Origin of the sequence: Paraoerskovia marina DSM 21750, assembly GCF_000701465.1 — a bacterium.
Classification (GTDB): Bacteria; Actinomycetota; Actinomycetes; order Actinomycetales; family Cellulomonadaceae; genus Paraoerskovia; species Paraoerskovia marina.
This window is the reverse complement of record NZ_JNIY01000006.1, coordinates 57,672-229,732: the sequence shown is the minus strand read 5'-3', so window position 1 is coordinate 229,732 and position 172,061 is coordinate 57,672. Positions and strand designations below refer to the sequence as shown.

Below are 172,061 nucleotides of genomic sequence, written 5' to 3'. Positions count from 1 at the left end.
CAGCCGTGCGACGAGCACGAGTTCACCGTCACACCCCCGACCACGCCGCCGACGCCGCCGAGCCCCTCGCTCCCGGTCACCGGTGCCCAGATCGCCGCCCTGGCCGCCCTGGTGCTCCTGCTCCTGATCGGCGGAGCAGCCCTGCTGGGCAGCGGCCGCCTGCGCCGCCGCCACGACGGGCACGACGACGCAGGGGGTGTCGGGTCGCTGTAACCCTGCCAGACACATGAAGGACGGGCGTGGGTCCTGCCGCAACCGCGGCAAGACCCACGCCCGCGTTCGCTGCCCACCGCGGAGACTCATCGCCTAGGCTGCGGGACGTGGAGCCACCCGTGACCCTCACCGCCGTCGCCCAGGACTATCTCAAGGTCGTCTGGTCGGCCCAGGAGTGGTCGGACGAGCCGGTGACGACCAAGCTTCTCGCCGAGCGACTCGGGGTCGGGGCGTCGACCGTCTCGGAGACGGTCCGGAGGCTAGCCACACAGGGCCTGCTCGACCACGCGCGCTACGGTGCCGTCCAGCTCACCGCGCGGGGCCGGGACCACGCCGTCGAGATCATCCGCCGCCACCGTCTGATCGAGACGTTCCTCGTCCAGACGCTCGGCTACGGGTGGGACGAGGTTCACGACGAGGCGGAGGTCCTCGAGCACGCGGTCTCGGACCGGATGGTGGACCGCATCGACGACCTGCTCGGGCACCCGGTGCGTGACCCGCACGGCGACCCGATCCCCACCCGCGACGGGCAGGTGCGCCGGGTCGACGCCGAGCTGCTGGCGCACGTGTCGGCCGGCACCCAGGGTGTCGTCGCGAGGATCTCCGACGCGGACCCCGCGGTCCTGCGCACGCTCGCGGAGCAGGGGATAGATCTCGACGTCGGGATCGAGCTCCTCGCGCGCGACGAGCGGACGGGGGCGATCCGCGTCCGCACCACGGACACGGACGGGACGACGGCACCCGAACCCCTGGAGCTCGGGCTCGCCGCCGTGTCCTCGATCTGGGTCTCGCTGCGCGCCTGAGTGCGATGCGGTCGGCGACACGGCCGACCGGTGGAACGTCCAGCGGGTACCCAGCATGCGACGCTACCTTAACCGCGCACGCACCCGGCGTGCGATGACCGCGGGCCGACGACGCCCCCGACCGAGGAGTGCCGCGTGAGCGACGACACCCAGATCGACGAATCCGCCGCGAGCGGGTCCCGGCTCTCGACCCGCGTGTGGGCCTGGGTCCTCCTGGTCGGCGGCCTGATCGGCTTCTACGCGTCGTTCGAGCTCACGATCGAGCGGATCCGGACGCTCGAGGACCCCAGCTACGTCCCGAGCTGCGACCTGAGCGCCTGGGCGACCTGCGGGCCTGCGATGGGCTCCTGGCAGGGGTCGTTGCTCGGCTTCCCCAACCCGCTCGTCGGGATCGCAGCGTTCGCGGTCGTCGTGACCACCGCGGTCGTCGTCCTGACCGGCGCGACCCTGCCGCGGTGGTACCGGTTGGCGCTGTTGGTCGGAGCGACCGTCGGCCTCGGCTTCGTGGTGTTCGCGATCTGGACGAGCCTGTACGTGCTCGGTGCACTGTGCCCCTGGTGCATGGTCGTCTGGGCCGTGACGATCCCGATCTTCTGGCTTCACCTCGTCTACTGCGTCCAGGAGCGCGACCTGAGCGTCGGGGAGGGGCTGCGGCGCGCTCTCGTGCAGAACCGGTGGGTGGGTCTGGCGCTGCTGTACGTCGCCGTCCTGCTGTGGGTGATGATCACGATGGGCGACGTGATCGTCGCATCGTTCTAGCCCTGCCCGCCGGTACGATTGCCGGTGTGAGTACGCCTGAGACAACCCCACGGTCCACCGACGCAGCCGGAGCCCCCGGCGAGCCGAGCTTCCGCTACACCCCGGCGATGGCCGAGGAGATCGAGCTCCGCTGGCAGGACCGGTGGGAGTCGAGCGGGACCTTCTACGCCGCGAACCCGTCCGGCGCGCTCACGGACGGCAACGGCGAGCACGCCGGCGACCGTCCGCCGTTCTTCATCATGGACATGTTCCCCTACCCGTCGGGCGCGGGCCTGCACGTGGGCCACCCGCTCGGGTACATCGCGACCGACGTCGTCGGCCGGTTCCGCCGCATGCAGGGCGACAACGTGCTGCACACGCTCGGGTACGACGCGTTCGGCCTGCCTGCGGAGCAGTTCGCCGTGCAGACGGGCCAGCACCCCCGCACGACGACCGAGGCGAACATGGTCAACATGCGCCGCCAGCTGCGCCGGATGGGCCTGGCCCACGACCCCCGCCGGACGTTCGCCACGATCGATCCCGAGTACGTGCGGTGGACGCAGTGGATCTTCCTGCAGATGTTCGGCTCCTGGTACGACGTCGACGCGGTGCGCCCGGACGGCGGCACCGGCCGCGCACGGCCGATCGCGGAGCTCGAGGCCGAGTACGCGGAAGGGACCCGTGCCGTGCCGGGCGGCCGGTCCTGGGCCGATCTGGACGCGGGGGAGCAGCGTGACGTCGTCGACTCCCAGCGGCTCGCCTACGTCTCCGAGGCGCCGGTCAACTGGTGCCCAGGTCTCGGCACGGTCCTGGCGAACGAGGAGGTCACCTCGGACGGGCGGTCCGAGCGCGGGAACTTCCCGGTCTTCCAGCGCAGCCTGCGTCAGTGGAACATGCGGATCACCGCCTACGCGGACCGTCTCGTCGACGACCTCGACCTGATCGACTGGCCCGAGAAGGTCAAGGCGATGCAGCGCAACTGGATCGGCCGGAGCGAGGGTGCGCAGGTGCGGTTCGCACTGCAGCCCTCGGCGTCCGCCCAGGACGCGGTGCCGGGTGTCGACGGGATCGAGGTCTTCACGACGCGTCCTGACACGCTCTTCGGGGCGACGTTCATGGTCGTCGCCCCCGAGCACCCGGTCGTCGACCAGGTGCCGGCCGCGTGGCCGGAGGGGACCAAGGACGCCTGGACCGGCGGACACGCGACGCCGCGGGAGGCTGTGACGGCCTACCGGGCCGAGGCCGCCGCGAAGACCGCGGTCGAGCGCCAGGCCGACGCCGGCAAGAAGACGGGCGTCTTCACGGGCCTCTTCGGCTCGAACCCCGTCGACGGGGCCGCCGTGCCTGTCTTCACCGCGGACTACGTCCTGATGGGCTACGGCACCGGCGCGATCATGGCCGTGCCCGGCGGCGACGCCCGCGACTTCGCGTTCGCCGAGGCGTTCGACCTGCCGGTGATCTACACCGTCGCGCCCGGCGGCGACGTCGACGCGCTCGACCGCGGCGAGGCCTTCACCGGTGACGGACTCGTCGTCAACTCGGCCGCGGCGTCGGACGACGGTGTGACCCTCGACGGCCTCGACGTCGCCACGGCCAAGCGGACCGTCATCGACTGGCTCGACGCGCGGGGCGCCGGCACCGGTACGGTCACCTACCGGCTGCGCGACTGGCTCTTCTCGCGCCAGCGCTACTGGGGCGAGCCGTTCCCGATCGTGTACGGCGAGGACGGGCGTCCCCTCGCCGTTCCCGAGAACCAGCTGCCGGTCGACCTGCCCGAGGTCCCGGACTACGCGCCCCGGGTGTTCGACGCCGACGACGCGGACTCGTCGCCCGAACCTCCGCTCGGCCGCAACCAGGACTGGGTCGACGTCGAACTCGACCTCGGCGACGGCCCGCGGACCTACCGGCGCGACACCAACACGATGCCGAACTGGGCGGGGTCGTGCTGGTACTACCTGCGCTACCTCGACCCGACCGACGACGAGCACGTCGTGTCGCCCGAGCTCGAGAAGTACTGGCTCGGTGCGCACCACAACGCCTCGTCGGGCCCTGCGGGGGGCGTCGACCTCTACGTCGGCGGCGTCGAGCACGCCGTCCTGCACCTGCTCTACGCACGCTTCTGGCACAAGGTGCTGCACGACCTCGGCCATGTCAGCTCCCTCGAGCCGTTCGGCAAGCTCTTCAACCAGGGCTACGTCCAGGCGTATGCGTTCCGCGACGACCGCGGACAGCCGGTCCCGGCCGCCGAGGTCGAGGAGCACGAGGACGGCGGCACGACGACGTACACGTGGAACGGCCAGACCGTCACCCGTGAGTACGGAAAGATGGGCAAGTCCCTGAAGAACGTCGTCACGCCCGACGAGATGTACGAGCAGTACGGCGCCGACACGTTCCGGGTCTACGAGATGTCGATGGGTCCGCTGGACCTGTCACGCCCGTGGGAGACCCGCGCCGTCGTGGGGGCCCAGCGCTTCCTGCAGCGGCTGTGGCGCAACGTCGTGGACGAGACCTCGGGCCGGACCACCGTGGTCGAGACCCCTGCGGACGCCGCGACCTTGCGCGCGGTGCACCGGACGATCGCCGACGTGACCGTCGAGATGGCCGAGATGCGGCCGAACACCGCGATCGCACGCCTGATCACGCTGAACAACCACCTGACGTCGCTCGGCGAGGTGCCGCGGGAGGCCGTCGAGCCGCTCGTGCTGATGACTGCCCCGGTCGCGCCGCACATCGCCGAGGAGCTGTGGCAGCGGCTCGGGCACGCGGAGTCGCTCGCGCACGAGCCGTTCCCGACCGCCCTGGACGAGTACCTCGTCGAGGAGTCGGTGACCTGCGTCGTGCAGGTCAAGGGCAAGGTGCGCGGCAAGATCACCGTCTCGCCGTCCATCTCCGAGGAGGACCTGCGCGCCGCGGCCCTCGCGGAGCCGAACGTGCAGCGTCAGATCGGCGACGCGGAGATCCGCAAGGTGATCATCCGTGCGCCGAAGCTCGTCAACGTGGTCGTCTGAACCGTTGAGCGGGGCGAGGTTTCTCGGGGCTCTCGCCGGGACCGAGCGGGCGTTCCGGATGCCGACGCTGGGCCTGCTGCACAAGCAGCAGGCCCCGTCCGTCGTCGCCGTGCTGGCGACCGTGTTCACCCCGGAGCGGCCGTCGGTCGCCGCCGAGCAGATGTACCTCGAGGTCGACGACCTGCTGGTCGAGCTGCACGACACCGGGCACGAGGTGGCCCTGACGGGCCCGGCCCGCGTACTGTGCACCCGGTGGGTGCGCGAGCGATGGCTCGTGCGTTCGCTCGACGACGGCGGCGCCGAGCACTACCAGCTCAGCAGCTATGCGGCGGAGGCGCTGGCCTTCGTCGACCGTGCGCGCGGCACCCGCGCCCTGGTGAGCGAGTCGCGGATCCGGACTCTCGTCGTCGCGCTCGAGGAGCTCGCCCGGGACGCCGAGCCCGACCGCGACGCACGGATGCGCGAGCTGCGCGGCGAGATCGACCGCGCCGAGCAGGAGCTCGCCCGGCTCGAGGCGGGAGGAGACGTCGTCGCCGTCGAGGACGACCGGCTCGTCGAGCAGCTCGACCATCTGCTGCTGCTGGTGCGCGAGCTGCCGGCGGACTTCGCCCGTGTCGCCGAGGCCGTCGTCGAGCTGCAGCGCGAGATCGTCTCCGGCCTGCGACAGGACGAGCGGGCCACCGGGACGGTCGTCGAGGAGTACCTGGACGCCTCCGAGACCCTCCTGGAACGCACGCCGGAGGGTCGTGCCTTCGCCGGTGCGATGGAGCTGCTGGGTGACCCTGCCCTGCTGGCGGCCCTCGACGAGCGCGTGGCCGTCCTCCTGGCCCACGACTTCACGGCGGATCTCCCGCCGGAGCGTCGTGCGGCGCTCCGCGGGCTGCGGACCCGCCTCGTCTCCGCCATCGACGTGGTGCTCGCCGCACAGGTCCGGTCGTCGCGGACGGTGACGGCGCAGATCCGGCACCACAACCCGCTGCGGGACCGAGAGCTCGACCGCGCGCTGCGCGAGGCGACCTCGGCGATGGCCGACTGGTTCCCGACGTCGGGGCGTGCGGCCCGGGTCGATCCGCTGCGCTGGTTCGAGCGTGCGCGGTTCGGCAAGCTGCGGACGTCGCTGCACGACCTGCGGCCCGAGACCCCGCCCGAAGGCCTCGACGACTGGACCGACGACGACGTCGTCGACGCGAATGCCGAGCTCGACGGCGTCCGGGCGATGGGCGGACCGCGGCACGCGGACGTCGATGCGCACCTGAGGGCGCTCGGTCGGCCGACGACCGTCGCGGCGGCCTTCTCCGCGGGGCCGGTCGCACTCCGGCGGCCGGTCGAGATCCTGGGGTACCTGGAGCGTGGAGCGTACGACGACGCCGGGTCGGGAGACGTTCCGGCCAGCCACCTGGAGCGCGTCGTCGCCGTCCGGGCGGACGGCAGCGAGAGAGAGTTCGTGGTGCCGCGGGTCGCGGTCACCGGGCCGACGACGGGGGACGAGCAGTGACCGACACCGTGAACGAGGACGACTCCTTCGTCGTCAGCCGTCCGATGGAGGACGACGAGCCGGCGATCTTCGCCGGGGACACCGGGACGCTGCCGCACGAGGCCCGCCGTGCTCTCGCGCTGGTGCTGCAGCGCCGGTACGTCTCTGCGGCTGACCACCCAGCGGAGTGGCGGTCGTTGCTCGCCCACCAGCAGGTGCTGGAGTCGCGGTGCCACGACATGTTCATCGACCTCGTCGTCGACCGCGACTTCGAGCTCGCGTACAAGCGACAGGTCCGCGACGACGGTCTGAGCCACGCCGTGCTGCTGCGGGACGAGCCGTACAAGCGGGTCGAGACGCTGCTGATGCTGTTCGTCCGGACCCAGTTCCGGCAGGAGCACGGGGCCGGGGAGCGGGCGGCCTACGTGGACGCGGAGGAGATGGTCGACTACGCGCTCGGTTTCCTGGCGCACGACGAGACCAACCTCGCGGCCCGACGGCGCGAGATCGACAACGCGGTCGCGACGCTCGTCCGGGAGCACGTCCTCGACGAGGTCGCGCCGGGCCGGTTCCGGATCCTTCCGGTCGTGGAGATCCTGCTCCCGGTCGAGCGACTGACCGAGCTCACCCGGTGGCTGACGGCCGCCGACGGGGAGTCCGCCGACACCGAGGAGTCCCTCGCATGAGCGCCCGGATGAACGACTCGCTCTTCGGGCTGATCCCCGCCGCCTCGGACGGGCGGCAGTGGACCGCGCACAGCATGCAGCTGGTCAACTGGGGCGGCTACCACGGCCACCACGAGGTCCGGTTCTCCGGTGGGGCGACGCTGCTCTCGGGAGCCTCGGGGTCGGGCAAGTCCACCCTGCTGGACGCGTACATCGCCCTGATGATGAGCCACACGACGCCGTTCAACGGGGCGTCGAACGGCACGACCAGCGGGCGTGCCCGCGGGCGCGAGCAGCGCTCGGTCCTGTCCTACGCCCGCGGCAAGGTGGACGAGTCCCGCGAGGACGGGTCGACGTCGTCCCGGGACCGCGTGCTGCGCGGAGACGGCGTGGACACCTGGTCGGCGATCTCGATGACCTGGACGGACCAGTCGGGCTCCGCCCTCACGGCGCTGCGGGCCTGGTACGTGCCGCGCGACGCCCAGCGCAACGAGGAGTGCGTCGTGGTGCGAGCGACGGCCGACGAGGTCTTCGACCTCCGACGGCTCGAGGATCTCGCGCCCGGCCGGTTCGCCCGGCCCGGGCTGGCGGACGCGGGACTCTCGCTCTTCGACACGGACGTCGCGTTCGCCACCCGCCTGCACGCCGCCCTGGGGATCGGTGCCGCCGGCGACGGGCACAAGGCGATGCAGCTGCTCGGACGCATCCAGGCCGGCCAGGCCATCACGACGGTCGACGCGCTGTACAAGGCGATGGTGCTCGAGGAGCCCGAGACCCTGGCGGTGGCGCAGCGGGCGGTCGAGCACTTCGACGAGCTCGCGGCGGTCCGGGAGGAGATGCTCACGGCCACCCGCCAGGTCGAGGTGCTGCGCCCGATGATCGGTCTGCGGGACCAGATCGACGAGGCCGCCGCATCCGTGGCGCTCCTCGACGGGCTCGGTGCGGCCGGCGCGTCGACCGGCGGCGGTCCGACGCCGTTCACCGCCTGGCGGGACGCACGACGCCTCGCGCTCGTGCGGGCCGAGGAGGCGACGAACCGGGCTGCCCATCGCACGGCGCAGGAGCGGCGTGCGGCTGCGGCCGCCCGGATCACGACCGCCGAGGGCGAGCTCGACGAGGCCCGCGCGGCACGGACCCGTCAGGGCGGCGACGCCGTCGAGGGTGCGGAGCGCGAGGTACGCCGCGCCGCCGAACGGCTCGAGGCCGTCCGGACCGCTCGTGCCTCTCTCGACCCGCCGCTCGACGTCCTGGGGAGGACGGTGGGTTCCGAGCCGGAGCTGGCGCGGCTCCAGCGTGAGGGCCGGGCGTTCGTCGAGAACAGGTCGGAGCGGGCCGCGTCCCGTGAGTCCGCCACGTTCGCCGCGCGTCAGCACGCGAGCGACGTCGGCCGTCGCCTCGTCGCGCTGGAGGCGGAGAAGGAGTCGTTCTCCCGACGGCGCGGCAACGTCGGCGCCGAGGACGACGCAGCGCGCTGCGCGCTGGCCGAGGCAGCCGGCCTGGCGCCCGAGGAGCTGCCGTTCGTCGCGGAGCTGCTGGAGGTCCGCCCCGCGTACGAGCCGTGGCGGGACGCGATCGGCACCGCCCTCGGCGGGTTCGCGACGGTGGTGCTCGTGGACCACGCACGGCTCGACCGTTTCCGGAGCGCGATCGACTCCGTGGACCTGCGACGCCGGGTGCGGTTCGAGGGGGCCGAGACGGGTCTGCCGCTGGCGGACGACGCCGACCCGGCGACGCTGCCGGGCCGTGTCGAGGTCAAGGCGGGACCGTTCGGAGGATGGCTGGCCGAGCGCCTCGACCAGCGGTTCGACCACGTCTGCGTCGACGACCCGGGCGAGCTGTCCCGACACCCGCGCGCCCTGACCAGGACGGGGCAGGTCTCCGACGGACGGCGCGGCGCGCACGGCGGCGGTCGGCGTGCGTCGGTGCTCGGCTTCAGCAACGCCGCGCGGCTGGACACGCTGACCGAGGAGATCACGGCGGCGCGCACCGATCTGCGCGAGGCCGAGGCAGCGGCCGAGGAGGCTCGTCACGGAGACGCGGCGGAGACCGACCGTGTCGTCGCGTACACCCAGTGCCTCGCCGTCGCGTGGGAGGACGTCGACGTGGCCGGGGCCGAGGCGGCCCTCGCCGAGCGCACCTCCCGGCGCGACGCGCTGCTCGCGGGCTCCGACGTGCTGCAGGCCCTGCAGGACGACGAGGAGCGGATCCGCACCCGGCTCACCGCCCTCTACCGCGAGCGGGCCGACGCCGAGAATCAGGTTCAGGCGCTCGCCGAGCAGTGGGCGGCCATCACCGACCTCGTCGACGAGGTGACGGACGCCGTCGCGCAGGCCGACGACGGCCCGTCGGTCGGGACCGCCGAGCAGACGGCGCGGCTCGACGCGGCGCTCGACGCCGTGCTGGCGGAACCCGCCACGAGCGTGGCGGCGTTCTCTGCGGCCACCCACGCCGTCGTGCGCGAGCTCGAGCGGGACCGCGAGGCGGCCGTGGAGTCCGGTCGGTCCGCGCGCGCCGCGCTCGGGGCGATCTTCGAACGGTTCTGCGACACGTGGCCGAACCCGAACCTGGGCACGGACCCCGAGGCGTCCTACGCGGACTTCCTCCGGGTCTACGAGGAGATCGAGCACCAGCAGCTCTACCAGCTGCAGGAGCGGTGGTCGCGGACCATCGGCAGGCTCAGCGGCAACGACCTCACGCTCCTGAACTCGGTCATGACCCGGTCGGTGGCGGAGATCCGCGAGCGGATGGAGCCGGTCAACGCGATCCTCTCGACGTTGCCGTTCCGCGACGACGAGCACCGGCTGCGGATCACCGCGACGGTCACCGAGGCCGCGGACATCTCCTCGTTCCGCCGTGCGCTGCGCGACCTTGCCGCCGACCCCGGCGAGCAGACGGCGGCGCAGCGGACCCGGCGGTTCGACCGAATGGCGCGACTGATCGACCGGATCCGTCCGGACAGCCCGGAGCGGCGGCGACTCGTCGACGTCCGGGACCACGTGCGCATCAGTGCCGAGTGCGTGGACCTCGACGGCACCCACGTCAGCGTCTACGACCACATCGCGGGCAAGTCGGGAGGGGAGTCGCAGGAGCTCGTCGCGTTCATCGTGGGAGCCGCGCTGCGCTACCAGCTCGGCGACGCCGGCGCGGCACGGCCGCGGTACGCCCCGGTCTTCCTCGACGAGGCGTTCATCAAGGCGGACGCGCGGTTCGCCGGGCGTGCCGTCGGAGCCTGGCGGGGGCTCGGCTTCCAGCTCGTCATCGGGGCGCCGCTCGACAAGGTCGGCGCGCTCGAGCCGCACGTCGACGTCGTCCTGCAGGCCGTCAAGGACGACCGGGGGAGGTCTCGCCTGGTGACGCTCGTCGGGGCGCCGGAGCCGGCCCCGGCGACGGCCCTGCGATGATGGTCGCGTGACCTCCGTCGACCCCGCCGCGCGCGTCGCCGTCGTCACCGACTCGACCGCGTCGTTCCCCGACGGGTTCGACCACGGTACCGACGTCGTCCCGCTCCACGTGATCGTCGACGGCGCGCCGTTCCGGGAGAAGGTCGACGTCACCGACCACGAGGTGGCGGAACAGCTCCGGGCCGGTACGTCCGTCACGACGTCGCAGCCCTCGCCGCAGGAGTTCCTCGAGGTCTACGAGCGCGTGGCGCGGGCGGGTGCTCGGGCGATAGTGTCCGTCCACCTCTCGGGTGACCTCTCCGGGACGGTGCACGCCGCGGCTCTCGCCGCCACGCGGTCGCCCGTGCCCGTGCGCGTCGTCGACTCCCGGACGACGGCGATGGCGCTGGGCTTCGCCGCGGCACAGGCCGCCCGTGCGGCACGCGGCGGGGCGAGCGCTCGTGCCGTCGAGCGGAGGGCGCTCGCCGTCGCGAGCACGAGCTCGGCCACCTTCCTCGTCGAGTCGCTCGACCATCTGCGCCGTGGTGGTCGGCTCAGCGGCCCCGCCGCGGCGCTCGGGACCGTGCTGGGGGTGCGGCCCCTGCTGGCCGTCCGGGACGGGCGGATCGTGGTCGCGCAGAAGGTGCGCACGCGGGCGGCGGCCGTCGACCGGTTGGTCTCGACCGCGGTCGAGCAGACCGAGCGGTGCTCGTACCCGCTGGTGGCCGTGCACCATCTGGGTGATCCGGACCGGGCTCATGACGTCGCGGGCGACCTGGCTCGACGGCTCGGCGTGCACGTCGAGGTCGCGTCGGTCAGCGCCGTCGTCGGGGCGCACGTCGGCGAGGGCGTGCTGGGCGTGATGGTGGCCGACGTCGGAGCGGTTCCAGGCTCCTAGCGTCGTCCACAGTCGTGCTGATCGCGATGCCCGTCCACGGGTGAACCGGGTCTCGCGGGCGACAGACGGAGAGCCGCCTAGCGTGCGAGGGTGAGACCCGGCGATCGACTCGACAGCATCGGCACCGCGCGGACGAGCCCGCTCGACGGCGCCGCGCGCGCCTACCGCGCGGCCTACGGCGACCCGGGAGCGCAGACGGGGTTCGACGACGTCCCTCGCCGTCCGCGGCGCGTCCGCCCTCGGCTCGGCATGGACCTGCGGACGGCGGTCTCGGCCGGGCTCGCCGTGCTGATCCTGGCCGTCGGGGTGCTCCTGCTGGGCCCCGGTCGGGCCGAGCAGGTTCCGCTCGGAGAGGTGCGGTCGCTGCCCCGCGCCTCGCAGGACGCGGGCGTGGACGGGCAGGACGCGGTCGCGGCAGGCGAGGACGGGTCCCCGCCTGCCGGTCGTGTGTCCGAGTCCGCTCCTGCGGCTCCGGGGGACGACCAGCCGGTTCCGACGTCGTCCCCGCGGCCCGGACTCGTCGTGCACGTCGTGGGCGAGGTGGCGGAGCCCGGTCTCGTCGACCTCGCCGCAGGGATGCGGGTGGCCGACGCGATCGCGGCCGCGGGTGGGCCGACGTCGACGGCCGACCTGGCGGCGCTCAACCTCGCGCGGGAGATCGCGGACGGCGAGCAGATCTACGTTCCTGCACCGGGGGAGGAGGTCCCGGTGGCGTCGGGCGCGGATCCGGGTTCGTCGGCCGAGGCCGGCCGGCCGGCCCTGGTGAACGTCAACACCGCGGACGCGGGCGCACTGGAAGGGCTTCCGGGTGTCGGTCCGGTGCTCGCTGCACGGATCGTCGGGCACCGGGAGGACCACGGGCCGTTCGCCAGCGTGGACGAGTTGGTCGAGGTGAGCGGGATCGGGGACGCCGTGCTCGAAGGACTCCGGGACCTGGCCACGACGTGAGACCGGATGCACGGCTGGTCCCCGTGGCGCTCGGCGCGTGGTGTGCAGCCTGGTGGGCGGTCGGTGAGCCGACGCCCGATCCTGTCGGCCGGGTGGCGTGGGCCCTGGGTGGGCTGGCGATCGGCGCATTCGCAGTCACCTGCGTGTTCCATCGCACCGGCCCGCCGGGGCCAGTGCCTCGGCGCGTCGGCCGGGCCTGTGCCCTGCTGGCCTGCTCGTGCCTCACCGCCGCGTCGGTCCTGGCGGTCGCGGCCGTCGACCTCGCAGCACGCGGCGGGTGCGACGTGCGGGCGATCGCCGCGGCCGGAGGGTGGGTGAGCGTCGACGCGGTCGTGGTCGGTGACCCGGTGCCGACCACCGGGTTCGGCGCCACGCGCTGGCGTCGCGGTCTGGACATGGTGGTCGTCGAGCACCGATCCGTGCGGTGCGCCGTCCGGACCCCGCTCGACGTCGTCGGCGGTCTCGGCCCTGAGGACGTGGTCGTCGGCGACACGATCACCACGAGCGGTGTGCTGGGCGAGGGGATCCGGGGTCCCGAGCTGTCCGCCGACGACCTCGTCGTGACCGCGCCGGCCCGCGCGCTCCTCCGCGTCGTCGCCGACGTGCGGGCGGACCTCCTGTCGGCGACCGACGGCCTGTCCCCGCAGGCTCGTGGACTCGTCCCCGGCGCTGCGATCGGAGACACCACGAGGGTGCCGGAGGAGGTCACCGACGCCATGCTCGTCACCTCCCTGACACACATCACCGCGGTCTCCGGCGGACACGTCGCGGTCGTGGTCGCCGCCGTCGCGTGGTGCTGCGGCGGGCTCCGGCTGCGGCGCAGCGCCCGGGTGCTCGTCGCCGGCGCCGCGCTCACCGCGTTCGTGCTCCTGGTGCGCCCCGACCCCAGCGTCGTCAGGGCCGCGGCCACCGGTGCGGTCGGTCTCCTGGCTCTCGTCCTGCGGCGGCCGGCTGCCGCGGTGCCCGGACTGTCCGCGGCGGTCGTCGTTCTTCTGGTGCTCGATCCGTGGCTCGCCCGGTCCTACGGGTTCGTGCTGTCGACCGTGGCGACCGCGGGGCTGGTGACGCTCGCCGGACCGATCGCCCGCCGGATCCCGGGACCCCGGGTTCTCGCGTTCGCGGTCGCCGTGCCCGTGGCGGCGCAGCTCGTCTGCGGGCCGGTGCTGATCCTGCTCGAGCCGTCCGTCTCGGTGTACGCGGTCCCCGCGAACCTCCTCGCGTGCGTCGCTCTCGCCCCCGCCACGATCCTGGGACTCGCGGCCACGGCCGTGGCTCCGTGGTGGCCCGCGGCGGCGACCCTGATCGCCTGGTGCGCCGGCCTGGCGACGGGGTGGATCGCCCTCGTCGCGCAGGTCTTCGCCGCGTTGCCGGGAGCGAGCCTCACGTGGCCCGAGGGGCTCCTCGGCGCGGCGGGACTCGCCGTCCTGACGGCGGTGGGCGTCGAGGGCCTGCGCCGTGCGATACCTCCGCTCGACGAGCGTGCCGACCCGTGAGCGTCGGCCGGTCGGTGGCTCGTGGCACGCTAGTGCCATGCCCGCCGCCACCGCCCGCCGCTCGTCCGTCGACTGGCGCACCGTCGCCCCCGCACCGTTGATCCTGATCCGGGGGACCGAGGGGCTGCTCGCGGATCGTGCGGTGGCGCGCGTGCTCGAGCTCGCACGGGAGCAGAACCCGGAGACGGACCGCATCGACGTCGAAGGCGCGACGTACGAGGCGGGAATGCTCGCCGTCGCGACCAGCCCGACGCTCTTCGACGACCCGTCGGTCGTCGTCGTGCGCGGTGCCGAGGCCTGTACCGACGCACTCGTCACGGACCTCGTCGCCTATGCGGCGGCGCCGGATGCGGAGGCGACGGTCGTGGTCGTCCACGGGGGAGGCCAGCGCGGCAAGAAGATGCTCGACGCGATCACCGCCTCGGGGGCTCCGGTCGTGACGTGCGACCCGCTGAAGAAGGACCCCGAACGGGTGTCGTTCGTCGAGCAGGAGTTCAGGGCCGCGCGGCGCAAGGCCGAGCCGGCCGCGGTCCGGGCCCTCGTCGACGCCCTCGGGAACGACCTGCGCGAGCTCGCTGCCGCGTGCACGCAGCTCGTGACCGACAGCACCGGGACGATCACCGCCGAGCTCGTCGACCGGTATCACGGTGGACGGGTCGAGGCCACGGGCTTTCGGGTCGCCGACGCGGCGGTCGCCGGCGCAGCGGGTGACGCGGTGACGATGCTGCGGCACGCCCTGGCGACGGGCGCGGACCCGGTACCGCTCGTCGCGGCGCTGGCGATGAAGCTGCGGGCGTTGGCGAAGGTGTCCGCGATGCGCGGCGGCGTGACCGCCCGTGAGCTCGGGCTTGCGCCGTGGCAGGTGGACCGGGCCCGCAAGGAACTGCGGGGGTGGACTCCTGACGGGCTCGCCGAGGCGATCGGCGCGGTGGCGCGTGCGGACGCGGAGGTCAAGGGTGGTGGGCGCGATCCCGTCTACGCGGTCGAGCGGGCGGTGCTGGTGATCGCGCGGAACGCCAGGGCGCGGTAGAGGCCCGGGACGCGCGCAAGGCGCCACCCGACCGGGTGACGCCTTGCGGTGTCGTGCAGGGGCCGTGCATGGCGCACGACCGACGAGTCCGGGGACTCAGAGCGCGTTGACGGCCTTCGCGAGCGCCGACTTGCGGTTGGCAGCCTGGTTCTGGTGGATAACACCCTTGGTGGCTGCCTTGTCGAGCTTCTTCGAGGCGGCGGTGAGCGCCGTGGTGGCCGCGTCCTTGTCGCCGGCGGCGACCGCCGCACGAACCTGACGCACGTGCGTGCGCAGCTCCGCCTTCACCGAGTTGTTGCGCAGGCGCGCCTTCTCGTTGGTCTTGATGCGCTTCATCTGGGACTTGATGTTTGCCACGTTCAGAACTTCCTGGTGTGTTCGCGTGAGCGAGCGGATAGGTCGTAGAGGGCGGCCACAGCGCCGGGACTCGGGGTGGGGAACCCGTGGAGAGGAACTGTGGCGGTGCCCGCCGACCTGGGCGGACACGCAACTGCCCATGCTATCAGGCTGGCGGCGGCTCAGTGTCCGTGGCGACGGATGCCCTTGATCACGTCGTTGAACGTCCGCTCGGGCATGATCGCGCCCTCGCGACGGACGGTCGCCGGGTCGATGCGGATCACCCGGTCGAGGCGCACCTCGGACGGACGCCCGCGGCTGTCCCACGGTCCGGTGCCGATGTCCTGCCAGTAGCGGCCCCAGCGCGCCTCCTGGGCGGCGTCGACGTCATGGTCCTTGCTCGTCAGCATCAGCACGAGCAGCCACGACCCGTCCCGGCCGACGACGAGGACCGGCCTGTCCTTGCCCTGCGTCGCGTCGTCCTCGTACGGGACCCAGGTCCAGACGACCTCGCCGGGGTCGGCGTTGCCGTCCAGGGCGGGGGAGTACTCGGCGCGCACGGTTCCGGTGTAGTCGCCCGGGTAGGAGCCGCGAGCCGTCGTGCGAGAGCGAGGTGTCGGGCGTGGGCGCGACGTCTTGCTTCTGCCGCCCGTGAGGGCGCGCAGGACGTCGGAGACGAGGTTGAGCCAGCGTGAGGAGGACACGCGTGCACAGTAGCCGGTCGTGTGTTCCCGTGGCCCGTCCCGTCCCGTCCCGCCCCGTCCCGTCGCCCGCGCGGAGCCGCGCTACGAGGTCAGGCCCGCCTCGAGGAGCGCGTCCACGGCCGACGGATCCCCCGACACCTCGAACCCTGGTGACGAGAGGTCGATCCGGTTCCACAGGAGCAGTGCGAGGTCTCGCGAGGTACCGCGGACCGTCGCGCCGGCGTCGCCGTCACCGACGACCCACCGGTCGCCGGAGTCCGTCGCGACGATCTCGACGGGTGAGGTGATCAGCGACGCGGCGCCGCGGGCCTGGCGTGCCGGGCCCAGCACCGACACCACCTCGTCGACCGTGTCGGCCCAGACCTCGGGGGCGAACGTCGGGGCCTGCGTCCCGGCCGCTGTCGCGACGTCGTCGAGGTGGATCAGCGTCTCGTGCAGCTGTCGGCGCCACCAGTACGCGGCGACGCCCCTCCCGCCGAGAGTGAGAGCAGGGGAGTCGGGGCCGGTCTCGGCGAGCGTCGCGTGCAGGTGTCGGGCGGCCCAGCGGTAGATGCGGTCGAGGGACTCGGCGTCGCGCGGTCGGTCGGGGTTCTCCGTGCGGAGCACCACGCCGACGGCCATCCCGGCCGCCCACCAGTGCACCCGCGCCAGATGCAGGACCACGTCCGCGACCCGCCACTCGCCGCACACGGGGACGGGTGCCTCCGGGTCGGCGGTCGACGCGACGTCGGCGAACGCCGCTTGTGCCTGCGCGAGAAGGGCCAGGCGGTCGACGGGTGCGGAGCGCCCCGCGGGGGAGTCGCCTGGGTCCGGATGCGTCGGAAGAGCACGGGTCATGGGAGAATCGTGCCTCTCCCTGCCCGCCGTCGACCAGACCGGAGCGCACTCGCGTTGTCACCGATCCCTTCCGCCACCCAGGCCGACCGCATTCGACCGTCGTCGACGCCGTCCGAGCTGCTGCGCAACTTCTGCATCATCGCGCACATCGACCACGGCAAGTCGACCCTCGCCGACCGCATGCTCCAGCTCACCGGCGTCGTCGAGCAGCGTGCGATGCGGGCGCAGTACCTCGACCGCATGGACATCGAGCGCGAGCGCGGTATCACCATCAAGTCGCAGGCCGTGCGGATGCCGTGGGCGATCCCGGACGCCGACGGCGTGCAGGTCCCGCACGCGCTGAACATGATCGACACCCCTGGGCACGTCGACTTCACGTACGAGGTGTCTCGCTCCCTCGCCGCGTGCGAGGGTGCCGTGCTCCTCGTGGACGCCGCGCAGGGCATCGAGGCGCAGACCCTCGCGAACCTCTACCTCGCGATGGAGAACGACCTGGAGATCATCCCGGTCCTGAACAAGATCGACCTCCCCGCGGCGCAGCCGGAGAAGTACGCGGAGGAGATCGCCGGTCTCGTCGGCGGAGACCCCGAGGACGTGCTGAAGGTCTCGGGCAAGACCGGCGAGGGCGTGGAGGCCCTGCTCGACCGGATCGTCGAGCGTGTCCCGGCCCCGGTCGGCGACGCCGAGGCTCCCGCCCGCGCCATGATCTTCGACTCGGTCTACGACACCTACCGCGGCGTCGTGACCTACGTCCGCGTCGTCGACGGCCAGCTGAACCCGCGCGAGAAGATCATCATGATGTCGACGCGGGCGACGCACGAGCTGCTCGAGATCGGCGTCAGCTCGCCGGAGCCGCAGCCGACCAAGGGTCTCGGGGTCGGTGAGGTCGGGTACCTCATCACCGGCGTCAAGGACGTCCGCCAGTCGAAGGTCGGCGACACGGTCACCAACGCGCAGAAGCCGGCGGACGACTCGCTCGGCGGCTACCAGGACCCGAAGCCGATGGTGTTCTCGGGCCTGTACCCGATCGACGGCTCCGACTACCCGGTGCTGCGCGACGCCCTCGACAAGCTGAAGCTGAACGACGCCGCGCTGAACTACGAGCCCGAGACGTCGGTCGCGCTCGGTTTCGGCTTCCGTGTGGGGTTCCTCGGCCTGCTGCACCTCGAGATCGTCCGCGAGCGCCTCGAGCGCGAGTTCGACCTCGCGCTGATCTCGACGGCCCCGAACGTCGTCTACAACGTGACGATGGAGGACCGCACCGAGGTCGAGGTGACCAACCCGAGCGAGTTCCCCGGCGGCAAGATCCGCGAGGTGCGCGAGCCGATCGTGCGCTCGACGGTGCTGGCCCCGAGCGAGTTCATCGGCACCATCATGGAGCTGTGCCAGTCGCGTCGCGGCACCCTGCTCGGGATGGACTACCTCTCCGAGGACCGTGTCGAGATGCGGTACACGCTGCCGATGGCGGAGATCGTCTTCGACTTCTTCGACCACCTGAAGTCCCGCACGCGCGGGTACGCCTCGTTCGACTACGAGCGCACCGGCGATCAGGCGGCGGACCTCGTCAAGGTCGACATCCTCCTGCAGGGTGAGCAGGTGGACGCGTTCAGCGCGATCGTGCACAAGGACGCCGCGTACGCCTACGGGCTGATGATGGTGGGCAAGCTGAAGGAGCTCATCCCGCGTCAGCAGTTCGAGGTGCCGATCCAGGCGGCCGTGGGCTCGCGGGTGATCGCCCGTGAGACGGTCCGCGCCATCCGCAAGGACGTCCTCGCCAAGTGCTACGGCGGTGACATCTCCCGCAAGCGCAAGCTGCTCGAGAAGCAGAAGGAGGGGAAGAAGCGCATGAAGACCATCGGTCGCGTCGAGGTCCCGCCCAACGCGTTCATCGCGGCGCTCTCCTCCGACGCTGGCGGTGGCAAGGAGACCAAGGACAAGCCGAAGAAGTGAGTCCGGCACTTCCCGACGGCGAGGACGCGCCCCGCGACGGTTCATTGCCCGGGTGGGTGGCCGGGCCGCGCGGGTCGCGCTTCGGCGTGTATCTGCACGTGCCGTTCTGCACGGTCCGGTGCGGGTACTGCGACTTCAACACGTACACCGCCACCGAGCTCGGTGGCGGTGCGAGCCAGATCGCGTACGCACGCACGGCGCTCGCCGAGATCGAGCTCGCCGGACGGACGATGCGTGCTGCGCGCCTGCCGGAGCGCGAGGCGTCGACGGTGTTCGTCGGGGGAGGGACCCCGACGATGCTGCCCGCCTCGGACCTGGTCCGGATGCTCGACGGCGTCCGGGACACCTGGGGGCTCGCGGACGGCGCCGAGGTCACCACGGAGGCGAACCCCGACTCCGTCACGCCCGAGTCGCTGGCCGCGCTCGCGGCGGGCGGCTTCACCCGCGTCTCCTTCGGCATGCAGTCCGCCGTCCCGCACGTCCTCGCCACGCTGGAACGGACCCACGACCCGGACCGGGTGCCCGACGTCGTGCGGTGGGCGCGCGACGCCGGGCTCGCCGTCTCGCTCGACCTCATCTACGGCACCCCGGGCGAGAGCCTCGACGACTGGCGTCGCAGCCTCGACACCGTGCTCGAGACGGGCGTCGACCACGTCTCCGCCTACGCGCTCGTGGTCGAGCCGGGCACCAAGATGGGCGCTCAGGTGCGTCGCGGCGAGCTCGAGCTGCCGAGCGGGGACGACCAGGCCGAGAAGTACGAGGTGGTGGACCGGGTGCTCACGAGCGCCGGCCTGTCCTGGTACGAGGTCTCGAACTGGTCGCGGACCCCGGAGCAGGCCTGTCGTCACAATCTGGCGTACTGGCGCGGAGACGACTGGTGGGGGATCGGGCCGGGGGCCCACTCGTACCTCGGGCCCTCGTCGACCCTGTCCGGGGAGCGCGGCACGGAGACCGAGAGCTCGGAGCCGAGCGCCGGCCTGCGGTGGTGGAACGTCAAGCACCCGCGGCGGTACGCGGCGCTGCTGGAGTCCGGCGAGAGCCCGGCGGCGGGGCGCGAGCGCCTCGACGTCGCCGACGCGCAGCTCGAGCGGGTGATGCTCGGGATCCGGCTCCGGGACGGCCTGGACCTCGCGGAGCTCTCCCCGGACGGACGGCGTGCCGTCGCCGGACACGTGGCGAACGGGTCGCTCGACGGCCGCGCGGCGCTCGCGGGCCGGGCGGTCCTCACGCTGCAGGGGCGGTTGCTCGCCGACGCGGTCGTGCGCGACCTGACCGACTGACCCGTCGACGGACTGACCGAGAAGCCCGCGCGGACCCTGGCAGTTTCGGTGAATCTCCGACAGAGTGGACGGCGATCGAACGTCCCGCAGATGCTCTGAAGGAGAACGATGTCCGAGAACACGCCCGGTGGTCCGCCGCGCGACGAGAACGACCCGTACAGCTCGAACACCAACCCCGGGATGCCGGGCCCTGGGATGCCGGGCGACAGCAGCGTGCCACCGCAGCCGATCCCCGGTGGCGGGTTCCCGGCCGCGCCCCCGCCCCAGGAGCCGTACGGTCAGCCGTCCCGGTACGACGAGCCGGTCTCCGTCGGGCAGGCCCTCCACTTCGGATGGGACCGCTTCAAGTCGAGCATGGGGACGTGGATCGGTGCGCTTCTGCTCATCCTGCTCATGAACATCGTCCTCGGGCTGATCGTCACGGTGCTCTCGCCGACGTACCAGTACGTCATCGAGAACTTCTCCGACCCGGACGCCCTCGCGGCGGTTCCGCAGCCTGGGTTCCTCGACGTCCTGCTCGGCTTCCTCGCCGCGGCCGTGAGCTTCGTGATCAGCTCGCTCGCGACGCACGGCGCGCTCGCCGCGGTCGACAAGCCTCGCGTGCGTCTCGCCGACTTCTTCGCGATCCGCAACGCGGGCAACATCGTGCTCCTCGGTTTCGTCGTCGGGTTCATCTCGTCGGTCCTGAGCCTGATCCCCGGAATCGGCGGCCTGCTCAGCGTCGCGGCGTACTTCTTCCTGATCTTCTCGCTGATGTTCGTCATCGACGCCGGCGAGAACGCGTTCGCGGCGATCGGGTCGAGCGCGAAGCTGGTCGCGGGCAGCGCCGGGGTCGTCATCGTGCTGATCGTGGCGAACATCGGGCTCTCGTTCCTGGGCGTCATCCTGTGCTTCGTCGGGCTGCTGTTCACGCTCCCCGTCGCGTACATCGCCCAGGCGTTCGTCTACCGCCGCCTGACCGCGAAGGCGGCGGCCTGACTCCGGACCTTCCTCGCCGGTCCACGAACGCCGCAGCGCCCCGCCTTCCGGGCGCGCTGTGGCGTTCGTCGCACTAGCCTGGCGGCACCAGACGAGGGAGAAGATCATGACCGAGAATCCCCAGGACCCGAATGCGCAGCAGAGGCCGGACGGTGTCCCACCGACACCACCGCCACAGCCGGGCGGGCAGACGCCCCAGAGCCCTCCGCCGCAGAACCCGCCTCCGCAGGGACCGCCCCCGCAGGGACCGCCTCCGGGGTACGGCCCGCCGCCGGGCCAGCCGTCCGGCGAGCAGGGCTTCTCGGCCTCAGGGCTGGCGAGCGACCTGTCCGGTGACGCGAAGGGCCTGTTCGGCTCGCTCTTCGACCTGTCCTTCACGCACTACATCACGCCGAAGATCGTGCGGATCGTCTACGTCATCGGCATGGTCGTCCTGGCGCTGGGGTGGCTCGTGGCCATCATCGTCGGTTTCACGGACAGTATCGGTGCCGGGCTGTTCGTCCTCCTCTTCGGGTGGATCTTCGTCCTGCTCTACCTCGTGATGTTCCGCATCTTGCTGGAGTTCTACACCGCCGTCGTCTCGACGGCCGAGACGATCCAGAAGTACGCGCACCGTGACGGGGTGAGATAGCCGAACACCCACGACGCCGCCCCATCTCCTGACGAGGTGGGGCGGCGTCGTCGTCGGTGGGCAGGGAACAAGTTGCGCCGCACAGGGGTTAACCGGCCAGGACCACGAATCAGGACGAGAGGCGAGAACCATGCAGTTCGGGATCTTCAGCGTGGGCGACGTGACGCCCGACCCGCACACGGGGCGGGCGCCCGGCGACACCGAGCGGGTGCGCGCGATGCTCACGATCGCCCGGCACGCCGAGGACGCGGGCCTCGACGTCTTCGCCACCGGCGAGCACCACAACCCTCCGTTCGTCCCGTCGTCACCGACGACGATGCTCGGATACCTCGCGGGCGTGACCGAGCGGATCATCCTCTCCACGTCGACCACCCTGATCACCACCAACGACCCGGTGAAGATCGCCGAGGACTACGCGATGCTCCAGGTGATCGCCGACGGCCGGACGGACCTGATGATGGGCCGCGGCAACACCGGGCCCGTCTATCCGTGGTTCGGCCAGGACATCCGTGAGGGACTCAACCTCGCGGTCGAGAACTACGCGCTCCTGCGCCGGCTGTGGACCGAGGACGTCGTCGACTGGGAGGGGAGGTTCCGCACCCCGCTCCAGGGATTCACGTCGACACCACGTCCGCTCGACGGCGTCCCGCCGTTCGTCTGGCACGGGTCGATCCGTACCCCCGAGATCGCGGAGCAGGCGGCCTACTACGGCGACGGGTTCTTCCACAACAACATCTTCTGGCCCATGAGCCACACCCGGCAGATGGTCCAGCTCTACCGACGCCGCTTCGAGCACTACGGCCACGGCCGTGCCGACCAGGCGATCGTCGGCCTCGGGGGCCAGGTCTTCATGCGTGCCAACAGCCAGGACGCGGTCCGCGAGTTCAGGCCGTACTTCGACAACGCGCCCGTCTACGGGCACGGACCGTCGCTCGAGGACTTCAGCACCCAGACGCCGCTGACCGTCGGCAGCCCGCAGCAGGTCATCGACCGGTACGGCGCGATGCGCGACCAGGTCGGGCACTACCAGCGCCAGCTGTTCCTCATGGACCACGCGGGGCTTCCGCTCAAGACCGTCCTCGAGCAGATCGACATCCTCGGCTCCGAGGTCGTCCCGGTGCTGCGCCGGGAGGCCGAGGCCGCACGCCCCGCCGACGTTCCCGCGAACCCGCCGAGCCATGCCGAGCGCGTGGCCGCACACCGCCAGGAGGTCACCGCATGAGCACCCGCTCGATCGTCGCCGTCTCGGCAGGACTGTCCACGCCGTCGTCCACCCGGTTGCTCGCGGAGCGGCTGGGCGCCGCGGCCGTCGACAGCCTCGAGATCGCCGGCGAGACCGCGAACCTCGAGGTCGTCGAGCTCCGGGACCTCGCGCACTCGATCACGGACGCCATGCTGACCGGCTTCGCCGCGGGGGAGCTCGCCGACGTCCTCGACCGCGTGACCGGCGCGGACGGCCTGGTCCTGTCGACGCCGATCTTCGCGAGCTCCTACTCCGGCCTCTTCAAGTCGTTCCTCGACGTCGTCGACCGAGACTCCCTGCAGTCGATGCCGGTCGCCCTCGGCGCCACCGGCGGCACGTCGCGGCACTTGCTGGCCCTCGAGCACTCCGTCCGCCCCGTGCTCACCTACCTGCGGGCCGACGTCGTCACGACCTCGGTCTTCGCGGCCACGGACGACTGGGCGGGCACCGGAGGCGGCCAGGTGGGCGACGACGGCCTGGCCGCACGGATCCGACGGGCCGGGTCGGAGCTCGCCGACCGGGTCGCCGCGCGTCCGGCCCGGCGCACGGTGCAGGACCCCTTCGGCGACGTCCCGTCGTTCGAGACCCTGCTCGGCTCCTAGTCCGCCGGGTCGACCGTCACGAAGTCGATCAGCTCCTCGACACGGCCGAGCAGCGACGGCTCGAGATCGGCGTACGAGCGCACGGTGCCGAGGATCTTCTGCCAGGCCCTCGCGACGTCGGCCTGCGACCCCGCGGGCCAGCCGAGCTCACGCAGGATCCCGTACTTCCACTCGGTCCCGCGCTCGATCACGGGCCACCGTTCCAGGCCCACACGCTCCGGGCGCACCGCCTGCCAGACGTCGACGTAGGGGTGCCCCAGCACGCGGACCGCCCCGCGCGGCACGCCGCGCAGCACCTCGTCCGTGATGCGCTGCTCCTTGCTGTTCGCCACTAGGTGGTCGACCAGGACTCCGACGCGGCGCTCGCGGTCCGGCCGGAAGTCGGCGAGAGCGTCGGCCAGGTTGTCGACGCCGTCCAGCATCTCGACGACGACGCCCTCGACCCGAAGGTCGTCGCCCCAGACCCTCTCGATCAGCTCGGCGTCGTGCTTTCCCTCGACCCAGATCCGGCTGCCCCGGGCCACGCGGGCCCTCGACCCGGCGACCGCGCGCGAGCCGGACGCGGTCCGGCCGGGTGCCACCGGTGCCCGCGAGACGGTGGGGGCGGTCAGGACGACCGGCCTGCCCTCGACCCAGAATCCCGGGCCGAGGGGGAACGTGCGGGTCCGGCCTCGGCGGTCCTCGAGGATCACCACGTGCATGCCGCCGGACTTCTCGACGCGCAGGACGGCGCCGACCCACCCGGTCTCGACGTCCTCGACGACGAGTCCGGGCTCGGCGACCTGCGGGGTCGACGTGGGTCGGGTCCGATGGTGCGAGGAGCCGGACGCGGACGGGCCGGAGGACAGGACGTCGGAGCCGTAGCGGTCGTAGTTCACGGCGGTCACCCTAGGCCGCGTGGCGGGCGACCCGGCGAAGCGACGCGCAGACGGGCGCTGCACGGGTGGATGATGGGGGTGTGAGCACCCCAGCACCTCGGCCCGAGACGTACGAACCCGACCCCGGCCGCTGGTGCACCCTCGCCGTCTGTCTGGCGGTCGGCTTCATCACCCTGCTCGACGTGTCCGTCGTCAACGTCGCCCTGCCCTCGATCGAGCGGTCGCTCGACGCGGGGCCTACCCAGCTGCAGCTCGTCGTCGCGGGCTACACCCTGGCCTTCGGCCTGGTCCTGGTCCCCACCGGCCGGCTGGGCGACGCGGGGTGGCGACGCCACCTTTTCATCGGTGGCCTCGTCGGGTTCCTCCTGACCAGTCTCGCCGCGGGGCTCGCGCCCACCGACGACGCGCTCGCCGTCGCCCGCCTCGCCCAGGGCGTCTTCGCCGGGATGCTCAACCCCCAGGTGGTCGGCCTCATCCAGCAGCAGTTCCGAGGCTTCGAGCGCGGCCGAGCCTTCGGCCTGTTCGGGGCGACCATCGGGGTCTCGACCGCGGTCGGGCCGCTGCTCGGCGGCGTCATCCTCGCCGTCGCCGGGGAGGAGAACGGCTGGCGCTGGGTCTTCGGGATCAACGTCCCCATCATCCTGGTGCTCCTGCCGTTCGCCTGGAAGTACGTCCCGACGTCGGTCCGCAAGGCCGGACCACGCCACCTCGATGCCGTCGGGCTCGGCCTCATCGGGGCGGCGACCGTCTTCGTCATGTACCCGTTCGTCACGACCTCGGGGGTCGACGACGACCCTGCGCGCTGGTGGGGACTGGTCGTCGCCGCGGTGGCGCTCGTGGCCCTCGTCGCCTGGGAGAGGCGATACCAGCGACGGACGGGCGACGCCGTGCTCGACCCCGGGCTGCTGCGGACGCCGTCCTTCCGCAACGGGGCGATCCTCGGTGCGGCGTACTTCTCCGGCTTCACGGGCGTGTTCCTCCTCACCACGCTCTACCTCCAGAACGACCTCGGGTACGACCCCCTGGCGGCGGGCCTCGTCGCGATGCCGTTCGCCGTCTGCTCCGGTGTCAGCGCCTGGCTGTCGGGCAGGCTCGTGCATCGGTGGGGGCGGAGCGTCGTCGTCGCCGGACTCGTCGTCGTCCTCGTCGGCATGGTCTCGACCGACCTCGCGATCCGCGTGATCGGCGACGACCCCGACCTCGCCGGCCCCGTGATGGCTCTCACCCTGGCGATCGCCGGTGCGGGCAGCGGCCTGGTGATCTCGCCGAACCAGACCCTCGCGCTCGCCGACGTCCCCGTCGAACGCGCGGGCGTGGCCGGCAGCATGATCCAGCTCGGGCAGCGGATCGGCTCCTCCCTCGGGATCGCCGCGGTCCTCTCGCTGTACTACGCGGGGTCGGCCGCCGGGCTCGGGGGAGCGGCCGCGACGGGCCGTGCGCTGCTGGTGACGATCACGCTCGTCGCCGTCGCGCTCGTGGTCTCCGTCGTCGACCTGCGGGCGCGTCACGCTGCGGGCGAACAACCAGACACCAACTCTGGCGCGACGCCCGCGTAGGATTGGCACTCGCATGCCCGGAGTGCGAACGGGAGGTGAGGGCTGTGAGCGAAGAACGTCGACTCGAGGTGCTGCGCGCCATCGTCGAGGACTACGTGACCACACGCGAGCCCGTGGGCTCGCGGATGATCTCCGAGCGACGCGGTCTCGGGGTCTCGTCGGCGACGATCCGCAACGACATGGCCGTCCTCGAGGAGGCCGGCTACATCGCCCAGCCCCACACCTCCGCGGGCCGCGTGCCCACCGACAAGGGCTACCGGGTCTTCGTCGACAGGCTCTCGACGATCAAGGCGCTCAGCAGCCCCGAGAAGCGCGCGATCGAGACGTTCCTCGACGACGCGGTCGACCTGGACGACGTCGTCGCGCGGGCCGGCCGCCTGCTCGCCCAGCTGACCGGTCAGGTCGCCGTCGTCCAGTACCCGTCCCTGCGTCGCTCCGGCCTGCGGCACCTCGAGCTTGTCCCGCTCGGTCCGACGCGGCTCCTCGTGGTTCTCATCACGGACACCGGACGCGTCGAGCAGCGCACCCTCGAGCTCCACGCCGTGCCCGACGAGGTCGAGCTGGGGGAGCTGCGCGTTCGCCTCAACGTCGCCGTGGCGGGCCAGCGCCCCGACCAGGTCGACCGCGCCCTCGCCGGCGCGGTGGCGATGATGCGACCCGAGGTCGCCGAGACCGCGGCCAAGGTCTCGAGCCTCGTCGTCGAGACGCTCGCCGAGGAGGCCGAGGAACGCCTCGTCCTCGCCGGGACCGCCAACCTCGCCCAGGCCGGGATGCGGTTCGAGCACGCGCTGCGGCCGGTCCTTGAGGCTCTCGAGGAGCAGGTCGTCCTGCTCAACCTCCTGACCGAGATGTCGGCCGACGGCGAGGAGGGGGTGGCCGTGCGCATCGGCCACGAGACCCGCCTCGCAGGACTTGCCGACGCCTCCGTCGTCACGAGCGGGTACGGGAGCGACGGCGACGCCGTGGCCCTCGTCGGCTCGATCGGTCCCACCCGCATGGACTACCCCGGCACGATCGCGACGGTCCGCGCCGTCGCCCGCTACCTGTCGCGAATTCTCGCTTCCTGACCGTGGCCACCGCCACGCGAACCTGCACGCTCCGACCAGAGAAGGACCTGTGACCGACTACTACGAGACGCTAGGTGTGGCCCGCGACGCGAGCCCCGAGCAGATCAAGAAGGCGTACCGCAAGCTCGCTCGTGAGCTGCACCCGGACGTCGCCGGCCCCGGTGCCGAGGATCGATTCAAGGACGTGTCGCGCGCCTACGAGGTGCTGTCGAACGCCGACAAGCGTCGCCAGTACGACCTGGGCTCGGACCCGTCCGCGCCCGGCGGGGGCGCCGGCGGCAGCTTCGGCTTCCAGGACATCTTCGAGACGTTCTTCGGCGGCGGACAGCCGCAGGGCCCGATCCCTCGTGCACGCCGCGGCCAGGACGCGCTCGTGCGCCTCGACATCGACCTCGCCGAGGCCACGTTCGGTGCCACGCGTGAGCTGCCGATCGACACCGCCGTGGTCTGCGGGACCTGTCAGGGCTCGTGCTGCGCGCCCGGCACCTCGCCGCGCACCTGCGACGTCTGCAACGGGCGCGGTACCGTGCAGCGCGTCGCCCGGTCGTTCGTCGGCCAGGTCATGACGACGCAGCCGTGCGCCGCCTGCCAGGGCTTCGGCACCGTGATCCCCGACCCGTGCGTGGAGTGCTCCGGAGAGGGCCGCGTGCGCAGCCGTCGGACCCTCACGATCAACGTTCCCGCCGGTGTCGACACGGGCACCCGGATTAAGCTCGGCGCCCAGGGCGAGGTCGGTCCCGGCGGCGGCTCGGCCGGCGACCTCTACGTCGAGATCCGCGAGCGCAATCACGAGACGTTCGTGCGCCGTGGCGACGACCTGCACTGCACGCTGAACGTGCCGATGACCGCGGCGGCCCTGGGTGCCTCGCTGAACCTCGACACGCTCGACGGCGAGAAGTCCGTCGACCTTGGGCCCGGGACGCAGCCGGGCGAAACCATCACCCTCAAGGGACTCGGAGTCGGGCACCTGCACGGCAACGGCCGGGGGGACCTGAAGGTCGAGGTGCAGGTCCAGGTGCCGACGGGCCTGGACGACGCGCAGGAGGAGCTGCTCCGCAGCCTCGCCACCGCTCGAGGCGAGGAACGTCCGGAGCCGAAGCTCGTGGCCGCGCACCCCGGTGTCTTCTCGCGCCTGCGCGAGAAGTTCGCCGGTCGCGCCGGCTGATTCCGTGAGCGCACCGGTCTTCGTCGCTCCCGCGGGATCGCTCGACGCGGTCCGCGCGGGGGACGAGTACGTCCTGACCGGCCCCGAGGGCCGGCACGCCGCCGTCGTGCAGCGGCGTGGTGCCGGTGAGCGTCTGGACGTCGTCGACGGCCGGGGGGTTCGACTCGCGACGACGGTCGTCGAGGCGCGCGGCACCGACCTCGCGCTGCAGGTCCAGGCCGTCACGAACGAGACCGAGCCCCCGGTGCGTCTGGTCCTGGTGCAGGCCCTGGCCAAGGGCGACCGCGACGAGATGGCGATCGAGGCGGCGACGGAGGTCGGTGTCGACGCGGTCGTGCCCTGGCAGGCCGAGCGCTCGGTGGTCGTCTGGCGCGGTCAGCGCGCCGAGAAGTCCCGCGGCCGCTGGGTGGCGACCGTGACCGCGGCGACGAAGCAGGCGCGAAGGGCCTTCCTCCCGCCGGTGGAGCAGGTGCTCTCTACGCGCGCCCTGGCCGTGCGGACCGCGGACGTCACGGCCGCCGGGGGAGTCGTCGTGATCCTCCACGAGGAGTCGACGCTGCCGCTGGCCGACGTCCCGCTGCCCGGAGGCGGCGAGCTGCTCGTCGTCGTCGGGCCCGAGGGCGGGATCGGACAGGCGGAGGTCGACCAGCTCAGGGAGGCGGGGGCACGGACCGCGCGGCTCGGGCCCCACGTGCTGCGGACCTCCACGGCCGGCCCGGTGGCGCTCGCGGTGCTCTCGGAACGCCTGGGTCGGTGGCGCGAGTCGTGACCGCGCAGGCTAGCGTGTGAGCATGAGTGACAACCAGGACCCCTGCCTCTTCTGCCAGATCGTCGCCGGCGACCTGCCCGCCGAGATCGTCGGGCAGACCGAGCGGTCGGTGGCGTTCAAGGACATCGCCCCGCAGGCGCCGATGCACCTGCTGGTGGTCCCGCGGGAGCACTTCGGCGACATCGCCCAGCTCGCCGCCGCGGACCCCGCGCTGCTCGCGGACATGATCGAGCTGGCCGACAACCTCGCCGGTGAGAACGCCGACGGGCAGTTCCGGCTCGTCTTCAACTCCGGTCCACGGGCCGGTCAGAGCGTGTTCCACGTGCACGGTCACGTCATCGGCGGTGCCGAGCTCGGCTGGACACCCGCCTGAGCACCGTAGAATCGTCTTTCACCGTCCCGTACTGAAGGAGCGTTCCGGCGCGAGCCGACCCCCCATGTCATCGTCATCAGCGAGCACGCCCCCGGGAGTCGCGACACAGGTGGAGCACCGTGTCGTCGTCCCGTCGCACATCGAGATGGTCGACCTGCTCGGGAGCGAGGACGTCGTTCTCCGCGAGCTCGAGGGCGGTTTCCCCCGGGTCGACCTGCACGTGCGCGGCAACGAGGTCGCGGTGACCGGAGACCCCGGTGACGTCGCGCTCGTCTCGCGCCTGCTCGACGAGCTCGTCGAGGTCATCAAGGGCGGGACCGCCGTCACGCCCGACGTGGTGCGGCGCGCCGTCGCGATGCTGACGGCCCCGACGGCCTCGCGCCCCGCCGAGGTACTGACGCTCGACGTCCTCTCCAACCGTGGCCGGACCATCCGTCCGAAGACGGTCGGGCAGAAGCAGTACGTCGAGGCGATCGACGCGAACACGGTGACGTTCGGCATCGGGCCTGCGGGCACGGGCAAGACCTACCTCGCGATGGCGAAGGCGGTGCAGGCGCTCCAGGCCAAGCAGGTCAGCCGGATCGTGCTGACCCGCCCGGCCGTCGAGGCCGGTGAGCGGCTCGGCTACCTCCCGGGATCGCTGTCGGAGAAGATCGACCCGTACCTGCGGCCGCTGTTCGACGCGCTGCACGAGATGGTCGACCCGGAGTCGATCCCGCGTCTGCTCGAGGCCGGGACGATCGAGGTCGCCCCGCTCGCGTACATGCGCGGACGCACGCTCAACGACGCGTTCGTCATCCTGGACGAGGCGCAGAACACCTCCACCGAGCAGATGAAGATGTTCCTGACCCGGCTCGGCTTCGGCTCCCGGATGGTGATCACCGGTGACGTCACCCAGGTCGACCTGCCCGGTGGCACGACGTCGGGCCTGCGGGTGGTGGAGGACATCCTCACCGGTGTCGACGACGTCGAGTTCTGCCGGCTCCAGTCGGCCGACGTGGTGCGTCACCGGCTCGTCGGGGACATCATCGACGCCTACGCGCGCTGGGACGTCCGGCCCGCAGGTTCGACGCGGACGGAGCGAGCACGATGAGCATCGAGGTCAACAACGAGTCCGGGTACGAGGTCGACGAGGCGGAGTTCGCCGCCCTCGGGCGCTACGTGCTCGACGCCCTGTACGTCCACCCGCAGTCGGAGCTGGCGATCCTGTTCGTCGGCACCGACGTGATGTCGGAGCTGCACGTGCAGTGGATGGACGAGCCGGGCCCCACCGACGTCCTGTCGTTCCCGATGGACGAGCTGCGCCCCGGGGCGGAGGGTGACGACCAGGAGCCGGGCCTGCTCGGCGACGTCGTGCTCTGCCCCGAGGTCGCGGTCGCCCAGGCCGAGGTCGCCGGGCACACCCCCGTCGAGGAGATGCTCCTCCTGACGACGCACGGGATCCTGCACCTGCTCGGCTACGACCACGCCGAGCCCGAGGAGGAGAAGGAGATGTTCGCGCTGCAGCGCAAGCTGCTCCTCACCTTCCTCGCGAGCCGATGACCGCCGCCGTCCTGGTCGTCGTCGCGGTCGTCGCGGGCGCGCTGTCCGGCGCCCTCGAGGCCGCGGCGTCCGCCCTCGTGCGCGTCACGCGGGCGTCTCTCGCCGACGAGGCCGACGAGGCCCGTGACCGCGGTGCCGCAGGCTCCCGCCGGCTCTCGCGGCTGCGCACCCTGCAGAAGCTCGCGGACGACGAGCACCGCTCTCTCGCCGCCGTCCGCTCGGCCCGCACCGTCCTCGAGGTCGGCGCGAGCGCTGCCTTCGTGATCGCGCTCGGTCTGTGGATCGACTCCTGGTGGGTCGTCCTGCTCGTGGCGGTCCTCGTCGGGCTCGCCCTGGCGTTCGTGCTCAGCCGCGTCAGCCCCGAGCAGCTCGGGCGTTCCAACCCCGTGGGCACCCTGCTCGTCGTCGCCCGCCCGCTGGCCGTCGCGGTCGCGATCGCCCGTCCGCTGGTACCCGTCCGCGGGGCCGAGGCCACCGCCCAGGACCGCACGGACGCCGAGGCCCGCGAGGTCGCTGACCGGATGAGCGAGTCCGAGGAGTTCGACGAGGGGGAGCGCGCCATCATCCGCTCGGTGATCGAGCTCGGGCAGACGCTGACGCGCGAGATCATGGTGCCGCGCACGGACATGGTGACCACGCGGGCGTCGACGCCGTTGTCCAAGGTGCTCACGCTGTTCGAGCGGTCGGGCTTCTCACGGGTCCCCGTCACCGGCACGAGCACCGACGACCTGATCGGTGTCGCGTTCTTCAAGGACGTCGTGCGCGCGGTCCAGTCCGACCCGTCCGACGGCGACCAGCCGGTCGGCGAGTTCGTCCGCTCGGCGATGTTCGTGCCGGAGTCCAAGCCGGCCGACGACCTGCTGCGCGAGATGCAGGCCGCGTCCTCGCACATCGCGCTGGTCGTGGACGAGTACGGCGGTGTCGCCGGCCTGGTGACGATCGAGGACGCGCTCGAGGAGCTGGTCGGTGAGCTCACGGACGAGCACGACCGTCCCGAGCCCGAGGTCGAGGACCTCGGGGGCGGAGTCCTGCGCGTGCCTGCCCGCGCGTCGGTGGGCGAGCTCGGAGAGCTCTTCGACCTTCATCTCGACGACGACGACGTCGACACCGTCGGCGGCCTGCTCGCCAAGGCGCTCGGCAAGGTCCCGCTCCCCGGGGCCTCCGCGGAGGTCGAGGGCCTGCACCTCGAGGCCGAGCGGGTCGAGGGCAGACGCAAGACTCTGGCGACCCTCCGGGTGCACCGGACCGACGACGGCGCCGAGGCGACGTCCTACGACACCAAGGAGCACCAGCGGTGACATCCACACCCCCGGCACACCGGTCGGGCTTCGCCTGCCTGGTGGGCCGCCCCAACGCCGGCAAGTCGACCCTGACGAACGCCCTCGTCGGCGACAAGGTCGCCATCACCTCCGGGCGCCCGCAGACGACACGGCACACGATCCGTGGGATCGTCCATCGTCCCGACGCCCAGCTCGTCCTGGTCGACACCCCGGGGCTGCACCGTCCGCGAACCCTTCTCGGTGAGCGTCTCAACACGCTCGTCCGGGACACGCTCACCGAGGTCGACGTCGTGGCGTTCTGCCTGCCCGCCGACCAGAAGATCGGCCCGGGCGACCGCTTCATCGCGGCCCAGCTCGCGGAGACGCTGCGACGCCGGACTCCCGTCGTCGCCCTGGTGACCAAGACGGATCTCGTCGACCGTGCGCGCCTGACGGAGCACCTGCTGGCCGTCGACGCGCTGGGGGACTGGGCCGACATCGTCCCGGTCTCCGCCGTCGGCGACTCGCAGGTGGACACCGTGGCCGACGTGCTCGTCTCGCACCTGCCCGAAGGCCCCGAGCTGTACCCCGAGGGGGAGCTGACCGACGAGCCCGAGTCCGTCATGGTCGCGGAGCTGGTCCGGGAGGCGGCTCTCGAGGGTGTCCGCGACGAGCTTCCGCACTCGCTGGCCGTCGTCGTCGACGAGATCCTGCCGCGCGACGGACGGGACGACCTCCTCGACGTCCGTGTGCACCTCTTCGTCGAGCGACCCAGCCAGAAGGCCATCATCATCGGCCGGGGAGGCTCGCGCCTGCGTGAGGTCGGGACCCAGGCGCGCCGGGGGATCGAGGCGCTCCTGGGGACCAAGATCTACCTCGACCTGCACGTCAAGGTGGCCAAGGACTGGCAGCGGGACCCCAAGCAGCTGGGGCGCCTCGGCTTCTGACGGCGCAGATCGGCGTAGCATGCACGCGTGATCTTTCGGACGGTAGCAACGACTGCGGCGCTGGCGCTCCTGCTGGCGGTCGTCGGCTCCGTGGCAGGTCCGCAGTGGGACCCCGAGCCCATCGACGAGCACGTGCAGCCCGCGACGGCCGACACGACCATCGGCGCGAGCGAGGGCACGACGCCGGTCCGGACGTACGAGGTCGAGGAGACCTCCGTCGTCGTGCAGCTCGACGGGGCAGAGGTCGACGGGGTGATCCGTGAACCCGTGGACGGGCCCGACTCGATGCGTGGGGTGGTCTTCGTGCACGGAGCCGGAACCGGGGACTCCGCGACCGCCTTCGCGGCGACGGCGACCCGGCTCGCGAGCGCCGGGATCGTGACGCTCGTCCCGTCCAAGCGCCTCGACACGTACAGCACGCGCCACCGCGACTACATGGCGATGGCGGACGACTACTCCCGCTCCGTCGACCTGCTCCGGACCTGGCCGGGCGTCGAACCCGACGGCGTGGGCGTCTACGGCGAGTCCGAGGGCGGCTGGATCGCTCCCGTGATGGCGGCCGAGGACCCCGACCTGGCGTTCACCGTGCTGGCGTCGTCACCCGTGGTCAAGCCTCGCGAGCAGGGCGCGTTCGCCGCTGACGCCTATCTGCGCAACACCGGCGTGCCCGAGCAGATCTACCGGGCGATCCCGCGCGCGGTCGGCATGGTCCTGCCCGGCGGCGGGTTCGAGTACGTCGACTTCGACGTCCGGCCGTACCAGCGGCAGATGACGCAGCCCGTGCTGATGGTCTACGGCACGGCCGACGCGTCGATGCCGGTCGAGCAGGGTCCGGTCGAGGTCGCCGACGACCTCGCGGTCGCCGGGAACTCGGACCTCACCGTCCGCTACTACGAGGACGCGGACCACGGGATCCGGGTCGACGGGGAGGTGTCGGGCGAATTCTCCCGCGACCTCGCGGCATGGGTCGGGGGACTCCCGCAGACCGCCGACGCGCCGCCCCACGTCGCCGGCGCGCAGCCCGACCAGCAGTACCTGGCCTCCGCCGTGCCGACCCCCCGGTGGCTGGCGTCGGGGGACCTGCTCCTGGTGCTCGTCGTGCTCGGGTTCGGACTCGTGCTGCTCGGTCCGGCGATCTGGGTGGTCTACCGGATCGCCCGGGGCCGTGCGGCGCGCCCGCAGCTCTCCGCAGGACTGCGGGGCCCGTTGTGGGGCGTCGGTGCCGGAGCCGTCGCGACGTTCGTCGCCCTGATCGTGTACGTCGTCGAGATCGCACGGCTCGCCCTCGACTACGAGCGCAACGCCGTCGTCGTCCAGGGCGGGTGGATCGGTGTCCGCGTCCTCGGGCTCGTCACGCTCGTCGCCGGCGCGATCCTGATCAACAGGATCGCCGCGCTCCGGTCCACGGGTGCGGTCGAGGACCGGGTCGGACGGTCGGTCGAGATCCGCGACGGTGCCCCGATGGCGGCCGGTCCCGTGGGCTACGTGGTCCTCTGGTCGACGCTGGCCGGCAGTGTCCTGCTCCTGGTGCTCGAGGCCTACTGGGGTGTGTACCAGCTGGGGATCTAGCCGGAAGGATGGCACGGTGGCCCGGGTGACGACCCTATCCCGGGCAGGGGATGGACTCGGTTGCCCTTCGCCCGTCGAACCCGGTAGAAACACCTCGGGCCGCTCGGTCCCACCGGCGTCGCGCCGGTGCCGAAAGGAGATCCGCCGTGACTGAACCGTCCACGACTCGTCCCACCACCCCGTTCTCCGACATCCCCGTCGCCGACTACGTCCGTGACGCGGTCGGCGCGCTCCTGCTCCTGATGTCGCTCTCGCTGCCCTGGGACGAGGGGCACCGGGCGGCGGACCACGTCGGGGTCGTGCTCTCGACGTTGCTCGCGCTCGTCGTCCTCGCCGTTCCCTACGCGGCTCGGCTCGGCATCATGCCCGCAGGCTGGACCGTTCGTTCAACCCGCACGACGCGTCTCGTCGCGGCGGTCCCGTACGCGGTCATGGTCGTCCTCGCCGTCGTCGCCGACCTGACCACGGCCGGACCCGGACCAGGCCTCGGCACGGCCGCCGCGCTCGGCATGGCAGGGGTGGCGCTCACCGCACAGCCACGAGCCTGCGAGCTCGGACCCGAGGGGGAGGACCCCGCCGGACCCCGGTGGACCCGCGCGCTCGGGATCGTCGGGATCGTCGGTCTCGCTATCGCCGTCGTCGGGGTGGTCGTCGTCGCCGTCGACGGGCCCGGGGTGTGGGTCCTCCTTGCGGCCGTCGTCGTCGCCGCGTGGCTCGTGCTGCTCCTCGGCTGGCCCGTGCTCGGCTCGGTCCGCGGACAGGAGTCCGCGCGGGTCACGACCGTCGGCGTCGGCGTCGCGGTCGTCGCCGCCGCGGTGCTCGGTTCCGGCTCGAACACGCTTCCTCACCTGACGACGTTCTCCGCGCCGACACCCGTCATCCTGCTCGTGCCCGTCGCCGGGGCGATCGCGGCCAGCGCAGCGGTCATGCGCCGCACCGTCGAGGTCTCGGCGCTGGACCGGTGGGTCGGGACAGCGGTACGCGGTCTGGCCCTGCTCGTCGCCACCGCCGGGGCGGTGGTCCTCTGGGCGGCGTTCGGGCTCGCGTCCGGGGTCACGACGGTCGTCACCGTCGTCACGCTCGTCCTGGGTCTCCTCGTCCTCGCCGGCGCACTCCTCGGTTGGCGCTCGCTGTCCGCGGACGCCGTGCAGGGTCGCCGCTCGGCGCTCGCAGGCGCGGGGCTCGCCGTCCTCGCCGGTACCGTCCTGATGATCGTCGACGTCTCGCCGACCACGACCACGGGGACGGCCGAGTTCATGCTCGCGCTCGGACTGCCGGCGCTCGTGATCGTCGCCCTGACCGTGCCGCGTGAGGTGCGCGATCACTTCCGGGACAACCGTCCGTCGTCGAGCACCGACGCCTACGAGTGGAAGAGCACCCGTGCTGCGTCGGAGGACGGCTTCCCGGACGCGGAGTCGGCGTCCACCCGCCCCGCCGACGAGCCGGTGGTCAGCTCCCCGGAGCCCGTGCGCCGCGCGGGCAACCGGGACCGCGCCGTCCAGGACGAGCCCCGCATCACACCGGTCGAACCGGTGCGCAGCGGGTACGCGGCGCGCCCAGGTCTGGCCGAGCAGCACACCGAGGTGCTCTCGGTGACGAGCGGACGCGAGCCGGAGAAGGCCGCAGGCGGCGGGCGCGAGGCCCACGAGACGCAGGTGATGGCGCCGGCCACCGGATTCTCGGCCGCCGAGGCGGGCGACCCGTCGACGCCGCTGGAGACCCTGGCGCGCATCGCGGCGGAGTCGCCGGACCTGCGGCCCGTGATCGCCGAGAACCCGTCGACCTACCCGGCGCTGCTCGACTGGCTCGACCGCCTGGGTGACCCGGCGGTCGACGCCGCCCTGGCACGGCGTGCCGGACGCTCCTAGCGACCGCGGGCGCCCGGTGGCCGAGAAGCTACCGGGCGCCCGTGGCAGCACGCGCTACAGTGGAATCGTGCACAGCGTTCCGCAGCTCCTCCTTCGGTGCCGCGACGAGGCTCTCTAGCCGGTCTCTCGTCGCGGTGGTTGGTGTGCCGGCTGACACCGTCGAACGCACCGAACCCTGAAGGACCCCATCATGGAACAGCCCCAGACCACCCAGGACGCACGCCCCAACGCCCAGCAGCCGTCCGGCATGCCCGTTCACAAGTACGAGCCCTTCCACCGGCAGATCGACGTCAGTCTCCCGGACCGCACGTGGCCGGACCGCCGGATCGAGACGGCGCCACGGTGGTGCGCGGTCGACCTGCGTGACGGCAACCAGGCGCTGATCGAGCCGATGAACGCCGAGCGGAAGCTGCGGATGTTCGAGCTGCTCGTGGGGATGGGCTACAAGGAGATCGAGGTCGGCTTCCCGTCGGCGTCGCAGACCGACTTCGACTTCGTCCGCAAGCTCATCGACGAGGACCGGATCCCGGACGACGTCGCGATCCAGGTGCTGACGCAGGCGCGCGAGCACCTGATCGCCCGCACCTACGAGGCGATCGACGGCGCGAAGCAGGCGATCGTCCACCTCTACAACTCGACCTCCACACTGCAGCGCGAGGTCGTCTTCCGCACCGACGAGGACGGCATCGTCGCGATCGCCGTCGACGGCGCGCGGCTGTGCAAGAAGTTCGAGGAGACGATCCCGGGCACCGCCGTCTACTACGAGTACTCGCCGGAGTCCTACACGGGCACCGAGCTGGAGTTCGCGGCGCGCATCTGCAACGAGGTCCTCGAGGTCCTCGAGCCGACGCCCGAGCGCAAGGTGATCATCAACCTGCCCGCGACGGTCGAGATGGCGACCCCGAACGTCTACGCCGACTCGATCGAGTGGATGAACCGGAACCTGCGCTACCGCGAGAACGTCGTGCTGTCGCTGCACCCGCACAACGACCGTGGCACCGCCGTCGCGGCCGCGGAGCTCGGCTACCAGGCAGGGGCGGACCGGATCGAGGGCTGCCTGTTCGGCAACGGCGAGCGCACCGGCAACGTCTGCCTCGTCACGCTCGGCATGAACCTGTTCAGCCAGGGCGTCGACCCGCAGATCGACTTCTCGGACATCGACCACGTCCGTCGCACCGTGGAGCACTGCAACCAGCTGGCGGTGCCCGAGCGGCACCCATACGCCGGTGACCTGGTCTTCACCGCGTTCTCGGGCTCGCACCAGGACGCGATCAAGAAGGGGCTCGACTCCATGGCGCTGCGGGCCGAGGCGGCCGGCGCCGGTGTCGACGACATCACCTGGGGCGTGCCCTACCTGCCGATCGACCCGAAGGACGTCGGGCGTTCGTACGAGGCCGTGATCCGCGTCAACTCCCAGTCGGGCAAGGGCGGGATCTCCTACCTGCTGCGCACCGAGCGCCAGCTCGACCTGCCGCGCCGCCTGCAGATCGAGTTCTCGGGTGCCGTGCAGGAGCACACCGACTCCCAGGGGTCGGAGGTCACCGGGGACGACATCTGGCGCATCTTCTCGGACGAGTACCTGCCCGTCGGCGAGGGCTCGGACCTGGAACCGTGGGGTCGGCTCAAGCTGCGCGGGACCCGCACGACGTCGGCCGAGGACGGACCGGACACGCTCGCCGTGGACGTGCTCGACCAGGGCGAGGAGCTGACGCTGGAGGGCACCGGCAACGGGCCTGTCGCGGCGTTCGTCGACGCCATTCGCCAGGTCGGTGTCGAGGTCCGCGTGCTCGACTACGCCGAGCACGCGCTCTCCGAGGGCGGCGACGCGTCGGCCGCGGCCTACGTCGAGTGCCAGGTGGGCGACGACGTCCTCTGGGGCGTGGGCATCGACCCGTCCATCACGACGGCGTCGCTCAAGGCGATCGTCTCCGCGGTGAACCGTGCGGAGCGCACGCAGGCCTGAACCTTCGACGTCGGCGGGTCGCCCGGACACGGGCGGCCCGCCGACGTCGTCTCAGGGCGTCGGCGCCGACGGCCCGTCGGCCATGTCCTGACCGTACGCGACGAGGGAGCGGCGGTACCGGGTCACGAGCGACCCGATCGTCTCGACGGCGATGCCCACCGCCTCACGCTCACGTCCGGTGTCGGCGAGAGCGAGGGCGTAGAACGCGCGGACCTGAGGCTCGAGGAGGCTCTCGCCCCGGTCGAGCTCGTCCGCGAGGATCCGGACCGCCTCGTCCGCCTCGCCGATCGCGCGCAACGAGCTGGCGAGCTGGACGGCGGCCTGGCGTCGACGGTCCGGGTCCAGCCCTCCGTCGAGCGCCTCCCGGTACAGCGCGATCGCCTCGGCGGTGCGTCCGGTCGAGTCGCGTGCTCCGGCGCGCTCGAAGGTGCCCCGCGGGTCGCCGGTGTCCAGCTCCGACGCGAGGGCGTCGATCCGGGCGAGCAGCTCGTCGTCGTCGGGTCGGTCGGCCCCTGCTGCGTGTGTCCAGACCGCGTCGACGCGGCGCTCCCAGTCGTCCATCGGGTCATTGTCCCCTGCTCGCGGGACCAGGACCGCCTCGGCGCTGCGCACCGGTGTGGGCGGCATGCCCGACAATGGTGACGTGCCACAGTACAGAGACGACGCCATCGTGCTGCGCACCCAGAAGCTGGGTGAGGCGGACCGCATCGTCACGTTCCTCACGCGCGAGCACGGCAAGGTGCGGGCGGTCGGCAAGGGCGTGCGGCGGACGTCGTCGCGGTTCGGCGCCCGCCTGGAGCCGTTCATGATGGTCGACGTGCAGTTCCACGAGGGACGGTCGCTCGACGTGGTGACCCAGGTCGAGACCGTCGGGCCCTACGCGCGCCGCATCGTCGAGGACTACGGGATGTACACGGCCGGGGTCGCGATGCTGGAGACCGCCGAACGTCTGGTCGCGGCCGAGAAGGAGCCCGCGGTGCAGCAGTTCTGGCTCCTCGTGGGCGGTGTGCGGTCCCTCGCGACGGGCGAGCACGACGCGGGCCTCGTGCTCGACTCCTACCTCCTGCGGGCGCTGTCGATCGCGGGGTGGGCGCCGACGTTCACCGAGTGCGCGCGGTGCGGCGAGCCCGGGCCGCACCGGGCGTTCTCCGTCGCGACCGGCGGTGCTGTCTGCGGGGCCTGCCGTCCGCCGGGGTCCACGTCGCCGGCGCCGGAGACGTTCGGCCTGCTGGCGGCCCTGATCGAGGGGGACTGGCATACTGCGGATGCGTCCGTGGGTCAGCACCGGCGCGAGGCGAGCGGCCTGGTCGCCGCGTACAGCCAGTTCTACCTGGAGAGGACGTTGAGATCGTTGCGGATGGTTGAGCGGGTCGACCCGCCTGTCAGAACCACGCCCCCTGGCGAGGCGCTCGCATGAGCCGCACGACGCCGTCGCGCGGCCGTCGTGAGTTCCTCGCCCCGCCACCGCACCCGTCGGGCGCTCGCCCGCCGCGGATCCCGGCCGAGCTCGTGCCCGAGCACGTCGCGGTCGTCATGGACGGCAACGGTCGGTGGGCGAACGCCCGGGGTCTGCCGCGGACCGCCGGGCACGAGGCCGGGGAGGCGGCGCTCCTGGACGTCGTCGCCGGGGCGATCGAGGTCGGGGTCAAGCACGTCAGCGCGTACGCGTTCTCGACGGAGAACTGGAAGCGGTCGCCCGAGGAGGTCAAGTTCCTCATGGGCTTCAACCGCGACGTGATCCGGCGTCGTCGTGACGAGATGAACTCCTGGGGAGTCCGGGTGCGCTGGGCGGGTCGCCGACCGCGCCTGTGGGCGTCGGTGATCAAGGAGCTCGAGGTGGCCGAGGAGCTCACGCGGGACAACGACGTCTGCACCCTGACGATGTGCGTCAACTACGGCGGGCGCGCCGAGATCGCCGACGCCGCGGCCGCCATCGCCCGCGACGCGAAGGCCGGGCTGCTGGACCCGCGCAGGATCTCGGAGAAGACCGTGCAGAAGTACCTTGACGAGCCCGACCTCCCGGACGTCGACCTGTTCTGGCGCAGCTCGGGCGAGCAGCGGACGTCGAACTTCATGCTCTGGCAGGCCGCCTACGCCGAGCTCGTCTTCATGGACACACCCTGGCCGGACGTCGACCGCCGTTCGCTCTGGGACGCCGTCGAGACGTACGCCCGGCGGGACCGGCGGTACGGGGGAGCGGTCGACGCCCCCAGCGCGTGAACCCCGGACTGGGCATCGAGGCCCGGCCGTCCTTGTCGTCCGCCTACGTGGTGCTTCCGTCCTCCTGTGCCGGCGGTGCCTGCACCGGAGCTGCCTGGGTGGCCGCCTCGTGCTCCGCCTGGGCACCGGGGGGCACAGCGCCGAGCGTCGCTCCGGCGGCCCGGGAGTGGCGGCGGTGGAGGACGACCGCGAGCGCGATCAGCACGACGATCAGCACGAGCACCGCGATGCCGGCCGGTGATCCCGTCGCAGCGGCGAGTGCCGCCGTCCAGGCTGCCCACCCCACGGTCGCGTAGATCGTGCCGTGCAGGACGCAGCCGAGCGCCATGACCGCCAGGTAGCGGCCGAACGGGACGCGGAGGATCCCCGCCGCACCGTTGACGATCGTCTTGGTGCCCGACATCAGGAACGACGCGGGGACCGCGACGAGGCCCCACCGCTCGAGGGCACGTCGTCCACGGGCTGCTCCGGGGCCGCCGAGCCACCCCTGGACACGCCGGACCCAGGCGCGCTCGGTGTGCGTGCGCTCGACCGTCCACGTGGAGACGAGGCGTGCGATCCAATACGTCGCGAGCGTGCGCAGGAACGCGATCGACGCGAAGAAGGCAAAGAGGGGCCAGAACGACGCGCCGTTCAGCGAGTCGGGCATGCGGCTAGCGCGTCGTCGCGCAGGACTCGCAGGTGCCGAAGATCTCGATGGTGTGCTCGATGTCCACGAACCCGTGCGCGGCGCCGATGCTCTCGGCCCACGCCTCGACGGTCGGTCCGTCGATCTCGACCGTCCGGCCGCAGGTGCGGCAGACGAGGTGGTGGTGATGCTCCGAGCGTTGGCAGCGTCGGAAGAGGTTCTCGCCGTCCTCCGTGCGGAGCACGTCGACGTCGCCCGAGTCGGAGAGTGCCTGGAGGGTGCGGTAGACCGTGGCCAGGCCGATCGAGTCTCCGCCCGTACGGAGCTCGTCGTGGAGCTGCTGGGCACTGCGGAAGTCGTCGACACGGTCGAGGACCGCGGAGACCGCGGCCCGCTGCTTGGTCATGCGTTGCACGTCTCGTCGCCGTCCTTCCGTGCGGTCCCGGACGGCTCGAGGTCGACGTCGTCCGGGATGTCGGGGTGCGGGTCGTGGCGTCGGCGGCGCGTGACGATCGGCGCGATCGCGGCCACGATCCCATACGTGATGATCGCCAGCACCACGATAGTCGCCCCGGGCGACACGTTGTACCAGTAGGTGATGGAGAGCCCCACCACACAGACCGTGACGCCGACGACGGTCGCGACCTGCATCGTGCGGCGGAACGACCGGGTGGTGAGCTGGGCTACGGCGACGGGCACGATCATCAGGGCACTGACGAGCAGGAGCCCGACGACGCGCATCGCCACCGTGACGGTCAGCGCCGCGACGATCGCCACCGCGATGTTGAGGAACCGCACGGGCAGGCCCGAGGCCTTGGCGAACTCCTCGTCGTAGCTGACGGAGAACAGCGCCGCGCGCAGCCCGAGGCCGACGGCGAGCACGATGACGCTCAGGATGAGCGTGAGGACGAGGTCGCCCGTCGTGACCGTCGATATCGACCCGAACAGGTACGCCGTGAGGTTGGCCTGGGACCCGCCGGCGATGCCCATCAGCAGCACGCCACCGGCGATCCCGCCGTAGAAGAGGAGGGCGAGGGCGACGTCGCCGCTCGTGCGGCCGCGCTCCCGGACGAGCTCGATCGCGACCGACCCGATGATCGCCGCGATCACGGCACCGGGGATCGCGAGACGGTCCTGCGGCACCAGACCCATGCCGGCGCCGACGAGCCATCCGAGAGCGACACCCGTGAGGGCGACGTGCCCGATGCCGTCGCCCAGCAGCGACAGTCGTCGCTGGACCAGGTAGGTCCCGACGATCGGGGCGGTGAGTCCGACGAGCAGCGCCGCGATCAGAGCGCGCTGCATGAGCGGGTCGGAGAACATGTAGGCCAGCTCGGACAGGAAGGTCATGACTGGTGTCCCGATGCGTTGTCGAAGCCGAGGTCGGTCTGGGGGGCGTAGAGCGGGACCATGGGCTCGTGGGGGTGCACGTGGTCGTGGTCCTGCCCGGCGTGGTCGAGCGCGGCGCGGGGCGGGGCGCCGTCGTGGACGATCCGGCCGTGCCGGAGGACGACGGCGCGGGTCACCAGAGGAGCCAGGGCGCCGAGCTCGTGCAGGACGACGAGCACGGTCAGCCCCTGCTCGACGAGGCGCGTCATGGTGGCCGCGAAGGCCTCCTGGCTCGGCTGGTCGACGCCCGCCACGGGCTCGTCCAGGATCATCACGTCCGGCCGACGCGCGAGCGCCCGGGCGATGAGCACGCGCTGCTGCTGGCCGCCCGAGAGCTCGCTCGTCGCGAAGGTGGCCCGGTCGAGCAGTCCGACGGTCTCGAGCGCCTCGTCGGCGCGAGACTTCCAGTCCCGGGGGAGGCGAAGGCGACGCCCGTAGAGCAGACCCGAGCCGACGACCTCTCGAGCCGTGGACGGCACGCCGGACTGGGCGCTGACGCGCTGCGGGACGTAGCCGATCCGCTGCCAGGGGACATCGCCCGTCAGGGGCGTGCCGAGAAGGGACACGGAACCGGCGCTGGGCGTGAGGATGCCGACGATCGTGCGGACGAGGGTCGACTTGCCCGAGCCGTTCGCCCCGAGCAGCGCGACGACCTCTCCGTTCGTGACGGTCAGGTCGATGCCGCGCAGGATCCTGCTCGCACCGAGCGTGACCTCGAGGTCGGTGACGTCGATGACCGGCGTCACGAGCAGACCAGCCCCGCCTCGAGAGCCTGAAGGTTCGATTCCATGACATCAACGTAGTCGAGGGAGTCGTCGTTCTGCGTCTCCAGCGGGTCGAGCACCGCGGTGTCGACGCCGACGTCGTCCGCGAACGTCTCGGCGACCTTCGAGCTGGCGTTCGTCTCGGAGAAGACGGTCGTCACCCCGTACTCCTCGACGACGTCGCGGATCTCTCGGAGGCGCGCGGGGGACGGTTCGTTCTGCGGGTCGACCCCTGCGAGCCCGACCTGGACGAGGTCGTACCGCTCCGCAAGGTAGCCGAACGCCTCGTGCGACGTGACCAGCGCAGCGCCCGCGCAGTCCGCGAGCGCGGTCGAATAGTCCTCGTCGAGCGCTGTCAGCTCACCGACGAGCTCGTCCAGGTTCGCGCTGTACTCGTCGGCGTTCTCGGGGTCGACGGCGCTCAGCTCGGCCTCGACGGCGGTGGCGACGTCTGCCAGCCGAGTCGGGTCGAGCCAGAAGTGCGGGTCGTTGATCCCGTGGTCGTGCTCGTCCTCGGTCTCCGAGCCCGACTCGGTCGTCGCCTCCGCCTCGTCGGCGTGCTCCGCGTGCTCCTCCTCGGTCTCGCCGGAGTGGTCGTCGTCCGCCTCGTCGACCTGCTCGGCGGCGTCCGTCGCGGCCTCCCCGTTCGGGGAGGACTCGAGGTGTGCGCTCTCGGCCGCGTCGAGGGCGTTCGCGTCCCGCGCCTCGACCGCCTCGTCGACGGCGGGCTGGAAGTCGGAGAGGTAGACGACGAGGTCGGCGTCGCCGACACGCCGTACCTGGGCCGGCGAGAGCTCGAGGTCGTGCGGCTCCGCGGCCGGGGGTGTGAGGTTGGTGACCTCGACGAGGTCTCCGCCGATCTCCTCCGCGACGTACTGCAACGGATAGAACGACGCGAGCACCTGCACGCGGTCCGGGTTCTCCGGTGTCTGGTCGGCGGCCGCCCCGCACGCCGTGAGCGTGAGGGCGAGGCTGGTGGCTGCGGCGATCGTAAGGGTCGTGCGACGGGCGGAAGGCATGGCGACAATCCTCCGCTAAATGATAATCAGTGTCAAGAAGGTTCGCGCGGTGGGGACCAGTAGGCTGGGGGATCGCCCCGACGAAGCCACGTCCGGGGTACACACGACCTTCTGGAGTGATCAGCGTGGCCGCAGCGCCTTCCCGTCTCGACAACGTCGTCGCCCTCGCGAAGAGGCGCGGGTTCGTCTTCCCCTCGGGCGAGATCTACGGAGGTACGCGGTCCGCCTGGGACTACGGGCCGCTCGGTGTCGAGCTCAAGGAGAACATCAAGCGCCAGTGGTGGAAGGCGATGACGCGTCGCGACGACGTCGTGGGCCTCGACTCCTCGGTGATCCTGCCCCGCCAGGTGTGGGTGGCCTCGGGCCACGTGGGAGTCTTCACCGACCCCCTCACGGAGTGCCTGAGCTGCCACAAGCGGTTCCGCGAGGACCAGATGCTCGAGGAGTTCGAGGAGAAGAAGGGCCGCGCCCCCGAGGGTGGCCTCGCCGAGATCGCCTGCCCCAACTGCGGCAACCGCGGCCAGTGGACCGAGCCGCGCGACTTCAACATGATGCTCAAGACCTACCTCGGCGCGGTCGAGGACGAGTCGGGCATGCACTACCTGCGCCCCGAGACCGCCCAGGGGATCTTCGTGAACTTCGCCAACGTGATGGGGGCCTCGCGCCGCAAGCCGCCGTTCGGCATCGCGCAGATCGGCAAGTCGTTCCGCAACGAGATCACGCCGGGCAACTTCATCTTCCGGACGCGCGAGTTCGAGCAGATGGAGATGGAGTTCTTCGTCGAGCCCGGCACCGACGAGGAGTGGCACCAGACGTGGATCGACCTGCGTCACGACTGGTACACCGGGCTCGGCATCGCGCCGGAGAACCTGCGCCTGTACGAGCACCCGAAGGAGAAGCTGTCCCACTACTCGACGCGGACCGTCGACATCGAGTACCGGTTCGGGTTCACCGGGTCCGAGTGGGGCGAGCTCGAGGGCATCGCCAACCGCACCGACTTCGACCTCAAGACCCACGCCGAGCACTCGGGCAAGGACCTGTCGTACTTCGACCAGACCAAGGACGAGCGGTGGGTGCCCTACGTCATCGAGCCGGCGGCCGGTCTGACGCGCTCGCTGATGGCATTCCTCGTCGAGGCGTACACCGAGGACGAGGCGCCCAACGCCAAGGGCGGGGTGGACAAGCGCACGGTGCTGCGTCTCGACCCGCGGCTCGCGCCGGTCAAGGTCGCCGTGCTGCCCCTCAGCCGCAACGAGAAGCTGTCGCCGAAGGCCCGCGGTCTGGCCGCGGACCTGCGTGAGCACTGGAACGTCGACTTCGACGACGCCGGTGCCATCGGGCGCCGCTACCGCCGCCAGGACGAGATCGGCACGCCGTTCTGCATCACCGTCGACTTCGACACGCTCGACGACGACGCGGTCACCATCCGTCACCGTGACTCGATGGAGCAGGAGCGCGTCGCGCTCGACCAGGTCGTGAGCTACCTCGCGGGGCACCTGGTCGGCTGCTGAGACCTGCATAGACGACAGCCGACCCCGGGGTCTCGGGGCGTCCCGTCACGGGACGCCCCGAGACCCCGGGGTCGGCTGTGTACGTGGCCCGGAGCCCTAACCGACCTTCTTGCCCCCGCGGTTGACCAGGACGAGGACGACGCCGACCACCATCGCGATGATGCCGAGGTAGATGAAGAACTGCCCGAGACCGGCGAGGCCGAGAACGAGCAGCACGAGACCGGCGATGATCAAGACGAGCCAGAGGGCCATGAGAGTCCTTTCGTCAGCGATGCGCACCGTTCGGTGCGCCACAGGTCCGTGACCCTAGGGCGGTACGGACGGACTCGCACGTCGGAGACCTGCCGATGCCGAGGAATGGGAGAATGGGCGCGTGAGTACCAGCGCATCCGTCCAGCCCGTACCCGGCCAGCGGCTTCTGCCGCCGCTCCAGGTCGGGCCGCACACCATCGAGACCCCTGTCGAGCTCGCCCCGATGGCGGGCGTGACGAACAAGGCGTTCCGGACCCTGTGCCGTGAGAACGGTGGCGGGCTCTTCGTCGCCGAGATGATCACGAGCCGTGCTCTCGTCGAGCGCAACCCGGTCGCGCTGCACATCCTCACGTTCGACGAGAGCGAGTCCCCGCGCTCCGCCCAGGTGTACGGCGTCGACCCGGCCACCGTCCGCGAGGCGGTGCGGATCATCGCCAGCGAGAACCTCGCCGACCACGTCGACCTGAACTTCGGCTGCCCCGTGCCGAAGGTCACCCGCAAGGGCGGTGGCGCCGTCCTGCCGTGGAAGAGAGACCTGTTCACGTCGATCGTCCACGCGGCGGTCGACGCTGCGAAGCCGTACGACGTGCCGGTGACGATCAAGATGCGCAAGGGCATCGACGACGACCACCTGACGTACCTCGAGGCGGGCCTGATCGCCCAGGACGCGGGCGTCGCGACCGTCGCCCTGCACGCCCGGACCGCGGCCGACTTCTACAGCGGCACGGCCGACTGGGAGTCGATCGCCCGGCTGAAGGAGACGGTCACCGAGATCCCGGTGCTCGGCAACGGCGACATCTGGTCGGCCGAGGACGCGGTGCGGATGGTCGAGGAGACCGGGTGCGACGGCGTCGTCGTCGGCCGTGGCTGTCAGGGCAGGCCCTGGCTGTTCGCGGACCTGCAGGCGGCGTTCGAGGGTCGGCCGGAGCGGGTGACCCCCGGGCTCGGCGAGGTCGCCGACACGATCTACCGGCACGGTGAGCTGATGGTCGAGTTCTACGAGGACGAGTCGAAGGGCATGCGGGACCTCCGCAAGCACATGGCCTGGTACCTCAAGGGCTATGCGGTCGGGGGAGACGCGCGCCGCGCGCTGGCGATGGTCAGCACGCTCGAGGAGCTGCGGGGGCACCTGGCCGCTCTGGACCACGACGCGCCCTACCCGGGTGCGGACGCCGAGGGTCCGCGCGGGCGTGCGGGAACGCCGAAGAAGCCGCACGTCCCCTACGGGTGGCTGGACTCGCGCGACCTGGACCCGGAGTTCGAGGCGAGCCTGCGCGAGGCCGAGCTGAGCGTCTCCGGCGGCTGACTCGGGCCGTCCTCCGCGCGGACGCACGAACGCCCCGGGTCGCCGAACTGGTCGGCGGCCCGGGGCGTTTGTGTCCGCTCGCGTCAGACGCGGAACCAGACGGTGGTGTCGCGCGGGACCCTTGCCCCCGAGTCCTCGGTGGCGGTGGCGTGGTCGCCCGAGGCCACCAGCACCTCCGCGCCGACCGGGAGCGTGACGGCCTCGGTACCGAGGTTCGTCAGCACGACGACGTCACGGTTGAGCAGGGCGACGACGTCGGACGATCCCTGGTACTCGTCGACCCAGGCGAGGCTCCCCGAGCCGAGCTCCGCCTCACCCCGGACCTCAAGCGCCCGACGGTACATCTCGAACGTGGAGCCCTCGACGTCGCGCTGCTGGTCCGCCGCGTACGTACCGTACGACGGAGGCTGCGGGAGCCACGTCTTCCCGGTCGGCCCGAAGCCGTATCCGGGGGCGGCGGCCTCCCACGGGATCGGGACGCGGCAGCCGTCGCGGCCGATCTCCTCGCCGTTCGTGCGGAAGAACGACGGGTCCTGTCGCGCCTCGTCCGGGATCATGATGTGGTCCGGGAGGCCCAGCTCTTCACCCTGGTAGACGTACGCGCTTCCGGGCAGGCCGAGCATGAGCAGCGACGCGGCGCGGGCGCGCTTGATGCCGAGCGCCTCGTCGGGCTGGGGGTCGGTAGGCTTGATGCCTGCGGTGCCGGCCGGGCGCTGGGAGGCGTCCTCGTAGCCGAGGCGCGAGGCGTGCCGGGACACGTCGTGGTTCGACAGGACCCAGGTGGTGGGTGCGCCGACGGAGTCGGACATCTCCAACGACTCGGCGACGATGTCGCGCAGGCGCGAGGCGTCCCACTCTGTCGTCAGGAAGGCGAAGTTGAACGCCTGGTGCATCTCGTCGGCGCGCACGTAGCGCGCGAGGCGCTCCATCGGCTCGACCCAGGCCTCGGCGACCAGGCAGCGGTCGCCGTCGTACTCGGCGAGAACCTGGTGCCATGCGCGGTAGATGTCGTGCACCCCGTCCTGGTCGAACATCGGGCCGTTGACCGAGGTGTCCACGAGGCCGTCCTCGGGTGCGCCGGGGTCGACCACCTGTTCCGCCGGCTTCTCGGTGCCCTCGACCATCGAGGTCTTTCCGCTCCAGTCGGGCAGTCCGTCGGCCTTGACCATGCCGTGCGCGACGTCGATGCGGAACCCGTCCACGCCCTTGTCGAGCCAGAACCGCAGGACGTCCTCGAACTCGGCCTTGACCTCGTCGTTGCTCCAGTCGAGGTCGGGCTGGCTGGTGTCGAAGAGGTGCAGGTACCACTGCGGCCCGGCGGGGCCGTCGTCCTCCGAGGCTGGCAGGCGGGTCCACGCCGGTCCGCCGAAGATCGACTGCCAGTTGTTCGGTGGTGTCGAGCCGTCGGCCCCCTTGCCGTCCCGGAACATGTACCGCGCGCGGGCCGGGCTGCCGGCGGGCGAGCGGAGCGCCTCCTGGAACCAGACGTGCTGGTCCGAGGTGTGGTTGGGCACGAGGTCCACGATGATCCGGATGCCGCGCTCGTGCGCCTGCTCGAGCAGCACGTCGAAGTCCTCGAGCGTGCCGAAGAGGGGGTCGACCGCGCGGTAGTCGGCGACGTCGTACCCCGCGTCCTTCTGGGGGGAGCGGTAGAAGGGCGAGAGCCACAGCGCGTCGATGCCGAGCGCGGCGAGGTGCGGCAGGCGGGAGGTGATCCCGGGGAGGTCGCCGATGCCGTCGCCGTCCGCGTCGGCGAACGACCGGGGGTAGACCTGGTAGATGACCGCGTCACGCCACCACTCGGAGGGCTCGTGCGACGCATGGACCACCGTGCTGGCGGAGAGAGGCTTCGTGGGCGACGAATCGATTCGAGTCATGGTGAGTGCTGTCCTTTTCGTGGCGTCGTCGAGGAGTAGGCACCGAGCGGCGATGCCCTTGGGACGTAGTGTAAGCGCTTACGGCGTGGTGTCGACAGCGGCAGGGGCGGGGCCTGTGGACTCACGGACGACGAGCTCCGTGCGGAACAGCAGCTCGCTGCGCGGCGACGCGGTGCCCTGGATCTGGCCCAGGAGAGCGCTGACGGCGGCCTGTGCCATCGAGTCGACGGGCTGGCGGATCGTGGTGAGCGGCGGATCGGTGAACGCGATGAGGGGGGAGTCGTCGTACCCGACCACCGAGACGTCGCCGGGTACGCGCAGGCCACGGGTCCTCGCCGCCCGGATGGCCCCGAGCGCCATCAGGTCCGATCCGCAGACGATGCCGGTGTGGCCCCGGTCGATCAGGTCGGTGGCTCCGGCCTGCCCTCCCTCGACGGTGTAGAGCGTCGTCGAGATCGACTCCTCCGCCTCCGCCCGGTCCGTGGCGAGGCCGTGGTCGACGAGAGTGTCGACGAAGCCGTCGATCTTCCGCCGTGCCGGGACGAACCGGGCCGGACCGATGACGAGCCCGACCCGGCGGTGTCCGAGCGACGTCAGGTGGCGGACCGCCGCCCGGGTCGCCTCGACGTCGTCGGGCGAGACGAAGGGGACGTCGAGCTTGTCCGTGTATCCGTTGATCAGCACGACAGGTACGCCCGTGTCGGTGATCCGCTGGTAGCGGCTCATGTCCGTCGACGTGTCGGCGTGGAGGCCGGAGACGAAGATGATGCCGTTGACCCCGTGCGTCAGGAGGGTCTCGACGTACTGGTCCTCGGTCGTGCCGCCGGGGGACTGCGTGCACAGCAGCGGCGTGTAGCCGTGCTGCGCGAGCGTCGCCTCGATCGCCTGGGCGAGAGCGGGGAAGACCGGGTTCGTGAGCTCCGGGATCACGAGACCGACGAGGCCCTCGGAGCGGGTTCGCAGCCGCTCGGGGCGTTCGTACCCGAGCACGTCGAAGGCGGCGAGCACGGCCTGGCGCGTCGCGGCGGAGACGTTCGCCTTGCCGTTGAGCACGCGCGAGACGGTCGCGGTGCTGACGCCGGATTGCTCGGCGATGTCGGAGAGTCTGGTGCGCACACGAGCAGCCTAGGGGAGGATTCGGCCCAGTGCTGCAAGCGTTACATGAATGTTGCAGCAAGCGCTTGCATATCTCGCTCGCCCCGGCCTATCGTCATCATGTCCCGGCGGCATCTGTCGCCTCACGCACGAACACTGGGAGTGACGATGCGACGGAGCATCATGATGGCCGGCGCGGTCGGCCTGACGCTGACACTGGCGGCCTGCGGGTCCGACACCAGCGAGTCCGAGGAGAGCACGGAGACCACGGCAGCGGCCGAGGAGACCGGCACGCTGACCGTCTGGGTCGACGAGACCCGACAGGCTGCCGTCGAGTCCGCCGCGGCGTCCTTCGAGGAGGAGACCGGCGCGGACGTCGAGCTCGTCCTGAAGAACTTCGAGGACATCCGCACGGACTTCATCGCGCAGGTCCCGACGGGCGAGGGCCCCGACATCACCGTCGGCGCGCACGACTGGCTGGGCGAGCTGCTCACCAACGGCGTCGTCGCCCCGGTCGAGCTCGGCGACATGACCGGTGACTTCGAGGACGTCTCGGTCGAGGCGTTCACGGCCGACGGGCAGGTCTACGGACTGCCGTACGCGATCGAGAACATCGCGCTCATCCGCAACACCGCGCTCGCCGACGAGGCACCCGCGACCTGGGACGACGCCATCGCCGCCGGCGAGGAGTCGGGCGCCACGTACCCGCTCCTGATCCAAACCGGGACCGAGGGCGACCCGTACACGTACTACCCGTTCCAGACGTCGTTCGACGCTCCGGTCTTCGAGCAGAACGAGGACGGGTCCTACTCGCCCGAGATCGCCATGGGTGGCGACAACGGCCACGCGTACGCCGAGTGGCTGCAGGAGCAGGGCGAGGCCGGCCTCCTCAGCACGGACATGACCTACGACATCGCGGTGGAGGCCTTCGCCAACGGCGAGTCGCCGTTCATCATCGGTGGCCCGTGGATGATCGAGTCCTTCGCCGACCTCGACCTCTCGGTCGACCCGATCCCGACGGCCGGCGACGACGTCGCGCAGCCCTTCGTCGGCGTGCAGGGCTTCTACGTCAGCGCGCAGAGCGAGAACACGCTGCTCGCCAACGACTTCCTCGTGAACTACATGTCCACGGACGAGGCCCAGACGGCGCTCTTCGAGTCCGGTGCGCGTCCGCCGGCACTCACCTCCGCGGCCGACGCCGCGTCGTCCGACCCGATCGTCGCGGGCTTCCGCGAGGTCGGCGCCGAGGCCGTCCCGATGCCGTCGATCCCCGAGATGGGTTCGGTCTGGGCGTTCTGGGGCGTCACCGAGGCCAACATCATCAGCGGTACGTCCGAGCCCGTCGAGGCCTGGGACAAGATGATCTCGGACATCGAGGGAGCGCTCGACTCCTGATCCGTCGAGGGCCGCGGGGACCAACCCGCGGCCCTCGCACACTGCCATCGCAGCGTCGACGAGGTCCCCGGAAGGCAAGATGTCGATCCAGAAGCACACCACCGGTCCGTCCACCATGACGGCCGAGGACGCAGCCGCACCCCCGCCCGGACGGCGTCGGAGGATGCGTCCGGACGAGTCCCCGGCGCGCAGGTTCGGCCCCGGGTTCCTCGTCAAGCTCGCCCTGATGGCCGTCGTCAACGCGTTTGGCGTGTACGTGATCATCTCGGCGTGGACCGCGGAGTCCTGGGTGATCCTCGGGGCGATGGCGGTCATGCTGGTCGTGGCCGACTGGGTCTACTTCTCCCGGCGCACCGTCCCGCTGAAGTACATCTTTCCCGGGCTCGTCTTCCTGCTGGTCTTCCAGATCTTCACGATCGCCTACACCGGGTGGGTCGCCTTCACGAACTACGGCGACGGCCACAACTCCACCAAGGAGCAGGCGATCGAGGCGCTCCTCGTCCAGAACGAGCGGCGCGTCGAGCGTGCCCCGTCGGTCCCGCTGACCGTGGTGGAGGACGGCGACGAGCTGGGCTTCGCCGTCGTGCGCGAGGACGGCACCGTCGAGGTCGGCTCCGCCGACGAGCCGCTCGAGAGCGTCGAGGCCACCGTCGCCGGCGGCCAGGTGACGGACGTCGACGGATGGACCGTGCTGGACCGCAACGACGTCCTGGCCCGCCAGGGCGAGATCACGGACCTGCGCGTCCCCGTCTCCGACGACCCGAACGACGGCTCGATCCGCACGCAGGACGCACGGACCGGCTACGCGTCGACGTCGACGCTCGTCTACGACGAGGCCGCGGACACGATGACGGACACCACCACGGGCACCGTCTACACGCCCAACGACGACGGCGAGTTCGAGGCCGCGGACGGCTCCACCCTCTCGGTGGGCTGGCGGGTGTTCGTCGGGCTCGACAACTTCACGCTCGCGTTCAGCGACTCTCGCTACGCGGGACCGTTCCTCCAGGTCGTCCTCTGGACCTTCGCGTTCGCGATCGCGTCGGTGGCGACCACGTTCCTGCTCGGCCTGTTCCTCGCGAGCGTCTTCAACGACCCGCGTCTGCGCGGGCGCAAGATCTATCGGACGCTGCTGATCCTGCCGTACGCGATCCCCGGGTTCGTCGCGCCGCTGCTCTGGTCCGGCCTGCTCAACCGCAGCTTCGGGTTCGTCAACCAGGTTCTGCTGAACGGTGCGAGCATCCCGTGGCTGACCGACCCGTGGCTCGCCAAGCTCTCCCTGATCGGGGTGAACCTCTGGCTGGGGTTCCCGTACATGTTCCTCATCTGCACGGGCGCGCTCCAGTCCCTGCCGACCGACGTCATGGAGGCCGCGAAGATCGACGGCGCGACCCGGCTGCGGACATGGCGCGAGATCACGCTGCCGCTGCTCCTCGTCTCCACGACGCCGCTGCTCATCTCCTCGTTCGCCTTCAACTTCAACAACTTCGCGCTCGTCTACATGCTGACGGGCGGTGGTCCACGGTTCGACGACGCGTCCGTCCCGCTCGGGCACACGGACATCCTCATCACGATGGTGTACTCCGTGGCCGGCCTCGACGGGAACGCCCCCAAGAACTTCGGGCTCGCGAGCGCGCTGTCGATCGTCATCTTCGTGATCATCGCGACCATCTCGGCCATCGCGTTCAAGAAGACCCGCTCGCTCGAGGAGATCAACTGACATGTCCTCCACCACCACGGTCGCCCCGCGCCGTCGCATGTCCGCCGGACGCTGGTTCACCGAGCTGGGCTGGCGCCACGTCGTCGGCGTCGTGTTCGTGATCTATGCGGTCTTCCCGATCGTGTACATCATCTCCGCGTCGCTCTCCGAGGGCGGGACGCTGACGGGGTCGAACGACCTGTTCAGCTCGATCTCGGGCAGCAACTACGCCGCGCTCGGTGACACCAGGTTCTGGTCGTGGGCCTTGAACTCGGTGCAGATCGCCGTCGTCACGAGCATCGGTACGGTGCTCATGGGTGCGGCGGCGGCCTACGCCTTCAGCCGCTTCCGCTTCACCGGCCGCCGTGTGGGTCTGACGACGCTGCTGATCGTGCAGATGTTTCCCCAGATGCTGGCGTTCGTCGCCATCTTCCTGCTCCTCATCAGCTTCGGCCAGGTCGTTCCTGCCCTCGGCCTGAACAGCAAGATCGCTCTGATCTGCGTCTACCTGGGTGGGGCGCTCGGTGTGAACACGTTCCTCATGTACGGGTTCTTCAACACCGTGCCGCGAGAGCTCGACGAGGCCGCCAAGATCGACGGCGCCACGCACTCGCAGACCTACTGGACGATCATCCTGCGGCTCGTCACCCCCATCCTCGCGGTGGTGGCACTGCTGTCGATCATCGCCACGTTCGGCGAGTTCGTCATCGCCCGTGTGCTTCTGCAGTCCGAGGGGAACTGGACGCTCGCGGTCGGCCTCTACTCGTGGGTCTCGAGCCTGCTCGAGGCGAACTGGGGGCTGTTCGCCGCCGGGGCCGTCATCTCGACGATCCCGATCCTCGCGCTCTTCCTCTTCCTGCAGAAGTACATCGTCGGCGGGCTGACGGCGGGTTCGGTCAAGGGCTGACGTCCGGCGGTATCCTCGCCGGATGCACCATGACGAGGGCACCCCGGAGGACGTCGACCGCGAGGTGCGTCGTCGGATGGACGCGCACGAGCTCTACGACGGCGCACGGTCCGCCACGCTCATGTCCGAGCAGGATCGCGCGAAGGACCTGGAGTTCGACTACAACCACACCCGTCCGGCTCAGCGGGCAGAGCGCGCTCGGATCCTGGGCGAGCTGCTCGGTGCGGTCGGCACCGGGGTGTGGGTCGAGCCGCCCCTGCGGGTCGCCTACGGGTATCGGATCCGGCTCGGTGACGACGTGTACGTCAACGCGGGTCTGAACGTCGTCGACGACGTCGACGTCGAGATCGGGGCGCGGACGATGCTCGCGCCCAACGTCGTGATCAGCACGACCGGTCATCCTGTCCACCCGGAACTGCGGACCGGGGGAGTGCAGTTCTCCGCACCGGTCCGGATCGGTGCGGACGTCTGGGTCGGCTCCGGCGCGGTCATCCTGCCCGGGGTCGAGATCGGGGACGGTGCCGTGGTCGCGGCGGGAGCCGTCGTCGCCGGGCACGTCCCGGCCCGGACGGTCGTCGGCGGCGTCCCGGCACGCGTGCTGCGCGCGATCACCGAGGACGACCGCGAGTGGGCCTACCGGCCGCCGCGCACGCTGCCGTCGCCGGGGCCCGAACCGCACTCCTGACCCGCCGCCGGCCGTGCACCGCTCCCGCGCCGTCGTCCGCGGCCCTACGCTGGGCATGTGCCAGCCCTGAGTTCAGCCCCGTACACCGCGACCGACGTCGACCGGTGGTCCGAGGAGCCGCCCAAGAGCAAGTCACGGACCCCGTTCGAGCGGGACCGCGCGCGCATCGTGCACTCCTCCGCCCTGCGGCGGCTCGGCGCCAAGACCCAGGTGCTCGGTCCGAGCAGCGACGACTTCGTCCGGACGCGCCTGACACACTCGCTCGAGGTCGCCCAGGTGGGCCGTGAGCTCGGCAAGGCGCTCGGCTGCGACCCGGACCTGGTCGACACCGCCTGCCTGGCCCACGACCTCGGGCACCCGCCCTTCGGGCACAACGGCGAGCGCGCGCTCGCCGAGCTCACCGTCGAGATCGGCGGCTTCGAGGGCAACGCCCAGACCCTGCGGCTGCTGACGCGGCTCGAGCCGAAGGTGGTCGCCGCCGACGGACGTGCGGTCGGCCTCAACCTCACGCGGGCGTCTCTCGACGCCGCGACGAAGTACCCGTGGGGCAGGGGCGAGGGTCCGCCGCGTCCCGACGGGACCCCGACCCCCAAGTTCGGGGTCTACGAGGACGACCGCGACGTCTTCCACTGGCTGCGCGACGGTGCCCCGGACAACGTGCAGTGCATGGAGGCGCAGGTGATGGACCTCGCGGACGACATCTCCTACTCCGTCCACGACGTCGAGGACGCCGTCGTCGCGGGGCACCTGGACCTGGCACGGCTCGACCACGACGGGGAGCGTGCGCGTGTCGTCTCCGCCGTCCACGCCTGGTACGGCCGCCGTTTCACCGCCGACGAGCTGGACGCCGCGCTCCTGCGTCTCGCCGCGACCGGGAACCTCGTGCGCGAGCACGACGGGTCGCGCCGGGCGCTCGCCCGCCTGAAGAACGCCACGAGTCAGCTGATCGGCCGGTTCAGCGGCTCCGCCCAGCGGGCCACCCGGGAGCGGTTCGGCGACGGCCCGCTCACGCGGTACGCGGGCTCGCTCGTGGTCCCGGAGGAGACCCACGCAGAGATCCTCGCCCTCAAGGGCATCGCGGTGGCGTACGTCATGGCGCCGCGGGAACAGGAGCCGGTCTACCACCAGCAGCGGCAGATCATCGCCGACCTCGTCGAGGTGCTGCGCGAGGGAGCACCTGACTCGCTCGAGCGGTCGTTCGCGGCGGACTGGCGGGAGGCGTCCGACGACGCGACTCGACTGCGCGTGGTGGTCGACCAGGTGGCCTCGATGACCGACGTGAGCGCGCTGCACCTGCACGCGCGGCTCGGCGTCCGCTAGCCTCCGACGGCACCCACGGACCCCTGCGGCACCCTAGACTCGACCCGTGGCCGGACTGATCAAGCGCGAGGACGTCGATGCCGTCCGTGACCGTGCACCGATCGACGAGATCGTCGGTGCGCACGTCACCCTGAAGTCCGCCGGCGTCGGTTCTCTCAAGGGCCTGTGCCCCTTCCACGACGAGCGGTCGCCGTCGTTCCACGTCCGCCCCCAGGTCGGCCGCTGGCACTGCTTCGGGTGCGGCGAGGGTGGCGACGCCATCTCGTTCGTCCAGAAGATCGACGGGCTCTCGTTCACGGAGGCCGTCGAGTACCTCGCCGACAAGGCCGGCGTCCAGCTGCGCTACGAGGAGGGCGGCGGGCCACGCCGCCAGGGCGAGCCGGGGCAGCGCCAGCGTCTGCTCGAGGTCCACCGCGTCGCGGCCGAGTACTACTCCGAACAGCTCTTCGGCCCGGGGGCCGGCGCGGCACGCGCGTTCCTCGCCGAGCGGAGCTTCGAGCGCGCGGACGCCGAGCACTTCGGCATCGGCTACGCGCCCACCGGGTGGAGCCACCTCATGGACCACCTGCGCGGGCGCGGGTTCACCCAGGCCGAGCTCACGGCGTCGGGCGTCGTCAGCGAGGGGCGACGCGGCGTCTACGACCGGTTCCGCGGCCGGCTGATGTGGCCGATCCGGGACCTTACCGGCGAGATCGTCGGGTTCGGCGCACGCCGGTTGTACGACGACGACCAGGGCCCGAAGTACCTGAACACCCCCGAGACCCCGCTCTACAAGAAGTCGCAGGTGCTCTACGGCATCGACCTCGCCAAGCGGGACATCGCCAAGAGCAAGCAGGCCGTGATCGTCGAGGGGTACACCGACGTCATGGCCGCGCACCTGTCGGGCGTGACGACGGCGGTCGCGACGTGCGGCACCGCGTTCGGCTCCGACCATGCCCGGATCGTGCGACGTCTGCTCGGCGACACCTCCCCGGCCGGCGGGCTCCAGCTGCGCTCCGGCACGTCCGTGGGTGGCGAGGTGATCTTCACGTTCGACGGCGACGCCGCGGGGCAGAAGGCCGCGATGCGCGCGTTCAGCGAGGATCAGCGCTTCTACGCCCAGACGTTCGTGGCCGTCGAGGGCTCCGGCATGGACCCGTGCGACCTGCGGATGGCTCGCGGACCGGAAGCCGTCCGGGCGCTCGTGGACGGGCGCCAGCCGCTCTTCGAGTTCGTCGTGCGGACGACGCTCGAGGACTACGACCTCACCACCGCCGAGGGGCGGGTCGGTGCGCTGCGGGCCGCGGCCCCCGTGATCGCCGGGATCCGGGACACCGCTCTGCGGCCCGAGTACGCGCGGATGCTGGCCGGCTGGATCGGGATGGACGAGCCCGCCGTCCTGCGCGCGGTCAAGAACGCCCCGCGGCTGGCCGGACCGGACGAGCACGCCCTTCGCCCGCACCGGTCCGAGCCAGCGGCGGAGTCCGTCTCCGACGGCCCACGTCTGCCCGAGCCGGACCCCCGTGACCCGGCAGCCCGGCTCGAGCGGCAGGTGCTGATCGGCGTGCTGCAGTACCCGCTCGCGGCTGACGCCGACACGTTCGACGCGCTCGACGCCGACGCCTTCGCGACGCCCGCCTGGCGGGCCGTGCACGAGGTGATCCGGGGTGTCGGCGGGCTCACGGCGGCTCGGGCCACGCCCGGGCGCTGGGTCGCCGACGTCGTCTCGGCCGCGCCCGAGCACGTCGCCCCGATCGTCAACCGTCTCGCCGTGGCCCCGATGCCCGAGGACCGTCCCGAGTCGATCGACGCGTACGTGCGCGACGTCGTGCGCACGCTCGTCGACATGGGGCTCGCCCGCCGTATCGCCGACGCGAAGGGGACGCTGCAGCGCCTCGACCCGTCGGACCCCGCCTACCAGCAGGCCTTCGCCGACCTGCTGAGCATCGAGAGACAGCGCCGCGAGCTGCGCGAGGCCGGGTGACGGCCGCCGGGTGACGGCCGGGTGACGACCGACGCCCGGTGGGGCTCGGAGCGGTCCAGCGACGAAAGAAGGCGCCGACCGGACGGTCAGCGCCTTCTGCGATGCTCCCGCGGTTGGATTCGAACCAACGACCGTCCGATTAACAGTCGGATGCTCTGCCACTGAGCTACGCGGGATCGCGGATCGGCTGCCTCGCCGGGCTGCCGAACGGAGAAAACTCTACCAGCCTCAGAGACCCATTCCGCACGCCGATCGTACGGCGGACTCTGTGACGTCCAACCGTCGCCGGATCGCCGGGTCGTCCACGTCGACGCCGCCGTCGACAGAGACCTGGGAGAAGAGGGAACCGTCCGGGGCGCGTCGGACCGCGACCCGCGCAGCGCCCCCCGGGAGCGTGATGCGCTCGGCGAGGACGACCGAGGTCTGGACCCGCTCGCGCAGCACCGTCGGGAAGGGTCCCGGCGACCCGTCCACGAGGCGGAGGGCCGTGGGCTCTGCGTCCACCCACGTCACCGTGATCGTCGACGTCTCGGGGTCCGCGCTGGCGCGGTCGACGGCCGACCAGGGTCGGCGAACGGCACGCGCACCGGTCAGGTGCAGGTGCTGCCGGCTCGCGACCGCCCAGCCGTCGTCGAGCTCGGCGCTCGCCAGGACCTTGTCGCCCGCCGCCAGGTCGAGCGTCTGGCGGACGTCTGCGGGGAGCGTGGCGCGACGAAAGAACATCTGGCAACCGTAGCGCCAGTACGTGGATGTGTGCGCGGAGGCGATAACCTCGCCTGGTCCGATGTCAGGAGGTCTCGTGCTCGTCGTCCACCCGTCACCCGTGCGCGTCCGGTTCCGGTGCGACGACGACGGCGCACCCGTGGGTTCCGACGCCCGCGACGCCTGGCTCGCGGCGCGGCGCTCCGGTGTCACGGCGACCGACTGCACGAAGATCGTCCGCCAGGACGGAACACCCAGCGTGCAGCGGGCCAAGCTGCTCGAACGCAAGGTCTTCGGCGAGGCGGACGCGCACTCGGCCGCCTTCGCCCACGGTCGTGAGCGGGAGCCGGTCATCGCGGCCTGGATCACCGAGAACTGGGGCATCGAGCCCAACGCACTGCTGTGCGAGGGGGAGACGTCGGGTCACCTCGCCACGCCCGACGGGATCGGCGAGGACGCGATCGCCGAGATCAAGACGTCGGTCCATCCGCTGCGCAGCGCGGTCCGTCGGTATCGCGACCAGCTCCAGTGGCAGCTGCACGTCACCGGTGCGGACCGCTCGCTCTTCGTCGTCGAGCACCGGCACACGCTCGAGCGAGAGGTCTGCTGGGTGACCCGGGACGAGCAGCGGATCGGCGTGCTGGTCGAGCACGCCGACCGGTTCCTCGCCGACCTGCACGAGCTCGCCGACGAGGTCGAGGCGCGCCGTCGGCGCATGGCGGAACGGCGGCGACTCGCGCTGCGCTGACGGGTACGATGTTCGGCGCACGGGCCAGTAGCTCAGTCGGTCAGAGCAGCGGACTCATAATCCGTCGGTCGTGGGTTCAAGCCCCACCTGGCCCACCCGTGTTCCCGAGGGATCCCCGAGCTGTGCGTCCGGGCCGGTCACCCGCGCTCGACGCAAGTGCCGAACGCCGCTGCCGACCGCCGGCATGCCCGACAAGTGGTGTGGAACGGAATCTTTGCCACACTGTCTCCCTGCCCCGGATCGACCGGGGCGAGGGAGGGTGATTCATGAACTCGGCATCTGGTGCCGCCCAGCAGGCGAACGACAGCAAGGTCCTCCAGGGTCTGGCGCGTGCCGGCTTCGCGGTGAGCGGCCTCCTGCACCTGATCGTCGGCGGCCTGGTCGTCAAGATCGCGCTGTCCTCCTCGGACTCCGGGTCCGCTGACTCCTCCGGTGCCTTCAGCGAGATCGCCCAGACGCCCGGTGGCGCGTTCGTCCTCTGGTTCGCCGTCGTCGCCTTCGCGGCGCTCGCGCTGTGGCAGGTGACGGAGGCGGTCTCTCGCGGGCAGGAGGCCACGGACCGCGCCAAGGCTGCGGGGAAGGCCGTGCTCTACGGAGCGATGGGGTTCATCGCGATGCGGTTCGCGACGGGCAGCGGGTCGGGTGGCGGCTCGGAGGAGTCGCTGACGGCCAAGGCCCTGGCCGCGCCGGCGGGTCAGCTCCTCGTCGGGGCGGTCGGCCTGGCGATCATCGGTGGTGGCGTCTACCACGTCTACAAGGGCTGGAAGGAGAAGTTCCGCGAGGACCTGAGGTCGACGGGAACGGGTGCCGCCGGCAAGGGTGTCGTCCTGACCGGGAAGATCGGGTACATCGCCAAGGGCGCAGCGCTTGTCGTCCTCGGTGCACTCTTCGTCTGGGCGGCCCTCACGGCCGACGCCGACAAGGCCGGTGGCATGGACGACGTCTTCGCCACGATCGGCGGGCAGCCGTTCGGGGCCGTCCTGCTCGTGGCCATGGGCCTCGGGTTCGCCGCCTACGGCCTGTACTCGTTCGCGAGGGCACGGTTCGCCCGGATGTGATCCGTGGGGGTCCGGGAGACGTGGAAGAATATGGCCCATGGCCATGCGAGAGATCCGCGTTATCCCGGACCCCGTCCTGCGCACCCCGTGCGAGGAGATCACGACCATCGACGACCGCGTGCGTGCGCTCGTCGAGGACCTCGTCGAGACGGTCGACGACGACGGTCGGGCAGGCCTCGCAGCACCCCAGATCGGCGTGAGCCTCCGTGCCTTCTCGTGGAACATCGAGGACGAGATCGGCTACGTGCTCAACCCCCGGATCACCGCACTGTCCGAGGACGAGTACCAGGATGGCGAGGAGGGGTGCCTGTCCGTCCCCGGGCTCTGGTACCCGACAACACGTGCGTGGTACGCCCGGGTCGAGGGGATCGACCTCGACGGGAAGCCCGTCGTGGTAGAGGGCACGGAGCTGATGGCGCGCGCGCTCCAGCACGAGTGCGACCACCTGGACGGCATGCTCTACCTGGACCGGCTGGAGAAGTCCGTCCGGCGCAAGGCGATGCGCGAGCTGCGTTCACAGCTCTGAGCCCCCACCCTGCATGACTCTTCGGGATCATGTAAGAATGTGAGCACGAGCACGCCGCGTGCACTGCAGTACTCCCGCTGGGCGAGGACGTTGGGGAAGACGAACCTCGACCTAGGGAGGCCGACATGTCTGGTGCAACCACTCGCGGTGTTCTTTTCGTGCACTCATCTCCGCGTGCGCTGTGCCCCCACATCGAGTGGGCGGCAGGCAACGTGCTGGGCAGGCGCGTCTCGCTGGACTGGACCGACCAGCCCGCCGGCGCCTCGGTGCTGCGCGCCGAGCTGAGCTGGACCGGTCCGCAGGGGACCGGTGCCAAGCTCGCCTCGGGCCTGCGCGGCTGGGCCCACCTGCGGTACGAGGTGACGGAAGAGGCCTCGCCCGGTGCCGACGGCAGCCGGTGGTCGCACACTCCAGGTCTCGGGATCTTCCACGCCGCAACGGACGTCCACGGCAACGTCGTCGTCCCGGAGGACCGCATCCGCTCCGTGCTCGAGCACGCCGACCCCCGGCAGATGCGCGACGCCCTGGACCTCGCCCTCGGCACCGCCTGGGACGCGGAGCTCGAGCCGTTCCGCTATGCCGGTGCCGGCGCACCCGTGCGCTGGCTCCACGAGGTCGGCTGACCTCGGACCGCGGCCACGACGTCCGGGCTCGCGACGCGAGAGCAGGAACCGTTCACGACGAAGGCCGGCACCCCCGGGGAAGGGGTACCGGCCTTCGTCGTGCCCGGTCTCGCTACGCGGAGGTGACGACCAGTGCCACGTTGTGACCACCGAAGCCGAACGAGTTGTTGATCGCGGCGACGTCGCCCGTCGGGATCTCACGGGGTGTGTTCCGGACGAGGTCGAGGTCGAGCTCGGGATCCGGCTCGGTGACGTTGATTGTCGGCGGCGCCTGCCGGTCCGCCAGCGCCTTGATCGTGAAGATCGACTCGAGGGCGCCCGCTCCACCGAGAAGGTGGCCCGTCATCGACTTCGTCGCGGACAGCGAGACCTGGTCGGCGTCGTCGCCGAGGAGCGAGCGGATGCTGCGTGCCTCGACGAGATCGCCGACGGTCGTCGACGTCGCGTGTGCGTTGACGTGGCGGACGTCGCTCGTGGAGAGTCCGGCGTTCTCCAGGGCGCTGCGCATGGCGGCGATCTGGCCCCGTCCCTCGGGGTCGGGCGACGTCATGTGGTAGGCGTCGGAGCTCAGGCCGACTCCGGCGATCTTCGCGTACACGCGGGCGCCACGGGCGGCGGCGTGCTCCGCGCTCTCGAGGACGACGACGGCTGCACCCTCGCCGAGGACGAACCCGTCGCGGGTCACGTCGTACGGGCGGGAGGCGCCCTCGGGGTCGTCGTTGCGGGTCGAGAGCGTGCGCGACGCGGCGAACGCGGCGATCGGCATCGGGTGGATCGCCGCCTCGGTGCCGCCGGCGACGACGACGTCTGCGCGACCCGTGCGGATCATCTCGAGCCCGTACCCGATGGCCTCGGCACCGGACGCGCAGGCCGAGACGAGCGCGTGCGCTCCGGCGCGGGCACCGATCTCCAGCTCGACGTAGGCCGAGGGGGAGTTGGGCATCAGCATCGGCACGGTCATCGGGAGCACGCGGCGCGGGCCGCGCGAGTTCATGGTGTCCCAGGCGTTGAGGATCGTCTGGATGCCGCCGATGCCCGAGGAGACGACCGCGCCGAGACGGTCCCCGTCCACCTCCGGGGAACCGGCGTCGGCCCATGCCTCCCGGGTGGCGACGACGGCGTACTGGGCCGACAGGTCCATCCGCTTGGTCTCGGGCCGGCTCAGGACCTCGTCCGAGGGGACCTTCAGCTGAGCCGCGAAGGTGACCGGCATCTCCCAGTCGCCGAGGAACTCCTCGGAGAGCCTGTTCACGCCTGACTCGCCGGCGAGGGCGGCGCGCCACGTGGACTCCACGTCACCACCGAGGGGGGTCGTGGCTCCCAGGCCGGTGACGACGACGTCGGGGACGGTGCTCATGGCGACTCCTACGGGGTCATGGTGGGGCAACGGGTGCAGAAACCTGCGTGCGTGAAGACGAGGGTGCGGGCGGCCGGGCCGGGTGGTCACCCGGCCCGGCCCGCGGATCAGGCCTGGGCCTTGGTGATGTAGCTGACGGCGTCGCCGACGGTCGCGAGGTTCTTGACGTCCTCGTCGGGGATGCGGACGTCGAACTTGTCCTCGGCGTGCGTGACGATGGTCATCATCGAGAGCGAGTCGATGTCGAGGTCGTCGGTGAAGGACTTCTCGAGGACGACGGCGTCGGTCGGCAGACCGGTCTCTTCGCTGACGATCTCGGCGAGGCCCGCAAGGACTTCCTGCTCGGTGGCAGCCATGGTGTATCTCCTTGATGTCTGCCCCGGTGGCCCGGAGCATGGTGATCACGGCGTGCCGGGTGGCAGCCGCAGGACAGTGGAACTAAGGGAGTGCGATGACCTGCGCGGCGTAGACGAGCCCGGCGCCGAACCCGATCTGGAGCGAGAGGTCGCCGGACTTCACCTGACCCTCGCGCAGCAGCCGTTCGGTCGCGAGCGGGATCGACGCGGCCGACGTGTTGCCGGTGTCGGCGATGTCGCGTCCGATCACCACCGACTCCGGGAGCCGGAGCTGCTTGATCAGCTGGTCGATGATGCGCATGTTCGCCTGGTGCGGGACGAACGCCTGGATCTGGTCGGCGGTGACCCCGGCGGCGTCGAGCGCCCGCTGGGCGATCGGGGCCATCTGGAAGCTCGCCCACTTGAAGACCGAGGGACCGTCCTGGCGCAGCGTCGGCCATCCGGCGTCGGGCGTCGTCTTCATCGCGTCCCACGCGTGCGTCTGACCGATCGCCCCCGCCTTGGACCCGTCGGAGCCCCAGACCGTCGGGCCGATGCCGGGGACGTCGGACGGGCCGACGACCGCGGCACCGGCGCCGTCGCCGAGCAGGAACGAGATGCTCCGGTCGGTCGGGTCGATGAAGTCGCTCATCTTCTCCGCGCCGACGATCAGCACGTACCGGGCGGCGCCGGAGCGCACCAGTGCGTCTGCCTGGCCGACGGCATAGCTGAAGCCGGCACAGGCCGCAGAGATGTCCCACGCGGCTGCAGGCGTCGCACCGATCCGGTCGGCCAGGACGGCGGCGGCGGCCGGGGTCTGCTCGAAGTGGGTCACGGTGGAGACGATGACGGTGTCGATGTCCGCCCCGGTGAGGCCGGCGCCGGTGAGCGCCTCGCGTGCCGCCTCCTCGGAGAGGTCGATCACCGTGACGTCTGCGTCCGCACGGCGTCGCGTGACGATCCCGGTGCGCTGCTGGATCCACTCGTCGGAGGAGTCGATCGGTCCCGCGATGTCGTCGTTCGTGACGACGTTCGCACCGCGCGCCGCACCGATGCTGAGGATCCGTGACCCCGTCGGTGTCTCGGGCAGGCGAAGGGTGGGAGTGCTCACGCGGTGGTCTCCTCGGTCTCGGTCGGGGTGGTGCCGTGGTGCCGCGACGCCAGCTCGAGGGCGGCGTCCAGGTCCTCGGGCGTCTTGACGGCTACCGTCTCGACACCGCGCATCGCACGTCGAGCGAGGCCGGTGAGGACCCCGCCGGGCGCGAGCTCGATCAGACCCGTCACGCCCAGCGTAACGAGTGTCTCCTGGCACAGGTCCCACCGCACCGGGGCGACCACCTGGGCGCCGAGCCGCTGCAGCACGTCGGCGCCCGCGCCGTCTCCCTCGCCGGAGATCTGACCGTACGACCGTCCGTCCGCGTTCGAGAGCAGCGTGACCGTGGGGTCCGCCGACTCCCACCCGTCGAGCACCGCGGCGAACTCGTCGCGGGCGGGCTCCATGAACGGCGTGTGGAACGCGCCGGCCACCTGGAGCGGACGCACCCGGGCGCGCTCGGGCGGGTTCGCCGTGAGCTTCTCGATGCCCTCGGGGGAGCCCGCCGCGACGACCTGTCCGGCGCCGTTGACGTTCGCGGGCCAGAGACCAGCCGCCTCGATGGCCGCGAGCACCGCCTCCGGCTCGCCCCCGAGAACCGCAGCCATTCCGGAGGGTGCCGCCGCCGCGGCGGTCGCCATCGCCTTCGCTCGGTGCGTGACGAGCCGGACCGCGCTCTCGCCGGTCAGCACGCCCGCGACGGCCGCGGCGGACAGCTCACCGACCGAGTGGCCCGCGGTGACGTCGATCGCGTCCGCCGCCGCGGTGCCGTCGAGCAGGTTCTCCGCGGCGAGGATCGCGGTGGCGACGAGGAGCGGCTGGGCGATCGCCGTGTCCTTGATCGTCTCGGCGTCGGACGTCGTCCCGTGGGTGGCGAGGTCGATGCCGGCCGCCTCGGAGAACGCCGCGAGGCGCTCCGCGACACCGGGGACCTCGAGCCAGGGGCTGAGCATTCCGGGGGACTGGGAGCCCTGTCCAGGGCAGACGACTGCGAGCACCCGTCAACTGTGCCTGGCGCGGGCGCTCGCGTGACGTGGCGGCGCGCACGAAGGTTGCGACGGTGTGTTGTGCAGTACCTACAACTCGGCGCCACCGTGGGTGTCAGCGTCGGGCGCCGAGCTGACCGACGGCGAGCGCGATCTGCAGCACGAAGGACTCGCGGGCGTCCAGGGGGTCCCAACCCGTCACCTCGGAGACCTTCTTCAGCCGGTACCGCACGGTGTTGGGGTGGACGTAGAGGTTGCGGGCCGCGGCCTCGAGCGATCGTCCGGTCCCGAGGTAGGCCGAGAGGGTCTCGAGGATCGAGCCGGTCGCCTCCTCCAGGGGCCGGTACGCCTGCGCCACCAGGGTGCGGCGTGCGATCGCGTCTCCTGTCAGCACGCGCTCGGGCAGCAGGTCGTCGGCGAGCACGGGCCGCGGGGCCTGCGGCCAGGCCGGGGCCGCCGCGAGTCCTGCCAGGGCCGCCTGGGCCGACCGCGCGGCGTCGTCGAGGCCGGGGACGGTGGGTCCGATGACGACCGGGCCGGGCCCGAAACGTGGGAGGAGCGTCGCCGCCGCGGCCTGGAGATCGCTCTCGCCCCCGATGACGAGGACGATGCGGTCGCCGTGGATCCCGACCAGAGCGTCCCCGGCGGCCCGGCGGGTCGCCCGCCGCAGGTCCGCCGTCCGGACCTCGTCGAGCGGGCCGTCGGTCGTCCCGACCATGACCAGGGTGCTCCCGCGCCCGCCCCACCCGAGGGCCGAGACCCGCGACCGCACGGAGTGGTCCGTGTCGCCCCGCACGAGCGCGTCGACGACCAGTGCCTCCAGGCGGGCGTCCCACGCGCCCCGCACCTCGGCCGCGCGGGCGTAGACCTCGGCGGCCGAGAACGCCACCTCGCGCGAGTAGCGCAGCACGGCCTCGCGCAGGTCGCGCTCGTGCCCCGGGACCGCCAGCCGGTCGCTGTTCTCCTCGACGACCTCGACGACGAGACGCACGAGCTGGAGCGTGTGCTGGAGCGAGATCGACCGCGTGAGCTCGGGGGGAGCCGCGGCGAAGATCTCGTTCACACCGTGCGGGGCTCGCGAGGGGTCGGCGAACCAGGACGTGAAGGCCGAGATGCCGGCCTGCGCGACGAGTCCGATCCACGAGCGGTCCTCCGCGGGCAGCGCCCGGTACCAGTCGAGCTCGTCGTCGAGACGCCGGAGCGCGGCTGCCGTGAGCAGACCGCCGCCGTCGCGGACGCGCTGGAGGTGGTCGGGGGTGGAGGTCACCGCGCGATCATATCCACATCGGATTGTAGAGATTCCACAACGTCCCCGGTGTGCGTGTCGGTCGCCCCGCGTGTCCGCGCGAACCGGAAGGGTCGTCCGGAGCGCCGCCCAGGGTGAGTTGGTGACGTGGAGGCTAGGGTGAAGGCATGGCCCTCATGCCCCGTCTTCGACAACTGATCCGACGACAGCCGACGTCGACGATCGGCGCGCGACGGCCCACCACGAGCGGACGACGAGGGGACACCGTGCACGAGGACGCCCTGCGAGCCATGCTGGCCGACGACCCCAACGACGCGCGCGCCTTCCAGGCCCTGGCAGAGATCGTGCGCCGCCGCGCCGCCGACGCCCACGTTCCCGACGACCCGCTCGCGGCACCGGTCGACGAGCAGGAGGTCCAGCGGGCGGCCGACCTCGCCGTCTGGTCGCTGGCCGAAGAGCTCGCCGGCAACCCGCGCGGGTGGTACCCGCTGGTCGAGCTCGGGCGTCTCTCGGTCGACGAGGACCTCGACGGCGCGCTGCGCCGGTTCGCCACGGCGACCGACCGGGACCCCACGGGTCAGGCGCTCGCCGAGTCGGTCGTCGGGCTGCGGGAGTCGGGACACGCGGTGGACGCGCTCGGGCTCGGCATCGGGCACTGGCGAACCCGGGAGCACGTCCCCGAGGTCGGTCGACAGCTGGTGCTCGCCGCCCTGGACGCCGACCGGGTCGCCGACGCGCGCAACCATCTCGACGCGCTCGCGGCGCACCCCGACTCGGACGCCGTCAAGGCGATGACCCCCGAGCTCGAACGGGCGATCACGCAGCGGGAGCAGAGCACCGGGCGCTGAGCCGGCCAGACATGACGAACGCCCTCCCACCTCGTCCGAGGTGGGAGGGCGTTCGTCGTCCGAGCCGGACGGTCAGGCGTCGCCGCCGGCGTTGCCGGAGGTGCCGGCGTTCACGTCGTGCAGCGCGTACTTCTCGATGGCCTGCGAGACCGACTCCGCGGGGACCTTGCCCTGTCGTGCCAGCTGCTGCAGCACCCGGACGACGACGGACGGGCCGTCGATCTTGAAGTACCGACGGGCAGCGGCACGGGTGTCGGAGAACCCGAACCCGTCGGCACCGAGCACCGCGTAGTCGCCCGGAATCCACTGGCGGACCTGGTCCGGGACCATGTGGTCGAAGTCCGACGTCGCGACGAACGGGCCGTCCGCGCCCTGCAGCTTCTGCGTCAGGTACGGGACCCGAGCCTCGCGCTCCGGATACAGGAACGCGTCCTGGTCCGCGGCGAGACCGTCACGCCGGAGCTCGTTCCACGAGGTGACCGACCAGACGTCGGCCGACACGCCCCAGTCCTTCGCGAGGAGCTCCTGAGCCTCGAGGCCCCACGGCACACCCACGCCCGAGGCGAGGATCTGAGCCTTCGGGCCCTCGGCGTCGGACACCGAGACACGGTGGATGCCGCGCTTGATGCCCTCGACGTCGACGTCCTCCGGCTCGACCGGCTGGATCATCGGCTCGTTGTACACGGTCAGGTAGTACATGACGTTCTGGTCGCGCCCGTCCGAGCCGTCCCCGTACATGCGCTCGATGCCGTCGCGCACGATGTGGCGGATCTCGTAGCCGTAGGCCGGGTCGTACTGCACGATCGCGGCGTTCGTCGCCGCGAGGATCGGGGAGTGCCCGTCCGCGTGCTGCAGGCCCTCGCCGGTCAGGGTCGTGCGCCCCGCCGTCGCGCCGATGATGAACCCGCGCGTCATCTGGTCGCCGGCAGCCCAGAACTGGTCGCCGGTGCGCTGGAACCCGAACATCGAGTAGAAGATGTAGACGGGGATGAGCGCCTCGCCGTGGGTGGCGTACGACGTGCCGACCGACTGGAACGCGGAGGCCGAACCGGCCTCGTTGATCCCCGTGTGCATGATCTGGCCGGACTCGGACTCCTTGTAGGAGAGCATGAGCTCGCGGTCGACCGCCAGGTAGTTCTGGCCGAGCGTGTTGAAGATCTTCGCCGACGGGAAGATCGAGTCGAGCCCGAACGTCCGGGCCTCGTCCGGGATGATCGGGACGATGCGCTTGCCGATCTCCTTGTCCCGGATCAGGTCTTTGAGCAGGCGGACGAACGCCATCGTGGTGGCGATCTCCTGCTTGCCCGAGCCCTTCTTGAGGATCTCGTATGTCTTCTCGCCCGGGAGCTCCAGCGGCGCGGGGGAGTCGCGCCGCTCGGGCACGAACCCGCCGAGACGCTTGCGACGGTCCAGCATGTACTGGATCTCCGGGGCGTCCATGCCCGGGTGGTAGTACGGGGGCTCGTACGGGTTGGCGTCGAGCTCCTCGTCCGTGATCGGGATGCGCAGGTTGTCACGCAGCACCTTCAGGTCGTCGATGCCGACCTTCTTCATCTGGTGCGTCGAGTTGCGACCCGCGAACGTCGAGCCGAGACCGTAGCCCTTGATCGTGTGCGCGAGGATGACCGTCGGCTGACCGGTGTGGTTGCGCGCCGCCTCGTACGCCGCGAACAGCTTGCGGTAGTCGTGACCGCCGCGCTTGAGGTTCCAGATGTCGTCGTCGGTCATGTTCTCGACCAGCGCCTTGGTGCGCGGGTCACGGCCGAAGAAGTGCTCGCGGATGAACGCGCCGTCCTCGGCACGGTAGGTCTGGTAGTCGCCGTCCGGCGTCGTGTTCATCAGGTTGACCAGCGCGCGGTCCTTGTCCGCGTTGAGCAGGGTGTCCCACTCGCGGCCCCAGACGACCTTGATGACGTTCCAGCCGGCGCCACGGAAGAAGGCCTCGAGCTCCTGGATGATCTTGCCGTTGCCGCGGACCGGGCCGTCGAGGCGCTGCAGGTTGCAGTTGACCACGAAGTTCAGGTTGTCGAGGTTCTGCTGCGCGGCGAGCTGCAGCATGCCGCGCGACTCGGGCTCGTCCATCTCGCCGTCGCCGAGGAACGCCCAGACGTCCTGCTGGCTGGTGTCCTTGATGCCACGGTTGTGCAGGTACTTGTTGGTCCACGCCTGGTAGATCGCCGACGACGGGCCGAGGCCCATAGAGACGGTCGGGAACTCCCAGAAGTCGGGCATGAGGCGCGGGTGCGGGTAGGACGGAAGCCCGCCGCCCTCGTGGGAGTGCTCCTGGCGGAAGCCGTCGAGGTCGTCGGCGGAGAGCCGGCCCTCGAGGAAGGCACGGGAGTACACGCCGGGGGAGGCGTGGCCCTGGAAGTAGATCTGGTCGCCGCCGCCCGGGTGGTCCTTGCCGCGGAAGAAGTGGTTCAGGCCCACCTCGTAGAGCGTCGCCACCGACGCGTAGGACGAGATGTGGCCGCCGACGCTGATCTCGGGACGCTGCGCGCGGGTCACCATGACCGCGGCGTTCCACCGGTTCCAGCTGCGGTACCGGCGCTCGATGACCTCGTCACCGGGGAAGTACGGCTCCTCGTGGACACCGATCGTGTTGACGTACGGCGTGTTGATGGAGGTCGGGATGGCCACGTTGCGTTCCCGCGCCCGCTTCAACAGGTTGAGCAGGACGTACCGGGCACGGGGGCCGCCCCGGTCGTCGATCAGCCCGTCCAGGGACTCGACCCACTCGCTCGTCTCGGCGGGGTCGATGTCCGGTACCTGGCTGAGCAGGCCGTTAATCAGCGGCCTGGTCTCGTCGTTCGATGCCACCAGAATCCTCTTGTCTCGTTCGGAGCTTCACGCCGGGCTTCGTCTGCCCGGATCTGCTCGCCTCGGACCCCTCAGCGTGCGACGTGCGGCATGGCCGCGGGCACACGGATCAGGATGGTCGCTTCCCATTCTGTTGCCGAACGGCGCAGAAGTCACTTGCACAGCAAAGATCTGGGCGTGATTTCCCTGACATTCCGTGTGAATCATGGTGGCGGAGGCAGAGATCCGCGAGGTGGGCTACCTTTGCGGGCAGAAGCCGCACCTGTGCGGGAAACCCGGTGAGAGGATGAGTAGAACTGTGGCAGCGACCGCTGACCTGTACGACGCGGACCGACTGAGGTTCACGAGCGGACAGGTCGTCCAGGAGTTCGGATGGGGCGAAGACGTCGACGACGACTTGCGTGCTCTGATCGAGAAGGCCGTCGGCTCGGAGCTCGTGGACGAGGACTTCGGTGAGGTCACCGACGCCGTGATCGCCTGGTACCGCGCCGACGACGGCGATCTCACGGATCTCCTCGTGGACGTCCAGACCGTGCTCGACGACGGTGGCCCGATCTGGATCCTCACCCCCAAGCCCGGCCGTGACGAGCACGTCGGCCACCCCGTCATCCAGGAGGCGGCCACCACCGCGGGGCTGCACGCGATGACGACCTTCGCCGTCGCACCCGACTGGTCGGCCACCCGACTCGGTCCCAGCGGGCGCAACCGCTGACGGTGACGCTCGCGGTCGGAGACCGCGTCCCGCCCGTCGTGGCGTCGGACACGTCCGGAGAGCCTGTCGTGCTCGACGGTTCGGAGGAACCGCTGGTTCTCGTGTTCGTCCCCTATGCCTTCTCCCCTGTCTGTACGGGTGAGGTGCACGCTCTCCGGGAGCTGGCGGGCGACGTCGTGCAGGCGGGACTTCGACTTTTCGTGGTCTCCTGCGACTCGCTCCCCGCGCTCCGCGCCTGGCTGGAGCACGAGCCGTACGACGGCGTGAGTGACTTCTGGCCGCACGGTGCGGTGGCGCGTGCCTTCGGTGTGTTCGACGAGGACCGGGGCGCAGCGCGGCGTGGGAGCTTCCTCGTCGCCGACGGTGAGGTCCGCTGGGCCGTGCGGTCCGACCCCGGCTCTGCGCGGCCGACAGCCGCCTATCGCGCCATGATCGACGGGTGGCGCGGTTCCACCTCACCCTGATCGACCCGGTATGCTCCGTGGTTGCCAGGGCCTGTAGCTCAGTTGGTTAGAGCGCCACGTTTACACCGTGGATGTCGGGGGTTCGAGTCCCTCCGGGCCCACCCGTCCCTCGCCTGTTCCTCACCCCTCGCTGTGCCGGCCCCGCCTCGCGCCCCGTCGCGAGGTCGACCCCTGCGCGCGAGGTCGACCCTGCCAGGCACTACCTCGCGCGCAGGGGTCGACCTCGGGGTGCAGCGACAGGGTCGCAGAGTGAAATGACCTGGGCCGCCCCAGATCGGCATGCGACGATACGACGATGATCCGACCTGTCGAGCAGTCCGAGAAGCTACGTGGCGTCCTCTACGACATCCGGGGTCCTGTGGCGGCACGTGCGGCAGAGCTCGAGTCCGAGGGGCACCAGATCCTCAAGCTCAACATCGGCAACCCGCAACACTTCGGCTTCGACGCGCCGTCGACGATCCTCCAGGACATGATCGCCGGCCTGCCCGGCTCCGTCGGCTACTCGGAGTCGCGCGGCATCAAGTCGGCACGGCGCGCGGTGGTCAACGAGTACCAGCTCCGCGACGGGTTCCCGCACCTCGACATCGACGACGTCTGGCTCGGCAACGGTGTCTCGGAGCTCATCCAGCTCTCGTTGCAGGCCCTGCTCGACAACGGCGACGAGGTGCTGATCCCCGCGCCGGACTACCCGCTCTGGACCGCCGTGACCAAGCTCGCGGGCGGTGAACCGGTGCACTACCGGTGCGACGAGAACGACGGCTGGAACCCGGACATCGCCGACCTCGAGTCGAAGATCAACGAGCGCACGCGCGCGATCGTCGTCATCAACCCCAACAACCCGACCGGTGCCGTCTACGACCGGCCGCACCTGGAGCAGATCGCCGAGCTCGCCCGCAAGCACGGGCTGATCCTCATGTCCGACGAGATCTACGACAAGATCCTCTACGACGGCGCGCAGCACATCTCGACGGCGTCCGTCGCGCCCGACGTCCTGACGCTCACCTTCGGCGGACTCTCGAAGGCCTACCGCATCTGCGGGTACCGCGCGGGCTGGCTCGTCGTCACGGGCCCCAAGTCGCACGCCAGGAGCTACCTCGAGGGGCTCGACCTCCTCGCGTCGATGCGGCTGTGCCCGAACGTCCCGGCGCAGAACGCGATCCAGGTGGCGCTGGGCGGCTACCAGAGCATCGACGACCTGGTCGGCCCTGGGGGGCGCCTGCGCTCGCAGCGCGACGCGGCGGTCACGGCGCTGGAGAAGATCCCGGGCGTGACCGCGGTGACGCCCAAGGCGGCGCTCTACGTCTTCCCACGTCTCGATCCCGAGGTCTACCCCATCAGGGACGACGAACAGCTCGCTCTCGACCTCCTGCTCCAGGAGAAGATCCTGCTCACCCACGGCACCGGCTTCAACTGGCCGACGCCCGACCACCTGCGGATCGTGACGCTCCCGTGGGCAGAAGATCTGACCGAGGCGATCGGACGGCTCGGGAACTTCCTCTCGACGTACGAGCAGCATTAGGACCATGCTCTCCCCGCGACTGCGGCAGGGGAGCCGTCAGCGGGGCGGGAGCGACCCGAGACCGTGTGCGGTCAGTGCCCTGTCGACGGCGGCTGCTCGCGCCTCGGGGGAGTAGAGCTCGGTGTCGGCGGTGCTGAGCGACGTCAGGCCCTCGACGAGACTGACGAGCGCGAGCGTCGTCGCCGCGACGTCCAGACGCGGGTCGTCGGGACGTGCCTCGCCGACCAGCCCACGGACACGCTCGACGAACGACCGGTTGCCGGCGACGTGGCGCGCCCGCAGCTCGTCGTCGTCGAGGGCCGCCGCCAGAAAGCCGAGCCAGATCCGCGCGTCCTGCGTGCGCTCGTCGTCGTCGGGCAGCGCGGCCATCAGCGTCTCGCGGAGCCGGGCGGCCGCGGGTGCGTCGGCCATGTCCTCGTCGATCGCGGCGAGCCGCCGCGCGGCGCGCTCGTGCTGCAGGGCACGCGCATGGGCGAGGAGCGCTCGCTTGTCGGCGAAGGTGTGCATGATCAGGCCGGTGCTGCACCCCGCCTCGCGGGCGACGGCGCGCACGCTCAGCGACTGCGGGCCGCCGCGCGCCATGACGGCACGGACGGCCTCGGAGATCCGGCGTGCCGCGTCGGCGTCCTTGGGGCGTGCCACGTTTCCTCCTCCATCATGCGGCGCGATCGGCGCCGGAACGAGTGTTACGGTAACGCACGTTCCGTCGGATCAGAGAAGTGGGATACACGTGAGCGCACGAACGTTCGAGGTCCGGCCCGTCGTCTGGGACCACCCGGATGCCGACCGGCTCCGTCGAGCGCAGCGGGCCGAGCTCGACGAGCGATACGGCTGCGACGACCACGAGCCCGGCGCGGCGCCGACCACCGAGGACATCGCGGTCTTCGTGCTCGCGCGTGACGCGACCGGCGCGCCGGTCGCCTGCGGTGGCCTGCGCCTGCTCGACGTCGCTGGCCCGCCGTCCGCCGAGATCAAACGCATGTTCGTGGTCCCGGCCTCGCGCGGATCGGGCGTGGCCTCCGTCGTGCTGCGCGCGCTCGAGGACGCGGCGAGCGAGCGCGGCGTTCGCCGGCTCGTCCTGGAGACCGGCACCGAGCAGCCCGACGCCGTGCGCTTCTACGAACGGGAGGGTTACTCCGAGATCCCTCTCTACGGGCCGTACGTCGGTTCGGAGCTCTCCCGGTGCTTCGCACGGACGCTCGACTGACCGAGGCTCGCGCTCGGAATCGGTCGTCGTCGGCGGGGCGGGCACGAGAGACTGGCCCCATGCACCTCGTCTGCCGACCCGGCACCGGCGGCCCCGACGGCCCTGACGGCCCCGAGGTGCTCGCCGTGCCGCCGGGGCAGGACGTGGCGCAACCGCCCGAGACCTTCACGACGGCGTACGACCGGTCGTCGTCGACGGACCGGTGGGTGTGGGCGGACACGGCCGTGACCTATCGCGACCTGCTGCGCGGGGGGCATCGCGTCGAGCGTGCCCACGACCTGCGGCTTGCGCGCAGGGTGCTGCGCTCGGCGGCGGCCCTCGAGGGGTCGACGTACGCGACGGCGCCCGCCGATCCCTGGGACGATCCCACGCCCGTCGCGTCGTCGTTCCCGGCACGGCAGGCGGAGACGCTCTTCGACGTGGCAGCGCCGGTCGCGCCCGACCCCGTCGAGGAGCTCCTCGCGCAGCAGGAGGCCGTGGACGGTTCGGCCCGCCCCGGAGCCCTCCGCCTGCTGCTGGCGGCGGAGTCGTCCGCCGCCCTCGTCGCGGCCGAGATGCACCATGCCGGCCTGCCGTGGAGCGCCCGCGTGCACGACGAGCTCCTGCGGTCGGAGCTCGGACCCCGGCCCCGTGACGGCGAGCGACCGGCGCGCATGCACGAGCTTGCCGAGTCGGTCCGGGCCGCGCTGGACGCGCCGTCCCTGAACCCCGACAGCCAGCCGGACCTTCTGCGCGCGCTGCGGTACGCCGGGGTGTCCGTCGACTCGACACGTCAGTGGGACCTCGAGCGCGTCGACCACCCCGTGATCGGACCGCTGCTCGAGTACAAGAGACTCGCCCGGCTCCTGACGGCCAACGGGTGGGCGTGGATCGACGCCTGGGTGCACGACGGCCGGTTCCGGCCGGACTACGTCGTCTCCGGCGCACCGTCGGGTCGCTGGGCGACCAGCGGCGGGGGAGCCCTCCAGCTCCCGCACGCCGTACGACCCGCGGTGGTGGCCGACCCCGGCTGGACCCTCGTCGTCGCCGACGCGGCCCAGCTCGAACCGCGGGTGCTCGCCGGTCTGGCGCGCGACGAGCGGTTGGCGACCGCGGGCCGCGGAGGCGACATCTACGCGGGGCTCGTGGACCAGGGGGTGGTCGACTCGCGCGAGCACGCGAAGGTCGGGATGCTCGGCGCGCTGTACGGCGGCACGTCGGGCGACAGCGGCCTGGTGCGCCCGCGGTTGGTCCGTGCGTTTCCCGCCGCTCTGGGTTTCGTCGACGCGGCAGCGCGCGAGGGTGAACGCGGGCGGCGGGTCAGCACCCTGCTCGGCCGGACCTCACCCCCGCCGTCGGGCGGGTGGGGCGAGGCCCAGAGCGGTGCGTTCGCCGACTCCGCCACGGCCGACGACGAGTCCCGGGCCCGCGCGACGGGGCGTGCCCAGGGGCGGTTCACCCGGAACTTCGTCGTCCAGGGGACCGCGGCCGAGTGGGCCTCGTGCTGGCTGGCGAGCATCAGGCAGCGGCTCGCGGCCCTGCCGGACGCCACCGACGCCTGCCTCGCGCCGGCGCCGTTCGCCGAGCAGGCCCACCTCGTCTACTTTCTCCACGACGAGGTGGTGGTGCACGCTCCGGCGGGGCAGGCCGACGACGTCGCGGCGATCCTGCGTGAGTCGGCCGCGGCCGCAGGGCGACTTCTCTTCGGCGACCTCGACCTCGACTTCCCCGTGACCGTCGCCGTCGTCGAGTCGTACGCCCGGGCGAAGTGACTACCCTGAGCACGTGACCTCACCACGCCTCAGTGACGTCGTCGGCGTCCTCCACGACCTCTATCCGCCCGGAACGGCACAGGACTGGGACGCCGTCGGGCTGGCCGCGGGCGACCCGGACGCGCCCGTGGCCAAGATCCTGTTCGCCGTCGACCCGGTCGAGACCGTCGTCGACGAGGCGCTCGAGTGGGGCGCCGACCTCCTGCTGACGCACCATCCGCTGTTCCTGCGGGGTGTCCACGGGGTCGCGGCCACGACCGCGAAAGGCGCGCTCGTGCACCGGCTCATCCGCGGTGGTTGCGGGCTCTACGTGGCCCACACGGACGCCGACGCGGCACCCGGAGGCGTCGCCGACGCGCTGGCCGAGGTGCTCGGCGTCGAGAACCGGGTCCCGCTCGTCCCCGGTGACGACCCGGACCGGGGGATCGGCCGCGTCGGGGTGCTCGCGGAACCGACGAGCCTGGCGTCCTTCGCCCGCCGCGCTGCGCGAGTGCTGCCGGCGACCGCCCAGGGGGTCCGGGTGGCGGGCGACCCGGATGCGCTCGTGAGCACCGTGGCCGTGGTCGGCGGCGCGGGAGACTCGCTCTTCGACGCGGTGCGCGCCAGCGGCGCCGACGTCTACGTCACGGGTGACCTGCGCCACCACCCGGCGTCCGAGCTGCGGGAGCGAGCTGCCCACGACGGACGCGCGAGCGGCGGTGCGCCCACGCCGTACCTCGTCGACGTCGCGCACTTCGCCGGAGAGTGGACCTGGCTCGCCGCCGCGGCCAGCACGGTGGCCCACCGCCTCGCCGGTACGGTAGAGACCCGCGTCAGCACGCGCTGCACCGACCCGTGGACGTTCCAGATCCCGTCGTCCGACGCTCCCGACCGAGAGGACCACCCGTGACCACAGCACCGCCCGAGGATCAGCACCGACTCCTGGCCGTCCAGGACGTCGACATCCGGATCCAGCAGCTCGAGCACAAGAAGCGCAACCTCCCCGTGCTGGAGCGCATCGCCGAGCTCGACGGGCAGCTGAGCGACCTCTCGTCGTCGCTGGTCCAGTCCCGCACGCGTGCCTCCGACCTGCGTCGCGAGCTCACCAAGGCCGAGGGCGACGTCGAGCAGGTGCGCACACGTGCCGCGCGGGACCAGTCGCGACTGGACTCCGGGCAGGTCGGCGCGAAGGACGCGCAGGCGCTGATGAGCGAGCTCGAGACGCTCGGTCGTCGCCAGGAGGCGCTCGAGGAGGTGGAGCTCGAGGTGATGGAGCGGCTGGAGGCGCACACCGCGTCGCTGCAGAGCGTCGAGACGGCGCATGCCGAGCTCGAGGCCGCCCGGACCGCTGCCGTCGCCGAGCGTGACGCGGAGACCGCGGAGATCGACCGCAGCCTCGAGGTCGCCCAGGCGGACCGTGCTCGGGCCGTCGAGGGCATCGACGCGCCGCTGCTCGCCCTCTACGACAAGGTGCGGGCCAAGACCGGTGGCCGTGGCGTCGTCGCGCTCAAGGGCTCGTTCCTCGAGGGGCTGAACCTGAATCTCGCGCCCGCGGAGGTCGCCGAGATCACGGCGGCCGCTCCCGAGACGGTCGTCCGGCTCGAGGACCACGGTCACATCGTCGTCCGCGGAGACTTCTAGGTCGTGGGCCGGCGACACCTGGTCGTCGAGGCCGACGGTGGCTCCCGCGGCAACCCGGGCCCTGCCGGCTACGGCACGCTCGTCCGGGACGACGACGGGGCCGTGCTCGCAGAACGCGCGGGCTATCTGGGTGAGACGACGAACAACGTCGCCGAGTACACGGCACTCGTCGTCGGGCTGACGGCCGCGGCGGCGATCGACCCCGCGGCGGTCGTCGACGTCCGGATGGACTCGAAGCTCGTCGTCGAGCAGATGAGCGGCCGATGGAAGATCAAGCACGAGGACATGCGTCGGCTCGCCGAGCAGGCGCGGTCCGTGATCGACCCGGCGCAGGTCCGCTACACGTGGATCCCCCGTGCGGAGAACTCGGCGGCCGACGCCCTCGCGAACGAGGCCATGGACACGCGGGAGGCCGAGATCGTCCGGGACTTCGGCGACGTCGTCACCTCTGGGCAGGCGGAGGGTGCGCGAAGGGCCCGCGGCGGCCCGCGCCGTCGCCTGGACCCGTCCGTCGCCACGACCCTGGTGCTCGTGAGACACGGTGAGACCGCGCTGACCGAGCGCGGTGCGTACTCCGGCGCGGTCGCTCCCGGCCCTGCCCTCACGTCGACGGGCCGGATACAGGCGGCTCGAGCCGCCGATCTCGTCCAGCGGGTCGGTCGCAAGGCCTGGGGCGACCTCCCGTTCGTGTCCCGGATCGTCGCGTCGCCCCTCGAGCGAGCAACCGAGACAGCGGCTGCGCTCGGCCGGCGGCTCGGGCTGCACGTCCGTCCGGACGCCCGTCTGCGCGAGTGTGCGTTCGGCGACTGGGAGTCTTTGACGGCCGACGAGATCGATGCGCGGTGGCCCGGGGAGCTCGCGGAGTGGTACGAGTCCGGGACGTCCGTACCGCCCGGCGGGGGCGAGAGCGCGCGGGACGTCGGGGAGCGGGTTGCGCCCGCGCTCGCGGAGCTGGTGGCCGCGCATCCCGGGTCGAGCGTCGCGGTCGTGGGTCACACGATCCAGATCCGCGCGGCCCTGGGACTCGCACTCGACGTCCCGCCGTCGCGGTGGGGCACGATCCGTCTGCCTCCGGCGTCGGTCTCGATCCTCCGCGTCTGGCCCGAGGGCCTGACGGAGGTCGTGGCGATCGGGGTCCCGAGCGACCTCTGACGCGGCTACGAGATGAGGAGCTCGAGCGTGCGTGGCCCACGCCCGCTCGCGGAGAGGCCGGCCTCGAGCAGCGTGTAGTGCAGCCCGCTGCCGACCTCCGTGCCGACCGTGGTCCCGACCAGCTCCTCGGTCGCCTTGAGAAGCTCGTCGGCCGAGGTCGGCTCTCCCGGGCGCTGGAGGAGGTGGCCCGTCAGGACGCCGCGGGTGTGCTTCGCGTTGTGAGAGACGACCTTGCGCACGCCGGCAACCTCGCGGACGACCTTGACCGCGACCCAGTCGGCGTCGGCGGGCGGCTTCCACGCCGCTGCGTACGGTGCGGACCGGCAGTCGACGACGACGTCGCCACCCGCGCGTCCGTCGAGCGCACGGGACAGGTGCGGGCGCCACGCCGTCGCCAGCTTTCCCAGGCCCGGCAGCGTGCCCATCGAGAGCCGGTAGGCCGGGATGAGGTCGCCGGGCGCGACGGCACCCCACAAGGCCGAGATCGTGAGGACCGAGCGGTCGGCGCGTTCCGCCGCCGCGGGACGGAGGGCGTCGAGTCCGGCGGCCGCGTAGAGCACACCGGTGTACACCGACGAGGCGGGAGCCGTAGGTGCGCCGTCGAGGTGCAGGTTCCGTTCGACGTCGGACGCGACCCCGGCCCCGACCCCGAGGAGCTCGAGGGCATCGGGTCGCGCGCTTACGTCGGCGAGGACGTCCAGGACGGCCCGACGGTGCGCGTTCAGGGTGGGATGGCTGAGCTTCTCGAGAGTGAAGGGTGCCCCGGTCGTGGGGGCGGTCTTTCCCTCGGACGGGGGGAGGAGGACGAGCACCGTCCTACTCTATGCGGGCCCCGGGGCGGGCTCGTCGTCCGGCGGTACCCTGCCGAGATGGTGCAGGTGAAGATCTACGGTCGACGTGACGTCTGGAGCGATCGGAAGCAGGAGCTCTCGGACGTCGTCCACCGGTGCGTCGTCGCGGTATGGAAGATCCCCGAGGACAAGCGTTTTCATCGAATCCTCCTGGCCGAACCGGGAGAGTTGATCGCTCCCACGAGGTCAGATTCATATCTGATTGTTGAGATTGTCTGTTTTGCAGGCCGTTCGGTTGACGCGAAGAGAGAGCTGGTGCGCGCGATGTACGACGACGTCACCCCGGCGCTCGGGCTCCGGGCGGACGACCTCGAGGTCGTGCTCCTCGAGGCCCCACGCGAGAACTGGGGGATCCGCGGGTTCGTCGGCGACGAGCTCACCCTCGGGTACCGGGTGGACCTCTGAGCACCGGTACACTTCTGGTGCGGATGAGTCGGCCGGACGGTCGCGTCGCCGGGCAACCGGTGCCGAGGAACGTCCGGGCTCCACAGAGCGCGGTGGTGGGTAACGCCCACCCGGGGTGACCCGCGGGACAGTGCCACAGAAAACAGACCGCCCATCGGTTTCGGCCGGTGGGTCAGGGTGAAACGGTGGTGTAAGAGACCACCAGCGGGCCGGGTGACCGGTCCGGCTAGGTAAACCCCACCGGGAGCAAGGTCGCACAGGATGCGTACGAGGGCTGCTCGCCCGAGCATCCGGGTAGACCGCTGGAGACGTGCGGCGACGTACGTCCTAGATGGATGGCCGTCTCCCGCTCGCGGGCAACTGCGGGCGGTGACAGAACCCGGCGTACAGGCCGACTCATCCGCTCACTTTTAGTGAACGTTCAATTGAATCCTCGGTGCACCCCGTGGGTCGATCATGGATTCACCCCACAAGACCTTTCGCATCATGCATTAGGTGGGTTATGTTTCCCCCACCAAGGCAGAAAGGAAACGGGTGATGCGGATTCCGCAGCCAGGAGGGGGCATCGTTCTTCGCGAGCGCGAGGGCGAGAGTGTTGTGGAGCTGTGGGGCGAGATCGACATCTCTCTGCGTGCCGAGGCGGGCGAGGTGATGTCGGACGCCGTCGAGCGTGGACTGCCGGTGGTGCTCGACACCCGGAAGGTCGCCTTCATGGACTCGACGGGAATCGCGTTCCTCGTGCAGTTCGTGACTCTCGGTCGCGAGCGCGGGTTCTCGGTGGCGCTCCCGGACCCGCCGGCTGCCGTCGTCGACGTCCTCGAGATCGTCGGGGTCCAGGGTCTCTTCGCGACCGGCCCCCGGGTGATCCGGCGCCAGAGCGCCTGAGCCCTACTTCTTCTGCCGGGCGGCCATGCGGGCCGCACCCACGATCCCTGCCGCGTTGCGCAGTGTCGCCGGGACGATCTCGGCACGCAGGTCGAGCAGCGGCAGGAACTTCTTGTGATGCTTGCTCACGCCGCCGCCGATGACGATGAGATCGGGCGCGAGGAGGAACTCGACGGTCTCGAAGTACCGCTGGAGCCGCTCCGCCCAGGCCTCCCAGCTCAGGTCCTCCCGCTCCTTCGCACTGTGTGCCGCGCGGCTCTCCGCGTCGTGCCCGTCGATCTCCAGGTGGCCCAGCTCGGTGTTGCGCACGAGCCGTCCGTCGGTGAACAGTGCGCTGCCGATCCCGGTGCCGAGCGTCGCGACGAGCACCGTGCCCTTTGCCTTGCGTGCCGCACCGAACGTCAGCTCGCCCACCCCTGCCGCGTCGGCGTCGTTGAGCGCGACGGCGCGGCGCCCGGTGGCTCGTTCGACGATCTCCGGCAGGTGCGTGCCCTGCCACGACGCGTCGAGGTTGGCGATGCTCGTCACGACACCGTCGTGGATCGGCCCGGGGAACGCGATCCCGATCGGCAGCTTCTTGGGCAGGTCGTAGGCGTCGACGAGCTCGCGGATCACCTCGGCGACGGCGTCCGGCGTCGAGGGCTGCGGCGTCGCGATGCGGTGGCGCTCCTCGGCGAACTCGCCCGTCGTGAGATCGACGGGCGCGCCCTTGATCCCCGAACCGCCGACGTCGATCCCGAAGGCCACGCGCTTCGATGTCTTCTTCTTGCCCATGACGCCGTCCCTTGATCACTGCGTGCGGTCGGATCCCGCCGGTCTGCGGGCAGTCTACGGATTCCTGGCGGATCTGCGACGTCGGTCGGTGATCACGTGCCTCACAGTGCACGCCGGGGCAGGATGGGGGCATGAGCGACGAGGGAGCACGAGAGTTCTATTTCGACACCGAGAGCGGCGAGGTCTCGGAGGGTCGACGCAGCGACTGGACGTCGCGGCTGGGGCCCTACCCGACGCGAGAGGCCGCGGAGAACGCCCTCGCGACCGCGCGGGCGCGCACCGAGGCCTGGGACGCGGAGGACGAGGACGACTCCTAGCGGACCCGTCGGGCCTACGTCTCGAACGTGTGCTCGGGTGCCGGGAACTCCGTGCTCCGCACGGCGGTAACGTAGTCGGACGCCGCCGACTCCAGCGCCGCCCCGATCTCGGCGAACCGGCGGGCGAACCGTGGCGACCACGGCCCCATGCCCGCCATGTCCGTCCACACGAGCACCTGCCCGTCGCACGCCGTCCCGGCACCGATGCCGATCGTCGGGACGGCCAGTGCCGCGCTGACCCGTTCGGCCACGGGCCCCGGGACCATCTCGAGGACGACGGCGCACGCCCCGGCCTCCTCGAGGGCGAGCGCGTCCTCGAGGAGCCGGGCCGCGGCGTCGTCCCCGCGGCCCTGGACCCGGTGCCCGCCGAGCGTGTTCTCGGACTGCGGTGTGAACCCGAGGTGCCCGAACACGGGGATCCCGGACTCGACCATGAGGCGCAGGTGCGGGGCGACGCGCGTCCCGCCCTCGATCTTGACCGCGTGCGCGCCGCCCTCCTTGAGGAGCCGGACCGCCGTCGCGTGCGCCTGGGCGGGCGAGGCCTCGTAGCTGCCGAAGGGCAGGTCGACGAGCACCAGGGCGCGCCGGGCGGCACGCGTGACCGAGCGTGCGGCGACGATCATCTCGTCGACGGTCACGGGGATCGTGTTCGCGTGCCCGAGCATGTTGTCGCCGACCGAGTCGCCCACGAGAAGCATGTCGACACCCGCGGCGTCGAAGATCCGGGCCGTCGGGCCGTCGTACGCCGTCAGCATCGTGAGCTTCTCACCGGCGGCCTTCGCCTCGGTCAGGTGGTGGACGCGAACGCGCTTGCGGTCCGCGACCGACGGGGTGGTGGGCTGGTTCATGGTGTCCTCGGGTCTCGATTCGGCAGGGGTGCACGCGTCGTGCGGGTCAGGCCTCGCGCCATCGTGAGGTGACGGGCAGGCGTCGGTCACGGCCGAAGGCCAGGGCGGTGACCTTGGGGCCGAGCGGGTACTGCCGCCGCTTCCACTCCGCACGGTCCACGAGCGAGAGCACCTTGTCGACGACCGCCGGGTCGAACCCGCGGGCGAGGAGGTCGGCCCGACCCTCGGCATGTTCCACGTAGGCGTCGAGGACCTCGTCGAGCAGGTCGTACGGCGGCAGCGAGTCCTGGTCGACCTGACCAGGGCGCAGCTCGGCCGACGGCGGCTTGGTGATCGAGCTCTCGGGGATCGGTGGGATCTCCCCGCGGTCGAGCGCTGCGTTGTTGCGCCAGCGGGCCAGCGCCCAGACCCGTGACTTGTCCACGTCCTTGATCGGTGCGTACCCGCCGACCGCGTCGCCGTAGACCGTCGAGTAGCCCACCGCCAGCTCGGTCTTGTTGCCCGTGGCGAGGACGAGATGGCCGTCCGTGTTGGAGAGCGCCATCAGGATGTTGCCTCGGACGCGTGCCTGGATGTTCTCGGCCGCGACACCCTCGAGGCCCAGCGCGGCCTCGTAGCTCTCGACGACCGGGCCGATCGGCTGCACCCGGTACGTGGCACCGATCCGCTCGGCGAGGTCGGCGGCGTCGTCTTTCGAGTGCCCCGAGGAGTAGCGGGACGGCATCGAGACGCCGACGACGTTCTCCCCGCCGATCGCGTCCGCGGCCATCACGGCGACGAGCGCCGAGTCGATCCCTCCCGACAGCCCGAGGGCGACGCTGCGGAACCCGTTCTTGCGGACGTACCCGGCCAGCCCGGCGACGCAGGCGCGATACACGAGCTCGTCCGGGTCCAGCTCGGCGGTGACCTCGGTGCGCAGGAGCGGCGCGTCGTCCTCGGGGAGCGTCCACAGCAGAAGGTGCTCGTCGAACCGGGGTGCCGTCGCGAGGATCTCGCCGTCGGGCGACGCCACGAACGACCCCCCGTCGAAGACGAGGTCGTCCTGCCCGCCGACCATGTTCACGTACGCGAGCGGCGCGCCGACCTGCGCGGCCCGTCGTGCGGCGAGCTCGGTGCGCTGGTGCTCCTTGCCCTCCTCGAACGGCGACCCGTTGATCACGAGCAGCAGGTCGGCCCCGGCGTCCGCCACCTGGGCCGTCGGCCCGTCCTGCCAGATGTCCTCGCAGACGAGCAGGCCGACACGGCGGCCCCCGACGTCGACGACGCACGGATCCGTGCCCGGCTCGAAGATCCGGAACTCGTCGAACACGCCGTAGTTGGGGAGGTGGTGCTTGTCGTAGGACGTGACGACGGCGCCGTCCCGGACGACGACGGCACGGTTGGTCGGCAGCTCGTGGGCCGCCCCGACGTGCGCGCGGCCGGTCCCCGACGTCCCGACGGTGCCGAAGACGACCGTGAGGTTGCCCAGGCCGTCCTGCGCGAGCCGGGTCGCGACGTCGGCTGCGGCGTCCCAGGCCGCCCGGCGGAACGAACCGCGCAGGGCGAGGTCTTCGATCGGGTACCCCGTGAGCGTCATCTCGGGGAACGCGACGAGGTCGGCCCCGGCCTCCGCGGCACGTCGTGTCCATTCGACGACGGTCGCGGAGTTGGCGTCCAGGTCGCCGACGCACGTGTCGACCTGCGCGAGCGCGATCCTTAGTTCAGGCATGCGGTCAGCCTACCGACCGGCGGGGGTGTGCTCGCTGCGTTCGGCGGCCGCCCGGCGTGCGAGGTATCCCTGGGCTCCGCCATCAGGCAGGATGTGCCCATGGACAGGCAGCAGGAGTTCGTCCTCAGGACGGTCGAGGAGCGCGACATTCGCTTCATCCGGCTGTGGTTCACCGACGTGCTCGGTGTCCTCAAGTCGGTCGCCGTGGCACCCGCGGAGCTCGAGTCCGCCTTCACGGAAGGGATCGGGTTCGACGGAAGCTCGATCCAGGGCTACACGCGCGTCGTCGAGTCGGACATGATCGCCAAACCCGACCCGACGACGTTCCAGATCTTGCCGTGGCGCGGCGAGACTCATGGGACCGCGCGGATGTTCTGCGACATCCTGACCCCGGACGGCGAGCACTCGCTCGCCGACACCCGCAACGTGCTCAAGCGCACCCTCGCCCGGGCGAGCGACATGGGCTTCACCTTCTACACGCACCCAGAGGTCGAGTTCTACCTCTTCGAGTCCTTGCGCACCGACGGGCCGCCCGTGCCCGTCGACCAGGCCGGCTACTTCGACCACGTCGCGCGCGGCAACGCCCACGACTTCCGACGCGCCGCGATCACGATGCTCGAGTCGATGGGCATCTCGGTCGAGTTCTCCCACCACGAGGCCGGGCCGGGCCAGAACGAGATCGACCTGCGCTACGCCGACGCGCTGACCACGGCGGACAACCTCATGACGTTCCGCTCGGTCGTGAAGGAGGTGGCGCTGGAGCAGGGCGTGTTCGCCTCCTTCATGCCCAAGCCGCTGTCCGACCAGCCCGGATCCGGGATGCACTCGCACCTCTCGCTCTTCGAGGGGGACCGCAACGCCTTCCACGAGCCCGGCGCCCAGTACGAGCTCTCCAAGACGGCGCGGCAGTTCATGGCCGGACTGCTGCACCACGCGGCAGAGATCACGGCCGTCACGAACCAGTACGTCAACTCGTACAAGCGGCTCTGGGGCGGCCAGGAGGCGCCGAGCTTCGTCTGCTGGGGCCACAACAACCGTTCGGCGCTCGCCCGCGTGCCGATGTACAAGCCCGGTAAGGGCGTCTCGTCGCGGATCGAGTTCCGCGCGGTCGACTCCGCCGCGAACCCGTACCTCGCCTACGCCGTGCTCCTCGCAGCAGGACTGGCGGGCATCGAGAACGAGTACGAGCTGCCCGAGCCCACCGAGGACGTGGTGTGGGACCTCACGGCCTCCGAGCGCAAGGCCCTCGGCATCAAGCCGCTCCCGCAGTCGCTCGCGGAAGCCATCGACATCATGGAGAGCTCCGAGCTCGTGGCCGAGACGCTTGGTGAGCACGTCTTCGACTACTTCCTGAAGAACAAGAAGCAGGAGTGGGCCGAGTACCGGGCTCAGGTCACGCAGTTCGAGCTGAAGCGATTCCTCCCGGTGCTGTGAGCCTCGGGAGCGGTTCGCGGTCCGGCGGCGGACGGTCCACGTCCGTCGTCGGGCAGCTCTCTCGACTCGGGTTCGGCGACGCCACGCGTGCGGCACGTCTCCTGGCGGACCCCGCGCTCGCTCCGTTCGTCGACGGGGCGCCGGCGAGCTTCTACGAGGCTCTCGGCTATGCGGCCGACCCGGATCTCGCCGTGCTCCAGATCCTGCGGCTCGCGGAGACGGTGGGCGGGCAGGACGCCGCCACGCTCCGTCGCCTGATCCATGCCGACGACGGCGAGTCGCGCCGGGGCCAGGACCGACTGATCGCCGTCCTCGGTGCGTCCGTGGCGCTCGGCGACGAGATCATCAGCAACCCCGAGCGCATCCAGATCCTCGCGGACCTGCTCCCCGGCATCGGAGTCCCCGAGGCCGACGTCCGCGCCGAGCTTCTCCACGCCGTCGGCGCGGACCCCGAGGCGGACGTCCCCGTCGCCTCGCTCGGGGGCGACGACGGCGCCGACGCGATGCGCCGGGCCTACCGCGCCCGGCTGCTGAGGATCGGAGCCAGCGACGTCACGGCGTCCGACCCGCTCGCCTGCCTGCCCGCGGTCGCCGCGGCGCTCGCAGACCTGGCGTCGGCCGCCCTCGAGGCCGCGCTCGCCGTCGCGCGCGCCGACGTCGAGGGGCACGAGGCCGTACGGATCGCCGTCCTCGGCATGGGCAAGACGGGCGGTCGCGAGCTGAACTACGTCTCCGACGTCGACGTGATCTACGTCGTCGAGCCCGCCGACGGGTTCGACGAGGACCGGGCGCTCACCGTCGGGACCCATCTCGCCACGCACCTGGCGCACGCCTGCGCCGGGACGACGTCGGAGCCGCCGCTGTGGCCCGTCGACGCCGCGCTGCGGCCCGAGGGCAAGCAGGGCCCGCTCGTCCGCACCCTGGCGAGCCACGTCGCGTACTACGAGCGGTGGGCGAAGACCTGGGAGTTCCAGGCGTTGCTGAAGGCCAGGCCGGTCGCGGGCGACCGTGCGCTGGGGACGGCCTACCGGGACGCCGTCGAGCCGTTCATCTGGCACGCGGTCACGCGCGAGAACTTCGTCGAGGACTGCCAGGCGATGCGTCGTCGGGTCGAGAACAACGTCCCGGCGGCCGAGGCGGAGCGACAGATCAAGCTCGGCAAGGGCGGACTGCGCGACGTCGAGTTCACGGTGCAGCTGCTTCAGCTCGTGCACGGCCGTGCTGACGTGTTCATCCGCAGCCGTCAGACCCTGACGGCGCTCGCGGACCTCTCCGCCGGCGGTTACGTCGGGAGAGAGCACGCGCGGCGTCTCGCCGAGTGCTACTCGTTCCTGCGCGCCGCCGAGCACCGGATCCAGATGTCCCGCATGCAGCGGACGCACCTGATGCCGACCCGCGTCGAGGACCAGCGGGCGCTCGCCCGGTCGCTCGGGATGCGCTCGGGCGGGGCCGAGGCGCTGATGGAGCGGTGGCGCGCGACCCGCCGCGAGGTGCGGGCCCTGCACGAGGAGATCTACTACCGCCCGCTGCTGCCCGCGATGGCCGAGCTCTCCGACGACGAGATGCGCCTCGCGCCCGAGGCCGTCAAGGCACGGTTCGCCGCCATCGGCTACCGCGACCCGGCCGGCGCCATGCGGCACGTCACGGCCCTGACCGACGGCCTGAGCAGGCGAGCGTCCATCCAGCGTCAGCTCCTCCCCGTCATGCTCGGGTGGTTCGCCACGGGGGCCGACCCGGACGCCGGGCTGCTCGCGTTCCGGACGCTCTCCGAGGAGCTCGGCGCCACGCCGTGGTACCTGAAGCTCCTGCGGGACTCCGGCACCGCGGCCGAGCGGCTCGCGCTGCTCCTCGCGAACTCCCGCTACGCCGCCGAGGCGTTCACCCGGACGCCGGAGGCCGTGCGCTGGCTCGCGGACGACGCCGAACTGCAGCCCCGGGGCGCCGAGAGGCTGTCGAACGAGACGGACGCCATCCTCAGACGCGCGGAGGACCCCGACCGGGCCATCACGCTCGTGCGGGCGGTGCGTCGGCGCGAGCTCGGCCGGACGGCCGCGGGCGAGCTGCTCGGTGTGCTCGACCCGGTGGCGGCCGCCCGGGCGATCTCCGACGCCGCAGACCCGGCCATCGCGGGTGCGCTGCGTGTCTCCGAGCATCTCGCCAAGGTCGAGCGGGGGTATGACCCGACGCACGACGGCCCCGCCCGCATGCTCGTCGTGGCCATGGGTCGTCTCGGGGGTCAGGAGATGGGCTACGGATCTGACGCCGACGTCCTGTTCGTCTACGAGCCCACCGACGGCACGGACGACCCTGCGGCCCAGAAGTACGCCACGAGCGTCGCGACGAGTCTGCAGAAGTTCCTCAGCTCGATGTCCCCGGAGCCCGCGCTCCCGGTCGACGCCGACCTGCGACCGGAGGGGCGCAACGGACCGCTCGCACGCTCGCTCGCGTCGTACGGGGAGTACTACGGCCGGTGGTCGAGCTCGTGGGAGAGCCAGGCACTGCTCCGAGCACGCATCGTCGCCGGTGACCTCGACGACCTCGGGCGCCGGTTCGTCGACCTGATCGACCCCCTGCGGTACCCGGGCGGCGGGGTCCCGGCCTCGACCGTCCGCGAGATCCGCCGCATCAAGGCCCGTGTCGAGGCCGAACGGCTGCCGCGCGGCGTCGAACCGGCGCGACACCTCAAGCTGGGCCGCGGGGGAGTCTCGGACGTCGAGTGGACCGTCCAGCTCCTGCAGCTGCAGCACGCGCACGACGTTCCGGCCATGCAGACCACCGGGACGATCGAGGCGCTCCGCGCTGCGACCGACGCCGGGCTCGTCGAGCGTGACGACGCCGAGATCCTCGCCGACGCCTGGCACCTCGCCTCCCGTCTGCGGAGCGCCGTCGTGCTGCTGACGGGGCGCACCGGGGGACGCAACGCCGACCTGCTGCCGCACGACCGTCAGTCACTGACAGGTCTCGCCCGGATCATCGACCTGGACGGCAGCGGGGCCGACCTCGAAGAGCTCTACCTGCGCACCACGCGGCGGGCCCGTGCCGTCGTCGAGCGGATGTTCTACGGCGACGAGGACTGATCGTCCTCGACCGAGCCCGTCGGCTCGGCGAGGTGCCCCTGAGACGACGACGGCGCCCCTACCTGCAGGTAGGGGCGCCGTCGTCGAACGACGTCGGTGCGGTCAGGCGACCGCGGTCCGATCAGATGTCGTAGTAGAGCTCGAACTCGTGCGGGTGCGGGCGCAGACGGATCGGGTCGATCTCGTTGGTCCGCTTGTAGTCGATCCACGTCGCGATGAGGTCCTCGGTGAAGACGCCACCCTGCGTGAGGAAGTCGTGGTCGGCCTCGAGGGAGTCGAGGGCCTCACCCAGCGAGGCGGGGACCTGCTGGATCGCGGCGTGCTCCTCCGGGGGCAGCTCGTAGAGGTCCTTGTCGACCGGCTCCGGCGGCTCGATGCGGTTCTTGATGCCGTCGATGCCCGCGAGAAGCTGGGCCGCGAACGCGAGGTACGGGTTCGCCGAGGGGTCCGGGACGCGGAACTCGACGCGCTTGGCCTTCGGGTTGTCACCGGTGATCGGGATGCGGATGCAGGCCGAGCGGTTACGGGCCGAGTAGACCAGGTTGACCGGAGCCTCGTAGCCCGGGACCAGGCGGTGGTAGGAGTTCACCGACGGGTTCGTGAACGCGAGCAGCGACGGAGCGTGCTTCAGCAGACCGCCGATGTACCAGCGAGCCATGTCGGAGAGCCCGCCGTAGCCCTTCTCGTCGTAGAACAGCGGCTCGCCGTCCTTCCAGAGCGACTGGTGGGAGTGCATGCCCGAGCCGTTGTCGCCGAAGATCGGCTTCGGCATGAAGGTCGCGGACTTGCCGGCCGCCCATGCCGAGTTCTTGATGACGTACTTGAACTTCATCAGGTCGTCGGCCGCCGCGGTCAGCGTGCTGAAACGGTAGTTGATCTCCTGCTGACCGGCGGTGCCCACCTCGTGGTGCGCGCGCTCGACCGAGAGCCCGACCTCCTCGAGCTGCGCGCACATCTCGTCACGCAGGTCGGCGAACTGGTCGTTGGGCGAGACGGGGAAGTAGCCACCCTTGTAGCGGGTCTTGTACCCGAGGTTGCCACCCTCCTCCTCACGGCCGGTGTTCCACGCCGCCTCGTTGGAGTCGATGTGGTAGAACGACTCGTTCGACGCGGTCTTGAAGCGCACGTCGTCGAAGAGGTAGAACTCCGCCTCCGGGGCGAAGAACGCCGTGTCGGCGATGCCGGTCGACTTGAGGTAGGCCTCGGCCTTCGCGGCGATGTTGCGCGGGTCGCGGGAGTAGGCCTCGTTGGTGAACGGGTCCACGATCGAGAAGTTCACGATCAGCGTCTTGCGCTTGCGGTACGGGTCGACGTAGGCCGACGTGACGTCCGGGATGAGCTTCATGTCGGACTCGTGGATGGCCTGGAAGCCACGGATCGACGAGCCGTCGAACATCATCCCGTCGGTGAAGGCCGACTCCTCGAACTGTGAGATCGGGATGTTGAAGTGCTGCATCACACCCGGCAGGTCGCAGAACCGAACGTCGACGAACTCGACGCCCTCGTTCTTCGTGAAGGCGATTGCCTCCTCGGCAGTCTTGAACATCCACATACTCCTTGATCGACGGTGCCAGCCGTGTGCCGGCCGACCTAAGCCATGGTGTGAACTTATGCGCAGGGAGTTTCCCCAGCGTGTACCAAATGTTTCAGGCACGTTACGAACCATGGGTTCGGGTGACATTGTCGTCGCACCGCAGGTCCCGGCGCAGGACCGCCCACGTCGCGGACCGCCTAGGCTTGGACCGTGGCATCACGTGAAGACTTTGGCTCCTGGCTCGAGGGCGTTCCGACCGGCGCGGGGGCGGCAGACCGGCTCGGCCTCCCGGAGAGCGGGCCCGGGTCCAGGGCGACGCTCGGCCCGCGTCTCGGCGCACTGGTCGTCGACTGGGCGGCGGCGACGCTCGTCGCCTACCTCCTCCTGGGGGTGGTCTCGCAGGGGCTCGGGTTCTGGGAGGGGCTCTCCGAGGTCTCGGCCTCCGCCCAGCTCGGAATCTTCGCGGTGACGACGTGGCTGCTCGTCGCCTCGATCGGGAGCACGATCGGACACCGGATCTTCGGACTGCGCGTGGTCAGGCTCGTCGACCGCCGGCGGCCCGTCGGTCTGGGGCGTTCCGCGATCCGGACGATTCTGCTCTGCCTGGTGATCCCCGCCGTCGTCTGGGACGCCGACGGCCGAGGTCTGCACGACAAGGCGGCGGGCACCGTGCTGGTCCGGACCCGCTGACGGGGAGTGCGGACGACCGCACGTGACAGAGGGCGCACGATGCCGGAGCATCGTGCGCCCTCTGTCACGTGGGAGCGGGCCGGGGTCAGCGGCCGCGCATCCCCTTGCGGTCGGGGCGGGCACGCATCGGGTCGATGCCCTTGGGGATCGGCGGGCGCGTGGCACCGAGGGCGTTGAGGCGCTTCATGACCTCGCCGACCTCGGCCTTGGTCAGCTTCGGACGGAGCTTCTGCACGGAACGCGCGATCTTGGGCAGGGGGATCTGGTCCTCCGCGTTGCCGCACTGGAGCACGGTGATCGGGACGTTGGGCAGCACGCGGGAGATCCGGCGTCGCTCCTTGTCCGCGAGCTTCGAGGCGCGCGACGGCGGCCCCTCCGTGACGAGGACGACGCCGGCCTTGCCGACGCCGCGGAAGACGGTGTCGCGCGTCCGCGGGTCGACCGCCACCGGCTCCTCGTCGAACGACCAGCCGCGGCGGATCGTGCCGAGCGCCGAGCGCGCGGCCCCGGGCTGGCCCTCGATCTGCTGGTACGCGGCACGTTCGGCACGTCGCGTCAGGATGAACATCGCGGCGAGGAGACCGAACGGCAGTCCGACGAGGGACATGTAGATCGGGTGGCCCCAGAGCAGCCCGATGACGAGCGCGACGACCATCACGCCGACGAACGCGGCGAGCATCATCCACGTCACCGTCGGGTCGCTGCGACGGGTCATCTTGTACGCGGCCCACACCTGGTGGTACCAGCGTTGCTTCTTGACCTTCTTCGGCTTCGGCTCGTCGGGCGCGCCGACGTCGTTCTTCTTGCGGGCCATGGGACGAGAGTCTACCGGGGTGCGAGGAGGGCAGAGGCCTCCTGGCGCGCGGTGGTCGGTTCTCCGAGGTGTGCCAGGGCGTCGGGGATCTTCTCCCCGCGCTTGGTCATCGCCTGGCCCCACAGGCGTCCGGCCCGGTAGGAGGATCGCACGAGCGGCCCTGCCATCACGCCGAGGAAGCCGATCTTCTCGGCCTCGTCGGAGAGCTCGACGAACTCCTCGGGGCGAACCCAGCGGTCCACCGGGTGGTGCCGCACCGACGGGCGCAGGTACTGCGTGATCGTGATCAGATCGCAGCCTGCGTCGTGCAGGTCGCGCAGGAACGACTTCGACTCCTCCATCGTCTCGCCCATGCCCATGATGAGGTTCGACTTGGTAACGAGCCCCGCGTCGCGCGCCGCGGTTAGCACCGAGAGTGAGCGCTCGTACCGGAACGCGGGTCGAACCTGCTTGAACAGGCGCGGGACGGTCTCGACGTTGTGCGCCAGGACCTCGGGGCGGGAGGCGTTGACCTCGTCGAGCAGCTCGGGGATCGCGTTGAAGTCGGGGATGAGGAGCTCGACGCCGGTGCCCGGGTTGAGCGCATGGATCTGCCGGACCGTCTCGGCGTAGAGCCACGCACCGCCGTCGGGAAGGTCGTCGCGTGCGACGCCCGTGATGGTCGAGTACTTCAGGCCCATCTGCTGGACGGACTCTGCGACGCGGCGGGGCTCGTCACGGTCGAACTCCGCGGGCTTGCCGGTGTCGATCTGGCAGAAGTCGCACCGTCGCGTGCACTGGTCACCGCCGATGAGGAACGTGGCCTCCCGGTCCTCCCAGCACTCGAAGATGTTGGGACAGCCCGCCTCCTCGCACACGGTGTGGAGCCCGCCGGACTTCACCAGGCTCTTGAGCTCGTTGTACTCCGGTCCCATCGTTGCCTTCGTCTTGATCCACGACGGCTTCTTCTCGATGGGGGTCTCGGCGTTGCGGGCCTCGACGCGCAGCATGCGCCGACCCTCGGGTGCGATGGTCACTCGGTGGCTCCAGGATGTGGACGGCGGGACGTTGCCACCCTAGGGCAGACGGGCGTCCGACGTTCACCGGGCGCCGGATGGCGGACGCCTCTGGGAGGCGACCCCGATGACGAGCAGCGCCGTGGCGCACAGCGCCGGGATCCAGAAGGCCGCGGTGGCTCCGGACGACTCCCCGGCGATGCCGCCGACGGCCGAGCCGGCGGCGACACCGACGACGTTCGCGCTGGCGAGCGACGTCATCGCGACGGCACCGCGGCCGACCGGCGCACGGTTGCTCCCGACGGTGAAGATCGTGACCATCACGGGCCCGACGAACAGCCCGAGAAGCAGCAGGGAGACGGACAGCCCGGCGATCCCGACGCCTGTGGCCAGGCCCGCGGTCGCCACCGCGAGCACGGACAGCCCGGCGGAGAACGCGATCCACCGGCCCCGCTGGCTCAGGCTGTCGGGCAGTGCGACGGTGGCGAGCGCGGTCACGGCCGAGCCGAGACCCATCACGGCGTAGACGAGGCCGGCGGCGTCGGGGGAGCCGGCCTCGCGGGTGAACGCCGTGACGGCGGCCTGAGTGCTGCCGAAGAACGCCCCCATGGCCATCATCCCCACGACGGGCACCGCCAGGGGAAGCAGCGCCCGCACTCCCGAGGACCCGGGATGCACGGCACCCGCGAGCCGGTGCGTCCGCGCCGCGTCCGCCGTCGGGTGGAGCGCGAACGCGAGGCCGAACACGAGGGTGACGGCGGCTGCCGTCAGCAGCGCGGCCGACGGCGACGCGGCCGCGGACAGGATGCCCACGAGCGCCGGGCCGAGGACGAACGACACCTCGTCCGCCGTGCTCTCGTAGCTCATCGCGGCGGCGAGCGCCCGGGGCTTCCCGCGGGCCATCCCCATCCAGCGTCCGCGTGCGAGCGGGCCGATCTGCGGTGCGAGGGCGCCCGCGAGGGCGGCGGCGACGAGGGCCGTGGAGATCTCGCCCCGCGACACCGTCACGACGAGCGCCACGAGGGCCAGCGTCTGCGCGGGGACCGAGACGAGGAGGACGACCCGCTGGCCGAACCGGTCAGCGAGCGCGCCCTGCGTGGGACCGCCGACCGCGGTGCCGAGGGCGCTCGCGGCCGACGCGATGCCGCCGGTCGCGATCGACCCGGTCGCGTCCGTGACGAGCAGCATGACGCCGATGGCGATCATGGAGAAGGGGAGCCGCGCGACGAACGCGATGGGGAGGAAGGCACGTCCGGCGAGGGCGGGCAGCTCGGCGTAGGCCGCGCGCATCGTGGTGTTGTCGGCGTGCGTGGGGGCGGGGGTCCGCGTCATGAGGGGTCCTGAGGATTCACTGAAGAGCGTGTCGACCCTCCCGATCTCCGACACGCACGTGACCCTAGGCCTTCAGGATACCGCCTCGCGCACCACCGGTAGGTGCTCCCGCAGCGCCGCCTCCAGGTGAGGCCGCACGTCGGTCGTCTCGATCCGCCGCCCGACCTCGGCGCTCAGCGACGTGACGTCCGCGTCGGAGATGCCGCAGGGGACGATGGCCGAGAACTCGCCGAGGTCGGGGGAGCAGTTGAGGGCGAGTCCGTGCATCGTCACGCCGCGTGCGACGCGTACGCCGACGGCACACACCTTCCGTGCGCGGCGGATCCCGTCGGCCGCGCACCAGACCCCGCTGCGTCCCTCGACCCGGATCGTCTCGACGCCGTAGCCCGCGCAGACCGACGCGACGGCGTCCTCGAGGGCGCGGACGTAGGCGACGACGTCGACAGGTTCGGGGAGGGGGACGATCGGGTACGCGACGAGCTGACCGGGCCCGTGCCAGGTGATCTTGCCCCCGCGGTCGACGTCGACGACGGGTGTCCCGTCCGTGGGTCGCTCCGCCCTGTGGGTCCGCCGGCCGGCGGTGTAGACGGCCGCGTGCTCGACGAGCAGGACGGTGGCGGGTGACGTGCGGGCGACGACGGCCTCGTGCACCTCGCGCTGGAGCGCCCACGCCTCGTGGTAGTCGACGAGGCGTGTTCCGAGGTCGAGATCGCGAAACTCCACGAGCCGAGGCTAGCGCTCCTCGCCGTCCTCGTCGCGGGTGTCCACCGTCGCCATCTGGATCAGGAGACCCCTCAGCGCGGCGATCTGCTCGGTGTCGAGGCCGCGGGACGAGATCCGGTCGCTCGCCCGGGGTTCCGCGGCGGCGAACGCGGCGGTCCTGCCGGCCGGGGTGATCGTGACGACCCGGCGTCGATGGTCGGCCGGGTCGAGCTCGCGGGTGACGTGCCCGTGCCGGTCCAGGCGATCGACGATCCTGCTCATGGTCTGCTCGGTGACGCCGTTGCGTTCAGCGAGCTCGCGCTGGGACATCGTGCCCCGCAACAGGTGCATGAGCACGGGGAAGCTGGCGTGGTTGAGGCTCCAGCCCGCGAGGTGGGCGTTCCACTCGCGCTCGACGCGGCGGGTCACGTGTGAGAGGAGCCTGCCTGTCGGCCAGGTCTCCATGGGGCCGTTGCCCGTCGTCCCTGAGTCCATCGTGTCGCGCCCCGCGGTTGCGGTGGGCACCTCCCTTCCTCCAAGATACTAAGCATGCTGAGCGAATCCCGCCGGGGGATATTCCGTGGTCTGATCATTCTCGCAGTTCTGGGGGCGTGGCTCGCCGTCGGGGCGGTGGGTGGACAGGCCCAGGGGAAGCTGGGATCCGTCCAGACGAACGACGCCTCCGCGTTCCTCCCGGAGTCCGCCGAGTCCACGCAGGCTGCCGACGAGGCGTCCGCGTTCGTCGACTCCGACTCGCTGCCCGCGCTCGTCGCGGTCGAGGCCCAGGACGGTGGAACGCTCGACGAGAGCCAGATCGGCGCGGTGCAGGCCTGGACCGCGGCGATCGCCGACCTTCCCCTCGAGGGGGCGCTCGACGACGAGCCCTCGACCGTCGGCGACGTGCTGACGACGGACTCCGTCGCCTTCCCCTCGGAGGACGGCGAGGCCATGCTGGCGATCGTGTCGATCGACGCAGCCCAGGCGGACACGTCGATCGGCGAGGACGAGACCTCGATCACGGACGCCGTCGTCGCGGCCCTGCGGGACGCCCAGCCCGAGCTGTCCGACGCCGGACTCGACTCGTGGGTCACCGGTCCGGCCGGGTTCGTGGCCGACCTCGTGACCGCGTTCGGCGGGATCGACACGGTGCTGCTCCTGGTCGCGCTCATCGCGGTCCTCGTGATCCTGGCCGTCGTCTACCGGTCACCGATCCTGCCGTTCATGGTGATCCTCACCGCCGTCCTCGCCCTCAGCCTCGCCGGACTCGTCGTCTACCAGCTGGCCGCGAACGACGTGCTCGTCCTGAACGGACAGTCCCAGGGAATCCTCTCGATCCTCGTCGTCGGCGCCGCCGTCGACTACTCGCTGCTCGTCGTGGCGAGATATCGCGAGGAGCTGGTGCACACCCGGTCCACCTTCGACGCGCTTCGTCAGGCCGTCCGGGCCTCGATCGAGCCGATCGCCGCCAGCGCCGGCACCGTGATCGCCGGTCTGCTCTGCCTGCTCTTCTCGGACCTCGCGTCCAACCGCTCGCTCGGCCCGGTGGCGGCCATCGGGATCGCCGCAGCGTTCATCGCAGCGCTCACCTTCCTGCCCGCCCTCCTGGTGATCGGTGGGCAGAAGTCCCGTGGCATCTTCTGGCCGAGCAAACCGAAGTACGTCGGACCGGCAGAGCCCGACGAGGATGTCAGCGGCGACGAGAACACCGTCTCCGTCGAGGGGCACGGTGTCTGGTCCCGCGTCGCCACGTTCGTCGGCCGGCACGCCCGCCCCGTGTGGATCACGACCGCCGCCGTCCTCGTGGGCCTGTCCGCGTTCATCCCGATGCTGGATGCGACCGGCACGGGCGACGACGAGGTCTTCCTGACCCAGGTCGACTCCGTCGACGGTCAGGACGTCATCGAGGACCACTTCGACAGCGTCTCCGCGCAGCCCGCCACCGTCATCGCACCCGCCGACGACCTGGACGCGGTGGTCGCCGCCGCCGAGGAGACCGACGGCGTCGAGAGCGCCGTGCCCGTGACGGACGCCGAGAGCACCGCCCCGGGCCAGGCGGACGAGGGCGAGGTCGTCGTCGTCGACGACCGTGTCCGCATCGACGTGACGACCACGGCATCCTCGGACTCGCAGGAGGCGGTCGAGACCGTCGAGGTGCTGCGGGAGAACGTCCACGCGGTCTCGGACGACGTCCTCGTCGGCGGCGCGGCCGCCGAGCGGCTCGACACGCAGATCGCCGGGCAGCGGGACCTCACGGTCATCGTCCCGATCGTCCTCCTCGTGGTTCTGGGCATCCTCATGCTCCTGCTGCGCTCGGTTCTTGCCGCGGTCCTCCTGATCGCGGCCAACGTCCTCTCGTTCGGGGCGGCGCTCGGGTTCTCGGCCGTCATCTTCGACAAGGTCTTCGAGTTCCCGGGGGCTGACCCCTCCGTGCCGCTCTTCGCGTTCTGCTTCCTGGTCGCGCTCGGTGTCGACTACTCGATCTTCCTCATGACCCGGGTGCGGGAGGAGTCGATCAAGATCGGGACGAGGGCGGGGGTGCTGCGGGCGCTCGCGGTCACGGGTTCCGTGATCACGTCGGCGGGCGTGGTGCTCGCCGCGACGTTCGCCGCTCTCGGAGTCATCCCGCTGCTCTTCCTCGCCCAGCTGGCGTTCATCGTGTCGTTCGGCGTCCTGCTCGACACGCTCGTGGTCCGATCCCTGCTCGTGCCCGCCCTGGTGCACGACATCGGTGACCGGACGTGGTGGCCCTCGAAGTTGTCGCGACCGACCAAGTAGCAGGGAGTCGTCGTACCGCCGCGGTTCGCGTCAGCCGCGGCGGTGCGATGGGATGAGGGCATGAGCACACGAGTCGCCGTCATCGGCTACGGAGGATCAGGGCGAGGTATCCACGCGCGACTGGTCCGGGAGGCGGGCCTGCAGGTGACCGCCGTCGTCGCGAGGTCCGCGAAGCGTCGCGAGGAGGCGTCGACGGACTGGCCCGGAGTCGACCTGTACGACGACGTCGCGGGCCTGCTGCTCGACACGTCCGGCTACGACGTGGTCGTCGTGGCGAGCCCGACCCAGCTCCACGTCGAGCACGCGCTCGCCGTGAGCGCCGCGCGGGTCCCGTTCGTCCTCGACAAGCCGATCGCGCTCGACGGCGACGGGGCGCGGGCAGTGGTCGCCGCGGCGTACGACGCCGGTACACCCTTCACGATCTTCCAGAACCGGCGCTGGGACGACGAGCAACGCACCCTGCGGTCGCTGCTGGACGCGGGGGAGCTGGGCGACGTCCACACCTTCGAGCGTCGCTGGGAGCGGTGGCGCCCGGTTCCGCGCGACCGCTGGAAGGAGAACGACGCGCTCGGCGGAGGGCTGCTTCTCGACCTCGGGCCGCACCTCGTCGACTCCGCCACGCAGGTCCTCGGTCCGGTGACCTCGGTGTACGCCGAGCTGCGTGCGCACACCACGCCGACGGAGGACGACGTCTTCCTGATCCTGCACCACGAGCGGCCCGACGGCGGCACACAGGCGGTCAGCAGGCTCTGGGCCGGCTCGTTCTGCGCGGCGCCCGGCCCTCGGACCCGCGTGCTGGGATCGCGCGCCGCGTACGTCGTGACGACCTTCGAGAACGACGCGTCGGTCTTCGAGGTGCTGGACCAGGACTCACCCGAGGGTGCGGAAGGGTGGCTCGTCCGGGGGAGCGAGCGTGAGCCCGTCACCCGCGCGCCCGGGGGTCACGCCGACTTCTACCGGGCGGTCGACGCCTGGCTGGCAGGGAGGGCCCCGGTCCCGGTCGACCCCGACGACGCCGTGCGCATCGCCGACGTCCTGGACGCCGCGCGGGTCTCGGCAAGGGAGGGCCGCCGCGTCGCGGTGTAGCCGTGCCTGTGGACAACGCCCTGGCGGGGTGCGCCGTGCGGTGAGATGGGACCATGCGTGCCCCCGCCACCCGGCTTGCCCGACTCCGCCACCGCCCGCCCTCCGCTGCGGAGGAGGATGCCTTCGTCCCACCGGAGATCCCCGCGCTCGCCGAGGTACGTGGATGGACGTTCCACGGCAGTGCCGGTGACTCGGAGGGATGGCGCCTGCGCGACGGTGCGGGCGCCAGGATGCTGGCTCGGGCCGTCCCGGACGCCGCCGCGTCCCGGCTCGCAGTGCTCGTCCGGCTGCGGGACGTCCACGTCGAGCCCGTGCTCGAGATCGTCGAGAGCCCGCCCGTGGCACTCGTGCCGGACTCCGAGGACATCACGCTTGCCGAGCTGACCCTCCTGCGCGGTCAGCTCGACCCGGGCGAGATGGCGAGCCTCGGAGCCTCGGTGGGCGCCGGCCTTGCCGCGATCCATGCCGCGCACCTGACGTACGGACCGCTCACCGCGTCGGACATCCTCGTCTCGCCCGACGGGTGTGCACGGCTCGCCGTACGGCTCGACGCCGCCGACGAACGGAACCCGGCCGACGACGTCGCCGACGCGGCCCGGGTCGTCGCCCGGTCGGGAGCGGCCGGGTCAGGCCTCGCGGGCGTCCTCGCCGACGCCCAGGACCCGGTGCCGTGGTCGCGGCCCGATGCCGTCGCCTTTGCCGGTCGTTGTCAGGACACCGCCGACCGGTGCCCGTTGCGGGTTCCCGACGGGGCGGAGATCGCGGGAGCGTTGAGCGCCCGGGCACTCGGTGCCGATCCGGCGCGTGGACCGTTGCCCCGGCGACGAGAGCTCAGAACGGTGCGTCGCGAACCACGGGCACGCCGTCGGTCGCTGCTTGTGCTCCCGGTGCTCGCGGCGATCGCGGTCGGCGCCGTCTCGCTGGTGGGGTCGGAGACCTTCGTGCGCGCGGGCGCGGGGGACGCCGAGACGGCGGATCCCGTGCCGGACACGGCGTCTTCGGGTGTCGAGGACGGACCCGGCACGCGCCCGGTCGACCACGCCGCGTCGATCGAGCAGATCGCGGGCGAGCTGACGGTCGCGCGTCTCGAGGCCCTCGGGGGTCACGGCGACATCGCCGACGTCACCGTCGCAGGCTCCCCGGCCGCGGTCGAGGACAGTGCGTTCGTCGAGCAGCTGACGGCACAGGACGTCGAGTTCGTCGGCCTGACCGGCGTCGTCCAGGATGCAGTGCTCGAGAACCCCGAGGTGCACGACCCGGCCGGAGAGGCGTTCGACGCCGATGCCGACGCCCGTGTCCGGGTGACCTACGTGGTCGAGGCGCACGAGCAGCGGACCGGATCCGGGACGACGGCGGTAGAGCCTCAGGAGCAGACGGACGTCCTCGTCCTGCAGAGGGTGGGGACGACCTGGCTCGTCCGCGACGTCGAGTGACCGGACGTCGCCCTGGACCGGGGTGACGGCCGTCAGCGACCGACGGCCCACCTCGCCCCGTCCTCGATCGTGCGGTGGCGGAAGACGAACCCGTCGTCCTCGAGAGCAGCCGGCACGACCCGTTGCGAGTCGACCAGCGTCGTCCCGAACTCGCCCAGCGCCACGCGGAGAGCGATCTCGGGCACCGGGATGGCAGCAGGTCTGTGCACCTGGTCCGCGATCGCGCGCGTGAGCTCGAGGTTCGTCACCGGGACGGGGGCACTCAGGTTCACCGGACCGGAGACGTCGGACGACACGAGATGGCTGATCGCTGCCACCTCGTCCGCGAGGGTGATCCACGGCCAGTACTGGTCCCCGCGCCCGAGCGGCCCGCCCAGCCCGGTGCGCAGGACGGGCACCAGTCGCGCGAGCGCACCGCCCTGGCGCGACAGCACGACGCCGGTGCGCAGGTGCGCGACGCCGATCCCCGCCTCGCGGGCCGGGTCGGCCGCGGCCTCCCAGCGGGTGCAGACGCCCGCGAGGAAGCCGCGTCCGGGGCCGGCGGACTCGGTCAGGACGAGTGATCCACGGTCCCCGTAGTACCCGACCGCCGACGCCTGCAGGAACCGGCGCGGTGGGACGTCCATCGACGCCATCGTCGAGGCGAGCAACGACGTCGGACCCACGCGGGACTCGAGGATCGTGCGCTTGTAGGCGGCCGTCCACGTCTTGTCGCCGACACCCGCACCGCCGAGGTTCACGACGGCGTCGGCCCCGCGGAGGACTCCGACGTCCAGATGCCCGCGTGCCGGGTCCCAGGGCACCTCGTCCCTGCCGCCCGCGCTCCCGCGCACCAGCCGCCGTACCTGGTGGCCCTGTGCACGCAGAAGGTCGACCAGGGCAGTTCCGATCAAGCCGCGTGAGCCGGCGATGACGATGTCCATGGGGACACGGTAGGTCGTTTCCACCACCCACGCCGTCAGAAGCACGAGACGGGCCCCACCCGAAGGTGGGACCCGTCGTCGTCGTGCGAAGGAGCGTCGGTCAGAGGCCGACCTCGGCCTCGAACGCACCCTCCTCGATGCGGTTCTTCACCGTCGCGAGGAAGCGCGCTGCATCGGCCCCGTCGACCAGGCGGTGGTCGTAGGAGAGGAAGATGTAGCACATCGACCGGACGGCGATGCTCTCGTTGCCCTCGTCGTCGGTGACGACCACAGGACGCTTGACGATAGTGCCGGTACCCAGGATCGCGACCTGACCACCGGGGACGATCGGCGTGTCGATCAGGGCACCGCCGGAGCCGGTGTTCGTGATCGTGAACGTGGCGCCGCCGAGCTCGTCCGGAGCGACCTTGTTCTCGCGCGTACGACCGCCGAGGTCGGCGATCTTGCGCGCGATGCCCGCCAGGTTCAGGTCGCCCGCGTCGCGGATGACCGGGACCAGGAGGCCCCGCGGCGTGTCGACCGCGATGCCGATGTTCTCCTGGCCGTGATAGACGATCTGGTCGTCCTCGATGCTCGCGTTGATGTTCGGGTGAGCCTTGAGCGCCTCTGCCGCGGCCAGCGTGAAGAACGGCAGGAACGTCAGGTTCGCGCCCTCACGAGCCTTGAAGGACGACTTCGCCTTCGCACGGAGCTTGGCGACCCGCGTGACGTCGACCTCGACCACCGTGGTGAGCTGAGCCTGCGTCTGCAGCGCCTCGACCATGCGGCTCGCGACGATCTTGCGCAGGCGCGACATCTTCTCGGTGGTCCCGCGCAGCGGGGAGACCTCGGGCACCGTGGTCGGCGCCTTCGGCGCAGAGCCCGTGGACGCCGCGGCCGGGGCGGCAGCAGCCTCCTCGGCCTTGCGCGCAGCCTCGAGCACGTCCTCCTTGCGGATACGGCCACCGACGCCGGTGCCCGTGACGGACTCGACGTCCACACCCTTCTGCGCCGCGAGCTTGCGGACGAGCGGCGTCAGGTACGACCCGCCGCTCCGGCCGCCCGAAGGCTTCTCGCTCGTCGGCTCCGGCTTCTTCTCCGGTGCCGGCGCGCTCTCCGCCTTCGGGGCAGGTGCCTTCTCGGGCTCCGGCTCCGGCGACTTCTCCGGCTCCGGCGCCTTCTCGGGCTCGGGCTCCGGCGCCTTCTCCGGCTCAGCAGCAGGTGCTGCCCCGGAGCCGACGACCGCGAGGACCGCACCGACCTCGACGGTCTCGTCCTCCTCGACCAGGATCTTCTGGACGGTGCCCGCGATGGGCGACGGCACCTCGGTGTCGACCTTGTCGGTCGAGACCTCGAGCAACGGCTCATCGACCTCGACGGTGTCGCCGACGGACTTGAGCCAGCGGGTCACGGTCCCCTCGGTGACGCTCTCGCCGAGGGCGGGGAGCGTGATCTCCTCGCCGTCGCCGGAGGACCCGCCAGAGGACTCTGCGGCGGGCGCGGCGTCCTCCTTGGCCGGCTCGTCGTCCTTCTCCGGAGCCTTCTCGGCCTCGGGAGCGGGCTCCTCGGTCTGGGGCGCCTCCTCGGCGGGCTCGTCGGCCGGGGCCTCCTCCTCCGAGTCGGACCCGGACCCGTCGCCGATCACGGCGAGGTCGGCGCCGACCTCGACGGTCTCGTCCTCCTCGACCAGGATCTTGGTGAGGGTTCCGGCGACCGGTGAGGGGATCTCGGTGTCGACCTTGTCGGTCGAGACCTCGAGCAACGGCTCGTCGACCTCGACGGAGTCGCCTACGGACTTGAGCCAGCGGGTGACAGTGCCCTCGGTAACACTCTCGCCGAGAGCCGGCATCTGCACGGTGTCAGACATGACCTCTGAGGTCTCCTTCTATCGTCGGATCAGTTGTGGGCGTGCAGGGGCTTGCCAGCCAATGCCAGGTGGGCCTCGCCCATCGCCTCGTTCTGCGTGGGGTGGGCGTGCACCAGAGCAGCGACCTCGTCCGGGTGCGCCTCCCAGTTCACGATGAGTTGACCCTCGCCGATCTGCTCGCCCACGCGCGAGCCGACCAGATGGACACCCACGACAGGACCGTCCTTTGCTCGGATCAACTTGACGTGACCCTGGGTTCCCAGGATCTTGCTCCTGCCGTTTCCGGCCAGGTTGTACTCCATCGTATCGACACCCTCGGCCCCGTACCGCGCGCGGGCCTGTGTCTCGGTCAGTCCGACGGAGGCGACCTCCGGCTCGCTGTAGGTGACGCGGGGGATTCCTGCGTCGTCGAGCGGTGTCGGTGCGAGTCCTGCCAGGTGCTCGGCGAGGAAGATGCCCTGCGCGAACCCGCGGTGGGCGAGCTGCGGACCACGGACGGCGTCACCGGCCGCGTAGAGCGGCCCGACCCCCGTGGAGAGGGTGTCGTCGACGACGACGAAGCCGTCGTCGAGCCGCGCCCCGACCTCCGACAGACCGAGGTCGCCCGTGGCGGGCGCCCGGCCGACGGCGACGAGAAGGACGTCGGCGTCCAGCGTCGTCCCGTCCTCGAGCGTGACGCGCGCCGCCGTGTCGTCCTGCGTGACGCCCGCGACCCGGGTGCCGAGGCGAAGGTCGATCCCGCGACGTCGGAACGCACGCTCGAGCGCCTTGCTCGACGAGACGTCCTCGGTGGGCACCAGGTGGTCGAGCGCCTCGACGATCGTCACCGACGCGCCGAAGGACCGCCACGCGCTGGCGAACTCGACACCGATCACGCCGCCACCCAGCACGACGACGGAGGAGGGGACCTCCTGGAGGCGGAGGGCCTCGTCCGAGGTGACGACACGGCCGCGGATCTCGACGCCCGGGATCGTGCGGGACCGGGCACCCGGTGCGGCGAGGACCGCGCGGCCCCGGTAGGCGACGCCGTCCACCTCGACGGTGTCCGGCGCGGTGAGCGTGCCCCAGCCCTCGACGAGCGTGACCTTGCGGGAGGCGACGAGGCCCTGCAGGCCTCGGTACAACCCGTCGACGGTCTTGTCCTTGTACGCGTGCACCGCGGCCATGTCGACGCCGTCGAGCGTGGCGCGGACCCCCACCGTGGCTGCGTCACGAGCCGAGTCGGCGACCTCGGCGGCGTGCAGCAGAGCCTTGGTCGGGATGCACCCGCGGTGCAGGCAGGTTCCGCCGAGCTCGCGCGCCTCGATCAGCGCGACCGAGGATCCCAGCTGTGCGGCACGGAGCGCGGCGGCGTACCCCGCGCTCCCGCCGCCGAGCACGACGAGGTCGAACTCGGTGTCGCTCTCGGCCACCTCAGGCTCCTTCATGACGTCGCGGGACCGCTCGGGCCTCGTCCATCTTGGCACTACCGTGCGGCACTGCCCAACCGGGGCGGTGCGGGCGTCTTGTGACGCTCAAGACACCGGTGTGCCGGCCGCGCACGCGCGACCCGCCGTCGTCGGCATATCCTGCCAGGCATGGTGAGCCTGTCCCGTCTGTTTTCCCGCCGACCCTCAGGGTCCTCGTCCACGCCTGCCGGCGGTGACGCGTCGCGTCGTGCCACGCTCGACCATCTTGCGGAGTTCGTCCGCACGCGGGTCGGCGTCGAGGTCTACGTCGAGCCGGCGACGAACGAGACGCCGACGACGGTGCTCCTGGTCGCGACGACCGGGGAGTGGACGCGCCGTCGGGTCCCGGACGAGCGCACCGCGCACGAGCTGGCCCGGAAGGCCGGCGTCCCCGTCTACGACGTGCGACGCACCGGGTACCCGCAGCGCTATCGCGACTGGAACAGCCAGCACCGGCGGCGCTGAAACGTCGGGGCACCGAGCCGTCGGACCGGTCGGGCGACGGGCAGACCCGCCACCCGGACGCCAGAACGGCGTCGTCGTCCCGTCGAGCAGGGTGGGACGACGACGCCGTTCTGCCGTGTGCAGCCACGTCGGTCAGGACGCGCGACCCTCGATCAGTCCGAGCAGCGTGCGGACCCCGACACCGGTGCCACCGACGCCGGTGTAGCCGAACGGCGCCTTCTCGTTGAACGAGGGGCCCGCGATGTCCAGGTGGGCCCAGGGGGTGTCACCGACGAACTCGCGCAGGAAGATCCCGGCGCTGAGCATCCCGCCGGGCCGGTCGCCGATGTTCTGCAGGTCGGCGACCTTCGACTTCAGGCCGGCACGCAGCTCGTCGGGCAGCGGCATGGGCCAGAACGCCTCGCCCGTGGTCTCGGCGGCTGCGAGCACCTCGGAGCGGACCTCGTCGCTGCCCATCACCGCGGAGACCCGGTTGCCGAGGGCGACGACCTGGGCGCCGGTGAGCGTCGCGATGTCGAGGACCACGTCGGGCTTCTCCTCCGTCGCGGCGACCAGACCGTCGGCCATCACGAGGCGGCCCTCGGCGTCGGTGTTGAGCACCTCGACCGTCTTGCCGCCGCGGATCGTGATGACGTCGGACGGGCGCTGGGCGGCACCGGACGGCATGTTCTCGGCGAGGCACAGCCAGCCGGTCACCGCCACCGGCACGTCCAGGCGGGCGGCCGCGACGACGGCGTGCAGGACGGCGGCCGCCCCCGCCATGTCGGACTTCATCGTCTCCATGCCCGCGGCGGGCTTGATCGAGATGCCGCCGGAGTCGAACGTGATCCCCTTGCCGACGATCGCGACCTTGCCGCGGGCCTTCGACGGCGTGTAGGCGATCTTGACGAGCCGCGGTCCGCGGGTCGAGCCCTGACCGACCCCGATCAGGCCGCCGTAGCCGCCGGCGGCGAGCTGCTTCTCGTCGAGGACCGTGACCTTCGCGCCGCTGCCCTTGGCGGCAGCCTTGGCGAGGTCGGCGAACGCGGCCGGGAAGAGGTCGTTCGGCGGGGTGTTCACGAGGTCGCGCGTGCCGTGCACCGCTGCGGCGAGCACCTCGGCGCGCGCGACGGCCTTCTTGGCCTCGGCCGTCCGTGCGTGCTCCGTGACGAGCTGGACGGTCGACGGCGGGGTGGCTCGTGCGACGTCGTCGCCGGAGCGGTAGCGCTCGTACGCGTAGGCACCCATCAGGGCGCCCTCGGCGACAGGAGCGACGTCGGCGACGTCAGCCGTCGGGAGCGCGACGGCGACGCTGGACGTGCCGGCGAGCTCGCGGAGCGCCGCACCGGCCGCGCGGCGGAGCGTCTCGGCGTCGAAACGGCCGTCGTCGTCCCGGGCACCGAGCCCGGTCAGGACGAGAGCCCCGGCGCGGAGCTCAGCACCGGCGGGGACCTTGCGGACCTCGTCGGCGGTACCGGTGATGCCGAGGGTCGGGGCAAGCGACTCGAGCTCGGCGACGAGCGTCGCCGGCAGGTCCGTGCCGACGAACGCGACGCCGTCCGACGTCGTGCAGGTGCCGACGACGAGTGCGTCGACCGAGAGGGTGGTCGGGTTCTTGGATGTCAGAGTGAGGTCAGCCACGCCCCCGATGCTAATCCTTCTCGCCCGTTCCCGGTACGCTCGGGCCGTGTCTGTCGCGCTCTCCCTCGTCATCGGTGCGCTCTGCCTGGCTCTGGCCGGGTGGGCCGCGTGGTTCGTCGTCCGGGACCGTGCGGTCATCCTGCGCCAGCTCTGGGGCGCATGTGTCGTCGAGGCCGTGCTCGGGCTCCAGGTGGTCCTCGCGCTCGCCCAGACGGTCGCGGGGGACGGCGCGAGCGACCCCGCCCTCTACTGGGGATACGTCGTGACGGCGCTGATCCTGCTGCCGGTGGCCGGGCTCTGGGCGTTCGCGGAGCGGACCCGCTGGAGCTCGGTCGTCCTCGCCGTCGCGGCGCTCACCGTCGCGTTCCTCGAGCTGCGCCTGTGGCAGATCTGGGGCGCCGCGTGAGCGCCCCCGCCGGTGCGACCGGTCGGGGGTTCGGGCGGCTGCTGGTCGCCGTGTACGGGATCTTCGCGATCGCGTCGAGCGCACGAGCGCTCTACCAGATCGGCACCAAGCTCGACGAGGCTCCCGTCGCCTACCTGCTCTCCGGGTTCGCCGCCCTCGTCTACATCGTGGCCACCGTCGCGCTGGCGCGGGGGACGGCGCGGTGGCGCACGGTCGCCTGGTGGGCGGTGGGGGTCGAGCTGATCGGCGTGCTCGTCGTCGGAACACTGTCGATCGTCGACGCGGGCGACTTCCCCGAGGCGACGGTCTGGTCCCACTTCGGCCAGGGCTACGGCTACGTCCCCGTCGTGCTGCCCGTCGTCGGTCTCTACTGGCTCTGGCGCACCCGGACGCCTCGCTCCGCAACAAACCACCAGGAGGCCTGATGCGCCCGTACCACCTGCTCTTCGACACGGTCTTCCGCCGGATGGACCCGGAGACCGCGCACCACGTGGCCTTCGACGCGATCGCGACCGCCGGCCGGACGCCCGGCCTCAACCGTCTGGTCCAGGGGGCTCTCGCCCCGTACCTGGGCCGGCGTGCACAGGGCGCCGGAGGTGTCGACGTCCTCGGACGTCGCTTCCCGGGGCGGCTCGGGATCGCCGGCGGGTTCGACAAGGACGCGCGGTGCGTCCGCGGCCTCAGCATGCTCGGTTTCGCCTTCGTCGAGATCGGCACCGTGACGGCGCACCCGCAGCCCGGCAACGAGGCGCCGCGGCTCTGGCGAGAGCTCGACGTCCGTGGACTGCGCAACCGTATGGGCTTCAACAACGTCGGGGCGCTCGCGGTCGCGGAGAACCTGGCCGCCCTGCGGGCGACCGTGCAGGGTCGTGCCGCCGTGGTGGGCGTCAACATCGGCAAGACGAAGGTCACGCCGGCGCAGGACGCCGCCGCGGACTACGCGTTCTCGGCCGGGGTGCTCGCGCCGTACGCCGACTACCTCGTCGTCAACGTCTCGTCGCCCAACACCCCGGGTCTGCGCGACCTGCAGTCCGTCGACGCGCTGCGCCCGATCCTGAGCGCGGTGCGGGAGGCCGCCGACGCCTCGACGCCGCGCCACGTCCCGCTGCTGGTCAAGATCGCTCCCGACCTGGCGGACGACGACGTGGACGACGTCGCGCGCCTCGTCGACGAGCTCGGCCTGGACGGGGTGGTCGCCGTCAACACGACGATCGACCACGACCGCGGTCCCGGCGGGCTCTCCGGTCCGCCCGAGCTCGCCCGGGGGCTCGACGTCGTCGCGCGGCTCCGACGCGGGCTGCGACCGGGTGCGGTCGTGATCGGTGTCGGTGGCATCACCACGGCGGACGACGCGCAGGCGTACCTGGACGCCGGGGCGGACCTCGTCCAGGCCTACACCGCGTTCGTGTACGAGGGGCCGCTGTGGCCGTCCCGGATCAACCGCGCGCTGGGACGGGGCACGCGATGACGCCCCGCTGGGTCTGGGAGTACTCCACGCACACCGGTACGGGCGCGCTCCCGCCGAGCCCCGCGTTCGTCAGCAGGTTCGACGCCGAGGAGTGGCTGGGAGCCCACTGGCGGGACCTCGCGCGTCGCGGCGTGACCCAGGCGCAGCTGCTGCGCGACGGGCTCGTCGTCACGACGCCGATCCCGCTGCCCGACCACTGACCCTCGCCCACGCGTCGGCCAGCCGGGGCAGCCCCACGTCGATCCGGTCCGTCGACGGGGCGAACGTCAGTCGTACCTGACTGGCATGGCTGCCGTCCGGGGTCAGGGCGGGGCCGGCGTTGATCAGCAGGCCGCGCTCGGCGCTCGCGGCGGCGAGCGCCGAGCCGAGCGGCACGCCGAGGTCGAGCCAGAGGGAGAGGCCCCCGGGCGGTTCGGGGACCCGCCACGACGGTTCGATGCGACGGAGTCCGGCGACGAGGTGGTCGCGCTGGCGTGCGACCTGCACCCGTCGTGCCGCGAGGATCTCGCCCGACCGTTCGAGGAGGTCGACGACGGCGAGCTGCTCGAGCACCGACGTCGCGATGTCGATGGACTCCCGGCGCAGCGCGAGGCGGCGGACGAGCTCGGGGTGCGCGCGGACCCACCCGACCCGCAGGCCGCCCCAGAAGCTCTTGGAGGCCGACCCGACGGCGATCACGTGCGTGTCGTCCTGCCCGTCGCCCGTGAGCGGCGCGGGGGAGGGCCGGTCGAGGTAGAGGTCCGTGATCGTCTCGTCCCCGATGACCGGCATCCGGTGGCGGCGGGCGACGGCGCGCACCCGCCGACGTTCCTCCTCGGTCCACGTGTAGCCGGTCGGGTTGTGGTTGTCGGCGATCATGTACGCGAGGCGCGGGGCCGACCGTCGGACGGTCGACTCGAAGAGGTCCACGTCGAACGGTGGCGGCCCGGGCTGTCCCGGTGTGCCGACGGGCACCCCGACGAGGCGGGCACCCGCACCGCGCAGGGCGGCGAGCGCGTGCGCATAGGTCGGCGACTGGACGATCGCCCGTTCGCCGGCGCCGAGGAGGGCCTGGGCGAGGGTCGTGATCGCGTGCTGCGCACCGGAGGTCACGAGGACGTTCTCCGCGCTGGTCGGGGTGCCACGAGCGGTGTAGCGCTCGGCGATCGCGACCCGGAGCGGGTGGATGCCCAGCGGCTCGTACCCGATGCCGCTGAGATAGCGCGGGAGCGCCTCGAGTGCGCGCTGGTAGGCGTCGTGCAGCTCCGGCGGTGCGGCAGGGGCCGCCTGGCCGAGGTCGATCAGGTCGCCGTGCGGAGCCGAGCTCTGCGGGCGCGGGGCGTCCCCGCCGGTGAGGCTCGGCGTGGGAGCGGGGCCCGAGTGCCGGGGCAGCACCGTCACCGTCCCGACACCCGTCCGGGCCTGGGCGAAACCGCGCTCACGCAGCTCGCGGTACGCGGCCGTCGTCGTCGTGCGCGAGACCCCGAGGGACAGTGCGAGGTCGCGCTCGCTGGGCAGGCGCGTGTGCGTGCCGAGGGCTCCGGACAGGATGGCGGCGCGCAGTGCGTCGGCCAGCGCCCGGTAGGCAGGCCCCTTGGACTGCCAGTCCCCGAGGAGCCGCGTGGCGGCGTGCGCGCTCAGCTGTCGGTGGACTGGTACCTGCGGGCCAGTGGTCGTCGTCACACGGCCACTGTCTCGATATTGGCTATATAAGTCAAAGCCAATCGCGACGACGATGGAGGCATGACACTCGCAATCTCCCTCTTCCTGCTCCTCATGGTCGCGACGGTGCTCGTGCGCCTCTCGCAGGCGATCAAGGCCGACGGCCGCGGAAGTCGCACCCCGCCGGCGAGCCACACCGCTCCGGACCGCACCGGCAGCTGGTGGTAGCCCGCACCGCCCAGCTCCTGGGCGGGCTGCTGGCGTTCGCGCTCTCGATGGCGATGCTCCTGCACTCCGGGCAGGGTGCGATGCCGTGGGACGTCCTGCACCAGGGCGTGGCACTCCGCACAGGCTGGGGGATCGGCGCCGTCGTGATGGCGTCGAGCGCCCTCGTCCTGCTGATGTGGATCCCGTTGCGCCAGAGGCCCGGCGTGGGCACCGTCGTCAACGTGATCGTCATCGGTCTGACGATCGGTCCCGTGCTGGCTCTGCTGGAGCGCATCCTGCCGGACCCCGGTCTCGTGACCGCCGTCGCCCTCGCCGTCGGGGGAGTGGTCGTCAACGGGCTCGCGACGGCGGCCTACCTCGGGGTGCACCTGGGTCCAGGCCCGCGGGACGGGCTCATGACCGGACTCGTCCGGCAGACAGGGTGGCCAGTGCGACGGGTGAAGACCCTCATCGAGATCACCGTCGTGCTCGCCGGATGGGCGCTCGGCGGCACGCTCGGGTGGGCTACCGCCCTCTTCGCCGTGGGTGTCGGCCCGGTCGTGCAGGTCGCCCTGCCGTGGTTCGACCGGGCCGGGCGACGGGCTACGCGGGGTAGTGACCGTGCTTCTTGTGCTGAGGCTTCGGCAGGCGGGCTCGACGAATCTGGAATGCGCGCGTGACGGCGTACATCATGGTCCCGCTCGGGACGTCGTCGAACTTGGCGAGCAGCTTGCGCTTGAGGCCGCGCCACATGAAGACGGCGTCGAGGATGGTGGCGAGCACGAGTGCGTAGAGCACCACGACGATGATCGTCGCCGCCGACGGGGCGACCGCGGAGGTGACGATCATCCCGACGAGCGAGAGCATGGCGATGAAGAGAAAGTACTCGCCGAGGTTCCAGCGGGCGTCCACGTAGTCGCGGACGTACCGACGCTGCGGGCCCTTGTCGCGCGGCGGCAGGTAGCGCTCGTCGCCCGTCTGCAGCGCGTGCTGCTGACGCAGGCGGGCCTCGCGGTTCTTCTCCTTCGAGGCCTTCGCCGCGGCGCGACGGTCGTTCGGGACCAGGGGACGCTTGTTCGCGGCCTCGGCCTGCTTGCGCTTCGGAGTCGGTCGACCCTTGCCGCTGATCGCGCCGTCGGTGGCGCTGACGGGCTCGACGTCGGGCGTCACGGCTTCGGGGGTCTTCTCACGTTTCGGCACACATCTAGGGTAGACGAGAGCAGGACCGGCCCGGAACTCGCGCGTAGCCTGGACCGGTGACCACAGCACAGAACCCCGCCGCCGTCGTCGACCAGCTGCGCGACCGCGTGTCCGCCCTCTTTCCCGCCCTGCAGAGCGATCTCGAGTCGCTCGTCCGGATCCCGAGCGTCTCGAACTCCGAGTTCGACCAGTCCGTCATGGACACGAGCGCCGCCGCCGTGGCCGAGCTGTTCCGCGGTGCGGGCATGCCCGACGTCCAGGTCCTTCGTTCGTCGGGCCCTGACGGTGCCACGAGTCGTCCCGCCGTCGTCGCCCGTCGCCCGGCACCCGCCGGTGCACCCACGGTGCTCCTGTACGCGCACCACGACGTCCAGCCCCCGGGCACGTCCGGGTGGACCTCGGACCCGTTCGAGCCGCGGGAGGCCGACGGGCGGCTGTACGGGCGCGGGGCCGCGGACGACAAGGCGGGGATCGTCGCGCACCTCGGTGCGCTGCGCGCCCTGGGCGACGATCTCGGCGTCGGTGTCACGATCTTCTCCGAGGGCGAGGAGGAGATCGGCTCTCCCTGCTTCGTCGACTTCCTCGACCAGTACCGCGATCTCCTGCGGGCCGACGTGATCGTCGTGGCCGACTCCGCGAACTGGAAGGTCGGCGTGCCCGGCCTCACGACCTCCTTGCGTGGACTCGTCGACTGCACCGTCGAGGTCGCCGCGCTCGAGTCGCCGGTCCACTCCGGCATGTTCGGCGGCCCCGTCCTCGACGCCTACACCTTGCTGGCCCGCCTCGTCGCGACCCTGCACGACGAGAACGGCGACGTGGCGGTCGAGGGCCTGGTCGTCGGGCCCGAGCCCGAGGTCGACTACGACGAGGCGTCGTTCCGGACCGACGCCGGCATGCTCCCGGGCACGCACCTCGCGGGGACGGGGTCGATCGCGGGCCGGCTCTGGGCCAGGCCGACGATCGCCGTCCTCGGGATCGACGCGACCCCGGCCGACTCGGCCTCGAACACGATCGCGCCCTCGGCGCGCGCGAAGGTCTCGATGCGGATCGCCCCGGGCCAGGACCCGGCGGCCGCCGCGACGGCGCTGACCGCCCACCTGGAGGCGAACGCGCCCTTCGGGGCCCGGGTGACGGTCAGCGACGGCGAGACGGGTCAGGCGTTCCGTGCGCCGCAGGACTCGGACGCGATGCGTGCCGCGCGGGCCGCCTTCGCAGCGGCGTGGGGCACGGAGCCCGTCGACATCGGGCTCGGTGGGTCGATCCCCTTCATCGCGGACCTTCTCGTCGCCTTCCCCGAGGCCGCGATCCTCGTGACGGGCGTCGAGGATCCCGCGTCCTTGGCCCACGGCCCGAACGAGTCCGTCCACCTCGGCGAGCTCGAGAAGGTCGTCCTCGCGGAGGCCCTGCTCCTGCGCGCGCTGGGGGAGTAGGCCTCGGGTCAGGCCCGGTACGAGATCCCGAGGGCGTCCGCCCACCCGGCGACGTCCTCGGGCAGCTCGGGCGCCGCGAGCTCCGGCTCGAGCAGCGCGACCACGTCGGGGCCGGAGACCCGCTCACCGGAGCGCGCGAGGAACCTGCCGGCGACCAGGCCGCGTGCGTAGCGGTGCCCGTCACGCCAGAACGCCTGCTCGAGGTAGACGATCCGCTCGTCCCAGCCGAGTACCCGGGTGTGGATCTCGAAGCGGTCCCACAGCTTCAGCGAGCGCTTGTACGCAACCGTCGACGACGCGACCACGGGGTACCAGCCGCGCTCGTTCAGGAGTCCGAAGGCGCCGAGGTCGGCGAGGAAGTTGCTCCGCGCGACGTCCATCATCTGCAGGTAGACGCCGTTGTTGACGTGACGGTAGAGGTCGAGGTCTCCGGGGTGGACCCGCATCGTCGTCACCGAGACGTCGAGCATGTGCTGGCCGGGAATCGCCCGTCGCGGGCGCAGGGTCGCTGCCGCGAGCTGAAGAGTTCTGGTCATCCCGGCACCGTACTACCGACGACCCGGAGTATTAGGTATCGGTAGGTCGGGCGACTCAGATCCCGGGCAGCGCGAGCATCTGGTCGAGAGCGACGCGCGCCCAGTGCGCGTCGTCCTCGTCGACGACGATGCGGTTGACGACGCGGCCCGCGACGAGGGACTCCAGGGCCCAGACGAGGTGCGGCAGGTCGATGCGGTTCATCGTCGAGCAGAAGCACACGGTCGAGTCGAGGTAGTGCACCTGCTTGTCCGGATGGGCGGCGGCAAGACGGCGGACGAGGTTCAGCTCGGTGCCGATCGCCCAGGCAGACCCCGGCTCCGCCGCGTCGAGCGTCTGGATGATGTGCTCGGTGGACCCCACGTGGTCCGCGGCCCGGATGACCTCGTTGCGGCACTCGGGGTGCGCGATGACCTGCACGCCCGGGACCGCGGCGCGGATGTCGGCGACGTTCTTTGCGGAGAAGCGTCCGTGGACCGAGCAGTGCCCGCGCCAGAGGATGACACGCGCATCGGCGAGCTCGGCGTCGGTCAGCCCGCCCTGCGGCTTGCGTGGGTCGAAGATCACGCAGTCGTCGAGCCCGAGACCGAGCTTCTCGACGGCCGTGTTGCGCCCGAGGTGCTGGTCCGGGAGGAAGAGCACCTTACCGGTCCCGTCGACACCGCCGACCTGGTCGAACGCCCACCGCAGGGCGACCTCCGCGTTGGAGGACGTGCAGACGGTGCCGCCGTGCCGACCCGTGAAGGCCTTGATCGCGGCGGACGAGTTCATGTACGTCACGGGGACGACGGAGTCGGCGACGCCGGCGTCCTCGAGCGACTCCCAGGCGTCCTCGACCTGGTCGATCGCGGCCATGTCGGCCATCGAGCAGCCGGCCGCCAGGTCTGGCAGGACGACCTGCTGGGAGTCCGAGGTGAGGATGTCGGCGCTCTCCGCCATGAAGTGCACGCCGCAGAAGATCACGTACTCGGCGTCGGGGCGGGCCGCCGCCTCGCGAGCCAGCTTGAACGAGTCCCCGAGCACGTCGGCGAACTGGACGACCTCGTCGCGCTGGTAGTGGTGGCCGAGCACGAAGACACGGTCCCCGAGCGCCTCCTTGGCGGCGCGGGCCCGCTCGACGAGGTTCGGGTCGCTGGGCGCGGGAAGCTCGCCCGTGCACTCGACGCCGCGTTCGGAGTCGAGGTCCCGGTTCTGCCCGAGAAGGAGGAGGGGGGACTGCTGAGGCTCGGTGAAGTCATGGAGAAGCGTGCTCACGCCGCGATTCTCGCACAGGCTTGCTGGCACAATCCTGGGATGGACGCACTCGTGATCGCCGCGGCACGCACCCCGCTCGTCGCGGCGGTTCTGGACACGTGGGCGCGCTCGGCGCCGCAGTCGCCCGATCTCGTGGAGGTCGGGGACGCCGGAGCCACGGGTCTCGCCGTCGTGCCGGGGGAGCGGATCCCGGTCGTCCTGACGGGGCCTGCGGACGCGGCAGGCGGTGCACGGGCCGTCGGTGGTCCGGCGACCGTGGTCCGTTCCGCGGCGGGAGCGTGGGTCGCCGCCGCCGAGATCGACCCGCTGCCGGGCGCAGGGTCCTGGGACGTCGGGGGGCTCGTGCTCGCCGCCGCGGACCACGCCGACACGGTCTTTCTCCTCGCCGGGGACGCCGAGGTCCCCGACGGTGGGGAAGGACTCCTGAGGTCCGTCGCAGGCTCCTCTGATCTTGCCGAACCGACCCCGGACACGGTGCGTCGTGCGCGAGCGCGATTGGCCGGAACCACGCTCGTCTGCCTCAGTGACGACGACCTCCCTCTGCTCGGTCTCAACGGCGTCAGCGCCCTGCGTGGAGGCGACGCCGGGCAGGAGCGTGAGGCCGCGCTGTCGGCGTACGCGTACGACGTCGCACGTGCGGTCGAGGCGGACAGGCCGGGTCTGATGGCGGGGGCGGGCGAGCGCGAGACGTTCCGGGTGCTGACGGCGGCAGGCGCCGGTGCGGGCGGTGGGCTCGGGTTCGCGGTCCGGGCGCTCGGCGGTCGTGTCGAGTCCGCCGCCGCGGTGCTCGGCGACGTCGTCGGGCTCGGGTCCGCGATCGAGCGGCACGACGTCGCGGTGCTGGTCGTGGAGCGGCTCGACGGTTCCGGTCTGCACACGGGCGTGGTCCCCGACACCGTGTCCCGGGCCGCAGACGTGGGTGTGCCCGTCGTCGTGCTCGCCGAGGACGTCCGGGTGGGGCGACGGGAGCTGTCCGCGGCCGGTGTCGCGGCTGCGTATCCCCTCGGTGCGGACCCGGCGTCGGCGACCGCGCGCGTCGTTCGCACGTGGACACGTCGCTGAGGCCCGGGAGTAGACTCGGGAACATCATCGACGACGCATGCGTTGGACCATTCAGCACTGGCTCAGCACTGACCGACGACTTCCGGGAGAGACCAATGAGCGAGACGACCGAGACCGCGACCCACGGGGTCATCCTGAGCGACGTCGCGGCCGGCAAGGTCCGCAGCCTGCTCGAGCAGGAGGGTCGTGACGACCTGCGCCTGCGTGTCGCCGTCCAGCCCGGTGGCTGCTCCGGCCTCATCTACCAGCTGTATTTCGACGAGCGCGTGCTCGACGGTGACGCGCTCAAGGACTACGACGGTGTCGAGGTCGTCGTCGACAAGATGAGCGTCCCCTACCTCGAGGGTGCCAAGATCGACTTCGCCGACACGATCGAGAAGCAGGGCTTCACGATCGACAACCCCAACGCGGGCGACTCCTGCGCCTGCGGCGGATCCTTCAGCTGATCGACGCACCGCTCGGCGGCCCGGCACCTCGACGAGGTGCCGGGCCGCCGTCGTTCTCGGGCGACGTGGCACAGATCCGCACGCTCAGCGTCCAGGTCTCCACCCCGTCGTCGTCGACGGACGAGGAGGTCTCGCCGACGAGGGCGTGGCCGCGCATCCGCGCCCAGGCGGGAACGTCGTGCCGGGCGGCCGGGTCAGTCGCGAGGACTGTGATCACGGTGCCGTCCTCGACGTCGCGAGCCGCCTTGGCGAGGTGAATCACGGGGAGCGGGCATCGAAGCCCGCTCGCGTCGACCGTCCGGGCCAGAGCGCTCACAGACCGTTCACCCCCAGTGCGTCGCGCACCGTCGCGACGGCGTCCGGCAGCTCGGCGCAGAACCGCGCCACGTCGTCGGCGGTGGTCGTGCGATCGAGCGAGACTCGTACGTTGCCGTGGGTCAGCACCCCCATCGCGGCAAGAACGTGGCTCGGCTCCAACGTGCTCGACGTACAGGCCGATCCCGATCCCACCGCGAACCCCCGGCGGTCCAGCTCGGTCACGAGAGCCTCTCCGTCGACGTACAGGCACGAGAACGTCACCACGTGGGGGAGGCGGGTGACCGGGTCGCCGACCACCTGGGTGTCGGGGACGGTGGTGGCGCACGCGCGGACCTGGTCGATCAGCGCCTGCTGCCGGGCGGCCTCGGCCGCCCGTTCGCCGAGGACGGCCTCCAGCGCGACGGCGGCGGCGAACGCCGCGGGGATGCTGACGCCCCCCGGGAACCACGCCTCGTCGTCCTCGGGCCAGGCGCTGCGCGTCCTGGTCCGCGCGCGGACCGCGAGCACCCCGACACCGGGGCCGGCGCCCCAGTCGGCGGGGTCTGCCGCGAGCGCGTCCCACCCGCCCGGCGCGGGGAGGTGTCCGATCGTGGCCCCGGCGTCGCACAGCAGCGGGACTCCCGACGCCGCGCAGGCCTCGACCGCCTGCTCGAGCGGTTGTACCGTCCCCACCTCGCCGTTCGCGTGCTGCAGGCAGGCGAGCGCGACACCGGGGGTCGCCACCGCGTCGGCAAAGGCCTGCGCGTCCACCCGTCCGTCGGCGCGGACGGGGACGTCGACGACTGTGGCCGGTGCGTCCGAGCCGGGGAGCGGGTGCGCGGCCGCGTGCCGGACGGCGGCGCGCTCGACCGCGGGGAGGACGACCGCCTGCCCACGGCGACGTCTGCCGCCCCGGATCGCCAGGACGCCGGTGTGGATCGCGGCGACGTGGTTCGGGGCCAGGTGGATCTCCTGCGTGCGCACGCCGAGGGAGGCGGCGAGGGACTCACGCGCCCCGTCGAGCAGTGCCCGGGCCCGTCGACCCTCGGCATGGAGGCGTCGCGGGTCGGCCCAGCCGTCCGCGAGGGACCGGACGTAGGCCTCCCTGGCAAGCGGGTGAAGGCTCGCGTTGCCCGAAGCGTCGAGCAGCGTGCGGGGTGGTGATTCCGTCATCGGCCGTGGTCTCCTGGGTGCTCGTGGGCGTCCGACCCACCACCGTACGGGGAGGCGGCTCGGCAATTATCTGACAGTCCGGGCGAGGGCGTGCCGAACCCGCTGGAATCGTGGGCCGAAGGTGACGGAACCGTCTGTATGCCGGGTTCGTCTCGCGTCATTCGAGCGAATCCCGGGCTAGGCTTCGTGTGTCAAGGACGAAGGTTCTGCGTGGGACTCGTGGAGACACACCACGAGACATCCAGGACGTGACGTGAAAGGCACCCCTTGCGTTCGAACTCACCACGCCGCACGCGGCGCGCACTCGTTTCAGCAGCGATGACCGCTGCCGGCGTCGCGCTGCTCTCCGGCTGCTCCAGCGACGCTCTTCAGCGCGGCTTCCTTCCGGGCTTCGACGACGGCGAGGTGACAAACCAGACCGGGCGCATCACCGACATGTGGGTCGGCGCCTGGGAGGTTCTCCTGGTCGTCGGTCTGATCGTCTGGGGCCTGATGCTCTGGTGCATCACGGTCTACCGCAAGCGCAAGGACGACAACCAGCTGCCGGTCCAGACGCGGTACCACATGCCGCTCGAGATCATGTACACGGCCGTGCCGACGATCATGATCCTCACGTTCTTCTTCTTCACCGACCGTGACATGACCGAGATCCAGGACACGAGTGCGGAGCCGGACCTCACGATCCAGGCCATCGGCAAGCAGTGGAGCTGGGACTTCAACTACCTGGACAGCGACGTCTACTCCGTCGGCCAGCAGGAGTCGGACCCGAGCTCGCTCGGCGTCGACGACCGCATCGAGGACGCACCGGGTACGGCCGAGTCGCTGCCGACCCTGTACCTGCCGGTCGACCAGCGCGTCGAGTTCGAGCTGCAGTCGCGTGACGTCATCCACTCGTTCTGGGTCCCGGCCTTCCTCTACAAGCAGGACATGATCCCGGGTCGCACCAACACCTTCCAGGTGATCCCCGAGCGCGAGGGCGTCTACGCCGGCAAGTGCGCCGAGCTCTGCGGAGAGTTCCACTCCGGGATGCTCTTCAACGTCGCCGTCGTCTCGCAGGAAGAGTTCGACGAGCACATGGACGAGCTGCGCGAGCTCGGTCAGACGGGGTCGATCCCCGTCGAGGGCTTCAGCCGCGAGCAGAGCGAGCCCACCAACGACGCGCACGCAGAAGGCGAGGAGAGCTGATGGTCGCCCAGGCCGAGACGATCCCGGGCCTGGCGCCGCAGCGCCAGACCCTCGGACGGACAGTCATCAAGTGGGTGACGTCCACCGACCACAAGACGATCGGGTACATGTACCTGATCACGTCGTTCATCTTCTTCTGCATCGGCGGGCTGATGGCCCTCGTGATCCGGGCCGAGCTCTTCGAGCCCGGGATCCAGATCGTGCAGAGCAAGGAGCAGTACAACCAGCTCTTCACCATGCACGGCACGATCATGCTGCTGCTGTTCGCGACCCCGCTGTTCGCCGGTTTCGCCAACGTCATCATGCCGCTGCAGATCGGCTCGCCCGACGTCGCCTTCCCGCGGCTCAACATGCTGTCGTACTGGTTCTACCTCTTCGGCGGCCTGATCGCGTCGGCCGGCTTCTTCACGCCGCAGGGCGCCGCGTCGTTCGGGTGGTTCGCGTATGCGCCGCTGTCGAACACGACGTTCAGTCCAGGGCTCGGGGGAGACCTCTGGGTGTTCGGGCTCGCGCTCGGTGGGTTCGGGACCATCCTCGGTGCCGTCAACTTCATCACGACGATCATCACGATGCGCGCGCCGGGCATGACGATGTTCCGGATGCCGATCTTCTCCTGGAACGTCCTCGTGACGAGCATCCTCGTGCTCATGGCGTTCCCGCCGCTGGCCGCAGCGCTCTTCGCCCTCGGTGCAGACCGTGTGCTCGGTGCGCAGGTGTTCAACCCCGAGAACGGTGGTGCGATCCTCTGGCAGCACCTGTTCTGGTTCTTCGGGCACCCTGAGGTCTACATCATCGCCCTGCCGTTCTTCGGCATCGTCTCCGAGATCTTCCCGGTCTTCAGCCGCAAGCCGATCTTCGGGTACAAGACGCTCGTCTACGCGACGATCTCGATCGCTGCGCTCTCCGTCACGGTCTGGGCGCACCACATGTACGTGACCGGTGCCGTGCTGCTGCCGTTCTTCGCGTTCATGACGATGCTGATCGCCATCCCGACCGGTGTGAAGTTCTTCAACTGGATCGGCACGATGTGGCGCGGGAAGCTGACCTTCGAGACTCCGATGCTATGGAGCATCGGATTCCTCATCACCTTCCTCTTCGGTGGACTGACCGGTGTCATCCTCTCGAGCCCGGTGCTCGACTTCCACATCTCCGACACCTACTTCGTGGTCGCGCACTTCCACTACGTCGTCTTCGGAACCGTCGTCTTCGCGATGTTCGCCGGCTTCTACTTCTGGTGGCCCAAGTTCACCGGGCGGATGCTGAACGAGCGACTCGGCAAGGTGCACTTCTGGATGCTCTTCGTCGGGTTCCACATGACGTTCCTCATCCAGCACTGGCTCGGTGTCGAGGGCATGCCCCGTCGCTACGCCGACTACGCGGACGAGGGATTCACCTGGGAGAACCAGCTCTCGACCGTGGGTGCCTTCCTTCTCGCGGCGTCGACGCTGCCCTTCTTCTGGAACGTCTACACGACCTGGCGCAACGCGCCGAAGGTCACCGTGGACGACCCCTGGGGCTACGGTCGATCGCTCGAGTGGGCCACCTCGTGCCCGCCGCCCCGACACAACTTTGTCTCGCTGCCGCGGATCCGGTCTGAGTCGCCCGCGTTCGACCTGCACCACCCCGAGGTCGCCGCGATGGAGCATCCCCAGGCTGATCAGACGATCCTCGACAAGATCTACGGCGATGCCGAACGGCAGGGCCAGCAGGACACCGCCATCGAGCGTGTCGCCGAAGGCACCGGCGATCATGCTGCGTCGAAGAAGGATGAGGAAGGAACCTCATGAAGGTCGAGTACAAGGTCTTCCTGGCCATGACGCCGTTCTACATCGTCGTGGGGGTCATCTACGGGATCGCGACGGACTGGTCCGAGCCTGTCGGTATCGTCGGACTCCTCCTGACCGCCGGCCTGGTCACGATGATCGGCTTGTACCTCGTCCTCACGGCCAATAAGATGGACGACCGGCCGGAAGACGACCCTGAGGGCCTGATCGAGGAGGGTGCCGGCGACCAGGGCGTGTACGCCCCGTGGAGCTGGTGGCCTCTGGCTACCGGGTTCTCGGCGGCCGTGGTCTTCGCCGCACTCGCCGTCGGCTGGTGGCTGCTCTACATCGGTGTGGCCATCGGCATCGTCGCTCTGGTCGGCTGGGTCTTCGAGTACTCCCGCGGACAGCACGCGCACTGACCTCTCAGCGTCGTTGCGTCCCTGACGCAGACACAGCGCCTCACCGCTCGCACAGAGCGGTGAGGCGCTGTTGCTTTCCCCGTCGCGACGGGGAGAGGGTCGCGGGGTCGGGCGACATCGGCTGATCACCGCTGACAGCGCTCTGTTCGCGGCAGAGATGTGGGCGTCGTGGTGCGGCGTGCACCACCGTCGCCCGAGCTGCGCTCTCCATGGCCGCCATCGCCCGTGCTTGAGATCGCCCGTTGTCGAGATCGAACGAGCGTGGTCCCTCGCGTCACCCGGTTCCGCACTACGTGCCCTCTGCCCGCCACCGACGCCAGAGGCCCGGCATCCTTGATGGATACCGGGCCTCTGGGCCTCACGGGGCGGTCGACGACTGCCGTGCGGAGAACGGACTAGCTCACGGGACGATCAGGCCCTGCGTCTGCGTCCGAGCACGGCTCAGGCGTGCCGAAGCGTCCTCCCAGTTGATGATGTTCCACCACGCGCTGATGTAGTCGCCACGCACGTTGAGGTAGTCGATGTAGTAGGCGTGCTCCCAGCAGTCCAGCAGGACGATCGGGGTCAGGCCCATCGGAATGTTGCCCTGCTGGTCGTAGAGCTGGACGATGATCAGCTTCTGACCGATCGAGTCCCAGGCGAGGATCGCCCAGCCAGAGCCCTGCACGCCGGCTGCGACCGCGGTGAAGTGCTTCTTGAACGCCGCGAAGGAGCCGAAATGCTCGGTGATCGCGTCGCCGATCTCGCCCTCGGGCTCGCCGCCGCCCTCGGGGGAGAGGTTGGTCCAGAACGCGGAGTGGTTGACGTGCCCGCCGAGGTTGAACGCGAGGTTCTTCTCGTGCAGGTTCACGGCAGCGAGGTCGTCTGCCTCGCGGGCGGCCTCAAGCTTCTCGAGAGCCGTGTTCGCGCCGGTCACGTAGGCCTGGTGGTGCTTGGAGTGGTGCAACTCCATGATCCGCCCGGAGATGTGCGGCTCGAGCGCGGCGTAGTCGTAGGTCAGGTCGGGGAGCGTGTAGACAGCCATGCTGTGTAATCCTCCAATATCGGACCACGGTGCAGCACCGTGGTGTCAACGTCACTGCCGCGATGGATCGCCGCAGTGCGGTCATGCAGACGGCCCGCGAGAGTGCCCAGAGATCTGGTAAGCACTCTCGCGGGCCGTCTGTACTACTTTGCCGGACCTGCGGACAACTCGCGAGGGAGGATCAGCGATCACCCTCGTGCGTCGTGTCACCCGCATGCAGCTCGGGAGCCTTGGCGCCCTCGAGCTCGTCGTGCGATCCGTGGGCGTGCGCCGCCGCCAGCTCGGACGGCGTGACCGGCTCGATGCGGTCCTCGTAGAAGAAGCGCGAGAGACGAGCCCAACGACGCTCCTTCTTGTAGCCCTTCCGGGGCACGCCTCGTGCGTCGGTCTGGGGCTCGAGCTCGAGGGGGGTCGGGGCGTCGTACGCGACGCGCAACCAGCGCTCCTGCTCGTCGAGCGGACGGTGGACCTCGATGTACTCGCCGTTCGCGAACCGGACGATGCGCCCGGTCTCGTGCCCGTGGAGCACGAGCTCGCGGTCCTTGCGCTGGAGTCCGAGGCAGATGCGCTTGGTGACCCAGAACGCGAACCAGGGGCCGACGAACAGCAGGATGCGGAAGACCCACGTGATCTCGTTGATCGAGAGCGAGAAGTGCGTCGCGATGAGGTCGTTCGACCCGGCGAGCGCCAGGATGATGAACGCCGTCAGGAAGGCGACGCCCAGGCCCGTGCGGACGGGCACGTTCCGCGGACGGTCGAGCACGTGGTGCTCACGCTTGTCCTTGGTCACGCGTGCCTCGACGAAGGGGTACACGATCAGGAACGTGAAGAGGATGCCCGGAATGATCACGGCAGGGACGAGCACGTTCAGACTGAGCGTGTAGTCGCCGATCATGTACTCCGTCACGCCCGGCATGAGGCGGAGCGAGCCCTCGAGGAAGAGCATGTACCAGTCGGGCTGTGCGCCCGCCGAGACGGGCGAGGGGTCGTACGGTCCGTAGTTCCAGACGTTGTTGATCGCCATGGTGCCACCCATGAGGGCAAGCACGCCGAAGACGACGAAGAAGAAGCCGCCGGCCTTGGCCACGTAGACGGGGAAGAGCGGGAAGCCGACGACGTTCTTGTCGGTGCGTCCACCACCCGGGTACTGCGTGTGCTTGTGCAGGACGACCATCATCAGGTGCAGGCCGATCATCGCGAGGATGATGGCCGGGACGACCAGGATGTGCAGCGTGAAGAGGCGGGGAATGATGTCCTCGCCCGGGAACTCGCCGCCGAAGACGAAGTACGACATGTACGAGCCGATGATCGGGATCGACTTGATGACGCCGTCCGTGATGCGAAGACCGTTGCCGGACAGGACGTCGTCCGGGAGCGAGTAGCCCGTGAAGCCGGCGCCGAGACCCGTGATGAGCAGTCCGATGCCGACCAGCCAGTTGAGCTCACGCGGCTTGCGGAACGCACCGGTGAAGAACACGCGCATCATGTGCGTCACGATCGCGGCCATGAACAGCAGCGCTGCCCAGTGGTGGATCTGGCGCATCAGGAGTCCGCCGCGGACGTCGAACGACATGTGCAGCGTCGAGCTGAACGCCTCCGACATCAGGACGCCGTCCATCGTCGCGGGTGCGCCGTGGTGCTCGATCAGCGCCATGCTCGGGACGAAGAACATCGTCAGGAAGAAGCCGCTGAGGATGAGGATGACGAAGGAGTAGAGCGCGACCTCGCCGAGGAGGAAGGACCAGTGGTCCGGGAAGGTCTTGCGCGCGAACTCCTTGACGGCCTTGCCGAGTCCGGTGCGCTGGTCGAGGTAGTCAGCCGTACCTGCGGCTGCTCGTTCGGTCGTACTCACTTCAGACGCTCCCAGTAGCTCGGGCCGACAGGCTCGTGGAAGTCGCTCTTGGCGACCAGGTATCCCTCGTCGTCGACGGCGATCGGCAGCTGCGGGAGCGGGCGCTTGGCAGGTCCGAAGACGACCTTCGCGCCGTCCGCGATGTCGAACGTCGACTGGTGGCACGGGCAGAGGAGGTGGTGCGTCTGCTGCTCGTAGAGCGCGACGGGGCAGCCGACGTGCGTGCAGATCTTCGAGTACGCGACGATGCCGTCGTAGGACCAGTCCTTGCGGTCCTCGGCCTCCTTGAGGTCGCGCGGGTCGAGGCGGACGACGAGGACGACGGCCTTGGCCTTCTCCGTGATCCACGCGTGCGACTCGCGCTCCTCCTCGGTCGCGTCGGGGATGACGTGGAAGACGGATCCGATGGTGACGTCGGCGGCCTTGATCGGTCGACCCGTGGGGTCGATGGCGAGGCGGGTGCCCTTGTCCCAGCGGGTGTGGCGGAACTTGCTGACGTTCCAGTCGCCGCCGACCGAGCTGACGAGCGGCACGGCGATGGTGAGCGGGAAGATCGCGAGCGCGGAGAGCGCTGCGCCCTTGAGGACGCCGCGGCGTGCGATGCCGGAGTCGGCCGCACCGTCCGAGAGCTTCTGGACGGCGATCTCTCGCTCGGCGTCCGGGGTGCGCTGCTCGTGGCGCTCCTCGGTCACCTCGGTGTCGTTCATCAGGGTCTTGGCCCAGTGGACGGCTGCGAGGCCGATGCCGAGCAGGGCGAACGCCATGCCGAGCCCGAGGGTCAGCGTCGAGATCCGCACGCCGTCGGTGGTGCCGTCCGGGCGGAAGACGAAGTAGGCGACGATCGAGGCGACCGTGCCGATGATCGAGATGAGGAAGAGGACGACGACCTGCCGCTCGGCGCGCTTGTCCGCGGCGGGGTCGGAGTCGGCACGACGGTGCCGGTGCTCGGGCAAACCCGGGTCGTCGAAGCGGTCGACGTCGCGGTTCTGTGCGTCCCCGAGCTCGGTGGAGTGCTGGTTGTCGTTCACGAGGACTTTGCTCCGATCCACACGGCGGCACCGATCAGGAGACCGAGGCCGACGACCCAGGCCCAGAGGCCTTCGCTGACTGGTCCGAGGGATCCGAGAGAGAGGCCGCCGGCCGAGCCGTCGCGCTGCTCCTCGATGTACGCGATGACGTCGCGCTTCTCCTCGGGGGTGATGTTGGCGTCGTTGAAGACCGGCATCGACTGCGGTCCGGTCTGCATGGCCTCGTAGATCTGACGGTCGGTGACGTCGGCCTCGAGCAACGACGGGGCGAACTTGCCCTCGGAGAGCGCGCCGCCGGCACCGACGGCGTTGTGGCACATCGCGCAGTTGGTGCGGAAGACCGCAGCACCCGTGGCGGGGTCGCCCAGTGCCGGGTCGACCTGCTCGTCGGTGGGAACGGTCGGGCCCGTGCCGAGAGACGCGACGTAGGCGGCGAGCTGCGCGGTCTGCTCGGCGTCGAACTGTGCGGGCTTGCGGATGGCCTGGGGGCCGTTCGACTGCATCGGCATCCGGCCGGAGGAGACCTGGAAGTCCACCGCGGCCGCACCGACACCGACGAGCGAGGGAACGTCGTCGGTTCCGGTCGCGGACGGGCCGTGGCACGTCGCGCAGTTGGCCTGGAAGAGCTTCTCGCCCGTCTCGATGTCCTGGGTGCTCGCTGAGTCTGCGCTAGCAGGGCTGGGCGCCAGGAGGGCGTAGAGCCCTCCGGTAGCCAGCAGTGCCAGCAGCAGGAGCACGACCGGTGCCAACCGGTGGTGCCTGCGGGCGGCGAGTGCCTTCACGAATCGATCCTCGTCTCGCTGTGTGGGTGTCGGTGGTGGGAGTGGTTGGACGCTTCGGTGCGCCCGGTGACTACTGCAGGATGTAGATGACGAAGAAAAGGGCGACCCAGACGACGTCGACGAAGTGCCAGTAGTAGGACGTCACGATCCCGGTGGTGGCCTCGTGGTGCCCGAAGCGCTTCGCGGAGAACGAGCGGCCGAGGAGGAAGAGGAACGCGATCAGACCGCCGATCACGTGCAGTCCGTGGAAGCCGGTCGCCAGGTAGAAGACCGACCCGTACGGGTGCGACGAGATCGTCAGGCCGTGCTCGACGAGCTCCGCGTACTCGTAGATCTGACCGGCGATGAAGAACGCGCCCATCAGGTAGGTCAGGGTTATCCACTCGTTCATGCCCCAGCGTCGGACGTCCCAGATGGATCCGGCGCGCACGGGCTGGAAGCGCTCGGCGGCGACGACTCCGGCCTGGCAGGTGAAGGACGAGAGGATCAGCACCGTCGTGTTGATCGCCGCGAACGTGATGTTCAGGTGGTCGGTCTGGGCCGTCCACTCGTCCTGCGGGACGACGGAGCGAATCGTGAAGTACATCGCGAAGAGGCCGGCGAAGAACATGAGTTCGCTCGCCAGCCACACGATCGTCCCGACCGACACGGGGTTCGGTCGGTTGACGTTCACATGCTGGTGGGCCTGGGGGGCAGCCGTTGCAGTCGACACGTCAGCCAGTATGGCTGATGACGGGCTGTTCGTGGCTGCGCTGGGTGCCGGGGGCGGGCGTCAAATCTCACAATCTCTCCATAATTTCTTGTCATGGTCTCCCGCTCGTGACGGATGGATGAAGACTGTCAGGAAAGGTCATCCGGGTCTCGAACCGCGATTCGTCCGCCGATCGTCGTGATCTGCCGGAGGCTTCGTGCCAAGATTCACCCAGGGCGTCGACGGCGCCCCTCCCGTCAGGGAGACGTCTTGGGACCACGTGAGGACGACGATGACGACGACTCGACCGGCGACGACAGGCTCGACCAGGAGCGACGTGGGCGAGACCGCAGGGCCTCGGATCCTCCTGTACAGCGACGACCGGACGGTCCGCGAGTCGGTGCGCCTCGCCGTCGGCTCCCGTCTCGGCAAAGGGCAGCCGCGCCTCGAGTGGCTGGAGGTCGCCACGGCGACCGAGGTCGTGGCCCGTGCCGGTGAGGGCTGGGACCTCCTGGTCCTCGACGGCGAGGCCGACAAGGTCGGTGGGATGGGGCTCTGTCGACAGCTGAAGAACGAGATCTACCAGTGCCCGCCGGTGCTCGTCCTCACGGGTCGGCCCCAGGACGCGTGGCTCGCCTCCTGGTCGCTGGCGGACGACGTCGTCTCTCGCCCGTTGGACGCCGTAAAGGTGCGGGAGACCGTCACCGGCATGCTGGCCTAGTACGGAACACCCCGCTCCTCCCGCACCCGAAGGACCTACCGTGACGACAGACCCGCGCCCGACCGCCACCCTCGCGACCGCCGCGCCGACGTGGCCGGACCTGCTCGCACGGGTGGTCGGCGGCGACGACCTCACCCGGGACGAGGCGTCGTGGGCCATGACCCAGGTGATGGCGGGCGACGTCTCCCCGGTCCGGCTGGCAGGTCTGCTCGTGGGTCTGCGCGCCAAGGGGGAGACCGTCGAGGAGCTCACGGGTCTCGCTGACACGATGCTCGAGCACGCCGTGCGGTTCGTCGTCCCGCGACGGTCGGTCGATATCGTCGGCACGGGCGGCGACCGTGCGCACACGGTCAACATCTCGACGATGTCGGCGCTCGTGATCGCCGGTGCCGGCCTCCAGGTGACCAAGCACGGCAATCGCGCCGCGTCCTCCTCCTCCGGATCGGCGGACGTGCTCGAGCAGCTCGGCATCCGTCTCGACCACTCGCCGGAGAAGGTCGCGGAGATCGGCGAGGAGGCGGGCATCACCTTTTGCTTCGCGCAGGTCTTCCACCCGTCGTTCCGGCACGCGGGCGTCGCCCGCAAGGAGCTGGGCATCCCGACCGTCTTCAACTTCCTCGGCCCGCTGACCAACCCCGCACGGCCGGAGGCGGTCGCGATCGGCTGCCCCGACGCCAGGATGGCGGAGCTCATGGCGGGGGTGCTCGGCGCACGAGGGACCGACGGCCTGGTGTTCCGTGGCGACGACGGTCTCGACGAGCTGGCGCCGACCGCGCGGGCCACCGTCTGGGAAGTGCGTGACGGTTCGGTCCGCGAGCACCGGCTCGACCCCGTGGGCGACCTCGGTCTCGACCCCATCGACGTCGCCGACCTGCGCGGGGGCGAGGCATCGTTCAACGCCGAGGTGGCGCGGCGGTTGCTCGACGGCGAACCGGGGCCGGTGCGCCAGACCGTCGTGCTCAACGCGGCTGCGGGGATCGTCGCCGACGGGACCTTGCCGGGGACGGGTGTCGGTGACCTGGTGGATCGTCTCCGCGCCGGGATGCAGCATGCCGAGCAGAGCATCACGTCGGGCGCGGCACGTGCCGTTCTCGAACGCTGGGCCGCCGCGGCCGTCTAGCGGGTTCCTAGTCGGCGAGACCCAGGTCGAACGCCTGCGCGAGGTCGACGTCGGAGTACGTGCGGAACGCGATGAACGTCTCGGTCCGGAGCACCCCCGGTACCTTGCTGAGCCGGTCGGCGATGACAGAGGCGAACTCCTGGTGCTCACGGACCCTGACGACGACGACCAGGTCCATCTTCCCCGTGACCGAGTAGACCTCGGACACGCCGTCCAGGCCGGCGATCTCCGAGGCGACCTCGGGGATGCGTGCCGGGTCGGTGTCGACGTGGACGATGGCGGTCTGCATGTGTGCCTCCAGGTGAAGTGGTGCGGCCAATCTAGCCCGCCGGTGCCGGACTCGGCGCGGCGTGCGGCGCGCGAGGAAGGGCTGCCGACAGGTCACCGTAGGCCACCGCCGACCGGACGGGAAGAGCCCAGGTCCCGTCGATCTGCACGACGCGCACCCCGGGGCTCTCGAGCCAGTCGCCGACGATCGCGGCCTCGTGCGGGTGGCACGCGGGCGCCGGTGCGGTCGGTGCGTCGACCCGTTCGGCCGTTGCGACCAGCGCGTCGATCGCCGGGCCAGGATGCGTGCCGGCCGGCACGACCGTCGTCCCGGCGAACCGCCCGTACCGGACGACGACGACCTCCCACCCGCGGTCCGTCGTCGGGCGGGCGGCGACGATCTGCGAGCACGTCGCGAGCGTGCCGAGACGCTGCGTTCGTGCCGCACCGGCCAGGAACTCGCGCAGACGTCGGGTGACCTCGGACGCCTCCTCGAACCTCGTCTGCGCCGAGAGCTCGCGGATCCGGCGTCCCAACGCGTCGACCACCGGTCGGGGGTCCTCGGTCATCGCCGACCGTGCCGCGTCGACGGCATCCCCGTAGCCCGGGTCGCCCTCGACCGCGACGCACGGCGCCGAGCATCGGCCGAGGTCGGCGAGCAGGCAGGCGCCCGTCGTCGAGCCGGCACGTCGCGGGAGCCGGGATGTGCACTGGCGGACCGGGATCGCCTCGCAGAGCGCCTCCATGGCCTCCGTCGCGGTGCGCCGGGAGGCGAACGGCCCGATGTAGGTACCCACGGAGCCGTCGGCCTGGCCCCGGACGTCGCGCACGACAGACGGGCGAGGGTACGGCTCGTCGGTCAGTCGGAGCCAGGCGCCGCGCTCAGGACGCGTCGAGCGACGGTTGTACCGGGGCTCGTGCTCCGTGATCAGGCGGATCTCGCGAACCTGGGCTTCCAGCGTCGTCGCGCAGGGCACCGCACGGACCGCCTCGGCGACGCGCACCATCTCAGAGATCCGGCGCCGTTTCTCCGCCGCCGTGAAATAGCTGCGGACCCGTCTGCGCACGGTCCTCGACGTCCCCACGTACAGCACTTCGCCGTCGGGACCGGTGAACAGGTAGACGCCGGGGCCCTCGGGGAGTCCGTCGGCGAGATGGCGTTTGCGCCGTACCTCGGGGGCGACCGGGTCGGCGGCGGTCGCCAGGTCCTCGAGGTGTGTCACACCGAGCGGTGCAAGACGGTCGAAGATCCCGTGGAGGACGTCCACGGTCGCGCGGGCGTCGGCGAGCGCACGGTGCTCGGGGGAGACCCGGGCACGGAAGTATCCCGCGAGGGTCGAGAGCTTGTGGTTGGGTACCTCGTCCCGCGTCACGGCCCGCCGGGCGAGAGGCACGGTGTCGACCACCTGGGGTGCGGGCCATGCGTGTCCCGCTGCGACCGTCGCGGCACGCAGGAAGCCGACGTCGAAAGGTGCGTTGTGCGCGACGAGCACGGCGCCCCGGGCGAACTCCCAGAACGAGGGCAGGACCGCCTCGATCGGTGGTGCGTCGACGGTCATCGCCGTCGTGATGCCCGTCAGCCGTGCGACGAACGCGGGAACCGGCATCCCTGGGTTCACGAGAGTCTGGAACTCACCGAGCACCTCGCCCCCGAGCACCTTGACGGCGCCGATCTCCGTGATTCCGGCGTTCGCCGGGGAGCCCCCCGTGGTCTCGAGGTCCACGACGACGAACGTGACGGCGTGGAGCGGTGTGCCCAGTTCCTCGAAGGATGCCTGGTGGGGCGTCGAGAGGTCGGGGGAGGCGGTGGAGGGGCCGCCCGTCGTCGTGCTCATGGGAGCCGACGGTACGGGCGGCCACCGACACTCAGCGCTTGGCCGCGGCGTCCGCGTACAGCGCGTCGATGTCGTCCGCGAAGTCCCGGACGACGAGGTTGCGCTTCACCTTCATCGACGGGGTGAGGTAGTCGTTCTCGATCGTGAAGTCCGTGCCGAGGATGGTGAACGCGCGGATCGACTCGGCGCGCGAGACGGCCTGGTTGGCGCGTGCGACGGCCTCGTCGAGCGCGTGCCGCACGTCGTCGTCGGTCATCGCCTCCTCGACCGTGAGCTGCGTCTTTCCGTGCATCTGGCACCAGCCCGGCAGGCCCTCGGCGTCGAGAGTGACGAGGGCTCCGATGAACGGTCGCTGGTCACCGACCACGACGCACTGGCTGACCAGCGCGTGCGCGCGCAGCCTGTCCTCGAGGACCGCAGGGGCGACGTTCTTGCCGCCTGCGGTCACGATGATCTCCTTCTTGCGGCCCGTGATCCGCAGGAATCCGTCCTCGTCGAACGAGCCGAGGTCACCGGTGCGGAACCAGCCGTCGACGAACGCCTCGGCGGTCGCCTCGGGGTTGTCGTGGTAGCCACGGAAGACCTGGTCGCCCTGGAGGAGGATCTCGCCGTCCTCGGCGAGCTTGGCGGAGCATCCGGGGAGCTGCGTGCCGACGGTGCCGATCCGCACGTCGCCCGGTCGGTTCACGCAGGTCGGGGCGGTGGACTCGGTGAGACCGTATCCCTCGAGGATCGTGACGCCGTTCCCGCGGAAGAAGTGCCCGAGGCGTTCGCCGAGCGGTCCGCCACCGGAGACGGCGAAGCGCGTCTGGCCGCCGAGCGCGGTGCGGAGCTTGGTGTAGACGAGCTTGTCCGCGACAGCGTGCTGCAGCTTCAGGAACAGGCTCGGACCCTTGGGGTCGTCGAGGGCACGGGAGTAGCCGATGGCGACCTTCGTGGCCCAGTGGAAGATCTTGAGCTTGCCTCCGGCGGCAGCCTTCTGCTCGGAGGAGTTGTAGACCTTCTCGAAGACCCGGGGGACCGACAGGAGGTAGGTGGGCCTGAACGCCGCGAGGTCGTCCATCAGGTCCTTCGTGTCCGCGGTGTGACCGAGGACGGTCCCGCCGGCGACGACCAGGACGCCGATGAATCGTGCGAAGACGTGGGCGAGGGGCATGAAGAGCAGGGTCCGGGAGCCGGCGGCCCCGAAGACCTCCGGCACGGCCTCGACGGCGTTCAGCGCGAGCAGCTGGAAGTTCGCGTGGGTGAGCTCGACGCCCTTCGGACGCCCCGTCGTCCCCGACGTGTAGATGATCGTCGCGACCGAGTCCTGGTTCGCGAGCGCGGTCCGGCGGTCGAGCTCGGCGTCGTCGACGTCCTTGCCCGCGGCACGCAGCTCGTCGATGCCGCCCTCGTCGATCGTCAGGACCTTCTCGAGGCCCGGCAGCGAGTCACGGACCTCGGCGACGGTCGCGGCGTGGTCCGCGGTCTCGACGAAGATCGCCCGTGCTCCCGAGTTCGAGCAGATCCACTCGACCTGCTCCGCGCTCGAGGTCTCGTAGACGGGAACGGAAACGAGCCCGGCGGTCCAGGTGGCCCAGTCCAGGAGAGTCCACTCGTAGCTGGTGTGGGCCATGATGGCGACACGGTCGCCCGGCTCGGCGCCGAGCGCGATCATGCCCTTCGCGGTCTCGCGCACCTGGCGCTGGAAGTCCTCGGCGGAGATGGTCTCCCACACGCCGGGCCGCGTCCGCCGTTCGATGAGGGTGCCGTGCGGATCTGCGGCGACGCGGTCCGTGAGGAGCGCGACGAGATTGCTGGTGGGCTCCACCTCGACGAGGCGGGCGGTGGTGAACGCATCCATGGGTGACTCCGTTGTCCGAGGGCGGCGACTGGTGAACTCTACCGTCGTCGGCAGGGTGCTCGGCGCACTTGGTAGTCGGTAGAGTCGGGCGCGCGGAACGCGCCAGGAGCGGGACAGGCCAGGAACTGAGACGAGGACATTCATGCATGCCATCGGGGTCGACATCGGCGGAACGAAGATCGCGGCGGGTGTGGTCGATGACAGCGGAAAGATCTTGGCCCAGGTGCGACGCGAGACCAGTGCCGACGACGTCGCGAGCATCGACGCCGCGGTCGCCGACGCGTGCCGCGAGCTGGAGACGGACTTCGAGATCGGTGCGATCGGGCTGGCCGCGGCCGGGTTCGTCAGCCCGGACCGGACGTCGGTGCAGTTCGCGCCGAACATCGCGTGGCGCGAGTACCCGCTCGCCGAGAACGTCGGCAGGCTGCTCGACGACGATGTCCCGATCGTGGTCGAGAACGACGCGAACGCGGCCGGATGGGCCGAGTTCCAGTTCGGCGTCGGCAGGGACGCGACGGACATGCTCATGCTGACCGTCGGCACGGGCCTCGGCGGTGCCATCATCGTCGACGGCTCCCTGGTCCGCGGTCGCTGGGGCGTCGCCGCGGAGGTCGGGCACATGCGGGTCGTCCCCGGCGGCCACTACTGCGGCTGCGGCCACGAGGGCTGCTGGGAGCAGTACGCGAGCGGCAGCGCTCTCGTCCGCGACGGCCAGGCGGCTCTGCTGGCCCAGCCCGACGCAGGGGCACGGTTGCGCGAGATCGTCGGGCCGGACCCGGCGGAGCTGCGTGGACCGCAGATCACGACCGCGGCGCAGGAGGGCGACCAGCTCGCCGTGAGCCTCCTCGCGAACCTCGGGCGCTGGCTCGGCGAGGGTGCCGCGTCGGTCGCCGCCCTCCTCGACCCGGAGATCATCGTCATCGGCGGGGGAGTGGGGGCTGCGGGCGAGCTGCTCCTGCGGCCGACGCGCCAGGCGTACAACCAGCAGCTCTCGGCGCTGGGTCACCGGCCGGAGGCCCGGATCGAGCTCGCGCTGCACGGGAACGAGGCGGGAATCGTCGGGGCGGCGGACCTCGCCCGTCGCTAGACGATCGCGCCGGGATCGTCGTCCTCGGGGTCCCGGTGCGCCGGAAGACGCCAGAGCAGGAGTCCGATACCGGCGAGGAACGCGACGCCGCAGCCCTGGGCCACGCTCGTGGGGAAGGGGCGCACGAAGATCGCCGTGAGGAGGAAGACGGCGGGCCCGGCGACCGCCAGGACCCATGCGAGCGTGAGCAGCGGAGAGCGGCCCGTGATCGGCGGCGGCATGGGTGGGACGAAGTGGCTCTGCTCGTCCTCGAGCGCCTCGACCTCGTCGGACGCCGGCCAGTCGCGCGGGCCAGGGGTGGTGACCCAGGGAGCCACCGGGGTCCCGGCCGGCCCTCGGCCACGGGCCGGAGGCTCGTGCGGCGCTGGTCGCGGCGTCTCGGTCACCGTCGACGAGCCCTCGTCGAGCTCGGCGACGATCTCGGCCCACCGTGCGTCCACGTCAAGCGGCGGATTCTGGGATGATTCGTCCGCGGTCGGTCCGTCGTCCTCGCCCGGAGGATCCTGGTCGTCGTGGTCAGCATTCGGTGCGGCCATGGTGCTCACTCTAGAGTCGTATCCACGTCCCCGGTGTCCGGGCGGGGTCGATCGAGGAGGAACGTTGTTCTACTGGTGGATGAAGCAGGTGTTCGTCGGACCCCTGCTACGGCTCATGTTCCGGCCCTGGACACGAGGGGTCGAGAACATTCCCGCCGAGGGCGGGGCGATCCTGGCGAGCAACCACATGGCCGTCATCGACTCCTTCGTGCTGCCCCTCGTGCTCGACCGCAAGGTGCAGTTCCTGGGCAAGTCGGACTACTTCACGGGTACCGGGGTCAAGGGGCGGCTGACCGCAGGGTTCATGCGCGGCGTCGGCACGATCCCCGTCGACCGTGCGGGAGGCAAGGCCTCCGAGGCTGCGCTGAACACCGGGCTGCGGGTGCTCGAGGACGGGGACCTCTTCGGCATCTACCCCGAGGGCACCCGCAGCCCGGACGGGCGTCTTCACCGCGGCAAGACCGGGGTCGCACGCCTTGCTCTGGAGTCGGGCGCGCCCGTCGTCCCGGTCGCCATGGTGGGCACCCGTGAGGCGCAGCCGATCGGCAAGGTGGTCCCGCGACCGCTGCGGATCGGCGTCGTCGTGGGCGAGCCGATGGACTTCAGCCGCTACCGCGGCATGGAGAACGACCGCTTCATCCTCCGCGCGGTCGCCGACGAGATCATGTACGAGATCATGCGGCTGTCTGGGCAGGAGTACGTCGACATCTACGCCGCGACCGCCAAGGCGCGGGCGGCGGCGGGCAAGCAGGTCGCCGACACCCCCGTGGGCCCGGCGGCTCCCGGTGGACGCCCTGCCCCCGATGCTCCAGTCCCTGAACCACCCGCTGACGAACCGACGACGTCGGTAGACTAGTCCTGCACTCCCGCGCGCCCCGCGGTGACCTCACCGTGTGCGAGTACGCATCCTTCGACGAGAGGTACCACCCACCATGTCCGTCCGTCGCGTCGCCCTGCTCACCGCCGGTGGGTTCGCTCCTTGCCTCTCCTCGGCAGTGGGTGGGCTGATCGAGCGCTACACCGAGCTGGCTCCCGAGGTCGAGATCATCGCCTACGAGCACGGCTACCACGGTCTGCTCACGGGGACCAAGATCGTCATCGACGCGGAGACCCGCAAGAACGCCGGGCTCCTGCACAAGTTCGGCGGATCGCCCATCGGGAACTCGCGCGTCAAGCTCACGAACGCGAAGGACTGCGTCAAGCGCGGGCTCGTCTCCGAGGGGCAGGATCCCCTGCACGTGGCTGCCGAGCAGCTGAAGACCGACGGCATCGACGTCCTGCACACGATCGGCGGCGACGACACCAACACGACCGCCGCGGACCTTGCCGCGTACCTGGCCGAGAACGACTACGGGCTGACCGTCGTCGGCCTGCCCAAGACGATCGACAACGACGTCGTGCCGATCCGTCAGTCGCTCGGTGCCTGGACCGCGGCCGAGGAGGCTGCCGGGTTCGCGCGCAACATCATCGGCGAGCACCGGTCCGGACCGCGCATGCTGATCGTGCACGAGGTCATGGGGCGCCACTGCGGCTGGCTCACCGCTGCCGCCGCCGCGAAGTACCGCGAGGGCCTGGACGCGGAGACGTGGCTGCCGAGCATCGGCTTGACGCGCGAGCGCTGGGACGTCCACGCGGTCTTCATCCCCGAGGCCGCGCTGGACATCGACGCCGAGGCGGAGCGCCTGAAGAAGATCATGGACGAGCAGGGCAACGTCAACATCTTCCTCTCCGAGGGCGCCGGCATGCACGAGATCGTCGCGCAGCTCGAGGCCGCCGGCGAGACCGTCGAGCGGGACCCGTTCGGTCACGTCAAGCTGGACACGATCAACCCGGGGCAGTGGTTCGCCAAGCAGTTCGCCGAGAAGCTCGGTGCTGAGAAGGTCATGGTGCAGAAGTCCGGGTACTACTCGCGTGCTGCGGCCGCGAACCCCGAGGACCTGCGTCTGATCAAGTCGATGACCGACCTGGCGGTCGACTGCGCGTTCCGCGGAGACTCCGGCGTGATCGGTCACGACGAGGAGAACGGCGACCGCCTGCGCGCGATCGAGTTCCCTCGCATCGCCGGTGGCAAGCCGTTCGACGTGTCGCAGCCCTGGTTCGTCGAGCTCGTCGAGGACCTCGGCCAGTCCCTCGTCCCCGCGTCGCACTGACATGACGACGACCGTCGACCCGGAGGTGCTCGCCGGACTCGAGCACTTCCGGGCGCTCGTCGCCCGGCAGCAGCCCACCTGGCCCGACGCGGACCGGCTGGACGCGGCGGTCCGGCACCTCGGGAGCCAGCCGCCCCTCGTCGTCCCGGCGGAGGCGGACACCCTGCGGGACCGTCTGGCCGCCGCCGGGCGGGGTGAGGCCTTTCTGCTCCAGGGCGGTGACTGCGCCGAGACGTTCGCCGAGGCCGACGCCGGCAGGATCCGCAACAAGGTCCGCACCATCCTGCAGATGGCGGTCATCCTGACGCACGGCGCCAGCATGCCCATCGTCAAGATGGGCCGGTTGGCGGGGCAGTACGCGAAGCCCCGCAGCTCCGACACCGAGGTGCGGGACGACCTGGAGCTGCCCGCGTACCGCGGCGACATGGTCAACGGGCACGAGTTCACGACCGAGTCGCGGACGCCTGACCCGCACCGACTCGTCCAGGCCTACGACATCTCGGCCGCGACGCTGAACGTCGTCCGCGGTTTCACCCGCGGGGGTTACGCGGACCTGCGCCGCGTTCACGAGTGGAACCAGGGCTTCATGCGGAACCCTGCGTACGCCCGCTACGAGCGCACGGCCAACGAGATCGACCGGGCGATTCGGTTCATGGACGCCTGCGGGGCCGACTTCGACGCGCTCCGTACCGTCGAGTTCTTCGTCAGCCACGAGGCACTCATCCTCGACTACGAGCGTGCGCTCACGCGGGTGGACTCCCGCACGGGCCGCGCGTACGACACGTCGGGGCACTTCCTCTGGATCGGGGAGCGCACGCGTCAGCTGGACGGTGCGCACGTGGACTTCCTCTCGCGCGTCGCCAACCCGGTCGGGGTCAAGCTCGGACCGACCACGACGCCCCAGGACGCCGTCGACCTCGTCGAAAGGCTGAACCCGGGGTCGGTCGAGGGGCGGTTGACGTTGATCAGCCGCATGGGGGCCGGAACCGTCCGGGACGCGCTGCCACCGATCGTCGAGGCGGTCCGTGCGTCGGGTGTCCCGGTCACGTGGATCACCGACCCGATGCACGGCAACACCATCACCTCGGCCAGCGGATACAAGACCCGGCGGTTCGCCGACGTGCTCGACGAGATCGCCGGGTTCTTCGAGGTCCACCGCGCGCTCGGGACCGTCCCCGGCGGCGTGCACTGCGAGCTCACGGGCGACGACGTGACCGAGGTGCTGGGCGGGAGCGAGGAGATCGACGACGAAGGGCTCGCGCGCCGGTACGAGACGCTCGTCGACCCGCGGCTCAACCACCAGCAGTCGCTGGAGACGGCCTTCCTCGTGGCGGAGATGCTTCAGCGGTCCTGACCGTCGACCGTCACGATCGCGCTCGACGTCCTACGCGACGTCGAGCGTGATCGTCCCGCCGCTCTCGAGCGACTCCCCGCCGTTGGGATCCTGAGCGACGACGACGCCCAGGAACGCGCCGAGCACCTCGTTGACCTCCACGGTGAACCCGGCGTCCTCGAGCTCGGCCCGAGCATCCTCGACGTCGTCCCCGACGACGCGGGGGACCGTCACCTCGTCCGGGCCGTCAGAGACGGTGAGCGTGACGGTCGTGCCCACGGGTTGGGTCGACCCTTCCTCGACCGAGACCGCGACGACCTCGCCCTCCGGCGCGGGGTCCGCCTCGCGCTGCGACTCGGCGACGTCGAAGCCGGCGTCGCGCAAAGACTCGGTGGCAGCGTCCTCGGAGGCACCGACGAGCCCGTCGGGCACCGTCGCCGTATCCGGCCCGAGAGAGACGGTGAGGGTGACCGTGCCTCCGAGGTCCACACGGGTGCCACCGTCCGGGTCGGTGCCGACGACGTGGCCTGCGGCGACGTCGTCGTCGTACTCCTCGACCGTCGTCGCCTCCAGACCGGACGCCTGGATCGCCTCGACGGCGGCGTCGGACGAGACTCCGACGAGTCCGTCCGGTACGGCGCGGGTGGCCCCCGGTCCCGAGACGAACCACCACGTCAGACCGCCCGTCATGAGGATGAGCAGCGCGACCAGGGCCCAGGTCAGCGGTCGAGCGAGCCGGCTCCGCCCCGGGCGCGGGGTCGTCGGTGCCTCGACGAGCGTGGTGGCGTCCTCGGACGGGTGCGCGGTGCGCCGTCCGGCCGGATACGACGCAGGAGCCGCGGCAGGGGTCGGGTCCAGGACCGAGGTCGCCGCCAGCACTCTCGTACCGTTCGTGGGCGCCTCGGCCGTTCCGGGGTCGACGGCAGCACGTACGGCGAGCTCGTCCGCGGAGAGCTGCGAACGCAGTCTGCGGAGGGCAGCGAGGGCCACCGTCGCGTCCGACGGTCGGGATGCGGCGTCGCGGGCGGTGAGCTGCTCGACGAACGCGTCGACAGGAGCCGCGAGGGCCGGGCAGGAGCCCGACGGTGCGGGCACGTCCTCGGAGACGTGGCGCGCTGCGATCTCGCGGGCGTCGGTGCCCGCGTACGGCTGGCGGCCCGTCAGCATCTCGAACGCGAGCACGCCGACCGAGTAGACGTCCGCGCTCGCGTCGACCGTCTTCCCGTTGATCACCTCGGGAGCCATGTAGGCGACGGTGCCGAGAGCACTCCCGGGCGACCCCGGCCGCGCGTGAGCGGCGCGCGCGAGGCCGAAGTCCGCGACACGGACCCGCCCGTCACGGTCGATCAGCACGTTCTCCGGCTTGACGTCCCGGTGCACGAGGCCTGCGGCGTGCGCGCCGGCGAGGGCACCGAGGATCTGGTCGAGCAGCTCGAGCGAGTCGCCGACGCTCAGCGCTCCGGCGTCGCTCATCACCCGACGGAGGTTCGTGCCTGGCACGTACTCCATCGTCAGATAGCTGAGATCGCCGTCCTCGCCCTGGTCGTGGACGGCGACGATGCCCGGGTGCGAGAGCCGTGCCGCGGCCCGCGCCTCGTCGCGGAACCGGGTGGCCGCCTCGGGGTCGAGCGTGCCGTCCGCGAGGTGCGGGCTGATGACCTTGAGCGCGATCCGTCGTTGGAGCCGACGGTCGTTCGCGAGGTAGACGGTGGCCATGCCGCCCCGAGCGACGGTGGACAGGACCTCGTACCGCCCGTCGACGAGTCGGCCGACGAGGGGGTCGGTGTCGCTGGTGTTCACGCCCAGAGCGTAGCCGTCCGGGACCGCGTCGTGTCGACGGCAACCCCGGGGCACGTACGCTGGGCACGTGGATCTTGAGAACCTGGTGGACGAGTGGATGACCGTGCCCGACCTTGCCGACGCGCTCGGCACGACGGCGAGCCGTGCTCGCGGAGTCGTGTCCGACCGGCGGGTGCTGGGCGTCCGACGGGGCGAACGCGCGACGTTCCAGATCCCGGCGAAGTTCGTGGTGAGCCGTCGTGAGGAGCAGATCGCCTCGGGCAAGGGGGCGCCGGTGGACGCGGCCGACGACCGGCGAGTCGTCCTCTCGTCGCTCGCAGGGACGATCACGGTCCTCGGCGACCGGGGGTTCGGCGACGAGGAGATCCTGTCGTGGCTCTTCAGCGAGCAGGCGCCCCTCGGCTGCGCACCGATCGATGCGCTCCGCGCCGGTCGGACGACGGAGGTCCGCCGGATCGCCCAGGTCGCCGACTGACGTCAGACGCGCCGCTGGGCCGCCGCCCGACCGAGGGCGAGCAGGACCGCGCGGCCCGACTCGTCGAGGTCCGCGTCCCGGAGTGCGCTCTCCGCCGCGTCCGCGAGGTTCTCGATCAGGGCCTCGACCTCGTCGACGGCACCCGTGGAGACGAGGATCGTGCGGACGTCGTCGATCCGTGACCCCGTCAGGTCCTCGTCCCCGAGGGCGGCCATCACGGTCTCCCGTTCCGCCTCCGAGGCGGACCGGAGCGCGCGGCTGACCAGGACGGTGCGCTTGCCCTCGCGCAGGTCGTCGCCCGCCGGCTTGCCGGTGACCGCCGGGTCCCCGAACACTCCGAGCAGGTCGTCACGGAGCTGGAACGCCTCGCCGAACGGCAGTCCGTACGCGCGCACCGACGCAGGGTCGGCGCCCGCGATGGCGGCGCCGAGCGCCATGGGGTGCTCGACCGAGTAGCGTGCCGACTTCGCGCGGATGATCGCACGCGAGCGAGCCTCGTCGGCGTCGAGGTCGACGCCCCACGGCATCACCTGCGCACGGACGTCCAGGAACTGGCCGACGGTGACCTCGGCCTGCATCAGGTCGAAGACCGCACGTACGCGGGCCGCGACCCCGGGATCCAGGTCCGCCGTCGCCAGGGTCGCCTTCTCGCCGCACGAGCTCAGGAGCAGGTCGCCGAGGAGGATGGCCGCGTTCGTCCCGAACTCGTCGGGGTTCCCGTCCCACCCCTGCGCCCGGTGCACTGCCGCAAAGGCGCGGTGGGCGGCGGGACGTCCGCGGCGGGTGTCCGAGCGGTCCATGACGTCGTCGTGCACGAGCGCCGCGGCCTGGAACAGCTCGAGCGCCGCACCGGTACCGATCGCCGCCGACCGGTCGGCAGAGTCGGCGCGCCCGCCGTGGGCCCTCCACGACCAGTAGCAGAACGCGGCCCGGAGCCGCTTGCCGCCGGCGAGGAGCTGTTCGGCCTCGTGCAGCAGGGGCAGGGTTGCCTCGTCGACGGCGAGCATGCGGTCGCGCAGCGCGTCGAGGTGGAGCGAGAGCGCGTCGTCGACGTCGCGGCGGACGTCTTCCTGGTCAAGAAGCTCGGTAGGTGTCGGCACGGACTCAGCCTAGGGTGTCGTCGTCCGGGACCAGGCGTCCGCTGAGGGAGACCAGGGTGCTGCCGTCGTCCTCGACCGTCATCAGTACGACGGACTCGTCGGTCTGCTCCGAGGTGCCCTCGCCGGTCGTGCGCGCGTAGACCCGCTGGGTCGGGTCGCCGCTCGCGTCGAACCCGGATCCTGACAGGAGCTCGTCGTAGTAGGCGGCGACGTCCTCGGGGCCGTCCGGCGTGCGGAGGTTGACGGAGACGACGACGAGCGCGCCGTCCTCGCGCACCGAGGAGGCCAGCACCTCGGCCCCCGGGGCCGGTTGCGCCACGACGGCGGGAAGTCCGGGCGCCAGCGTGCCCACCGTCGACGCCGGGTCGAACCCGGCGTGTGCTGCTGTCGGCTCGCTCGTGGGCTCCTCGACGGTCGTGCACGCGGTGGCGGTCAGAAGGACGAGTCCGACCACGACCAGTCGACGAGCCCTCCCGGGGGCGTTGAGTTCCACGGGCATACCGTAGTGCTGCGCGGCGACGGCAGGAGCCACGGTCGTCCACAGGTGGTCGTCCACAGCACCAAGGGCCCGCCTGGGCGAGGACGGGACCCCGCGCGCTTGCATGGGTCCATGGACACCACGATCCGGGTCGAGAACCCCGCAGAACTGATCGCCTACATCCCGCACCGGCTGGGATTCCGTCCGGCCGGCAGCATCGTCGTCGTCTCGTTGCGACCGTCAGGCGGCCGGGTCGGGCTCGTCGCACGGATGGATCTCGACGACGTCGAGAAGGGTGGCGCGACACTTCTCGCGCAGCACATGCGGGGCGACGGTGCCGAGCGCGTCGTCCAGGTCGTCTACGACGACCGCGAGCCACGGCCGGACGCTCGCGCCTGGTCGGTCGCGCACCGGGTGGAGAAGATGCTCGCGGCCGTCGTGGTCGACGTCGTCACCTGGTGGGTCTCACCACACGGGTACGGGTGCCTCGACTGTGAGCCGACACGCTGCTGCCCCGAGGGAGGGCGGCCGTTGACGGATCTCGAGTCCACCGAGGTCGGGGCGCACATGGTCGTCGCCGGGTCGTCGGTCGCCGACTCCCGCGACGCAGCGTTCGCGCTCCCGGCGGTCGAACCCGCTCGGCGGCGTTCGGTCGTGGCAGCCCTGCGACGCGCGCGGCTGCGGCGGGCCACCGCCGAACCTGACTGGCGGCGAGACGGCCTGGAGTCGTGGCGGCGTGCCGTCGGCAGCGCACGTGCCGACGACGAGGTCCCTCCGGCGACGATCGGACGGGTCGCTGCGGCCCTTGAGGACATCCGCGTCCGCGACGCCGTCCTCCTGCATCTTGTCCGGGGTGACGCAGATCTCGTCGACAAGACCGCCGCGGGCTCGCGGGCCGGCGACGTCGCCGACCGGACAGGAGCCGCGATCGCCGCGATCGTCGACCCGGACGTGGGGATCGCGCCGCCGGAGGAGAGTCTCCGGCCGAGGGTGGTCGTCCTTGAACAGGTCGCCGCCTCGACCTGCGCGCACCCGCGGGCCGCGGCAGGAACGCTCCTTGCTCTCGTCGCGTGGTGGCAGGGCGACGGCGGTCGCGCCGGGGAGCGGCTGCGCGAGGCGCTCGAGGCTGACCCGGAGTACCGACTGGCCCGACTCCTCGACGCGGCGCTCTCGGCGGGCCTCGCACCGGGATGGTTGCGAAGCGCGCGGTAGCGCGGAGGCGTCCGGTACGGTCGGGCAAGGCGCTCCACCGAGTGTCATCCGGAGCGCGAACGCGCATTCGATCTTCCGACGGAGGACCATCATGACCATCGTCGTCGGCCACCTGGCCACAGCCGAGGGACAGGAAGCACTGAACGCCGCCATCGCCGAGGGCGAGCGGACCGGGGGCGAGGTCGTCGTCGTCGTCAGTCGACGCGACGGCGCCGTGCCGGAGACGGAGGACGCCGAGCTCGACCAGCTCGGCGCCCGCTTCGTGGACGCGGGGGTGACGCACCAGATCCGCGTCGTCAACGAGAGCGTCGACGTCGCCGACGACCTCGTCTCGGCTGCCCTGGAGGTGGATGCCGAGCTCCTCGTGATCGGGCTGCGTCGGCGGAGCCCGGTCGGCAAGCTCATCCTCGGATCGAGCGCACAGCGGATTCTTCTCGAGGCGCCGTGCCCGGTGCTCGCTGTCAAGCCTGCGCGCCCCTGACCGGCGGGAATAACGCGTCGAGGGCGGTGGTTGCGCATCGTATGAGCCCGCCGTGCCGTTGAGCGGCCGCGGTGGGGCAGTACAATAGAGGGAGTCCACCGCGCCCGACGGCGAGCCAGGCGCGATCATGCGCCCCCCTCGCCGGATGCCGAGCGGTTCTCCGGCCCACCGACGAACAGCTGAAAGGTCCTTCGTGGCGTCCACTTCTCAGCCCACCACCCTTCCCCGTGAGTTCGAGCACGAGGCCCTTCAGGGTCTGCTCCGACGCGGGAGCGAAGACGGACGGATCGACGCGTCGTCGTTCCGGACCGCCTGCGAGACCGCCGGAGTGGGTGACGCCAAGCGGTTGAAGGCGGTGCTGCGCGCGCTCGCCGGTGCGGGGGTCGAGGTCGAGATCCCGTCGGCGAGTGCCGTGGCGGCAGCCGCCGAGACGGTCAGTCGTACGACGGCTACCGCCAAGGCGACGAAGCCGACCACCCGCAAGAAGCCGGTCAAGGCTGCAGAGCCCGACGACGCGGAGAGTGCGACGAAGCCCGCCGCCAAGAAGACGACGGCCAAGTCGACCACCGCCAAGACCGCGGCGGCGAAGCCAGCTGCGAAGAAGTCGGCCCCGGCCAAGGCCAAGGCGGCTCCGGCGGAGGAGGCGTCCGAGGAGGACGCGAGCGCCGCGAAGAAGCCGGCCGCGAAGGCGAAGGCGAAGGGTGGCCCGAAGCCGAAGCAGGCGCCGCGTCTTCCGGAGCCCGACGGCGAGCTGGCCGAGGACCACCCCGAGGCGGAGCGCAAGAAGCGCATCGTCGAGGTCCCGAAGGCCGACGGCGACGAGAACCGCGGGTTCGTCGTCTCCGACGCGGACGACGACGACGCGCCGGCGCAGCAGGTCGTCACCGCGGGGGCCACGGCCGACCCGGTGAAGGACTACCTCAAGCAGATCGGCAAGGTCGCGCTCCTCAACGCGGAGCAGGAGGTCGAGCTCGCGAAGCGGATCGAGGCAGGTCTTTTTGCGGACGAGCGACTGAACTCCGGTGAGATCACCGACAAGAAGATGATCCGCGACCTCAAGTGGATCGCGCATGACGGCCGTCGGGCGAAGAACCACCTGCTCGAGGCGAACCTGCGCCTCGTCGTCTCGCTCGCGAAGCGCTACACCGGCCGCGGCATGCTCTTCCTGGACCTGATCCAGGAAGGAAACCTCGGCCTGATCCGTGCGGTCGAGAAGTTCGACTACACCAAGGGCTACAAGTTCTCGACCTACGCGACCTGGTGGATCCGTCAGGCGATCACCCGCGCGATGGCGGACCAGGCACGGACCATCCGTATCCCGGTCCACATGGTCGAGGTCATCAACAAGCTCGCGAGGGTCCAGCGGCAGATGCTGCAGGACCTCGGTCGTGAGCCGCTGCCCGAGGAGCTCGCCAAGGAGCTCGACATGACGCCGGAGAAGGTCGTCGAGGTCCAGAAGTACGGGCGCGAGCCGATCTCCCTGCACACCCCCCTCGGTGAGGACGGCGACAGCGAGTTCGGCGACCTGATCGAGGACTCCGAGGCGGTCGTCCCGGCCGACGCCGTGAGCTTCACGCTGCTCCAGGAGCAGCTGCACCAGGTGCTCGACACGCTCTCTGAGCGCGAGGCCGGCGTCGTCTCGATGCGCTTCGGGCTGCAGGACGGCCAGCCCAAGACCCTCGACGAGATCGGCAAGGTTTACGGAGTGACGCGTGAGCGGATCCGGCAGATCGAGTCCAAGACGATGTCGAAGCTGCGCCACCCGAGCCGCTCGCAGGTGCTGCGCGACTACCTCGACTGAGACCGGCAGGGCGGTCGGACCTGCCGGGTCCGACCGGCCGGTCCGCGTCCGACGACGAAGGCCCCCACCCGAACGGGTGGGGGCCTTCGTGCGATCCGGGCGTGCGCGGGGAACTACTCCGCGCGTGCTCCGGCCGGTGCACTTCCGTGCTCGGCGAGGAGGCGGTCGGTCTCGTCCTGGACAGAGGTTGCCACGTCGGAGTAGGCGTCCGCGTGGGCGCGCGCGTGGTGGCCGCAGAACAGGAGTTCTCCGTGTTCGAGGACGACACGCACGTAGGCCTGGGCCGAGCAGCGGTCGCACCGGTCGGCAGCGGTCAGCGGTTCAGTGGTCGTAGCATTCACACCACCATGTAACCACCTTCCTCGTCGATCTGGTGCAGGGTTCGCTCCGCGCGTAGCGCCTTGTCCGCCGTGTCGTCGGCCTCGTCTACGCTGGGGCCTCGTGACAGCCACTTCAGCGGACTCCAGCTACACCGCCCGCCACCTCTCCGTCCTCGAAGGTCTCGAAGCGGTGCGCAAGCGCCCCGGGATGTACATCGGGTCGACCGACTCGCGCGGTCTGATGCACTGCCTCTGGGAGATCATCGACAACTCCGTCGACGAGGCCCTGGCCGGGAACTGCTCGCAGATCCGCGTCGTGCTCCACGCGGACTCGTCGGTGACGGTGGAGGACGACGGGCGCGGGATCCCCGTGGACGTCGAGCCGAAGACCGGGCTCTCCGGGGTCGAGGTCGTGTTCACCAAGCTGCACGCCGGTGGCAAGTTCGGCGGCGGGTCGTACACGGCCTCCGGCGGCCTGCACGGTGTGGGAGCCTCGGTGGTGAACGCCCTGTCGGCTCGACTCGACGTCGAGGTGGACCGCGGCAGCAAGACGCACCGGATGACGTTCCACCGTGGGGAACCCGGGCAGTTCGACGACCGGGGTAAGGAGCCGAGTCCCGACTCACCGTTCGAGCCGTTCGTCTCTCGCTCGGAGCTGGCCGTCGTCGGCAAGGTCAAGCGAGGGGTGACCGGCACCCGCGTGCGCTACTGGGCGGACCGTCAGGTCTTCCCGAAGGATGCTCGGTTCGCGTACGACGAGCTCGTCACCCGGGCGCGTCAGACCACGTTCCTCGTGCCGGGCCTGCGGATCACCGTGCGCGACGAGCGTGGCCTGGCCGGGACCCCGGGGGAGGACGGCCCCTCGGAGGAGTCCTTCGTTCACTCGGGCGGGACCGTCGACTTCGCCGAGTTCCTGGCGCCCGACGCCGCAGTGACGAGCACGTGGCACCTGACGGGCTCGGGGTCGTTCACCGAGACGGTCCCCGTGCTCGACGACCGCGGGCACATGACGCCCCAGCCCGTGGAGCGGGAGTGCGAGGTCGACATCGCGGTCCGGTGGGGGACCGGCTACGGCACCGAGGTCCGGAGCTTCGTCAACATCATCTCGACGCCGAAGGGTGGCTCGCACCAGGCGGGTTTCGACGCGGGTCTGCTGAAGGTCGTCCGCAAGGCCGTCGAGGCGAACGCACGGCGGCTCAAGGTCTCGACGAAGGACGGCTCCGAGAAGATCGAGAAGGACGACGTGCTCGCCGGGCTGACCGCCGTCGTCACGGTCCGACTGGCCGAGCCTCAGTTCGAGGGGCAGACCAAGGAGGTCCTCGGCACCGCGCCGGTCCGGGGGATCGTGGCACGCGTCGTCGAGAAGGAGCTGACGGCGAGGTTCAGCTCCGCGAAGCGGGACGACAAGACCCAGGCGACGCTCCTGATGGACAAGGTCGTCGCGGAGATGCGGGCGCGGGTATCGGCCCGCAAGCAGAAGGAGATCTCGCGCCGCAAGAACGCGCTGGAGTCCTCGTCGCTGCCGGCCAAGCTGGCGGACTGCCGCAGCAACGACGTCGGTTCGAGCGAGCTGTTCATCGTCGAGGGGGACAGCGCCCTGGGTACGGCCAAGCTCGCCCGCGACTCGAACTTCCAGGCACTGCTGCCCATCCGCGGCAAGATCCTCAACGTCCAGAAGGCCTCGCTCAGCGACATGCTGAAGAACGCCGAGTGCGCGGCGATCATCCAGGTGATCGGTGCCGGGTCGGGGCGCTCGTTCGACCTCGAGGCGGCCCGGTACGGAAAGATCGTGCTGATGACGGACGCCGACGTCGACGGCGCCCACATCCGGACGCTGCTGCTGACGCTGTTCTTCCGCTACATGCGGCCGATGATCGACAACGGACGCGTCTACGCGGCGGTCCCGCCCCTGCACCGCATCGAGGTCGTCGGGAGCGGCCGTCGCAAGGGGGAGTACATCTACACCTACTCCGAGGCGGAGCTGAACACGACGCTGCGGAAGCTCGACAAGGCGGGTCGTCGCTACAAGGACGACATCCAGCGGTACAAGGGACTCGGCGAGATGGACGCCGACCAGCTCGCGGAGACGACCATGGACCCGCGGCACCGGACCCTGCGCCGCGTCACGGCCGAGCACGCGGAGGCGTCCGAGCGGGTCTTCGAGCTGCTCATGGGTTCGGACGTCGCCCCGCGCAAGGAGTTCATCGTGGCGGGTGCGCGAGAGCTCGACCAGTCCCGGATCGACGTCTGAGCACGGGTGACGGCGTGTTCACCGTCACAGCGTCCGGGCGCTGGACCGGTCGGGAGGCTCTGCCCGGGCGCGCCTAGGATGCGGTCGTGACCTCAACACTGCTCAGGACGCCCCGTCGCCTCGCGACCCTCGGTGCCGGCCTCTTCGTGACCGCTGCTCTCCTCTCCGGATGTGCGCAGGACGCGTCCGAGGACGACAGCCCGGCGGTCTCCGAGTCGTCGGAGGAGTCCACGTCCTCGGTCGAGGTCGAGATGACGACCGACGACACGGGCGACGTCGTCGAGGCCACCTACGACGGCCAGGAGGGCGAGACGGCCCTCGACCTCCTCACGGAGGGCGACCCGGAGGCGGTCGTCAGCGGTGAGGGCGAGAATGGCTTCGTGACCGGGATCGGAGGTCGCGAGGCCGACGACACCGCGAACGAGTTCTGGGCGTTCTACGTCAACGGCGAGCAGGCCCAGGTGGGTGCTGGCGTCTACACCACGACCGACGAGGATGTAGTGACATGGAAGCTCGAGACCTTCTGACGCAATGGTGGCGACCCGCACTGGCGGCGGTGCTCGTCGTCCTCGCGCTGGGGTTCCGCCTCGTCCGTGAGGACCTGGGCCTCCCGCCCAACCTTGAGATCGTCACGGCCGCGACGTTCGCGGCCGCTCTGCTCCTGCGCCATCCGGTGGCGCTCGCCGTTCCGCTGGTCGCGACCGTCGGCTCGGACGTCCTGATGGGCAACACGTCGATCGCGCTGTTCACGTGGTCGGCGTGGGCCGTGATCGGGGTGGCGGCCTTCGCCGTCCGCCGACTCGGCGACCGTCACCGCTTCCTGACCGCACTCGGGTTCGGCGTCGGGTCCTCCGTCTGGTTCTTCCTCTGGACCAACGCGGGCGTCTGGTTCTTCGCGCGGGGCGTGTACTACCCGGCGGGGCTCGACGGGCTGATGGCGAGCTACGTCGCCGGCCTGCCGTTCTTCCGGACGATGCTCGTCGGCAACCTCGTCCTGGTCCCTGCCGCCGCCGCGCTCGTGAGCATCGTCGAGCGGCTCGAGCAGCACGCCAGGCTGGCGCAGGTGCCGGCGGTCGCACCCTCGCACTGATCCACTCCGTCGGCGCCGGGGCGCCGACCCGACGGCGGGCCCGGGGAGTTCCCCGGGCCCGCCGTGCTGTGCCCGGGAGAAGCGGCCGCCCGTGGGCGACAATGGGAGTCATCGACCCGTCGGCAGCACGAGCGAGGAGCACCACCATGACCCGGCACAAGATCTTCGACATGACCTTCGCGAGCATCTACCCCATGTACGTGAACAAGGTCGAGCGCAAGGGGCACAGCAGGGCCGAGCTGAACGAGGTCGTCGAGTGGTTGACCGGCTACGACGAGGACGCCCTGGACCGGACGATCGAGGACGAGTCCACGATGGAGGAGTTCTTCGCCCAGGCCCCCGCGATGAACCCGAACGCGCCCTTGATCACCGGCGTGATCTGCGGGCACCGGGTCGAGGACATCGAGGACCCGTTGATGCAGCAGATCCGGTGGATGGACAAGCTGGTCGACGAGGTCGCGCGGGGCAAGAAGATGGAGAACATCCTCCGTACACCCGCGTGACGCCGTCCTTGCCGTCTGTCACACGCTGAAGTACTTCGCCTCCGGGTGGTGCAGGACGAAGGCGTCCGTTGACTGCTCCGGGTGCAGCTGCAGCTCGTCGCTGAGCACGACACCGACGCGTTCGGGGCGCAGCAGCTCGACGACCTTGCGCCGGTCCTCCATCTCGGGGCACGCGGGGTAGCCGAGCGAGAAGCGGGCGCCGCGGTACTCGAGCTTGAAGTACCCCTCGACCGTCCCCGGCTCCTCGCCCGCGAGCCCGAGCTCGTCCCGGACGCGCGCGTGCCAGAACTCGGCGAGCGACTCGGTGAGCTGGACCGAGAGCCCGTGCAGCTCCATGTAGTCGCGGTACTGGTTCGCGGCGAACATCTTGGCGGTGTGGGCGTCGACCGCGTCGCCCATCGTCACCAGCTGGACGGGCAGGACGTCGAACCGGCCCGTCTCCTCGACCCATGCGCGCGGACGGACGAAGTCCGCCAGGCACAGGTGCCGGTCGCGACGTTGACGCGGGAAGGTGAATCGGAGCCGCTCGGTGCCGGGTTCTCCGCCGGAGCCGCCGTCGGGTCCGTCGTGGTGGGCGACGACGACGTCGTCACCTTCGGACCACACGGGGAAGTACCCGTAGATCACGGTCGGGTCCATCATTCCCTCGGAGGCGATGCGGCTCAGCCACTCGCGGAGTCGGGGGCGGCCCTCCGTCTCGACGAGGTCCTCGTACGATCGCCCGTCCTCGCCGCGACCCGGCTTGAGGCCCCACTGGCCCATGAACGTCGCGCGCTCGTCCAGCAGCGCCGAGTACTCCGCGAGCTGAAGCCCCTTGACGATGCGGGTTCCCCAGAAGGGCGGTTCGGGGACGTCGTTGTCGATCGCGACGTCGGAGCGCGCCGGGAGGTCCTCGACCGGCGTCTCGGTCACGGTGACGGTCGCGTGCCGGCGCTTCTTGAGCGGGGGGAGCCCGACGCTGTCGGGGGCCTCGCCGCGGGCGATCCGCACCAGCGGTTCCATCAGGCGCAGTCCCTCGAACGCGTCGCGGGCGTAGCGCACCTGGCCGTCGTACACGGCGTCGAGGTCGTCCTCGACATACGTGCGGGTCAGTGCGGCACCGCCCAGCAGGACCGGGTACTTGTCCGCAAGGCCCCGCGTGTTGAGCTCTTCGAGGTTCTCCTTCATGACCACCGTGGACTTCACGAGCAGACCGGACATGCCGATGACGTCGGCCCCGTGCTCCTCCGCCGCCTCGATGAAGGCGCTCGCGGGCTGCTTGATCCCGATGTTGACGACGTCGTAGCCGTTGTTCGTCAGGATGATGTCGACGAGGTTCTTGCCGATGTCGTGCACGTCGCCGCGCACGGTGCCCAGGACGATCGTGCCCTTGCCGGCGGCCTCGGTCTTCTCCATGTGAGGCTCGAGGAGTGCGACCGCGGACTTCATCACCTCGGCGGACTGAAGGACGAACGGCAGCTGCATCTCGCCCTTGCCGAAGAGCTCGCCGACGACCTTCATCCCGGCCAGCAGGTGGTCGTTGACGATCTCCAGCGCGGAGGTCCCGGTCGCCCGGGCCTCGTCCAGGTCGGCCTCCAGGCCCTTGCCCTCGCCGTCGATGATGCGGCGCGAGAGGCGTTCGCCGACCGGGAGCGCCGCCATCTCGGCAGCGCGCTGGTCCTTGAGGGCCGCCGAGTCCACCCCGGAGAAGAGATCCAGCAGGTGGGAGAGCGGGTCGTGCGTCAGGTTCCCCGCGTCGTCGTAGACCCGCTTGTCCCAGATCAGGTCGAGCGCGGCCTGGCGCTGCTCGTCGGGGATCTTGTTCAGGGGGAGGATCTTGGCCGCGTGCACGATCGCCGAGTCGAGGCCGGCCTGCACGCACTCGTGCAGGAACACCGAGTTCAGGACCGTCCGCGCGGCGGGGTTGAGCCCGAACGACACGTTCGAGACCCCGAGGGTCGTGTGCACACCCGGGTACTTGGCGACGAGCGCACGGATGGCCTCGATGGTCTCGATCCCGTCGCGACGGGTCTCCTCCTGCCCGGTGGCGATCGGGAACGTGAGCGTGTCGACGATGATGTCGTCGCGGCGCATGCCCCACTCGTCGACGAGCGTGTCGATGAGGCGGGAGGCGATCGCCACCTTGTGCTCGGTGGTGCGTGCCTGCCCCTCCTCGTCGATGGTCAGGGCGATCACGGCGGCACCGTGCTCCTTGACGGCCGGCATGATCCGGCGGAAGCGGGAGCTCTCGCCCTCGCCGTCCTCGAAGTTCACCGAGTTCACGACGGCGCGGCCGCCGACGAGCTCGAGCCCCGCGCGGATCACGTCGGGCTCGGTCGAGTCGATCACGAGCGGGAGGGTGGAGGCGCTCGCGAACCGCGAGACGATCTCGCGGACGTCGGCGACGCCGTCACGCCCCACGTAGTCGACGCAGACGTCGAGCAGGTGTGCGCCCTCGCGGGTCTGGGTCCGGGCGATCTGCACGCACTCGTCCCACTCGCCGGCGAGCATCGCCTCGCGGAACGCCTTGGATCCGTTGGCGTTGGTGCGCTCGCCGATCGCGAGGAACGCGGAGTCCTGGGTGAAGTCGACGTGCGAGTAGAGGCTCGCGACGCCGTTCTCGCGCGCTGGTTCGCGCTCCGCCACGGGTTGTCCCCCCACGGCCTCGACGACCTGGCGGATGTGCTCCGGTGTGGTCCCGCAGCAGCCACCGACCAGTCCGAGGCCGAACTCGGTGGCGAACTGCGCGTGCGAGGCCGCGAGCTCGGCGGGAGTCAGCGGGTAAGAGGCGCCGTCCTTGCCGAGGACGGGAAGCCCGGCGTTCGGCATGCAGGTCACGGGGATCGTGGCGTGCTTCGACAGATGGCGCAGGTGCTCGCTCATCTCGGCGGGTCCCGTGGCGCAGTTGAGCCCGATCGCGTCGATGTCGAGGGCCTGGAGGGTCGTGAGCGCCGCGCCGATCTCCGAGCCCATGAGCATCGTGCCGGTGGTCTCGACGGTCACGGAGACGAAGATCGCGATCGACGAGCCGAGACGCTCCATGGCCTCGACGGACCCGTTCACGGCGGCCTTGGTCTGGAGCAGGTCCTGGCTCGTCTCGACCAGCACCGCGTCCGCGCCACCACGGACGAGCCCCTCGGCCTGGAGCGCGAACGTCTGCTTGAGGTGGTCGTACGTCGTGTGGCCGAGGCTCGGAAGCTTGGTCCCCGGGCCCATGGAGCCGAGCACCCACCGGGGCTTGTCGGGCGTCGACCAGTGGTCGGCCCGCTCGCGGGCGATCCGTGCGCCGGCCTCGGCCAGCTCGGCGATCCGGTCGTCGATGTCGTAGTCCGAGAGGTTCGACCAGTTGGCACCGAACGTGTTCGTCTCCACGCAGTCGGCCCCGACGGCGAAGTACGCGTCGTGGACCGCGGCGATCGCGTCCGGACGCGTGACGTTGAGGATCTCGTTGCAGCCCTCGAGTCCCTGGTAGTCGTCGAGCGTCAGGTCCTGAGCCTGCAGCATCGTGCCCATCGCGCCGTCCGCGACGACGACGCGGTGCCGGACCGCGTTGAGGAGGGCAGCAGAACCGGGGGTGAAGGCGGGGCGTGACATGGCCCCGATTCTAGGTGCCCCGGGCACGCGGCAGGATGCTGTCTTACGTTGGGCCCATGACTCGTGAACCGCTCTGCCTGCGTGTGTCCGCTCCCGTCCCGAGCACTCCCGTGGTCCCAGGTCTCGCGGTCCGGGCACTGACGGTCGACTACGCCTCCGCGGTCGCCGTGCTCGTGGAGCGGATCGAGGCCGCCGACGCACTGCCGACGCGCACGACGCCGAGCGCCGTCGCCGAGGAGCTGGCGTACTCGTGGAACGACCTCGCGGTCGACTCCCTCGGGGTGTTCGACGGCGCCACGCTGCGCGCCTGGGCGCTGGTCGACCGGTTGCCCGGCAGCGACGTGCGGGCGGTCCGGGTCGTCCTGCACGGCGGCGTCGACCCCGAGCTGCGTCGTCAGGGAGTGGGAGGACTCCTCCTCGACTGGCAGCTTGCTCGCGCACGGCAGCGCCTCGCGGCTTCGGACAGCACGGCCGTCGGTAGGATCATGGCGGGAACGAACGACGGTGAGGGCTCGGCCGGGCATCGCGCGCTGCTCGCCCGGGCAGGGATGTCTCCCGCGCGCTACTTCACGATCATGCGCCGCGACCTGACCGACCCGATCCCGACGGTAGAACCTCGCGGCGACGTGCGGATCGTCCCGTACGCGGACCGGTACGACGAGGCCACGCGGGTCGCGCACAACGACGCCTTCCGGGACCACTGGGGCTCGGAGGAGCAGACGGCCGAGGCATGGGCACAGGGGCGGGACGGATTCGCACCGGAGTGGTCCTTCCTCGCCGTCACGGGCGACGGCGAGGACGAACGCGTCGTCGGCTACGAGCTGGCCAGCCGCTCCCAGGAGGAGTGGCCCGTCGTGGGATACACGTTCGGGTACACCGAGCTGCTCGGCGTCGTCCGTGACTTCCGGGGACGGCGGATCGCCCCCGCGCTGCTCGCCCGGGCGATGGAGCGGTTCCGGGCCGACGGCATGGAGTACGCCGCACTCGACGTCGACTCGGCGAGCCCGTCCGGGGCCGACGACCTCTATGCCTCGCTCGGATACCGGCGACGGCACTCCGACGTCGTCTACACGATCGAGGTGTAGCCGGAGCGCGTCAGCCGATCGAGCCGACCGAGGCGGAGAGCGGTTCGCCCGAGCCGTCGCGTCGGTCGTCGTCGGCCGGCAGGTCGATCGGCTGCCCGGCGCCGCCGAGCGCGCGCGGCGGTCCCTGGCCGACCCAGGCGTGGATCAGTGTGTCGGCGCCCTTGAGGAAGCGATGGGCGCGGACGCCTCCGGTGGCCCGTCCCTTCGCGGGGTACAGCTCGTACGGCGTGACCTTCGCGGTGCCGGTCTGGGTGCCTGGCAATGCGGAGGACGACCCGGCGATCGTGACCACCCGCACCAGGTCGCGGACCGACGCGGGGACGACCGCGAACGCGACGGCGCTCACGCCCGCGGGGAGCTTGATCCCCGCCATGCCCGCCGCGCTGCGTCCCTGCGGGCGCACCAGCGACGCGGAGTAGTGCAGGAGCGCGGCGTCCGAGCTGACGAACACGACCTCGTCGTCGTCCGAGGCGTGCTCCGCCCCGACGACCCGGTCGCCGTCGCGCAGGCTGATGACGTCCCACTCGTCGCGGTTCGAGGGTGCGTCGCCCAACGAGACCCGCTTCACGACCCCTCCTGCGGTGCCGATCGCGACGGGTGGCGCGTCGCCGTCGAGCGAGACGAGAGCGACGACCTCCTCGCCCTGGTCGAGGCTCACCACCTCGCTCAGCGGCACACCTCCGGCAAGGCTCGGCGGCCCGTCCGTCGGCGGAAGCCCCGGGAGCTCGAGGACCGGGACGCGCAGCACGCGACCGGCGGAGGTGAGGAAGCCGACGTCACCGCGGGTGGTCGCGCGCACCCTGCCACGGATCGCGTCGTGCGCCGAGCGGCGCCCGGTACGCACGGGCTCGTCCGCCCCGGCGGTCTGGGCCACGAGGCCGGTGGGGGACAGGAGCACCCAGCAGGGGGCGTCCGCGATCTCCAACGACACGGCCGGGGCCTTCGACCCGGCCTTCGCGGCCACGCTCTGCCCGCCGGCGGAGTCGAGCAGGACGGTTCGGCGGGGAGTGCCGTAGGTCGACGCGACCTCCGCCATCTCGTCGCCGACCACGCCGCGTAGGACGGCGTCGTCGGCCAGGATGCGCTCCAGCTCGGCGATCTCCTCGCGCAGCTGGGACTCTTCCTTCTCGAGCTCGATCCGGGAGAACTTCGTCAGCCGCCGCAGCTGGAGGTCGAGGATGTACGACGCCTGGGCCTCGGAAAGCTCGAACACCGACTCCAGGCGCTCGCGCGCCACGGACGCGTCGTCCGACGACCGGATGACCTGGATGACCTCGTCGATGTCGACGATCGCCAGGAGCAGGCCCTCGACGAGGTGCAGACGGTCGCGCCGCCGGCCCAGCCGGTACGTGCAGCGCCGCCGGACGACGTCGATCCGGTGGTCGACCCACACCTCCAGCATCTCGCGCAGGCCCAGGGTGCGCGGCTGGCCCTCGACGAGCGCGACGTTGTTCATCCCGAAGGACGTCTCGAGCGGAGTGTGCTGGTACAGCTGCTCGAGGACGGCCTCGGGGTTGAAGCCGTTCTTCACCTCGACGACGAGCCGCATGCCCTTGGTCCGGTCGGTCAGGTCGACGAACTCGGCGATGCCGGCGAGCTTCTTCTTCTGCAGACCGTCCTTGATCTGCTCACGGACCTTCTCCGGCCCCACGGTGTACGGGAGCTCGGTGATGACGATGCCCTTGCGCCGCGGCGTGATGTTCTCGATGCGCGCGGTCGCCCGGGTGCGGAACGAGCCACGCCCCGTCCGGTACGCGTCGCGGATGCCGTCGAGCCCGACGATCTTGCCGCCGCTCGGCAGGTCGGGACCCGGGACGAACTTCATCAGGTCCTCGAGCGTCGCGTCTGGGTCCGCCAGCAGGTGGCGCGCCGCGGCGACGACCTCGACGAGGTTGTGCGGCGCCATGTTGGTGGCCATGCCTACCGCGATGCCCGACGCCCCGTTGACGAGGAGGTTCGGGATCGCCGCCGGAAGCACCTCGGGCTGCGTGAGCTTGTTGTCGTAGTTCGGGACGAAGTCGACGACGTCCTCGTCCAGGCCCGCCGTCATCGCGTTCCACGGGGGAGCGGGGCGCGCCTCGGTGTATCGCGCCGCAGCGGGCCCGTCGTCGAGGGACCCGAAGTTGCCGTGCCCGTCGACGAGGGGCAGCCGCAGGGAGAATGGCTGCGCGAGACGGACGAGCGCGTCGTAGATCGCACTGTCTCCGTGCGGGTGGAGCTTGCCCATCACGTCTCCGACGACGCGTGCGGACTTCACGTACGGCCGCTCGGGACGCAGCCCCATGTCGGACATCTGGTAGAGGATCCGGCGCTGCACCGGCTTGAGGCCGTCCCGCGCGTCCGGAAGGGCGCGGGAGTAGATCACGGAGTACGCGTACTCGAGGAACGACGTCTCCATCTCAGCGGCGACGTCGATGTCGACGATCGTCTCGTGGATCTCGGCGGGGTCGATGCCCGGTCCGGAGGACCTACGTGCCATGGCTGCTCGGAACTCCTGTCGAAGCGCGGAAGACGGGGCGGGGCACAAGGCCTCGCGCAGGGCACGGTAGCCGATGCCACGGACACCCGGTGACATCGTGCCATCGACCGGCGCGCGCCCTGGGTGCGCCGCGCCTGGTCGCCTAGGCTGGTCGCGTGAGCGACACCGAGCCGCGCTATCCGATCGAGTGGGAGGCCGACGTCGTGCTCCGCGACGGGTCGACCGCGCACCTGCGTCCCATCGAGCCCACCGACGCGGACGCGCTCCAGCGATTCCACATGGCGCAGTCGGAGCAGTCGACGTACCTGCGGTTCTTCGCACCCATGGAGCGGCTGTCCGCGCGTGACCTGGAGCGCTTCACCACGGTGGACCACCACGACCGGGTGGCGCTCGTCGTCGTCCGCCGGGTGGTCGACGGCGAGGAGATCGTGGGCGTCGGACGGTTCGACCGGGTCGCCCGGGACGAGGCCGAGGTGGCGTTCAACATCGCCGACGCCGCGCAGGGCCGAGGCGTGGGATCCGTCCTCCTCGAGCACCTGGCGACGGCGGCGCGCGAGGTCGGTGTGCGCCGCTTCACCGCGGACGTGCTGCCGCAGAACGGGCGGATGATCGCCGTGTTCCGCGAGGCTGGCTACGCGGTGACGCAGCACCTGGACGACGGCGTCGTCCAGGTCTCGGTGGACCTCGACCCCACGGAACGCTCGCGCGAGGTGATGGCCGACCGCGAGCACCGCGCCGAGGCGCGGTCGATGCAGGCGGTGCTCGGCGCCCGGTCCGTCCTCGTCGTCGGTCCGCCAGGGTCGTGCCTGCAGGCGCACGCCGCCGAGCGCGTCGCGGCGTCGCTCCGTGCCGCGGAGACCCGGCACCGCGTCGTCACCGTCACGAATGCCTTCGACCTCGACGTGCTCGACGAACCGGTCGAGCTCGCCGTCGTCTCCCTCGCACCGGAGATCGCGGTCGACGTCGTCCCGCACCTGGAGAACCTCGGTGTCCGGGCGCTCGTCCTGCTCTCCGGCGGGTACGCCGAGTCGGGTGCGGAGGGGCTCTCGCTTCAGCGTGACCTGCTGCGTGCCGCCCACGGCGCGGGGATGCGCGTCGTCGGGCCGGCGAGCTACGGGCTCTTCGTGCGCCGAGAGGACGGCGACCTGAACGCGAGCCTGAGCGACGAGCTCCCTCCTGCGGGGCGGGTCGGGTTCTTCTGCCAGTCGTCGCCGATGGCGGTCACCCTGCTCGCGACGGTCGCGCGTCGTCGGCTCGGTGTCTCCTCGTTCCTCTCCGCGGGGAACCGCGCCGGGGTCTCGGGCAACGACCTGATGCAGTACTGGCAGGACGACGAGAACACCGACGTCGTCTGCCTCTACCTCGAGTCGATCGGCAACCCGCGGAAGTTCTCCCGGATCGCGCGGCGGCTCTCGCGGGTCAAGCCCGTGGTCGTCGTGACGGCCGGCCGGTCGGGACACGTCGTGCCCGCCGGGCACGCCGTCCGCACGACCCGGGCACCCCGGCGGACGCTCGACGAGATGCTGCGACAGTCCGGTGTGATCCGCGCCGACAACACGCACCACCTGGTCGACATCGCCCAGCTGCTCGAGCACCAGCCGCTGCCGACCGGCAGACGCGTCGGCATCCTCGCGAGCTCGCCCGCCCTCGCCGCGCTCGTCGCCGAGGCGGTGTCCTCCGCCGGGCTGGAGGTCGCGGAGGTCTCGCGCTCGCTCGCCGAGGACGCGGACGACGAGACCGTGACCGCGGCCGTCGACGCGGTCTACGCCGAGGGGACGTGCGACGCCGTGGTCGTGGTGCACGTCCCCACGCTGCGTCCCCGCACGGGGCGGGTCGCCTCGGCCGTCGCGCGGGCCGCGGCCCGGACGGGGAGGACGTCCGTCGTGTCGATGCTCGGCCTGCACGGGCTGGACCCGGAGCTGACCGCGACGTCCGCGGGCGTCGAGCGCATCGTCCCCGCCTACTCGACACCCGAGGACGCGGTGGCCGCGCTGGGCGCCGTCGTCCGCTACGTCCGCTGGCGGGCGCAGGACCAGGGCGTCTCCGTCAGTCCGCCCGGCCTGCGCCCGGCGGCGGCCCGCGCGGTCGTCGAGTCGGCGCTCGCGGGGCCGGAACCCGTCGCGCTCGACGAGCGCGGTACGCATGCCGTGCTCGACGCCTACGGCATCGACCTGTGGGAGACGGTCAACGTCTCGACCGTCGACGAGGCGGTCCGGGCGGCCGACGAGCTCGGATACCCCGTCGCGCTCAAGCACACCGCCGAGTCGTTGCGTCACCGGTCCGACCTCGGCGCGGTCCGCCTCGACATCCAGGACGCGGACGAGCTGCGTGAGGACTTCGCCGCCATGCTCGGCGCGTTCACGGACGTCGTCCCCGCCGTCGCCCCGGCCCCGTTCGAGATCCAGCGGATGGCCGGCAAGGGTGTCGCGTGCGTGATCCGCTCCGCCGAGGACCAGCTCTTCGGACCGGTCGTCTCCTTCGGGCTTGCCGGTGACGCCGTCGACCTTCTCGCCGACGTGGCCTCCGGCGTCCCTCCGTTGACGGACGTCGACGTGGCGACGATCGTGCGGTCCGTCCGGGCCGCGCCCCGACTCTTTGGTTACCGCGGCGCCCCGGTCTCGGACGTCGCCGCACTCGAGGACCTCGTCGCGCGCGTGTCCGTCATGGCGGACGACCTGCCGGAGCTTCGGAGCCTCGAGCTGTACCCCGTCGTCGTCGCCGAGCGTGGTGCCACCGTCCTCTCCGCGCGATTGACCGTCGCACCCGCCCACCGCGCGGACACCCTGCGACGCGCACTGCCGGCCTGACGGGGTGGCCCGGGCCGTCGGCACGATGGGATGATGGGGCCGTGCCTCGATCGATGACTCCCTCCGACCTCCTGTCCGCCGAGCTTCGTCGAGCCGGCTACTACCCCGAGCTGGTGCGCGACGTCCTCGACGTCGCGATCGCCGACGAGGCGGTGGAGTCGAGCCTCGTCCACGTCGAGACCACCTTCGACGGGGCGGAGGTCCGCCGGCACCTGACCGTGCTCGTGCTGACCCGGACGCGTCTCGTCTCGGCGCACGTCGACGACTACCCCGCGGACAGCGAGCACCCGTCGGCGTCCGCCGCCGCGACGACGGAGTCTGTGCCGCTGAGCGCGCTGAGGTCCGTCACCCTCACGCAGGTGATGGCCGACCCCGAGCACCATCGCCCCGGCCAGGGGGCGGCGGAGATCACGCTCGCCGTCGGCTGGGGAGCGGCCAACCGGATCGACCTGGAGCCCGCCCAGTGCCCCGACCCGCAGTGCGACGCGGACCACGGGTACACGGGCCAGTCCGTGCCCGACGACGTCGTCGTCCGGATCAGCGCCGACGCCGAGGGTGCCGACGCCGTGCGCTCGGCGACCGACTTCGCACGCCGGCTGTCCGCCGTCAGCGGGGTCCGGTGAGCATCTCCCTCCCGGACGCGATGGTCGCGCCGCGGTACGACCACCTCTCGCTCGCCGCGGTCCTCCCGGCCGCAGCCGGGGTGCTCGGCCTCGACGTCACGACGTCGACGGGGATCTCGTCCGTGCAGGCCGCCCGTGCGCTGGGGCTCGAACCCGCGCAGCGCGTCTGCGTCGTCCTCGTCGACGGCCTCGGCCTGCACAACCTGCGCGAACGCTCGGGGCACGCTCCCGTCATGCGCGGTCTCCTGGACGGCGGGCTCGCGCTGACGTCGAGCTTCCCCAGCACGACGGCGGCAGCCATGGGGACGTTCGGCACCGGGACGGCCCCCGGTCGCACCGGCATGCTCGGCTACACCCAGCGCGACGCGACGACGGGGACGCTCGCGAACATGGTGAGCTGGGCCGGTGCGAGCGCGCCCGAGTCGGTCCAGCGCGAGGCAACGGTCTTCGAGCGCCTCGCCGCTGCCTCGACGCCGGTGACGTCGGTGGGCCCGCGCCGGTTCGAAGGATCGGGGATGACGCGCGCCGCGCTGCGTGGCGGACGGTACGTGCGGGCGGAGTCGCTCGCCGAGCGGGTCGACGCCGTGGTCGACGTCCTGCGGCGACCCGGCCTCGCGTACCTCTACTGGGGAGACGTCGACAAGGCCGGGCACCACCACGGGGCGGACTCGTGGCAGTGGGGGGACGAGCTCGAGGCGTTCGACCGTGAGCTGTCCGATCTGCTCCGTCGGGTCCCGCGGGGCACGACGGTGCTGCTGACCGCGGACCACGGGATGGTCGACGTCGACCGGGCCCTGCGCTGGGACGTCGCGCAGGATCCGGCGCTCGCGGCCCAGGTCGACATGGTGGCGGGGGAGCCCCGCGCCACCCACCTGTACACCGACGACCCCGCCGCGGTGGTCGAACGGTGGAGCGACGTCCTCGGTGACGCGGCACTGGTGATCACACGTGACGACGCTGTCTCCGCAGGACTTGTCGGCCCGCTCGCGGACCACGTACGGCCCGCGATGGGCGACGTCCTCGTGGCCATGCGCGGTCGAGCGACGGTCGTCGACTCGTCGAGCCAGACCCCCGCGTCGATGGAGCTGATCGGGGTGCACGGCTCGTTGACCGAGGTGGAGATGGTCGTCCCGCTGCTGCGAGAGGTGCGATGACATGGCCGAGCTGGTGTTCTTCTCCGGGACGATGGACTGCGGAAAGTCCACGTTGGCTCTCCAGATGGACCACAACCATGCGGCCAGAGGTCGCGAAGGGCTGATCTTCTCGCGCAACGACCGCGCGGGCTCGGACCGGATCTCGAGCAGGCTCGGGCTCGAGGCTCTCGCCCACGAGGTCCACGACCAGACCGACCTGTGGGCCGAGGTCATGTCCGCACGCAGCCAGGGACGGCCGGTGGACTACGTCGTCTGTGACGAGGCGCAGTTCTACTCCACGGAGCACGTCGAGCAGCTCGCGAGACTCGTCGACGAGCTCGAGATCGACGTCTTCGCGTTCGGCATCACCGCGGACTTCCGCACGCGGCTCTTTCCTGGGTCCGCACGCCTGATCGAGCTGGCGGACCGCGTCGAGGTGCTCCAGGTGCAGTCGCTGTGCTGGTGCGGGGCCCGGGCGACGCACAACGCCCGGACCGTCGACGGGCTGATGGTCGTGGAGGGGGAGCAGGTCGTCGTCGGAGACACGGACAGCGGGGCGGTCGTCGGGTACGAGGTCCTCTGCCGACGGCACCACATGCGCCGCATGACCGAGGTCACCGCGCGGGCGCGGACGACGGGCGAGGACTCCTTGCTCTGACGCGGGGGCGACTAGTCGTGCTTGGCGCCGAAGACGATGTCGTCCCAGCTGGGGACGACGGCACGGCCCTTGCGGCGTCGACCGTTGCGGTTCGCGGACGGGCCGGTGCGCTCCGAGCGGTCGGGGACCTGCTCGTCGGTCGTCGACGTCTGGTCGGGCCCCGGCTTCTCCCGCCGCTCCGTCGAGGCACCGTCGTCACCGCCGGGCGCGTTCTCCGACGTCGTCGGGACCGACTCGGCCGACGACTCGTCCCGACCCGGGGCCTGCTCGACAGGAACCTCCTGCGTGGACGGGACGTCCTCCGGGCCGCCTTCGTCGCGGGCTGAGCCGGGATTCTCCGACGGTCCGTCGTCGTCGGTCAGGTCGGACCGGGGCGGCTCGGGTGTGACGCGCGCAAGGCTGAGGACGACGCCCGGGGCCACGGGAGACGTCTCGTCGTGCTCCTGCGGTTCGTCGTCGTTGCGGACACCCCGGCGGAGGCTCAGGTCGTCCAGGAGCGAGTGGGTCGGGTCCTGGGGCTCCTCGCGGGGTCCGTCGTCCACGGCCGCGAGGACGGGGCGGGTGGCCCGGTAGGCCGACGTCGCCGTCCGCCACACCTCGGTGTCGTCCGCCTCCTGCCCGAGCCAGCGCGCCTCGTCGTCGAGCGCGTGGTGCTCGCGGTCGGTCTGGTCGAACGACCACGTCGCCTTCCGCTCGTCCCCGTCGACGGCGAACCGCAGCTCGACCGTCCAGGGCTCGCCGGGCTCACGACGGGCCGACCACGACCGGTCCTCCTCGCTCACGTTGCGCAGCGAGAGCCGCTCGTCGACCCGCTCTCCGAGAAGGTCGTCGCTGTCCGGGTCGGACGGGTCCGCCGGGACCGCCCTCAGCCTGCTGACGACGTACTCCTGCTCGGCCAGGACCGGTCCGGAGAATCGGTGCACCTGCTCCAGGGGGACGCCCGCGCTCGTCGCGACGTGTTCGGGACTCTCCCCGGCGCGCAGCCTCGACTGGATCGCACGGGGCGAAAGCCCACCCGAGTCGGCGGCGCGCCAGTGCTCCATCCGGGCACGGTCGCGCCGCACCGCGGCACGCAGCGCCTCGGTGATGGGCAGCAGGAACGTCTTGCCCCCGGGTCCGGACAGCACCAGGTGCTCTCCGTCCTCATGCAGCTTCACGAGCTCGAGCTCCGACATCAGTCCCTCCGAGTGTCCGCGGTTCACGTCGATCCGACCGGCACATCTTCGAGGGTGCCACCTCGACCGCCCACGACGGCGGAGGCGACGCGGTGAGCCGCGTTCCGGCGTGGCGAGGGCGGTCCTGGAAGGATGTGTGCCGTGACGTTGCCCATCCACCTCGGAACAGCCCTCGAGATCATCGCCGTCTTCTGCGCGGCGCTGTCCGGAGGGCTCGCCGCCGTCCGCAAGAACTTCGACCTGTTCGGCGTCCTCGTCCTCGCCTGGGCGACCGGGCTCGGCGGCGGACTCATCCGCGACGTCCTCATCGGCGCGACGCCGCCGGTCGGGATCGCCGACTGGCGGCTGCTGGCGGCGGCCTTCGGGGGCGGGCTCCTGATCTTCGTCGCCCACCCCCGGCTCGAGCGGATGCGGCGCAGCGTGATCGTCCTCGACGCCGGTGCCCTCGCACTCTTCGTGCTCGTCGGCACGACCAAGGGGCTCGAGTACGACGTGGGGTTCCTCGCCGCCGTCGTCGTCGGACTGCTGACCGGGATCGGGGGAGGCATCCTGCGCGACCTCCTCACCGGCGAGTCCCCGCTCATCCTGCAGGACCGGCAGCTCTACGCGGTGCCCGCCGCGGTCGGTGCCGTGGCCACCGCCGTCGCGTGGCGCGCTGACGTCCTGAACGTCTGGGTCCAGGCCGCGATCGTGCTCGGGGTCTTCGGGTTCCGGCTGCTCTCGATCCGGCTCGGGTGGGCGCTCCCGACGACGCCGCGACGTCGGTCCGGGCCGTCCGGGATGATGGGGGGATGAACTCACACGATGCCCCCACGACGGCGTCCCTGCGGGCGCTCGCTGTCCGGATCGCCGAGGAGGCGGGTCGGCAGGTGCGCGACGGGCGGCCCGACGTCGTCCAGGTCGCCGCGACGAAGTCGTCCGTCGTCGACGTCGTCACGCAGGCCGACGCGGACTCCGAGGCCCTGATCCGCCGCATCATCGTGACCGAGCGACCCGACGACGGGATCCTCGGCGAGGAGGACGCGTACGTCGCCGGACGCACCGGCCTGACCTGGGTGGTCGACCCGATCGACGGCACCGTGAACTACGTCTACGACGTGGCCTCCTACGCCGTCTCGGTCGCGGTGGTCGAGGGCGGTCCCGACCCGCTCACGTGGACCGCCCGTGCCGGTGCCGTCCACGACGTGACGACCGGTCAGACCTGGTCCGCCGGAGCCGGGGAGGGGGCCTTCCTCGACGGGTCGCCGATCCGGTGCGCCGAGCCGCGTCCGCTGGGGGAGTCGCTCGTCGGCACCGGATTCGGCTACGACGCGGCGCGGCGGGCGTCGCAGGCCCGCGTCCTCGCGACCGTGCTGCCGCAGGTCCGTGACATTCGTCGGCTCGGGTCGGCGGCCGTCGACCTCTGCCTGGTGGCCCAGGGGAGGCTGGACGCGTACTACGAGCGGGGCCTCAACCCGTGGGACCTGGCGGCCGGTGCCCTCGTCGCCCAGGAGGCGGGTGCTGTCGTGGTCGGGCTCCGCGGGGCGCGCGCGGACGCCTCGATGACCGTGGCCGGGCCCGCCGCCACCGTCGCCGATCTCGGTCTGATTCTCGAGGGTGTGGACGCCGACTCGGATGCGTGACCGAGGACACGGTGCGCTCCGGTAGCATACGCGCGCGATCTGGTGCAGAATCCGTTCGCCTGCGGGAATATGTTCCGCAGCGTCAGCATTGACAAGACTGCATCGCTCATTGCGCGCGTTGTACGTCGTCTGCTCGTGGACGACCCCCTTATTTGATGGCACCGACGGAGAGTGAAGCCCCCGATGGCAACTGATTACGACGCCCCTCGGAAGAACGAGGAAGACCTCAGCGAGGACTCGCTCCAGGAGCTGCAGGCGCGACGCTCCGACAAGTCCTCGGGCGTCGTCGACGAGGACGAGACCGAAGCCGCGGAGAGCTTTGAGCTCCCCGGCGCGGACCTGTCCGGCGAGGAGCTCGCGGTCCGCGTCCTCCCGCGCCAGGCCGACGAGTTCACGTGCACCAGCTGTTTCCTGGTGCACCACCGCAGCCAGCTCGCCGGTGAGAAGAACGGCCAGCCCATCTGCACGGAGTGCGCCGCCTGACCTTCTCGGCACATCCGCCCTGCGACGACGAGCGACCGGCCCCGGGCCGGTCGCTCGTCGTCGTTCTCGGGGGGATTCAGCCGGCCGAGACCTCGCTGCGCGCCGCGGTGAGGGCGGCCACAAGTCGTTCGGGATGCCGGGTCGAGACCAGCCAGGCCGGCGTCGGGTCGCGGGGGTCGAGCACCTCTGCGCGGACGGCGTGCTTCGTGGCGGTCCGCAGGCAGGCGTACGTCCGGGCGTCGCTGCCCGGGCCCAGCGCACGGCGGACGTCGTCGGCGTCGAGCACCTCCGGCTCGCCGAGCAGGTCCACGTCGATGTGCGCGTCGCCGGCGACGAGCTCGTGCCCGGTCACGGAGACCACCGGCGAGAGCATCCAGACGACGATCGCTGCCACGACCACCGCGGCGATCGTCACGACCAGCGCCGTGGACGGCCCGACGGCGAGTGCGACGAGACCGAGCAGGGCGCTTCCGGCGAGGGAACTGAACCAGCCGCCGATGCCGGGGACGAGTCTTTCGGTGTAGCGCGAGGAGCCAGTCATGCCGACATTCTCTCAGGTGCGGAGCCGACGCCGCGTTGTCGATAGGCTCGACGCGTGACGACCTCCCAGCAGCCTGTCCAAGTCCTCCTCCAGATGCTCGACGACGTCCCGGCTCCTGCCTACTCGCACCCGGGCGACGCGGGCGCGGACCTGGTGACGCGGATCGACGTCACTCTCGCGCCGGGCGAGCGCGCGACGGTGCCCACGGGGGTGGCGGTCGCGCTCCCGGACGGATACGCCGCGTTCGTCCACCCGCGCTCCGGTCTTGCCTCCAAGCACGGTCTGACCGTCGTCAACGCACCGGGGACCGTCGACGCGGGGTACCGCGGCGAGATCGGCGTGACGCTGCTCAACACCGACGCGACGACGCCCGTGACCCTGCGCCGCGGGGACCGGATCGCGCAGCTCGTCGTCCAACGGGTCGAGCGGGTGCAGTTCGTTGCGGCGGAACGGCTCCCGGGCTCCGCCCGGGGTGCCGGCGGGTTCGGGTCCAGCGGCGGCTGGACGGCCTAGGCTCCGCGTGCGTCACCCAGACCGCCGTGGGAGCACTACCCTGGAAGACGCGGCCCAGCGACGGGCCGACCCCGACCGGTGCTCCCGGTCCCGCGACACGGAGGAGAACGTCAGTGCCCTTGTTCCGGCGCCGCTCTGCACAGGCGAGCGATCAAATCGACAACGAGACGCCCGCGGGTGTCGACGGGTCGACGTCTGACGACGCGGCCGAGGCCCCCGCCCGAGGCCCGTTCGACTCGTCGCAGGTGACGGAGCTCGGCGGGCGCGTCGACCTCGGTGCGATCTGGTTCCCCGCGGTCCGCGGCATGGAGCTGCGGATGGAGGCCGACAAGAAGACCCGGCGCATCACGGGAGCGGCCTGCGCGATCCAGGGGTCCGGACTGCAGGTCCAGGCCTTCGCGGCGCCCCGCACGGCCGGGATCTGGGACACCATCCGCGAGGAGATCGGTGCGTCGGTCACCAAGCAGGGCGGCGCCGTCGACGACATCCCCGGCCCGTTCGGCCGCGAGCTGCTCGCCCGTCTCCCGGTCAAGACGAAGGACGGCAAGTCGGGGTTCCGGCCCGCTCGCTTCGTCGGTGTCGACGGCCCGCGGTGGTTCCTGCGCGGCGTCATCACCGGACGGGCGGCGGTCGAGCCGGAGCAGGCGAAGCTCGTCGAGGCCGTCTTCGCCAACATCGTCGTGGTCCGCGACGAGGCGGCGCGCCCGCCGCGCGACCTGCTCTCCATGCACATGCCCGGGCAGCCCGAGGAGTCGAAGATCGCCCCCGTCGACGGTCCGGCACCGACGGCGCGGGATCTCGACCCCCTGACCCGTGGACCCGAGATCGCGGAGATCCAGTGACCTCCACGCGCACCGCGCACCTGTCTCCGTGGCGTTCGGTCCTCGCGTCGCAGGAGACGATCACCGCGGGCGAGGAGCGCGACGACGCGTCCCGTCAGCTCGGGTGCACTCCCGTCGAGAACCTCAAGGACCGCACGCCTGCGACGGTGTCCGGCGTCCTGAGGTCCGTCGTGCTCCGACCCAGGGAGAACGTCCAGACCGTCGAGGCGGAGCTGTACGACGGCAGCGGGTCGATCGACCTGGTCTGGCTCGGGCGTCGCCGCATCGTCGGCATCGAGCCGGGGCGTCGGGTCCGCGTCGAGGGGCTCGTCTGCGACATCCGTGGACGTCGCACCATCTACAACCCGAGGTACGAACTCAGGGCGCGGCCCGGTGAGTGACGTGTCGGGGACCGCGCCCGACGACTCGACACCGCAGGGGATGAAGGTCCTCGCGGCGGACGAGTTCTCCGTCACGGACGCGGTCGGCGGGGTGCGCGGTCTGCTGGAGTCGGTGGCTCCCGGCCTGATCTTCGTGGTGCTCTTCGTCATCACCGAGGACCTGCGGACGACGCTGATCGGGTCGGTCGCGATCTCGGTCGTCGCCGTCCTGGCCCGTGTGGTGCAACGAGCGCCGGTCACGCCGGCGCTCAGCGGCCTGCTCGGCGTGGGGATCGGCGTCCTCTGGGCCTGGCGCTCGGGAGACGCCGAGGACTACTTTGCGCTCGGGCTGTGGACGAACGCCATCTACTCGGTCGGACTCCTGCTCTCCATCCTCGTCCGGTGGCCTGTCGTCGGCGTCGTCGTGGAGGGCCTGAGGTCCGGCTTCATCGAGCAGCTGGCGTCGGACGCGAAGAACGACGACGCGTCCGCCGCGACCCCGGATCAGGCCCCGACGGCGGGGGAGTCCGGCACGGACACCGCGCGCGCCGGCGCCGACGACGCCGAGGGGGCGACCGCGAGGTCACCCGGCGCGTTCGCCCGGTGGGCACGCTGGCGGCACGACCGCGCGCTGATGCGGCGGTACCAGGCGGCAACCTGGTTGTGGGTCGGGATGTTCGTCCTGCGGCTCGCGGTCCAGGTGCCTCTGTACGTGACCGGCACCGTGGGCTGGCTCGGTACGGCACGGCTGGTCATGGGGATCCCGCTGTTCGCGCTCACGCTGTGGGTGACGTGGCTCCTCGTGCGTCGTGATCGCTCTCCGGAGCGGGCGACCGAGTCTCTTCCGCAGGATGAGGCGTAGGCGTTCCGACGAAGAGCGTCTCGAGCGCGTGCGGGTCGGCCTCCCGCCCCGCGACGATGAGCAGCTCGTCCCCGACCTCCAGCGTGTCGTCGGCCGTCGGGGCGAACGGCTGCGAGCCTCGGACGATCGCCGCGAGGACGGTGTCGGCCGGCCACACGATCGCGGCGATCCGCAGGCCGACGAGCGGTGACGACTCCGGGAGCGTGATCTCGAGGATCTCGGCACCGGACTGGTGGAACGTGAAGATGCGGACGAGGTCGCCGACCGCGACGGCCTCCTCGACCATCGCGGTCATGATGCGGGGTGTCGAGACCGCCACGTCCACGCCCCACGACTCGTCGAACATCCACTCGTTGCGGGGGTTGTTGACGCGGGCGACGGTCCGGGGGACCCCGAACTCGGTCTTCGCGAGGAGCGAGACCACGAGGTTCGCCTTGTCGTCGCCGGTGGCGGCGACGATCACGTCGCACTCGGCGACGCGTGCGTCGCTCAGCGTGGACAGCTCGCAGGCGTCGGCCAGGAGCCAGTCTGCCTCGGCCACCTGGGCGACCCGCATGGCCCCAGGCTGACGGTCGATCAGGGTGACGTCGTGGTCGTGCCCGAGGAGCTCGCGCGCGATCGAGCGGCCGACGGATCCTGCACCTGCGATGACGACGCGCATCAGTTGTCCTCCTCCGGACCGGGGGCCCGTGTCAGCGTGCGTTCGACGGCCACCACGTCGTCCGTGGCGGCGAGGACGTGGACGACGTCGTTCTCCTGCAGGACGGTTCCGGGATCGGGGAGCATCCCCTCCCCGAAGCGCGCCAGGAACGCGACGCGCCCGGTGATCGCGGCGTCGACCGCCGCGACCGTCCTGCCGATCCAGCGCGCGTGCACGTCGACCTGGACGAGGCGGACCTTGCCGGACGGGTCGCGGTACTCGTCCGTCGCGCCGAGGGGCAGGATCCGCCGCAGCACCTGGTCGGACGTCCAGCGGACCGTCGCCACGGTGGGGATGCCGAGGCGCTGGTAGATCTCGGCACGGCGAGGGTCGTAGATCCGGGCGACGACCTTCTCGATGCCGAACGTCTCGCGCACCACACGTGCCGCGAGGATGTTCGAGTTGTCCCCGTCCGAGACCGCGGCGAACGCATAGGCGTCCTCGATCCCGGCCTGGCCGAGGGTCTCGCGGTCGAAGCCGAGGCCCTTGACCTTCTGACCGGTGAAGTCGGCGGGCAGGCGCCGGAACGCGTCCGAGCTCTGGTCGACGACGGCGACGGAGTGGCCCTTGCGCTCGAGCGACTGCGCCAGCGTGGCGCCCACCCGGCCGCAGCCCATGATCACGAAGTGCACACGATGCACGCTATACCGGATTCGCAGGCGACCACGGGACCTAACCGGCATAGCATGGTCTCTCGTGTCTGATATTGCGGATTCCGCGAAGCGACTGTTCCTCGGTCGCCCCATGCGGAGCGATACTCTCGGCAACACCCTGCTGCCGAAGCGCACGGCTCTGCCCGTGTTCGCCTCGGACGCGCTCTCGTCCGTGGCGTACGCGCCGGACGAGATCCTCCTGACGCTCTCCCTGGCGGGGATCACGGCGGTGACGATCTCGCCGTGGGTCGGACTCGCCGTCGTCGTCGTCCTGCTGACCGTCGTGACCTCCTACCGGCAGAACGTGCGCGCGTACCCGTCCGGCGGTGGCGACTACGAGGTCGTCACCACCAACCTCGGGCCCAAGGCGGGCCTGGGCGTGGCGTCCGCGCTCCTCGTCGACTACGTCCTGACCGTCGCGGTCTCCATCTCGTCGGGCGCGCAGTACGCGGCGAGCGCCGTGCCCGCGCTGCGCGGGCACGAGGCGAGCCTCGCCGTCGTGGTCGTGGTGGTCCTGACGGTCGCGAACCTGCGCGGTCTGCGCGAGTCGGGCCGGCTCTTCGCGATCCCGGTGTACCTGTTCATGGGGGCGATCGGCGCGATCGCCGTCGTCGGGTTCGTGCAGTACCTGACCGGCAGCCTCGGACGGGCCGAGAGCGCCGACTTCACCCTGACCGCCGAGTCGGGCTTCAGCGAGGGCCTCACCGGTCTCGCCGGGGCATTCCTGGTCGCTCGGGCGTTCGCGTCGGGCTGTGCGGCCCTGACCGGGGTCGAGGCCATCAGCAACGGTGTGCCGGCCTTCAAGCGCCCGAAGTCCCGGAACGCGGCCGTCACGCTCGGGATGCTCGGCATCATCTCGGCCGCGATGCTGATGTCCATCCTCCTGCTCGCCCGCGAGACCGGGGTCAAGTACGTCGAGGACCCGCACACGCAGCTCGCGAACGCCTCCGGCGCGCTGCCGGCCGACTACGTCCAGCATCCCGTGATCAGCCAGCTCGCCGCGACCGTCTTCTCGGGCCACCCGATCGTGCTGATCCTCGTCGCGGTCGTGACCGGCGTGATCCTCGTCCTCGCCGCGAACACCGCGTTCAACGGGTTTCCGATCCTCGGGTCGATCCTCGCGAAGGACGGGTACCTGCCGCGCCAGCTGCACACGCGCGGGGACCGACTCGCCTTCTCGAACGGGATCATCACCCTCGCCGCCGGCGCGATCCTGCTCATCATCGTGTTCGACGCCCAGGTGACCCGGCTGATCCAGCTCTACATCGTCGGGGTGTTCATCTCGTTCACGCTCTCCCAGCTCGGGATGGTCAAGCACTGGAACCGTGCGCTGCGGACCGCGATCGACCCGCGCGAGCGCGCACGGATGAAGCGGTCCCGCCTCGTCAACGCACTCGGGCTCGCGATGACCGCCAGCGTGCTGGTGACGGTGCTCGTCACCAAGTTCAGTCACGGTGCCTGGATCGCGATCGTCGCCATGATGGTCGTCTACGTGATCATGCTGGCGATCAAGAAGCACTACACCGGGGTCGCGCACGAGCTCGAGCTCGACGGGGACATCGCCGAGGCGCGCGCCCTGCCGAGCCGTGTGCACGCCATCGTGCTGGTCTCCCGCCTGCACAAGCCCACGATGCGCGCGCTCGCCTACGCGCGTGCGTCGCGCCCCTCGGTGATCGAGGCGGTCACGGTCGGGGTGGACCGCGACTCGGTGGGCGAGCTCGTCGAGCAGTGGGAGTCTCTCGACCTCCCGGTGCCGCTGCGTGTGCTCGACTCTCCGTACCGTGAGATCACCCGGCCCGTGCTGGCCTACGTCCGGTCGATCCGTCGAGAGAGCCCGCGCGACCTCGTCGTGGTCTACATCCCCGAGTACGTCGTCGGCCACTGGTGGGAGCAGCTGCTGCACAACCAGAGCGCGCTGCGGCTCAAGGGGCGACTGCTGTTCTCGCCCGGGGTGGTCGTGGCGTCGGTGCCCTGGCAGCTGAGCTCGTCGGGGGCGAGCGCCGGGAGTGCGGCCGGGGGTCCCGGCCGGGAGACAATCGACCCATGACACCTGAGACGTCCCCCCTGATCGAGATCGAGATCGGTCCCGTCGCCCACGGCGGCCACTGCGTCGCGCGGCACGACGGACGTGTCGTCTTCGTCCGGCACACGCTGCCCGGCGAGCGGGTCCGGGCGAGACTGACCGACGCGGGGGAGTCGGCGAAGTTCTGGCGCGCCGACGCCATGGAGATCCTCGAGGCGTCGCCGGACCGGGTGACGCCCGCCTGGCCGGAGGCCGGACCCGGCGGCGTGGGTGGTGGGGAGCTCTCGCACGTCTCGCTGCCCGGGCAGCGGCGGTGGAAGGCCGCCGTGCTGAGGGAGCAGCTGTCGAGGTTGGCTTCGATCGACCGTGACGTCGACGTCGAGGAGATGCCGGGGGACGAGGCGCGCGGGGGACTGGGCTACCGCACGCGTATCGACCTCGTCGCGGACGCCGAGGGCAGGGCAGGGATGGTCCGGCACCGGTCGCACGACGTCGTCCCCCTCGACTCGATGCCGCTCGCCTCGGAGGAGGTGGCGGCGCTCGCGGTCGCCGAGGGCGTCTTCACCCGCACCTGGGAGCCCGGCGCGCGGCTCGAGCTCGTGGCGCCGGCCACCGGTGGGGCGCCCGTGCTGCTCGTCGACGGCAAGCCTGCGCACGGCGGCAAGACCGACCGGCGACCGAACGCACGTCGGTCGGTCCACGAGGTGGTCGACCACGACGGGCGCCAGTATCGCTA

At 71.1% G+C, this 172,061-nt stretch carries 162 protein-coding genes, 3 tRNA genes and 1 other RNA gene (1 of these 166 only partly in view); 105 read left to right on the top strand and 61 right to left on the bottom strand.

The features are described from left to right. The 11 genes from Q343_RS15300 to holA form a co-directional block, all read left to right on the top strand. Positions 1 to 213 (top strand): hypothetical protein (locus Q343_RS15300; protein WP_029253705.1); only part of this gene is annotated, 213 nt, incomplete at its 5' end. Positions 214 to 320: 107 nt separating this feature from the next. Continuing rightward, entirely contained in the window at positions 321 to 1,016 is a 696-nt protein-coding gene (locus Q343_RS0111380) for a metal-dependent transcriptional regulator (RefSeq protein ID WP_052367142.1), read from the top strand. Positions 1,017 to 1,151: 135 nt separating this feature from the next. Next, the gene (locus Q343_RS0111375) at positions 1,152 to 1,775 is read left to right on the top strand and encodes a vitamin K epoxide reductase family protein (protein WP_043110012.1); all 624 of its coding nucleotides are present in this window, start codon (positions 1,152 to 1,154) and stop codon (positions 1,773 to 1,775) included. Positions 1,776 to 1,882: 107 nt separating this feature from the next. Beyond that, entirely contained in the window at positions 1,883 to 4,762 is a 2,880-nt protein-coding gene (leuS, locus tag Q343_RS0111370) for a leucine--tRNA ligase (RefSeq protein WP_081829782.1), read from the top strand. Positions 4,763 to 4,766: 4 nt separating this feature from the next. Continuing rightward, the gene (locus Q343_RS0111365) at positions 4,767 to 6,257 is read left to right on the top strand and encodes a DUF3375 domain-containing protein (RefSeq protein WP_029253701.1); all 1,491 of its coding nucleotides are present in this window, start codon (positions 4,767 to 4,769) and stop codon (positions 6,255 to 6,257) included. Next, a complete protein-coding gene (locus Q343_RS0111360) occupies positions 6,254 to 6,922 on the top strand; it encodes a DUF4194 domain-containing protein (protein ID WP_029253700.1) in 669 nt (222 codons plus the stop codon). The genes Q343_RS0111365 and Q343_RS0111360 overlap by 4 nt, the downstream gene beginning before the upstream one ends. Continuing rightward, positions 6,919 to 10,302, top strand: coding sequence for an ATP-binding protein (locus Q343_RS0111355; protein ID WP_155990731.1), 3,384 nt, complete (start codon positions 6,919 to 6,921; stop codon positions 10,300 to 10,302). Before Q343_RS0111360 ends, Q343_RS0111355 begins: the two co-directional genes overlap by 4 nt. Positions 10,303 to 10,309: 7 nt before the next feature. Then, positions 10,310 to 11,179 carry a DegV family protein gene (locus Q343_RS0111350; protein WP_029253698.1) on the top strand — a complete coding sequence of 290 codons (870 nt, stop codon included), beginning with the start codon at positions 10,310 to 10,312 and terminating at the stop codon, positions 11,177 to 11,179. A 90-nt stretch (positions 11,180 to 11,269) separates the two neighbouring features. Beyond that, entirely contained in the window at positions 11,270 to 12,127 is an 858-nt protein-coding gene (locus Q343_RS15630) for a helix-hairpin-helix domain-containing protein (RefSeq protein WP_052367140.1), read from the top strand. 173 nt (positions 12,128 to 12,300) lie between these two features. After that, positions 12,301 to 13,620 (top strand): ComEC/Rec2 family competence protein, encoded by a 1,320-nt coding sequence (locus tag Q343_RS14110; protein WP_155990730.1) that lies wholly within the window; start codon positions 12,301 to 12,303, stop codon positions 13,618 to 13,620. 37 nt (positions 13,621 to 13,657) lie between these two features. Beyond that, complete coding sequence (holA, locus tag Q343_RS0111335) at positions 13,658 to 14,650, top strand: DNA polymerase III subunit delta (protein WP_029253695.1); 993 nt, start codon at positions 13,658 to 13,660, stop codon at positions 14,648 to 14,650. Positions 14,651 to 14,746: 96 nt separating this feature from the next. Here holA and rpsT read toward each other — a convergent pair whose 3' ends face one another. The 3 genes from rpsT to Q343_RS0111320 form a co-directional block, all read right to left on the bottom strand. After that, positions 14,747 to 15,007, bottom strand: coding sequence for a 30S ribosomal protein S20 (gene rpsT / locus Q343_RS0111330; protein WP_029253694.1), 261 nt, complete (start codon positions 15,005 to 15,007; stop codon positions 14,747 to 14,749). Positions 15,008 to 15,168: 161 nt separating this feature from the next. Continuing rightward, complete coding sequence (locus Q343_RS0111325) at positions 15,169 to 15,690, bottom strand: type II toxin-antitoxin system PemK/MazF family toxin (protein ID WP_043110011.1); 522 nt, start codon at positions 15,688 to 15,690, stop codon at positions 15,169 to 15,171. A gap of 81 nt (positions 15,691 to 15,771) precedes the next feature. Beyond that, positions 15,772 to 16,527, bottom strand: coding sequence for a maleylpyruvate isomerase family mycothiol-dependent enzyme (locus tag Q343_RS0111320; protein ID WP_052367138.1), 756 nt, complete (start codon positions 16,525 to 16,527; stop codon positions 15,772 to 15,774). Positions 16,528 to 16,581: 54 nt separating this feature from the next. Between Q343_RS0111320 and lepA the strand changes: the two genes are divergently transcribed. The 6 genes from lepA (at position 16,582) to Q343_RS0111290 (ending at position 23,211) form a co-directional block, all read left to right on the top strand. Beyond that, positions 16,582 to 18,477: a translation elongation factor 4 gene (gene lepA / locus Q343_RS0111315; protein WP_029253691.1), complete on the top strand. Its 1,896-nt coding sequence runs from the start codon at positions 16,582 to 16,584 to the stop codon at positions 18,475 to 18,477. After that, positions 18,474 to 19,757: a radical SAM family heme chaperone HemW gene (hemW, locus tag Q343_RS0111310; RefSeq protein ID WP_029253690.1), complete on the top strand. Its 1,284-nt coding sequence runs from the start codon at positions 18,474 to 18,476 to the stop codon at positions 19,755 to 19,757. Before lepA ends, hemW begins: the two co-directional genes overlap by 4 nt. Before the next feature lie 108 nt (positions 19,758 to 19,865). Beyond that, positions 19,866 to 20,735: a DUF2189 domain-containing protein gene (locus Q343_RS0111305; RefSeq protein ID WP_029253689.1), complete on the top strand. Its 870-nt coding sequence runs from the start codon at positions 19,866 to 19,868 to the stop codon at positions 20,733 to 20,735. 106 nt (positions 20,736 to 20,841) lie between these two features. Further along, positions 20,842 to 21,366, top strand: coding sequence for a DUF4282 domain-containing protein (locus Q343_RS14590; RefSeq protein WP_052367137.1), 525 nt, complete (start codon positions 20,842 to 20,844; stop codon positions 21,364 to 21,366). A 130-nt stretch (positions 21,367 to 21,496) separates the two neighbouring features. Beyond that, entirely contained in the window at positions 21,497 to 22,588 is a 1,092-nt protein-coding gene (locus Q343_RS0111295; protein WP_029253687.1) for an LLM class flavin-dependent oxidoreductase, read from the top strand. Beyond that, on the top strand, positions 22,585 to 23,211 hold the full coding sequence (locus tag Q343_RS0111290) for a CE1759 family FMN reductase (RefSeq protein ID WP_029253686.1): 627 nt from the start codon (positions 22,585 to 22,587) through the stop codon (positions 23,209 to 23,211). The genes Q343_RS0111295 and Q343_RS0111290 overlap by 4 nt, the downstream gene beginning before the upstream one ends. On the opposite strand, the gene Q343_RS0111285 is transcribed toward Q343_RS0111290, so the two are convergent. Further along, the gene (locus tag Q343_RS0111285; RefSeq protein ID WP_029253685.1) at positions 23,208 to 24,089 is read right to left on the bottom strand and encodes a DUF3097 domain-containing protein; all 882 of its coding nucleotides are present in this window, start codon (positions 24,087 to 24,089) and stop codon (positions 23,208 to 23,210) included. The two genes, Q343_RS0111290 and Q343_RS0111285, sit on opposite strands and share 4 nt — an antisense overlap. Positions 24,090 to 24,169: 80 nt before the next feature. On the opposite strand from Q343_RS0111285, the gene Q343_RS0111280 reads away from it, so the two are divergent. From Q343_RS0111280 to leuA, 12 genes are all read left to right on the top strand, one after another. Next, the gene (locus Q343_RS0111280; protein ID WP_248616821.1) at positions 24,170 to 25,645 is read left to right on the top strand and encodes an MFS transporter; all 1,476 of its coding nucleotides are present in this window, start codon (positions 24,170 to 24,172) and stop codon (positions 25,643 to 25,645) included. A 44-nt stretch (positions 25,646 to 25,689) separates the two neighbouring features. Continuing rightward, a complete protein-coding gene (gene hrcA / locus Q343_RS0111275; protein ID WP_029253683.1) occupies positions 25,690 to 26,712 on the top strand; it encodes a heat-inducible transcriptional repressor HrcA in 1,023 nt (340 codons plus the stop codon). A 49-nt stretch (positions 26,713 to 26,761) separates the two neighbouring features. Next, positions 26,762 to 27,877: a molecular chaperone DnaJ gene (dnaJ, locus tag Q343_RS0111270; RefSeq protein WP_029253682.1), complete on the top strand. Its 1,116-nt coding sequence runs from the start codon at positions 26,762 to 26,764 to the stop codon at positions 27,875 to 27,877. 4 nt (positions 27,878 to 27,881) lie between these two features. Continuing rightward, positions 27,882 to 28,646: a 16S rRNA (uracil(1498)-N(3))-methyltransferase gene (locus tag Q343_RS0111265; protein WP_029253681.1), complete on the top strand. Its 765-nt coding sequence runs from the start codon at positions 27,882 to 27,884 to the stop codon at positions 28,644 to 28,646. A gap of 22 nt (positions 28,647 to 28,668) precedes the next feature. Beyond that, positions 28,669 to 29,019, top strand: coding sequence for an HIT domain-containing protein (locus tag Q343_RS0111260; RefSeq protein WP_029253680.1), 351 nt, complete (start codon positions 28,669 to 28,671; stop codon positions 29,017 to 29,019). Positions 29,020 to 29,083: 64 nt separating this feature from the next. Continuing rightward, positions 29,084 to 30,112 (top strand): PhoH family protein, encoded by a 1,029-nt coding sequence (locus Q343_RS0111255; protein ID WP_052367136.1) that lies wholly within the window; start codon positions 29,084 to 29,086, stop codon positions 30,110 to 30,112. Next, positions 30,109 to 30,561 (top strand): rRNA maturation RNase YbeY, encoded by a 453-nt coding sequence (ybeY, locus tag Q343_RS0111250; RefSeq protein WP_029253678.1) that lies wholly within the window; start codon positions 30,109 to 30,111, stop codon positions 30,559 to 30,561. Before Q343_RS0111255 ends, ybeY begins: the two co-directional genes overlap by 4 nt. Beyond that, positions 30,558 to 31,859 (top strand): hemolysin family protein, encoded by a 1,302-nt coding sequence (locus tag Q343_RS0111245; RefSeq protein ID WP_043110009.1) that lies wholly within the window; start codon positions 30,558 to 30,560, stop codon positions 31,857 to 31,859. The genes ybeY and Q343_RS0111245 overlap by 4 nt, the downstream gene beginning before the upstream one ends. Then, complete coding sequence (gene era / locus Q343_RS0111240; RefSeq protein WP_029253676.1) at positions 31,856 to 32,767, top strand: GTPase Era; 912 nt, start codon at positions 31,856 to 31,858, stop codon at positions 32,765 to 32,767. Before Q343_RS0111245 ends, era begins: the two co-directional genes overlap by 4 nt. A gap of 27 nt (positions 32,768 to 32,794) precedes the next feature. Further along, complete coding sequence (locus Q343_RS0111235; RefSeq protein WP_029253675.1) at positions 32,795 to 34,336, top strand: alpha/beta hydrolase family protein; 1,542 nt, start codon at positions 32,795 to 32,797, stop codon at positions 34,334 to 34,336. A 146-nt stretch (positions 34,337 to 34,482) separates the two neighbouring features. After that, entirely contained in the window at positions 34,483 to 36,204 is a 1,722-nt protein-coding gene (locus Q343_RS0111230) for a DUF7937 domain-containing protein (RefSeq protein ID WP_029253674.1), read from the top strand. A 190-nt stretch (positions 36,205 to 36,394) separates the two neighbouring features. After that, positions 36,395 to 38,167 (top strand): 2-isopropylmalate synthase, encoded by a 1,773-nt coding sequence (gene leuA / locus Q343_RS0111225; RefSeq protein WP_052367135.1) that lies wholly within the window; start codon positions 36,395 to 36,397, stop codon positions 38,165 to 38,167. Between the two features lie 51 nt (positions 38,168 to 38,218). Here leuA and Q343_RS0111220 read toward each other — a convergent pair whose 3' ends face one another. Beyond that, complete coding sequence (locus tag Q343_RS0111220; RefSeq protein WP_155990728.1) at positions 38,219 to 38,794, bottom strand: tetratricopeptide repeat protein; 576 nt, start codon at positions 38,792 to 38,794, stop codon at positions 38,219 to 38,221. A gap of 16 nt (positions 38,795 to 38,810) precedes the next feature. Here Q343_RS0111220 and recO point away from each other — a divergent pair, with 16 nt between their 5' ends. Together recO and Q343_RS0111210 are read left to right on the top strand one after the other, a co-directional pair. Next, complete coding sequence (gene recO, locus Q343_RS0111215; protein WP_155990727.1) at positions 38,811 to 39,584, top strand: DNA repair protein RecO; 774 nt, start codon at positions 38,811 to 38,813, stop codon at positions 39,582 to 39,584. Continuing rightward, entirely contained in the window at positions 39,581 to 40,387 is an 807-nt protein-coding gene (locus Q343_RS0111210) for an isoprenyl transferase (protein WP_029253670.1), read from the top strand. Before recO ends, Q343_RS0111210 begins: the two co-directional genes overlap by 4 nt. Before the next feature lie 43 nt (positions 40,388 to 40,430). On the opposite strand, the gene Q343_RS0111205 is transcribed toward Q343_RS0111210, so the two are convergent. Genes Q343_RS0111205 through Q343_RS0111185 form a run of 5 tightly spaced genes read right to left on the bottom strand, consistent with a single transcriptional unit; the run spans position 40,431 to position 44,187 of the window. Beyond that, positions 40,431 to 41,036 (bottom strand): DedA family protein, encoded by a 606-nt coding sequence (locus Q343_RS0111205; protein WP_155990726.1) that lies wholly within the window; start codon positions 41,034 to 41,036, stop codon positions 40,431 to 40,433. 4 nt (positions 41,037 to 41,040) lie between these two features. After that, on the bottom strand, positions 41,041 to 41,421 hold the full coding sequence (locus Q343_RS0111200) for a Fur family transcriptional regulator (protein WP_029253668.1): 381 nt from the start codon (positions 41,419 to 41,421) through the stop codon (positions 41,041 to 41,043). Continuing rightward, positions 41,418 to 42,365 carry a metal ABC transporter permease gene (locus Q343_RS0111195; RefSeq protein WP_043110008.1) on the bottom strand — a complete coding sequence of 316 codons (948 nt, stop codon included), beginning with the start codon at positions 42,363 to 42,365 and terminating at the stop codon, positions 41,418 to 41,420. The genes Q343_RS0111200 and Q343_RS0111195 overlap by 4 nt, the downstream gene beginning before the upstream one ends. Then, entirely contained in the window at positions 42,362 to 43,156 is a 795-nt protein-coding gene (locus Q343_RS0111190; protein WP_052367133.1) for a metal ABC transporter ATP-binding protein, read from the bottom strand. The genes Q343_RS0111195 and Q343_RS0111190 overlap by 4 nt, the downstream gene beginning before the upstream one ends. Beyond that, positions 43,147 to 44,187, bottom strand: coding sequence for a metal ABC transporter substrate-binding protein (locus Q343_RS0111185; RefSeq protein WP_029253665.1), 1,041 nt, complete (start codon positions 44,185 to 44,187; stop codon positions 43,147 to 43,149). The genes Q343_RS0111190 and Q343_RS0111185 overlap by 10 nt, the downstream gene beginning before the upstream one ends. Before the next feature lie 125 nt (positions 44,188 to 44,312). Between Q343_RS0111185 and Q343_RS0111180 the strand changes: the two genes are divergently transcribed. Further along, complete coding sequence (locus tag Q343_RS0111180) at positions 44,313 to 45,698, top strand: glycine--tRNA ligase (RefSeq protein WP_043110025.1); 1,386 nt, start codon at positions 44,313 to 44,315, stop codon at positions 45,696 to 45,698. Positions 45,699 to 45,794: 96 nt separating this feature from the next. On the opposite strand, the gene Q343_RS15355 is transcribed toward Q343_RS0111180, so the two are convergent. Next, positions 45,795 to 45,950, bottom strand: coding sequence for a hypothetical protein (locus tag Q343_RS15355; protein ID WP_169738973.1), 156 nt, complete (start codon positions 45,948 to 45,950; stop codon positions 45,795 to 45,797). A 121-nt stretch (positions 45,951 to 46,071) separates the two neighbouring features. Between Q343_RS15355 and dusB the strand changes: the two genes are divergently transcribed. After that, the gene (dusB, locus tag Q343_RS0111170; protein WP_029253663.1) at positions 46,072 to 47,256 is read left to right on the top strand and encodes a tRNA dihydrouridine synthase DusB; all 1,185 of its coding nucleotides are present in this window, start codon (positions 46,072 to 46,074) and stop codon (positions 47,254 to 47,256) included. Positions 47,257 to 47,339: 83 nt separating this feature from the next. Here the strand turns inward: dusB and Q343_RS0111165 are convergent, their stop codons facing one another. Continuing rightward, entirely contained in the window at positions 47,340 to 49,133 is a 1,794-nt protein-coding gene (locus Q343_RS0111165) for a glycoside hydrolase family 13 protein (RefSeq protein ID WP_029253662.1), read from the bottom strand. 78 nt (positions 49,134 to 49,211) lie between these two features. Beyond that, a complete protein-coding gene (locus Q343_RS0111160) occupies positions 49,212 to 50,249 on the bottom strand; it encodes a LacI family DNA-binding transcriptional regulator (protein ID WP_029253661.1) in 1,038 nt (345 codons plus the stop codon). A 147-nt stretch (positions 50,250 to 50,396) separates the two neighbouring features. Here Q343_RS0111160 and Q343_RS0111155 point away from each other — a divergent pair, with 147 nt between their 5' ends. From Q343_RS0111155 to dnaG, 6 genes are all read left to right on the top strand, one after another. Next, on the top strand, positions 50,397 to 51,623 hold the full coding sequence (locus tag Q343_RS0111155) for a sugar ABC transporter substrate-binding protein (RefSeq protein ID WP_029253660.1): 1,227 nt from the start codon (positions 50,397 to 50,399) through the stop codon (positions 51,621 to 51,623). Between the two features lie 79 nt (positions 51,624 to 51,702). Continuing rightward, a complete protein-coding gene (locus tag Q343_RS0111150) occupies positions 51,703 to 53,343 on the top strand; it encodes an ABC transporter permease subunit (RefSeq protein WP_428829350.1) in 1,641 nt (546 codons plus the stop codon). 1 nt (position 53,344) lies between these two features. Continuing rightward, positions 53,345 to 54,229, top strand: a complete 885-nt coding sequence (locus tag Q343_RS0111145; protein ID WP_029253658.1) for a sugar ABC transporter permease — start codon at positions 53,345 to 53,347, stop codon at positions 54,227 to 54,229. Between the two features lie 22 nt (positions 54,230 to 54,251). Beyond that, positions 54,252 to 54,914 (top strand): sugar O-acetyltransferase, encoded by a 663-nt coding sequence (locus Q343_RS15705; RefSeq protein ID WP_029253657.1) that lies wholly within the window; start codon positions 54,252 to 54,254, stop codon positions 54,912 to 54,914. A 57-nt stretch (positions 54,915 to 54,971) separates the two neighbouring features. Continuing rightward, complete coding sequence (locus Q343_RS0111135) at positions 54,972 to 56,234, top strand: deoxyguanosinetriphosphate triphosphohydrolase (RefSeq protein WP_052367132.1); 1,263 nt, start codon at positions 54,972 to 54,974, stop codon at positions 56,232 to 56,234. Between the two features lie 46 nt (positions 56,235 to 56,280). Beyond that, positions 56,281 to 58,197, top strand: a complete 1,917-nt coding sequence (gene dnaG / locus Q343_RS0111130; protein ID WP_029253655.1) for a DNA primase — start codon at positions 56,281 to 56,283, stop codon at positions 58,195 to 58,197. 104 nt (positions 58,198 to 58,301) lie between these two features. Here the strand turns inward: dnaG and Q343_RS0111125 are convergent. Then, positions 58,302 to 58,373, bottom strand: a tRNA-Asn gene (locus tag Q343_RS0111125). Positions 58,374 to 58,425: 52 nt separating this feature from the next. Continuing rightward, complete coding sequence (locus Q343_RS0111120; RefSeq protein WP_029253654.1) at positions 58,426 to 58,920, bottom strand: hypothetical protein; 495 nt, start codon at positions 58,918 to 58,920, stop codon at positions 58,426 to 58,428. Between the two features lie 61 nt (positions 58,921 to 58,981). On the opposite strand from Q343_RS0111120, the gene Q343_RS14585 reads away from it, so the two are divergent. The 5 genes from Q343_RS14585 to Q343_RS0111095 all read left to right on the top strand — a co-directional run bounded on the left by Q343_RS14585 (position 58,982) and on the right by Q343_RS0111095 (position 61,854). After that, positions 58,982 to 59,647, top strand: a complete 666-nt coding sequence (locus Q343_RS14585) for a YqaJ viral recombinase family protein (RefSeq protein ID WP_052367131.1) — start codon at positions 58,982 to 58,984, stop codon at positions 59,645 to 59,647. Positions 59,648 to 59,668: 21 nt separating this feature from the next. Further along, positions 59,669 to 59,742: transfer RNA gene (locus tag Q343_RS0111110), tRNA-Ile, on the top strand. Positions 59,743 to 59,913: 171 nt separating this feature from the next. Beyond that, the gene (locus Q343_RS0111105; RefSeq protein WP_029253652.1) at positions 59,914 to 60,705 is read left to right on the top strand and encodes a DUF1206 domain-containing protein; all 792 of its coding nucleotides are present in this window, start codon (positions 59,914 to 59,916) and stop codon (positions 60,703 to 60,705) included. Between the two features lie 37 nt (positions 60,706 to 60,742). Next, positions 60,743 to 61,231: a peptide deformylase gene (gene def, locus Q343_RS0111100; protein WP_029253651.1), complete on the top strand. Its 489-nt coding sequence runs from the start codon at positions 60,743 to 60,745 to the stop codon at positions 61,229 to 61,231. A 125-nt stretch (positions 61,232 to 61,356) separates the two neighbouring features. Then, positions 61,357 to 61,854 (top strand): DUF3145 domain-containing protein, encoded by a 498-nt coding sequence (locus Q343_RS0111095; RefSeq protein ID WP_029253650.1) that lies wholly within the window; start codon positions 61,357 to 61,359, stop codon positions 61,852 to 61,854. A 112-nt stretch (positions 61,855 to 61,966) separates the two neighbouring features. Here Q343_RS0111095 and fabF read toward each other — a convergent pair whose 3' ends face one another. The 5 genes from fabF to Q343_RS0111070 form a co-directional block, all read right to left on the bottom strand. Beyond that, positions 61,967 to 63,211, bottom strand: coding sequence for a beta-ketoacyl-ACP synthase II (gene fabF, locus Q343_RS0111090; RefSeq protein ID WP_029253649.1), 1,245 nt, complete (start codon positions 63,209 to 63,211; stop codon positions 61,967 to 61,969). Between the two features lie 107 nt (positions 63,212 to 63,318). After that, the gene (locus Q343_RS0111085; RefSeq protein WP_029253648.1) at positions 63,319 to 63,567 is read right to left on the bottom strand and encodes an acyl carrier protein; all 249 of its coding nucleotides are present in this window, start codon (positions 63,565 to 63,567) and stop codon (positions 63,319 to 63,321) included. Between the two features lie 82 nt (positions 63,568 to 63,649). Next, complete coding sequence (locus tag Q343_RS0111080) at positions 63,650 to 64,657, bottom strand: beta-ketoacyl-ACP synthase III (protein WP_029253647.1); 1,008 nt, start codon at positions 64,655 to 64,657, stop codon at positions 63,650 to 63,652. Beyond that, a complete protein-coding gene (locus tag Q343_RS0111075; RefSeq protein WP_029253646.1) occupies positions 64,654 to 65,637 on the bottom strand; it encodes an ACP S-malonyltransferase in 984 nt (327 codons plus the stop codon). Before Q343_RS0111075 ends, Q343_RS0111080 begins: the two co-directional genes overlap by 4 nt. Before the next feature lie 103 nt (positions 65,638 to 65,740). Beyond that, entirely contained in the window at positions 65,741 to 66,892 is a 1,152-nt protein-coding gene (locus tag Q343_RS0111070; RefSeq protein WP_043110007.1) for a PucR family transcriptional regulator, read from the bottom strand. A gap of 146 nt (positions 66,893 to 67,038) precedes the next feature. Between Q343_RS0111070 and Q343_RS0111065 the strand changes: the two genes are divergently transcribed. Beyond that, a complete protein-coding gene (locus Q343_RS0111065; RefSeq protein WP_029253644.1) occupies positions 67,039 to 67,719 on the top strand; it encodes a hypothetical protein in 681 nt (226 codons plus the stop codon). 72 nt (positions 67,720 to 67,791) lie between these two features. Here the strand turns inward: Q343_RS0111065 and aceE are convergent, their stop codons facing one another. Further along, complete coding sequence (gene aceE, locus Q343_RS0111060; protein ID WP_029253643.1) at positions 67,792 to 70,539, bottom strand: pyruvate dehydrogenase (acetyl-transferring), homodimeric type; 2,748 nt, start codon at positions 70,537 to 70,539, stop codon at positions 67,792 to 67,794. Positions 70,540 to 70,825: 286 nt separating this feature from the next. Between aceE and Q343_RS0111055 the strand changes: the two genes are divergently transcribed. The 4 genes from Q343_RS0111055 to Q343_RS0111040 all read left to right on the top strand — a co-directional run bounded on the left by Q343_RS0111055 (position 70,826) and on the right by Q343_RS0111040 (position 73,234). Then, positions 70,826 to 71,251, top strand: coding sequence for a DUF3052 domain-containing protein (locus Q343_RS0111055; RefSeq protein ID WP_029253642.1), 426 nt, complete (start codon positions 70,826 to 70,828; stop codon positions 71,249 to 71,251). A 2-nt stretch (positions 71,252 to 71,253) separates the two neighbouring features. Then, positions 71,254 to 71,715 carry a redoxin domain-containing protein gene (locus tag Q343_RS0111050; protein WP_052367129.1) on the top strand — a complete coding sequence of 154 codons (462 nt, stop codon included), beginning with the start codon at positions 71,254 to 71,256 and terminating at the stop codon, positions 71,713 to 71,715. 27 nt (positions 71,716 to 71,742) lie between these two features. Continuing rightward, positions 71,743 to 71,816: transfer RNA gene (locus Q343_RS0111045), tRNA-Val, on the top strand. A 194-nt stretch (positions 71,817 to 72,010) separates the two neighbouring features. After that, positions 72,011 to 73,234, top strand: coding sequence for a pyridoxal phosphate-dependent aminotransferase (locus Q343_RS0111040; protein ID WP_029253640.1), 1,224 nt, complete (start codon positions 72,011 to 72,013; stop codon positions 73,232 to 73,234). Between the two features lie 36 nt (positions 73,235 to 73,270). Here the strand turns inward: Q343_RS0111040 and Q343_RS0111035 are convergent, their stop codons facing one another. Further along, on the bottom strand, positions 73,271 to 73,876 hold the full coding sequence (locus Q343_RS0111035) for a TetR/AcrR family transcriptional regulator (protein WP_029253639.1): 606 nt from the start codon (positions 73,874 to 73,876) through the stop codon (positions 73,271 to 73,273). 88 nt (positions 73,877 to 73,964) lie between these two features. On the opposite strand from Q343_RS0111035, the gene Q343_RS0111030 reads away from it, so the two are divergent. The 5 genes from Q343_RS0111030 to Q343_RS0111010 are packed head-to-tail and all read left to right on the top strand — an operon-like array spanning position 73,965 to position 78,964. Beyond that, entirely contained in the window at positions 73,965 to 74,441 is a 477-nt protein-coding gene (locus Q343_RS0111030) for a GNAT family N-acetyltransferase (RefSeq protein ID WP_029253638.1), read from the top strand. A 59-nt stretch (positions 74,442 to 74,500) separates the two neighbouring features. After that, positions 74,501 to 76,192: a bifunctional 3'-5' exonuclease/DNA polymerase gene (locus Q343_RS0111025; protein ID WP_052367128.1), complete on the top strand. Its 1,692-nt coding sequence runs from the start codon at positions 74,501 to 74,503 to the stop codon at positions 76,190 to 76,192. Positions 76,193 to 76,205: 13 nt separating this feature from the next. Beyond that, positions 76,206 to 77,081: a Nif3-like dinuclear metal center hexameric protein gene (locus Q343_RS0111020; RefSeq protein WP_029253636.1), complete on the top strand. Its 876-nt coding sequence runs from the start codon at positions 76,206 to 76,208 to the stop codon at positions 77,079 to 77,081. Then, positions 77,078 to 77,812, top strand: coding sequence for a zinc ribbon domain-containing protein (locus tag Q343_RS0111015; RefSeq protein WP_029253635.1), 735 nt, complete (start codon positions 77,078 to 77,080; stop codon positions 77,810 to 77,812). The genes Q343_RS0111020 and Q343_RS0111015 overlap by 4 nt, the downstream gene beginning before the upstream one ends. A gap of 3 nt (positions 77,813 to 77,815) precedes the next feature. Next, positions 77,816 to 78,964 (top strand): bifunctional RNase H/acid phosphatase, encoded by a 1,149-nt coding sequence (locus Q343_RS0111010; RefSeq protein ID WP_029253634.1) that lies wholly within the window; start codon positions 77,816 to 77,818, stop codon positions 78,962 to 78,964. A gap of 5 nt (positions 78,965 to 78,969) precedes the next feature. Here Q343_RS0111010 and Q343_RS0111005 read toward each other — a convergent pair whose 3' ends face one another. Continuing rightward, complete coding sequence (locus Q343_RS0111005; RefSeq protein ID WP_029253633.1) at positions 78,970 to 79,776, bottom strand: YaaA family protein; 807 nt, start codon at positions 79,774 to 79,776, stop codon at positions 78,970 to 78,972. A gap of 57 nt (positions 79,777 to 79,833) precedes the next feature. On the opposite strand from Q343_RS0111005, the gene Q343_RS0111000 reads away from it, so the two are divergent. The 3 genes from Q343_RS0111000 to Q343_RS0110995 all read left to right on the top strand — a co-directional run bounded on the left by Q343_RS0111000 (position 79,834) and on the right by Q343_RS0110995 (position 81,105). After that, positions 79,834 to 80,220 (top strand): tautomerase family protein, encoded by a 387-nt coding sequence (locus Q343_RS0111000; RefSeq protein WP_029253632.1) that lies wholly within the window; start codon positions 79,834 to 79,836, stop codon positions 80,218 to 80,220. 24 nt (positions 80,221 to 80,244) lie between these two features. Next, positions 80,245 to 80,623, top strand: an RNA gene (gene rnpB, locus Q343_RS14595) — RNase P RNA component class A. Between the two features lie 134 nt (positions 80,624 to 80,757). Continuing rightward, positions 80,758 to 81,105: an STAS domain-containing protein gene (locus Q343_RS0110995; RefSeq protein WP_029253631.1), complete on the top strand. Its 348-nt coding sequence runs from the start codon at positions 80,758 to 80,760 to the stop codon at positions 81,103 to 81,105. Between the two features lie 3 nt (positions 81,106 to 81,108). Here Q343_RS0110995 and ppgK read toward each other — a convergent pair whose 3' ends face one another. Next, positions 81,109 to 81,879, bottom strand: coding sequence for a polyphosphate--glucose phosphotransferase (gene ppgK / locus Q343_RS0110990; RefSeq protein WP_029253630.1), 771 nt, complete (start codon positions 81,877 to 81,879; stop codon positions 81,109 to 81,111). Between the two features lie 131 nt (positions 81,880 to 82,010). Here ppgK and Q343_RS0110985 point away from each other — a divergent pair, with 131 nt between their 5' ends. Continuing rightward, positions 82,011 to 82,196, top strand: a complete 186-nt coding sequence (locus Q343_RS0110985; protein ID WP_029253629.1) for a hypothetical protein — start codon at positions 82,011 to 82,013, stop codon at positions 82,194 to 82,196. A 14-nt stretch (positions 82,197 to 82,210) separates the two neighbouring features. On the opposite strand, the gene panB is transcribed toward Q343_RS0110985, so the two are convergent. Continuing rightward, entirely contained in the window at positions 82,211 to 83,044 is an 834-nt protein-coding gene (gene panB / locus Q343_RS0110980) for a 3-methyl-2-oxobutanoate hydroxymethyltransferase (RefSeq protein WP_029253628.1), read from the bottom strand. A gap of 46 nt (positions 83,045 to 83,090) precedes the next feature. Continuing rightward, entirely contained in the window at positions 83,091 to 84,752 is a 1,662-nt protein-coding gene (locus Q343_RS0110975) for an NAD+ synthase (protein ID WP_029253627.1), read from the bottom strand. 99 nt (positions 84,753 to 84,851) lie between these two features. Between Q343_RS0110975 and Q343_RS0110970 the strand changes: the two genes are divergently transcribed. Both Q343_RS0110970 and Q343_RS0110965 read left to right on the top strand, forming a co-directional pair. Beyond that, positions 84,852 to 86,186: a glutamine synthetase family protein gene (locus tag Q343_RS0110970; RefSeq protein ID WP_029253626.1), complete on the top strand. Its 1,335-nt coding sequence runs from the start codon at positions 84,852 to 84,854 to the stop codon at positions 86,184 to 86,186. Next, positions 86,183 to 89,263 (top strand): bifunctional [glutamine synthetase] adenylyltransferase/[glutamine synthetase]-adenylyl-L-tyrosine phosphorylase, encoded by a 3,081-nt coding sequence (locus Q343_RS0110965; RefSeq protein ID WP_029253625.1) that lies wholly within the window; start codon positions 86,183 to 86,185, stop codon positions 89,261 to 89,263. Before Q343_RS0110970 ends, Q343_RS0110965 begins: the two co-directional genes overlap by 4 nt. 121 nt (positions 89,264 to 89,384) lie before the next feature. On the opposite strand, the gene glnA is transcribed toward Q343_RS0110965, so the two are convergent. After that, positions 89,385 to 90,809 (bottom strand): type I glutamate--ammonia ligase, encoded by a 1,425-nt coding sequence (glnA, locus tag Q343_RS0110960; protein ID WP_029253624.1) that lies wholly within the window; start codon positions 90,807 to 90,809, stop codon positions 89,385 to 89,387. A gap of 198 nt (positions 90,810 to 91,007) precedes the next feature. Here glnA and Q343_RS0110955 point away from each other — a divergent pair, with 198 nt between their 5' ends. Further along, positions 91,008 to 91,487 (top strand): RDD family protein, encoded by a 480-nt coding sequence (locus tag Q343_RS0110955; RefSeq protein ID WP_029253623.1) that lies wholly within the window; start codon positions 91,008 to 91,010, stop codon positions 91,485 to 91,487. Between the two features lie 85 nt (positions 91,488 to 91,572). Here the strand turns inward: Q343_RS0110955 and Q343_RS0110950 are convergent, their stop codons facing one another. From Q343_RS0110950 to Q343_RS14100, 5 genes are all read right to left on the bottom strand, one after another. Further along, the gene (locus Q343_RS0110950) at positions 91,573 to 92,301 is read right to left on the bottom strand and encodes a DUF4191 domain-containing protein (protein WP_029253622.1); all 729 of its coding nucleotides are present in this window, start codon (positions 92,299 to 92,301) and stop codon (positions 91,573 to 91,575) included. Positions 92,302 to 92,312: 11 nt separating this feature from the next. Then, positions 92,313 to 93,317: a lipoyl synthase gene (gene lipA / locus Q343_RS0110945; protein WP_029253621.1), complete on the bottom strand. Its 1,005-nt coding sequence runs from the start codon at positions 93,315 to 93,317 to the stop codon at positions 92,313 to 92,315. Between the two features lie 63 nt (positions 93,318 to 93,380). Next, on the bottom strand, positions 93,381 to 94,628 hold the full coding sequence (locus Q343_RS0110940) for an MFS transporter (protein ID WP_029253620.1): 1,248 nt from the start codon (positions 94,626 to 94,628) through the stop codon (positions 93,381 to 93,383). A gap of 72 nt (positions 94,629 to 94,700) precedes the next feature. Next, positions 94,701 to 95,351 carry a lipoyl(octanoyl) transferase LipB gene (gene lipB / locus Q343_RS0110935; protein ID WP_029253619.1) on the bottom strand — a complete coding sequence of 217 codons (651 nt, stop codon included), beginning with the start codon at positions 95,349 to 95,351 and terminating at the stop codon, positions 94,701 to 94,703. Between the two features lie 9 nt (positions 95,352 to 95,360). Continuing rightward, on the bottom strand, positions 95,361 to 95,855 hold the full coding sequence (locus Q343_RS14100; RefSeq protein WP_231959142.1) for a MarR family winged helix-turn-helix transcriptional regulator: 495 nt from the start codon (positions 95,853 to 95,855) through the stop codon (positions 95,361 to 95,363). A 24-nt stretch (positions 95,856 to 95,879) separates the two neighbouring features. Between Q343_RS14100 and Q343_RS0110925 the strand changes: the two genes are divergently transcribed. From Q343_RS0110925 to Q343_RS0110915, 3 genes are read left to right on the top strand one after another with little or no spacing between them, the layout of a single operon-like run. Further along, positions 95,880 to 98,105, top strand: a complete 2,226-nt coding sequence (locus Q343_RS0110925; RefSeq protein ID WP_043110004.1) for an MMPL family transporter — start codon at positions 95,880 to 95,882, stop codon at positions 98,103 to 98,105. 60 nt (positions 98,106 to 98,165) lie between these two features. Next, entirely contained in the window at positions 98,166 to 99,191 is a 1,026-nt protein-coding gene (locus Q343_RS0110920; RefSeq protein ID WP_029253616.1) for a Gfo/Idh/MocA family protein, read from the top strand. Between the two features lie 53 nt (positions 99,192 to 99,244). Further along, positions 99,245 to 100,624 carry a hypothetical protein gene (locus Q343_RS0110915; RefSeq protein WP_029253615.1) on the top strand — a complete coding sequence of 460 codons (1,380 nt, stop codon included), beginning with the start codon at positions 99,245 to 99,247 and terminating at the stop codon, positions 100,622 to 100,624. Positions 100,625 to 100,656: 32 nt separating this feature from the next. Here Q343_RS0110915 and Q343_RS0110910 read toward each other — a convergent pair whose 3' ends face one another. The 3 genes from Q343_RS0110910 to lpdA form a co-directional block, all read right to left on the bottom strand. After that, positions 100,657 to 101,547 (bottom strand): TIGR01777 family oxidoreductase, encoded by an 891-nt coding sequence (locus Q343_RS0110910; RefSeq protein ID WP_029253614.1) that lies wholly within the window; start codon positions 101,545 to 101,547, stop codon positions 100,657 to 100,659. Positions 101,548 to 101,647: 100 nt separating this feature from the next. Further along, complete coding sequence (gene sucB / locus Q343_RS0110905) at positions 101,648 to 103,393, bottom strand: 2-oxoglutarate dehydrogenase, E2 component, dihydrolipoamide succinyltransferase (RefSeq protein ID WP_029253613.1); 1,746 nt, start codon at positions 103,391 to 103,393, stop codon at positions 101,648 to 101,650. Positions 103,394 to 103,422: 29 nt separating this feature from the next. Further along, positions 103,423 to 104,805, bottom strand: coding sequence for a dihydrolipoyl dehydrogenase (lpdA, locus tag Q343_RS0110900; RefSeq protein WP_029253612.1), 1,383 nt, complete (start codon positions 104,803 to 104,805; stop codon positions 103,423 to 103,425). 165 nt (positions 104,806 to 104,970) lie between these two features. Between lpdA and Q343_RS0110895 the strand changes: the two genes are divergently transcribed. Continuing rightward, positions 104,971 to 105,306 carry a hypothetical protein gene (locus tag Q343_RS0110895; protein ID WP_029253611.1) on the top strand — a complete coding sequence of 112 codons (336 nt, stop codon included), beginning with the start codon at positions 104,971 to 104,973 and terminating at the stop codon, positions 105,304 to 105,306. Between the two features lie 132 nt (positions 105,307 to 105,438). Here Q343_RS0110895 and Q343_RS0110890 read toward each other — a convergent pair whose 3' ends face one another. Then, a complete protein-coding gene (locus Q343_RS0110890) occupies positions 105,439 to 106,926 on the bottom strand; it encodes a leucyl aminopeptidase (protein WP_029253610.1) in 1,488 nt (495 codons plus the stop codon). A gap of 46 nt (positions 106,927 to 106,972) precedes the next feature. Here Q343_RS0110890 and Q343_RS0110885 point away from each other — a divergent pair, with 46 nt between their 5' ends. From Q343_RS0110885 to Q343_RS0110870, 4 genes are read left to right on the top strand one after another with little or no spacing between them, the layout of a single operon-like run. Beyond that, positions 106,973 to 107,332, top strand: coding sequence for a hypothetical protein (locus Q343_RS0110885; protein ID WP_029253609.1), 360 nt, complete (start codon positions 106,973 to 106,975; stop codon positions 107,330 to 107,332). Then, entirely contained in the window at positions 107,329 to 107,757 is a 429-nt protein-coding gene (locus tag Q343_RS0110880; protein WP_043110003.1) for a hypothetical protein, read from the top strand. Before Q343_RS0110885 ends, Q343_RS0110880 begins: the two co-directional genes overlap by 4 nt. Next, the gene (locus tag Q343_RS0110875) at positions 107,757 to 108,800 is read left to right on the top strand and encodes a quinone-dependent dihydroorotate dehydrogenase (protein WP_029253607.1); all 1,044 of its coding nucleotides are present in this window, start codon (positions 107,757 to 107,759) and stop codon (positions 108,798 to 108,800) included. Before Q343_RS0110880 ends, Q343_RS0110875 begins: the two co-directional genes overlap by 1 nt. Further along, entirely contained in the window at positions 108,797 to 109,000 is a 204-nt protein-coding gene (locus Q343_RS0110870; protein WP_029253606.1) for a hypothetical protein, read from the top strand. The genes Q343_RS0110875 and Q343_RS0110870 overlap by 4 nt, the downstream gene beginning before the upstream one ends. On the opposite strand, the gene yczR is transcribed toward Q343_RS0110870, so the two are convergent. Then, positions 108,969 to 110,462: a MocR-like transcription factor YczR gene (gene yczR, locus Q343_RS0110865; protein ID WP_029253605.1), complete on the bottom strand. Its 1,494-nt coding sequence runs from the start codon at positions 110,460 to 110,462 to the stop codon at positions 108,969 to 108,971. The genes Q343_RS0110870 and yczR overlap by 32 nt on opposite strands. A 60-nt stretch (positions 110,463 to 110,522) precedes the next feature. Here yczR and Q343_RS15200 point away from each other — a divergent pair, with 60 nt between their 5' ends. Both Q343_RS15200 and yczE read left to right on the top strand, forming a co-directional pair. Continuing rightward, complete coding sequence (locus Q343_RS15200) at positions 110,523 to 110,669, top strand: hypothetical protein (protein ID WP_155990725.1); 147 nt, start codon at positions 110,523 to 110,525, stop codon at positions 110,667 to 110,669. Beyond that, on the top strand, positions 110,663 to 111,328 hold the full coding sequence (yczE, locus tag Q343_RS15195) for a membrane protein YczE (protein WP_155990724.1): 666 nt from the start codon (positions 110,663 to 110,665) through the stop codon (positions 111,326 to 111,328). The genes Q343_RS15200 and yczE overlap by 7 nt, the downstream gene beginning before the upstream one ends. Here yczE and Q343_RS0110850 read toward each other — a convergent pair. Continuing rightward, on the bottom strand, positions 111,252 to 111,848 hold the full coding sequence (locus Q343_RS0110850; protein WP_052367127.1) for a DUF3043 domain-containing protein: 597 nt from the start codon (positions 111,846 to 111,848) through the stop codon (positions 111,252 to 111,254). The two genes, yczE and Q343_RS0110850, sit on opposite strands and share 77 nt — an antisense overlap. Positions 111,849 to 111,904: 56 nt before the next feature. Here Q343_RS0110850 and Q343_RS0110845 point away from each other — a divergent pair, with 56 nt between their 5' ends. Next, positions 111,905 to 113,278, top strand: a complete 1,374-nt coding sequence (locus tag Q343_RS0110845; protein ID WP_029253603.1) for a dipeptidase — start codon at positions 111,905 to 111,907, stop codon at positions 113,276 to 113,278. 8 nt (positions 113,279 to 113,286) lie between these two features. Here the strand turns inward: Q343_RS0110845 and Q343_RS0110840 are convergent, their stop codons facing one another. Both Q343_RS0110840 and nadA read right to left on the bottom strand, forming a co-directional pair. Continuing rightward, the gene (locus Q343_RS0110840) at positions 113,287 to 113,814 is read right to left on the bottom strand and encodes an acyl-CoA thioesterase (RefSeq protein WP_029253602.1); all 528 of its coding nucleotides are present in this window, start codon (positions 113,812 to 113,814) and stop codon (positions 113,287 to 113,289) included. Between the two features lie 55 nt (positions 113,815 to 113,869). Beyond that, positions 113,870 to 115,066, bottom strand: coding sequence for a quinolinate synthase NadA (gene nadA / locus Q343_RS0110835; RefSeq protein ID WP_029253601.1), 1,197 nt, complete (start codon positions 115,064 to 115,066; stop codon positions 113,870 to 113,872). A 39-nt stretch (positions 115,067 to 115,105) separates the two neighbouring features. Here nadA and Q343_RS14575 point away from each other — a divergent pair, with 39 nt between their 5' ends. Together Q343_RS14575 and Q343_RS0110825 are read left to right on the top strand one after the other, a co-directional pair. After that, positions 115,106 to 116,128, top strand: a complete 1,023-nt coding sequence (locus tag Q343_RS14575; protein ID WP_162175484.1) for a glycerate kinase — start codon at positions 115,106 to 115,108, stop codon at positions 116,126 to 116,128. A 95-nt stretch (positions 116,129 to 116,223) separates the two neighbouring features. Continuing rightward, a complete protein-coding gene (locus Q343_RS0110825; protein WP_029253599.1) occupies positions 116,224 to 116,574 on the top strand; it encodes a HesB/IscA family protein in 351 nt (116 codons plus the stop codon). Here the strand turns inward: Q343_RS0110825 and Q343_RS0110820 are convergent. Together Q343_RS0110820 and Q343_RS0110815 are read right to left on the bottom strand one after the other, a co-directional pair. Next, positions 116,567 to 116,890 (bottom strand): sulfurtransferase TusA family protein, encoded by a 324-nt coding sequence (locus Q343_RS0110820; protein ID WP_231959144.1) that lies wholly within the window; start codon positions 116,888 to 116,890, stop codon positions 116,567 to 116,569. The two genes, Q343_RS0110825 and Q343_RS0110820, sit on opposite strands and share 8 nt — an antisense overlap. Continuing rightward, entirely contained in the window at positions 116,887 to 118,044 is a 1,158-nt protein-coding gene (locus Q343_RS0110815; protein ID WP_029253597.1) for a cysteine desulfurase family protein, read from the bottom strand. The genes Q343_RS0110820 and Q343_RS0110815 overlap by 4 nt, the downstream gene beginning before the upstream one ends. 318 nt (positions 118,045 to 118,362) lie before the next feature. On the opposite strand from Q343_RS0110815, the gene ctaC reads away from it, so the two are divergent. The 3 genes from ctaC to Q343_RS0110800 are packed head-to-tail and all read left to right on the top strand — an operon-like array spanning position 118,363 to position 121,414. Further along, positions 118,363 to 119,229, top strand: a complete 867-nt coding sequence (gene ctaC / locus Q343_RS0110810; RefSeq protein WP_052367125.1) for an aa3-type cytochrome oxidase subunit II — start codon at positions 118,363 to 118,365, stop codon at positions 119,227 to 119,229. Next, positions 119,229 to 121,016, top strand: a complete 1,788-nt coding sequence (ctaD, locus tag Q343_RS0110805) for an aa3-type cytochrome oxidase subunit I (protein WP_029253595.1) — start codon at positions 119,229 to 119,231, stop codon at positions 121,014 to 121,016. The genes ctaC and ctaD overlap by 1 nt, the downstream gene beginning before the upstream one ends. Further along, on the top strand, positions 121,013 to 121,414 hold the full coding sequence (locus tag Q343_RS0110800) for a cytochrome c oxidase subunit 4 (RefSeq protein WP_029253594.1): 402 nt from the start codon (positions 121,013 to 121,015) through the stop codon (positions 121,412 to 121,414). Before ctaD ends, Q343_RS0110800 begins: the two co-directional genes overlap by 4 nt. A 400-nt stretch (positions 121,415 to 121,814) precedes the next feature. On the opposite strand, the gene Q343_RS0110795 is transcribed toward Q343_RS0110800, so the two are convergent. The 5 genes from Q343_RS0110795 to ctaE all read right to left on the bottom strand — a co-directional run bounded on the left by Q343_RS0110795 (position 121,815) and on the right by ctaE (position 126,812). Further along, positions 121,815 to 122,438, bottom strand: a complete 624-nt coding sequence (locus Q343_RS0110795) for a superoxide dismutase (RefSeq protein ID WP_029253593.1) — start codon at positions 122,436 to 122,438, stop codon at positions 121,815 to 121,817. Positions 122,439 to 122,619: 181 nt separating this feature from the next. Then, positions 122,620 to 124,290, bottom strand: a complete 1,671-nt coding sequence (gene qcrB / locus Q343_RS0110790) for a cytochrome bc1 complex cytochrome b subunit (RefSeq protein WP_043110001.1) — start codon at positions 124,288 to 124,290, stop codon at positions 122,620 to 122,622. Beyond that, positions 124,287 to 125,318, bottom strand: coding sequence for a cytochrome bc1 complex Rieske iron-sulfur subunit (qcrA, locus tag Q343_RS0110785; protein WP_029253591.1), 1,032 nt, complete (start codon positions 125,316 to 125,318; stop codon positions 124,287 to 124,289). The genes qcrB and qcrA overlap by 4 nt, the downstream gene beginning before the upstream one ends. Then, positions 125,315 to 126,100 carry a cytochrome bc1 complex diheme cytochrome c subunit gene (gene qcrC, locus Q343_RS0110780; RefSeq protein WP_029253590.1) on the bottom strand — a complete coding sequence of 262 codons (786 nt, stop codon included), beginning with the start codon at positions 126,098 to 126,100 and terminating at the stop codon, positions 125,315 to 125,317. Before qcrC ends, qcrA begins: the two co-directional genes overlap by 4 nt. Before the next feature lie 70 nt (positions 126,101 to 126,170). Further along, positions 126,171 to 126,812 carry an aa3-type cytochrome oxidase subunit III gene (gene ctaE, locus Q343_RS0110775; RefSeq protein ID WP_029253589.1) on the bottom strand — a complete coding sequence of 214 codons (642 nt, stop codon included), beginning with the start codon at positions 126,810 to 126,812 and terminating at the stop codon, positions 126,171 to 126,173. A 271-nt stretch (positions 126,813 to 127,083) separates the two neighbouring features. Between ctaE and Q343_RS0110770 the strand changes: the two genes are divergently transcribed. Together Q343_RS0110770 and trpD are read left to right on the top strand one after the other, a co-directional pair. Further along, positions 127,084 to 127,512: a response regulator gene (locus Q343_RS0110770; protein ID WP_029253588.1), complete on the top strand. Its 429-nt coding sequence runs from the start codon at positions 127,084 to 127,086 to the stop codon at positions 127,510 to 127,512. Between the two features lie 40 nt (positions 127,513 to 127,552). Further along, a complete protein-coding gene (gene trpD, locus Q343_RS0110765; RefSeq protein WP_029253587.1) occupies positions 127,553 to 128,632 on the top strand; it encodes an anthranilate phosphoribosyltransferase in 1,080 nt (359 codons plus the stop codon). 7 nt (positions 128,633 to 128,639) lie between these two features. Here trpD and Q343_RS0110760 read toward each other — a convergent pair whose 3' ends face one another. The 3 genes from Q343_RS0110760 to Q343_RS0110750 are packed head-to-tail and all read right to left on the bottom strand — an operon-like array spanning position 128,640 to position 132,577. Next, on the bottom strand, positions 128,640 to 128,921 hold the full coding sequence (locus Q343_RS0110760) for an Lrp/AsnC family transcriptional regulator (protein WP_029253586.1): 282 nt from the start codon (positions 128,919 to 128,921) through the stop codon (positions 128,640 to 128,642). 31 nt (positions 128,922 to 128,952) lie between these two features. Continuing rightward, positions 128,953 to 130,734 (bottom strand): DEDD exonuclease domain-containing protein, encoded by a 1,782-nt coding sequence (locus tag Q343_RS0110755; protein WP_052367124.1) that lies wholly within the window; start codon positions 130,732 to 130,734, stop codon positions 128,953 to 128,955. A 31-nt stretch (positions 130,735 to 130,765) separates the two neighbouring features. Next, positions 130,766 to 132,577 carry an AMP-dependent synthetase/ligase gene (locus tag Q343_RS0110750; protein ID WP_029253584.1) on the bottom strand — a complete coding sequence of 604 codons (1,812 nt, stop codon included), beginning with the start codon at positions 132,575 to 132,577 and terminating at the stop codon, positions 130,766 to 130,768. 142 nt (positions 132,578 to 132,719) lie between these two features. Between Q343_RS0110750 and Q343_RS0110745 the strand changes: the two genes are divergently transcribed. Then, a complete protein-coding gene (locus Q343_RS0110745; RefSeq protein WP_029253583.1) occupies positions 132,720 to 133,664 on the top strand; it encodes an ROK family glucokinase in 945 nt (314 codons plus the stop codon). Here the strand turns inward: Q343_RS0110745 and Q343_RS14085 are convergent. Further along, a complete protein-coding gene (locus Q343_RS14085; protein WP_155990723.1) occupies positions 133,661 to 134,200 on the bottom strand; it encodes a hypothetical protein in 540 nt (179 codons plus the stop codon). The genes Q343_RS0110745 and Q343_RS14085 overlap by 4 nt on opposite strands. A gap of 64 nt (positions 134,201 to 134,264) precedes the next feature. Here Q343_RS14085 and Q343_RS0110735 point away from each other — a divergent pair, with 64 nt between their 5' ends. From Q343_RS0110735 to Q343_RS0110725, 3 genes are all read left to right on the top strand, one after another. Next, on the top strand, positions 134,265 to 135,056 hold the full coding sequence (locus Q343_RS0110735) for a lysophospholipid acyltransferase family protein (RefSeq protein ID WP_248616820.1): 792 nt from the start codon (positions 134,265 to 134,267) through the stop codon (positions 135,054 to 135,056). 76 nt (positions 135,057 to 135,132) lie between these two features. Next, positions 135,133 to 136,350: a pyrophosphate--fructose-6-phosphate 1-phosphotransferase gene (locus tag Q343_RS0110730; RefSeq protein ID WP_029253580.1), complete on the top strand. Its 1,218-nt coding sequence runs from the start codon at positions 135,133 to 135,135 to the stop codon at positions 136,348 to 136,350. Between the two features lies 1 nt (position 136,351). Further along, a complete protein-coding gene (locus Q343_RS0110725; RefSeq protein ID WP_029253579.1) occupies positions 136,352 to 137,704 on the top strand; it encodes a class II 3-deoxy-7-phosphoheptulonate synthase in 1,353 nt (450 codons plus the stop codon). Between the two features lie 30 nt (positions 137,705 to 137,734). On the opposite strand, the gene pknB is transcribed toward Q343_RS0110725, so the two are convergent. After that, positions 137,735 to 139,483, bottom strand: a complete 1,749-nt coding sequence (pknB, locus tag Q343_RS0110720) for a Stk1 family PASTA domain-containing Ser/Thr kinase (protein WP_029253578.1) — start codon at positions 139,481 to 139,483, stop codon at positions 137,735 to 137,737. A gap of 67 nt (positions 139,484 to 139,550) precedes the next feature. On the opposite strand from pknB, the gene Q343_RS0110715 reads away from it, so the two are divergent. Further along, a complete protein-coding gene (locus Q343_RS0110715; protein ID WP_029253577.1) occupies positions 139,551 to 139,958 on the top strand; it encodes an Rv2175c family DNA-binding protein in 408 nt (135 codons plus the stop codon). Positions 139,959 to 139,960: 2 nt separating this feature from the next. Here Q343_RS0110715 and Q343_RS0110710 read toward each other — a convergent pair whose 3' ends face one another. After that, the gene (locus Q343_RS0110710; protein ID WP_029253576.1) at positions 139,961 to 141,058 is read right to left on the bottom strand and encodes a polyprenyl synthetase family protein; all 1,098 of its coding nucleotides are present in this window, start codon (positions 141,056 to 141,058) and stop codon (positions 139,961 to 139,963) included. A 4-nt stretch (positions 141,059 to 141,062) separates the two neighbouring features. Then, complete coding sequence (locus tag Q343_RS0110705) at positions 141,063 to 141,551, bottom strand: hypothetical protein (RefSeq protein ID WP_155990721.1); 489 nt, start codon at positions 141,549 to 141,551, stop codon at positions 141,063 to 141,065. Positions 141,552 to 141,668: 117 nt separating this feature from the next. On the opposite strand from Q343_RS0110705, the gene Q343_RS0110700 reads away from it, so the two are divergent. The 3 genes from Q343_RS0110700 to Q343_RS0110690 all read left to right on the top strand — a co-directional run bounded on the left by Q343_RS0110700 (position 141,669) and on the right by Q343_RS0110690 (position 145,030). Next, entirely contained in the window at positions 141,669 to 142,748 is a 1,080-nt protein-coding gene (locus Q343_RS0110700; RefSeq protein ID WP_029253574.1) for a DUF4192 domain-containing protein, read from the top strand. Between the two features lie 91 nt (positions 142,749 to 142,839). After that, positions 142,840 to 143,229 (top strand): universal stress protein, encoded by a 390-nt coding sequence (locus Q343_RS0110695; protein ID WP_029253573.1) that lies wholly within the window; start codon positions 142,840 to 142,842, stop codon positions 143,227 to 143,229. A gap of 193 nt (positions 143,230 to 143,422) precedes the next feature. Further along, positions 143,423 to 145,030, top strand: coding sequence for an RNA polymerase sigma factor (locus Q343_RS0110690; RefSeq protein ID WP_029253572.1), 1,608 nt, complete (start codon positions 143,423 to 143,425; stop codon positions 145,028 to 145,030). 113 nt (positions 145,031 to 145,143) lie between these two features. On the opposite strand, the gene Q343_RS14080 is transcribed toward Q343_RS0110690, so the two are convergent. Further along, the gene (locus Q343_RS14080; RefSeq protein WP_043110000.1) at positions 145,144 to 145,371 is read right to left on the bottom strand and encodes a DUF7455 domain-containing protein; all 228 of its coding nucleotides are present in this window, start codon (positions 145,369 to 145,371) and stop codon (positions 145,144 to 145,146) included. A gap of 100 nt (positions 145,372 to 145,471) precedes the next feature. Here Q343_RS14080 and Q343_RS0110680 point away from each other — a divergent pair, with 100 nt between their 5' ends. From Q343_RS0110680 to Q343_RS0110665, 4 genes are all read left to right on the top strand, one after another. Beyond that, positions 145,472 to 147,601, top strand: a complete 2,130-nt coding sequence (locus Q343_RS0110680; protein ID WP_029253570.1) for a DNA gyrase/topoisomerase IV subunit B — start codon at positions 145,472 to 145,474, stop codon at positions 147,599 to 147,601. Positions 147,602 to 147,687: 86 nt separating this feature from the next. Further along, complete coding sequence (locus Q343_RS0110675) at positions 147,688 to 148,128, top strand: DUF4430 domain-containing protein (protein ID WP_029253569.1); 441 nt, start codon at positions 147,688 to 147,690, stop codon at positions 148,126 to 148,128. After that, the gene (locus tag Q343_RS0110670) at positions 148,107 to 148,691 is read left to right on the top strand and encodes a DUF6580 family putative transport protein (RefSeq protein ID WP_029253568.1); all 585 of its coding nucleotides are present in this window, start codon (positions 148,107 to 148,109) and stop codon (positions 148,689 to 148,691) included. The genes Q343_RS0110675 and Q343_RS0110670 overlap by 22 nt, the downstream gene beginning before the upstream one ends. Positions 148,692 to 148,837: 146 nt before the next feature. Next, positions 148,838 to 149,194, top strand: coding sequence for a DUF2200 domain-containing protein (locus Q343_RS0110665; RefSeq protein ID WP_029253567.1), 357 nt, complete (start codon positions 148,838 to 148,840; stop codon positions 149,192 to 149,194). 18 nt (positions 149,195 to 149,212) lie between these two features. Here Q343_RS0110665 and metH read toward each other — a convergent pair whose 3' ends face one another. Then, positions 149,213 to 152,767: a methionine synthase gene (gene metH, locus Q343_RS0110660; protein ID WP_029253566.1), complete on the bottom strand. Its 3,555-nt coding sequence runs from the start codon at positions 152,765 to 152,767 to the stop codon at positions 149,213 to 149,215. Between the two features lie 56 nt (positions 152,768 to 152,823). On the opposite strand from metH, the gene Q343_RS0110655 reads away from it, so the two are divergent. Continuing rightward, the gene (locus Q343_RS0110655) at positions 152,824 to 153,852 is read left to right on the top strand and encodes a GNAT family N-acetyltransferase (protein ID WP_029253565.1); all 1,029 of its coding nucleotides are present in this window, start codon (positions 152,824 to 152,826) and stop codon (positions 153,850 to 153,852) included. 10 nt (positions 153,853 to 153,862) lie between these two features. Here the strand turns inward: Q343_RS0110655 and Q343_RS0110650 are convergent, their stop codons facing one another. Continuing rightward, on the bottom strand, positions 153,863 to 156,331 hold the full coding sequence (locus Q343_RS0110650; RefSeq protein WP_029253564.1) for a DNA gyrase/topoisomerase IV subunit A: 2,469 nt from the start codon (positions 156,329 to 156,331) through the stop codon (positions 153,863 to 153,865). Positions 156,332 to 156,486: 155 nt separating this feature from the next. On the opposite strand from Q343_RS0110650, the gene Q343_RS0110645 reads away from it, so the two are divergent. From Q343_RS0110645 to Q343_RS0110630, 4 genes are read left to right on the top strand one after another with little or no spacing between them, the layout of a single operon-like run. Then, complete coding sequence (locus Q343_RS0110645; RefSeq protein WP_029253563.1) at positions 156,487 to 159,138, top strand: GNAT family N-acetyltransferase; 2,652 nt, start codon at positions 156,487 to 156,489, stop codon at positions 159,136 to 159,138. A 53-nt stretch (positions 159,139 to 159,191) separates the two neighbouring features. Beyond that, positions 159,192 to 159,761 (top strand): DUF5998 family protein, encoded by a 570-nt coding sequence (locus Q343_RS0110640; RefSeq protein ID WP_029253562.1) that lies wholly within the window; start codon positions 159,192 to 159,194, stop codon positions 159,759 to 159,761. Further along, on the top strand, positions 159,758 to 160,915 hold the full coding sequence (locus Q343_RS0110635; protein WP_043109999.1) for an alkaline phosphatase family protein: 1,158 nt from the start codon (positions 159,758 to 159,760) through the stop codon (positions 160,913 to 160,915). The genes Q343_RS0110640 and Q343_RS0110635 overlap by 4 nt, the downstream gene beginning before the upstream one ends. Before the next feature lies 1 nt (position 160,916). Then, positions 160,917 to 161,552, top strand: a complete 636-nt coding sequence (locus Q343_RS0110630) for a thymidine kinase (protein ID WP_029253560.1) — start codon at positions 160,917 to 160,919, stop codon at positions 161,550 to 161,552. Positions 161,553 to 161,563: 11 nt separating this feature from the next. Here the strand turns inward: Q343_RS0110630 and sepH are convergent, their stop codons facing one another. Further along, the gene (gene sepH, locus Q343_RS0110625; protein ID WP_029253559.1) at positions 161,564 to 162,727 is read right to left on the bottom strand and encodes a septation protein SepH; all 1,164 of its coding nucleotides are present in this window, start codon (positions 162,725 to 162,727) and stop codon (positions 161,564 to 161,566) included. Positions 162,728 to 162,868: 141 nt separating this feature from the next. Here sepH and Q343_RS0110620 point away from each other — a divergent pair, with 141 nt between their 5' ends. From Q343_RS0110620 to Q343_RS0110610, 3 genes are all read left to right on the top strand, one after another. After that, a complete protein-coding gene (locus tag Q343_RS0110620) occupies positions 162,869 to 163,522 on the top strand; it encodes a trimeric intracellular cation channel family protein (protein WP_043109998.1) in 654 nt (217 codons plus the stop codon). Next, positions 163,519 to 164,349, top strand: coding sequence for an inositol monophosphatase family protein (locus Q343_RS0110615; RefSeq protein ID WP_029253557.1), 831 nt, complete (start codon positions 163,519 to 163,521; stop codon positions 164,347 to 164,349). Before Q343_RS0110620 ends, Q343_RS0110615 begins: the two co-directional genes overlap by 4 nt. Positions 164,350 to 164,532: 183 nt before the next feature. Then, on the top strand, positions 164,533 to 164,832 hold the full coding sequence (locus Q343_RS0110610; protein WP_029253556.1) for a DUF4193 domain-containing protein: 300 nt from the start codon (positions 164,533 to 164,535) through the stop codon (positions 164,830 to 164,832). A gap of 76 nt (positions 164,833 to 164,908) precedes the next feature. Here the strand turns inward: Q343_RS0110610 and Q343_RS0110605 are convergent, their stop codons facing one another. After that, a complete protein-coding gene (locus tag Q343_RS0110605; protein WP_029253555.1) occupies positions 164,909 to 165,373 on the bottom strand; it encodes a DUF3093 domain-containing protein in 465 nt (154 codons plus the stop codon). 54 nt (positions 165,374 to 165,427) lie between these two features. On the opposite strand from Q343_RS0110605, the gene dut reads away from it, so the two are divergent. The 4 genes from dut to Q343_RS0110585 all read left to right on the top strand — a co-directional run bounded on the left by dut (position 165,428) and on the right by Q343_RS0110585 (position 167,949). Next, positions 165,428 to 165,886: a dUTP diphosphatase gene (gene dut, locus Q343_RS0110600; RefSeq protein ID WP_029253554.1), complete on the top strand. Its 459-nt coding sequence runs from the start codon at positions 165,428 to 165,430 to the stop codon at positions 165,884 to 165,886. Between the two features lie 113 nt (positions 165,887 to 165,999). Continuing rightward, positions 166,000 to 166,728 carry a DUF3710 domain-containing protein gene (locus Q343_RS0110595; RefSeq protein ID WP_029253553.1) on the top strand — a complete coding sequence of 243 codons (729 nt, stop codon included), beginning with the start codon at positions 166,000 to 166,002 and terminating at the stop codon, positions 166,726 to 166,728. After that, a complete protein-coding gene (locus Q343_RS0110590; protein ID WP_248616819.1) occupies positions 166,725 to 167,108 on the top strand; it encodes an OB-fold nucleic acid binding domain-containing protein in 384 nt (127 codons plus the stop codon). The genes Q343_RS0110595 and Q343_RS0110590 overlap by 4 nt, the downstream gene beginning before the upstream one ends. Then, positions 167,101 to 167,949, top strand: coding sequence for a DUF3159 domain-containing protein (locus tag Q343_RS0110585; protein ID WP_248616818.1), 849 nt, complete (start codon positions 167,101 to 167,103; stop codon positions 167,947 to 167,949). Before Q343_RS0110590 ends, Q343_RS0110585 begins: the two co-directional genes overlap by 8 nt. Here Q343_RS0110585 and Q343_RS0110580 read toward each other — a convergent pair. Continuing rightward, positions 167,864 to 168,610, bottom strand: coding sequence for a potassium channel family protein (locus tag Q343_RS0110580; RefSeq protein WP_081829778.1), 747 nt, complete (start codon positions 168,608 to 168,610; stop codon positions 167,864 to 167,866). The genes Q343_RS0110585 and Q343_RS0110580 overlap by 86 nt on opposite strands. Further along, positions 168,610 to 169,266 carry a potassium channel family protein gene (locus tag Q343_RS0110575; RefSeq protein WP_029253549.1) on the bottom strand — a complete coding sequence of 219 codons (657 nt, stop codon included), beginning with the start codon at positions 169,264 to 169,266 and terminating at the stop codon, positions 168,610 to 168,612. Before Q343_RS0110575 ends, Q343_RS0110580 begins: the two co-directional genes overlap by 1 nt. Positions 169,267 to 169,345: 79 nt before the next feature. Between Q343_RS0110575 and Q343_RS0110570 the strand changes: the two genes are divergently transcribed. Both Q343_RS0110570 and Q343_RS0110565 read left to right on the top strand, forming a co-directional pair. Continuing rightward, positions 169,346 to 171,349, top strand: a complete 2,004-nt coding sequence (locus Q343_RS0110570; protein WP_052367120.1) for an APC family permease — start codon at positions 169,346 to 169,348, stop codon at positions 171,347 to 171,349. After that, positions 171,346 to 172,061, top strand: partial view of a class I SAM-dependent RNA methyltransferase gene (locus Q343_RS0110565; RefSeq protein WP_029253547.1) — the 5' portion only. The gene runs 532 nt beyond the window's last position; the window shows 716 of its 1,248 coding nt (coding positions 1-716); its start codon is at positions 171,346 to 171,348; its stop codon lies off the right edge, out of view. Before Q343_RS0110570 ends, Q343_RS0110565 begins: the two co-directional genes overlap by 4 nt.

What these genes read in the sequence shown, in the direction of transcription:
- panB (WP_029253628.1), bottom strand. Translation starts at nt 83,044, where the DNA reads ATGAACCAGCCCACCACCCCGTCGGTCGCGGACCGCAAGCGCGTTCGC.
- Q343_RS0110760 (WP_029253586.1), bottom strand. Translation starts at nt 128,921, where the DNA reads ATGCAGACCGCCATCGTCCACGTCGACACCGACCCGGCACGCATCCCC.
- Q343_RS0110725 (WP_029253579.1), top strand. Translation starts at nt 136,352, where the DNA reads ATGACGACGACCGTCGACCCGGAGGTGCTCGCCGGACTCGAGCACTTC.
- leuS (WP_081829782.1), top strand. Translation starts at nt 1,883, where the DNA reads ATGGCCGAGGAGATCGAGCTCCGCTGGCAGGACCGGTGGGAGTCGAGC.
- Q343_RS15355 (WP_169738973.1), bottom strand. Translation starts at nt 45,950, where the DNA reads ATGGCCCTCTGGCTCGTCTTGATCATCGCCGGTCTCGTGCTGCTCGTT.
- Q343_RS0111150 (WP_428829350.1), top strand. Translation starts at nt 51,703, where the DNA reads ATGTCGATCCAGAAGCACACCACCGGTCCGTCCACCATGACGGCCGAG.
- Q343_RS0110770 (WP_029253588.1), top strand. Translation starts at nt 127,084, where the DNA reads ATGACGACGACTCGACCGGCGACGACAGGCTCGACCAGGAGCGACGTG.
- Q343_RS0110575 (WP_029253549.1), bottom strand. Translation starts at nt 169,266, where the DNA reads ATGGGCTGCGGCCGGGTGGGCGCCACGCTGGCGCAGTCGCTCGAGCGC.
- Q343_RS0111355 (WP_155990731.1), top strand. Translation starts at nt 6,919, where the DNA reads ATGAGCGCCCGGATGAACGACTCGCTCTTCGGGCTGATCCCCGCCGCC.
- leuA (WP_052367135.1), top strand. Translation starts at nt 36,395, where the DNA reads ATGGAACAGCCCCAGACCACCCAGGACGCACGCCCCAACGCCCAGCAG.
- Q343_RS0111165 (WP_029253662.1), bottom strand. Translation starts at nt 49,133, where the DNA reads ATGACTCGAATCGATTCGTCGCCCACGAAGCCTCTCTCCGCCAGCACG.
- Q343_RS0110650 (WP_029253564.1), bottom strand. Translation starts at nt 156,331, where the DNA reads ATGGCACGTAGGTCCTCCGGACCGGGCATCGACCCCGCCGAGATCCAC.
- Q343_RS15705 (WP_029253657.1), top strand. Translation starts at nt 54,252, where the DNA reads ATGCACCATGACGAGGGCACCCCGGAGGACGTCGACCGCGAGGTGCGT.
- holA (WP_029253695.1), top strand. Translation starts at nt 13,658, where the DNA reads ATGCCCGCCGCCACCGCCCGCCGCTCGTCCGTCGACTGGCGCACCGTC.
- Q343_RS0111245 (WP_043110009.1), top strand. Translation starts at nt 30,558, where the DNA reads ATGACCGCCGCCGTCCTGGTCGTCGTCGCGGTCGTCGCGGGCGCGCTG.
- Q343_RS0110695 (WP_029253573.1), top strand. Translation starts at nt 142,840, where the DNA reads ATGACCATCGTCGTCGGCCACCTGGCCACAGCCGAGGGACAGGAAGCA.
- Q343_RS0111185 (WP_029253665.1), bottom strand. Translation starts at nt 44,187, where the DNA reads ATGCCTTCCGCCCGTCGCACGACCCTTACGATCGCCGCAGCCACCAGC.
- Q343_RS0111290 (WP_029253686.1), top strand. Translation starts at nt 22,585, where the DNA reads ATGAGCACCCGCTCGATCGTCGCCGTCTCGGCAGGACTGTCCACGCCG.
- Q343_RS0110840 (WP_029253602.1), bottom strand. Translation starts at nt 113,814, where the DNA reads ATGACCAGAACTCTTCAGCTCGCGGCAGCGACCCTGCGCCCGCGACGG.
- Q343_RS0111000 (WP_029253632.1), top strand. Translation starts at nt 79,834, where the DNA reads ATGGTGCAGGTGAAGATCTACGGTCGACGTGACGTCTGGAGCGATCGG.
- Q343_RS0110605 (WP_029253555.1), bottom strand. Translation starts at nt 165,373, where the DNA reads ATGACTGGCTCCTCGCGCTACACCGAAAGACTCGTCCCCGGCATCGGC.
- Q343_RS0111055 (WP_029253642.1), top strand. Translation starts at nt 70,826, where the DNA reads ATGAGTAGAACTGTGGCAGCGACCGCTGACCTGTACGACGCGGACCGA.
- Q343_RS0111155 (WP_029253660.1), top strand. Translation starts at nt 50,397, where the DNA reads ATGCGACGGAGCATCATGATGGCCGGCGCGGTCGGCCTGACGCTGACA.
- Q343_RS0111200 (WP_029253668.1), bottom strand. Translation starts at nt 41,421, where the DNA reads ATGACCAAGCAGCGGGCCGCGGTCTCCGCGGTCCTCGACCGTGTCGAC.
- Q343_RS0110825 (WP_029253599.1), top strand. Translation starts at nt 116,224, where the DNA reads ATGAGCGAGACGACCGAGACCGCGACCCACGGGGTCATCCTGAGCGAC.
- Q343_RS14085 (WP_155990723.1), bottom strand. Translation starts at nt 134,200, where the DNA reads ATGGCCGCACCGAATGCTGACCACGACGACCAGGATCCTCCGGGCGAG.
- Q343_RS0111025 (WP_052367128.1), top strand. Translation starts at nt 74,501, where the DNA reads ATGCACCTCGTCTGCCGACCCGGCACCGGCGGCCCCGACGGCCCTGAC.
- Q343_RS0110795 (WP_029253593.1), bottom strand. Translation starts at nt 122,438, where the DNA reads ATGGCTGTCTACACGCTCCCCGACCTGACCTACGACTACGCCGCGCTC.
- Q343_RS0110755 (WP_052367124.1), bottom strand. Translation starts at nt 130,734, where the DNA reads ATGAGCACGACGACGGGCGGCCCCTCCACCGCCTCCCCCGACCTCTCG.
- Q343_RS0110950 (WP_029253622.1), bottom strand. Translation starts at nt 92,301, where the DNA reads ATGGCCCGCAAGAAGAACGACGTCGGCGCGCCCGACGAGCCGAAGCCG.
- def (WP_029253651.1), top strand. Translation starts at nt 60,743, where the DNA reads ATGGCCATGCGAGAGATCCGCGTTATCCCGGACCCCGTCCTGCGCACC.
- Q343_RS0110985 (WP_029253629.1), top strand. Translation starts at nt 82,011, where the DNA reads ATGAGCGACGAGGGAGCACGAGAGTTCTATTTCGACACCGAGAGCGGC.
- Q343_RS0110940 (WP_029253620.1), bottom strand. Translation starts at nt 94,628, where the DNA reads ATGACGCGGACCCCCGCCCCCACGCACGCCGACAACACCACGATGCGC.
- Q343_RS0111105 (WP_029253652.1), top strand. Translation starts at nt 59,914, where the DNA reads ATGAACTCGGCATCTGGTGCCGCCCAGCAGGCGAACGACAGCAAGGTC.
- Q343_RS14585 (WP_052367131.1), top strand. Translation starts at nt 58,982, where the DNA reads ATGTCAGGAGGTCTCGTGCTCGTCGTCCACCCGTCACCCGTGCGCGTC.
- Q343_RS0110895 (WP_029253611.1), top strand. Translation starts at nt 104,971, where the DNA reads ATGGTGAGCCTGTCCCGTCTGTTTTCCCGCCGACCCTCAGGGTCCTCG.
- ybeY (WP_029253678.1), top strand. Translation starts at nt 30,109, where the DNA reads ATGAGCATCGAGGTCAACAACGAGTCCGGGTACGAGGTCGACGAGGCG.
- Q343_RS0111255 (WP_052367136.1), top strand. Translation starts at nt 29,084, where the DNA reads ATGTCATCGTCATCAGCGAGCACGCCCCCGGGAGTCGCGACACAGGTG.
- Q343_RS0110610 (WP_029253556.1), top strand. Translation starts at nt 164,533, where the DNA reads ATGGCAACTGATTACGACGCCCCTCGGAAGAACGAGGAAGACCTCAGC.
- Q343_RS0110665 (WP_029253567.1), top strand. Translation starts at nt 148,838, where the DNA reads ATGACCCGGCACAAGATCTTCGACATGACCTTCGCGAGCATCTACCCC.
- Q343_RS0110640 (WP_029253562.1), top strand. Translation starts at nt 159,192, where the DNA reads ATGACTCCCTCCGACCTCCTGTCCGCCGAGCTTCGTCGAGCCGGCTAC.
- Q343_RS0110750 (WP_029253584.1), bottom strand. Translation starts at nt 132,577, where the DNA reads ATGGATGCGTTCACCACCGCCCGCCTCGTCGAGGTGGAGCCCACCAGC.
- Q343_RS0111195 (WP_043110008.1), bottom strand. Translation starts at nt 42,365, where the DNA reads ATGACCTTCCTGTCCGAGCTGGCCTACATGTTCTCCGACCCGCTCATG.
- ppgK (WP_029253630.1), bottom strand. Translation starts at nt 81,879, where the DNA reads ATGGGCAAGAAGAAGACATCGAAGCGCGTGGCCTTCGGGATCGACGTC.
- Q343_RS0110700 (WP_029253574.1), top strand. Translation starts at nt 141,669, where the DNA reads ATGGACACCACGATCCGGGTCGAGAACCCCGCAGAACTGATCGCCTAC.
- Q343_RS0110925 (WP_043110004.1), top strand. Translation starts at nt 95,880, where the DNA reads ATGCTGAGCGAATCCCGCCGGGGGATATTCCGTGGTCTGATCATTCTC.
- Q343_RS0111120 (WP_029253654.1), bottom strand. Translation starts at nt 58,920, where the DNA reads ATGTTCTTTCGTCGCGCCACGCTCCCCGCAGACGTCCGCCAGACGCTC.
- Q343_RS14590 (WP_052367137.1), top strand. Translation starts at nt 20,842, where the DNA reads ATGACCGAGAATCCCCAGGACCCGAATGCGCAGCAGAGGCCGGACGGT.
- Q343_RS0110970 (WP_029253626.1), top strand. Translation starts at nt 84,852, where the DNA reads ATGGACAGGCAGCAGGAGTTCGTCCTCAGGACGGTCGAGGAGCGCGAC.
- glnA (WP_029253624.1), bottom strand. Translation starts at nt 90,809, where the DNA reads ATGTTCAAGACTGCCGAGGAGGCAATCGCCTTCACGAAGAACGAGGGC.
- Q343_RS0110870 (WP_029253606.1), top strand. Translation starts at nt 108,797, where the DNA reads ATGACGCCCCGCTGGGTCTGGGAGTACTCCACGCACACCGGTACGGGC.
- Q343_RS0111095 (WP_029253650.1), top strand. Translation starts at nt 61,357, where the DNA reads ATGTCTGGTGCAACCACTCGCGGTGTTCTTTTCGTGCACTCATCTCCG.
- Q343_RS0110915 (WP_029253615.1), top strand. Translation starts at nt 99,245, where the DNA reads ATGCGTGCCCCCGCCACCCGGCTTGCCCGACTCCGCCACCGCCCGCCC.
- Q343_RS0110875 (WP_029253607.1), top strand. Translation starts at nt 107,757, where the DNA reads ATGCGCCCGTACCACCTGCTCTTCGACACGGTCTTCCGCCGGATGGAC.
- Q343_RS0111145 (WP_029253658.1), top strand. Translation starts at nt 53,345, where the DNA reads ATGTCCTCCACCACCACGGTCGCCCCGCGCCGTCGCATGTCCGCCGGA.
- ctaD (WP_029253595.1), top strand. Translation starts at nt 119,229, where the DNA reads ATGGTCGCCCAGGCCGAGACGATCCCGGGCCTGGCGCCGCAGCGCCAG.
- Q343_RS0111065 (WP_029253644.1), top strand. Translation starts at nt 67,039, where the DNA reads ATGGCCCTCATGCCCCGTCTTCGACAACTGATCCGACGACAGCCGACG.
- Q343_RS0111320 (WP_052367138.1), bottom strand. Translation starts at nt 16,527, where the DNA reads ATGACCCGTGCTCTTCCGACGCATCCGGACCCAGGCGACTCCCCCGCG.
- Q343_RS0110920 (WP_029253616.1), top strand. Translation starts at nt 98,166, where the DNA reads ATGAGCACACGAGTCGCCGTCATCGGCTACGGAGGATCAGGGCGAGGT.
- metH (WP_029253566.1), bottom strand. Translation starts at nt 152,767, where the DNA reads ATGTCACGCCCCGCCTTCACCCCCGGTTCTGCTGCCCTCCTCAACGCG.
- Q343_RS0111210 (WP_029253670.1), top strand. Translation starts at nt 39,581, where the DNA reads ATGAGCCGCACGACGCCGTCGCGCGGCCGTCGTGAGTTCCTCGCCCCG.
- Q343_RS0110800 (WP_029253594.1), top strand. Translation starts at nt 121,013, where the DNA reads ATGAAGGTCGAGTACAAGGTCTTCCTGGCCATGACGCCGTTCTACATC.
- fabF (WP_029253649.1), bottom strand. Translation starts at nt 63,211, where the DNA reads ATGAGCACCGTCCCCGACGTCGTCGTCACCGGCCTGGGAGCCACGACC.
- Q343_RS0111205 (WP_155990726.1), bottom strand. Translation starts at nt 41,036, where the DNA reads ATGCCCGACTCGCTGAACGGCGCGTCGTTCTGGCCCCTCTTTGCCTTC.
- sepH (WP_029253559.1), bottom strand. Translation starts at nt 162,727, where the DNA reads ATGTCGGAGCTCGAGCTCGTGAAGCTGCATGAGGACGGAGAGCACCTG.
- Q343_RS0110975 (WP_029253627.1), bottom strand. Translation starts at nt 84,752, where the DNA reads ATGCCTGAACTAAGGATCGCGCTCGCGCAGGTCGACACGTGCGTCGGC.
- Q343_RS0110630 (WP_029253560.1), top strand. Translation starts at nt 160,917, where the DNA reads ATGGCCGAGCTGGTGTTCTTCTCCGGGACGATGGACTGCGGAAAGTCC.
- Q343_RS0110910 (WP_029253614.1), bottom strand. Translation starts at nt 101,547, where the DNA reads ATGGACATCGTCATCGCCGGCTCACGCGGCTTGATCGGAACTGCCCTG.
- Q343_RS0110815 (WP_029253597.1), bottom strand. Translation starts at nt 118,044, where the DNA reads ATGACGGAATCACCACCCCGCACGCTGCTCGACGCTTCGGGCAACGCG.
- sucB (WP_029253613.1), bottom strand. Translation starts at nt 103,393, where the DNA reads ATGTCTGACACCGTGCAGATGCCGGCTCTCGGCGAGAGTGTTACCGAG.
- Q343_RS0110670 (WP_029253568.1), top strand. Translation starts at nt 148,107, where the DNA reads ATGGAAGCTCGAGACCTTCTGACGCAATGGTGGCGACCCGCACTGGCG.
- Q343_RS15200 (WP_155990725.1), top strand. Translation starts at nt 110,523, where the DNA reads ATGACACTCGCAATCTCCCTCTTCCTGCTCCTCATGGTCGCGACGGTG.
- Q343_RS0111305 (WP_029253689.1), top strand. Translation starts at nt 19,866, where the DNA reads ATGTCCGAGAACACGCCCGGTGGTCCGCCGCGCGACGAGAACGACCCG.
- Q343_RS0110655 (WP_029253565.1), top strand. Translation starts at nt 152,824, where the DNA reads ATGACTCGTGAACCGCTCTGCCTGCGTGTGTCCGCTCCCGTCCCGAGC.
- Q343_RS0110745 (WP_029253583.1), top strand. Translation starts at nt 132,720, where the DNA reads ATGCATGCCATCGGGGTCGACATCGGCGGAACGAAGATCGCGGCGGGT.
- Q343_RS0111040 (WP_029253640.1), top strand. Translation starts at nt 72,011, where the DNA reads ATGATCCGACCTGTCGAGCAGTCCGAGAAGCTACGTGGCGTCCTCTAC.
- Q343_RS0111220 (WP_155990728.1), bottom strand. Translation starts at nt 38,794, where the DNA reads ATGCCGCCCACACCGGTGCGCAGCGCCGAGGCGGTCCTGGTCCCGCGA.
- Q343_RS0110730 (WP_029253580.1), top strand. Translation starts at nt 135,133, where the DNA reads ATGTCCGTCCGTCGCGTCGCCCTGCTCACCGCCGGTGGGTTCGCTCCT.
- Q343_RS0110995 (WP_029253631.1), top strand. Translation starts at nt 80,758, where the DNA reads ATGCGGATTCCGCAGCCAGGAGGGGGCATCGTTCTTCGCGAGCGCGAG.
- Q343_RS0110615 (WP_029253557.1), top strand. Translation starts at nt 163,519, where the DNA reads ATGAACTCACACGATGCCCCCACGACGGCGTCCCTGCGGGCGCTCGCT.
- Q343_RS0110580 (WP_081829778.1), bottom strand. Translation starts at nt 168,610, where the DNA reads ATGCGCGTCGTCATCGCAGGTGCAGGATCCGTCGGCCGCTCGATCGCG.
- Q343_RS14575 (WP_162175484.1), top strand. Translation starts at nt 115,106, where the DNA reads ATGGACGCACTCGTGATCGCCGCGGCACGCACCCCGCTCGTCGCGGCG.
- ctaC (WP_052367125.1), top strand. Translation starts at nt 118,363, where the DNA reads ATGACCGCTGCCGGCGTCGCGCTGCTCTCCGGCTGCTCCAGCGACGCT.
- Q343_RS0111260 (WP_029253680.1), top strand. Translation starts at nt 28,669, where the DNA reads ATGAGTGACAACCAGGACCCCTGCCTCTTCTGCCAGATCGTCGCCGGC.
- Q343_RS0111085 (WP_029253648.1), bottom strand. Translation starts at nt 63,567, where the DNA reads ATGGCTGCCACCGAGCAGGAAGTCCTTGCGGGCCTCGCCGAGATCGTC.
- Q343_RS0111295 (WP_029253687.1), top strand. Translation starts at nt 21,497, where the DNA reads ATGCAGTTCGGGATCTTCAGCGTGGGCGACGTGACGCCCGACCCGCAC.